The organism is Burkholderia reimsis (assembly GCF_003294055.1).
GTDB classification, from domain to species: Bacteria; Pseudomonadota; Gammaproteobacteria; order Burkholderiales; family Burkholderiaceae; genus Burkholderia; species Burkholderia cepacia.
Genome location: NZ_QMFZ01000010.1, coordinates 1 through 200,149, shown reverse-complemented (window position 1 = coordinate 200,149; position 200,149 = coordinate 1). Strand labels below are relative to the sequence as shown.

The following is a 200,149-nucleotide window of genomic DNA, read 5'->3' as shown; positions in this document are numbered from 1 at the left end:
CCCCCGGCCCAAACCGATCCCCCACCCCCCTACTTCATCGCGACAAGCGGCTCGACAAACGCCTCGAAATGCGGCAACCAGATCGGGATCGCGTCCTTGACCGCGAACATCCCGTGGCCGTTCTTGCCGAACGGCGGCTCGACGATCATCTGCCCGTGCCCGCCGGCCGCCTGAAACGCGGCAAACCACGTCGCCACGACTTCCGGCGCGAAATACTTGTCGTTCTGCACGTAGTGCCACAGCACCGGCACGCGCGTCGTGCTCGCGAAATGCCCGATCGTGTCGGCCATCTGCTGCGGATCGCACGGCATGCCCGGATGCGTCGTCGGATTGCCCCCACGCCCGCCCGAGAAGTTCACCACCGCGACCACGCCCTGCGGCGCGTAGCTTGCCGCCGCCAGCGACGCGAAGCCGCCCGCCGATTGCCCGACCAGCACGACGCGGCTTCGATCCACCTGCGGCAAGGTCTGCGCATAGCGCACGGCCGCAAGCACATCGCGCGCGGCCTGCTGGCCGGCAGCGAGGTAATCGGGATGCCGGCACGCCCCCGCATCCTCTTCGTCGACACCGCCCGTCGCACCGTACCCGCGGCGGATCGGCACGATGACCGCGAAACCGTGCTGTACGAACGTCCGGATCTGCGGCAACGCGCGGTAGCGTCCCACCTTCGGCCGTGCGCGCGGATCGGGCGGGCTGCCGTGACTCAGCACGATCAGCGGAAAAGGCCCGGGGCCGTCCGGCATGTATGTCGTGGCAACGATGTCGCGTGTGCGCCCTCCTTCGTCGACCGGCACCTTGACGACGGTTTCATGCAGATCGGGGGCAATGGCGGTGTCTTCGCCCGCCGTCGCCGCGCAGCCGGCGACGGAAGCGATCAACACGCCCGGGATCAGTACCCGGCACAGGGGGATGGCGATGCGGTTTCGACGAACGACGATGCTCATGGGCAATCTCTCCACGAATCCAGGGATGACGGGCGAGGCTGTGGCGATGCGTACCGCGAAGGCGACAGTGTATCCGTGCGGCGCCGCGACCGGGCCGGCCGCATGCGTACAGCCCGCACCGGCCGCACACCCGGCACCGGCATCCTGATCGTCACCCGCCCCGTCACCACTGATAACTGACATCCCCCGTCACCGACAGCCGCGTGCCGTAGAAGCACCCTCCCGCCGAAAAACACGACGACACATAAGTCCGGTCGAACAGGTTGTTCACGTGCGCCGCGACGCGCCACCCCTTCCACGCCGGCCGCTCGACACCCAGGTCGTACGACAGCCCGAGATCGAAGAGCACGACGGCCGGCACGTCGAACGTATTGACGTTGTCGCCCGCGCTGCGCCCGACATAGCGCATGCCGCCGCCCACCCTCAGCCCGCGCAGCCCCGGCCGGTCGACCGCGTAGTCGAGCCACAGCGACGCCAGATGGCGCGGCACCGCCGCCACGCGCTTGCCGACGACGGCCGCGTCCGTATCGGCCTGCACCGTCGTGTCGAGATACGTGTACGCGGCGATCACGTCCAGTTGCTTCCAGACGCGCGACCGCCCTTCCAGTTCGATCCCGCGCGAGCGCACCTCGCCCGTCTGCACGTTGAAGAACGGATGCTCGGGATCGGCGGTCAGCACATTGCGCTGGCGAATGTCGAACGCGGCGATCGACGCGTTCTGCAACCGGTCCGGCGACTGGTAGCGCAGCCCGACCTCAAACTGCTTCGCCTTCGTCGGCGTGAACGGCTGGCCGTCGAAGCGCGTGCCGAGCGCCGGCTCGAACGACGTCGAATAGCTCAGGTACGGCGCAAAGCCGCTGTCGAACAGATAAACGGCGCCCGCGCGCCCGGTGAACGCACGCGTGCTCTGCCGCACGCTCGCGGAGCGCAGCAGGTCGTCGGTCGTCGTGCGCGACCATTCCTCGCGCCCGCCGAGCGTGAAGACCCAGCGATCCCAGCGCACCTGGTCCTGCAGGTAGACGCCGATCCGGTCGGGTGTCTGGCGCGTCTGCTGCCCGATCGGCGGCGCCGCGAACGGCTGCCCGTAATCGGGCGCACGCGTATCGAGCGGCGGCGCCGCGCCGAACCCCGACCCGACGAGGTTCGCCACCGCATGCTCGTACGACAGCCCGGCCAGCACCGTATGCTCGACCGGCCCCGTCATCACGCGCATCTCCGCCTGGTTGTCGAGCGCGAGATGGTTCACGTGCTCGCGCGACCACGACAGCGAACGGTTCAGCACGCCCGGCGCCAGGTAGGGCGCGACGAAATTGACGGCCGCGCCCGCGAAGTCGACGTCGAGATGCGTATAGCGCACGTTCTGCCGGACTTTCCACGTCGAATCGAAACGATGCTCGAACGCGTAGCCGATCATCGCCTGCGTGCGGTCGTACGTGTCGAAGCCGGGCAGCCCCGGATAGAAGCGCGTCGGTATCCGCCGGCCCGCGTCGGGCCACAGCGTGCCGAGGGCCGGCAGCCAGCCCGCGAAGTTGTTGTGCGGATCGCGCTGGAACGAACCCAGCAGCGTGACACTCGTATCGGCGTTCGGCTGCCACGTCAGCGACGGCGCGACGACGATCCGCTGCTGCCGCGAATAGTCGATCTGCTCGTCCGCGCGGCGCGCGAGGCCGTCGATCCGGTAGCGCCACGTGCCGTCCTGCGTCACGGGCCCGCTGAAATCGAACGCGAGTTGCCCGCGATCGCGGTTGCCGGTCTGCACGGCGAGCAGGTGCTGCGCGTCGCGCGTCGGCCGCTTGCTGACCATGTCGACGATACCGCCGGGGCTCGCCTGCCCGTACAGCACCGACGCCGGGCCGCGCAAGACGTCGATGCGTTCGAGCGTCCACGGATCGACGACGCTCGCGGCCCAGTTCACGCCTTTCGGCAGCGGCAGGCCGTCGAGCATCTGCGGATTGATCGCCGCCGCCGCGAAACCGCCGAAGCCGCGCAGGAACACGCTCTCGAGCACGCCGCCGGGGCGCGAGTCCGCGTACGTGCCCGGCGTGTAGCGCAGGCTGTCGCCGACGCTGTGCACGTCCTGCCGGTCCATCTGCTCGCGCGTGACGACCGACAGGCCCTGCGGCACCTCGACGATCGCCGTGTCGGTCTTGGTGCCCGCGCGCGACACGTCGGCCGCGATGCCGTTCACGGGGCCGACGCCCGTCTCGCGCCGCCCGTCGACGACGATCGGCGCGAGCAGCGGCGCATCCGCGGGCTCGCCCGCGTCCGGCGCATCTTGCGCGGCAGCCGAAGCGGCGATCGGCATCGTCGCCGCGCAGGCCAGTACGGCCGCCCAGCCCGGCACGCGCCGCAACGCCGCGCACGGCAACGGAAATCCAGGCCGCGCATCGCGGCCGATGTGTGATCGATTCATGTCGGGTTATCCGGAAAGCGGAGACGGGCGTCGGCGAATACGTCGCGCCCTTGGGTACGGAGACGGGCCGCTCTTGCAACGGCGACCTCGACTGAACAGCGAATGCGAATCATTTACGCCGACGCGACGCGGGTAAATGCCGGTGGACGCAATCGACGAATGTGCGGCATGCATCGATCGGCCGCAGGTTTATTCGTCTGACGTTAACAAAATGTCACGTTTGAATGTCGTTATCCTGAACGACCAAATGAATGATCGGATGATAGGATAGCGACACCCTCAAGTTTCAAGCGACACACTTAATGTCAAGCCTGCCCCCGGCCACCCGACACTCGCTCGTCGATTCCGCGATCGAGATCCTCAAATCCAATATCACTTCCGGCATCTGGCGCGTCGGCCAGCGCATTCCGACCGAGCTCGATCTCGCGAAGCAGCTCGAAGTCGGGCGCAACACGGTGCGCGAGGCGGTTCGCACGCTCGCGTATTCCGGCGTGCTCGAAGTGCGCCAGGGCGACGGCACCTATGTGCGCCGCAACGTCGATCCGGCCGAAACGATGCGCAACGTCGATCGTGCCGCGCGCAGCGACCATCTCGAACTGCAATGCATGCTCGAAACGGAATGCGCGCGCTACGCGGCGCGCCGGCGCACCGACGAGGATCTCGCGACGCTGCGCAAGCTGCTGAAGGCGCGCGGCGAGCGCGAAGCGTCGCGCGACGTGAAGAAGTTCGTCGAGCGCGACCGCGCGTTTCACATCGCCGTGGCCGCCGCCTCGCACAATCACGCGCTCGAAGCGCTGTATCGCTATTTCTCGGGCTCGATCCTCGCGAACGTGGAAGACATCCTCGTCGAACTCGACGAGGCCGAGATCCCCGAGCCGGACATGCGGGCGCACCAGGCGGTGCTCGATGCGATCGAACAGCGCGACGAAAACAAGGCGGTGCGCGCGACGCTCGCGATCCTCAAGCCGCAGATGACCTGGCTCGAGACGCGCGAGGCGCCCGCCGCCTGACGGGCCCGGTACGCCCGCTACGCGCTACGCCGCGACGGCCTCGATCACGTCGATCTGCCCGTCCGGCGCGGAGCGGAACCCCACGGGCCGCCAGCCGGCGGCGGCGAGCAGCGCGTCGTATTCGTCCCGCGTGCGCTCGCGGCCGCTGCCCCAGCACATCATGTGGATGTCGTAGAGCTTCGAGAAATGCGCGACGCCCGGCGCCGGCACGACCCGCTCGATCACGAACACGCGCGCGCCGTCACGGGCGCTTTCGCGTGCCCGCCTGAGGATCGCCACGCATTCGTCGTCGTTCCAGTCGTGCAGGATCAGCTTCAGCAGGTAGACGTCGGCGGCCGGCACCGCGTCGAACATATTGCCGCCCGCCTTGCTGCAGCGCGCGCTCACGCCCATCCGCTGCGCCCAGTCGTCCGCGTCGCCGTCGATCACCTCCGGCAGGTCGAACACGACACCGGTCAGCGCGCCGAACCGCCGCAGCAGGCTGCACAGCATGTGCCCCTGGCCGCCGCCGATGTCGCACGCATGCGTGCCCGGCGCGAACGTGACGTCGCGCAGCGCATCGACGACCTGTTCCGACTGCACGGTCGAGAAGCTCGACATCGCGCGCTTGAAATCGCTTCGGTAACGTTCGTGATCCTTCGCATAGTCGAACGCCATCGCGCCGAACTCGCGGACGAAACCGTTCTGCTTCCCCTCGCGCACCATGTCGGGCAGGTGCGCCCAGATCGCGTAGTGCTCGGGGCCCTCCTGCAACAGCACGAAATCGCGCAACGTACTCGCGGCGTCCGCGTGCAGCAGCGCGCCCGACGCGGTGGCCCGGAAGCCGCGCCGCGGGTCCTCGTCGAGCAGCCCGAGCGCGGCGAGCGCACGCAGCAGCCGGTACAGCAGCGGTTCGTCGACGTCGAGCGTCGCCGCGAGCGCGGCCGACGAAACCGGTGCATCCGTGGTGACCGCATCGAACACGCCGAGCCGCGTGCCCGCATACAGGATCCGGCTGCGCCACCGCCCGAACAGCGTATCCAGCACCTGTTTTGCCGCATTTTCCATAAAGCACTCCTGAACAGGGTTCGACCGCGCCGGCACGTGATGTACCGGGCGATCGCATCGTCAACGAAGCAGGCGGATCACTGCTCGTGCAGGAATTCCCGGATCGGGTAGCCGACATGGCGCTGCGCATCGAGCGTATAACCGAGGATGCGGTCGCCGCGCTTGAGCTCCGTGATGTTGTGCACGCTGCCTTTCGGCCCGAGCACGCGCACGTGCCAGTCGTCCTGCGCAATGATGTTGATCGCGCGATTCGCGGCATTCTTCGCCTCGATCAGCAGCAGCGGCCGCGTCTCGACCTTCGCGCGCCCGACCACGACGCGGCGTGCCTTGCCCTGCACGTTGACGGCCAGGATCTCCGCGCCCGATTCGAGCTCGGCGAGGTAGCGGGTGCGGTTGTCCGGCGCGACGACATACGAATGGAGCGCGGCCGCGTTCACGCGGAACGGGCGCGTCGGCATGTACGGCAGCGGGTGCGTCTCGCTGCTGATCAGGATCATGCCGGTCGAATACGAGCCCACGAGGATGCCCTCGTCCTGCTCGAAGCGCGAGCAGGTGTCGACGCAGACGCGCTCGCCCGGCCCCAGGTGCGTGAGCCCGACGATCTCGATTTCCTCGAGCTGCAGATCCTCGACCGTGTCGCTGCAGATCGACACGAGCTGCGTGGCCTGCCCGACCTGCGTCGGCGTGAGCAGCACGCCTTCGGGGCCGCGCTGCAGCACGTTCAGCGTCACTTCGGCATCCTCCAGGTCGGCGACGACGGTGATCAGCTCGCCCGCCGCGCGATCGGCGGCCGCCAGCAGGATCTCGAGCGGGATCTTGCTCGGGTCCTGCAGGAATTCGACGAGCAGCCACGGCGTGGACACCGACAGCTCGCACGCGCGCGTGAGCGTCGCCTCGCCCGTCACTTCGATGAACACGCCGAGCTCGACGCCGTCCGGCACCGCGAAATCGACCGGCAGTCCATCCTTCACGAGGACGATCTGCACCTGCTCGAGCAGCGCGGCATCGGCCGGCTGCCGATCGACGACCGCGACCTTGCACGCGCTCGGCGGCAGCCGCCCGGCCTGCTCCGCATCCTTCACGACGAATGCGGACACGCCGACATGCAGCGCTTCCTCGGTGATCTCGTCCGCGAGCTCGCCGATGTTGCGCAGGTCAATCCAGGAAAGCTTCTTCAAGGCCAATCTCCTTCGAAGGGGATAAAGCAGGTTGAATGACAGGGTGAAACTAGCGACTGACGGCAACGGCCGAACGCGACGCGGCGGCCCGCATCCGGCAATCCACCCAGCCGGCGCCCGGCTCGTAGCCGGCCAGCCGGACGCCGGGCGCGACATCGGCGAGCCCGACGGCCGTGCCGCCGTCGGTCCGGAACCGCACCGCGCGGTCGCCGCGCAGCACGACACGCGTGCTCGTGCCGGATGCACTGCGCGTGTGCAACGCGACGAGCGGCGCGGATTCGATCCGCACGCGGCCGACCACGATCGCGCGCGTGTCGCCCGCCGCGCCGACCGTCAGGATCCTCTCGCCCGAACGCAGCAGCGAAAGCTGGCGCGCGCGGTCGCCGCCGCAGAACACGAACGATTCGGCCGAGCCCGCGTCGATGCCGAACACGAGCGGCCGGCCCGGCGGGTGCGCGGCGCCGGCCGCGACGACGAGCAGCATGCTGGTCGCGCTCGCGCCGGCCAGCACGCACTCTTCGCCGTCGAGCTGCGAACAGCCGTCGATCACCGCATGCAGGCCGACGCCGAGCGGCTCGACGCGCTGCACCTCGAATGCCTTCAGCTTCAGCGGCTCGCGCGAGCGCAGCTCGCCGCACGCGGCCAGCACGCCGCGCAACGCGGCCGCATCGCGCGGTGCGAACGCGATGTCGACCGGCGACTGCGCATGCTTGCGCGCGAGGTAGGCCGCGCCGTGCGGATCGGCGAGCGACACGACGATGCGGCACGCGGCGTCGCGGACACCCTCGAGCAGGCGCTCGAGCGGCATCGTGGTCGCGAGCGTGTAGTCGAGCAGGACGAACGCGTGCCGCGCGATCGCGGCGCGCGCGGCATCGAAATCGGCCGCGCCGTCGATCCTTACGCGAACGCCCGCGAGCGGCGCATGCGCGTCGTCGACCAGCGTCGCGACGCCCGCCGTCGAAACGGTCAATAGCGCCGCCGCGCCGGCCGCGCACGGTTCGCGACCGGCCTCGGCCACCACGACGCGGCGCGCGCCGGCCCTCGCCGCGTCGGCCGCGACGGCGCCTGCCTGCGCGCCGAGCGCGCGCAGGTCGATCCACGGATAGCGATGCATGGAAACCCTCGATGGTCGAAAAAGACCGGGTACGACGGCCCGGCGCAGCGGATCAGGCGGCCAGGTGCGCGGCGCGCCGCTCGACGCCGTGCACCGCGTCCGACAGGCGGCGGATCAGCGGGGCGGCCTTCGGCGCGGCGAACACGTTGCGGCCGGCCGCGATGCCGAGCGCGCCCGCGTTCATCACCCGCGACGTGAACGCGACGAACTCGTCTTCGGGCAGCTTCGCGCCGCCCGCGACCAGCACCGGCAGCGACGAACCGGCGATGATGTCGGCCATGCTCGCGGCGTCGCCGCTGTACGGCAGCTTGACGATGTCGGCGCCGAGATCCGCCGCGACGTTCGCCGCATGCGCGATCAGTTCGGCCTGCGGACGATCGCCGAGGCCGGGGCCGCGCGGATAGATCATCGCGAGCAGCGGCAGCGACCAGCGCGCGCATTCGGTCGCGATGCGGCTCAGGTCGAGCAGCTGCTGGGATTCCGTTTTAGAGCCGAGATTCACGTGCACGCTGACCGCGTCCGCGCCGCTCGCCAGCGCGTCCTCGACGTTCGCGAACAGCGTCTTCGCGTTCGCGTCCTCCGCGTAGCGCGTGCAACCGTTCAGGTGCACGACGAGCGCGAGATCGCTCAGCACGTCGGGCGCCAGGAAGCGCGCACGGCCCCGATGCACGACGATCGCGTCGCCGCCGTGCGCGGCGATGTCGCCAACCAGTTGCCGCAACTGCTGCGGATGGGCGATCGGCCCGTCCGCGAGCGAATGATCGAGCGGCACCATCAGACACTTGCCCGACGCGGCACGCACCACCCGCCGCATCCTGAGCGCCTTGCCAGAAACCGATAGAAGAGCGTTCATCCGTGATTCCTCGCCAGAAATGGAAAGGCCGGCCCGTTCGACTTCAGCCTGCCCCCGGGGTGCCCGTTTGCGGGCGGAACTGGAGCGACAACCGAGCAACGCTTGCAGCAAATCTTGCGACGTGTAAGACTTGCATAGACCCAATCATCCTATGATTGGATCATCCTTGCAAGTGCCTTGCGAGCGATCCTGTTTCCCGACCGGGGGACGCATTCGTCGCGGCATCGCTTCCCCTTTGCAGACAACGGCAGCACATCAACCCGTGAGGTGTCTATGAAGTTCGGCGTGTCCTTCCTGCCCGATACCGGCCCGGCCGACCGCCCGGCGGCCGACTATTACGCCCAGGCGCTGAAGCTCAGCGCGCTGTCCGAGCGGCTCGGCTACACGTACGTGAAGATGACCGAGCACTACCTGAAGCCGTACGGCGGCTACAGTCCGTCGCCGCTGATGTTCCTCGCGGCCGTGGCCGCGCAGACGAAGTCGATCCGCCTGATGACGGGCGGCATCCAGGCGTCGTTCCATCATCCGATCCAGCTCGCGGCCGAAGCCGCGCAGCTCGACGCGATCTCGAACGGGCGGCTCGAGCTGGGCTTCGCGCGCGCCTTCCTGCCTTACGAATTCGACGCATTCGGCATCGATCTCGATTCGAGCAAGACGCGCTTCCAGCAGACGATCGACGCGACGGTGCGGCTCCTCGCCGAGGAATCGGCCAGCGAGGACACCCCGTTCTTCCGCTACCGCGACGCGCAATCGCTGCCGCGCCCGACGCAGCAGCCGCGGCCGCCGGTGTGGGTCGCGGCGCTGCTCACGCCGTCCAGCTTCGAGTGGATCGGCGAACGCGGCTTCAACCTGCTGATGGCCGCGCCGCCGCGCAAGGCCGCGCTCGCGAAGACACAGGAGATGGTGGCGCTCTATCGCGACACGTTCGAGCGCCATCACGGCCACACCGGCCGCAAGCCGCAGGTCGCGATCAGCATCCCGCTGATGATCGGCACGTCGGACGCGCATGCGCTGGCACTCGCGGAGCCGCGCCTGCGTCATCACTGGCGCAATTTCGCGGAAGCGGCGAAGTCGTGGGAGCAGGTGCAGTCGCCGGCCTACCAGGGCTACAACGAAGCGATGAAGAACAAGATGGGCGGCATGGACACGGCCGACCTCGACGCAACCGCCGTGCTCGGCACGCCCGACACCGTGCGCCAGCGCATTCGCGCGCTCGAGGCCGACCTCGGCCTCGACGCGATCCTGTGGCACATCGACTACGGCGCGCAGCCCTACGAACTGATGAGCAACAACCTGGAGGTGTTCGCCCGCGACGTGCTGCCGGGACTATGACGCCATGCCGATTCCTTCCGGATCCACCACGAGCTCGCCCATGACACCGTCCCTGTCACTCGACACGATCGTCGTCGGCGCCGGCATCGGCGGCCTCGCCGCCGCGCTCGCGCTGCGGCGCGCCGGCCATCGGGTCACCGTCCTCGAACAGAGCCGGGCGTTTCGGGAAGTCGGCGCCGGGCTGCAGGTCGTGCCGAACGCGACGCGCGCGCTGCGTGCGCTCGGCGTGCTCGACCGGCAGCGGCTGGCCGCCGTCGCCCCGATCGCGACGATCCGCCGCCGCTGGCAGGACGGCAGCCTGCTCGGCGCCTTCCCGCTCGGCGACGCGGTCGAAGCCGAGTTCAACGCGCCGTACTGGAACGCGCATCGCGCCGACCTGCATGCCGCGCTGCTCGACGCCGTGCGCGACCCGTACACGGCCGGCCCGCCGGTCGCCGTCCTCGGCGGCATCGCGGTGCGCGGCCTCGACGCATACGGGCCGGGCGGCGCGACGCTCGTCGATGCGGCGGGCACGCGCTGGCGCGCGGATCTCGTCGTCGCGGCCGACGGCATTCATTCGACGCTGCGCCACGCGCTGCTCGGCGACGACGCGCCGCACTACAGCGGCGACGACGCGTATCGCGCGCTGATCGACGCCGATGCGATCGACCCGCGCTCGCCCGTGTTCGAGATCGTCAAGGAACCGCAGGTGACGATCTGGCTCGGGCCCGGCCGGCACGCGATCCATTACTGGGTGCGCGACCGCCGGCTGCTGAACCTCGTCGTGATCGTGCCGGGCGACGGCAGCACGCGCGAATCGTGGAGCAGCAAGGGCGACCGCGCGACGCTCGAGGCCGAGCTCGCCGGCTGGGATCCACGCCTCGTCGGGCTGATCCGCTGCGCGTCGCACCTGAGCCGCTGGTCGCTGCACGACCGGCAGCCGCTCACGCGCTGGGTGTGGGACAGCGTGTGCCTGCTCGGCGACGCATGCCACCCGATGCTGCCGTACCAGTCGCAAGGTGCCGCGCAGGCGCTCGAGGACGCGGTCGTGCTCGGCCGGTGCGTGACCGGGCTCGCGTCGAAGGACGCGCTCGGCGCCGCGCTGGTCGAATACCAGCGCCTGCGGATCGACCGCAGCGCGCGGATCCAGCTTGCATCGGCCGGCAACGGCGGCGTATTCCACCTGCCCGACGGCCCCGAGCAGCAGGCGCGCGACGCCGAGCTCAAGTCGCGCCGCGCCGACTTCAAGTCCTATCACTGGACCTGGGCCGACGCGTACCAGCTTTGACGCCCGCCCCGGTGCCGTGCAGCGCGACCCGCGCGGTACCGGGGCTCCTCGCGACAGGACCGCATCATGACGAACACCGTGGACATTGCGCAGCAACTGAAACAGGCGATGCGCGGCGTGGCCGCCACCGTCACGATCGTGACGACCGGCGGCGACGGCGCCGCCGCCGCACCGTGCGCGCTGACCGCCAGCTCGTTCACGTCGGTCGCGCTCGATCCGCCGACCGTGCTGGTGTGCATCAACCGGCGCGCGAGCATTCACGCGTCGATCACCGGCCGCCGGCGCTTCTGCGTGAACGCGCTGCGAAGCTGCCACGTGCCGCTCGCGCTCGCGTGCAGCACGACGGGCTCCGACGCGCGTTTCGCGCACGACGCATGGCGTACCGACGCGGCGACGGGCCTGCCGTACCTCGAGAACGCGCAGACGTCGTTCTTCTGCGACACGCTCGAACAGGTCGAGGTCGGCTCGCATTCGATTCTGGTCGGACGGGTCACACGCGTCGCAATGTCCGCCGACGTGAACCCGCTGATGTACGTGAACGGCGCGTTCGCCGCCGTCCGCTCGCTGCCGTCCGATGCCGGCGGCAGATGACGGGCGCACGTTCCGTTGTTTCGAGCATTCGTTCGCAGGGTTCGCGCCCGGCTCGTTCGCTCAAGAAAACACGCGCCACCCCACCGATGCGTGCGTTACGCGTGATGCCGCACGCAATCGTTGCGTGCGCTGCAGTCACGCTGCGCGCGCACATCACGCACTACCATTGCGCCGCATGCACGCGATGAAACGGAGAAGCCGATGGCACCCGACCTGAACCTGCTGATTTCGCTCGATGCGCTGCTCGAAGAGGGCAGCGTCGTCGGCGCCGCACGCCGCATGAACCTCAGCCCGCCCGCGATGAGCCGCACGCTCGCGCGCATCCGCGAAACGGTCGGCGACCCGATCTTCGTGCAGGCCGGCCGCAAGATGGTGCCGACGCCGCGTGCGCTCGAACTGCGCGGCGTCGTCCGCGAAACCGTGGAGCGCGCATCGCAGTTGCTCGCGCCGTCCGCGGAAATCGATCTCGGCACGCTCGACAAGCAGTTCAACGTGCGTGCGAACGACGTCTTCGTCGGCCTGCACAGCAGCCGGCTGCTCGAGGAGATGGCGCGCGGGATGCCGCGCGCGATGCTGCGCTTCATGCCCGAGGAAGACGACATCGACGACGACGCATTGCGCAGCGGCCGCATCGACCTCTTCATCAGCGCGTCGCGCCGCCTGGGGCCGGAGATTCGCGTGCAGCCGCTGTTCACGACGACCTTCGTCGGCCTCGCGCGCCACGACCACCCGATCTTCGACGACGACATCACGCCCGAGCGCTTCGCGCGCTGGCCACATATCGGCGTGTCGCGGCGCGGCAAGTCGGCGGGGCCGATCGACGACGCGCTCGCCGCGCGCGGGCTCGCGCGCCACGTGGTGCTCGTCGTGCCGACGCCGTATGCGGCGATCTTCGCGCTGCAGGCGTCGGACCTGATCCTGCCGCTGCCCGAGCATCTCGCGCGCGGCGCGGTGCGGGCCGGGCTCGGCGTGCGCACGTTCGAACTGCCCGTGCCGCTCGAAACCGTGCTGATCACGCAGGCGTGGCATCCGCGCTTCCAGAGCGACCCCGCGCACCAGTGGTTGCGGCGTGTCGTGCGCGGGCTGTGCACCGGCCAGCCGGCGCTGCGTGCGGCGCATGCATGACGGATGCGTCGCACGCACTCGTCGAGTGCAAAGACGTCACTGTTCGGCATGCATGGCGCGACCGTAGACTGGTTTCGTCCTTTCTCATGGAGCGTGTGCAGTGCATGAAGCAGCAGATCAGACGCGCGCCGTCGCGGCGCCGCCCCGCCGCCTGACTCGCGCGGCCGCGGCGCTGATCGCGCGCATCGACATCTTCACGCCGCGCGGCGCGTATGTCGCGCGCTCGGTCATCGCCGCCGCGCTCGCGCTCGGCGTCGCGTACCTGCTCGAACTGGAAACCCCGTATTCGGCCGCGTCGACGGTGCTGCTCGTGATCAATCCCGTCCAGGGCGCGGTGATCGGCAAGGGCGTGTGGCGCGTGGTCGGCACGATCGCGGGGATGGTCGTCGCGTTCGTGCTGATGGGCTGCTTCGCGCAGCAGCCGCTGCTGTTCATCCTCGGCTTCGCGTTCTGGCTCGGCGTCTGCGTCGCGGGCATGACGCTGCTGCGGCACTTCCGCGCGTCGGGCACCGTCGTGGCCGGCTACACGATCGGCCTCGCGACCTACGGCGCGATGCAGCATCCCGAGCTGACCTTCGAGCACGTGATCGGGCGCGGCTCGACGGTCGCGATCGGCGTGCTGTGCCTGAGCCTCGTGTCGATGCTGCTCGGCACGCGCGACGTGCACGCGAAGCTCGACGCGCTGGTGACGCGCATCACCGCCGACGTCGCGCGGATCATCGCCGCGCAGCGCAACGGCCTCGCGGCGGCACCGGCCGACGACAAGCGGCACGCGCTGTTCGCCGGCATCTACGGCATCGACGATCTGCTCGCGCTCGGCAAGGCCGAATCGGAGGATCTCGCGCAACGCGCGGCCGCCGTGCGGCACGGGATGGCATCGCTGTTCGGCGCACTCGTGGGCGGCATGCCGCCGCTGCCGGCCGACAGCCCCGGCGCGCGCGCGGTCGCATCGCTGCAGCCGCGTCTCGCGGCCGCGTGGCAGGCCGCCGCCGACGCATTGGGCGACGGCCCCGGCGGCGCGACGCACGCGCGTGCGCTGCTCGGCGATGCGCGCGAACGCCTGCGCGACGCGCTCGACGGCATCGCGCTCGGCGATCCGCGCGACGAGGCGGCGTTGCTGATCGCCGGCGAGCGGCTGATCGAGCAGATCGACGACTACCGCGCGGCGCTCGACGGGCTCGTCGAACTGCAGCGCCCGCGCCCGGGCTACCGGCCCGCGCGGGTGCGCTTTCACCGCGACACCGGCGCGGCCCTGCGCAACGGCGTGCGCGCCGCGTGCGCGATCGTGATCTCGGGCGCATTCTGGCTCGCGACCGGCTGGAACCAGGGCGACATGATGCTGCTCGTGGTCGCGCCGTACTGCGCGCTGCTCGCGACCGCCGGCAACCCGGCCGCCGGCGCGCAGGCGTTCATCAAGGGCACGGTGCTCGCCGTGCCGGCCGCGTTCGTGTGCGCGTTCGGCATCCTGCCGCGCATCGAAGGCTTTCCGCTGCTCGTCGTCGCGCTCGCGCTGTTCTGGATGCCCGGCATCTACGCGACGAGCGTGCCGAAGACCTCGCTCGCGGGGCTCGCCTATCTCGTCGCGTTCAACACGCTGACCGGCGCGACCAATCCGTTCCGCCCCGACGTCGAGCTGTTCCTGAACCAGTCGGTCGCGTGGGTGCTCGCCACGTTCCTCACGCTGCTCACGTTCCGGTTGATCCTGCCGGGCAACCTGGCCACCGACGCCACGCGGCTGCGCCGCACGATCCGCGACGACACGCTCGCGCTCGTGGCCGGCCGGCGCGTCACGGCGGCGGGCTGGCAGCAGCGCCAGCAGCACCGCATCGCGCAGCTCGGCGCGCTGCTCGCGGGCCAGCCGGCCGCGATGACGCAGGCGAGCATCGAGGCGCTCGCGGCGCTGCACGTCGGCAAGGAGCTGCTGCGGATCCGCCGCGGCGCCGCGCGCGACGGCCTGCCCGACCCCGCGCGGCGATGCGTGCGTGCGGGGCTCGCGGGCCTCGCGCGGCACGCGGCCGCCCCGCCGCGCGCGGCCCGGCATGCACGGCGCGCCGCGCACGCGCTGGCCGGCCTCGCCGCCGCGCAGCCGGGCAACACCGAACTGAAGTGGCTGATGGCCGCGTTCGCCGACGTCCACGTGCTGCTGCACACGTACGCCGCCTATTTCACCGCCGTTCCGGAGCGCGCCCGCGATGCTCAGTGAATTCCCGCTGGCCGGTATCTACCTGCCGCCCTTTTTCGTCTATGCGTGCGCGACCGTGCCGCTCTACCTGGCCGTGCGCGCGCTGCTCGCGCGGCTCGGCGTGCTGCGCCGCGTGTGGCATCCGGCGCTGTTCGAGTTCGCGATTTCGCTCGTGCTGGTCGCCACGCTGATCCTCTATTTCTAGCCTCCCGTCGGAACGTATCGCGTCATGTCGCTCAAACCCCTCACCCGCTCCCTGCTGACGCTCGCCACCGTGGCCGTGGCGATCGTGCTGGTCGCCGCCCTCTGGCACGCATACGTCCTCGCGCCGTGGACGCGCGATGCGCGTGTCAGCGCGCACGTCGTGCGGATCGCGCCCGAAGTGTCGGGCACCGTCGTCGAAGTCGCGGTGGTCGACAACCAGCGCGTCGCGAAAGGCGACGTGCTGTACCGGATCGATCCGCAGCGCTTCGCGCTGGCGGTGGAACAGGCCGAGGCGCAGGTCGCCGCGACCGCCGAGTCGATGCGCCAGAAGCGCGACGAAGCGCAGCGGCGCACCGGCCTCGACGATCTCGTGCCGCGGGAGGACATCCAGCGCTCGAGCCGCGCGGTGGCGATCGCGCAGGCCGAGTACCGCAAGGCGCTGGCCGCGCTCGATGTCGCGAAGCTCGACCTCGAACGCACGACGCTGCGCTCGCCGGTCGACGGTTACGTGACGCAGCTGCGCCTGCGCCACGGCGACTACGCGGTCGAAGGCAAGCCCGGCATCTCGGTACTCGACGCGCACAGCTTCTGGATCACCGGCTATTTCGAGGAGACCAAGCTGCGCCGCGTCGCGACGGGCGCACCCGCGACGATCCGGCTGATGGGCTTCGATCCGCTGCTGAGCGGGCACGTGACGAGCATCGGCCGCGGCATCGCCGACGAAAACGGCACGCTCGACGAACTCGGCCTGCCGGCCGTCAACCCGACCTTCAGCTGGGTGCGGCTCGCGCAGCGCATTCCGGTGCGCATCGAGATCGACCGGGTGCCGGCCGGCGTGCTGCTGGCGGCCGGCATGACGTGCAGCGTCGAAGTCGGCGAACGCGGGCGCGAGCGCACGCCGCGCGGCCGGCTCGCGTCGTGGCTGCACGCGTGGATGTGACGGAGGCGACGATGCGATGCCCGTTCCCTCCGGTGCGCGCGACGTGCCGCGTACGCACCTTCGTCGCGGCCTGCGCGTGCGCGCTCGCCGCATGCACGACGGTCGGCCCCGATTACGTGGCGCCGCAGCCCGCGCATCCGCCCGGCTGGATCGCGCCGCGCGACACGGTGACGGCCGACCCCGCGCAGTTGCAGGACTGGTGGCGCGCGTTCGGCGATGCGCAGCTCGATGCGCTGGTCGAGCAGGCGATCGCGCACAACCAGGATCTCGCGATCGCGCGCCAGCGCTTGCTGCAGGCGCGCGCCGAACGCGACCAGATCGCGAGCCGCCTCGGCCCGACCGTCACCGCAGGCGGGAACGCCGATGCGCTGCGCTCGTCGCGGGCGCTCGAATGGCCGCCCGGGATCGGCCAGTCGCGCACCTACCGGCTCGGCTTCGATGCGTCGTGGGAACTCGACCTGTTCGGCGGCACGCGACGCGCGGTCGAATCCGCCGATGCGCAGATCGACGCGCTCGACGACGATCGCCACGCGATCCTCGTGAGCCTGCTGGCCGAGCTTGCATCCGATTACGCGGAACTGCGCGCGACCCAGGAGCGGCTGCGGATCGCAACGGACAACGTCGCGAGCCTCGACGCCACGCGGCAGCTGACCGAGCGCTCGAACCGGCGCGGCCTCGGCACGTCGTTCGCGGTCGCGCAGGCGCGTGCCGAACTGCAGCTCGCGCAGGCGGCGGTGCCGCCGCTGCAGCAGGACGTCGCGCGGCTCGCCCACGCGATCGGCGTGCTCGTCGGCGGTTTTCCGGAAACGCTGCGCGACACGCTGAGCGCACCCGGCGCGACCCTGCCGGTCGCGCCCGCGCTGCCCGTCACGCTGCCGTCGGACGTGATCCGCGAGCGCCCCGACATTCGCGCCGCCGAACGGCGGCTGGCCGCCGCGACCGCGCAGATCGGCGTCGCGCGCGCCGAGCAGTTTCCGCATTTCGCGATTCCGCTGAGCCTCGGCACGACGGCGAGCCTCGTGCAGGACCTGTTCTCGGGCGCGAGCGTCGCATGGTCGGTCGCGCTCGACGGCACGCAGACGCTGTACGACGGCGGCCGCGCGAAAGCCGGCGTCGATGCCGCGCGCGCGGCCGCCGAGGCCGCCCGGCTCGCATACGAGCAGCGCATCCGCCGCGCGTTTCGCGATGTCGAGGACGCGCTGGCGGCGATCGGCGCCGCGCGCGACCAGCAAGCCATGCTCGCCGCGGCGGTCGACAGCAGCCAGGACGCGCAGTCGCGCGCGACGCGGCTGTATCGCAACGGCCTCGGCGAATACCTGTCGGTGCTCACGGCGCAGCGCGCGACGTACCGCGCCCGCGATGCGCTTGCGCTCAGCCGGCTCGCCCAGGTGCAGGGCGCGATCGCGCTCTACAAGTCGCTCGGCGTCGGCTGGCGCGATGCGCCGCCGGTCGCGCAGGCCGGCGCGGCGCAAGCGAGCGCACATTGAATGCCCACGCACGGCCACCCGACGCTTCGGCGTCGCTCATCCAACGGAGAACCCTCGATGTCCGCTCTCAATCCGAATGATTTCGCGCTGCACGACATCCATCTCTTTCCGGTCTGCGTGTTTCGCCCCGAACACGCGACACCGGGCTACGCGCCGCGCTGGGAAGGCGAGATCGACACGCTGATGCGCCACGGCGAGCCGTTCGTGATCGTCTACGTCGAACTCGATAACGACGAGAGCCACGACGACCGCAAGCACCGCGCGGTCTGGCTCAAGCAGAACAAGGTCGAGCTGGGCGCCGTCTGCAAGGCGCTCGTCAGCGTCGAACCCGATCCCGACCGGCGCGCGGAAGTGGCCGCGCAGGGCGAGGTCGCCGTCAAGGCATTCGGGATTCCGCATCACGCGGTGGCGTCGTTCGGGCAGGCCGTCTCGCTTGCCGCCCGGCTCACGCGGCAGCATTCGGGCAACGACGCGCTGCAAACCGGACAACAGGCATGACGGGGCCGGCACGCCGGGCCACGTCGAATCCGCCACCAACACGGGGGCCCGCATGCGCTATCCCGCCCTGACGATCACCGGCTCGCACACGCTGGCGTCATGTCCGTCGCGGCTCCCCGATCCGGGCGAGATCCTGTTGTGGCGACTGCGCGGCGAATGGCAGCTCGTCACCAGCGAGCAAGGCCATCTCTGCCTGTCGAAGACGGAACTGCGGCGTGCCAGGATGCATCCGAACCGCGCGCACGGCCGCCGCTTCGCGATCGGCCGGTCGGCGCTGCGCGCGATCCTGGGGACGCTGGCCGGCCGCGCCGCCGACGAACTCACGCTGATCGAGCGCGAGGCCGACCATATCGCGATCGCGGGCTGCGACTCGCTGGACGGGCTCGACGTCGTGGTCGGCCACGCCGGCATCTGGATCGTGATCGCGATCGCCCGTGGCCCGATCGGGCTGGGCATGGCGCAAGCCGGCACGCCCGCCGGTCCGGCATCGCGCGACCAGCTTCGGCTGGACAGCCTCTCGAACGCATGCGGAAGCGGCCACGGCGCGACGCTCGCGTCGCTGGCGCCGTTTGCGGGGCCGTTCCGCGAGGTCGATACGCCGCATGCGGGCCGCTGGCGCCTGCTCGACATCCCGCTCCCCGGCCTGGCCTGCGCGGCCACCGTTGCCGCGCGCCAGATGGACAAGATCCATGCGGTGGGCTGGCGCGGCGAACGCAAGGACTGGCTGGCCGACCGCGATCGCCACCTGCGGGCGGCGGCGGCGTGCGGCGCAGCGGCCTGCGTCGCGGTCGAGACTGGATAAACCGGCGCAGCAATCCTCGCGGCGCATGCTTGCGCGACGGCCGCCGTCGGCATCGATGATGGGATGCCGTTCATGGGAACGCGCGAAGGTTCCCGGTTATGGGAGCACGCGCTCCGGATGCAAAGCACCGCCACCGCCGCCGCATCGCCATTCCGCGATTCTTTCGCCTCCTCCATCAAACCTCCATCTTTCCGCACAAAAAACTCCATCGGGCATACGCACACTGCGAACCGAAAATGCGGGCCATCGGGTGCCTGCGTCCCATGGAGTCCACATGAAGAATCAGAAACGAGCCTGCTACGGCGCCGTGTGCGCGCTGGTGGCGGCGATGCTGACGGGCTGCGGGCCCTCCGAACAGCAGGCCGCCGCGCCGGCCATCCCGGTGGCGGCGATGACCGTAACCGCCGCGCCCCTCGACGTGAGCGAAGACCTGCCGGGCCGCGTCGCGGCCGTGCGGATCGCCGAAATCCGGCCGCAGGTCAGCGGCATCGTCCAGCGACGGCTGTTCGAACAGGGCACCGAGGTCCGCGCAGGCCAGCCGCTGTTCCAGATCAACCCGGCGCCGTTCAAGGCCGACATGGATACAGCAGCGGCGGCGCTGCAACGCGCAGAAGCCGCGCTTGCACGAGCCAGGGTGCAGACCACGCGGCTGAAGCCGCTGGTCGAAGCCGACGCGATCAGCCGGCAGGTCTACGACGACTCGGTGTCGCAACGCGACCAGGCCGCCGCCGACGTCGCGCAGGCCCGCGCGACGCTCGCACGACGCCAGCTCGACCTCAAGTTCGCAACCGTCGAAGCGCCGATCACGGGCCGCATCGACCAGGCCCTCGTGACCGAGGGTGCGCTCGTCGCGAGCAGCGACAGCCAACCGATGGCACGCATCCAGCAGATCGACCAGGTCTACGTGGACGTGCGCCAGCCGGCCGCGTCGCTCGAATCGCTGCGCGGCGCGCTCGCGGCGCAGACGCAAGCGTCGAACAGCAACAGCCTGCCAATCGATGTGCTGCGCGAAGACGACACGCGCTACGACGTGCGCGGCCGCATGCTGTTCTCGGGCGTCAACGTCGATCCGGGCACCGGCGACGTGCTGCTGCGCGTGCTGGTCGACAACCCGAAACGCGAGCTGCTGCCGGGCATGTACGTCCGCGCCCGCGTACCGCGCGCGCACTATGCCAACGCGCTGATGGTGCCGCAACAAGCGGTCGTCCGCGCCGGCGGCAAGCCGCAGGTATGGGTGCTCGACGCGAAGGGCACCGCGCATCTGAAGGCCGTCGAAGTCGGCGAGCTGACGAACCGCAGCTACCGCATCAAGTCGGGCCTGCAGGCCGGCCAGAAGGTCGTCGTCGAAGGGATGGAACGCCTGGTCGACGGCGCGCCGGCCGCCGCGACCGACTGGAAGTCGCCTGACGCGGCGACCACCGCGTCCGCGCACTGAGCCACGAGGAGCCTCCAGTCATGGCTGAATTCTTTATCCGCCGCCCGGTGTTTGCGTGGGTGATCGCGCTCTTCATCATCCTCGCGGGGCTGATCGCGATCCCGCAACTGCCGGTCGCGCGCTATCCGTCGGTCGCACCGCCGTCCGTCACGATCACCGCGAACTACCCGGGCGCCACGCCGCAGACGATGAACGACGGCGTGCTGAGCCTTATCGAGCGCGAGCTGTCCGGCGTCAAGAACCTGCTGTACTTCGAATCGTCGGCCGATACGTCCGGTCAGGCGCAGATCACCGTGACGTTCAAGCCCGGCACCGATCCGGCGCTGGCGCAGGTCGACGTGCAGAACAAGATCAAGTCGGTCGAGCCGCGCCTGCCCGCGGCCGTGCGCCAGAACGGGCTGATCGTCGAATCCGCGTCGTCGGGCTTCCTGATGATCGTCAGCCTGCGCTCCGACAACGGCCGCTTCGACGAAGGCGCGCTCGCCGACTACATGGCGCGCAGCGTGTCCGAGGAGCTGCGGCGTATCGACGGCGTCGGCCGTGTGCTGCAGTTCGGCTCCGAACGCGCGATGCGCATCTGGGTCGATCCGCAGAAGCTGATCAATTTCGGGCTGTCGATGAGCGACCTGACGACCGCGATCGGCCAGCAGAACGTGCAGATCGCGCCGGGCAGCCTCGGTGCGCTGCCCGCATTGAAGGGCCAGCGCGTGACCGTGCCGCTCACCGCGCAGGGCCAGCTCACGACGCCGGAAGAGTTCGCGAAGGTCGTGCTGCGCGCGAACGTGGACGGCTCGAAGGTCGTGCTCGGCGACGTCGCACGCGTCGAACTCGGTTCGCAAAACTACACGTTCGTGAGCCGCGAGAACAACAAGCCCGCCACCCTCGCCGGCGTGCAGCTCGCACCGGGCGCCAACGCGGTGAAGACCGCGGAAGCGATCCGTGCACGCATGGCCGAACTGAGCAAGTCGATGCCGTCGGGCATGACCTACTCGATCCCGCTCGACACGTCGCCGTTCGTGAAGATCTCGATCGAGAAGGTGCTGCATACGCTGCTCGAAGCGATGGTGCTCGTGTTCCTCGTGATGTACCTGTTCCTGCAGAACGTGCGCTACACGCTGATCCCGGCCATCGTCGCGCCGGTCGCCATGCTCGGCACGTTCGCGGTGATGCTGCTGACGGGATTCTCGATCAACGTGCTGACGATGTTCGGCATGGTGCTCGCGATCGGCATCATCGTCGACGATGCGATCGTCGTCGTCGAGAACGTCGAACGCCTGATGGCGGAGGAAGGCCTGTCGCCGAAGGACGCGACGTCGAAGGCGATGAAGGAGATCACCGGTGCGATCATCGGCGTCACGCTGGTGCTGACCGCGGTGTTCCTGCCGATGGCGATGGCGAGCGGCTCGGTCGGCGTGATCTACAAGCAGTTCACGATGTCGATGGCCGTGTCGATCCTGTTCTCGGCGCTGCTCGCGCTGACGCTCACGCCGGCCCTGTGCGCAACGATGCTCAAGCCGGTCGAGCCGGGCCACCACGAGAAACGCGGCTTCTTCGGCTGGTTCAACCGCCGCTTCGATCGCCTGACGAAATGGTACGAGACGCGCGTCGGCCGCCTGGTCGGCCGCACGGGTCGCGTGATGCTCGTGTTCGTCGCGATCTCGGGCGCGCTGGTGTTCGGCTTCCGCGGCCTGCCGTCGTCGTTCCTGCCGGACGAGGACCAGGGCTACTTCATCACCAGCTTTCTGATGCCGGCGGACTCCACTGCCGAGCGTACGCATGACGTCGTCAAAACGCTGGAGAAGCATCTTGCCTCGCGTCCGGCAATCCGGTCGAGCATTTCCGTGATCGGCTACGGCTTCTCGGGCCAGGGCCCGAACGCTGCGATCAACTGGTCCGTCATGAAAGACTGGAAGGACCGCGGTGACGCATCGACGCTCGAAGAAGGCATGCGGGCCCAGCAGGCGATGGCCGGGGTCACCGAAGGCGCGGTGATGAGCCTGCTGCCGCCGGCGATCGATGAACTCGGCAACAGTTCGGGCTTCGCGATGCGCCTGGAAGACCGCGCCAACCAGGGCACGGCGGCGCTCAAGGCGGCTGAAGCGAAGCTGCTCGAACTCGCCGCGCAAAGCAAGGTCGTGACCGGTGTGTATCCGGACAGCCTGCCGGCCGGCACGAGCATCCGGCTCGAGATCGACCGCGCGAAGGCGCAGGCGCTCGGCGTCTCGTTCACGACGATCAGCGACACGTTGTCGACCGCGATGGGTTCGACCTACGTGAACGACTTTCCGAACGCGGGCCGCATGCAGCAGGTGATCATCCAGGCCGACGCGCCGGCGCGCATGCAGATCGACAAGGTGATGAAGCTGTACATGCGCAACGCGGCCGGCGGCATGGTGCCGCTGTCCGAAGTGGTTCGCCCGGTATGGACCGAGACCCCACTGCAGATGGTGCGCTTCAAGGGTTATCCGTCCGCGCGTATCTCGGGTATGGCCGCCCCCGGCCAGTCGAGCGGTGCCGCGATGGCCGAGATGGAGCGTCTGGCCGCGCAACTGCCCCCGGGCTTCGCGGTCGAGTGGACCGGCCAGTCGCTGCAGGAACGCCAGTCGGCGTCGGAAGCGCCGATGCTGATGGTGCTGTCGATGATCGTCGTGTTCCTCGTGCTCGCCGCGCTGTACGAAAGCTGGTCGATCCCGCTGTCGGTGATGCTGGTGGTGCCGCTCGGCCTGATCGGCGCGATCGGCGCGGTCCTGCTGCGCGGCTTGCCGAACGACGTGTTCTTCAAGGTCGGGATGATCACCGTGATCGGCCTGTCTGCCAAGAACGCGATCCTGATCGTCGAGTTCGCGAAGCAATTGCGCGAGGAAGGCAAGGGGCTCGTCGAAGCGGCCGTGCAGGCATCGAAGCTGCGCCTGCGCCCGATCCTGATGACCTCGCTCGCGTTCGGCCTCGGCGTGGTGCCGCTGATGATCGCGACCGGCGCCAGCGCCGAGACGCAGCACGCGATCGGCACCGGCGTGTTCGGCGGCATGGTGACCGCCACCGTGCTGGCCATTTTCTTCGTTCCGGTTTTCTACGTGTTCGTGATGAGCATCCAGGAACGCCTCTCGGCATGGCGCGCATCCGGCAAGAAGCCCGCCACCGTGACTCACGAACATGAAGGTTGACGCCATGCGATCGCTCATTCTTTCCGCCGCGGTTTCCGCCGCCCTCGCGCTGTCGGCATGCTCGATGGCCCCGAAGCTGGTCAAGCCCGCGATGCCGGTGCCGACCGCCTACACGACCGCTGCCGCGGCCGACCAGCACGCGAACGCGGCCGATCTCGGCTGGCGCACGATGTTCGGCGACCGCCGCCTGCAGCGCCTGATCGAGCTCGCGCTCGACAACAACCGCGACCTGCGCCTGGCCGCGCTGAACGTGCAGGCCGCCGAAGCGCAGTACGGCATCCAGCGTTCCGCGCGCCTGCCGTCGATCGGCGCCGGCGCGAGCTTCACGCGCCAGCGCACGCCGGCCGACTCGCAATCGAACCCGCCGATCTTCGAGACGACGCAGAACCAGTACGGCGTGAACGTCGGCGTCAGCGCGTTCGAGATCGACCTGTTCGGCCGCGTGAAGTCGCTGTCCGATGCGGCGTTCGCGCGCTACCTCGCGACCGACCACGGTCGCCGCGCGGTGCAGATCGCGCTCGTCGGCTCCGTGGCCAACGCGTATTTCGCCGAGCGTCTCGCGCAGGAACAGCGCGCGTTGTCCGAACGCACGCTGAACGACTGGCGCCAGTCGCTCGACCTCGCGCGCCGGCTCAAGCTCGCGGATCAGGCGAGCGGTGTCGACATCGCGCAGGCCGAAGGCCAGGTCGCGAGCGCCAGCGCCGATCTCGAAGCGCGCTCGCGCGCCGTCGAGCAGGCAGGCAACGCGCTGCGGCTGCTGGTCGGCACCGACCTGCCGAAGAACCTGCCCGACCCGCTGTCGCTGGAACGCCAGCCGGTGATGACGCAACTGCCGGCCGGCCTGCCGTCGGAATTGCTGTACCGCCGGCCAGACATCCAGCAGGCCGAGCAGAACCTCGTCGCCGCCAACGCCGACATCGGCGCGGCGCGCGCGGCGTTCTTCCCGCGCCTGTCGCTGACGTCGTCCATCGGTTTCCTGAGCCCGGGGCTGGGCAGCCTGTTCGCCGGCGGCCAGAACGTGTGGAGCTTCGCGCCGCAGGTCACGTTGCCGATCTTCCAGGGCGGCCGGCTGCGTTCCGAACTGAATCTCGCGGAAGTGCGCAAGTCCAGCGCGGTCGTCGAATACGAACGCGCGATCCAGACCGCGTTCCGCGAAGTGGCCGACGGCCTCGCCGGGCGCGAGACGTTCACCCGCCAGATCGATGCGCAAAACCGCGTCGTCAAGACCGCCGAGCGCCGTACCGATCTCGTGAACCTGCGCTATCGCGCCGGCATCGAGGATCGGCTGGAACTGCTCGACTCGCAGCGCCAGCTGTATGCCGCGCGTCAGGCGCTGCTGGATCTGCGCAACGCCGAACTGGGCAACGCGGTCGCGCTCTACAAGGCGCTCGGTGGCGGCCTGGTCGACACCGATGTGCCTCCCGCCAACAACGTGGCGAACAACTGAGCAACGCGTCGTCGCCGATCCGTTCGCGACGACCGCACGCACGATGAAGTCCGGCGGCGCACGTGCCGCGCCGCCGGCCCGCCTGCAGGTCACGTTCACTTTCAGTGATACCGATGAACCCTCTGATACTCATTGCCGAAGACGATCCGGAGATCGCCGACATACTCGACGCCTACCTGGCTCACGACGGCTTTCGCACCTATCGCGTCGGTCACGGCCAGGCCGTGCTCGACGTGCAGCGCGTGCTGAAACCCGACCTGATCCTGCTCGACGTAAAGATGCCGAACAAGGACGGCTGGGAAGTCCTGGTCGAACTGCGACGCCGCGGCGACACGCCGATCGTCATCATCACGGCGCTCGACCGCGAAATCGATCGCTTGCAGGGCCTGCGCTTCGGCGCGGACGACTACATCACGAAGCCGTTCAATCCGGCCGAGGTGGTCGCGCGCATCCGGGCGATCCTGCGCCGTCTGGAAACCGCCGCCGCGGGACGCTTCATCAAGGTCGGCAACCTCGAAATCGATACGCAAAGCTATCTGACCACGGTCCGCACGGACAGCGGGGAAACCAGCATCGCGCTGACGCTGACCGAATTCCGGCTGCTCGCCCATCTGGCCGGATCGCCGAACCGCGTGTTCACGCGCAGCGAACTGATCGACGCGTGCCTCGCCGACGTCGATGCGCTGGAACGCACCGTCGACAGCCATATCAGCCGGTTGCGCAAGAAGCTCGAAAGCGCGGGCGCGTCCGGGATGCCGGAAGTGATGCGCGGCGTCGGCTACCGGCTGCGCAGCAGCCAGTGAACCCGCATCATCGATCGCGGCTGCGCGCTGCGCGGATCGTCGGCCTCCTGACGGTCACGGTCGTGCTGACGATCGCGACCGGCTGGTTCGTCGTCTACGGCCTGATCCTCGTCGTTTCGTCTCCCGCGACCGACCACCCGATCGCCGTCGTGATCCGCGAGACGCCGGACTATCTGGTGCTCGCGGCGCTGCTGCTCGCGGGACTGGTTCGGGCGCTCGTCGATCTCGCCGGACTGGTGCGAGGCACCCGGACCTCGCGGTAGCGGTGCTCGACCGGTCTGATCGGGCCGTCGATCGCTTGCCGGATGCGTTCACGCATCCGTCATGAATCGCCTTTCACGACGGATTGACTCACGTCACTTTCCTCCGGATTCCGGGCTTGCACCGGCTCCATGCAGCGCATATACATTGGATTGCGCTCGGACGCTTCACCCGATTCGCACCGTCGCATCGATTCGGCATCCGTATCATTCCGCCGCATCGTTTCATGAAGCGAGCCTCATGATTCCCGTATCACGTTGTTCGACGCATTATCCCGCGCGGCGCTTTGATTTCCGAAACGATCCGCGGCGGATATTGAAGGCGACGGCATACCGCGATCCGCGCGAAACCGATGCGCACGCAAGCATCGGCTTCGCAACTGCCTGTGCATCACGATTCACGGATTCCGTGTACGACCTCGCCGGTCGACCTGATGTTCCTTTTTAAAACAATCGCGATCAATGCAATAAAAACTGAAAAGGATCGGACCATGTTCCATCGAAACCAGCTCGGATGTGCATGCTGCAGCCCGCATTTGCTCGCAGGCGCTCTCGGCCAGAGCGAGAGCGAATGGCAGGACCTGCTCAAGGAATTGAGCCAGCTCGAAGCGCCTGGCGCGCCCGAGGCCGTCATCTTTCACGGCGGGCTGATCTACCCGGACCCGGAGGATTGCAACACGCGTGTCGAAGCGCTCGGTATCGCCGAACACAAGGTCATCGCCACGGGTACGCTCGACGAGGTGCGCCGGCGCATGCGCGACAGCTATCCCCGGGCGCGCGAGCAGACGCTCGAACCGGGCCATGCGTTGCTGCCCGGCTTGATCGAACCACACGCGCATCTGCTGCCCAGCGCCGTGTTCCTCACTCAGCCGTGGCACGACCTGTCCCCGTTCGTCGAACAGAAACTGAATCCGGCCTACAGTGCCAAGACCATCGCGGACAAGCTCAAGGCATTGGTCGACGATGCGCAGCCCAATGGAAAAAATGGCGAAAAGTGGGTGTGCGGCAGCGGCGTCGACCCGTCGCTGATGCTCGAGTGGGTGGATATCGACCGCGAATGGCTGGACAAGATCAGCACGGACACATGCCTGTTCCTGATCAATGCCTCCGGGCATCTCGGCTATGCGAACGGCGCCGCGTTGAAGGCCGCCGGCCTCGAGGCCAGTTTCCCCAAGGGCGTGCTGACCGAATCGCAGGTCACGCTGATGACGAACACCGTCCCGCGCCCGACGCCGATCGCGTTGCTGTCCGCCTTGCGGAAGGTGATGTCGAATGCGAACGAGCGCGGCATCACCACCCTGTTCGACGCCGGCGTGGGGATGGGGCTGGGGTTCTATGAAGTGGTCCTGTTGCAGGCGCTGGCGAGCACGCCGTGGATGACGGTGCGCATGGGTGGCGCCCTGTTCGGCAACAACGACCTCTGGCCGCTGTGGCTCAACCAGTTCAAGCCGCAACTGGACAGCGCGCCCGAATCGCTGTTCACCATCCGCGCGATGAAGCTGATCGCCGATGGTTCCAACCAGGGCCTGACCGGCCTGCAAAGCGCGCCGTACAAGTGCTGCGCCGAGCACAGTGTGCCCGGCGTCGGGCCGAACGGCCTGTTCAATTTCACGCCGATCGATTCGCTCGCGCAGATCATGCAGCAGGTCGATGCGGCGGGCTGGCCGATCCTGGTCCATGCGAACGGCGACGAGGGGATCGCCAACGTGCTGGCCGCCTACCAGTTGGTGCTGAGCAAGGTTCCCGAGCCCGCTTCGCCCGCTCCCGCGCCGGTTGCGCAAGCGGAACCGTTGCGCCACCGGCTCGAACATGCGTCGCTGCTCGACGACGACGATCTGCGCACCATGAAGCGGCTGGGCATCTCGCCCAGCTTCCTGATCGGCCACGTGGGCTACTGGGGGCGCGCGTTCCGGAACACCATTCTCGGCGAAGACCGCGCGCAGAAGCTCGATCGATGCAAGTCGGCACTGCGCGAGGGCCTGCGCGTCAGCCTGCACAGCGATCACTTCGTCTCGCCGCTGGGGCCGTTGCGCTATATGGACCAGGCAATGTGGCGGGCGATGGAGGCCGACCCGGAGCTCGCGGTACTCAACGCGGCCGAATGCCTGAGCGCGCCCGAGGCGCTGCGCGCGGTGACCATCGACGCGGCGTGGCAATGCCACCTCGACGATCAGGTCGGTTCGCTGAAGGAGGGAAAACAGGCCGACCTCGTGATTCTGCAGCGCGATCCGCTGCAGGTCCAATCCGGCACCCCCTATCAACTGCGCGAGATCGTCGTGCAGGAGACATGGGTCAGCGGGCGCAAGGTTCACGACGCCACCCGGCGCGCGGAACGCCAGTAGGCGGTCACGTGATGTGCGCGGCCCGATGCGAAGCGGCACGAGCATCACTCTCACCCGAACCAGGAGAAACACGATGACCTTCAGGATTCTCAGTTGCGACGGCGGCGGCATTCGCGGGTTGATCACCGCCCTGCTCATCCAGGACCTCGACAAGCGAAGCGGGATCATCGCGAAAGCGGACGGCTTCGCCGGCACGTCCACGGGCGGCCTGATCGCCCTGGGGCTCGCGCGTGGCGCGCCCATTGCGGAGATCGTCGACATCTACCGCACGCAGGGCGCGGCGATCTTCAAGAAAAACGGCGCGTGGCTGGAACAGCAGCAAGCGCTCGAGCAGGGCACCGTGCAGGCCGGGCCGGGCCTGCGCGCGTGCGAGTATGTCAACACCGGGGTTCAGCAGATCGCGAACAAGCTGCTCGGTACTGCCAGGCTGACCGACGTGTCCCGCTTCGTCGCGATCAACTCGGCGCGCCTGTGGGAGCCGTCCACGAAAAGCTGGACGCCCTGCACGTTCTCCAACGGCGCCAGGAACCCGTACCGGGACATCCGCCTGTCCGATGCCGCGCTTGCGACGTCGGCCGCGCCGGCCTATTTCCCGCCGTACGAAATCGCCGGCCTCGGCTACTTCGCCGACGGCGGCGTGTTCGCGAACAACCCGTCGGTGGCCGCCATTGCCGAAGCGCTGGGCAACGGGCTCGTGGGCAGCCTGAACGACGTGCGCCTGCTGTCGCTCGGCACCGGAACGAGCCCGCTAGGCATTCCACCCGATGCGGTCGGCAATCCGTTGAACTGGGGCGTTTCGACGTGGCTGTGGCCGTTCGCGAGCGGGAACGTTCCGGCCGCGGCGTTGCTCGGGCTGACGATGGACACCACGGCGGCGATCGCCGCGATCCAGGTCGAGCAGATCCTGGGCAGCGGCTATCAGCGCGGCAATTTCCTGCTCGGACAACCGATCGGCCTGGACGAGTGGAAGAAAGTGCCGGAGATGGAGCAGGAAACCCGCGCGTACATGAATTCCGCCGCGTGGCGGCGCGTGTGCGAATGGGTGGAGACCCACTGGCGCTGATCGCGCGTCGATTACCGGCCGTCGCCTGCGACCGGCGACGGCCGGCATCGCTGCTGCCCGGGCGGCCCGACGCGTGCATGACCGCATCCCGCGCCAGCGTCAGCCGCGTGCGGCCGGACCGGGCGACCGCAAGCGCGTGCACCGGGAGCCGGTCATGCGCAACCGGCCGCGCTGAAACCACACGCTACGCGCGCCGCCGGTAAGTGCCCGGCGTGCTCCCCGTCCAGTGCCGGAACGCGCGATGGAACGCGCTCGGATCGTCGAAGCCGATGTCGGCGCCGATCGCCGCGATCGTGTCGGGCGTGTCGGTCAGCCGCTGGATCGCGATGTCGCGCCGCAGTTCGTCCTTGAGCACCTGGAACGTCGTCCCTTCGGCGGCCAGGTGGCGGCTCAACGTGCGCACCGAGCAATGCAGGTGCTCGGCCGCCTGGTCGATCACCGGCAGGTCGGGCAACGCGGCCGACAGGTACTGCCGCACGCGATGGCACACGAGCTGTTCGCTGAACGATTCGAAGATCCAGTCGCCGGGTGCGCGCGCGAGGAACTTGCGCAGGTTGCGCTTGCTCTGCCGGATCGGCGCGTCGAGATAGTCCGCGCTGAAGCGCATCAGCGTGCGCTCGCAGTCGAACGCCACGGAGCCGGTAAAGAAATACAGATGGTCGACCGCATGGCGCGGCCGCGGGCACGCGAACTCGATCTGCAGCAGCGGGATCTTCTGCCCGATCAGCCAGGAGCACACGCCGTGCACGAGCTTGAGCATCAGCTCCTGGCCGAGCGCGCCGATCGGGCCGATCGCGTCGTTCGGGCGCAGCAGCACCTGCGCGACGAGGCCGTCGCGCTTCGATTCGACGAAGAAATCGTCGAGCAGGATATGGAAGAATTGCCCGAAACGATGCTGCGCCGTTTCGAGGTTGCGCGCGTCGAGCAGGCTCAGGCACAGGTATTTCAGCGTGCCGCCGCGCAGCGGGCGCGAGAAGATGCCGGGCATCTCGTCGTCGAGGTCGATCGCGAGCGTGCGGTACAGCGTCGAGAACTGCTCCTCCGTCACGCGCGCATGCGGTTCGCCGAGCAGCTCGATCGGGATGCCGGCCCCGCGCAGGTAGCGCTCGACCACGTCGCGCTGCACGCCCGCGCTCGCGAGGAAGCCGTTGACGAGCGAGATCGGCACCGTCGCGCTCGGCGAAGGCAGCGCCCGCCCGGGCCCGGGCTGGGCGGAAAGTGCATCTGAACCGGTCATCGCGTCCCCGTCGGTCGAACCGCTCGCATTGTACTTGAGCGGCCCGCGCGGGGCCTTCCGGGCCCGGGGCACGCCGGGCCTTGCGCGGCGCGCCGACGCCATCAGTCGGTGCGGCTGAGTTCCCGACGCAGGATCTTGCCGACGGTCGACTTCGGCAGGCGGTCGACGAAGCGGATCAGCTTCGGCACCTTGTAGGCCGCGAGGCTCGCGCGGCAATGCGCGACGAGTTGTTCCTCCGAGACGTACGCATCCTGCGCCAGCACGACGAACAGCTTGACGGCCTCGCCCGTGCGCGCGTCCGGCACGCCGATGCACGCGCATTCGGCAACGCCCGGCATGGCGGTCGCGACGGCTTCCACCTCGTTCGGGTACACGTTGAAGCCCGACACGATGATCATGTCCTTCTTGCGGTCGACGATCCGCAGGAAACCGGCTTCGTCGAACACGCCGACGTCACCCGTGCGGAAATAGCCGTCGGTCGTGAACGCGGCCGCATTCGCGTCCGGTTTCTGCCAGTAGCCGCTCATCACCTGCGGCCCCTTCACGCAGATTTCGCCGGCTTCGCCGATCGCGACTTCGCGATCCTGGTCGTCGAGCAGCTTCACGTCGGTCGACGGCAGCGGCAGGCCCGTGGTGCCCGTGAACGTGTCGATCGACTGCGGGTTGAACGACACGACCGGCGACGTTTCCGACAGCCCGTAACCTTCGCGAATGAAGTTGCCCGTCACCGCCTTCCAGCGCGACGAGATCACGTCGATCACGGCCGCGCCGCCGCCGGCCGACAGCTTCAGCCGCGACCAGTCGACTTCCGTCAGGCGCGGATGGCCGGCGAGCCCCGCATACAGCGTGTTCACGCCGACGAATACCGTCGGCCGCGCGGCCTTCAGCACGTCGATGAAGCCGTCCATGTCGCGCGGGTTCGCGACCAGCCAGTTCTGCGCGCCGATCGCGAAGTAGGACAGGAAGTTCACCGTCAGCGCGAAGATGTGATACATCGGGATCGCCGTGACGACGACCTCCTCGCCCGGCTCGCGCGCGGCCGGCACGATCGCGCCGAACTGCGCGATGTTCGCGACGAGGTTGCGGTGCGACAGCGCGGCCCCCTTCGACAGGCCGGTCGTGCCGCCCGTGTACTGCAGCAGCAGCAGGTCCGCGCCGCCGAGCGGCACCGGCTCGAACGCGAGCGATTCGCCGGCGACGATGGCGTCCGCGAGCGGGATCGAACCGGGCGGCAGCGCGTCGCATGCCCCGGCCGGCGCATCGACGACGCCGAGATCGCCGCGCCCGACGCTCAGCACGGTACGCACGCGCGTGCCGCCGACCACCTCGGCGAACGTGCCCATCGACCCGCCGCACACCAGGGCGACTTCGACGCCCGCGTCGTTGAGCTGATGCTCGAGCTCGCGCGCCGTGTAGAGCGGGTTCACGTTGACCTGGATCGCGCCGATCTTCGCGACCGCGACAAACGCGACCGGAAACGCGAGCACGTTGGGCAGCATCACGGCCACGCGATCGCCCTTGCGCACGCCCACGACCTGCTGCAGATAAGCGGCCAGCGCCGTCGACAGGCGGTCGACGTCGGCATAGCTGAGCGTGCGACCGTACGAATGGAACGCCGGACGATCGGCGAAACGGTGCATCGCGTCGTCCAGCAGCGCGCTTACGGAAGGATGGCGATCGGGATCGATCTCGGCGGGGATCGAGCCATACGACCCGGTCCAGTGTCTGTTCGTCATGTCTCACTCCACGGGGGACGGCGCGCCGGCCGCGCGCCGTTCGCGCGACGGCCTGCACGCCAGAAGCGCGGGCCGTCGCCTGACCGGCGACTATCGCCCGCGCGGCGCGCTTTGAAAATGATCCGGGCGGCCGAAAAGATGATCGAAACGGACACGCGGGCGGGTGCGCTTGTCCAGACAACTTCGCCGGCCGGCGCGGGAAACCGCTTATTCCGCGGCACGAATTGCAAAGCAGCAAGCGGCATGGCACGGCCGGGCGCCCTTCTTCATAATCGACGCCCGTCATTCCGCTGTCGAAACCATGCAGCCGCTTTCCCTGGCCCCCGCCGACACCTTCTCGTCCGTCCGCTTCCTGCTGACCGACATGGACGAGACCCTGACCCATCACGGCCGCCTGTCCGCCCGCACCTACACGGCGCTCGAACGCCTGCAGGCGGGCGGCATCCGCGTGATCCCGGTGACGGCCGCGCCGGCGGGCTGGTGCGACCAGATGGCGCGCATGTGGCCGGTCGACGGCGTGATTGCGGAGAACGGCGGCCTTTTCATCCGGCGCGGCCCGGACGGGCACGGCGTCGAACGCCGTTACTGGCATGCGGACGATGCGCTCGCCGGCGCGCGCGACGCACTCCGGCGCATCGCGCGGCAGGTCGAGGCGGCCGTCCCCGCCGCCCGCCCCGCGGACGACCAGGATTTCAGGCTGACGTCGCTCGCGTACGCCCGCACCGGCGGCGACCAGGACGACCGGGTCCGCGACGCGCTGGTCGAGGCCGGCGCGGACGCGACCATCAACAACCTGTGGATCATCGGGTGGGTCGGCGGGTACGACAAGCTGTCGATGTCGCTGCGCGTGCTGTCGGACACGTTCGGCGTCGATGCGGGCGCCGGCGCGGCGCGCGATTGTGTCGCCTATTCCGGCGATTCCACCAACGATGCGCCGATGTTCGGCTACTTCACGCACACGGCCGGCATGAGCACGGTGGTCGAGTATCTGCGGCAGTTGCCCGCGTTGCCGCGCTGGATCACGCAGGGCCCGGGCGGCAGCGGGTTCGTGGAGTTCGCCGACGCGATCCTGCGCACGCGCGCGGACTAGGGCCCGTTCACGCTCGCGCATCGACTGTCGCGTGATCGTCAGGGTGAACCCTGTGGCGCATGGGACCGATCCCGAGCAGAATTGCGTGCCGTAAACGATATCGATTCGGACGCAGGATGTTCCCATGCCGCGCAGTGTGCCCTTGAACCCGACGACCGCCCGCGCCGCCCGCCTGCCGGACCTCGAGCCGGCCCACACGTTGCGCCAGCAGCGCTTCACGCCGGCCAAGCTGGCCGTGCTGCTCGACGTGGCCGCGCAAGCCGGCATCGACCCGGTCGCGGTGCTCGACGGTACCGGCCTCACGCCGGCCGCCGTCGCGGACCCGTTCACGCTCACGTCCCCGCTGCAGTTCCTCACGGCCGCGCGCAATGCCATCGGCCGCCATGACGGCACCGATCTCGGCGTGCGCGTCGGCCACCGGCTGCACGTGACGAGCTACGGGATGTACGGCTACGCGATGCTGTGCTCGGAATCGCTCGCGCACGCGTTCGAATCGGCCGTCAAATATCACCGGCTCGCGAACGGCATGCTCGCGATCCGCTGGGTCGAACAGGGCGATACCGCGTCGTGGCTGTTTCCCGACCGGCACGAAGTCGCGCTGCCCGATCTCGACGAGCCGCTGTACCGTTTCCTGATCGACATGCAGTTCGCGCTGCACGTGACGATCATCAAGGACGTGATGGGTGCGTGGTGCGTGCCGGCGCGCGCGCAGTTCGCGCAGCCGCAGCCGGCGCACGCGGCGCTGCTAGGCGATGCGCTCGAATGCCCGATCGCGTTCGACCAGCCGCATCATGTGCTCAGCTACCCGGCCGCGTGGCTCGCGCGCGCGCCGCAGCTCGCGAATCCGATTACCGCCGCGCAGGTGTCGTCGCATTGCGCGAGCCTGCTCGACGAATTGCGCAGCCAGGCCGGCGTCACGCGGCGCGTGTACCAGGAACTCACCCGCACGCCGGGACAATTCCCCGATATCGACGCGATCGCGGCGATCCTGTGCATCACGTCGCGCACGCTGCGCCGCAAGCTCGAAGCCGAAGGCACCTCGTACAGCGAACTGCTGGCGAGCGTGCGCAAGGCGCTCGCGATCGACTATCTCGGCACGACCACGCTCAGCACCGAGGACATCGCATCGACGCTCGGCTTCAGCGATGCGGTGGGTTTCCGCCACGCGTTCAAGCGCTGGACCGGCATGACGCCGAGCGACGTGCGGCGCAACAAGCGCGGCGGCTGAGCGCGAGCAGTGACCGCGCTCAGCGCTCAGCGCCCGTCGCCGGTCGCGGACGCGGCCACCGCCAGCGCGAACTCGAACACCGCCCCCCGCCCGGGCCGGTCGACCAGCCGGATACTGCTGCCGTTGAGCGCCAGCATCCGGTGCACGATCAGCAGCCCGAGCCCGCCGCTCGTCACCGCGCCGCCGCTCATCGGCCGCTGCGGCCGCTGGAACAACCCTTCGCGCCGCGCCGCCGGAATCCCTTCCCCGGTATCGGCCACGGTCACGAGCACGCGGTCACCGCGCGGCTCCAGCGCGACCTCGACCTCGCCGTGCGCAGGCGTATGCCGCAGCGCGTTGTCGAGCAGGTTGGTCAGCACGCGCTCGATCATCCCGAGATCGGCCGACACGACCGGTACCCGCGCCGGAATCCGCGCATGCAGCGCGACGCCGCGCGCCTGCGCGGTCAGCTCGAACTTCTGGAACACGTCCTGCACGAGATCGACGAGCGAGAACGGCTCGCGCTCGGCCTGCACGCCGCCCGATTCGAGGCGTGCGAGCTCGAACAGCGCCTGCGCGAGCCGCCCGACCTTCGCGCTCTGCGCGAGCGCGATCGACAGGTAGCGACGCCGTTCGGTGTCGGCGAGCGTGTCGGCCTTCAGCGACAGCGTCTCCAGGTAGCCGTGCAGCGACGTGAGCGGCGTGCGCAGGTCGTGCGAGATGTTCGTGATCAGCTCGCGCCGCTGCTGGTCCTGGCGCGTCAGCGCGCGCCACTGGTCGCCGATCCGGTCGGCCATCTGCGCGAACGCGGATTCGAGCACGACGATGTCGTCGCCGCGCCGGCCCGGCCGCGAGCGCGGCACCGGCGGCTGCGTGTCGGGCGTGCCGTTCGCGTCGAAGCGGCGCATCGCGTCCGTCAGCCGGCGCAGCGGGCGCGTGATGAAGCTGAACGCGGTGAGGCCCGCGAGCAGGCCGAGCAGCGCGACGAGCGCCATCGACCACAGCGTCGTGCGCAGCACGTTGCCGGCGTCCACGCGCGCGGCCAGCCGGTCGTGCGCCTCGCCGAGCAGCACCACGTAGATGTAGCCCGACGGCGGCTGCCCCGCGCGCTGCAGCGGCGCGGCGCTGAAGACCTTGCGTGCGTCGGGGCTGCGCGGATCGTCGCCGAGGATCGGCAGCGGCTCGCCCGCGATGAAGCGCTGCACGGGGGCGAGATCGACGCGGTCGCGCCTCACGTGGCCGGGCGGCGCATCGTCGCCCTTGATGCGCCCCGCGTTGTCCAGCAGATAGACCTCGACGCTCGGGTTCACGCCCATCAGCTGGCCGAACAGCGTGCGCACGGCGTCCGGGCGCAGCCCGTTGGCGTCCATCAGCGGCGCACTGTGGGTCACGCTGTCGACGATATTGGCGGCGAGGTCACGCGACAGCCCCTGCACGACTTCCTGCTCGCGCATGTCGTTCGCGCGGATCTGCAGCCACGCCGATGCGCCCGAGCACGCGAGCAGCAGCACCGAGAACACGAACGACAGCCGCTGGGTGAGGGTGAGCTTCATCATCCGTCCCGCTGGCCCGGCGCGGCGAGCTTGTAACCGCGGCCCCACACGGTGAGGATCCGCACGGGCTCCGCCGGATCGGCCTCGATCTTCGCGCGCAGCCGGTTGATGTGGGTGTTGACCGTGTGTTCGTAGCCTTCGTGCTGGTAACCCCACACGGCATTGAGCAGGTCCATCCGCGAGAACACCTTGCCCGGGTGCCGCGCGAAGAAATACAGCAGGTCGAATTCGCGCGGCGTGAGGTCGATACGCGCGCCGTCGACGCTCGCTTCGCGCGCGATCGGGTCGATCGCCAGCCCCGCGACGTCGAGCGTACCCGCATCGATCCGCGAATCGCGCGCGAGCGCATCGACGCGGCGCAGCAGCGCCTTCACACGCGCGACGAGTTCGAGCACCGAGAACGGCTTGGCCAGATAGTCGTCGGCGCCGAGCTCGAGGCCGAGGATCCGGTGCACCTCGCTCGAGCGCGCGCTCGTGATGATGATCGGCGTGTAGCGCGTCATCGCCCGCGCGCGCCGGCAGATTTCCAGGCCGTCGACGCCCGGCAGCATCAGGTCGAGGATCAGCGCATCCCAGCCGCCCTGCTCGAGCAGGCGCAGCCCTTCGGCGCCGTCCGCGCTGTGCACGACCTCGTAGCGCTCGTCACGCAGGTGCAGGCTGAGCACGTCGGCGATGTCGGCGTCGTCTTCGACGATCAGGATGCGTTTCGGTTGGTCCATGGCGGCGGATGGCGGCACGTCGGTGCCGAGGTCGGGTATCGGTTCGGGCCGGCCCCGGGCCCGGGCCGGCTGGCCGGGTTCCCCGGGGAGCGAATCGCGGCAATGCGCCGCGCTGCCGCCATTGTGCAAAATTTTGCGGGAGGGAGGGATCACATTTCGTTTATCTTTGCATCGTGCCCGCCCCGTGAGCCAATGCCGGCATGGCTCTCCAATCCGGCCCCATGAAACGGAACCTGCGCCGTTCCGTCCGGACGCAAACTGGACACTCGGGCGCGGCTCTGTCGAGCGATGGCGGCGCGCCCCGGATTGCCGATCCGATTCCGCGCTGGATGCTGTGTGAGTGGCGCCTCCGGCACTCAGTGCCGCCGACCGGCACGCGCGGCGCACGGAACGCGCGGCGGGGAGCCGACAGCAAATGCCTAACCCTGACGACTACGCGTTTGACGCGTACTCCCGGTTGCGACCGCTGACTCGTTCAGCAACACCTTCGCCGCCTCCCACGCCCGTGCGGCGGGCAGGGCCGGCAAGCGCGAAACGTCGGCCGCCCCATCTCCCGCCCGCCAACCGCCACTCACACGGCGAGCTCGAAAAACGATCGCGCAACGACCTGACCGTTGACGATCAGCTCCACCTCATGCCGGCCCGCATAGTGCCGGCGCGTCGTGAAATCGCGCATCGGACGACTATGCTGCAGCGTGACGCGCTGCCCGGGTTCGAGCGTCAGCCCCTTCAGCTTGAACACCTTCGGCGACGCGTCGCCATTCTGCTTCACATACGCGATACGGTAATCGACGACGAGCCGCTGCGCGGTCTCGGCCGTCGATTGCAGCTCGCACGCGAGCGTAATCGACTCGCCGAGCACCACCTGCGCGGGCGTCACGCCGAACGGGCCGATTTCCAGACGCGGCGCGCTGTCGGCACCCAGGATCGCGAGCGCTCGCGCATTGCCCTGCTTCACGAGCGTGCGGAGCGCATGACGGACGATCCATCGCGTATGCGGATGGTCGCCGCCCCATCGTTCGGCCCGATCGAGCACCCACGCCGGATGCGTCTTCGCCACGTCGTTCAGGTGATTCGCGACCGAGCGGCGCACATAGGCGCTCGGGTCCGAGCGAAGGTTGTCGAGAATCCGCGCGGCCAGCGACGGGTCGGCCTCGATGTCGCGGAGCCGGAACGACCAGGGCAGACGCGGGCGGCTTCCCTCGCTCGCCAGCCGGCGCACGGCATCGTCCGTATCGTGCGACCAGGCTTCCATCGTTGCGAGCGCACGCGCCAGGTCGATGCGCAGGAATTCGCGCACCGCGAATTCCGACGTGCCGAACGGCGTGAAGTATTTCAGCGCGTCCATCGAACGGTCGAACGCGTGACGACCGTACTGCCCGACGTAATCGGGCGCGATGAGCGATACGAAACCCCGGCCCAGTCGCGGCGCTGCCTCCTGCAACAACGCCAGCACGGCATCGTACCCGCCCTGCAGCGGCCGTGCGCCCGTGTCGATCGCAAGACTGGCGCGCCTGACGCGCTCCATCAACGTCAGGCCGTCGAGGCCTTCGAGCGCCGTCGCCAGAAATGCCGGCCGGTCGAAGGCAGGCTCGATCGAATGCAGCGCGTCGGACAGCGCATGGAATTGCCGCTTCCCCAGCAACTCCTTCAACGGGACGGGAACTTGAGTGGTTGTCATGACGTGGAGATTCGACGCGCGTCGCGGATCATCGGGTGCGAAAACGCACAGTATCGCCGAAGCCCCTGCCAGATTCTGTCAGCAGACTTTACCTGTCCGGCTTGCGCCGCTGCGCGTGCAGCCGGCATGCGCGGATCGCGAATCGCGAGCGGGTGCGCGGTATTCATTCATGCGTCGGTTCTCGCCGCGGCTCAGCGGATGAATCGGGGGAATCGTCGCCGGAGAGTCGGTTTCGCAACTGACCGCCGGTGAAAGCAATCGCAATCAGCGACAGATAACCGGCGACAAGGAGATGCCGCCAGCTGTCGAGCGCGGCGCGATGCGCGACCAGCGCCGCATCGGGCGCCGGGACGGCAAGACTTTCCGGCACGATCGCGCGCGTCATCTGCACGAAACCCGCCGCCGACAGCACGGGCAGCAGGACGAGCAAGGCCAGCAGCACGAACCTGGCGCGACGAAAAAACGCGCGCCGGCGCAGATGAAACCACAACCCGAGACTGCCGTGCACCCACCCCGGTGCAAGCAGCGCGATCTGCAGCCCCTGCGTGCCGCTCGTGAGAAGCGACACGATGACCCGTTCGTAGTTGGGTTCGAAGCCGTAGAACGAGGTCGCTACGCGGGTCCCGACAACATGGCGGATCAACAGCATGGGCAGGCTGAGTCCCGCCCAGAGACGCAGCCATTCGGCGGGCGGCAGCGACCAGTGCCGGCGGCCGTAAATGGTGCGAATCGCCAGCGCGAAATGCAGGCCGGCCGCGCCGTACAGCACGATCGTTCCGGGCAGGCTTTGCCAGAGCCCGATCGCCAGGTGCAGCCCGCGCTCGGCGATATCGATGGACCAGATGCCGAGCGCGTGATTGACCATGTGAATCGAAATATAAAGCCACAGCAGGATGCCGGACCCGAGCTGCAGCCTCCGCGCGGTCTTGCGCATCAGGTCATGCACCGACACCGGTCGACCGTCGTCGGGGTCATGCGTGCGCGGTGCGCGACGCAAGGCACGATTGCTCTTTGGCGGGCGCATGCCGCCCTCCCGCAACCACGACGACCGCTGCACCCCGCCCACGTTCGAGGCGCCCTCGCGATCGCGCTGCGCCCGGCCCGGCGTGTCGCGGGCCTGCTTCTCCCTGTCGTGCATTGGCGCCTCCTCTCGATGCTTCCAGTGCGTGATCGACATACCGGGAAACCAGCCCGTTTATTCCCGCAATGAACGACATGCAGCGGAAATGCGTCGCGCGGCTTCGGGAATAGGTACCGTGCTGGCCGGGTATACCGAGTGTGAGCGCACGACGGAACAACGACAGCTGCACGTCGGCACCCGCCACCCCAGAGAGAGAGAAACGAGCCGGCTCAAGGAGACCATCATGTCCAACGTTCTGTCCCACTGGATTCTGATCGGCTGCGACGCATACGACGAGTACGTGTTTGTGCCGTGGCTCGATAAATCCGTGTATCTGCGCACGGTCACGCTGCGTCGCGTCTGTCTGCTGTGACGGCAGATGCGCATTTTCGAGCGGAATTCTTCCTGCGCCATGACGTCCGTTCCGAAGCCGCCAGGCACTCGCTGCCGTGCTTTGCAACTCTCCGTCGACATACTTCGTCACGCGATTGGCGAATGGCAAAACCTCGTAATTTCAGTGTAATATCCGCTGCAGAAGACCATTCGTATTAACAATCCAAATAATGAAAACAGTCCGCCGGATTCAACCTGGCGACTGAAACGGGGAAAGCTTGAACTCGCCATTCAATACCGGAACATCCGGATTCGTCGGGCCGTATGTGCCATACGTGCCGATCCACGTCGGCCGGATCTCTTCTTCTCCATGCCGCCACTTCCCGCGCGGCCGTCCCGAATTCGACTGATATCCCGCGCCGAGCGGCCCGTTCCGCGTCGCGTGCATTCGTAGCACACGGCCGACACGCCGCCATCCCGCGATTCGGACATGCGTGCGCTTGCTCGCACGGCGCCGTCACGTCGATCGATCAAAAGAAGAGGATTACTGAATCATGACTGCGTGTACCCACTGCGGCACCGATCTTCCCATCGGGCTCAAGTTCTGCAAGCAATGCGGAACACCGGTGGCGGCCACTCGGAACGAAGCGGCCGGCGCACCATGCCGGAGCTGCCATGCCGTTCTGACGCCAGGCCAGCGTTTCTGCAACAAGTGCGGAACGCCCGTCGCATCCGCGAATGACAATGGCGCAATCGAAACCGACGCGCCCGCTCCACCGGCCGAGTCCGCACCGCAACCCGCATACGCGGCCGCGGAATCGACTCACGCGCCTGCGCACGACATCGGCGTCGAATCACCGGCGGCGAACACCGCCCCGAACGATATCCCGCACGTCGCGAACATCGCCGATGCGGAATCGGGTCGCGCGAGCGCACCGCTGCCATCGCATGGCGCCGCGGCAACCGCCACGCCCAACGCAGCGGCAGACCATCGCGGCGATACGGTCGCTGCGTCGCATGTCTCACCCGTCGTCACTGATGGGCAGTCCGGGCCTGCGGGCGCATCGGCAAGCACCGAAGCGGCGCTCGCCGCCGACGACATGATCGCCGTCGAAACGGTCGCCGAACCTCGCGAGGTACCGGACACCGATACCGCGCCGGCGCCGGATACCGAACCCATGCGTCCGGTATCCGGTGTGGTGCCCCGGCCGATCGCACAGCCCGCGACGACGAACGGCGACACGTCGGCAAGACTCAAGCTCATTGCGGCGGGCGTCGCGGTCGCCGTCGCCTGCGCGGGCGGCGCATTCTGGTGGCACGGCCGCCAGGCGAGCGCCCCCGCAACACCCGAGCCGGTCGCCGCATCCACGGTGCCGGCCGTTCCCGCCAATGCCGCGTCGGACATCACCGCAGCGGGTACCGTCATCGCCAGCGAGGTCGTTGCGACGACGCCGGCCGACACACCGGCGTCCGCGCCGATCGATACGGCCACCGCCGCCGCAGTCACGGCCTCGCCCGCGACGGGCCCGGCCGTCGTCACGAATGTCGCGACGCCTTCGGTGCCCGCGACACCGCCCGCATCGAACCCGCCGACGGCATCGGCGAACGCACAACAGACGTCGCCCTTCGCGAAACTGCAGGACGACGCACCCGCACCGGCCGCACCCGCCGCCGTTGCGGAAGCATCGCGCAACAAGCCGCGCCCTGCACCGCCCGTGCGCGCGGCTACGGCCGCCAACCCCACATCGCCCGCCGTCGACGGCCTGCTGAAACGCGCGCAGGGCGACCTGTCGCGCGGCCAGTACGACAAGGCCATCGCGACAGCGGAAAGCGTCCTTGCGATCGAGCCCGGCAACCGTCCGGCGAAGACGCTCATCGGCAAGGCGAAGGCACGGCAGATGGATGCACTGCGCAACAACAGCACACTTGAATGAAGCGCCGGAGAAGACCGACATGACCATCCAGAAAACCCTCGCCGCGGCCTGCGCGGTCACCTTGCTCGCCAGCGGCTGCGCCACCCAGAACGGGGCCGGCGGGATCTCGTCCGAATCCGTGCTGCGCTGTACCGCGCTCGGCGCCGGCGGCGCGCTGGTCGGCGCGCTGATCGGCGGCACCAAGGGCGCGATCGGCGGCGCGGTGGCCGGGCTCGCCGCGTGCGCCGTGATCGAAGTGGCGACACGGCAGACGAAGACGGCAGCCGAAGTCGATCGCGATTACCGCGCGAGCAACCGCAACAACCTGCCGCCCTACGCGAAGATCGACGCATACAACACGGTCGTGACGCCGCGCTCCGCCGTCAAGGCCGGCGAGCCGATCAGGCTGGCCTCGCAGATTCGCGCGGTGTCCGGCACGAACGAGCCCGTCCAGGAGGTCAAGGAAGTCGTGACCGTCTATGCACCGTCGGGTGAACAGTTCAAGCGCGGCGAGAAGGTCGTCAACGCGACACCGGGCAGCGGCGAATTCGACAACAGCTTCACGCTGAAACTGCCTTCGGGCGCACCTCAAGGCACGTATACGCTGAAAAGCCAGGTCTACCTGAACGGCAAGCCGGGCTCGGTCCGGCAGTCGAGCATCCAGCTCGCGCGGGTCGACGGCGTCACCGTCGTCGCGCTGCTCGACGCCGCCGCCGCACACTGACCCGCCCGCACCTGCAAGGAGATTCAACGATGTCAACGCTCGATCACGCCCCCGTGTCGGGGAAGTTCGGACTACTGCGCGCCGCCGAGGCCGTCACGAACTGGCGCGCACTCGCGATGTGCGCTGTCGCGCTCGTCGCCAGCATGCTGATGGGCATGCTCACGATCCAGGTACTCGGTCACAGCCCCGTGCTCGGCCTGCTGTTCGTCATCGCGACCTGCGCGATCTCGCTGATCGGTTATTCCGCGGTCGGCATCGTGCTGATGCGCGATGCCCAGGGCGAGCCGGTCGGATTCGTCGACGCGCTGCTGCAGGCGACGTTCACCGTCCACCGCCTGATCGGGGTCGGCGTGCTGCTCGCCGTCGGCTGGGTGCTGTTCCTGCTCGCGCTGCTGATCGTGTTCCTGGTCTGCAAGATCCCGGGCCTCGGCCCGCTGCTCTATGCGATCGCGTATCCGCTCGCGGCGATCGTCGCGGGCGCGATCTTCGCCGGCATGTGGTACGTCGGTTATCCGCTGGCCGCGCCTGCCATCTGGCAAGGCAACTCGACGCTGCAGACCGCCGCGCGCCTGCTGCAGATCGGCCGCCGCCAGCTGCTCGGCGTGATCGTCAGGATGTTCGGGCTGCTTCTGCTCGTCGGCGTCCTGTCCGCGGTCGTACTCGGCATTCTCGGCACGGGCGCCGCGATCGCCTCGTCGATCTCGGCGGCCACCGGCACCAGCCCGCTGGGCGGCCTGATGAGCACGCTCGGCGGCCTGGGCGGATTCGGCCGCCATGCCGGCGCGTATGGCCTCGGCGCGGACGCGGCGGAAGGCGGGCTCGGCGGCCTGGGCGGATTCGACTACCGCAGCATGGCCTATCTGGGCGCGTACGGCTTCGGCAACGGCCTGCTGGTCGCGATCGGCCTCGTGATCCCGTTCCTGACGTTCGTCAACGGCACGTGCCTCATCTATCTGCAGACGGTCAGCGGCGTCGATTTCTCCGCGACCGAAGAGAAACTGAGCCAGCACGTCGCGGACGCGAAACGCCACGCCGAACAGGCACGCGAGCGCGCCGCCGATCACCTCGCGAAAGCACGCGCGTCACACGCCGCCGGTGCGGCCGGCACGGCTTCGCTGCCGGCGTCGGATACGGCCTCGCCCGCCACGGACGAGGCCACGGCGTGTGCGCAGTGTCACGCGCCGATGGCCGCCGACGACCTGTTCTGCGGCGAATGCGGCGCACGCCGTCACGCGTGACGGCTGCATGATCGCGCCGGCGCCTGCTGTCGATCGGCAGGCGCCGGCAGGTTCAGCCGCGCGAGCCTCCCCGGCTCGTCCACGCCGTCACCACGCGGCAAACACGTCCTGCGCGATCCCGAAGCCCGTGCTCATCCCGGCGCCGCTCGTCACGACGACGACACGCGTGCCGTCGTCCGGCGCTTCGATCACGCAATCGGCATCGGGCGCCGACGGATAGCTGCCGGTCCAGCGCTCGACCACATCGAGTTCCGTCACATCGAGCGTCTCGTGCAGCAGGCGCAGGATCTGCGCATCGATCTCCTGCGTTGCGAACGGCAGCGGTGCGGCGCCGTATTCATGCGAATCGCCCACCACGAGACTGCCGTCGGCGCTCTGCACCACGATCAGGTGGATGCCGTACCCGACGCACACGGGCTCCTCCGCGTTCAGGCGCGCACGCAACGCGCCGGCGGCGGGCAGCGCCGCGAAACCCGCGTAGCGCAGCAGGCTCAGGTCGCTCATCACCGCGGCGCGCAGCGCCAGCGGGCGGCGCGGCCGCACGCGCAGCATCTGCAACTGGCACAGGCGGACCTCGTGCCGCGCGAACCAGTCGCCGTACAGGTGACGGCTGTCCGCATTGCCGCAGACGATCACGCGCTCCGCATGCAGCACGCCGCGCGACGTGCGTACCGTCGGCGTGCGCACCTCGTGCACCATCTCGCCGTAGCGGAACCGCACGCCGAAGCGCTCGGCCAGCCATGACGCCAGCAACCCGATCGCGGTACGCGGCTCGATGCGCAGTTCATGCGGGCTGTGCAGGACGCCTTGCGCGCCGTCCAGCCGCAGTTCCGGCGCCACGGCCGCCGCTTCGCCGGGCGTCATGGCCCGGCAGCCGTCGGCCATGCCGGTCTGCATGAACGCATCGATCAGGTGCATCGCCTCGGGGCGACGCGCAATCAGGTGCAGGCCCTGGTGAAGCACGTCGATGCCGGCTTGCGGCGCCACGTCCGCCCAGACCTCGCGACTCGCCCGCGCACGCCGCCAGCTGTGCCCGGCGTGCTGCCCGGTGACCGTGACGAAACCGAAATTGCGGATCGACGCGCCCACGCATGCGGCGTCGCGTTCGACCACGCAGACGCGCAGCCCCTCGAGCGCCGCCGTATAGGCATGGGCAAGGCCGACGATGCCCGCGCCGACGACGATCACGTCGTAAGCATCCGCCGCTGCGATGGCGTTCACGATGGCACGCTCCTTCTGTCGAGATGTCATGCACCGCCCGTTCGGAGCGTGCGTATCGGTTGCAGTGCGCCGCGTTCCTCGGGTAGATCCACGGGACTGGCGCGCGATTCCGCACTATCGCGACGCGAGATGACATCCGCGTGAAAAGCCACAAAACGGCATGTTTTGGCAAATTTTGCCATTGCACGACACCGTGGAAATTCGCATCGATCCGTTGATGCGCGGCATTCGCACATGCCGTAGCCGGCGCGTGGCGCAACGTGACCGGCGCGGCAGGACAGCGCGACGCCGACGTCAGTACAGCAGAAACGCCGCACGTTCGCGCGCGAACGCTTCATTCCGTGCGTCGACCACCCGTTCGATCTCGCCGAGCGGGCGCCCCGCATCCAGCATGTCTGCCACTTCGCGCGAGCCGATCGACGCGCGAATCACATCGATCCGGAATTGCACCGGATAGCGCCGACGCAACGCCAGCGCGAGCGCGAGCCCGATTTCACCCGGCCGCGTCGCGCCGGGCAGCCGCTGGATGCGCACGCCTTCGCACAACCTGCCGCGATACGGCCCCTCCGCCGGTACGAACCGGACCGGCGTGAACGTCGCACCAAGCCCCGTCGCGCGAAGATCGCCGGCGAGCACGCGCCCGTCGATCCACGGCGCGCCGACCACGCCGAACGGCGTCGCGGTTCCGCGCCCCACGCTGAGTGCCGCCCCTTCGATGAGCCCCGTCTCCGGATAGAGCGACACGGCAGCGCCATCCCGCAAATTCGGCGACGGGGCCACCCAGCCGAGCCCGGTGTCGTCGAAACGCATCGCGCGCGCATAGTTCGCCATCGGCACCACGGTGAGCGCCGCGCCGATATGCAGGCGCGCATTGAACAGCCGCGCGAGTTCGCCAAGCGTCATGCCGGGCTGCAGCGGCAACGGGTAATACCCCGTGAACGTCGCCGGCTCCGCATCGGCCACGGGGCCGCCGACCACGTCGGCGCCCAGCGGGTCGGGGCGGTCGAGCACGAGCACCGGGCGGTGCGCGGCGGCCGCTGCCTCCAGCGCGTAGCCGAGCGTGGCCAGATACGTGAAGAAACGCACGCCTGCATCCTGCAGGTCGATCACCAGCACGTCGACGTCGGCGAGCCACTCGGGCGCGATCCTGCGCCGGTCGCCGTAGAGGCTGTGAACGGTCACGCCGGTCGCGGCGTCGGTCGTGTCGCCGAACGTTTCGTCGACATCCGTGCCGAGCCCGTGTTCGGGCGCGAACAGCGCGACGAGCCGCGCGCCCGGCACCCGCGCGAGCAGGTCGGCCGAACGCCGGCCGAACCGGTCGAAGCCGCTCCTGTTGGTCAGGAGTGCGATGCGCTTGCCGGCCACGGCGGCGAAACCGCTTGCCGCAAGCACGTCGATACCGGCCAGCACCGGCCCGCGCGAAACCGGCAACCGGCCGGCCTGCGCGACGGCCGCGGCCATCGTCGGCACGCGTGTCGCGATCTGCAGTGAAGTCACCGGCGCGGCCGCGCTCGATACGAGGCCGACCACGAGCGCGCGCAGCGGCATCGCGGTGCCGGTTTCGTCGGGATACAGCCGGCTCGTCAGCACGATCGCGAAACGGCGCGTCACGGGATCGATCCACAGCGCCGTGCCCGTATAGCCGAGATGCTCCAGCGCACCGGCCGGCGGCAACCGGTAGCGGTTCGCCACGAGCGGCGGCCCGACCCGCCAGCCGGGCGTATGCCAGTCGCCTTCGGCGTCGAGCGTGGCCGGCGTCTCGAGCACGGCGACACTGCCGTCGCCGAGCACGCGTGTCTCGCCGAGCGTGCCACCGTTCAGCAGCATGCGCGCGAAACGCGCCAGATCGTCGGCACTCGAGAACAACCCCGCATTGCCCGCGACACCGCCCATCGCCGCCGCGACGGGATCGTGCACGCGCCCCCTGAGCAACCGCCCGTCGCGAACAAGCGTCGGCGCGACGCGTGCCCGTATCGCCGTGCCCGGCCTGAAGGTGGTATCGGCCATGCCGAGCGGCGCGAACACGTGACCCGCACACCATGTGTCGAGCGGCTGCCCCGACACCCGCGCGACGATCTCGCCGAGCGCCACGTAGTTGACGTCGCTGTAGCGCACACGGGTGCCGGGAGGCTCCGCGGGCGTCATCGCGACGATGTCGGCCAGCACGGCCGCACGGCTGCGCAATGCGCGCGACGACGACACGCCGGCCGGCAGGCCCGACACGTGCGCGAGCAACTGGCGGATCGTGATCGTGTCCTTGCCGTGCGCCGCGAATGCGGGCCAGTAGCGCGCGGCCGGTGCGTCGAGGCCCAGCAGGCCGCGCTCCGCGAGCTGGAAGATCGCGACTGCCGTCGCCACGGGCTTGGTCAGCGACGCGAGATCGAAGACGGTATCGGCCGTCATCGCCTCCGCGTGCTCACCCGTCACCCGCAAGCCGCGCGCCACGCGTACCTGCACGCCGTCCGCGTCGCCGGTCACGACGACCGCGCCGGCAAGATGGCCATCGGCGATTTCGGCCGCGAGCGCCGCATCGATCGCGGCGGCCTGGCGTTGCGGCGCCGTGGCCGTGGCCGTGGCCGTGGCCGTCGCAGTCGCAGTCGCCGGTGCCGGTGCCGATGCCGATGCCGATGCCGATGCCAATGCCGATGCCGGGTCCGGTGCCGTCGCCGGTGCCGCGTCGCGCACCGCGCGAGCGCCGGCCGGCACCAGCGCGAACAGCAGCGCACCGGTCAGCGCGGCAGCGCAGCGGGATCGTAACGATTGCGCGGATTCCACAGCATCCATCCATCCGTGCCGGCCGCGTCCGCGGCGTCGACCTGCGCGCGGATGTCTGCCGCATCGAACGCGCGCCGGTCGAACGCATAGTCGCGAAATGCCTGCAGCCACGGCCGGAACCGCACGCCGTCGAGCCCCGTGCGGCGCATCGCTTCCGCGAGCGACCGCCCGACGATCTCGCCGGGGTGATCGGTCGGCTTGCGGCAGCCCGGCAGCCCCCACGTGAAGCCCGACGGATACAGCATCGGCGAAATATAATCGACCAGCCCGCCCAGCGAGCCGAGCCGCTGCCCGATCTGCGTGTCGTCGGCATTCCAGCACACGTAGCCGAAGATATCGGCCGACAGGTAGCGGTTGTAAGGCCGCAACCTGGCGCGCGCGCCCTCCAGGAATCCGGTGATCGCGGCCACGCGGTTCGCCTCGGTGTTGGGTTCGTGGAACCGCAGGCCGCCCGCATCCGGAAAGCGCAGATAGTCGAACTGGATCTCGTCGAAACCCATCCGCGCGGCCTCCTCGGCCACATCGAAGTTGTGTTCCCACGCGGCGCGCACGGTCGGATCGATCCAGCGCAGATGCTCGCGATCACGCCAGATTCCACCGGCCGCGTCGCGCACGGCCCAGTCGGGATGGGCGGCCGCGAGCGGATCGTCCTTGAATACGACGATGCGCGCGATCAGGTAGAGCCCGCGCAGGTGGAATGCGCGGATCAGCGCCGGCAGATCCGCGACGCGCGGGCCCGGCTCGCCGCTCGCCGCGCCGATCGCTTCGCGTGCGTCGCTGCGATACGGCGTCATCCCGCGATCGCCCTTCACGTCGATCACGAACGCGTTGACGGCCGTGCGGCCCGGGAGCGCGAGCGCCGCGTCGCGCAGCGTGCGATCCGCGACACCGTAGACCGACAGGTAGACGGCCTTCGGACGGAACGGGACGAGCCGCACCGTGCGTGCCGTCTCGCCGGCGGCGAGCACGACCTCCGCACGTGCATAGCCGGGCGCGGTCACGCTGAGCGTCACGTCGCCCGCCGGCGCGGCAAACATGCCGGCAGCCGATGCAACCAGGCTGCTGCCCGACGCATAACCGAGCGCACCCGACACCGGCCGGCCGCTGCCGGCATCGACGACCGTCACCGGGACGGTTCCGGCCCGGGCGGCGACACACGCGAGCGCCAGCAGCATGCCCGCCAGCACGCGGCCGAGCGTCGCCGCGCCCTGCCACCCGCGTCGAAACGGCTCGTGCCGGTGCTGCCCGGCACGCGGCCAATGAACGATTGCCCGATTCTTCAACGCACACCTCGCGACGCGAATTCCTGCGGACATTGTTGCGAATCCGCCGCAACGCCGCGTGAGGCAGATCAACGGCACGCGCTGCGCCGCCGCCATGCGCGTCTAGGGCGTGCCTGCGCCCGGACAACCGCCGCAAAGCCGCATCACATCGCGCCGGTCCGGGTTCCGCCAGTAGAACCGCATATCGACGGCGCCGTGCGCCGGCACGACGACGTGACGGACTTCGTGGACGGCCCGATCGCGCGCCGATACCGTATATCGCCCCGGCGGCACGCGCGCGAACAGGAACGGGCCGGCCGTATGCGCGTCGAGGATCGTCGACTTGCCGGACGCCAACGTGACGTCGATGTCGGACAGGTAATGACCGGCCTTCGTCGTGAACGTGATCCGCAGGTTGTAACGCGGCGCAGCGGCGCGAAACGCCGCGACTTCCTCCTCGCCGACGCCGCCCGTGATGTACACGGCACCGTTGCGCTCGACCGGCTCGGGCAGCGCTTGAGCCGGCACGCTCGCGGCGGCGGCCATCAAACAGGTCGACAGCAGTAGCGACCCGACGATTCCAGTCCGCATTTCGTTCTCCCGATTCAGGCACGCGGGTGGCGATGCGGCTCGTTCGTCCGGGCGCGTCACGGCCGGCGTGCCGCGACGTGACGCATTCGCATCGTTGACGAAGCCAGCGTCGCGCGGAACGTCGATTTCCGGTTGACGCAGGTCAACTGCACCCGACCGGCCAGCGGCGCGGCGAGCCGGCTCGCGGCTCACGATCGGGCGACGCGGCGGCCCCGCACGGCGCGCCACGCGCGGCGACGCGACGCCATTGTCCGTTCCGGCTGTCAGCCGATATTGCGCGGCGCGTCGGGAATTTCCGACACGGCGGCCCGACGTCGGACAGCAAGCTCAGGCCGCGCTGATTGTCCGGCCATGTTCCGCCGCCAATACTGGAGACGTGACAGGACGCAACGCGTACCGCGGCTCGCAAGCAAGTATTCCGCACGGCCGCCACCGGATCCAGGAGCTGGCCATGACTCGCCCGAACACAGCCCACGCCGACGATGCCGCGCCGCACCGCGACCTTCCGGTCGGCGCCCACCTCGTGACCCGGCGCCCCGGTTACGTTCACCACGGGATCTACATCGGCGACGGCAACGTGATCCACTACGCGGGCCTGGCACGCAGTCCGGGCGGCGGCCCGGTCGAAGTCGTCTCCCTCGACGACTTCTGCGCCGGATTCGGTCTCGCGATGGTCCGGCACGCGCGGGCTCCGTACGACGGCACGGAAGCGGCGCGGCGCGCAACCTCGCGCCTCGGCGAATGCCGCTACCGGCTGCTCACCAACAACTGCGAGCACTTCTGCCTGTGGTGCCTGTTCGGCGTCGGCAGGAGCGAGCAGGTCGCGTCGTGCCTGCGCAACCCGCTTCACGGCATCGCAGTCGCCGCCGTGCTGCTTGCGTGCGTGCTGACCGGGCGGCTGCATCCGGCATCCGTCGAACGCACGCCGGCCCCGCATGCCTGCACGGCCTAGCACGACCTGAATCGACCTGACGCCCCCGCCCGTCACCCGCGCGGTCGAAAGGCAGCGTGCACCCGCCCCTAGCGTTTCGCCTGCGCGATCGCGATACGGATCGCGCTGCCCTCGGCGCGCCCTTGCCGCAGCAGCGCGTTGGCGATCTCGATCGCCTTGCCGCGAACCGGCGGCGGCAGGTTCCGCATCGACGGCGGATAGCGTTCGTCATTCCACGGCATGGTCGATCCGGCTAGTAGAGACTGGCAGAGGCCGGCCGATCCCGCCGTGCCGGCCGGCGGGCATCGCGGCAGGAACGCAGCGACGATGCAGCGGGCTCCACGGGATCCGGCCCGGCGTGAACCCCGACGGAGACGACATCGGCGAACGACCGCGGTAACCCCGCGATCCGGTGACCGGTCACGGCCTCTCCCCTACGGTTTGCAGCAATCCGTTCATGCATCGCGTGCCGCACGCATCCGTCATCAGATAGCGCGGCAATGCCATCGGGGGATCCGTCGGCCGGACGGGGCGGCCATCGATCGTGAACGCCGCGACATAGCCTTCGCGAGCGGCCAGCCGGTCGGTCTGCGCATCATGGACGCCGAACGGCCAGGCCAGCAGCCGGATCGGCCGACCGGTTTCGGACTCGAGCCGCTCGCGCGACCGGCCCAACTGGAACGAGACGAATCGTTGGTAATCCGCTTCAGTTCGCCGCGCGCGCTCGGTGGCGAAATTCGGATGCCAGTAGGTATGCGACTCGATATCGTATCCACCGGATCGGCCGAGCGCGCGCAACTGATCCCACGTCATCGCGTAGCGGGCGTTGGAAATCGCCGACGGATAGATGAACAGCGTGACCGGCACCGGATGCGCCGCCAGCAGCGGGCGCAGCACGTCGTAGACGGAACGGTGACCGTCGTCCACCGTGATCGCGACCGCGCGCGCCGGTAGCGCATCCGTCTGGCCGTCGTGCCAGCGCACGACGTCGGCGAGCGGCACGATACGGTAGCCGCTCGCCTCGATCGCGTGCAGTTGCTCGATGAACGTCCCGGTGCGCACCGTCATCGAATCCACGCGTTGCGTCGCAAACCGGTGATAGACGAGTATCAGCACGCGTTGCGACACGGGCGCGACCGTGCCGGTGCCGGCGCCGGCGGACGCCATCCGCGGCAGGCACGACAGCAGCAGCAGCCAGACGATCGCGCGCAAGCTCATGCCGCACCTCGCGCCATGGCCGTGCCGCGTGCCTGCGCAACCAGTTCCGCATGAATCCGTTCGACGTCCTCACGTGTACACAGTGCCGTACCGGGATGCTCGACCGACGCGGCCGATGCCGCCAGCGCATACCGGCATGCGTCGTCGAACGGCACGCCGCGCGCCAGCGCCCAGATCATCCCGCCGACGAAACTGTCGCCGGCACCCACCGTGCTGCACACGGCCGCGGGCCTGCCCGGCAGGCGCAGCGCGCGCTCGCGCGTGACGACCCATGCGCCGCGCGCGCCGAGCGTCAGCGCAACGATGTCGGCGCGCCCCTGCGCGACGAGCTCGCCCGCCTTCCGGCATGCCGACGCTTCGTCGAGCGGTTCACCGGCCAGCGCGCTCAGTTCGTCGAGGCTGGGCTTCACGAGATGGACACCGGCGTCGAGGGCGGCGCGCAGCGCCGGGCCCGCCGCGTCGACGACCACCCGGCTGCCGTTCGCGGCGGCCGTCCGCGCGAGCGTCGCATACAGGTCGTCCGGCGCGCCGGGCGGCAGGCTGCCGCTCAGCACGAGATAACGCGGCGCGGGTTGCAAGGCCGCGATGCGGGCCGCGCAGTCGCGCCACTCGGCGGCCGTGACCGACGGCCCCGGCATCAGGAAACGGTATTCACGCCCCGTCGCGGTCTCGGTCACGCACACGTTCTCGCGCGTCTCGCCGGCGATCCGCAGGCGGACGGACGGCACGTGTTCGGCTTCGAGCAGCAGCGTCAGCACGTCGCCCGTCGGCCCGCCCGCCAGGTACAGCGCAACGCAGTCGCCGCCGAGCCGGTGAACGGTCCGGGCGACGTTGATCCCGCCGCCGCCCGGGTCCCGCCTGGGTCGCGCGCAGCGCAGCTTGTGCGTATCGACGATATGTTCGACCGACGTCGAGACATCGACGGCCGGATTCAATGTGACGGTAACGATCTCGGTCATGGCGCGTGGTCGGTGGAAGACACGATTCGCGGGCTTGCGCGGCGCCCGCCCGCGGCCGTGCCGCGTTCCGGCCATCGGCGCAAGCCGGCCCTCACACCACCTTACGCATGCCCCTTCGCACCGCGTTGACGACCGTCAAACGATGCCGCAACCGCGCCGGATTGCGCTCGATCAACGACGCGGGCGGGCAGGCCCTTACAGTGAGTCATCCGTCGTCGCCGAGCCCCGCCATGGACGAGCAGCCGCTTTGCACCACCGTGCTCGCCGAGCGCTATGCGCAGCCCGGCGAAACGTCGCGCGCAGCCGTCTTCCAGCGTGTCGCCCATGCACTGTCACTCGCCGAGCCGCCCGCGCTGCGCGCCCGGGCCGAGCGCACGTTTTTCCTGAACCTGCAGCGCGGCGCGATCGGCGCCGGCCGCATCATGGCGAATGCCGGCTCGACGGCAGGCGGAACGATGATCAACTGCTTCGTCCACCCGCTCGCGGTTCCCGTGGAGATGCCGCTACAAGGCACCGACGCGGCGCTCGCGCAGGCGCTCGACGACGCCCGGCTCACGCTGCTGATGGGCGGCGGAATCGGCTACGACTTCTCGCCGGTGCCGCCCGCCGGCGCGTACGAACGCCGCCTGTCGGCCGAACGTGGCGCCTGCGCGGCGATCGACCGCTTCGATGCGATGTGCCGCACGCTGCCGTTCACCGGCCCGCGCCGCGGCGCGCAGATGGGCGTGCTGCGCTGCGATCATCCGGATCTGGCCGCGTTCGTCACGGCCAAGCGCGGGCGATCGCGCTGGCCGACCTTCAACCTGTCGGTCGGCATCACGGACGCGTTCATGGAAGCGGTCGCGCACGATCTGCCCTGGGCGCTCGTCCATCACGCGCCGCGCCACGCAGCCGACGCTGCGTCGCCCCGGCGGCAGGACGGGCACTACCTTCATGCGACGGTTCCTGCTCGCAAGCTGTGGCAAACGATCGTCAACGCCGCACGCGACAGCGCCGAACCCGGACTGCTGTTCCTCGACACGATCCGCGACGCGAACCCGCTGCGCGAGCACGAGCAGATCGACGCGACGAACCCGTGCGGCGAACAGCCGCTGCCGCCCTACGGCAGCTGCGTGCTCGGGCCGATCGACCTGTCGCGGTTCGTGCATCATCCGTTCGGCATCGGCGGCGAGCCGCGCATCGATTTCACGGCGCTTGCCGACGCGGTTCACGTCCAGGTGCGCCTGCTCGACGATGTGCTCGACCTCACCGCATGGCCGCTCGCCGCGCATGCACGTGAAGCGCAGCGGACACGGCGCATCGGTGTCGGCGTGACGGGCCTGGGCGACGCGCTGACGATGCTGCGGCTACGCTACGACAGCGTCGAGGCGCGCGCATGTGCGCGCAGCATCGCGCTGACGATGCGCGAGCACGCGTTTGCCGCATCGGCCGCGCTGGCCGCCGAGCGCGGCGCGTTTCCCGCCTACGATCCGGCCGCTTACCTGACCGGCCCCGCCTATCGGATGCGGCTGCCGCTGAAGGTACATCACGCGATCGACCGGCACGGGCTGCGCAACAGCCATCTGCTGTCGTTCGCGCCGGCCGGCAGCGTGAGTCTCGCGTTCTGCGACAACTGCTCGAACGGCATCGAGCCGGCCGTCGGCTGGACGCAGCGCCGGATGGTCCGCACGGCAGACGGGCAGGTGCGCGCGTTCCGGGTACAGAACCATGCTTACCGGCTGTTTCGCGCGCTGCATGGCAACGGCGTCGGGCTGCCGGACTATTTCGCTACCGCGGCCGAGATCGCACCGCTCGATCACGTCGCGATGCTCGCGGCGCTCCAGCCCTGCGTCGACGCCGGCATCTCGAAGACCGTGACGCTGGACAGCCAGTGTTCGCTGGCGCAGGTCGACGCGCTGTTCTTCGCGGCGTGGCGCGACCGGCTCAAGGGCATCACGGTGTTCCGCCCCGATCCGCGGCTCGCGTCGGTCGTTACCGACGACACCGCGCAACCGCGCGACGGCGCGGTCTGCATCGGCTGTTGAACGGCCCGCTCGCCGGTCGCGGGTCAGGCCGACGTGTCCGTGGCCGCTACCGGCTCCGCATCGGCTCGCGCCGGCCCGGGCGCCGCACCGCGATCGTCCGGCGGCGTAATGAGCGCCACCAGCGTGTCGTGATCGATCGACTCGTGTTGCAGCAGGCACCGCGCGATCCGTTCGAGCGCGTCGCGATGCTCGCCGAGCGTCGCCGCGACGCGGATGTGCGCGTCTTCGAGCAGCGCGCGCACCTCCTCGTCGATCAACTGCGCGGTGTGTTCGCTGCAGCGGCCGTCGCCCGGCGTCCACACGCCGGGTGAACCGCCTTGCGGCGTCGCGTCGTCCAGCGTCGCCAGGCCGAGCTTCGCGCTCATCCCGTACTGCATGACCATGTGCCGCGCCAGCGCGGTCGCTCGCTCGAGGTCGTTCTGCGCGCCGGTCGATACGTCGCCGAACGCGATCTCCTCGGCGACGCGGCCGCCGAGCAGGACGTCGAGCCGGTCGAGCAGCTCGCTCTTGCGCAGCACGTAGCGATCCTCGGTCGGCACCTGCTGCGTGTAGCCGAGCGCCGCGATGCCGCGCGGGATGATCGACACCTTCTTCACCGGATCGCAATGCACGCGGCTTTGCGCGACGAGCGCGTGCCCCGCCTCGTGGTACGCGATGGTCTGCTTTTCCTCGTCGTTCATCACGCGGCTCTTGCGCTCCATGCCCGTCATCGCGCGATCGATCGCCTCGTCGAAGTCGGCCATGCCGATCGCCGGCTTGCCGAGCTCGGCCGCATGCAGCGCGGCCTCGTTGACGACGTTCGCGAGATCCGCGCCGACGAAGCCCGGCGTGCGCTGCGCCAGCTCGGCAAGGTCGACCTCCGGGGCCAGCTTCACGCGCTTCGTGTGCACGGCAAGGATCTGCTTGCGGCCGTTCAGGTCGGGCCGGTCGATCGCGATGTGGCGGTCGAAGCGCCCGGGCCGCAGCAACGCCGGATCCAGGATCTCCGGCCGGTTGGTCGCGGCCATGATGATCACGCCCGAATTGGCCTGGAAGCCGTCCATCTCGACGAGCAGCTGGTTGAGCGTCTGCTCGCGCTCGTCGTTGCCGGACATCAGGCCGACGCCGCGCGCCTTGCCGAGCGCATCGAGCTCGTCGATGAACACGATGCACGGCGCCTTCTGCTGCGCCTGCTCGAACAGGTCGCGCACGCGTGCCGCGCCGACCCCGACGAACATCTCGACGAACGCCGAGCCGCTGATCGTGAAGAACGGCACGGCCGCCTCGCCGGCCACCGCGCGCGCGAGCAGCGTCTTGCCGGTGCCGGGCGCGCCGACGATCAGCACGCCCTTCGGGATCTTGCCGCCGAGCCGCTGGTAGCGTTCGGGGTTGCGCAGGAACGCGACGATCTGCTGCAGTTCGGCCTTCGCCTCGTCGATGCCGGCGATGTCGTCGAACGTGATGCCGGTTTCCTGCTGCACGTACACGCGCGCCTGGCTCTTGCCCATGCCGCTGAAGTCCCGGACGCCGCCCGGCCTGCGCATCATGAAGCTCCAGAACGTCACGAGGAGGATCACCGGCAATATCCACCCGGCAAGCGTTTCCAGCCAGCCCGAATCCGGCACGCCGCGATAGCGGATGCCGGCGGCCGTGAGTTCGGTGACGAGACGATCGTCAGCGACCCGGTTGGTCGTGAAGCGCCATGGCGGCCCGGCCTTCTTCACGGCGGCCGCGTCGGAGGCCGGCAGGTTCGCGGCGGCCTCGGGCATGCGCAGCACGCCCGAAATCGACGACTGGCCGATGTCCAGATCGTCGACGAGCCGCGCGTCGACCAGGCGGTGAAAGTCGCTGTACGGGATCGACGTCGTTGCCGGCCGGGCCATCAGCAGCTGATACGCCACCAGCGCGGCAAACACGAACGGGATCAGCAGTCCGGAATAATCGAATGATTTTTTCATCGTTTCGGGCCCGCTCGCCGGACACACCTCCGTTCATGCGTCGTTGCGCGTCCATTGCGCGCGCAGGATGTCCTCGCCATCGCGATAGTGGAGTGCGAGATCGCCGTGATGCGCATGCAGCAACGCTTCCGCCAGCCGTCGCACCATGTGCACGCCCGTCGTACGGACGACGAGCGTATCGGCGGATTTCTCGATTTCCATGATGCGTTCGAGCGCGTGCTCGCTCGTCTCCAGGATGGCCTGGCGCTCGAGCAGGTCGAGAATCGTCGCCCGGTGCGCGCACAGGTATGCGCCGTGCAGCACCAGTTCGCCCGCCGGCAGGTTTTCCCGCATGCGCCTGCAGGCCGGGCATTCGAGCTGGCGCCGGTCGAGCGGCGTCGCGTACCACGTCCAGCGGCCCGCGTCGCAAACGGCGCCGCAGCCTTCGCAGATCCTGTCGCCCTTCGGCCGCTTCGGATCGCGGTAGCTGTCCTTCGTATGCGGCTGCATGCGCCTGTCGTGGCGCAGAGGGTGTCGGCCGGGGCCGGAATTCGAACGGTTCATGACTGCTTCTCCTCGCTGTAGACAGCACTGGCGAGCCGTCAGCCGACGGTGAGCCGGTCGACGACCTCCCGGACGCCTCTCACCGACCCGGCCGCACCGCACGCGGCGCGCCTTTCGGCGAGCGACGCGACCTTGCCCGTCAACGTGACGATGCCGTCGGCCGCGTCGATCGCAATGCCCGCGGATTCGCGCCGCGCGCGACGCGCAAGCGCTTCGGCAATCCGCGTGCCGACGTCCGGCACCGTGTGATCCGTTCGCACACTGATCCGGTTCGCGACGCCGACGACGCCGATCATCCGGCTGACCATCTTTTCCGCCGCCCGACTCTGGTATGCATGATCGACTTCACCGTCGAGCGTCACGCAACCGTGATCGACCTCGACGCGAATCTTGTGATCGCGCAGCGCCTCCTGCCAGCCGAGCGCGAACGTGATCGCGATCGCCAGTTCCTGGTCCGCGCACGCGTTCTCCGGTGGCGCGACGTTCAGTTCGAGCACCAGCGCGCGTGCATCCTCGACATGCAGCGCCGTTTTCTGCGCCTCGAGTTTCTGGGCCCAGCTGTCGACCGTGCCGCGCAACGTCACGATCCGGTCGTGTACGTCGACGTCGATCCGTCGCGCATCGACCGCCGGATTCCAGAACAGCGCCTGCTCGACATCCTGCTTGAGTACTGCGTCGGACTTCATTGCCGTCTCCTGTCGGGCCGTGCCGGTCGCGACATTCGCGATCGGCGATGGGGCCGCACCGGATTCAGCATCGCGCAAGGCGGCGCCGGCGGTTTGACGAGGATCAATCAACGCCGTGCTTGCGGCAGCCGCCGTCGCACACACTCGATCCCGATTTTTCCGTTGACGCAGATCAACTGCGCGACCGGGCGCGACGCGATCATGACCCCGGCGGCGCCGCGACATTCGTGGCGGCCCCCACGCTTCGCATCGTTGCGACCGCCGTTCCCCGGGAGACCGTCATGAACCGCAGGCAATACCGCATCTCGCTGGCGACGCTCAGCGTATTCATCGCGCTCGCATCGCTGGGCGGCATCATTCACGGCATGCTGTTCGACGAGCGGGTGTTCAGATACTCGATCGTCACGCTGATCCTGAGCATCCTCTCGTTCGCCGTCCTGCTGAACCTCGCTCCCGGCGACCGGTCGTGACGCGCGCGACCGCGTCGGGCCCGGCGCAACCCGCCGGCCCTGGGGCCATGTTCCGGCGCGCCTGTCAACCGAAGCACCGCTCGAAACGCATTCCCGCGGAAGTGATGCAGATCAAGGGTAGGAGCGTCAATCGTCGGATATAAGTGAACCCGAAGCGGCGACGCCACGAGGCGGCGCCACCCCGCGTTTCCGTATTCGCCGAGGCTTTCCATGCGCGCCACCGCGCTTCCCGTCGTGTTCCGCACTGCAGCTTCCCGGTACGGGCGTTTCGTTGCGCTCGCAACGAGTATCGGCCTGCTGTCCGGATGCCTGTCGCTCGCCCCGCCGGACCAGCGCCCCGCCGCGCCGATCCCGGCCGCCTTTCCGGATCCGTCGGCCGGCGCCACGCCCGCGGCCGCGCAGGTGCCCGCATGGCAGGACTACTTCGTCGATGCGCGCCTGCGGGCGCTGATCGCGCAGGCGCTGGCCAACAATCGCGACCTGCGCGCGGCCGTCGCGCGCGTCGAACAGGCCCGTGCCGTCTACGGCATCCGCAGCGCGGACCAGTGGCCGACGATCGGCGCCGGCGCGGCCTATGCGCGGTTTCGCGCGCCGGGCGGGCTCCTCACGCCCACCCCTTTCATCGGCCAGGCCTACGAGGTCCGGCTGGCCGAGACGCAATGGGAGCTCGATTTCTGGGGCCGCGTGCGCAACCTGAAGGAAGCGGCGCTGCAGCGCTATCTCGCGAGCGATGCGGCCCGGCGTGCCGCGACGCTGAGCGTGATCACGTCGGTCGCCAACGCGTACCTGACGCTGTGCGAATACGACGAGCGCATCGCGCTGACCCGCGCGACGATCGACACGCGCCGCGAGTCGCTGCGGATTTTCCGGCTTCGCCATGCGGCCGGCGCGATCTCGCGCCTCGACCTGACGCAGGCGGAGATCCTGCTGCAGCAAGCGGAATCCCTCGGCGCCCAGTTGCAACAGGCGCGCGCATCGGCGGCCGATGCACTGGCCCTGCTGGTCGGTGCGCCGCCGGATCTGGCCGGCACGCCGCTCGCGCTCGACGACGACGCCGTCGCGCCGTCGCTCGCCCCGGGCCTGCCCTCGTCGCTGCTCGCGCAGCGGCCGGACGTGATCGCGGCCGAACACGAACTGCAGGCGTCCCGCGCGAACATCGGCGCGGCGCGCGCCGCGTTCTTTCCGCGCATCGCGCTGACGAGCTCGATCGGCTCGGGCAGCAGCGCGCTGCATGAGTTGCTGACGTCCGGCACCGGCGTCTGGTCGGTGATCCCGAACGTGACGTTGCCGCTGATCGACGGCGGCCGCAACCGCTCGAATCTCGCGCTCGCGCACGCGCAGCGCGACGAAGCGCTCGCGCGGTACGAGCGGACGATCCAGAGCGCGTTTCGCGACGTGTCCGATGCGCTTGCATCCCGCTACTGGCTGGCCGACGAGGTGCGTATCGAGCGCGCCACGCTGGATTCGCAGGCCGAGCGGGCCCGCCTCGCGAAGCTGCGCTACGACAGCGGCGCGACCCGCTTCCTCGAGGTGCTCGACGCCCAGCGGGACCTGATGAACGCGGAGCAGCAATGGGTGATGACGCGTCGCGCGCTGTTGTCGAGCCGCGTCGCGCTGTACGGCGCGCTCGGCGGCGCCACGCAAGACGGCGGCGCGGGCGCCGCGCGACCGACCAACGAATCGACCAACGAATCGACGAATCCGGATTCCACACGATGAAAACCCTCAAGCGCCCTCTTCTGATCGGGGCAGGCGTCGCCGTGCTCGCGATCGGCATCACGTATTTCGGATGGACGCGCTGGCGTGACGGGCAGGCCGATGCCGGCCTCGTGAGCGGCAACGGCCGCATCGAGGCGACCGAGATCGACGTCGCGACCAAGCTGCCGGGACGCGTCACCGCGATGCTCGTCGACGAAGGCGACTTCGTGAAGGCCGGGCAGCCGCTCGCGCGCATGGACGTGGTCGTCCTGCAGGCCCAACTCGACGAGGCGCGCGCCCGGGAGGAGCAGGCCGTGAACACGGCGGCGAGCATCGACGCGCAGGTCGCGCAGCGGCGCAGCGACAAGGCGGCGGCCGAGGCCGTCGTCGTCCAGCGGGAAAGCGAACTGGATGCGGCGACACGGCGGCTCGCGCGCTCCGAAACGCTGTCGCGCGACGGCGCGTCGTCGATGCAGGAACTCGACGACGATCGCGCACGCGCCGGCAGCCTGCGGGCGACCGTGAATGCGGCGCGCGCGCAGGTGCAGGCTGCCCAGGCCGCGATCGACGCGACCCGGGCCCAGCTGGTCGCCGCGCACTCCGCGGTGACGGCCGCGCAGGCGACCGTCGCGCGCGTGCAGGCCGACATCTCGGACAGCGACCTGACCTCGCCGCGCGACGGGCGCGTGCAGTATCGCGTGGCCGAATCGGGCGAGGTGCTGCCGGCCGGCGGCAAGGTGGTCAACGTGGTCGACCTGTCGGACGTCTACATGACGTTCTTCCTGCCCGAAACGGTCGTCGGCCGGGTGCCGCTCGGCGCCGACGTGCGGATCGTGCTCGATGCCGCGCCGGAATACGTGATTCCGGCCCGCGTGTCGTACGTGTCGAGCACCGCGCAGTTCACGCCGAAGACGGTCGAGACGGCCACCGAGCGGCAGAAGCTGATGTTCCGGGTGAAGGCGCGCATCGACCGCGACCTGCTGCAGCGCCACCTGAAGCTCGTCAAGACCGGGCTGCCGGGTGTCGCGTGGCTGAAGGTCGATCCGAACGCCGCGTGGCCGGCGCGCCTCGCCGTCCGGGTGCCGCAATGAAATCGGCGCTCCCGGCCGATACCGGTGCCGGCGCGACCGAAACGCTGCCGGCACCCGCGCCGGTCGCCCGGCTGTCCGGCGTCTCGCTGCGCTACGGCGACAAGGCCGCGCTCGACGACGTGACGCTCGACATCCCGGCCGGCCGCATGGTCGGGCTGATCGGCCCGGACGGCGTCGGCAAGTCGAGCCTGCTCGCGCTCGTGTCCGGCGCACGCGCGATCCAGCAGGGGCGCGTCTGGGCGCTCGGCGCCGACCTGTCGTCGCGCCGCCATCGCGCGCGCGTGTGCCGGCGCATCGCGTACATGCCGCAGGGCCTGGGCCGGAACCTCTACGCGACGCTGTCCGTCGAGGAAAACCTGCAGTTTTTCGCGCGACTGTTCGGCCACGATGCGGCGGAGCGGCGCCGCCGGATCGACGCGCTCACGCGCAGCACCGGCCTCCACCCGTTCCTGGATCGCCCCGCCGGCAAACTGTCCGGCGGCATGAAGCAGAAGCTCGGCCTGTGCTGCGCGCTGATCCACGATCCCGACCTGCTGATCCTCGACGAACCGACGACCGGCGTCGATCCGCTGTCGCGCGCCCAGTTCTGGGAACTGATCGCGCGCATCCGGGCCGCCCGCCCGGCGATGAGCGTGCTGGTGGCGACCGCGTACATGGACGAAGCCCGGCGCTTCGACCGGCTGATCGCGATGGACGCCGGGCGGGTGCTGGCGACCGGCAGCCCGGACGAGCTGCTGGCCCGCACCGGGTGCGACACGCTCGAAGGCGCATTCGTCGCGTTGCTCCCGGACGCGCAGCGGCGCGGGCACGAGCCGATCCGGATCGCGCCGTTCCAGCCCGAACCCGCCGCCGGCTACGCGATCGAGGCCGACGGGCTGACGATGCGGTTCGGCGATTTCGTCGCGGTCGATCACGTGAGCCTGCAAATCCGCCGCGGCGAGATCTTCGGCTTCCTCGGCTCCAACGGCTGCGGCAAGTCGACGACGATGAAGATGCTCACGGGCCTGTTGCCGGCCTCCGCAGGCACGGCGACGCTGTTCGGCCAGCCGGTCGCGGCCGACGACATCGACACGCGCCGGCGGGTCGGCTACATGTCGCAGGGGTTTTCGCTGTATGGCGAGCTGACCGTCCGGCAGAACCTCGTACTGCATGCGCGCCTGTTCGGCGTGCCGGAGGCGGACGTGCCGGGGCGGGTCGACGAAATGGCCGGGCGCTTCGGGCTCACCGGCGTACTCGACGCGTTACCCGAAAGCCTGCCGCTCGGCATGCGGCAGCGCTTGTCGCTCGCGGTCGCGATGGTGCACAAGCCCGAACTGCTGATCCTCGACGAGCCGACGTCGGGTGTCGATCCCGTCGCGCGCGACGACTTCTGGCGGCTGATGATCGAGCTCGCCCGGCAGGATCGCGTGACGATCTTCATCTCGACGCACTTCATGAACGAAGCCGAGCGCTGCGATCGCATCTCGCTGATGCACGCGGGCCGGGTGCTCGCCAGCGCGTCGCCGGGGGAACTCGTGCGCATGCGCGGCGCCGGCACGCTCGAGGAGGCGTTCATTGCATACCTGACCGACGCGCAGCGTGCGGACAGCGTCCCGATGGACGCCGCGTCCGACGCGGGCTGGCTGAGCGCGCCGCCCGAGGCCTCCGCCAGCGGGGCCGGCACCGCCCGCGCGGCCGCGTGGTTCAGCCCGGCGCGGGCCGGCAGCTACCTGTGGCGGGAAGTGCTGGAGCTGCGGCGCGACCCGCTGCGCGCGACGCTGGCCCTGTTCGGGTCGCTCGTCCTGATGTGCGTCATCAGCATCGGCATCAGCCTCGACGTCGACAACCTGACGTTCGCGGTGCTCGACCGCGACCAGTCGATCCTGAGCCAGGACTATGCGCAGAACCTCGGCGGCTCGCGCTACTTCGTGCCGCGCGCGCCGCTCGCGGACGAGCGCGAGATCGACCGTCGCATGCGCAACGGCCAGTTGTCGCTCGCGATCGAGATTCCGCCCGGGTTCGCGCGGGACGTCGCGCACGGCCGCCGGGTCGAGATCGGCGCGTGGATCGACGGCGCGATGCCGATGCGCGCCGAGACGATCCGCGGCTACGTCGCCGGCATGCACGAGAACTGGCTGCGCGACCAGGCGAAGCGCCGGCTCGGCGCGTCGCTCGCGCCGGCCGTCGAGATCGCCGTGCGCTATCGCTACAACCCGGACGTCAGGAGCCTGCCGGCGATGATTCCGGCCATCATGCCGATGCTGCTGCTGATGCTGCCCGCGATGCTGACGGCGCTCGCCGTCGTCCGGGAACGGGAGCTCGGGTCGATCGTCAACCTGTACGTCACACCCGTCACACGCGCGGAATTCCTGCTCGGCAAGCAGGCGCCCTACGTGATGCTCGCGATGCTGAACTTCCTGCTGATGGTCGTGCTGGCCGACGTCGCGTTCGGCGTGCGGATCAAGGGCAGTTTCTTCACGCTCGCGGCCGCGGTGCTGGTCTTCAACGTGGTGGCCACGGGCATCGGCCTGTTCGCGTCGACGTTCACGCGCAGCCAGATCGCCGCGATCTTCATGACGATCGTCGGCACGCTGATTCCCGTCGTGCAGTTCTCGGGGCTGCTCACGCCGCTGTCGTCGCTGGAAGGCGCCGGCAAGTGGATCGGGGCGGTCTACCCGGCCACCTACATGCTCGCGATCAGCCGCGGCGTCTACAACAAGGCGCTCGGCCTGGGCGACCTGTCGTCGCAGTTCTGGCCGCTGCTCGCGGCGGCGCCGGCCATCCTGGCCATGACCGCCGTCCTGCTGCGCAAACAGGAGCGCTGACCATGTCGCGCCTGCTCGTCATCTTCCGGCTCGGGGTCAAGGAGCTCTGGAGCCTCGCCCGCGACCCGATCCTGCTCATGCTGATCGTCTACACGTTCAGCGCGTCGATCTACGTCGCGGCCACCGCGCGCCCGGAAACGCTGCACAAGGTGCCGATCGCGATCGTCGACGAAGACGCATCGCCGCTGTCGGCGCGCATCGCCGCGGCGTTCTTCCCGCCGCAGTTCGCACCGCCGCCGATCGTCGACGCGGCCGCGGCCGATCGCGGCCTCGACAACGGCGACTACACGTTCTCGCTCGACATTCCGCCGGATTTCCAGCGCGACGTGCTCGCCGGCCGTCATGCGACGATCCAGCTCAACGTCGACGCGACCCGCATGACGCAGGCCTTTACCGGCGGCGGCTACGTGCAGCAGATCGTGTCGGGCGAGATCGACGCATTCGTGCGGCGCTATCGCGGCACGGCGTCGCCGCCCGTCGATCTCGCGATGCGGATGCGCTTCAACCCGAATCTCGACGAAGTGTGGTTCGGCGCGCTGATGGAGCTGATCAACAACGTGACGATGCTGTCGATGATCCTCACCGGGGCCGCGCTGATCCGCGAACGCGAGCACGGCACGATCGAGCATCTGCTCGTGATGCCGGTCACCGCCGCGGAAATCATGCTCGCGAAGGTCTGGTCGATGGGGCTCGTCGTCACGGTGGCGGCCGTCGCGTCGCTGACGCTGGTCGTGGGCGGAGCGTTGCACGTGCCGATTCCGGGCTCCATCCCGCTGTTCGTGGCCGGGATGGCGCTGCATCTGTTCGCGACGACGTCGATGGGGATCTTTCTCGCGACGCTCGTGCGCAGCATGCCGCAGTTCGGGATGTTGCTCGTGCTCGTGCTGCTGCCGCTGCAACTACTGTCAGGCGGGCTGACACCACGCGAGAGCATGCCGCTGGCCGTGCAGGACATCATGCTGGCCGCGCCGACCACGCACTTCGTCGAACTCGCGCAACGCATCCTGTACCGCGGCGCGGGCCTCGATGCGGTCTGGATCCAGTTCGCGGTGCTGTTCGCGATCGGCTGCGCGCTGTTCCTGCTGTCGCTGACGCGCTTTCGCAAGACGATCGCCCAAATGGCGTAACCGGCCCGGCAGGCAGCCAGGCGCCCGCGCGGCGCCCGGATTCGTCCGTTGATACAGATCAACCGTGCCGGCACCCTTCACGCGATCATGACGTCACGTCCTGTGATAGCCGCAGCGGCCGCGATGGCGGCATGTCGGCATCACGCTCACGGGCGGCCGGCGGCCGCCCCGCCGGAGAACGTCATGATGCGCCTGCCAAACCGGATCGTTCTTGCCACGCTCGGCGTGTTCATCGCACTCTCGTCGCTGCTGGGCGTCGAGCACGCGATGCTCGCCGGGGCGCCCGTGCTCCCGTATGCGATCGTCGCGCTGGTGTCGGGCGTCGCCGCTTTCGTCGCACAGTTGGCTTCGGCCGCCGGCGAGCGCAGGCGTTGTGCGAGGTATCGATGAGGCGAACTTCGGCGCGAGGCTGCTGATCGTCGGGCCGTCCGGCAGCGGCAAGACGACACTGCTCGGCGTGATCCCGGGCTACGTGCAGTGTCTGGTCGCCGACGTGCAATACCATCAGGCGCGTCTTGCGTGGTTGCAGGCAGTCGCGCAGCGGCGGCAGGACACGGTCGCGTTCCACGTCGCGCTCGGCGGCGGCCGGGGTGACCCGGGCTGAAACGCGGCGGTGCGGTCGTCCGGAGTCAGCCCGTCTACGTGTGCGCCACGATGTCCGGCCGCTGCCAGGGCGGCAACTCGGCCCAGCCGAGCGGGCCGTAGACGGTACCGCCGGCGGCCTCGATCGTCTCGACGAATTCGGCGAGTGTCGCCCCCGCCGGCACGGCCAGCTTCATCGCGTCGACAAATTCCTCGCTGCGCAGCCACGGCACCGCGCCGCCGTTGATCTGCTCCACGCTCCAGTCCTGCCCGTGGCGGCCGGCTTCGGGCGGCAACAGGCGCGGCGCGTCGAACGCCACGCGCAGCAGCTGGGTGCGCGAATCGCTGTAAGGCGGCTGCGCGACGTCCTGATAGGGCACGTCGGCCCAGCTTTGGCCGCATTGCAGGTCGAGCGGCAGGCACGTAAACCATGCCCAGGGCGCGCGGACGAAGCACAGCCGGTAGCCGGTCCGCGCGCCGTCCAGGTTGGCGATCAGCGTCATGATGGATTCGTCCCTATCGCGTCGAAATCTCGCTGCCTATGGTGTACGGCATATACGCGGCCCGCGCGGAGGGCGGAATCACGACATCGCCCTCGCACATGCGACCACTATCGCGCCACCGTCCGGCCCGCACGTTGATTGACGTCAAACCGTAGCCGCAACGGCTGGAGGACGAACCTCGCCCGACCCGGGCACGGATACGGATACGGATACGGATACGGATACGGATACGGATACGGATACGGCAATCCCTGATTTCCATCAATCGCTGCACGCGCATCCGCGCTGTAATCGGTTCACTGCTCCCTCGACTCCCGGTGAGGCATCCATGAAACTGACTTTTTTCGGCGCGACCGAAACCGTGACCGGCTCGAAGTACCTGCTCGAGCACGGCAACCGGCGCGTGCTGGTCGATTGCGGCCTGTTCCAGGGCACGAAGAACCTGCGGCTGCGCAACTGGAGCCCGTTGCCGCTCACGCCCGACACGCTCGACGCGGTCGTCCTCACGCACGCGCACATCGACCATGCCGGCTACCTTCCGGTACTGGTGCGCGAAGGGTACCGCGGGCCCGTGTACTGCACGGCCGCGACGGCCGAACTCTGCGACATCATGCTGCGCGACAGCGCGCGGCTGCAGGAAGAAGAAGCCGACTTCGCGAACCGCCACGGCTACTCGAAGCATCACCCCGCACAGCCGCTCTACACGCTGGACGACGCGCAGCGCGCGCTGCAACTGCTGAAGCCCGTCGCGTTCGACGAATGCACCGCACTGGGCGGCGGCCTGGCGTTCCGCCTGCTGCCGGCCGGGCACATCCTCGGTGCGGCGAGCGTCGTGATGCACTGGAATCACAAGGTGCTCGCGTTCTCGGGCGACCTCGGCCGCTATCACGACCCGATCATGCAGCCGCCGCTGACGCCCGCGCATGCGGACTTCCTGGTCGTCGAATCGACGTACGGCGACCGTCTGCATCCGGAATCGGACCCCGAGAACGAACTGGCCGCGCTGTTCGACAAGACGTTCGCGCGCGGCGGCGTCGTGGTGATGCCCTGCTTCACCGTCGGGCGCGCGCAGGAAATCCTGCACTACATCGCGCGGCTGAAGGCGTCCGGCCGCATGGCGCGCGTCCCGGTTTACCTCGACAGCCCGATGGCGACGGACGTGACCGAGATCTATCGTCACCATATTCTCGAGCACCGGCTGACGCCGTCCGAAGCGAATGCGCTCGGTCACGCGGCCACGATGATCCGGTCGGTCGAGCAGTCGAAAGCGATCGCCGACCATCATGGCCCGATGGTCATCATCGCCGGCAGCGGGATGGCGACGGGCGGCCGCGTGCTGCATCACCTGAGCCGTTATGCGCCCGATGTGCGCAACACGATCGCGCTGGTCGGCTACCAGGCGGTCGGCACACGCGGCGCGGCGCTGGCCGCGCACGAGCCGACGCTGAAGATTCACGGCGAATACGTGCGCGTGCGCGCGCAGGTCGAGTCGATCACGACGCTCTCCGCGCATGCCGACTACGAGGAGATTCTCCGTTGGCTCGGCACGATGCAACGCGCGCCGGTGCGGACCTTCGTCACGCACGGCGAACCCGCGGCGGCCGACGCGCTGCGGCGGCGTATCGCGGAACGACTGCACTGGCCGTGCGAGGTGCCGACTTACGCGCAGTGCGTCGATCTCGATGCGGTCGAATCGGGCGACGCGCACGAGCCGGCCACGCTTTCATCCTGACGGCGACGCCGGCAACGCTCCGGCCGGCGCATGCACGGGAACCGGACGTCGCGCACCGTGTCCCGTGCACGGCACGGCACGGCACGGCACGGCACGGCACGGCACGGCACGGCACGGCACGGCGCGGCACGGCACGGTGCGGCGCCGCTATCGGCCATCGGCGATCAACCGACTTCGATGATGACCTTCAGCGCATGGGTTTGCGCCGCGCGACCGAACGTGTCGTATGCGCGCTCGACGTCGTCGAGCGAGAACCGGTGCGTGATCAGGCGCGTCGGATCGAGGCGCCCGGCGCGTACGGTCTTCAGCAGCATCGGCGTGCTGACCGTGTCGACGAGCCGCGTCGTGATCGAGATGTTGCGATCCCACAGTTTCTCGAGGTGCAGGTCGGCCTTGACCCCGTGCACGCCGACGTTCGCGACCACGCCGCCCGGCGCCACCAGCGAGGTGCACATCTCGAACGTCGCCGGAATGCCGACCGCCTCGATCGCGCAATCCACGCCGACGCCGTCGGTCAGCTTCATGACCTCCGCCACCGGGTCGACGGTGCGGCCGTCGATGCAATCGGTCGCGCCGAAACGCCGCGCGACCTCGAGCCGGTTGCTGTCCGGGTCGACCATGATGATCCGCGCGGGCGAGTAGAACTGCGCGGTCAGCAACGCCGCCAGCCCGATCGGGCCCGCGCCGACGATCGCGACCGAGCAGCCGGGCTGCACCTTGCCGTTCAGCACGCCGCATTCGAACCCGGTCGGCAGGATGTCGGACAGCATCACGAGCGCGTCCTCGTCCGCGCCCGGCGGAATCCGGTACAGGCTCGTCTGCGCATGCGGGATGCGCACGTACTCGGCCTGCGTGCCGTCGATCCGGTTGCCGAGGATCCAGCCGCCCGTCGTGCAGTGCGAATACAGGCCGCGCCGGCAGTACTCGCAGCGGCCGCACGACGAGATGCACGAAATGAGCACGGGATCGCCCGGCTTCAGCGAATCGACCGCGGCACCGACCTGCTCGACGATGCCGACGCCCTCATGGCCGAGAATGCGGCCGGGTTCGCAGGTCGGCACGTCGCCCTTGAGAATATGCAGATCGGTTCCGCAGATCGTCGTGCGCGTCACGCGGACGATCGCGTCGGTGGGCGACTGCAGTTCCGGCCTGGGCCGTTCCTCGAGCGCCTTGCGCCCGGGTCCGTGGTAGACGAGTGCTTTCATCGCGGTTCCTCCATCGAAAGAAAGGGTTGCGGGTTCATTCATCAGGACTGCAGGTGATGCCGCCCCTGCGCCAGCACCGTCGCGAGTGCGCACGAAGCGATCCGGACGGCGACGCTGTCGGCACGGCTCGTCAGCACGATCGGGACACGTGCGCCGACGACGATGCCTGCGCTGACGGCACCCCCCAGGTATTCGAGCTGCTTCGCGAGCAGGTTGCCGGCTTCGATATCGGGAACGACCAGGATGTCGGCGCGGCCGGCTACCGGCGAATCGATCCCCTTGTCGTGCGCCGCCCGCAGCGAAATCGCGTTGTCGAACGCGAGCGGGCCGTCGACGATCGCACCCGTGAGCTGGCCGCGCTCGGCCATCTTCGCGAGCGCGGCCGCATCGAGTGTCGAGCGCATCGCCGGATTGACGGTTTCGACCGCGCACAGCACCGCCACGCGCGGGCAGGCAACGCCCAGCGCATGTGCGACGTCGATCGCGTTCTGCGTGATGGCCGCCTTCTGCGCGAGATCCGGCGCGATGTTCACCGCCGCGTCGGTCAGGATGAACGGGCGCGGATACGCCGGCGTCTCGATCAGGAAACAGTGGGACATGCGCTTGTCGGTGCGCAGGCCCGAACCGGCCGCGACGACCGCACCCATCAGCTCGTCCGTGTGCAGGCTGCCCTTCATCAGCGCGCCGGCGCGGCCGGCCGCCGCCAGCTCGACCGCGCGGGCCGCCGCCGCATGGCTGTGCGGCACGTCCTCGATCGTCCACGTCGAAAGATCGACGCCCGCCTCGTTCGCCACGCGTTGCACCTTGGCGCGCGGCGCGACGATCAGCGGTTCGATCGCCGCCCCCAGGGGTGACGTGCGCAGCGCCGCGAGCGCAACCAGACTGGTCGCGTCACACGGATGCACGACGGCGACGACGAGCGGCGCCGCGTTGCACGCCCGCGCGATCAGTTCGGGTAATGCGCCGTCCGGGCGTGGCAGCAAGCCGGGCAGGCATGCGTCGTCGAGCCCCTCCGGCGGCGGGTTTTCGCTCATGTTTCGAGTACGTAGGTGCCGGGCGCCGCCGCCAACCCCGCGGCCGGCGTACGGGCCGACACGTCGCCCGACGAGCGCGCGTGCAGCCAGTCGCGCCAGCAGGTCCACCACGATCCGTCGACGGCCGGCGTGTCGCGCACGAAATCGTGCCGGCTGCGGTAGGCCGCGCCGGGTTCGCGGGTCGCGCATCGATAGTGGCGCCGCGCGTGGCCGGGTTCGGACACGATGCCCGCGTTGTGCCCGCCCGATGTCAGCACGAAAGTCAGCGCGTGGTGCGTGAGCAGGTGGAGCTTGTAGACGGAACGCCACGGCGACACGTGGTCGCGCTCGGTGCCGACCACGAACGTCGGCACGTCGAGATCCGACAACGCGACCGGCCGCCCGTCGACGCAGTAGCGCCCGGCCGCGAGATCGTTGTCGAGAAAGAGCCGCGTCAGGTATTCCGAATGCATCCGATACGGCATGCGCGTGGTGTCCGCATTCCACGACATCAGGTCGTTGGGCTTCGTGCGCGTGCCGAGCAGGTATTCGCTCATCATCCGCGACCAGATCAGGTCGCGCGCGTTCAGCAGTTCGAACGCGGCGGACATCTGCGCGCCGTCCAGGTAACCCTGCCGCCACATCAGCGCGTCGAGTGCGGACAGTTCGCTCGCGTCGATGAACAGGCCGAGCTCGCCGGGTTCGCTGAAATCGGTCTGGGCCGCCAGCAACGTGACCGAGCGCAGTGTGTCGTGTTGCCGCCCGTCGCGCGCGAGCGCCGCCGCGCCGATCGCCAGCAGCGTGCCGCCCAGGCAATAGCCGACCGCGTGGACCGCTTCGCCGCAGATCGACCGGGCGGCATCGAGCGTCGCCATGCACCCGTCGCGCAGATAATCGTCGAGCCCGACGTCGCGGGCCTCCGCGCCCGGGTTGCGCCACGACACCGCAAACACGGTGTAGCCCGCATCGACCAGGAAGCGGATCAGCGAGTTGTGCGGCTGCAGATCGAGGATGTAGTACTTCATGATCCACGACGGCACGATCAGGATCGGTTCGCGCGCGACGCGGGGCGTCGCCGGGTCGTACTGCAGCAGCTCGCACAGCGCGTTACGCCAGACGACGCGCCCCGGCGTGACCGCCACGTCGCGTCCCGGCAGATACGTGCGCGTGTCGCGGGCCCGCGTGCCGCTCGTGCGATCGAGCAACGCGCTCGCGTCATCCAGCCAGTTCCGGAAGCCTGCCGCGAGATTCGCGCCGCCGCTGCGCATCGTCGCGTCGAGCGCGACCGGATTGGTCGCCAGGAAGTTGCCCGGCGAGCACGCGTCGAGCCACTGTCGCGCGACGAACCCGACCAGTTCCTCGTGATGCCGTTCGACGCCCGGCACGCCGCGCGTTGCGTCGCGCCACCAGCGCTGGATCGACAGGAAACTGTCGCGATACACGCTGAACGGCCAGCCGGCCCACGCCGGCGCGGCGAAACGCGGATCGGCCTCGCCGGCATGCACGGCAAGGCCGCTCATGTCCGCATCGTCGGCGCCGCCCTCACGCCGGTTTGCCGCCGGGGCAACGGCGGCCGTGCACGCCTGCGTCGCGAGCTCGAAGCACTTTCCCGGCGACACCGCCAGATGCGCGCCCCAATCGAGCACGGCCAGCGCCAGCGACACGGGCGACAGCCCGAAGGTCATCGCGGCGACGGTCGCATGCGCTGCGCGGTTCCATTGGTCGGCCGGCGAAGTCGTTCCCGCCGGGCATTCGGCGGAACGCGACACCGGGCCGCCCCGATCCGGCGGCGGCATCGATTCGCGCGTGAACGGTGCATGGACGACGGAGGCTGTCATCGCATGTGCATGCCGCCGTTGACATCGAATTCGGCACCCGTCGCAAATGCGCCCGCATCGGAACACAGGAAGCCGACGAGCGCGGCGATCTCGTCGGGGCGCCCGAGACGCCCCACCGGGATCTGCGGCAGGATCTTCGTGTCGAGCACTTCCTTCGGCACCGATTCGAGCATCGCCGTATCCAGGTAGCCTGGCGCGACCGTGTTGACCGTCACGCCGTGACGCGCGAGCTCGAGCGCGAGCGCCTTCGTGAAGCCGTGGATGCCGGCCTTCGCGGCCGCGTAGTTCGTTTGCCCGTACGCACCTCTCGCCCCGTTGACGGACCCGATGTTCACGATCCGCCCGAAGCCCGCGTCGATCATGCCGGGCACGAACGGCTTCGTCATGTTGAACATGCTGTCGAGGTTGGTGCGCAGCACCGCATCCCACATGCCCTTGGTCATCTTCACGAAGGTGGCGTCGTGCGTGATGCCGGCGTTGTTGACGAGCACGTCGACGCGCCCGAATTCGGCCAGCACGCGTGCCGCGCAGTGCTGGCACGCGTCGTAATCGGCAACGTCGACCTCGTATGCATGAAACGCGCGGCCGGCGTCGCGTTCCTGCGTGAGCCACGTCGCGACGTGGTCGTTGTGTTCGGTGTGCGACACCGCCACCGTCATGCCCGCGTCGTGCAGGCAACGGCTGATCGCGGCGCCAAGGCCGCCCATTCCACCCGTGACGAACGCGACGCGCCTAGCGGACATGATCGTGCTCCCGCGCGGCAACGCGATCGTCCGGCAGTCGCGCAGCCGTCGTTTCCCCGTCGCTCGCGCCGACGGCCTCCGTGATGCCGAGCTCGAACGCCGCCATCCAGTCGCGCCACGGCATGCTGGCCTCGTTGATCACGGCCAGCCGCCCGAGGTCGGGCAACCAGTCGGTCTGGTAGCGCGCCAGCCCGCCGGTGCCGTATTCGCGCAGCCACGTGCGCCACGCGCCGGCACTCTCGAACTGCCCGCGCATGCAGAGCTCGGTGGCGTCCTGCCAGATCGCGACGGTGGCGATCGTGTAGTCGCGCATCGCCAGCCGGGCCGCTTCACCGAAGGCCGTCCACTCGCTCGTAGCCGTGAGCGCCTGCTGCAGGCCGCGCACGGCGTCGTGGTCCCGCTGGATGCAGCGCCCTGCGAGCGCATGCCATTCCTGCTGCCAGCCTCGGTTCAGCGCGGCCATGCGCAATGCAAGATCGCATCCCGCGCGGCAGGCGTCGTTCGGTGTCGTCAAAGCGTGGGCGCTCATCGTGTTCCCTCCATCGATCCGGTCAACGGATTGGCATCCGCCTCGTGCCGCCCGCCGGGCATCGGCAGGACGACCGCCTCACTGTGCGGCCGCGGCGCTCGGCTGCCGTTGATCTGAGTCAAGCGCGCGGAAACCCTGCTTCGTAGACTGGATTGCACTGGCGGATCACCCGTCGATGGAGCGATTCCGATGAGCTACAAAAGCATGGTCGTGCACCTCGATACGAGCGCCCGCGCGCATTCGCGCCTCGAGTTCGCGTTGCGCCTCGCCCGGCGCTTCGGTGCGCATCTCACCGGGCTGTTCGCGGTCTACACGCCCGAGCCGCATTCGTTCTACGTGATGGCCGGTTCCGCCGACTATTTCCGCGAGCACCGCGAGCGGCGCGACGAACGGCTCGCCGCGCTGGAGCGCCTGTTCCATGCGGAGACCGCCCGCGCCAAGGTGCCGGCGACCTGGGTTCACGCAGACGAACGCGCGAACCTGGCCGTGCTGCGCGCCGCGCGACTCGCCGATCTCGTGATTGCGGGCCAGAGCGACCCGAACGATCCCGAGACCTTTATCGACGACCAGTTTCCGGAGAACCTGGTGCTGTCCGCCGGCCGCCCGGTGCTGTTCGTGCCGTACACCGGGGAATTTCCGTCGATCGGCGAACGGGTATTCGTCGCGTGGGACGGCAGCCGCGAAGCGGCCCGCGCCGCGCACGACGCGCTCCCGTTTCTCGAGCATGCGAAGCGCACGACGGTCGTCGCCGTGGTCGACCCCGATTCGGAGGCGGCGACCACGCGCATTCCGGCCGCCGATGCCGCGCTGATGCTGGCACGCCACGCGCACGACGTGAACGTGCTCGACATCGGTGCCGGCGCCGGCGCGTCGATCGGCGACACGCTGCTGTCACGCGCCTACGAAACGGGTTCCGACCTGCTCGTGATGGGGGCCTACGGCCATCCGCGCTGGCGCGAGCTGGTGATGGGCGGCGCCACGCGCACGGTGCTGGGGTCGATGACGCTGCCGGTGCTGATGTCGCACTGAGCCGGCCGATGCGCACGCTCGCGCTCCTCGTCGTCAATGCCGGTTCGTCGAGCGTGAAGTTCGCGCTCTTTGCGTATCCGCCGCACGACGATCCCGCGCGGCGGCCGCTGCACGAGGGCGAAGCGGTCGAGACCGGCAACGGCATGTCGATCCGCTTCGACGCCGAACCGGCCGTTGCATGGCCGCTCGGTGCGAGCGACCCCAGCCGCGACGTGCTCGCGCGGATCGCGACGTGGATCCATGGACAGTTGCCGCACATCACGGTGGGCGCCATCGCCCATCGCGTCGTGCACGGCGGCACACGCTTCATGGAGCCGGTGATCGTCGACGACGCGGTGCTCGGCGCGCTACGCACGCTGACGCCGCTCGCCCCGTTGCATCAGCCGCACGGCCTCGATGCGATCGACGTGCTGCGCGGCGCGTTTCCGGGCGTCCCGCATGTCGCCGTGTTCGACACGGCATTTCATCGCACGCTGCCGCGCACCGAGCAGTTGCTCCCGCTGCCGCACGCGTGGTTCGACGAGGGTGTACGGCGCTACGGGTTCCACGGCCTGTCGTACGAATACCTGGCCGTCGCGCTCGACGAGCGGTTCGGCGCACGTGCGCACGGCCGCGTGATCGCCGCCCATCTCGGCAGCGGCGCCAGCCTGTGCGCGATGCGCGACTGCCGCAGTGTCGCGACGACGATGGGCTTCTCGGCACTCGACGGGCTGATGATGAGCACGCGCTGCGGGGCGCTCGATCCCGGTGTCGTCCTGCACCTGCTCGAAGTCGGCAAGCTGTCGGGCGACGCGCTGGGCCGCCTGCTGTATCACGAGTCGGGGCTCAAGGGCGTCTCGGGCGCGTCGGGCGACCCGCGCGTGCTGCTGGCACGCGAAGCCGCCGGCGATGCACCGGCCGCCGATGCGCTGGCGCTGTACGTCCATCGCATCGTGCGCGAGGCCGGTGCGCTGACCGCGCTGCTCGGCGGCCTCGACATGCTGGTCTTCACGGCCGGCATCGGCGAACACTCGGCCGTGTTGCGCGAGCGGATCTGCGCAGCGCTCGGCTGGCTCGGCATCGACCTCGACGTGTGCGCGAATGCCGGCCATGCGCAGGTCGTGTCGTCCGCGTCGAGCGCGGTCACGGTGGTCGTCGAGCCGACCAACGAAGCGTGGATCGCGGCACGCGCCGCGGTGCGCGTGCTGCGCGGCAACCGCGCCGCTTGATCCAGATCAGCGCCGTCGGCGCGCACGCGCCGATGATGACCTCATCCACATCCGTTCAAGGGAAATGCCATGTACTCGAACATTCTGGTTGCGCTCGACGGCAGCGACACGTCGTCCCGCGCACTCGACGCCGCGCTGACGCTCGCGGCGGAAACGGGTGCGCGGCTGACCCCCGTCTACGTCGTCGATTTCCTGGTGCCGGCCTACGACATGTACGGATACGATCCGTCGATCCTCGTCGACGCCTTCCGTGAAGAGGGGCTGCGCGTCACCGAGGACGCGGCGCGACGCCTGAAAGCGCGCGACGTGGCCGGCACGCCGCAGATCTCCAACGTCGAGCCCGCGGGCGAGGACATTCCGCGCCGGATCGTCCGTCTTGCCGACGAAACCGGGGCCGACCTGATCGTGATGGGTACGCACGGCCGGCGCGGCTTTCAGCGCCTCTTCCTCGGCAGCGTGGCCGAGCGCGTGCTGCGCCTGGCCACCTGCCCCGTCCTGATGATTCCGGCGAACTGCCCGCCGGAGAAACCCGCCGAAACTGCCGCGGCATCAACCGAAAAGGAGCCGTCATGAGCTACAAGACCCTGCTCGTCCACCTCGACGACAGCGAGCGCTGCGCGACGCGCGTCGGCCTCGCACTCGAACTCGCGGCGCGCTGGAACGCGCATCTGATCGGCCTCTACGTGGTCTGCCAGGACCTGTTCGAGCCGTTGCGACGGCCCGACGAACCGCTGAAGCTTGCCGTGTACGAGCGGCTGTGCGAGCAGCGTCGCAAGGAAGCCGAAGAAAGATTCCTGACGGCCGCCGAGCGCGCGGGACGCAGCGTCGAATGGCAGGCCCCCGCCGGCGACGCGACCGCCGCCGCCATTCTGCACGCGCGTCACGCCGATCTGCTGGTGCTCGGCCAGGAAGACCCCGACGATCGCATGACCTACGTCGCGCGCCATTTCGTCGAGGATGTCGTGATGGGCAGCGGCCGCCCGGCGATCGTCGTGCCCTACGCCGGCGACGTGCGAACGATCGGCGAGAACGTGCTGATCGGCTGGGACGGCGGGCGCGAAGCCGCCCGCGTGATGGCCGATGCGCTGCCGCTGCTCGCCCGCGCGCGCTTCGTCAACGTCGAGACGGTCGTGCGCGGGCAACCCGATCCGGACAAGACGCCCGCGGGCGTCGACGTCGCCGCGTATCTCGAACGGCACGGCGTTCGCGCGTCGTTCTCCACGACACCGCGCGACCGGTCGGTCGGCGTGGGCGCGACGCTGCTGAACCGGGTGACCGACCTGCACGCGGACCTGCTCGTGATGGGTTTGTACAGCCACGCACGCATGCACGAACGCGTGCTGGGCGGCGCCACGCGCACGATCCTCGAGACGATGACGGTGCCGGTGCTGCTGTCTCACTGAGCCGTCGAAAAGGGGGCAGCCGCTTGCGGCCGCCCCCTTTTCATCACAACACGGCGGCACACGCGCCCTGCCCCTCCCGCACGACCAGCACCGGCCGGTCGGCCGTGCGCACCAGCGATTCGGCGACGCTGCCGAGCAACGCGCGGCGCACGCCGCGCCGCCCGTGCGTGCCCATCACGATCAGCTCCGCGTCGCACTCGGCGGCGGCCCGCGCCAGGACGGACGACACGTCCTCGCCGCACGCGTCGAGCGTGTGTGCCGTGCCGCGGACGCCGCACAGGCGAAACGCGGTCTCCGCGTCGGCCACCGCGATCGCGGCCCTGTCCGCATCCAGCCCCGCCGGGTCGCGCTGGCCGATATAGCCGCTGTCGAAATCGGCCACCCTCGGCGCGTCCGATACCACGCACACGGCGACGATCAGGCCGCCTGAATCGCGGGCGAGCGCGATCGCCTCGTCGAGCGCGAGTCGCGAAGCGCGGCTGCCGTCGAGTGCCGCAAAGATCCGTGCATACATGGAGCCTCCCCGTTGCCGTTCGGATTTGACCGGCATGCCAGACCAGTCTGGGCCCGACGCGCGTCGTCCGGTTGACGCCGGTCAAGGCCGCCCGGAAACAGGCGTACACATCGGTCCCGATTGGCGAACCGGGACAAAACGCGCACAATTTCGGGCGACATCGCAGTTTCGGCCTGCCCCGCTTCCCGTGCCCCGCGTCCGGCCCGCCACCCGCCAGCCACCGGCGATATCCGTCAGGATGAACGGCAATGACAGTCCATGTGCCCGCCTTCAAGGCCGGGCCGGCTCCGCGCAGGGTCCGGCCCGCGCGATCCGCGACCCTCGCCGCGCTGCTGACGCTGGCGCTCGGCCTGGCCACGTCGTTTGCCGCCGCCCGGCTTCTGCAGAACCGGGCGCAGGAAGCCGCCCAGGCGCGCTTCGCGCAATCGGCGACGCTCGCGACGGCCGACCTCCGGCGCAGCCTCCTCGGCGCCGCCGCCGTCTTGCGCGGCGCGCGCGGCTTCGCGTCGACGCTGGTCGTGCCGCAATCCGGCGACGCGTGGCGTCGTTACCTCGACGGTCTCGATCTGGACGGCTTGCAGTCGCCCGTCCGCAGCGTCGGGAGAATCGAGTCGAGCTCCGCCAATGACGATCAGGCGACCCGGCGGGCACTGCAGCGCGCGGCGGAAACCGGCAGGGTCGCGCTGGCCGCGAACGCGACCCGGGACAGCACCGACGCGACGAGTGCCCGCACGGCGCTGATGTTGTATCTGCCGATTTATGCGGACGCTGAAGACGGGGCGCCGTCGGGGCCGCAACATGCGCGCGCGACCGGATACGTCTATGCCGCGCTCGATCCGGCACGTCTCGTCGATCCGTCGATCCTGGATCGGCTACGCGTGGAAATCGCGGCCGACATCCCGGCGGCGCTCGTCCATGCCGGCGGCTTCGGCGGCAACGACGCCGCGACCGCCGGCACCATGCTCACGCGAACGGATTCGCTGTCGTTCGGCGGTACGCCGCTCACGCTGCGCTACAGTGCGCCGGGCACGGACACGTCCGGACCCGCGCTGGCCGTGCTGGCGGCCGGCGCCGCGCTGTCGCTGATCCTGGCCGTGCTCGTGCAGCAGCTTGTCTCCACGCGAATCTCCGCCGCCGTGCCCGCCGGCGACGGCCAGCCGACCGGGGAGCGGATGATGGGCATCATCCGGTCATCGATGGAAGCGATCATTACCGTCGACGAAAGCCAGACGATCGTGATCTTCAATCCGGCCGCGGAACGCGTGTTCGGTGTCTCCGCGATGGAGGCGATCGGCGCGCCGCTGACCCGCTTCATCCCCGAGCGCTTTCGCGCCGCGCATGCGCGGCACGTTGAGCAATTCGGCGTGACGGGCGTGTCGGACCGCCAGATGGGGCAGCAACGCGTGCTGTTCGGCCTGCGCGGCGACGGCACGGAGTTCCCGATCGAGGCGTCGATATCGCAGATTCGCGACGGCACGGGCAAGCTGTACACGGTCATGCTGCGCGACGTCACCGAGCGCGTCCGCGCGGAAAATGCGCTCAGGCAGTCGCGCGAGGAACTCCGCGAGTTGTCCGCCAACCTGCAGAACGTGCGGGAGGAAGAAAAAACGCGGATCGCGCGCGAGTTGCACGACGACCTCGGCCAGCAACTCACCGCGCTCAAGATGGATCTCTCCGCCGTCGAGCTGGGGCTCGCGGGCGTTGTCGCCCCCCATACCGGCGTGCGCGAGCAATTGGGCGGCATGCATCGCCTGATCGATTCTACCGTCGCGTCGGTGCGGCGCATCGCGGCCGATCTGCGGCCGGTGATGCTCGACGACCTGGGTCTCGTCCCGGCGATCGAGTGGCTTGCAAACGATTTCACGCATCGCTACCGGATCACGGTCGACCGGGACATCGCCCCCGTCGATACCGCGTTCACCGGCGCCGGCGCCACCACGCTGTTCCGCATCGTGCAGGAAGCGCTCACCAACGTCGCCCGGCATGCCGATGCGACGCACGTGAAGCTCGCCCTGAAAGTGGAAGACGGCTACTGCGTGCTGCGCATCGCGGACAACGGCCACGGTGCGCCGGAGGTCGCCCGCGACGAGCGCGATCGTCCGTCGTTCGGGCTGATCGGCATCCGTGAGCGCGCGCACATGCTCGACGGCACGGTGACGATCGACAACCGGCCGGGAACGGGATTCACGATCACCGTGGCGTTGCCGCTTCACGCCATCCAGCAAGGAGATGTGCTGTCATGATCAGGGTACTCATCGCCGACGACCACGCACTCGTCAGGGACGGCCTGCGGCACATCCTGCAGAACGCAAGCGGCTTCGAGGTCGCGGGCGAAGCGTGCGACAGCGCATCCACGATCGCACTCGTGCGCGGCACGGCCGCGAACGTGCTGGTGCTCGACCTGTCGATGCCCGGCCGGAACGGCGTCGAGCTCATCAAGCAGATCAGGGACGAGAAACCGGCCTTGCACGTCCTCGTGCTGACGATGCACGCCGAGCAGCAATACGCGGTGCGCGCGTTCCGCGCGGGCGCATCCGGCTACATGACCAAGGAGAGCGCGAGCGCCGAGCTGGTCGCGGCGCTGACCAAGATCGCGGCCGGCGGCGTGTATGTCAGCCTGACGATGGCCGAACAGTTTGCGCAGAGCCTGAACGAACCGACCGATCTCCTGCCGCACCAGCGTCTGTCCGACCGTGAATTCGACGTCTTCCGGCGCGTCACCACCGGCGAGTCGATTTCCGAAATCGCGCAGGCGCTCTGCGTCAGCGTCAAGACCGTCAGCACGTACAAGACGCGCATTCTCGAGAAGATGCAAATGCCGAACGACACGGCGCTCGTGCGTTATGCGATGCGCCACAAGCTGTTCGACGACCCGGACGAACTCTGACGGCGGCCAGGCAGCCGGCCGCTTGCGCCCCGCCGATCTCGCTGCCACCGCCCGCCTCGGCGGCAAGATCGCGGCAAGATGCCGCCCCCTTTGTAGGAAACGCCCTACAACGCTTCCACGTGTCCTACCGCATCTTCAATTGCGGCTGATTTCCGTCGAGCGTCGCGCCATCCATACTGCGTATCAAGAAAAACAAGCCAGCGTGCCGCCCGGAGCAATGGCCGCATCAATGCCGAGACCGGTTTCGGTCTCGTGGCCCGTCCGGTGTGGTTCCCCATCAGGAAGGCGGCAGACACCAAGGCCGCCGGTACGACGGCCAGCGCGATCCCGCCCGACAGCGATTCGCCGCTCGCCCAGGAATTGGAGCCGATCATGCAAAGCCATGCCGATGTATCGCAGACCCTGCCGCTACACCCGCTACACCCGATACAACCGTCACGTCCGTTCATCCCGCTGCATCCCGTCGAACGGGCGGACCAGCCGAAGCGCGCCGCGTCCCGTTGCTCGACCTGCGCGCTGCGTACCGTGTGCATGCCGCCCGATCTTTCGCCGGACGATTTCGCGCGTGTCGACGCGATGATCTGCACGACGCGGCACGTCAGGCGCGGCGAAACGCTGTTTCGCGCTGGTGACGCATTCAACAGCATCTATGCGGTCAGAACCGGTTCGTTCAAGACCATCGTGATGCATCGCGACGGAGACGAGCAGATCACCGGCTTCCAGATCGTCGGCGAATCGCTCGGGCTCGACGGCGTGCACACCGGGCGGCACAACGGCGACGCAATCGCGCTCGAGGACAGCACCGTCTGCATCATTCCGTTCGGCCAGCTCGAACAGATGTGCCGCGACGTTCGGCCGATGCAGCATCACGTGTATCAGATGATGAGCGGCGAGATCGTGCGCGAATCCGCGCAGATGCTGCTGCTCGGCACGATGACCGCCGAGCAGCGCGTGGCCGCCTTCCTGCTGAACCTGTCCACGCGCTTCAAGGCGCGCGGCTACTCGGCCGCCGAATTCGTGCTGCGGATGACGCGCGACGAGATCGGCGAGTATCTCGGGATGAAGCTCGAAACGGTCAGCCGCATGATGTCGAAGTTCCAGCGCAAGGGGCTCGTCGCCGCGCAAGGCAAGCAGATCCGCATCGTCGATCCTGACGGCCTCGGGCGCATCTGAGCGCATGGCGGTGCGGGCATGCCGAGCGGGATCAGCCGCGCATGCCGAGCACGGCGGCACCGGACACGCGCCCCGCGCGCAGATCGTCCAGTGCGCGGTTTGCATCGGTCAGCGCGTAACGCACCGCTTCGACCCGCAGCGGCATCGCATCGGCGATCCGCATGAACGCGGCCGCGTCCGCACGCGTCAGGTTGGCGACCGACACGATGCGGCGCTCGCCCCACAGCCACGCGTACGGAAAGCCCGGGATATCGCTCATGTGAATGCCGCCGCATACGACGATCCCGCCTTTGTCGACCGCGCGAAGCGCGGCCGGCACCAGTGCGCCCACCGGCGCGAAGACGAGTGCGGCGTCGAGGGGTTCCGGCGGCGTTTCGTCGCTGCCGCCGGCCCATGCGGCACCGAGTGACAGCGCGAGCTGCTGGGCGACGGTGTCGCCGGGCTTCGTCAACGCAAACACCTTCCGCCCCTCGAAATGCGCGACCTGCGCGACGAGATGGGCGGCCGCGCCGAAGCCGTAGATGCCGACGCGACGCGCATCGCCGGCCATGCGCAAGGTTCGGTAACCGATCAGGCCGGCGCACAGCAGCGGCGCGGCCTCGAGATCGGAATAGCGCCGCGGCAGGTGCACGCAATAGCGATGGTCGGCAACGGCGCACTCGGCATAACCGCCGTCGATCGTATAACCGGTGAATCCCGGGCTGTCGCACAGGTTTTCGCGGCCGGACGCGCAGTACGCGCAATGCCCGCAGGTCGAACCCAGCCATGGCACGCCCACCCGGTCGCCGACGGAGAATCCCGTCACGCCCTCGCCGGGCACGCGCACCGTTCCGACAATCTCGTGCCCCGGCACCAGCGGCAGCTTCGGGTGCGCGAGTTCGCCGTCGACGACATGGAGATCGGTCCGGCAGACACCGCACGCGTGCACGTCGATCAGCAGCTGGCCCGGCGCCGGCAGCGGTTCCGGCACGCGCGCCTCGCGCAAATGCGGCGTCGTGCCGTCAAACATCATCGCAAGCATGCTCGCCTCCCCGCGCCATCGTGTTCGCGCGCGTCGCGATCCAAGGCTAGTCGCCACGCGCCGCGCGCGCACGGCGCAGTGACGGGCGCTTGATGTGGGTCAACGGCGGCCGGCCGGTTGCTGACACGATGAAGTGGCATGACGCCGCCGGCCCGGCGACCAGGAGATGATCGAATGACAGCCGTTCCCCCACTTGCCGCAAGCGCGCATCCCGAAGCGCTTCTGAAGTCGCTGCTGGCCTATGCGGTGCTGGCTCCGTCCAGCCACAACTCGCAGCCGTGGCGATTCATCGTCGACGGGCCCACGATCGCGGTCTGCGCGGACCGCGTCCGTGCGCTGCCCGTGGTCGATCCGTTCGATCGCGAGCTGATCATCAGTTGCGGCGCCGCCTTGCTCAACCTGCGTGTCGCACTCGACCACGCAGGGCTCGCCCATACGATCAGCACGTTTCCGTCCGAAGTCGACCCCGATCTCCTCGCACTGGTGCGGGTGTGCGACGACGGCTATTCCGACGCGTCGCTCGGCGCGCTGTTCGACGCGATTCCGGAGCGCGTGACGACGCGCGCGCCGTTCGAATCGACGGCCGTTCCGGACACGCTCCAGCGCGAGCTGATCGCGGCCGGCGCGGCGGAAGGCGTCGAGGTCGCCTGTGTCGACGCGATCGCGCACCGCGCACGGGTGGCCGAGCTCGTCGCCGAGGCCGACCGGCAGCAGTTCGCCGATCCGCGCTTCCGCCGCGAGCTGGCGAGCTGGATCGATCCGCGCCGGCACGTCGACGGCATGCCGGCATTCGCGGCCGGCGTGCCGACGCTGCTGGACTTCGCGGCGCCCGTCGTGACGATGGCGGTCCGGACGTTCGATCTCGGCAACGGGCTCGCCGCGCTGCATCACCAGCTGGTCGGCGCGTCGCCGCTGATCGTCTGCCTGTCGACCGTCCGCGACGATCGCGACGCATGGCTCGCCGCCGGACAGGCGCTGGAGCGCGTCCTGCTCGTCGCGGCGCGCGCGGGCCATACGGCGTCCTACCTGAACCAGCCGATCGAGACGGCCGGGCTGCGCGCCCACCTGCGCCACATGCTCGGGCTGCGCGGCGAGCCGCAGTTGCTGCTGCGCGTCGGGCGCGGCCCGCATACGCCGCATTCGCCGCGCCGCCCGCTCGACGAAGTCGTCTCCTGATCGCGCCGCGCGGCAAGGTGCGGCCCCTCCGACCCGGACGAGGAAAAAAACATGAACCTCCTGCGTTTCGCTGCCCTCTGCGCGATCACGGCGGTGGCCGGCCCGGCCGCCGCGCAGACGGCCGTGCCCGAGCCGACCGATCTCGTCAACGCGCAGCACTGCATGTTCTGCCACACGCCCGACATGAGGTTCCTCGGGCCGTCGTTCCACGAGATCGCGCAGCGCTATCGCGGCGATCCGGCGGCGGCCGCGGAACTGGAACGCAAGCTGCGCGTCGGCGGCCGCGTGCACTGGGGCGACACGCCGATGCCGTCCGCCGAGGATCGCGGCGGCCCGCTGTCCGCTGACGATGCGCACCAGCTCGTGCAATGGGTGCTGAGCCAGTAGCCGGCCCGCCGGCCCGCACCGCATGCCGACCGCCATCAAACGCATCCCCGCCCGTACGGTACGAGGCAACGCGCGCCGCCGTGCCGCGCCCGGCGCGACGCCGGCGGACACGCGCGGCATGCCCGCACGTCCGCGGCCCGATGCGCTCGTCGGCAACGACGACAGCGCCCGGCCCGGCCCGCGTCGCGCGCGGCGTCCCGCCCGACGCCCGAAGCGCACGCCTGCCGACGACGACGCCACCATCCTGCAGCACGCGAGCATGCGCGGCATCCGGCTGCAGCTCGACTACTGGAAAGCCGAGGCGCGCCTGCAGAGCGAAGGCATCGGTCATGCCGTCGTGATCTACGGCAGTACGCGCATCGTCGCTCCTGCCGTCGCGAATGCCCGGCTGGACGAAGCCAATCGCCTGCTCGCGCAGCGTCCGCACGATGCGGGCCGGCGCCGCGCCGTCGCGGCGGCGAGCCGGCTCGTCGAGCACAGCGTGTATTACCGCGTCGCACGCGAATTCGGGCGCATCGTCGGCCACGCCGACCGGTGCACGCGCGCCGCGCGGCTCGCCGTGGTCACCGGCGGCGGCCCCGGCATCATGGAGGCCGCGAACCGCGGCGCGTACGAGCGCGGCGCGCCGAGCATCGGCCTGAACATCGAGTTGCCGCGCGAACAGGCGCCGAATCCGTATATCACGCCCGGTCTCGGTTTCCGGTTTCACTATTTCGCGATCCGCAAGCTGCACCTGCTCGAACGCGCGAAAGCCGCCGTGTTCTTCCCGGGCGGCTACGGCACATTCGACGAGCTGTTCGAGGTCCTGACGCTGCTGCAGACGCGCAAGATCCCGCCGCTGCCCGTCATCCTCGTCGGCGAGGCGTACTGGCGCCGCGCGGTGGACCTGGCCTTCCTCGCCGACGAGGGGATGATCGATCGCAGCGATCTCGACCTGTTCACGTACTGCGAAGCCGCCCCCGACATCTGGCGCGCGATCGGAAGCTGGTATGCACGGCGGCGCGCGGCGCGGCCGGTGCGCCGCCGCGCGCCGCCGAAACCGCGTGCCGTGTAGGAATCTGCCGACGCGCTCCGCGCGATTCCTACCGCAGCTTCGGGGCATGCCGATTGAATCGCGCGGGCGCGGCAACGATACTGAAACCACGGATCGCGGCTGCGCGCCAGCCGGATTCCGGGCCATCAGGAGAGCCGTCATGACACACGCTACCCCGCTTCCCGATTCGGGCGACCAGGCCCGCCGGCCTGACGCTGCCGCGCTCGACACGCAGGCGCTCGTCGCCCTGGCGCGCGACGCCGGCATGCTCGTGATCCTCGACGGACAGATCGGGCGCGAGCGGTACGAGAGCGTGACGGGCTCGATCGCCACGCTGGCCCGCTTCGCGCAGGCACTGCAACTGTCGGCACTCAAGGCCGCCTGAAGCCCGCCGCCGTGCCGTGCCGCGCCGCCGGCATCCGGTGCGACGGCGGCGGCCCGGTCTTCCGACGCAATGATCACGCTCACCCTGCCGTCCCGTCCGTCAGCCCGGGCCGGCCGCATCCCGGTCACCACGCGCCTGCCGAAGCCGTCCATCCCGTTCGCCCGGACGTCTCCGGGATGAAGCCGCGATGAACCGGCACCTTTCCGGACACGTCGCCCACCTGTTTCCGGGCATCGCACTGCTCACGCACTACCGGCGCGCATGGCTGTCGCGCGACCTGTATGCGGGCATCGCGCTGTCGGCCGTACTGGTGCCCGTCGGCATGAGCTATGCACAGGCGGCCGGCCTGCCGGCCGTCACGGGCCTCCATGCGTCGATCGCCGCGTTGCTCGCGTATGCGCTGCTCGGCCCGAGCCGGATCCTCGTCCTCGGCCCCGATTCGGCGCTGGCCGCGCTGATCGCCGGCGCGATCGCCCCGCTTGCCGACCATGACCCGCAGCGCGCCATCGCGCTGGCCGGCGCGCTGGCGCTGTCGGCCGGCACGATCTGCATCCTGCTCGGCACGCTCCGCCTCGGCTTCGTCACCGACCTGCTGTCACGTCCGATCCAGTACGGCTACCTGAACGGTATCGCGATTGCGCTCGCGATCGGCCGGTTGCCGGAACTGCTCGGCATGCCCGCGGCGGGCGGCGACGTGTTCTCCAGCGTGCCGCCCATCGTGCACGCCCTCGCCGAAGGCCGGTTCTCCACCAATGCCGCGCTGCTGGGCAGCGGTGCGCTCGCCACCATTTTCCTGATGAAACGGGTGATGCCGCGTGCACCCGGCGTATTGATCGCGGTGCTGGCGGCGACCGTGGTCGCGCACGTGTGGCCGCTGCACGGCATCGCGACGGTCGGCACGTTGCCGGCCGGCGCGCCCGTGCCGCACCTGCCGGTCGTCTCCGTCGCCGACCTGGGCGCGCTCGCGTCCGGCGCCGTCGCCGTCGCGCTGGTGTCGTTCGCCGACATCAGCATGCTGTCGCGCGCCCTGTCGGCGCGTTCGGGCGAAACGCCGGATCGCAACCAGGAACTGGTCGCACTGGGCGCCGCCAATCTGCTGGCCGGCATGATGCAGGGCTGCGCGGTCAGCAGCAGCGCATCGCGCACGCCCGTCGCGATTGCCGCGGGCGCGCAGAGCCAGGTCACGAACCTCGTCGCGGCGGCGTGCATCGCGATCCTGCTCGTTGCCGCGCCGACGCTGCTGACCGGCGTCCCGCGCGCGGCGCTGGCCGCCGTCGTGATGTACGCGGCGTTCGGCATCGCGGACGTCCGCAGCGTCGTCCGGCTGTACCGGATGCGTCGCGGCGAATGCCTGATTGCGGTGCTGTGCTTTGCCGGCGTGATCGGCATCGGCGTCGTGCCCGGCATCCTGCTCGCCAGCGCGCTGTCGCTGCTGTCGTTCGTGTGGCGAGCCTGGCATCCGTACGATGCGGTGCTGGGCCGGCTGGCCGGCGTGCGCGGTTATCACGACATCGCGCGTCATCCGGACGCCGTGCAGACGCCGGGGCTCCTGCTGTTCCGCTGGGATGCGCCGCTCTTCTACGCGAATGTCGAGATCTTCTGCGAGCATCTGCACGCGGCCATCGTATCGTCGGCGTCTCCGGTCACGCGCATCGTCATCGCGGCCGAGCCCGTCACGGATATCGACGTCAGCGCCGCCGACCGGCTCGTGGCGCTTTGCGAGGAACTCCGCGCGCAGACCATCGCACTGGACTTCGCCGAAATGAAGGGACCGGTGAAGGATCGCCTGCGCGCCTACGGGCTGTTCGACGCGTTCGGTCCCGCCAGCTTCTTTCCGACCGTGACCGACGCCGTCGCGCATCATGTCCGGCGGCAACGCGAACATCCGCGCGACGGCGAACCGGCTGCGCGCCCCGCGCCGCCGCCTGCCGGCCGTGACCGGGCCGACGGATAGGCACACCGATACCCGTGCGATGCGGCACTCATTGCATCGGATGACGAACGAAACATCGACGCACGGGAGACACGCGCACGTGCGCCGTGGCGTCAGACCGTGAACGTGTTCGATTTCCTCATCTCGACCCAGGTCATCCCGGCGCGCAGCCCGTCGATCGCGGCTTCGCGCTCGGTATCGTGGGTCCGGCTGTGCGCGAACGTGCGCTCGCATGCGCCATCCGGCGACGCGAACGTCACGTGGATCCTGCAACGATAGCCGCCCGTTTCGGCGGCAATCGTCTGGATCGTCACCGACCAGTCCGCGTCGTGTACCTCGCCTGACAGTGTCATCCGGCTTCCCTCCTTCAATTACGCGGACTGTCCATCCGGTTGCCCGGTACCGCGCTTACTCGACGACCAGGTCGTCGACCACCGCACGCACGCCGCGCGCCGACCACGCGGCGCCGCGCACGGCCTTGCGCTCGGAGAACGAACCGACCTTGCCGGACAGCCGCACGGTGCCGTCGCGCACCTCGATCGCGATGTGCTTCGCCTCGCGCTCCGCGTGGCGCATAATCGCGCGCTTGATGCTGCCGCCGATGTCGGCCGCCCCGACCGCCCCCTGCACCGCGATGTGGTCGGTCACGCCGGTCACGCTGCGCATCTGCGAGATCGCCCGCACGGCCATATGGCTCTGGTACGCCCAGTCGACCCTGCCAGACAGCGTGATCCAGCCGTGTTCGACCTGCACCTTGACCGTGTCGTCGTGCAGACCGACCGTCCAGTGCAGAACCGAACGCACGGCATTCGCGATGTCCTCGTCGGTGCGGACGTCGTCGTCCGGCAGATGCACGGTCATGTCGACGACGAGCGCCTTGACGCCGGCCACGCGGTTCGCCGCCCGCTCGATCGCGAGTTTCTCCGCATAGCTCGGCGGGTGACCCGAGAGCGTCACGATCCGGTTGACGACCTCGACACCGATACGTGTCGCGTCGATCGCCGGGTCGGACTCGAGTTCGTCCTGGACGTCCTGCTTCAGTTCCTTGTCGGTTTTCATCGCCTGCACTCCTGTGAGCCGCGGCGTGCCTGTTCGCCGCATATGTCCAGATTTGCACATGCACGGCCGGGGATCGCTGACGCAGGTCAACGGACGCCGCTCGACGCGCATCGCGGCCTGCCGGTGCGCCGCTTGACGGAGGTCAAGCCGGCGCGGCCCGGCCGCCTTATCGTGAGATCACCGATGCGCGACGTCCCGGGCACGCACGGCGATGCTCCAAGGAGACTCACATGACGGAACAGCAACTGTTGGCTTATTCGCCGACACCGCCGGCAGGGCCGGTATCGCCGCAGGGCGAATCCCCGCCCCTCATCGACCTGCCGCACCCGGACCTCGACGGCGGCCCGCCATTGATGACCGCACTCGCGGCAAGAATGAGTTCCCGCGAATTCGCCGCCACGCCGCTGCCGCCCGCGACGCTCGGCGCGATGCTGTGGGCCGCGGACGGCGTCAACCGGCCGGCGGCCGGCGGCCGCACGGCGCCGTCCGCGCATGCGTTCAACGAAATCGACGTGTACGTCGCGCTGCCGTACGGCGTCTATCGCTACGACGCGCCCGCGCATCGGCTCGTGCTGAAGCATGCCGTGGACGCCCGCAACCTGACGGGTTATCAGGACTTCGTCGGGCGCGCGCCGCTGGATCTCGTCTACGTCGTGCGAACCGCCGCGATCCTCGACATGCCGCCGCAGCAGCGCGACGTGTTCTCGGCGATCGCGGCCGGCGCCATCGCGCAGAACGTGTCGCTCTACTGCGCGGCCGCCGGCCTCGGCACGGTCGTGCGCGGCTGGATCAACCATCGCGTGCTGGCCGACGCGCTGCGGCTGAACGAAGACGAGCTGCCGATCCTCGCGCAGACGGTCGGCTACCGCGCAGGCGGTGCCGCATCGAATGCGTGAGCGCCGCGGCGCCCGCTTCGACGAAACGGCGCGCGGATCGCTCCGCGCGCCGTTTCCTCCTGTCGGGCAGCGTATGCCGACGTCACCCGCAACCTGCCGCCCGATCAGCCGATCGTCAGCTTTTTCTGCGCGACCGGCGCCTTCTTCGGCAGCGTCAGCGACAGCACGCCGTCCTGATACGTCGCCGTCGCCTTCGCGTCGTCGATTTCACCCGACAGCGAGAACGAGCGGCTGACCGCGCCGCTATAACGCTCGCGCCGGATCACGCGCTCGCCTTCCTTCTGCTCGCTGTTGCGCTGGATTTTCGCGTTGATCGATACGGTACTGCCCGTCACCTGGACGTCGATGTCGTCCCTGGCGACGCCCGGCAGCTCCGCGTTGACCTTGTACGCATCGTCGCTTTCCGTCACGTCGATCTTCATCGATGCAAGATCGGGCTCGTCCGCCAGCGTCATCCCGCGCAGCGGCCTGAACAGGCCCTGAAACAGGTCGGCGACGGGTTCGATCGAAAACGGATCGTACCGTGTGACATTGCTCATGGTTCGTACTCCTCAAGCGATTGACATGCGGCCCGCGCTTTCGTCCCGCCCGCGCGAAGCCATGACGAAGATCGGATTGGCGCGGCACCGTGTGCCGGGCAACGGACGAACGATCATCAGGATTCCAGCGTAACTGCCCGCATCGGCATGGGCTTGACACGCGTCAACGGGAGCGGACGCTCAGGTGCAGAACCGGAAATAGCCGCTGTGAAGCAGGATCGGCCGGCCGCCCATCTCCTCGAGCAGGCAGCGCGCGGCGCGCTCGATCGCGGGTCGATGACGGGCAAATGCCTCCACGAGATCCTGTTCACGCGGCGACGCCGCGCGGAAGTGATCCTCCAGTGCCTCCGCGGTGATCGCGCAGTGCACACGGCGGCCTTCGACCAGCGCGGGAAACGCCAGCGCGGGATCCTGGCCGCAATACGTCGGATGTTCGCAAGGAAAGGAGATCTGCATGATGGTCACCTGTGCAGGTTGCGCATGGGTGGGCGCGGGCGGGCGGTGCGCCGCGTGCGGCCCGCGCCTCGCGGCGAGGCGCCGCGTGCGACGACGCTAGGCTGCCGCCGCCGCGGCCGGGGCGGCATCGCCGGCGCGTACGAGCAGGACCGGGCAACTCGATCCGCGCAGGAAACGCTCCGCGACGCTGCCGAGAAACAACCGCCGGACGCCGCGGCGGCCGTGCGTACCGATCACGGCCAGATCGATCGAATGCTCGACGACGTACCGTTGCAGCCGTTCGGCAACATTCTGGCCAGGCTCGGTCTCGACGATTTCCGTGTCGCCGTTGACCGCCGCGTGCGAGATCGCCCGTTCCGCGCTGCGCAGCACCGCCGCGCCGTCGCGCCGAACCTCGTCGAGCAGCGCGTCCGGATCCATTCGTCCGGCGTACGTCACCAGAAGCGAGCGGTCGACGACGAAAACGGCGAACAGGCGCGCGCCGTACGATCGCGCCACCTTCAGACCTTCGTCGAGCGCCAGTTTCGATGAAGGACTGCCGTCCACGGCGACCATGATGTTCGTGTACATACCGACCTCGCTGGATGAACCGACGCGCCGGCGGCGTGCGGATGGGTGTCATCATCGGCGTTCGCCGGACGCGGGCGTTGACGGAGGTCAACGGTTCGGAATCACGTGGAGGCGCGCGGGCACGGGATGCCGGATCAGCGCGGCGCGACCGGCTTCGGCGCGTCGGGGGAACGCGCCGGGTTCACGTCGGCCCGGAAACCTCGCTCGATGTCGAGGATCTTCGTCGCGCATGCGTCGTACTGCCAGCCCGGGCCGCCGTCGCTGTCGTACATGCCCTTGCACATCGCCTTGAGCCGGATCACCGCCGCGCCGCCGCCCGATGCGGTGCGCGATGCCCACACATAGACTTCGCCGGCCAGGAACGGCGGCGCCGTCTCGATCGTGTCTGCATCGGCCCGGGTGATCCGGGTCGACGAATGCCCTTCGACGTAGCGGCGCGCAAGGCGCCATGCGCGATCGCATTCGGCCGGTGTCGAACACGGCAGCGCCGCGGCCTGGCGCGCCGCGAACAATTGCGTTTCCGTCGACCGGAAGGCCGCGTTCCGCTCCGCACCGGCGCACGCACCCAACGCGAGCAACACGACGACCGCCCACACCCGTTGTTTCATCTTCACTGCCTCGCAACGCATCGCGTTCCGCTCGCCATCCGGCGGCATGAATCCGCTCGACGCCAACCCGGCCGCGTGACGCACCGACATCCCGCATTCGGTGCGCGGCACGTGCCGCATCGCCCGAGCGCCCGAATCGACTGTAGGGCCGCCATGGGGAATGCGGTTGACCTGCGTCAAGCGCGCGCCGGCACGGTGCGTACCGCACGGGCCGCAACGGTGTCGACGACGTGCATGCGGGCGGCGTTGCGCCGTTACCGCGCCGGCGCGGGGCCACGGCAGGCCGTCCGGGTGCGCACGGTCAACGCGCTTGACACGCATCAAGCCGGCATGGGCGACAGTCGGCTGCAATAGGGTTCGTCGCACGCGTGCCCCGAGCCTGCCGGCCCGATCCCGCGACTTCGAGCAGACGGAGCGTGCCGCTTCCGTTCGACTACAACCCGCGGGCACGGCGCGATGCAAGCGCCCGGCCCATCGATCCGTTCATCATGTCCCGAGCACCACGCCTGCCGTTCACGTCGAGCCGCGGAGCCGCACGACGCAAGACCCTGCAATTCGATCGCGCGTTGCGTCGGCCTGCCACCTATCCGCATCCCGCCGGCCGGATCGAACGGATCGAAACCCACCTGTCCGTCGTGTATCTGGCGGGACGCTACGCGTACAAGCGCATCAAGCCCGTGCGATTCGCGTTCGTCGATCTCGTGCGCCCCGCGCAGCGCCGCCGCTGCGCGCTGGCGGAATGGTCGCTCAACCGGCCGTTCGCCGGCCCGCTGTACCTGGGCGTCTGGCCGATCGTCGCGCGCGGCCGCGGCAGCACGTTCGGCCCGCCCGTGCGAACCGGCACGCAACGCCACCGGCAGCCGGCGGTGCCCGGCGAGTATGTGGTGCGCATGCGCCGGTTCGACGCGCAAGCGATGTTGTCGGTCCGCAGCGCATCGCACGACACGGGGCTGGCGGACGCGGACGCATTTGCGCAGACGCTGGCCCGCCATCATCTGCACGCACCGCGCCGTGCGCCGAGCGGCTACCCGGGCAGCGCGGCGAACGTCGTGGCCCAATGCCAGGCGTTGTGCGACACGCTCGACGTCACGGTGCCCGCTCAAGCCGCGCTGCGACGCTGGTACGAGGCCGAGCTGGCCCGTCTCGCGCCGCAGTTCGCCGAGCGGCACGCGAACGGCTTCGTGCGCGCCTGCCACGGGGATCTGCATCTCGACAACGTCGTCCGCTGGCGCAACCGGATCCTGATGTTCGACTGCATCGAGTTCAACGACGCACTGCGCTGGATCGACGTGGCGAGCGATCTCGCGTTTGCATGGATGGATTACGCCGCCCGCGAGCGGGCAGATTGCGCCCACCGCCTCCTGTCAGGATGGCTCGCACGTACGGGCGACCATGCGGCGCTGGCCGTACTGCCGTGCTACTTCGTCTATCGTGCGCTGGTGCGTGCGCTGACCGCACGGCTGCGCGGCGACGAGGCGACGCGCGGCCGCTATCTGCGCCTTGCGTCGGACATGGCGCAGGCACGCCGCGATGCGCGGCCGCTGCTGCTGCTCTGCCATGGCATGTCCGGTTCCGGCAAATCGGTGGCGAGCCGCGCGCTGGCGGAACGGCTCGGCGCGATCCGGCTGTCCAGCGACGCCGAGCGCAAGCGCCTCGCCAGCGCACCGGAGGACACCCGGCTGCCGCTCGCCGCTTATTCGGAGACGGCGATCGACGCGGTCTACGACAGACTGCGTGCGCAGGCCGGCGAGGTCCTCTCCAGCGGCTATACGGCAATCGTCGACGCGACGTTCCTGCTCCGGCGCAACCGGGCACCCTTCATTTCGCTCGCCGAGCAGCGCGGCGTGCGCGTCGCGATTCTCGACTTCACCGCGAGCCCCGCGACGCTCGCCGCCCGTGTCGCGGCCCGGGCCGCACACGGGCGCGACGCATCCGATGCCGACACGGCCGTACTGGCCCGGCAGGTCGAGCGTGCCGAGCCGCTGGCGGGAGCCGAGGCCGCGATCGCGATCCGCTTCGAAACCGAGTGCGACGTCGCGGCGTACGGGAGCCGCGCGTTCTGGGCGCCGTTATTCGCCGCGCTACGCGCGTAAACACGCGCGTAGCGCCGCCCGCCTGACTTGACGCCAGGTCACGACGCTCCGTTTCAGCCGGCCGCGCCCCGCATGATCAACGGCCGAAGGTGCGCGTATGGTCGTCGTAGTCGAACAGCCCCGCGTAGCGGCCCCAGTCCGTCACGACGCGCAGCGCCTGTTCCGCGCTGCGCGGATCGAGATGATCCTCGAGCTCCAGTTCGAAGCGCTCACGCGGCGCGCGATGCCCTGCGCGCTCGTCCAGCACTTCGTCGATATGCGCGGCAAGCGGCACGAACTTGACGACATGCTCTCGAAACAGACGCCGCCGAGCCTCGTCGTCGCTGTGCGCGAACACGTGGCCCGCCGCGCTCAACCGGAGGGTCCGGTCGTGCCACTCGGCAAAGGCGAGCAGATGGAGCGCCGCGGCGGTCGCATGGAGCACGTCGACCCGGAGCGCGAGCGCCGCGGCAATCGCGCCGAGTTCCGCATGGCCGTCGTACGGCGCGGCCGCCAGGGTCTCGACGAACCCGGCGAGATGGTGGCTCGTCACGTCGGGTAGCGCCATGGCCAGCGTGCCGCCGGCCGCCGCGCGAGCCGCCGCCGCGTCGGCGATGCGCGCGGTCAGCGTCGCGTAGATCTTGCCGACGATCGCCTGGAAGGCCGGGTCGTGCCGGTTGCGCGGACGCGGCAACGGCACGTTCAGCGCGGCGTCGATGCGCGCCGGGCCGGCACCGAGCACCAGGATGCGATCGCACATGAGCACGGCTTCCTCGATGTTGTGGGTCACCATCATCACCGACCGGGTCGACAACTGGCGCGCGTCCCACAGGTCGAGAAAATCGGTGCGCAGCGTTTCCGCGGTCAGCACGTCGAGTGCCGAGAACGGTTCGTCCATCAACAGCAGGACGGGTTCGCTGACGAGCGCGCGGGCAAACCCCACCCGCTGACGCATGCCGCCCGACAGTTCGCGCGGATAAGCCGATTCGAAACCGTCGAGCCCGATCAACTCGATCGCGGCGGCCGCCCGTTCGCGCACGTCGCGTGGCGGAAGGTCCAGCGCATCGAGCCCGAGCTCGACGTTTTCGACGACGGTCAGCCACGGGTACAGCGCGAAGGTCTGGAACACCACCGCAATGCCGGCGGTCGGGCCGGCAAGCGGCGCCCCGCGATATGCGACCGTGCCGGACGACGGCTTGACGAGCCCGCCCGCGATCCGCAGCAGCGTGGACTTGCCCGAGCCGGAGCGGCCGAGCAGCCCCAGTATCTCGCCCTCGCGGAGCGTGAGGTCGATATCGGCCAGCACGTGCAGCGGCTCACCGGACGGCTTCGTGAACGATTTGCATACGCCGCGCATCTCGAGCACGACCGGCGCCTGCTCCGATGACGGCGCGGCCGCGCCCGCCTCGTACGCTTCCTTGCATTCACCGGGATTCGACACATCGGTCTCCTGCGGATAATGGATCGGGCCCGGACTCAATCGAACCGCGTCCTGCGCTCGGCGAACGCATACATCGGGCGCCACACGAGCCGGTTGGTCGCGATCACGAGCAGCGACATGACGGCGACACCGAGCGCGATACGCGGAAAGTCACCGGCGCCGGTCATCTGCGCGATATAGGCTCCCAGTCCGCCGGCATTCAGGCGCGTGCTGCCCCAGCTCACCGCCTCCGCGACGATGCTCGCATTCCATGCGCCGCCGGACGCGGTGATCGCGCCCGTCACGAAGTACGGCAGCACACCCGGCAACATGACGCGACGCCACCAGGTCACCGGCCGGACCCGGAAGCATGCCGCCGCTTCGCTCAGGTCGGCCGGAAACGCGCTCGCTCCGGCGATCACGTTGAACAGCACATACCATTGCGCGCCGAGGATCATCAACAGCGGCAGCCAGACATCGGGGGCGAGCCGGTAGCGCACGATGACGAACACCGCGACTGGAAACAGGAGGTTGGCCGGAAACGCGGCGAGAAACTGCGTGATCGGCTGGATGCGGGCGGCCACGCGCGGTCGAAGACCAATCGCAATGCCGATCGGCACCCAGATCGCCGACGCGATCACGACCAGCACCGTCACGCGAACGAAGGTGAGCGCCCCTTCGCTCGCCACGACGCGCAAGTCCGTCCAGGTCAGCGCCGCGCGTTCGAGCCGGAACAGGACAACCGCCGCATACCCGCCTCCCGCCGCGCACAGCGCGAACCAGAGCGCGTCACCCGCGTGCCGCGGCAGCGCCATCCGGCCGCGCCACGGCCATGCGGCCCCGGGCAGCCGCGCACGCGCCGCGCGGCGCAACAGCATGCCGACCGGGCCGCCGGCACGGGCCATCCATCGCGACCGGTGGAACAGGTCGAGCATCCAGCTGCGCGGCACGACCGCGGGCACGGCATCGCCATGGCGAAACCGTTCCGACCACGCGACCAGCGGCCTGAACAGCAACTGGTCGTACAGGACGATCGCGACGCTCATCGCGACGATCGCCCAGCCCACCGCGGCCAGGTCCCGGTTCGCGATCGCCTGCGCGACATAGGCGCCCACGCCCGGCAGGTCGACGTGCAGGTCGCCGACCGCGATCGCCTCCGATGCGACCACGAAGAACCAGCCGCCCGACATCGACATCATCGCGTTCCAGACGAGACCGGGCATCGCGAACGGCACCTCGAGGCGCCAGAAGCGCTGCCATGCGGACAGCCGGAAGCTGCGGCTTGTTTCGTCGAGATCGCGCGGCACCGTGCGCAGCGACTGGTAGAAGCTGAACGTCATGTTCCACGCCTGGCTCGTGAAGATCGCGAAGATCGCCGCACATTCGGCGCCCAGCATCCGCCCCGGAAACAGCGACAGGAAGAACAGCACCGTGAACGACAGGTAGCCGAGGATCGGCACCGACTGCAGCACGTCCAGCAACGGAATCAGCACCCGCTCGGCCGACCGGCTCCTGGCCGCGGCGGTCGCGTAGACGAACGTGAAGGCAAGCGATGCGAGCAATGCCGCGAACATGCGCGAGACCGTACGCAGCGTATAACCGGGCAGCGCCGCGGGGGACAACGAGATGGCCGGGGGATGCGCGACGGCGAGCGGGCCTGCCATCTGGTGCGCCGAGATGCCGGCCAGGATCAGGAACCCGATGACGATCAGCACCGCGGCGAGATCCCGCCAGCCCGGCGCGGGCAGCGTCCAGCGCCCACCGCGCAATACCTCCGCATGGTGCTCCACGGTGCCCCTCCCGGCCGATAATGGCGGTTCATCTTCAGGGGCGGGCGGGACAGTCGCGTTGACCTGCGTCAACCGTCCCGCGGCAGCCGGCCCGGGTCGCGCCGACGGATGCGGGCGCGGTCGGCGTTCGGAAGATGAACGTGTCCGAATGCTTCAGATCGACACGGGCCATGCCGCTGCCTGAAACGTCCGGCGCCGCTTCGCGCGCGGCCGCCAATACCCGGTGGGGCGCGGCGACATGCCCGCACGCGCGGTCGCCGCGGACACGCCGCGGCGGAACGCGATGCACGCCGGATCAGTCGCGTTGCTTCTCCTCGAAATACGGCTGACGCGCCGCCACGAGGCGCAATTCGTCGAGCAGCGCCGCGGCCACGCGAAGCAGGTCGTCGAGCGAGACGATACCGACCAGTTCGCCGTCGTCGCCGACGACCGGCAACCGGCGCACGCCGTGCTGACGCATCCGCTTCGCGAGCAGCCAGACATCGTCGTCGACATCCGCGACGGCGACGGGCGCGGACATGATGTCGCCGACGAACAGCGCGTCGGCCTCCGCGTCGGGGCCGACCACGGCAAGCACGATGTCCCGGTCGGTCACCATGCCGATCGGCTTGCATCGTCCTTCCTGTTCAAGGACGACGACCAGGTCGCCGGCATGCGCGTCACGCATCCTGGCGGCTGCCTCGACGACGGTCGTCCGTGCGGGGCACGTCGCGACATCGCGGGTACAGAGCATCGCAGCATTCATGTTCGTTCTCCCGGGCGGGGCGAAGCGGATCATCGGCGCGTGACGCGATCGGTTCCCGTCGCCATGCGCGCCCGTTCGCATCCGGTGAAAACAACGGTAAATCCGGCCGTGCAACCGGAAATTGATGCAGGTCAGCGCGGTGCGCCGTGCGGCGTTCCGCGCAATGCCGTGGCCGTTGCCGTCCGGCGCGCGGCCGTGAAGCCGGCGTTGCCGTCGCGGCCGGGGCGATCGCACTCGGCGAAGCGCGACACGATCCGGCAGCCGTCGTCCGACAAGCGCGGGGGAGCCTCCACAAGCGACGCGGCATCCAGTCGCACGAGGCCGCGATCGACAAGACGGCGAAGGTCGGCGGGGTCGCCCTGCTGGCATCGCGGCTCGCTGGCGAGCACCATCAGGATCGCGATCTCGTGGGGACTCAGCAGCCGGTCGCCATCGGCGTCGGCGTCGACCGGACGATTCCGGTGTGGCGCGACGGGCAGCGTGATGATCCGGGGATTCGACGTGTGCGCAAACAGGGAAGGCATGATGGAGGCCCGTATCATGAACGTGAAGACGCGGACGGCATGGTGCATGTCGGTTCCCGATCGAGAGCGACACGCGCAAGCCTTCATCTTCGCTCTTGCAGCACAAGCGGTCTTGACGCAGGTCAGCAAGTGCACGCACGCGCCCCTCACTACCGGCGATTCATCTGACGCGATGCCATCCGGAGATCCGCTTTGCGTGTCTGTCAGGAACACGTCAATTTGATCGTTTAGCCTTTGGTCGGCAGATCGGAACGCCACGGTAGCGTACGTATCTTCACGTCGGCCGCTCGGACTCCCGCTCGTGGTCCCATGTCGTCCGCATGTCGTCCACGTAGCACTCCGCATCATCCGGTTTTCTCCGGAGAGACCGAACGCCGTATCCGGCTTGCATGAAATCAATGCGTCGCGGTCATCCGGAATCCATCATGAATCACCGTCCTGAAGAGGTCCATGCATGAACCGGTACTACGAAGTCGAACGCGAGCTCGCCCATATCGAAGGATCCATTCGACTGCTCGAACAGGCACGGGGCGACTTCCATAAAAAGACGTCGATCAGCGATCCCGCATACTGGCGTGCAAGACTGCACGCGGTCAGGGCGACGGCCGAGCAGAACAAGACGCTGCTGCGCCGCGCCGACGAAATCCTCGCACGGCTCGATCGGTTCTGATCCTCGCGCACCCGGTCCGCCTGCATTCCCGATACGTGACGATCGACGATTCGGGCAAGATGCGTGCGGCACATGGGGCGTGCCTCGATCAATCCGGCGAAGCGCCCGTATAACGCGCACCATCGAGTGCGGATCGGCCCGAACCATCGTGCTTGACCTCCATCAGCGCGCCGCTGCGGCATCGCTCACAGATTGCAAGGAAGCGCGCAAAACGATTCGCACTGCGAAACGTATCCAACTCTCCGGCGGCTTCTCGTCCATCCGCGATATGGCATGACCTGATCGAACAGCAACGCCAATGGTGACGTACGTGGAACGTTGCCGCTCACTCGAACCGGCAGGCCGCGCGCGGCAGCGCCGAAAGCGTGTCGCTCGACAGTTTCAGAATGCCGTCGAACCCGGCCTGGTTGTCCGCCGGGCAGAACGCCGCGAGCGTCATGCCGTCCGGGCGTGTGTACTCGACATTGAACACGGCCTTGTTCAGCGCGATGAAGCTCGCGTAACCGCCGCACTCGTGGAACCTGTTGCATTGCTCGTTGAGCGCCCAGTCGGCCACTTTCGCCATCGCGGCCGCGATACCCGAGCCGTTCTTCAGGCCCATCGACATCCCGCGATCGTGCGCGGCGGCGATCAGCGCCGTGTTGTACCGCAGTTGGTCGTCGCGCGTCAGCGGAAAACCCGTTTCCTGGCGATAGCTGTCGTCGAGGTCCGGCTCGATGCCGTCGCAGCCCTTTTTCTTCGCCATGTCGAGACGCGCCAGCATCAAGGGCATCAGGATCGCGGTCTGTCGAATGTCCAGCCAGCGTTCGTGATCCTCGTATCCTTCGACGGGGTTACCGAGCACGCTGTCGGGAAACCGGCCGGCATCGCCACGGGTGTCTTCCCGCCCGCCCACCTCCATGTAGCACACGACGGTGATGCCCTTCGCCTTCAGGCGCTGGATCGTACCGGCATCGGTCAGCTCCATGTCGACGTCATACATCTTGCGGGCGTTGTTCACGCCGTCCAGCACCTTCTCGTTGATCGGGTTGCCGTCGATCTGCCATTGCCAGCTCGTGCCGGGCACGAGCGGCTTCCACGCGGCGGCTTGCGACGCGCGCGCCGAAGCCGCCGCGACCGGGCCGCCCGGCACCGACGAATCCGAGTCGCCGCCGCACGCCGCAAGCAGCAGCATCAGCACGAATGAAGCGAGTGATCTTGCGGACATGGCGAATCCTTTGCCTGTTGGCGGCTCGTCAGGATGCGAGAGTGCGAGGGTGCGAGGGAGTCACGTGCAGCGGAATGCAGGCGATGCATCTGCCGATCGCGCAGTGGTGCGGGAACGCGCGAAGCACGTCCGGATGGTAGGCGGGAACACCGCGCCCATCTGTTCCGATTTGTCGATTTTTGTTTGCGTGGCGGGCCGGCGTTGTCCGGAAACGCACCGTCATCGCCGATGAGCGATTGCGAAAAATGACAGTTTCTCCGTCCCGGGGTTTTGGATAGATTGGCCATACCGCATCCGCATCGCCTCAGGGACACCATGAACTTCGAAGCCACCCCCGATCAACGCGCTGCCGCCGCCACCTATCGCGCCATCGCGCTGCGTCACTTCGCGCCGTCGCCGCGCCGCGGCTTCGACTGGGCAACCTGGCGCGCGCTGTCCGAAGCAGGCCTGTGGCGCACGCTCGTCGCCGGCCGCGACGCAGGCGCGGACGCGTCGTTGAACGTGTTCATCGCCGCGTTCGAGGCGATCGTGACCGCGACGAGATCCGTCGGCTTCGCGATGGCGCTGGCGAATCAGGCGACCGTGATACGCGCGCTGCTGCTCCACGGCACACCGGCGCAGCGCGACCGTTTCCTGCCGGCCCTGACGTCCGGCGCGGTGGCCGCGACCGCCATTTCCGAAAAAGGCACCGGCACCGAAATCCGCGCACTGCAGAGCCGCGTCACGCTGGACGGCCAGGATGGCCGCCTCGACGGTCACAAGTACAACATCAGCCACGCCCCGGACGCGGCACTGATCCTCGTCGCCGCGAGCGCCACGCACGACGGTCGCCCCGGTACGGCGCTGGTTCTTCTCGATCCGCAACGCGCCGGCGTGACGCGCACCGCGCCCCAGGAAACCCTGGGCGTCGCCGATCTGCCGATCGGCGACATGACGTTCGACGGTGTTCCCGTCGGCACGGACGATTTGCTTTGCAGTCCCAAGGATGGATTGCGCGTGCTGATGGACATCGCGTCGATGAACCGCGCGTTGTTCGGCCTGCTGTGCGCGGACGTGGTCGGGCCGTTCCTCGACGACGCACTCGCGTATGTCGGCGAACGCGGCGCGCTCGGCGTGACGCTCGACAAGCATCAGCATGTCCAGCGGCGGCTCGTCGACATTCACGTCGGTGCGGAGCGCTCGCGCTGGATGGCACTCGCCGCGCTCGACCAGTTGCGGGCGGGCGACCCGTCCGCGCTCGCCAGCTGCTCGATTGCGAAACTGGGCGGCGCCCGCGACCTGACCCAGGCCGCGCTGCACCTGCTCGCGATCTACGGCAGCGACGGTTATCGCCGTGGCCCGCTCGCGACCTTCGTTGCCGACGCACTCGCCATGGGAACCGCGGGCGGCACCGAAGAGATGCACGCGCGCAACATCTTCAGCCAGATGCAGCGACGCGCGACGGCCTCGCACATGCACGCGGCCTGAATGCTCGATTTTTCGTTTCTCATCCCGAAGGAGTCTGCCTTGACCATCCAACCCGGCCTCCGTGCCCGTGCCACGCACCGCGTCGATACGATTTCGCTTGCAGATCAATGGGGCGGCGAAGCGCACGCGCTTGCCAGCCCGATCATGATCATCTTCATCGAGCAGACCTGCATGCAGGCAACCGATCACCTGCTCGGCTCCGACCTGATGACGGTCGGCTACAACTTCGAGATCAAGCATCTCGCTCCGACGCCGCCCGACTGGGAAGTCACGGTGGACGCCGAGCTGATCTCCGTGGAAGGCCGGATGATGACCTACAAGGTGTCGGTTCGCGATGCGGCCGGCGTCGTCGGCGAAGGCATCCATACACGCTGCGCGGTCGGTCGCGACAGTTTTCACGAGCGGCTTGCCGAGCGCCGCGACCGCGCACCGGTCGCGCAATGAGCACCACTGGAGGAGACACCCCGATGCGCCCGACGCCGCTGCACGACCTGCGCCTGCCGCTGATCGCGTCGCCGATGCTGATCGCCAGCTACCCCGAGATGGTGCTGGCGCAGTGCAAGAGCGGGATCGTCGGCGCCTTTCCCGCGCTCAATGCACGACCGAGCGCGCAGCTCGGCGACTGGATCGATCGCATCGACGAGGAACTCGCCGCGCACCGTGCCTCCCGTCCGGATGCGTGCGTGGGGCCGTACGCGGTCAATCACATCTGCCATCAGACCAACACGCGGCTCGAAGCGGACTTGCGGATCTGCATCGACCGGCGCACGCCGATCCTGATCACGAGCCTGCGCGCGCCGCCGCGCGAGATCGTCGAAGCCGTGCACGCCTACGGCGGTGTCGTCCTGCACGACGTCACGACCGTACGACACGCGGAAAAAGCGCTCGAGGCCGGTGTCGACGGCCTGATCCTGGTCGCGGCCGGAGCGGGCGGCCATGCCGGCACGCTGTCCCCGTTCGCGCTGGTGTCGGAGGTGCGCCGCCTGCACGACGGCTTCATCGCGTTGTCCGGCGCGATCGCCACCGGCGCGGCCATCGCGGCGGCGCTTGCACTGGGTGCCGACTGCGCGTACATGGGCACCCGCTTCCTCGCGTCGCACGAAGCCAACGTGGCGCAGCGCTACAAGGACACGATCGTCGAGGCCACCGCCGCCGACATCGTCTACACCGATGCGTTCAGCGGCGTGCACGGCAACTATCTGCGCCAGAGCATCGAGGCCGCGGGCATGGACGTCCGCAACCTGCCCCGCAGCGAGCACGCGCGCCTCGATTTCTCGCCCGAATCCGGCGCGCGCCAGTGGCGCGACATCTGGGGCGCCGGCCAGGGCGTGGGCTCGATGGACACGGTGCTGAGCGTCGAGCAGATCGTCGCGCAGCTCGAGATCGAGTACGGCGTCGCACTCGAACGCGTGCGTCACGAGTCCGCCCGCATCGGCCGGCACGCCCCCGCGCACTGACCGGGCACCCGCTTTCTTTCGCTACCTCCACGGTACCGTCATGACCCTCACCGCCACCGCCTCGCCCGCTCACGATCCGGTCGCGCTGCAACGCGCGCAGATCGATGCCATCGACCAGGAACTGCTCGCGCTGATCGCGCGCAGGATGCAGCACGCCGCCGCGATCGGCCAGTTCAAGGCGCTCGACGGCCGGACGATCCGCCAGCCGGCCCGGGAAACGGAAATCGTCGCGGGGCTGTGCGCCCGGCCGCACGGGCTGCTGCAGGCGCGCCACGTCGCGGCGATCTGGCACACGCTGTTCCGCGTCAGCCGCGAGTTGCAGCAGGTGCCGTCGGTCGCGTTCCTCGGCCCGCCGGGCACCTTTACCGAGACCGCGATGCAGCGCTACTTCGGCGCCCCGATCCGTCCACAGGCGTGCGACACGCTCGAAGCGACGTTCGCCGCACTGGCGGCCGCGAACGTCGACCATGCGGTGGTGCCGATCGAGAACTCGACCGAAGGCACGGTGACGCGCGCGATCGACCTGCTGGCCGACGCAACCGCTCCGGTGGTCGGCGAGATCGTGCTGCCGGTCGCGCACTGCCTGCTGAGCGCATCCGGCACGCTCGAAGGCGTCGACTGCGTCCTCGGCCATCAGCAGGCGCTGGCGCAGTGCCGCGCGTGGCTCGATGCGCATGCGCCGCAATTGCGCCGCGTGCCTGTCGCGAGCAACGCCGCGGCTGCCCGCGAAGCAGCGAGCATGACGGATTGCGCAGCGATCGCCGGCGAACGGGCGGCCGATCGGTACGGACTGCGTATCGTGGCGAACGCGATCCAGGACGAACCCGGCAATCGCACGCGCTTTCTCGTCCTCGGCGGGCCGCCGGCGGAGCCGACAGGCCACGACCGCACCAGTCTCCTGCTGAAGCTCGACGATACGATCGGCGCGCTCGCAGGCGTGTTCGATGCATTGGCGCGGCACCGGATCTCGGTGCTGTGGCTCGACGCGCGTCCCGGCCGCGCCGCCGGATGGGCGTACCGCTTCTTCGTCGACATCGACGGCCATCAGGACGACGCGCATGTCCGTGCCGCCCTCGACGACATCAGGACGACCGCCGCCGACCTGCGAATCCTCGGTTCCTACCCGCGCGCGCCGTTCGTCGATGCCGGCGCCGTTGCCGAGCCGAGCGCGACATGAGTGCCGCGTCCGCCGATACCGCCGTCGCGCGCCGGGTGCGGGCCATCTGCGACGGCCACGACGATCGCCTGCTGGTCCTGCTCGGGGTCGTGCCGCCGTCGCTGCGTCGCGACACCGGCGCTTGGCTGCGTGCATTGCGCGCGGACTACGAGGACGAGCTGGAGTTGCTGACGCATGTGCAGCGCGTGGCCACGCCGCACGTCGACGACGATGCGCGGGCCGCGCTGCTTCGCCGGCTCGGCAGACTGCGGCTGCCGACGGCGTTGGTCGTCGATACGTCCGCGACGGCCTATGGCCGCTGGTGCACGCGGAACGGCGCCACCGCACACGGCTGGCGGCTGCTGGAAACCGCGCGCGGCACAGCGCCCGTCGGCGGCGTACTCGTGCCCTGGCGCGACTGCCTCGCGGCACCCGCGACCTCGCGCCGCGTGCTCGCCGATTTCGGCCATGCGTGGGCCGGCATCGATACGAGCGTCGCCATGCTGACCGACGCGCTGCTTGCGAACGACGTGCAGGTCGGGGGCATCGCGCTGGGCGATCTGCTCGCGCAACCCGGTGCCGCGCCCGTATCGCCCGCAAGGATGACCGGCGTCCTGGACCGCCTCGCCAATACGGTGCGCCTGCGCCGTATCACGGCGGCGACGCGCCGGACGCATTCGCTGCGGAGCCGGCTGTGACGGCAGCGCACCATCCGCGCATCGCGTTGATCGGCATGCCCGGTGCGGGCAAGACGACGATCGGCGCGGCGCTTGCGGCGGCACTCGACCGCCCGTTCGCGGATTCCGACCGGGAGATGGAGCAGCGCTTCGGCGCCCCGCTTGCCATGCTGTTCCCGCTGCCGACGTTCCGCGCCCGCGAAGCCGGCGTCATCGATGCGCTGTCGCAACGCGACACGCTGATCCTCGCCACCGGCGGCGGCGCGGTGCTGCGCGACGACACCCGCGCGCGCCTCAAGGCGCGCTGCCACGTGATCTACCTGGTCAACGACATCGACGCGCTGTACCGGCGCACCGCGCGCGATCCCGCGCGCCCGCTCCTTGACGTGCCCGATCCGCGCGCCGTGCTGGCCGAGTTGCAGCGGACGCGCGATCCGCTGTATCGGGCCTGCGCGCATCGCCTGCTCGACACGCGCGGCGCGTCGATCGACGAAATCGTCGCGGCGGCCCTCGCCGAATCCGCGTCCGCCTGACGGTCGCGCCCATGCGCGCGGCTTCCCCGCTCCCGGTTCCCTTCCCGCCCCGTCACGGGCGCTCCCCACTGCCATTTCTGACAGTTGCTCCTTGTTTGAGAATATCTAAAGATATATTTTTAGATAGTCTGAATTCGTCAACCGGACTCGTGGAAACCGATCATGTCCAAGTTTCTTGTCTCGACTCGAAGATGGGGTCCGATCGCTACGGCAGCCGTGACGGCGGCCGTCATGGCCGGTTGTGCCCCGTTCGGCCAGCAGCCGGACCAACAGAAGATCACCCCGGTCGAACAGCTCGACCCGGGCCTCGCACTTCACGCGGCCAAGGGTCAGGCCGACGTGGACGCGCAATGGTGGCGCACCTTCGGCGATCCGCAGCTCGACCGCGTGCTGGCCGACGCGCTCGCGGGCGCGCCGTCGCTGAAGGCCCAGCGCGCCCGGGTCGACGAGGCGCTCGCGCAAGCCGACGTCAGCGCGGCGGATTCCCTGCCGCTGCTCGGCGCAGCGGTCAGCGCGACGCCGACGCGGCTGCCGCGCAGCTACACCACCCCGCCCCCCGCCGCAGGCCACTGGCAAGTCAACGCGCAGGCGCTGCTGAATGCGTCGTTCGATCTCGACGTTGCCGGGCGCCTGCGCGCGCTGACCCGCGCCGCGACCCTGCGCGCCGGCGAGCAGCAGTCGCTCGAGCGCGCGGCAACCGTGTCGTTGCAGGCCGCGCTCGTCGAAACGTACCTGCAGCTCGCGCTCGAGCTGCAACTGCTCGACATCGCGAACGATACGCTGCGTCAGCACGATTACCTGCTGCGCCTCACCCGCCAGCGTGAAGCGGCGGGACTCGACATGCCGGTCGCGGTCGCGCGTGCCGGCGAGCCGCTGCCGCTCGCGCAGGCCGATGTCGAGCGGCAGCGCGCGGCCGTCGCGCTGCTGCGCCACCGGCTCGCGGCGCTCGTCGGGCGCGGGCCCGGCTATGCGGACACACTCACGCCGTCCCCCCGCGTGCTGCATGCCGTCACGCCGTTGCCCGCGACGCTCCCGGCCGCGCTCGTCGGGCGCCGGCCCGACATCCTGGCGGCCCGCTATCGCGTCGAGGCCGCGTCGGCCGACATCGACGCGGCCCGCGCGGCGTTCTATCCGGACATCAACCTGATGGCGTTCGCCGGCGTGCAGAGTTTCGGCTTTCGCGCGCTGCTTCACGGCAGCAGCGGCACGTTCGGCGCCGGCCCCGCGATCACGCTGCCGATCTTCGAAGGCGGCAGGCTGCGAGCCGGCCTGCGCGCGCAGACCGACGCGTACAACGCCGCCGTCGCCGACTACGACGACACCGTCGTCAACGCGCTCGCCCAGGTCAGCGACTCGCTCGTGCAGCTCGACGCGCTGGCGAGGCAGCGTGACCTGAATCGCGATGCGCTGGCACGCGCGCAGCAGACCTACGACATCGAGACGCGGCGCTACCAGAAAGGCATTTCCGGCTACCTGGACGTGCTGCTGGCCGAAACCCGGCTGCTTGAGGACCGCCGGTCGGTCGCTCGCGCCGATACCTCACTTGCCGTCGAGCACGTCCGGCTGATCGCCGCGCTCGGTGGCGCAACGAACCCCGGAGCCCAACAATGAATCGCACCGACACCCCGCCGGCCGCCGCGCCGGCCGCCGCGGGCGCGGCGTCGCCCCCGCCCGCCGAACCGGCGCTGCGCACCACGCGGCGCCGCTACTTCCGCTGGTTCTTCATCGCGCTCGCCCTGGCCGCGCTGGCCGGCGGCTACTGGTGGGTCACGTCGCGCGGCACCGAGACGACCGACGACGCCTACGTGACGGGCGATGTCGTGCAGGTATCGCCGCAGGTGGCGGGCACGGTCGACACGATCATGGTGCAGAACGCCGAATGGGTCCGTGCCGGCGATCCGCTGTTCCGCGTCGATCCGACCGATGCGAAGCTCGCGCTCGACGACGCCGTTGCACAGCTCGCCCATGCGGTGCGCGAGTACCGCACTGCGCATGCCGACACGGCGCGCGAGGCGGCACAGATCCTCCAGCGCAAGGCCGAGCTGTCGAAGGCCTCCGACGACCTGCAGCGGCGGCTCGGCCTCGCGCAGGACGGCGGCGTATCGCGCGAGGACATCCGCCATGCGCGCGACGCGATGACCAGTGCGTCCGCCGCGCTGGACGCGCAGCAGGCCGCATACGACGCATCGCGTGCCCGCGTCGACGGCACGTCGATCGACTCGAACCCGCTGGTGCGCGCCGCGGCCGCGCGGGTGCGCAGTGCGGCGCTCGCACTGCGCCGCACCGAAATCCGCGCGCCGCTGGCGGGGCTCGTGACACGCCGTGTCGTGCAGGTCGGGCAACACGTCACGCCCGGCGCGCCGGCCATGGCGCTCGTGCCGCTCGACCATGTGTGGGTCGAGGCCAACTTCAAGGAATCGCAGCTGCGCGGCATGCACGCCGGGCAGGCCGTCGAGCTTCGCTCGGACCTGTATGGCTCCGACGTCGTGTTCCACGGCCGCATCGAAGGCGTCGAGGCGGGCACGGGTTCGGCATTCGCGTCGGTGCCCGCGCAGAACGCGACCGGCAACTGGATCAAGGTCGTGCAGCGCGTACCCGTGCGGGTCGCGCTCGATCCCGGCGAATTGCGCGCGCACCCGCTGCGCATCGGCCTGTCGATGAACGCATCGGTCGTGCTCGGCGACGGCGCGCCCGGCACCGCATCGGCCTCCGTGCGCCCCGCGCCGGCCGCCGCCCGGCGCCCGATCGACGCGACGTCGATCTTCGATGACGATGCCTCGTCCGGCGACGCCCTCGTCAACGACACGATCCGCGCGAACGACGGCGCCGCCGTGCGCCGCGCGCCGGGAGCCTGAGCATGGCGCCCGTCGCTCGGGGTGCGGCGCCGAAACTGCCGCTGGAGCCGCTGCAGGGCCCGGCTCTCGTGCTCGTCGCGATCGCGATCAGCGTCGCCAACTTCATGCAGACGCTCGACCTGACGATCGCCAACGTCGCGGTACCGACCATCGCCGGCGATCTCGGCGTCGCGCCCGACATGGGCACCTGGATGCTGACGTCGTTCGCGACGCCGCTCGCGATCACGCTGCCGCTGACCGGCTGGCTCGCGCAGCGCTTCGGCCAGGTGCGGCTGTTCCGGGTCTCGGTCGTGCTGTTCGTCCTGACCTCGATCCTGTGCGGCCTCGCACCAAATTTCGAATCGCTGCTGCTGTTCCGCGCGCTGCAGGGCGCGGCCTCCGGGCCGATCACCGCGCTCTCGCAGGCGCTGCTGCTGGCCGTGTTTCCGGCCGCGCGCCGCAACGTCGCGCTGTCGGTCTGGCAGACCACCACGTTCGTCGCGCCGGTGCTCGGCCCGATCGCCGGCGGCTGGATCACCGACAACCTCTCGTGGCCCTACATCTTCTACGTCAACGTGCCGACGGGGGCGCTGGTCCTGCTCGTGCTGACCCGCTTTCTCGGCCGGCGCGACAACCCGACCCGCCACCTTCCCGTCGATTTCGTCGGCCTGCTGCTGCTCGCCGCCGCATTCGGCTCGCTGCAGCTGATGCTCGACCGCGGCCAGAACCTCGACTGGTTCGCGGCGGTCGAGATCCGCGCGCTCGCCGTGCTCTGCGTCGTGTCGTTCGTCGCGCTGGTCCTCTGGGAGCTGACCGACGCGCATCCGATCGTCGACCTGCGGCTGTTCGCGGATCGCGGTTTCACGGCGGGAACGATCGCCGTGACGGTCGGCTTCGGCGTCTATTACGGCGCGCTCGTGCTCGTGCCGCTCTGGTTGCAGACCGAGCAGGGCTACACGGCAACCTGGGCCGGCATCGCCACCGCGCCGCTCGGCATCGCCGGCATCGTGATCGCGCCGTTGATCGGGCGCATCCAGGGGCGCACCGATCCGCGCCACCTCGCGACCGTGGCGCTGGTCGGCTGGGGCGCGGCGTCGTTCTGGCGCATGGGCTTCAATACCGACGTGACGCTCGGCGACATCGCGGCCAACTCGCTGCTGATGGGCGCGGCCACCGCGTTTTTCATCACCCCGCTCGTGTCGCTGTCGATCGCCGGGTTGCCGCGCGAAAGGCTGCCGGCGGCGTCGGGCGTGCAGAATGCGCTGCGCCGGATCGGCACCAGCGTCGCCACCTCCGTCGCGCCGACCTATTTCGAACGGCGCTCGCGCGTTCACAACACGTACCTCGTCGATCGCATCACGCCGTTCGATCCGGCTGCCGGCGACTGGCTCGCCCGGCTCGAACATGCCGGCATGTCGCCGGCCGGCGCGCTCGCGTCGGTCAGCCGCTCGATCGACGTGCAAGCCCACATGCTCGCGCTCAACGATTTCTCGTTCGGTTGCCTGCTGCTGTTCGGCGCAACCCTGCTGACCGTCTGGTCCATCCGCTACCGGCGTCCGTGACGCCGATCAACCGGCTCCTTCCGATGAACGCCCCCGACCTCGACAACGTCGTCGCACCCGACATCGCCCCGGCCCGCACGGCCCGGCTCATCTGTTTCGGCGTCTTTCTCGGCGCGCTGACCTTCGGCGTCCTGCTGCCCGTCGTGCCGCTGTACGTGCACGACACGCTCGGCTTCGGCACGCTCGTCGTCGGCACGGCGGTCGGCGCGCAATTCCTCGCGACCGTGCTCACGCGGAGCATCGCGGGCCGCCGCGCCGATCATCGAGGCGCGAAGCGCACGATGTGCGCGGGGCTCGTGTCGTGCGTCGTCGCGGGCGGCGTCTACGTCGCGAGCGCCACGGCGCCGGCCGGCCCGGGCGCGCGTCTCGCGCTGCTGGTTGCCGCGCGGCTGCTGTCCGGGCTCGGCGAAAGCCAGCTCGTCACCGGGGCGCTCGCGTGGGGCATCGGCACGCTCGGCGCGACCCGCTCGGGCCGCGTGCTCTCGTGGACGGGCATGGCCCTCTACGGCGCGATCGCGCTCGGCGCGCCATGCGGGATGGCGCTCGCGCGCGCCGGCGGGCTGGCGGCGGTGGCCGGCGCCACGATCGTCCTGCCCTGCATCGCACTCGCGCTCGTCGCCACGCTGCCTGCCGTCGCGCCGCAGCCGGGCCTGCGGGTGCCGCTGTCCCGCGTGCTGCGAATCATCGCGCGGCCCGGATGCAGCCTCGCGCTGCAGGGCGTCGGTTTCGCGGCGATCGGCGCGTTCGTGACGCTGCTGTTCCAGGCGCGCGGATGGGAAGGCGCGGGCCTCGCGCTCAGTTGCTTCGGCGGTGCCTTCGTCCTCGTCCGCGTCCTGTTCGGCCATCTGCCCGACCGGTTCGGCGGTTATCCGGTCGCGCTCGCCGCGCTCGCGGTCGAGGCGATCGGCCAGCTTCTCCTGTGGGCGGCGCCGGCATCCGGCGTCGCGCTCGTCGGCGCGACCGTATCCGGCCTCGGCTGTTCGCTGGTCTTTCCCGCGCTCGGTGTCGCCACCCTCCGGCACGTGCCGGCGCAGGCACGCGGCACCGCCCTCGGCGGCTTCACGGCGTTCCAGGACGTCGCCTATGCGTGCACCGGCCCGCTCGCGGGCTGGGTCGTCGCGCGTACCGACTACCCGTCCGCCTTCGCCGTCGGCGCGTGTGCCGCATTCGCCGGCGTCCTGCTGACAGCGTGGCTGATGCACGCCGACCGGTCGCCCCCGTGAACCCCGGCGGACGGCGGGCGCATGCCCTGCCGTCCCCGTCCGTATCCCGCGCCCTCGCGGCGCCATCCTGCAGTCCTTCACACTTCGACAAGGAGTACCGATCATGGAATACCGAACCCTCGGCGGAACCGGCTTCAAGGTCCCCGTTCTGAGTCTCGGCACCGCGACGTTCGGCGGCGGCAACGCATTCTTCAGGGAATGGGGCAGCACGGACGCCGCCGGAGCACGCGAGCTCGTCGACATCGCGCTCGACGCCGGCATCTCGATGTTCGACAGCGCGGACGTCTATTCCGACGGACTCGCCGAAGAGTTGCTCGGCCAGGCGATCGCCGGTCGGCGCGATCGCGTGATCGTGTCGACGAAGGGGACGTTCCGGCTCGGCGAAGGCCCGAATGACGTCGGGTCGTCGCGCCATCACCTCGCCAATGCCATTCACGGCAGCCTCAAGCGGCTCGGCACCGACTACATCGACGTGTACCAGCTGCATGGATTCGATGCCCAGACACGCGTCGAGGAAACGCTGCGCACGCTCGACGATTTCGTGCGCGCCGGCAAGATCCGCGTGATCGGCTGCTCGAACTTCTCCGGCTGGCACCTGATGAAGTCGCTCGCGGCCGCCGATCGCGACGGGCTCACGCGGCATGCCGTGCACCAGGTCTACTATTCGCTGATCGGCCGCGACTACGAAACGGAGCTGATGCCGCTCGCGCTCGACCAGCAGGTGTCCGCGATGGTCTGGAGCCCGCTCGGATGGGGGCGGCTGACCGGCCTGATCGGCCGGGGCCGACCGTTGCCGGAGACGAGCCGGCTGCACAAGACCGCCGACGAGGGGCCGCCCGTCACGGATGCCCTGCTGCACCACGTCGTCGACGCGCTCGACGAGATCGCCGCCGAAACCGGCAAGACGGTCGCGCAGGTCGCACTCAACTGGTTGCTGCGGCGGCCCACCGTCGCGAACGTGATCATCGGTGCCCGAAACGCGACGCAACTGCGCGAGAACGCGCAGGCGGCCAGCTGGGCCTTGACGCCCGACCAGGTGAAGCGGCTCGATGCTGCCAGTACGACGCAACTGCCCTACCCGTACTGGCACCAGCGCGGCTTCGAGCGCAACCCGGCACCGGTCTAATACGGTACCGGCGCGTGCGGCATCGGCGGCGACCGATGCGACGGTACCGCACGCGTCGCCGCGGCCTGCATGCGCGCGGCGAGCGGCGACGCGCCGACCAGCCAGTCCAGCTCGACGGGTAACGGCGGCAGCGCGGACGACGCGTGCGCGGTCAGTGCATCGTAGCCGAACACCCAGTCCGGCTCGGTCGGACCGTGCATGAAGGTATTCGCGGCGGATATGCGATGCACTTCGCCGAGTCGCGCGACCCGGCACTGCGCATAGGTCGAGAACGCACTCGCCGCGTTCGACGAGCCGATGAGCGCGCGCAGCAGGATCGTCGCGTCCTCGAGCGCCATGGCCGCGCCCTGCGACATGAACGGGCGCATCGGATGACAGGCGTCGCCGATCAGCACGACGCGCTCGTTGCCGAACTCGAACTGCGGCGAACGTTCGAACAACGCCCACTTCATGACCGACTCGCGTGGCGCGCGGGCCAGCATGTGGCGCACGGCCGGATGAAAATCGGCGAAGATCGCCTGCATCTCGTCGACGTCGCCCGGCATCGACGAAGCCTGCGTGGGCCACTCGGCCTGCGGTGTCATCGCGGCGAAATAAAATTCGCGGCGCGCACGATCGAGCCAGTACGACAGCACGAATTTCCGGTCGCCCCACCACTTGGTCAGATCCTCGACCGCGAGTTCGCCCAGCAGCGCGCGCGGATACGCCCCGCGAAACGCGACCTGCCCGGAGAATTCCGGCGCCTCGAACCCGCGCAGCGCCTCGCGCACGCGCGAGCGCAGGCCGTCTGCCCCGATCACCAGATCGGCCGTTTCGCTCGAACCGTCCTCGAACGTCAGCCTGATCGCGTCGCCCGCCGGGTCGAGGCCGGCGAGACGCTTGCCCCACGCGATCGTCCCGGGTGCCACCGCCCCCAACAGCGCGGCATGCAGGTCGCCGCGCTTGAGCGTCACGAACGTCGCGCCGAAGCGCCCGATCGCGTTTTCGCCGAGCGGCAGCCGATACAGCAGCTCACCGTCGGCCGCCTGGCGGTTGGCGAACGCGTCGGGTTCCTGGCCCGCCCACAGGGCCTGGCGATGCACACCGAGCAGCCGCATCACCCGCATCAGGTTCGGGCTCAGGTGAATGCCGGCCCCCACTCGGGCAAACGCCGGCGCCTGCTCGAACAGGCGCACGTCATGGCCGATCCGTTGCAGCATCGCGCCGAGCGCGCACCCGCCGATACCCGCGCCCACGATCGCGACGCGCGCCGCCGAAGTCGTCCTGGTCATCCCTGCTCTCCCACGGTTGTCGCCGGCGGCGCGCCCTGTACGATGATGCCGATCGTGCGTGCGGTGCGCTCGCGAATATCCCGCGCGCGCCGATAGCCGTCGGACTCATACCACGCCTTTGCACGGTCGATCGAATCGAATTCGAGCACCACGACGCGGCGAGGCGACCATGCGCCTTCGAGCGTTGCCGCCTCGCCGCCGCGCACCAGGAAACGCCCGCCGAACTCGGCGACGGTCGGCGCACCAATCTCTCTGTACTCCTCATAACCGCGTGCGTCGTGAACGTCGATGTCAAACACGATATATGCCGTCATGTCTTCCCCCCACTTGGTCTCGCGGGCCGCGGCCGAGCGCGGCCCCGGTGTCAGAGGCTCGCGAGCGCGATGCTGTGCGTGTCGGCCGCATCGAGCCGCAGCTGCCTCGCGCGCTGGTATTCGTCGGAGCCGTGCCAGCGGCGCGCCGCGTCGAGATCGTCGAATTCCAGCACGACCAGGCGCCGCGGCGTCCATTCGCCTTCAAGCACGACCACGTCGTCGCTGCGTGCGAGCACGCGGCCGCCATGCGCGGCGATCGTCGGCACACCGAGCTTCCGGTATTCGGCAAATCGCACTTCGTCGTAGACGTCGACATCCACCACCACATAGGCACTCATGTCCGCTCTCCCGTTGATGCATCCGCTTCGTCATGTGCGACTTCGGTATCGAATCGCACGAACACCCGGCCCGCCTCGATCTTCACCGGGAACGTCTTCACGCAAGCCGTGACCGGCGCGCACAGCGCGGCACCGGTACGCACGCTGAAGCGCCCCTGATGCAGCGGGCACTCGATTTCGTCGTCGAGCAGAAAACCGTCGCTCAGGCGCGCCTCGCCGTGCGTGCACTGGTTGTCGGTCGCGAATATCTCGTCGTCGACCGCGAACAGCGCTATGTCGCGCCCGCCGACGATCACGCCCGTCAGCCCCTCCTCGCGTACCGCGGCCGTATCGACCGCATAGATCCATTCCGTCGTCACGCCGCCTCCTCAGATCGGATAGATGATCGAATTCGGCACCATCTCGCTGTCGTACACGCAGATGCGCGACTCGAAACGCAGCCCGTGCGGCGTGCGGCGTATCCGGTCGAGATATCGACCGGTGTTGTACACGTCGCTCATCTGCTCGCTCTTGGTACGCAGCACCGCGTAGTTCGTCTCGGCCTCGATGACCGATTCGTCGAGATACGTGATGAGCGGCGTGCCGATCAGGTGGCGCTGGTAGTACGGGTCGTAGAACAGCGTCTCCTTGATGCCGTACACGCGATCCTTCAGCATCCCCTTGCTCTCGAACGCGAGCAGCGCAAGCGGGAAGTCGCGTTCATGGTTCTCGCGCGGCAACAGCTGATACGTGCAGTCCTCCTCGAAGAATTCCGGCCACGCGTCCCAGTCGCCGCGATCCAGTGCGGACGCATAGCGCGCGTTCAGGTCCACGAGCCCGTAGAAATCGGCGAAGGTCGCCGCAACCGTTCCGGTGCCGCGCGTCGCGGGCCGTGCGTCGGCCAATGCGGATGAAATCGTCATTCATGCCTCCATCACGTGGCGCCAGTACTGGTACATGCCGCGCACGAGCGTTTCGCTGACCATGTGGTCGGTGCGCTCGTCGACTTCGCGGCCGCCGAGCTCGTTGTATACGTTGCCGTGCTGGATCTGCTCGAAGCTCTGCTGCACGCATTCGATCACTTCGCCGTCGTCCGCCGAAACGAAGCCGGCCGGCCCGAACAGGTTGGCCTGGCGCAGCCGCCGGCGCGTCATGTCCTCGTCGTCCGTCTCGAATCCGAAGTGCGTCCAGACGTAATCGAACACGCCGGGGCTGACCGGGCGGATGCGCCGGGTCGACAGCGCATTCACCTGCTGCTGGATGATCACGCTCGGCATCAACGTCAACATCACGACGGTCGGCTCGCCCCACCACGGCTCGTGCACGACATCGAGGAAACGGTCGTCGTTCAGCGTCATGCGCTCCTTGAAGCTCGTCACGTTGTGCGTGACCTCGCCGCCGCCCCCGCCGCTGCGGATCGAGATCATCGCGCCGTGACGGTGATGCGCGTCGGTGACCAGCTGGGCCGGATTGTCCGCGCGCCACAGCCCGAAGTTGACGAACCAGGTGTGCAGGAGCCCCGCGTGATAGGGGTCCTTGATGTTCTCCACCATCAGCTTCCAGTTGCTCGGCACGCGCTGGCGCGTATAACCGAGCACGGTCAGCTTCGGCCCGTGGAACAGGCGGTCGTAATAGCGCAGGATGTCGGGACCGAGGAAATCCTCGAACGACTCGACGTCCTGGTCGAACGACGCGAACACCGCGCCGCCGCGCGTCGACACGCGCAGCCGCCGCAACCCGTGATTCTTCGGATCGAAATCCGGCGGCATGCCGCCGTTGATCTTGCCGCTCTGCCGCACGCCGCGCCGGAACGGCACACCGACCAGATTGCCCTTCAGGTCGTAGTTCCACTGGTGATACGGGCAGTGGAAATCCTTCGCGTTCCCCGCGCGTTCACGACAGAACTGCATGCCGCGATGCGCGCAGGCGTTCTCGAACACGACCACCTCGCCGTCCTCGGTGCGCGTCATCACGACCGAACGCTCGCCGACTTCGGTGCGCTGGAAATCGCCGGGAGACGGCACTTCCGCCTCGAGGCCGATGTAACACCAGTGTTTCGAATAGAACAAACGCTCCAGTTCGCGCTGGTAAAGCGCATCGCTCGTATAGGCTTCGAACGGTGTCCGGCTTGCGCCGTCCCCCTTCCAGTCGAGCGCGTGTGCGATATCGATGGGTGAGTTCAAGAAAGCTCCTTTCAGTAAGAAATGGCTTGTACGGTGCCGGCCGGAACACCCGGTACCAGAAAGCCGACTCGGGACCGCCGTCGCGACGCAACCGCGCCGGCGAACAGCTCGATCAGTGCAACCGTGTCCTCCCAGCCGAGACAGGCGTCCGTCACGCTCTGCCCGTAGGTCAAGGCCCGGCCGGGCACGATGTCCTGCCGCCCCTCGACGAGAAACGACTCGACCATCACGCCGGCAATCGCGCGCTGCCCGTCGCGCAGTTGCCCGGCCACGTTCTCGCAGACGGCGATTTGCGCACGCGTCTGCTTTCCGCTGTTGCCGTGACTCGCGTCGATCACGACGTGCGGCGGCAATTGCGCATCGCGCAGCGCCGCACAGGCGGCCGTCACGCTGACGTCGTCGTAGTTCGGCACGCGCCCGCCGCGCAGCACGATGTGCGTATTCGGATTGCCCCGCGTGGACGCGACCTCGAGCCCGCCTTCGTCACGCGGACGGAGATAGTGATGCGCGGCCCGCGACGTGCGAACCGCGTCGATCGCGATCTTCACGTTGCCGTCGGTGCCGTTCTTGAAGCCGATCGGCGCATCGAGGCCGGATGCGATCTGCCGGTGAATCTGCGACTCGGTCGTGCGTGCGCCGATCGCGCCCCAGGACACCAGATCGTCGAGGTAGGGCGCCGTGAGCGGATCGAGAAACTCGGTCGCGACCGGCATGCCGAGTGCGTTGACGTCGAGCAGCAGGCGACGCGCAAGACGCAGCCCGTCGTCGACGCGATAGCTTCCGTCGAGCAGCGGATCGTTGATCAACCCCTTCCAGCCGACCGTGGTGCGCGGCTTTTCGAAGTACGTGCGCATCACGACCTCGAGCGTATCGGCGTAACGCGCCCGCAGCGGCGCGAGCCGGCGCGCGAATTCGAGCGCGGCGTCCGTGTCGTGAATCGAGCACGGCCCGACGATCAACGCGAGGCGATCGTCCCTGCCCGCGAGGATGCGGGCGAGTGCGCGCTGGGCACCACGTACCAAGCGAGTGGTCGCGGCGTCGGCAAGCAACTCGCCGCGCAGTTGCATTGCCCCGGTGACCGCCGCCGTCCCTTTCAGATGAGGCTGTTCCACTTGACTCTCCGATTTCGATTCGACAATACGAAACTCACGGGGGTCAATTAAAGCTTTATCAAATTCGATTCGATACTGTCATTTATCTCAGTCGCCAATCGAATTCCTCAATCTGCTATTTTTTACAGTATCTAAAACCATCCGATTCAATTTATTTTCATCGCGAGGACATGCGCCATTGCACCTCGCACTCTCACATGGAGATACACATGACGAAAAATCATTATGAAACTGAAATTACAGTTAAATACCGGGAGACAGACGGACTCGGGCATGTCAGCAGCCCGGTTTATTACGATTACCTTCAGCACGCATATCTGACGTTCATGCACGACCTGCTGGAGCTGCCGTATTCGGAGAAGTTGCCGCACATCATGGTCAAGACGTCGTGCGAGTACCTGAAGCCCGCCCAGTACGGGGATACGATCACGGTGCGCAGCAGCATTACCCGTTTCGGCTCGAAGAGCTTCGAACTCGAACACCTGATGATGCGGGACAACGGCGCGGCCGGCGACGACGCGATCGTTGCCCGCGCGCAGTCGACACACGTGATGTTCGACTATGCGAGCAATGCGACGATGCCGGTTCCCGAAGAGTTCAAGGCGCGCGTGCTGGCGTTCCAGGGCGCGATCTGACAAACGGCTTCCCGGGGCGGGCGCCCCGGGTCCTTTCTAAACGAATACGATCAGGCCCATCAGCACGGCTTTCACGACCGCGTTTGTCTTGTTCGAAGCATCCAGCTTGGCAATGGAACGTGAAATGTGAAAATTGATCGTACGTTCGGTCAATCCGAGAATCATGCCTATCTCATAGGCAGTCTTCCCTTCGGCTGCCCATTTCAATACTTCACACTCTCTCGTGCTCAACGCGACCGCAGTGGGGGGTGTCATGTTCAATGCCAACCGAGTCATTCTCATCTCCAGAACAATTAACCATGCCGGCCGACTCGGCGCACGCCCGTCCTGCGAAGCGTGAATCATCCTGTTCAGCCCTCGAAAGCGCAAACGACAGTGCTTGGTGCGAAAGCACCAGCCTGTTTCTTTATTTATTAAGCCAGTAATGCACGCGATTCGGCCATGTGCCGCTCGCGTCGCCCGGGATCATTATCAGCAACGATCGGGCAACAATCGCGGCTCAAAGTGCATTGAACGAAACAATGCAATACGGATTAATTACGCCGGACGCAGCAATCGGACAAGGTTGAGCATACCGAGTTGCAATCCCGCGCGGAAGATGCGTCACGCTCAATGTATTCATGCAGTTGACGCGCGCGAACGTGACGTGTGCACCGTCATGGTTCAGGTGCGCCGACATCGTACAACGACGGCGCCTGGGTCGCGCAGACACGCCGCAGGCAGCTGCGCAGCCAGCGATGCGCGGGGTCGTTGTCGAAGCGCGGATGCCATATCTGCGAAACCGTCAACGTGGCAGTCAGCACCGGCAACGGGAAGCTGAACATTCCCCCCCGCGATTTCCCGGTCTGCCGTTCCGGAACATTGGCGATCAAATCCGAGTCGCGCGCCAGGGACAATGCGGCGGGAAAACCGGACACGATCGCCGCGACGGTTCGCTGCAGCCCCAGCGTATCAAGCACGTTGTCGATGGGACCGCTGAGTTGCCCCCGCCGCGACACGCTGATATGGCCGAACGATGCATATCGCTGCGGCGTGACCTCCTCCTGCGCAAGCGGGTGACCGGCCCGAACGACGCCGATGAAGCGGTCGCGGAACAGCGCCTGTACACGCAATTCGGGGCCCGTATGGCCCACCACGCCGATCTCGAGATCGACGGCCCCCATGCGCAACGCCTCGACACTCTTGTCCGGCTTCGGCGCGAAGCGCAGCCGCACGTTCGGCGCGGTTTCCATCACCAGCGCGAGCAGTTCGGCCGCGAACGTATCGACGAACCCTTCGTTGGCGCGGATCGTGAACGTGCGCTCGAGCCCGCCGAGGTCCGCGTTCTTGCACGGACACAGGACGGCCTGCGCGCCTTCCACGAGCGCGCGAACCTGGACCCGCAGTTCAAGCGCATGAGGCGTCGGCACCAGATCGCGTCCGGCCCTGACGAGCAGCGGATCACCCGTCGTGGCCCTCAGGCGGGCCAGGGACCGGCTCAATGCCGACGGGCTGAGGCCGAGCGTCTCCGCGGCCCGCGCGACGCTGTTCTCGGACAGCAAGGCATCCAGAACAATCAGGAGATTGAGGTCAGGTGCATTCATCTTGTTCAACTCGTGCCGATCGGGACCCGGCCTGGATTGACGATTAACGGGAACCGCGAATTCGACGTGATATCCGCGCAGCGCACGATGACGGACAACCGCGCCGGTCGATCGCCGGCACGGCGTTCCATCCGTCATCGAGCGCGGAATACGTGAAGCGAGACGGCCCGTTTGCGCGATGTCATTCTGTTTCCGGATTGTGCACCGCACGCGATTCGATCTCAACCGCCATTCGACGTCGCCCCCTGTCCATATCGGCCGCAGGCACCGGGTGACGGCAAACAGGAACCTGTCGTCACGGGTCGACGCGGCGCGCCTGCGTTCGGTCGATGCGGTGCCCTGCTGGCGGCCGGGAATCGACAGGGCACGCAAATCGAACGGCATCCCGAACGCGATCTCGCGGTATTCCGGCTACCTGCATCGGCCGCGCTTCGCGGACGCGCGTCGCAACGCTACTTCGGCTTGTCGCCCATCGGATTCCGCAACCGGGCCAGCTGTCGACGCGCGCACGAGTTGCACACAAAGACGTCGCGATTCATCAGCGCCACGAGGGTTGGGGCACGCGCGTATCGCAATCGCCGCGCCCCCTGCGCGATCTGTCGATGCTCGTGCGTGTACTCGAGGCGGCCGAGCGCGGGAACGGACCGCGCACGTGGCGTTACCGGTCGTGAGCGGAACCCCGGTTCGCCCGCGTCGAATGCCCGGGTTCGGCACCGGCCGGCGCGGACGCGGCAGAAGCAGCCAGCGGCGCGTTCATGTACGCCGGGACAGCCTTCTTTCCCTGTCGGACGCCCGGCGGCGGCGCCGTCGGGCGCTGCTCCATGTCGGCCAGCATCTGCCCGCACGGCAACGAACGACTGCGGCCCGGCTGCAGCAACGCGAGCAGACTGGCGAGCGGATTCAGCAAGCCCAGCCCGATCGCGGCACCGCCACGCGCGATCAGTGCGCCCGCCTTCACGCCGACGTGCGGTTGCTTGAAGGACCCGGTGACGTACAGCGGCGAACGTAGCGATATCACCCGGAAGCCCTTGGTATGGGGATGGATCGTCAGATTCATGGTCTCGTCCCGCAGGTTCACGGTGCCATCCATGCCGATCACCGCATCCTCGGTGTCGAGCGCGAATACGCGCGAGTCGAGCACGCCGTTGGTGACCACGAAGTCGGCCACACCGCAGTTGATCCTGACGTCACGCGTGCCGAACAATTTCTCGTACACCACGTTTGCAACGTTCAGCCCCGCGGCTTCCATCAGCAAGAGACTCACCGTGCCGTCGGTCACCAATGTCTTCACTTCCCCGTTGGAAGTCGCGGCGAGCGCCGCCGGCGAATTGCCGGTGGCCGACAGCGCGGCATCGCCGTTGACCTCGCCGAGCGCCGTTTGCATCACCGGGAACGTCGGGAACAGTTGCTTGAGCTTCAGATGTCGCGCCTGCAGCGAGAACCGCCCCTTGAGCGGCATGCCGCTGCCGTCCAGGTGAATGTTCGACGCAAGCGTGCCCCCCGCGACGCCGAAGTTCAGCGGGTTGAGCGTCAGCACGCCGTCATGCAACACGACGTGGGTCGACAGGTCGGTGATCGGCAAGCTCGCGGTCTTGACGATGCGCCGCCCGGTCAATCGAACGTCGGCGTCGATCTTCTTCCAGCGGTCCGTGCGGAATGCCTCGACCGGCAATGCCTTGTTCGCGGGCTGCGCGACGGCGGCGCCCCGCCGCGCCTTGCTGGCATTCGTGTCGGCGCCGATGAGCGGCGCAAGGTCGGAAAACTGCAGCAGCTTCGACACCAGCGTACCGGACAAGAGCGGCCTCGGTTCGCGCGAAACGTACACCAACGAGCCGTTGATGTCGCTGCCGCCGACGCGTCCCGTGAAGTCCTCGTACTTGAAGACGTTGCCGGACGCCCGGAACTGGCCGACCAGCCGGCCGTCGGTCGCATAAGGCGCGGTTTCGGGAAGAGTGATGCCCGTGACGTCATACAGCTTGGCCATGCTGGTGCCCGCGAGCCACAGTCGAAGATCGACCGCCGCCAGGTGAGCCGGATCGGTCAGCGTGCCGACGAGCGCCAGGTGCGTATCGCCGAAACGCAAATCGGCCTGAACCGGAAACGGGTGTTGTGCGCCCTGCAACTCCAGCACATTGCCGATCTTGCCCGTGCCGGCGACCGCGCCTTTCCTGTAGGTCCCCTTGACGGTCCAGCCGATCGTGTACGTGCCGACGCCGGCAGATGCCGCGGATGTTGTGCCCGTCGATGCGCCCGTCGATGCACTCGTTGTCGCCGAAGCCGTTGCGCCCGATGCGGGCGCTGCGGGCGCGCTCGATGCCATCGACGGGCCTGATGCAGCCGGGGCTATCGTGGTACGAGATGTCGTCGCCGCAGCATGTGAAGCCGCGGCCACCGCTTGCGACGCCGCGGCCGATACGCGGGACGCCGCCTCGGCACCCGACGCAGGCACCGCCGGTTGCGCCGGGCCGGAGCGCGCCTGGGCCGCGAGCTTTTTCTGACCTGCCGGCCCGACGGCACGCGCCGATTCGTGTTGCGCCAACGCCTGCTGCTGCTTCACCACCGCGTCAAACGGGATCGGCTGGCCAAGCGTGTCGACCACGGCGCTCAGATCGAACTGCTTTTGCTGATCGTAGTAGCCGAGATGACCCTGGGCAAACGCGACCTGATGCAGGTCGAGCGTCCATCGGCCCGGCTGCGCGGGCCGCTTGAGCTTGAGCGTCCAGTTGACTCGCCCGTCCTTGATGCGCTCGAGGTCGACGGACGGATTGACCAGGTCGATTGCCGGAATCACGATGCGGCGTGCGATCAGCGGCAGCGCCTCGACTTCGAAGCTGATCATGTCCAGCGCGGCGAAATGCTTCGTGCGCGCCCAATCGGGATTGGCGATCGTGACATCGTGTGCGCTGAATCGCGGCCACGGTACCCATGCACGCCAGCCTTGCTCGCTCACCGGCCGACGCCAATCGATACGCAAATCGCCGTTGATGGCGAACTGTCGTCCGATTGCGTCCGACACCTTGTCATCGATCCACGGCCGGGCTCGATTCCAGTCGAACGTGACGATGAAGATGACCAGCGCGGCAAGCGCCAGGGTGACGATGACGGCAAGCCACGCGGCCACCTTGCCGACGGTGTGGCCAATGCGCATTGCTCCCTCCCCGAGTTTGCTGCACCGTATCCAGCAATTCGTGTTCCTGAATACACGGGCCTTTTGCGAGCTCGCGTGCACGCATTCGAAATGGGGTTCTTACGACTTTTCAGGCGTCGATCTTCGCAGTAAGGTTCGGGATCGACTGCGCTATCTGTCCTCGCTGCGTAACGCCGGCAGGCTTGCCGAGCGAGAGCAGCGAACACCTGCTGCAGTGCTTCCTGCATCCGCGGGATGCGATCGGGAGGATCAATGGATCGTCGCCATTTCCTCAAGTCGTCGGCCTTTTTTACCATTGCGGTTGCCGCCGCTGCTGTCCCGCACGACGTTTCACCAGTGGGCCTGCCGGGCAGCACCGTGCGCAAAAACACCAGTCGATTTCCGCAAGGTGTCGCAAGCGGCGATCCGCGCGATCGCTCCATCGTGTTCTGGACACGCTGCGTGCCGGTATCCAGCAGCGAGCAGCACGATGCAAGAAGTGCCGCGCGCGCGGTCCCGCTACGACTCGAAGTCTCGACGCTGCCGGATTTTTCGACGCTCGTCGCCAGCGTACCGCTGAGGGCGCTGGCCATCTACGACTTCACCGTGCGCGCGAAGGTGGCGGCACTCTCGCCGAAGACGACCTACCACTACAGGTTCGTCGCCGGCGGCGACGTCAGCATGACCGGTGTCGCGCGCACGGCACCGGAGGCCGGCGAGGCCAACGAACAGGTTCGCTTCGCGTGGCTCACCTGTCAGGACTGGAGCATCAACCACTGGCAGGCGATGACGCTGATGGCCGCCGAACGCGATCTCGATTTCGTCGTGCACGTGGGTGACTATATCTATGAAACGGTCGGGACCTCTCCCCCCGGCCAGGCCGAGCCGGCACATTCTCCGCTGCATCTGCCCGACGGCAAGCGGCTCGCGGACGGCCGCGCGTATGCCGATTCGCTCGACGACTACCGGACGCTCTATCGCACCTATCGTACCGATTCGCGCTTGCAGACACTGCACCAGCGCCTGCCGATGATCGCGATCTGGGACGACCACGAATTTTCCGACGATTGCTGGCAGGATCATCAGGTCTACACCAACGAGGAGCGACAGGAAACCCGGCGGCGGCGCAACGCCAGTCGCGCGTGGGCAGAGTACATGCCGGTGGATTGGGGCGACGTGCGCTTCGAGCCGGACAACCCGTCGTACACGAATATTCGCATCTACCGCGATTTTCGTTTCGGCATGCTGATGCATCTGGTGATGACGGACGAGCGGCTGTATCGCGACGACCATGTCGTGAGCGAATCCGCTATCGCGCGCGCGCACGGGCACGACCCGGTGCACGGTGACGATGCGGCCGGCTCGCGCTACTTCGTCAAGCAGGATGGACTGCAACGCGACGAGGCGCGTCTCGCCCGGCAGTTGGGCCGCCCGCCGTCGCTGCTCGGTCCGGAACAGACGCAATGGTGGAAAGCCGCGATGAAGGACTCGCCGGCAACCTGGAAGGTATGGGGCAACGAAGTGATGTTGAACCGTCTGTGGTTCGTGATGCCGGGTGCACCCCAGACACCGGGGGCCCGCCTCGTCGTCGATTGCGACGCATGGGACGGTTATCCCGCGCACAAGCACGAACTGCTCGCCTACTTGAGGGAGCACGGGATCCATAACGTCGTCGCGATCACCGGAGACCTGCACGCATTTCAGTGCGGTGTCGTGCGGGACGATCCCGATCCCGCGACGGGGGTGCCGGTCATCGTCGATTTCGTCTGCGCCGGCATCAGCAGCATGTCCTTCTATTCCTACCTGAAGGCCGCATGGAACGGCACACCGCTCGCGTCCATCGCGGCGACGCCTGCCAGACTCGACCGCTTCCTGATGGCGAACAACCCCGATCTGTGCCACGCCGACCACGACGCGCAGGGTTACGCGTCGGCCACGGTCACGCCGGACTACTTTTCCGTCACGTTCAACAAGATGAAGCCGTTGAACCCGGACGGCACCGCGCCCGCGGATGCTTTGCTTGGCCGCACGCGATTGACCGTGCCCAGGGATTCAGTCGAGGTACGCGTCGAGCACTTGTAGGTTCCGACGCGCCGCCGTTTCCCGGCGGCATTGCGCGTCCCCGGAAACTCGAGCAAGCGGCCCTGTGCGGTCATGCACAGGGCCGTTCCGCGCGGCGCGTCAGTGTAAATGTCCGCCGAAAAGCCCGAGCAACCCTATGATGATCAGGTAGAGCGCAACGATGTAATTCAGCAAGCGCGGTACCACCAGAATGAGAATCCCGGCGATCAGCGAAACCAATGGGCTCCAGTTCGTGAATTCGTGCATGGCGCGGCCTCCTGACAGTGGATCGCGAAATCGGATGTGCGTCGGTGCGACGCTGATCCACGTATAGGAGCGATTTCCATGCCTGGCTCGACGCGTGCCGCGTCGGGTCGTCGAATCGGCGAGCATTCTCTTCCGGAGCCGCGCAGATCGCTCAATCAGCAGGGGGCAGCTTCGCGGACAGGTCCGGAAAGTGGAGTTCGCCTTCGTAGGTCTCGGCCCCGGCTGCGAGTATCGCCTTCACACGCGCCTGTATCGCTTCGTTGGCCACGCAAAGATCGGCCTCGTGCGCTTCCAACAACAAGCCTTCGGAGATCGGTTCATCGGCGCGAAACGTGCCGAGCACGTGTTCGCGCCGGCGCCCCCCCGGTCGGCGTTTGCTTGGGCGGCTCGATGCGTGGCACCTTGATGAGGCTTCCCCGTTCTCGAATGAGCATCGATTCGTCTCTGATGTCACACGCGCCAGCGGCGAGATCGACGGTCTCGCGCAGAGCCGGAAAGCGACTTATCCCCACCCGGCGAGCGGTTTCGAAGCATCAATCACCGCGCGAATGCCGCGGTAGCACCCAGAGCATGCGTCCCACTGCCTCGGCCTGGTTCCGGGTGTGCGTCTTCTCGTAGATCGCGCGCAACTGGGTGCGAATGGTCGCGAGCGACACGCCCGCGCTGGCCGCGCATTCGTCCGGCGTCTTGCCACCGATCAACGCTTCGGCGACGGCGGCTTCCGCGCTCGACAGGCCGAACGCCTGCCGTAGCTGTTGCGCGGCGACGAGCGGCGCCCCGCTACGTTGCCTGGCCGTGACCAACAGCGTCGCATCGCCGAGAACGGCATGCCGCCCGTGTCCGGACAAGGCGGCGATGCTCAGAAAGACTTCGTGCGCGGCGTTCACGGTGCTGGACAGGGCCAGACTCTCGCTTTTGCGGGTTTTCGCGACACGCCCCAGGGCCGCCTTGAGCGCGTCATTCTGAGGCGCACTTACCGCGCCGAGATGACCGTTCTCGAGCTTGATCCAGGTGGCCGCGCGAAGCATCGCTTCGGCCGCCCTGTTGACGAACACGATGCGCGCATGCCGGTCCAGCGCGAAGACGGACAGGCCCAGTTCCTCCATCAGTTCGGTGCCGAGTGCCGCATCGTGATGCAGTACCCTGGCGTCCTGCCACAGGTTGATCGAACGTTGCAGATGCCCGGCCATGCCGGTCAGCGTCGCACGCTCTTCCGGTGAATAGGGCGGGCGCCCGTGCGCGCGCAACAGCCCGAGCAAGATGTTGTCGCTACCGGGGCGGGCGAACCGAATGCCCATCAGATAGCGAATGCCCGACGGAATCTGATAGTCCTGGAAGAATTCGCTGCGTTCGATATCGCGCTCGGTCAGGTGATCCTGGCAACAAACGAATTCGCCTAGCGGCGCATTCTCCACGAAGCCTCGGCGTGGATCGAGCGCGCCGTAATACTGGTCGTAGAGCGCGACGATCTCGTCGAATTCCGCGCGCGGAGAATAAATCGAGAATTTCGGCGCATTGCGTGCGGCGTCCCAACTGAACATGTGAAATACATTTGCACCGAGGCTTTCGGATACCCGGTGAAAGACTTCGAGAAAACCATCCGGATGCAGCGCGGCCTCGTAGAGGTCCCCGATGAGTTGGTCACGGTGCATGCTCCCCCCGTCGCTTCGCGATCTTCGTATGTTGATTTTGTCTGACGATATTGCTTCGAATACCGAATGTTTTCAGGCTAACACAGGTTATTTGCATGCAGTGCCATGTTATTTCCTGATTTTCATCCACCTGAATGATGATCAAAAAAAATGGCTTTGCGAGAATCCCGGCCATTCAGCGTGCATCAGCAGTGCATATGGCACGTATCAACCAGCAGGCTCCCGGGGGAAAAACAATGAAGCTCACACCTGTCGTATCCGGTATTGCAGTGCTCGTCCTGTCGGCTTGCGGCGGCGGTAGCAGTTCGTCCTCGTCGCCTGCCGAACCAACAACACAGACGGTCAGCGGGGTCGCGGCCGCCGGCGCGGCGATGCAGGGTTCCACCGTGAAGCTGGTCGATGCCACCGGCAAAGCGGTTGACTGCCCGGCCGATGCGTCGACCGGCGCGTTTCATTGCACCGTGACGGGCTTGAGCGCGCCGTTCGCATTGTCCGCGTACGGCAACGTCGCCGATTCGCAGGCCACGCTGATCGCGCTCAGCGCGAAAGCCGGCACGCAGACCATCAACATCACGCCGATCACGAACGCAATTGCCGCCACGATCATCGGCGACAACCCGACGAAGCTGCTCGCCGACACCGGCTTGCTGCAGAGCAAAGTCACAGCGCAGGCAGTTGCAAGCACCGTGCAAGCTTATTCGTCTGCGTTATCGGACCTGCTGGCCGCGACCGGCAATACGGGTGTCGACCTGATTTCCGGCCCGCTGACCGCCGGCGCACCGGGCCTCGACCGGCTGCTCGACCAGGTGAAGGTCAACGTGCTGCCGGATGGCGGCGTCCAGATCAGCTCGGTGGCAGGCGCGTCCAGCGATACGCCGGTACAGCTTCAGCTCGCACCGGGTGTCGCGCCGCAGGCCAGCGACAAGGCGAGCCTGCCGGCCGCCGCGACCATCAACGGTACGGTCGTGTCGAATTTGCCGAGCGCCAGCGATCTGGCAGCATTGCAGACCGCACTCAACCAGTGCTTCGCCGGCTCGACCGGCACCGCGCGCACGGGCGGCAGCGTAGCGGCGTGCGGCCGGATCTTCGTGGACGACGTCGCATCGAGTGCGCTGAACGCCGGCGTGCCGGCTGCATATCTCAACAACGGGATGTCGGCCGACCAGGAGTTCGGTGCAGTGGCCGGCAGAACGCCGGGGATCGTCGCCGACGATGCAATGAACAACGCCAGCTTCAGCTTGCCGGAAGTCATCCGCGTCGTTGCCGGTGACACGATGTGGGTCAAGCTCGCGTGGACGCGCAGTGACGGCATTCGCGACGGCATGCAGCAGCACGTGCAACTGGCGGTGCGGGCGGGCAGTCTCGCGAGCGGCGACAACGGCTGGCGCGTGGTCGGCAATCAGCGCGCGGTACTGACCAAGGTGAACGCGAACGCGCAAAAATGGGACTGGCTGAATCCGGCCAACCCGTCGACGGGAACCAATGCATTCGTCGATTCGCTCAACCTCCAGGTGGGCGCTGTCGATGCGGCAGGTACCGCCGTGGACTTCGCGATCGTGAACGGCCCCGGCTTGCGCAACGGCGTGTTCCTGCAGCCGTCGAGCGGCACCTGCGACACCTTGAACATCCGGGCGCAGATCGCGAGCGGGCAGACGCCGGCGCAGCTTGCCGCGCTGTCGAAGAATGCGCTGTGCCGCAACAATTTCCGCCTCGCCGGCGTCGCGCAGGATCCGGCCACCCAGGGCCAGTTCACGTGGCCCGGCGACGCGCCGCGCAACAATACCGCGTGGGCGAAACCGCAACTGAGTGCCGCCGAGCTGGCCGACATCAAGCCGTTCAGCGCCTATACGATCGACGTATATCAGAACGGCAACACGTCGACACCAGCCAAACACTATACGGTTCGGTTGCGTACGCCGTCGCCGCTTCCCGAAGCGCTGCGCCAGTACGCGTGGCACGAGCTGGCGCAATCCACGCGCGACAAGCTGACGCCTGGCACGGCCGATACATTCGTGGGCGGCACGACCTTCCCGCTGGCCTGGACGTCGAAGGCCGGACTGCCGTTCGTCAAGCGCGGCAACGTGCAGATTCGCGCAACCGCGGCCGGGCAGACGGCGGCGACGTTCGTCAACGGTTCGGCATCGGCGTTGCCGGTCCAGCCGGGCGCTGCAGCGACGCTCAACGTGCCGGGCGACCAGGGCGTGGCGTTTCCGTCGGTCGCCGGATGGACCGGCAGCACGGACTTCTCGTTCGTGAATTTGAACTGGTCCGATCCGGTCGACACGCTCTTCACCGAGTCCTTCGAGTACGACCGGTAACCGGAGGCCCCAAAATCGGCGCTCGCTGACAGTCCCGTGCATGCCGGATCGTCTTGGTCGTGTCCGGCTGCGAGGAAAACGGCGAGCGTCGCGTCGAACCCGGCTCCGTGTCGTCGAGTAGCGGGATCGTCTCTTCCCGAGCCGTACGAAGACGGCGAGCGGACATTCCGTGAAGCGATGCCTCGCGTCCGGCCCACACGTGATGGGTCCAGGTCACCCTGTACAGGCGGCGAGCATTCGCGGCATTCGCGGCATTTCCGGCACGACAGAAACGACTCGAAACCATGAGTGCCGCCGCCCTCCCCGCGACTCGCTCACTGGCCGCAAAGATCTGCGCGCATACAGGTCAAACCGATAGCCGCCGATAAAGGCGATCTATCGCAGAAACGGCGCCAACGCTTCGGATGCTTCGGAGAACTGCTTTTCGAGGAAGTCGAGCAATGTGCGCACGCGCGGTGCCATATAATGCGTGCGCTGAAAGAGTGCGTTCACTGGCACGTCCGGGCAACGCCACTCCGGCAGGAGCAGTTTCAGCCGCCCGGCCTGCAGATCTGCGCCGATGTCCCAGATCGACTTCATGGCCACGCCGCGACCCTCTATCGCCCATTCGCGGGCAAGCGAACCGTCGTTCGTTTGACGTGAACTGTCGAGCGGTGCCGTGAACAATGCTGTCTCGCCGTCGCGCGCGAAACGCCAGTTGTTCGCCGCGCCCGCTGCCGAAGAAAGTACGACGAACCGATGTTCGCGCAAATCGTCGGGATGGTTCGGCATGCCGTGCGCGGCAATGTAGTCGGGTGACGCACATAGTGCACGGCGATTGTCGGCCATGCGCTTGGCGACCATCGAACTGTCGGCCGGCACACCGAAGCGGATCGCGAGATCGATGTCGTCCTGCAGCAAATGTGACAGCGAATCGGACAGGACCAGCGTCAGCGTGACGTTCGGGTGGCGTTCGTTGAATTCGTCGAGCCATCGACGTAGCACGGTGCGTCCGAAATCGGACGTCGCCGACACGCGCAACGCCCCACTCACCGACGCCCGTCCGGCCTGCAACGCAGCGCGCGCATCTTCCAGGGTTTGCAGCGCATGCTGGCAATGTACGAGATACAGGCGACCTTCGTCGGTGAGGCGCAGCTTGCGGGTCGACCGCTCGAACAGCTGAGTATGGAGTTCTCCCTCGAGCTTCACGAGCCGGGCGCTCGCCGCGGCGGGAGAGAGGCCGAGCTTTCTGCCGGCAGCCGAAAGACTGCCTTGGCTTGCCGTTTCAACGAAGAGGCGAATATCACCGAGATTGTCCATGATCGCGTCACGCGAAAATAATGATGGGTTGTGCCGCGCGATGCCCCGCGTGGGCCCCGGCATGGTAACGCGCCGCAGATCGAATCAGGAAAAGCCGACCGGCGGGATCGGCCCCATGCCCATTTACCTGGCGACCACGCCGAGCTGCTGGAGGAACGTCAGATTGTCCTCGATATGCCAGTTGTCGGTGATCTTGCCGTCGCGAACGCGATAGATGTCCGTCGCGATGAAGTCGACCGCCTGCCCCTTTCCCTGCACGCCGTTGAAGCTGCCCGTGAAGTGACCGGTGAAGTGCAGATGGGTGATGACGCGGTCGCCTGCGACGATCATCTGTTCGACCTCGGCGTGAACGTCCGGCACGGCACCATGGAAACCCTTCGATGCCGCGAGTGGCCCCGCGATGCCCTGCGGCCGGCCGGCGGGCAAAGTGCGGTCGGTGAAATCGGCCGCCAGCGCCTCGCGAGCCTGGGCCTCGTCACCCGTGCTCCAGAAGGTATCGTAAAGACGTGCCGCACGGATCTGTTGCTCGGCCTGATGCTTCGACAGACTCTTGTCGATAATCAGCGTTTTCGGCTGTACGAGATTGTCGTCGGTGGCGGAAACGGCAGGCAATGCGGCAGCAGCTGTGGCGGCGGCCAACGCGATGCGGGAAACGACGGAAACGACAGTACTGGTTTTCATGTCAGGCTCTTTTGCGGTGTGCTCGAAAAAAAACGAAATGAATCCGGAAATGATGCGACTTTGAATGTTCAGGCGGGAATGCGTGCTGCGCGATCGAATCAGTGCGCAGCCGCTCGGGCAGTACCCTAGATCGTCTCGCTTTCGCGTACCGTAATCGGGCTTTTCAGGACGAACCGTGCAATGTCGTCCTTGCGCATGAACGCAACGCCGGGATGACTCTTCGCATACCGCAGAAACGCGTCCCATGCACGTGTCATCTGCGGCGTTCCGCTGATACGGTCATGCGCGCTGATCGACATCATGCGTCGACGCGATCCAGACTCTTCGTACAGCTGATCGAAATCGAACTTGATCTGTTCGAGGAATTTTTCCGGAGAGTAATTCCGGCCCTCGACCAGCAGGATGTCGTTATTGCGCAGTGTGTACGGAACCACAACGAAATCCTTGCCGTTGACCTTTTCGATGAACGGCTCATCACGGCTCGTATCGTCGATGTGATAGACGTAGCCGAGCTCCTGCAGCAACGACAGTGTGTTCGGGCCGCGTCGCAGCCAGTTCGCGTTGTAGCCGATCGGGCGTTGACCGGTCACCTCTTCCACCATCGATCGCGCCTGGATCAGGAACTCGCGTTCCTGTGCCCGCGACATCGCGTACTGCGAGTTCCACGTCGGCCCGTGGCCCGAAGCCTCATGGCCGCGCGCCACGATCTCCCGAGCAATCTCCGGATGCCGCTTCGCCGCCTCGCCGATCATATGAGCCGTCACCTTCACGTCGTGGCGATCCCAGAGATCCAGCATCCGGGGAATCCCTTCGCGATATCCATACGCAAACCACGCTTCGGCGGCCAGGTCGGCGGGGACACTCGCCGGGAAATCGACCTTCGGGAACGGATTGTCGGCCCCCTTCGGGGGCTGCCCGCCCGCCTCGAACTGCATCGAGATTGAAATGACCAGCCGCGCGCCGTCAGGCCAGAATTCACCCCGCCCGGGCGCAGCGACCGCGTTCGATTGGGAATGACTCGTTTGCGCGTCGACCTGTGCCGCTTGAAGCATCGCACCGACGGCGAAAGCACCCGCGCCGACACCGGCCTTGGTCAGGAAGGAACGGCGCGTCGGCTGATCCGGCGCCTGATTGATTGAATCACGATCCGTTTGATCGACCTGAATTGCCATAGTTGAACTCCTCACGACGCACAAGCGCGTCTCTGTCACCGCATTGCGGTGCACGATGACGAATGAACAGATATTGAATGTCGCGCCAAAACCGTGCGCGTGGAATGAATTCTCGGCAAACGCCCATATTTTGAAAATGGGCCTTGAAATGAATAGACTTTCAATCCAGACCAAAAAAATTCGGATCTCACCGAAACAGGTCAGGCAAACTCGGCATGCGTCTCTTCAATGCCTCGCCACCCGCCGGTAAATCGCGGTGAGCAACGCTGCCGCCAAAGCGCTCAGTGCCAGCAACAGGGTCGGCCCGATCGCATCGTGATGACGGTCTTTCAACCACCCGAACGCGATCGGTCCGGCGAAGCCCGCAAGGTTTCCGAAACAATTGATCGTCGCAATCCCCGCCGCCGCGGCCGTGCCGGTCAATCGCATGGTCGGCAGATGCCAGAACAGAGGCAATGCGGTCAGCGTGCCCGCGGCGGCGAGTGAAAGCCCCGCGATCACTGCCGGCAGAGCGCCGCTGAACGATGCGCTCAAAACAAAGCCGACCGATGCCACACCGGCGCCGCCTACGACATAGGCCGCCCAGTTACCCGCTCGGTCCGCGCTACGTGCGCCGACATTCATCGCCAGCACCGCAATCAAATACGGAATCGCACTGCAAACGCCGATCCATGACAGTTTCGTCAGACCCGTGTCCTTCACGAGCGTCGGAAGCCAGAAGCCGATTCCGTACAGACCGACGAGCAGCAGGAAATAAATCGTCGTCAGCAACACCATCTCCGATGCCGACAACCTGGATGCGCGCTGCGTCTCCCCGGCACGACCTGCACTGACATCGAGGCCTCGCAACACCGCATCCGCCTCTTCCGGCGACAGCCAGCGGGCATCGTTCGGGCGACTCGGTAGCAGATAATGCACGGCGAGACCCACGACGACCGTCGGCAAGCCTTCAATTACAAACGTCCATTGCCATCCGGACAGCGCCGCGAATCCGTCGAGATTCGTCATGATCCAACCCGACAGCATGTTGCCGACAATGCCTGCGACCGCCGTCGCGCTCATGAACAACGTCGTCATCCGGCCGCGCCGGTGAGCAGGAAACCAGTAGGTCAGGTACAGCACGATGCCAGGGAAAAATCCGGCCTCCGCTACGCCAAGGATCAACCGCTGCAGATAGAAAGTGGCGGGAGAATGTACCCACGCCGCCGCGGCCGAAACGATCCCCCAGGTCACCATGATGCGGGCAATCCACACGCGCGCGCCCACACGATGCAGCATGAGGTTGCTCGGTACCTCGAACAAGAAATAGCCGACGAAGAATATGCCCGCGCCGATACCGTAGACGGTGTCGCTCAATCCAAGATCACCTGCCATCTGCAGTTTCGCGGCCCCGACGTTAACCCGGTCGAGATACGCAAGAACCTGAGCCACCAGTAGCAACGGCATCAGCTTCCAACCGATGCGTCGATACAGTGCGTCGAGATCCGCAGGCGACGAGTGTGCCGAGATTGCTTTTCGTTCGTCGGGTGTCTCACACCCGGTGCTGCGCATGATGTCCATTTCAGTCTCCATGAATTGTTGTCGATACGTGCCACGTCATGCAGAAGCACCCGTCTCGGCGTGGGTCCCGTCACGAACGGTCTTGATGTACGGCGCGCCGCTGAAATCGCAGACGAGTACGCAGCACTGCCAGCCGAACGCCGGCTGGATACGCTCGACGTCGTCTCGCACGACGTCGTGAATCAGCTTCCCCATTTCGTGCAGTACCGGCTCGCTCCTGGGCTTCGTCAGCAACAGCCTGACGACGATGAATTCGTTTGTCGGATCGTCTCCAGACAAGAACTGTTCGGCCGTATAGGTGCGGCTCTTCAATTCGGCGAGCAAAGCATGCCCTTGTGCCGCGAGCCGTTCGTGCAACGTACTCGTCAAGGATCGGAAATCGATCAGTCTCGCAATCCGGGGCGTGGATTCGATGATCAGGTGCGGCATGTCTTCACCTCTGTTGAAAGAATGCGTGGGTGAGAGGTTAGGATTCGGATCACCTGATGTAAATTTATGTTTTGCGTATCGATTCATTAGTCCCTGTTATGTATTCAGCCATCGATCTTCGCCTGCTGCGCAGCTTCATTGCGGTCGCACGCTCCGGCAGTGTGACCCGCGGGGCAACCCGGCTGCATTTGACTCAATCGGCACTCTCGCAGCACCTCCGTGAGCTCGCGGATCTGCTCGGCGTGACGCTGTTCGATCGGGTGGGTCGCGGCATTCTGCTCACTCAAGCGGGAGCAGACCTGTTCGCGGAAGTCGAGCCGATCCTGGAAAAACTCGACGTGACGCTTGCCAACGTCCGGAACCGCTCGCTCGAAGTTCACGGCACATTGCGCATTGGTGCGATCGACACCTACGCAAGATCGCTCGTGATACCGACGATATCGACGCTACTCGCCCGGCATTCTCAGCTGCGCGTGTCCGTTCACGAACTCCCGGCCGCGGCGATCGATCAAGGGCTGATCGAAACTGAACTGGATATCGGCGTGTCGTTCTCTCACTTGTCGAATGCGGACATCGAGCAGAGAACAATGTTCACGGAACGGCTGGCGCTCGTCCGGCGATCTACCCGTCGAAGGGCCGGAAAGACCGTCAGCCTGCAAGAAGTTGCGCGCCAGCCGCTCGCGCTGCTGAATCGGACATTCGCCATGCGCGGGCAAATCGACGCCGCATGTGCGAATGCAAACATTGCGCTGGACGTTCGCGTGGAGGCTGCCAATGTCGATTCGCTGATACGGCTCGTCGAGCATGCCGGCTACGCAACAATCGCGAGCCCGCTGGCAGTGCAGGCCGGCTCGCGAATCGAAACGACGACTATCTCGGACGACGGCCTGGCGCGCATCGCTGCGTTGCGCTGGCGCCGCGGCAGGACCTTTACCCCCGCCATGGAATGTTTTGAAGAAGCGATGTTGCAAACGATCCGTTCGTCCGGCCTGGAAACGCCAGGCGACGATTCGGTACGCATGTCGGGGCCGTCCCGCCGTCCGCGTATTCGACAGCGCTGACGGCGTCCTGAACACGCCTGTTGCGTAGGCGGAACGGCTGTTCAGGAGGCGGATACTCCCCTTCGCCCCAACTCCGGGCGGGCGTGAGCGATTCGCGAAGGAATTCTGCGAAAACGCGGACGCGCGGTACCAGCTGAAGCTACGGGAACTGACCGACTATCGGTACGATCCACGCGCGCCCAGGTTGTCCCGGCGCAGGGTGCTACGCGATCGCGCCACCACCGTCCACCAGCACCGTCGAACCCGTCGCATAAGGAGTCGACGCGAGGTAGAGCACGGCGTTCGCGACGTCCTCGGGTTGTCCAACTCGACCGGCCGGCAATCGCGCCGCCGCGCCTTCGTACATCCGGTCGCGCGCTTCCGCATCGATCTTCGACCAGAGAGGTGTCGCAATCAGGCCCGGGGATACCGTGTTGACACGTACCGGTGCAAGTTCAAGCGCAAGTCCTCTCGCCAACGATTCAAGCGCTGCGTTGATCGCGCCTTGCAAGACCGAATTCTTGCTCGGCCGCACGCTCAGAAAGCCCGACACAAACGTCAGGGAACCGCCTTGCCGAATGCGGACGGCCCGTGCGATGCGATACGCTCCCCAGAACTTGCTGTCCATCGCCGCATAGGCGTCATCAAGCTCCAGACCACGCACCGGCCCCGTGGCTGTCTGGGCGGCCGATACGACAACGTGGTCGAATTCGCCCGCCGAATCGAGAAATGCACGTACGCTCGCGTCGTCGGTAATGTCCATCACGCCGGTGCTCACGCCGTAACCGATCCTGTCTTTGCTCGCCGCCAGCCTGGCCGCATCGCGCGATGCAATCGTCACTGTCGCTCCGGCCTCCGCAAATGCACGTGCGGTCGCTTCACCTATCCCGGAGCTTCCGCCAACCACCAACACCCTTTGATCATTGAGTTTCATCGCCTGTTTCCTCCGTTAAGAATCCGTCCTTCGAACGCCACCGCCGATGGCACTACCGGCAACGCACCATCGTGGAACGCCGGGTGCGACATCCTGCCTGCATGCCAACGCTGTAAAAAGATGCGCGCGCCCTCTGCATGCACCGCTTCTGCCACGTTACGCCAGCCTTCGATCTGCGCGTCACAGTCCGACATACCGATTCAAGCATTCTTGATATCGCCTTGATCATTGCTTGCGAGTGTCGTCACGAACTCGACGCAAACGCCCGGAGCAATAGACACGAACAGCTGTCGCTCGTTGGACAACGGCACGTCGCTCAATGTGTAGTCGATCCGTCTGGTGGTCAGCCGCTCGATCAACGCCTCCCATTCGCGGCGCGCGTCGATGCGCAGCGCAATATGATCGATACGCGGTGTGCTACGACCTTTCTGCGCAGGAAGCGTCGCGCGCGTAACGTGAATCATCGGGTGACGATCGAGGTACAACCAATAGCCGTCCACGCTGAACGGCGGTCGGGGCCCGGTGTCGAGACCAACAACCTCATCGAAAAAGCAACGAGTACCGTCGATGTCATCGGTAACGATGGTGGCGTGGTCGAAATGCATGGCTCATGCCTGTACGAGGGTGCGATGTCGTATTTTGTTGCCCCCGGTCGATCGTGATAATTGGCTTTGCGATTGAATGATTTTCAACGATGACAAGAAGATGGGAAGTGCATGTTTCCACGCTCCCGATCAGCCTGGTCAGTGGCCGGGAAGATACGGGAAGGTCAACGGAAAATGAAAACAGGTGCAGACCACGGTCTGCACCCGTTACGCGCCTTCCGCATCCCGGTATACCCCGTCACGAATCGGTGGTGACTGTAGCGCGACTCCGTCACGGGATCGGCTGCGGTGATCAAGCCAAGATTGCTCGCCCCGGTGTAATTCGCGACCTCGATCAGACTTCTCAAGGTGCCTGCACGATCGACGGCCGCACCTCGCGACACGCCGGTAATGGCATCAGCCAAGTGATTCGCAAGCGCATCGAAGAGCACTTTGGCTGGTGCAAGACCGTCGGCCGGATTTGGCAGTCCGCGTATCGCGGCATCAAACGGGTCGACCAGCACTTCAAGCTGACGATGCTGGCGAGCAACCTAACTCGAATAGCTCGAATACGGGAATCGATGCCGCTGGGAGTGGAACGGCGAGCCGCTCCTGCGCAGCCGTTGCGCGGCAACGCGTCGGTTGGCCCGCTGACAAGCGGGGCATCCGGCACGATCCGCCAGCGACTCAACGGCCAATTGCATACGAAACCCATTTAAGTAGCGCCTCGGTCGTCACAACGGCGTTTTTCAACAGCCTGCTAGAAGTCCCCGGGTTGCGCAATCGGCCGAAGCGTAGCAGCATCGTCCGGCAGGAGATAACGCTCCTTGATCGACTTTGCTTTCGCCGCCTCGAATTCCTGCTCGTAGTTCTGGTAATTTCCGTACAACTTTCTCATCTTGCTTTTCGAATACGGAATCTTCGTGTCGTAGATCAGACCGCAACCCGTTTCCTGGTCGGTCATGTAGGTCGCGGACGGCACCTGAATCCAGGGTGGACGGACTCCCCCCTCCATGTTTCCAGTTACCAGATCGCGCACCACGGCCTTACCGTTGCGGACGACCCTCGGCGCCTTCGGCATGGTCTCGCCGTTCCGCACCCATCTATCCATCCCGTCAAGGATTGCCGATACGACGTCCTCCACCGGCTCGTCATAGAGCGTTCGGCAACGCGGATCGTTACCCTTGCCGATATCGGCGGCCACCCACTCCTTCTCACCCGTGCCGAGATCGGCCTTTCGCAAGTGCGGCATGCCCGTCACTTCGTAATAACGAAGCTTCGGGTTGTCGGTGTCCGGCGGCAGCGGAATACCGGCGAGCACATCGTGCATCAATTCGGATTCGCTGAAGACCGTCACGAATGGTGCGTCGTCCGGCATCTTGCGCGGAACGCGAATGGATTCGCCCCCAACCTCGCCATAGGCCATGCGCCCCGCCATGTACGCGTCGATCAAAGGACGACCGTCAGGCATCCGCCATTGCTGGTGGCGCCCCTGGTCGAGATAGTCCATCCATACTTGCGCCGTCACGGCCCAACTATCGACATAGACCCGCCGAACCTTCAGTGGCGCGAGCGGACTTTGCGGCGTATCGGACTTCAGCATCAGCGCCAATTGCGCACCGATGCCTTGCGATTGCGGAATGAACGGGTCCGGCACGTTGCCCAGCACGAAATGCTCGGGATCGTAATACACGCCCAGCGGCGCATAACGCGCGTAGTCGAAGCGACGCATGAAGTCGAAATTGACGATGTTTCCATACAACGCGATCTGGTCCGCCTGCTCCTTCGGCGTGTCCGATATGAACTTCGGATCGACCGCCGGCTTGTTGCTATTGAGCGTGTATCCCACGTAGGCGTATCCGCGACTCAGCAGATATTTCCGGGTAAGGATCCAGCCGGCGCCGCGCTCTCCGAACCAGCTGAACGGCTCGATTATCACGGTTCCATTGAAGCGGGCCGGGTCGGTCGGTGCGCGGACGAGAATCCGTGTCAGGTACGGCGCCTGGAACATCGTCTTCCCCGTCGCGGTAATGACCGGGGCGATACCGGATAGGTAGTATTCCTTCTCGGTGTACCCGTATCTGGCCAGATCGATATATTCGGTTCCAGGGCGGGAAGCCGACGACAGAGGCAGCTTACCGGAGGGTGGAACTTCGACGACGGTGGGCATTTGCGGGACCTCCGCGCGAACCGGTGCGGCCGTACCTGCCACGATCCAAACTCCCGTCAAGACAACGTATCGGGTTTTCTCTATCAGACGGTGCATGTGAATGTTTCCACTGTTGATGAGCCTGGTCACTGCGCGAAACACGTGACCCACGGCGTCGCTTCACGAATGTCTTTCGGGCATCCCACGCCACGCTTCGACGAAAGCGCCACCCTTCCGTTTCCGGCATCTCGTATTCGCTGATGAGCGGTATTCCCGCGCGGGCTTTTCCTTCATGCGGCGCGGTGCCCCCGCGATTCCAGTTCGCCCTGCCGCCATCCCGCTGCACGGTCGACCAGGGGATCACACCCGTCGGCGGCTCGACGCAAGTCATTAAACAGCGTCTCCAGACAGCGGTTTATCCAGAAATGGCAACTCCATACGGAACCGGGGGAATACCCTCGCGAAAGGAAACCGCCAACGGCAACGGCTCGATTGCGCCGCCACGTTTCGCATCGCCGCCTGCACCCGACCCTCGTACTTTGTGCTGATTTGGGCTACCACCTCACGGCATCGCGACTGAACACTCGAACCCGCGATTCGCGGTGCTCGTGACGACTTCAATGACGCGCCATCTCCCGTCGACAGCGCGCGCTGCGCAGGGCACACCGCGTGCAGAAAAACTCCAGCGCGCCGCACATTTCAGGACAATTCCATGTATTCCGTTATCCGAATTTTGTTTCCGGCGCTGATCGTCATCGGCACATTTCCGTCGCCTGCAAGCGCATACGAGTTCTACAACGACGGGAGCACGAACATCGACGCGAATCTGAGCGTGGGCTACGGGTTCTTCAGTGTCCAGCGCAGTTATATCGACCGTCCGGGCGCAACCCGATGGCAGGAAGGCTATCTGAAGTATGGCTTGAGCGGCGGCACGGCGATCCCCGGCGCAGGGTCGATCTACGGGGCCGTGAGTCTTCTCGGCTCCGCCACGTGGGGCGACGGCGACCCCGGCGGCTTTACGACCGGCCGCGAACGCCGCAACGCGCTCGAGGACGCCTACCTCGGCTGGAAATCCGGCGACTCGATTCCTGCATTGGGAAAGGACGGCATCGATATTTCCGCCGGCAGCCAGTACGTCAACGTGGGCTCCGGTTTCCTGATCAAAGGAGACAAAGTCAGTGCCGGCAGAGCTGTGGACGACGGCCGCTACGATCGCGGCGGCGCTTACTATCTGGCATCGCGCGTGGCTTTCTCGCGAACCGCAGTGCTGCGACTGGGCGGCGACACCGGATGGCATGGAAGCGCAATCTGGCTCAAATCGAACAATCATCTGCAAGCCGATACCGAGCTGGCCGTAGGCACCCTGGACTATACGGCCCAGCCGGGAACACTCGGGCTCACCTTTGTCCATGGCATCAGCATCGACAAGCGATATGTCAGTACCCCAAGCCGCCTCGATCGCCCGGGGATGAACACGTACAGCATTCGAGGCGACGGTGACGCCGGGATCTCCAATACGCACTTCGCGTTCGAATATGCATACCAAACCAAACGATCCGGCAACGACAACGGGTGGTATGCCGAAGCCGGATATACGTTCCGGAATGTCCGGTGGCAGCCGTCGTTGAGCTATCGCTACACGCGTTATTCGAAGGATTTCGACTCGCTGTTCCAGGGTGGATTCGGCGATCGCTACCAGGGTGAAATCGCATCCAACTATTCGTTTTCATACAACTTCAATACGCGCATCCATGACGTCGGGCTCACAGTCCACCCGTCCGAAAAATTTACCATGACCCTGATGTATTTCAACTTCCGGACGTTGTCCAATCGCTCGACCCTCGATCTCGACGCGTCCGAGCTGACACTCTATCTGGATTGGGCTCTGACCAAGCATCTCCAGTTTTCTCCGAACTTCGGTGTCTACAAACCGCGAAAATACGCTGCAAACGGCGGAAACCAGACCGGCAGCGCGGCCGCAAACTTCTATGCCAACCTGATGATCGTCGCGAATTTCTAGCGCAATCTTCGATCACCCCGCCGCACATCGCATCGCCGACATCGGACTTCGTGGCAGTCGCAACTGCTTACGGCGCCTCGACACGCCGAAGTTGACGGAGTCATCGGACCGGCGGACGGGCTCGCGCGTCCCGGCTCGACATCCGCGGGTTTCCCCCGCTGGGATAACACACGATTTGTTCGCAGAATTTCTCCTGCCCAAAAAAAGATCAGTCGCCCTACGCACGTCCTTCGCCGCCCCCGTCGAGGTTTCCTGTCATGAAGAGCATCGACCGATTTGATGACGTGAATGCCCACGCCGCGTCGATCAAGCACTGGAACCAAACCTACAGCCAGATATCGGCGGGTTCGCTCGAAAGCTCGCTGATGCAACTTGCGAGCGCGCGCTGCCACCTTTTCCGGGAACGGATAAACCAGCGCGTCGTTCAACACGGCGAAGCTCCGTCGGGAAAGATTTGCTTCGCCATACCGATTTCGGCGTCCGGACCGGTCGTCATGCAAGGCCGCAAGGCAGACTGCAACAGCGTTCTCTTCCTGCGTAGCGGCGAGGAGTTCATGTTTCATATGCCAACGGGCATGGACATGCTCTCGATCAACTTCGATCGCGATATGTTCGAATCGGCACTATCGACCGTTGCGAACGCCCACGCGATCAACACGCTCCTCAAGCAACCCGTCATCACGTTGCCCAGACAGCGCCTGAACGCGTGCCGCCGTCGCCTGCTTGCGATATTTTCCGAGGCGTTCGTCGACGACGAAGGCGGCACCATCCAGCATGACGAAGGCGCGTTCGAGCAATTCGTTCTTCACGAAATGATTCGACTGATCAGCAGCCCGGATTGCAATCTACGCCAACGCAACGGCAGTTCCACCCAAAGTTTCATCGTCGAGAAATGTCATCACCTGACCATGTCCGAGAGCGTCAAGGTTCCCAGCGTGATGGAGCTGTGCCAGCAACTGCAGGTCAGCCGGCGTACCGTGCAGAACAGCTTTCGATCCGTGACCGGAACGACGCCGTTGAATTACCTTCGGTCCGTGCGGCTCAACGGCGTGCGTCGAAGCCTGATGTCGACGCATCCATCCAAACTCCTGATCGGTGACGCCGCCGCCCGATGGGGATTCTTCCACATGAGCCATTTCGCCGAGGACTACCTGGCACTCTTCGGCGAGCTGCCTTCGCATACCAAAAGACCGGTTCGGAACGACGGATAGAAGACGGACGAGCCGGCGCGGTCCGATCACCGAGCCCGACCGCGATGCAGGGTGCCTCGCACCCATTCCGACGGCTGCGGCCACCACCCTGCTCGTCACCTTCCGCGACCGAATCCGCTGCCGGAGCGCACGCGGATTCAAGTGATGGCCGACATACGACCGGCGACTCGCGTGCGCGAGGCGCCCGGTGTACCCCGAAAATGACGGTCAATTCACCTGTCCGGCGTCGATCATGGATCTGAGATCCGCGGTCGGGTCGGCCAGCCTCGCAGCGGGAATACGCGATCGCTGGGCGATCAGCTTGCGCGCCAGCACGTGGTCCGACGGCCGGTTCACGGAATGCGCAGCCGCCATCGCACCGTCGTGCAGGTAGAACACCGTAAAGCGATCGCTGGCGGGTGCACCGCGCAACACCACCTGGTCTCCGGACGATGGCAGACCGGCCATCTGGAATCTCAGGTCGTGCTGCTCGCTCCAGAACCATGGTACGGCCGAAAGCGGTTGAGGCCGACCGACCAGCACCGAGGCCGCGGCGCGCGCGCCGTCGCTGGCGGCCTGGATAGATTCAAACCGCATTCTGGCCGGACTACCCGGGAAAGGCGGCTGCGCCATGTTGGCCACGTCGCCGACGGCCAGTACGTTCCGCACCGAGGTGCGGCCCAATGCATCGACAAGGATGCCGTCGTCGCAGGCGATGCCGGCGGCATCGGCAAGCTCCGTGTTCGGCAATACGCCGATTCCTGTTACGACCAAGTCGCAATCCAACGTGCGGCCATCGTCGAACTGGACTGCCTCGACGCTACCCTGACGGCCCAGCAGCGCCCGTACGCTGCGGCCCAGTTCCAGCGAGACGCCGCGCCGGCGGTGCGCATGCGCGACATAGTCCGACATGAACGCCGGGAAGGCGCGCGCGAGGAGGCGAGTCTGGCTCTCGACCACGGTAACCCGCGCTCCGGCCGAGCTCAGCGCGGCCGCGACCTCCAGACCAATAAACCCGCCGCCAACGATGCACGCGCTCGAGCAACGGCCGAGCCTGCGCTGCACCGCCAGCGCATCCTCGAGCGTGCGCAGTTGATGCACGCCCTGAAGCTCAGCGCCGGGAACCGGAAGCGGGCGGCAGCGCGCGCCCGTCGCGAGTGCAAGCCAGCCGTATTCGAGATGCTCGCCGTCCGCCAGCCGCACGCGGCGCGCGGCCAGATCCAGCGCTGTAGCGCGCTGCCCCACGCGCAGATCGATGCATTGTTCAGTATAGAAATCCGGGCTGCGCAGCGCGAGCTGGCCCATGCCGGTCTTGCCCGTGAGCAGGCCCTTGGAGAGAGGCGGGCGCTGGTAGGGTGCGTGCGGCTCGTCTCCGATCAGGACGATAGGTTCATCGAATCCCAGTTCGCGCGCAGCCGCGGCGAGATGAGTTCCGGCATACGAGGCACCGACGATAACGAGCGGCGCTTTTTGTGAGGATGTCAAAGTTGTCTCCCGAGGAAACGCCCTGGCAATCCACGGGTTTGAACCGGATCGGCGCACGGCGTGCGCACCGGAACCGGCTGTCGAGGACGACGTTCGCCGGCAAACCGTCGCTTCGACAATCGCGCAGCCGAAACGATGTTCGACGAGGTGGATCACTTGCCGGGCAGTACGGACTCCAAATGCGTTGAAGAGGATGACGAGTGTGTCTCGCCGACAGGCAATCGGAGACGCCCACGCGAGCGCGCCTCCGATCGCCGAACCGGCCGCGGCACCCGTCGATGCACAACGCGCACGAACGGGCACGAAACACGAAGGTTCGCATTCGCGCCCCGGTTCATCGCCGTCGTACTCCGTCGAAGTACGCGCGCCGAGCCGTCAGGAACAGGCTCGGGATAGCCGACTAGCCTTGCTTCTCGGGCATTCTCAGCACCAGGCCGTGCAATTCTCGTGTCAACTTGATCTGACAAGCGAGCCTGCTGTTCTCCTGCGTTGCACCCAACGGCTCGAGGAGGGCAAGCTCGATCGCCGGATCGGCTTTGCCGGTCACGTCAAGCCAGGGTTCGTCGACATAGACATGGCAAGTCGCACACGAGGCCTGTCCGCCGCAAAAGCCGTCGATACCCGGCACTCCATTTTCCAGTGCGGTCTCCATTGCATTGGCGCCGTCCGGCGCGACCACGACGTGCTCGTCGCCATTCGCTTCGATATAGGTAACTTTTGGCATATTCAAGAAAGGTGATTTTTTAACGAGCACGCGCGACTCTGTTCGATATCGAGTCGTGCGTGCGGCCTGGATATCCGCCCGTCGGCGAAAACTCACTCGTGGGTCGGCGTCACGGCATCCTGGCGAGCGCCGATTTGAAGCAAACCCTGCCAGAACGAAACGAATGGCTCGAGATAGAAACCTCGCAGGGTTTTGTGAGGATTTTTTTCCCCAAACTCCACTTCATTCAGCCCCCAGCGCCATGTTTCGTTCTTTTTCGGCAGATAAAGGGTTCCGAACATCCAGTCCCATACCGTCAAAATCACCCCGTAGTTTTTATCTCGATGCGGCAGCTCGATGCTGTGATGGAGGTTATGCATGACAGGCGCGAGCACGATACGATTCACCCAGTTTCCGTACGAAACGTGCACGTGTACGTGAGACATCGTGTCGACGACAAAAAAGGAAACGTACACCTGAATTCCGATCACGGTCACGGTTCCCGGATTGACAGCGGTTCCGGTGGCGTAAAGCAGCAAGCCCAGCATCACGCCGGCGAAAAACGACGGAATCGTGTTCAGAAAAAAGAATTCAACCGGGTGTTGACGAAAGAGCGTCCATGGCGTCAGCGTTTCGGCCGTATGGTGCGGCTTGTGCAGTGGCCACAGGACGGGAACCTCGTGACACCAGCGGTGCACCCAGTAGCCGGAAAAATCCAGAGCCAGAAAATAGATAGCGAACTGAACCGAAACCATTTTCCAGTCGGTGTGCATCAGAGGCGCTCTCGCCCCGAAATACGTCGCCAGAAAACCCGCCAGATTGTCCGCCACCGATATCGCATTGATTGCGACGAATACAGAAAGTGGAAAACCGATCGCCAGAAGAATAATGCCGTTCCATCGGTCGACGCGAGCCGACGCGTGATCGTACTGGTCCTTCGGAAATACGGACCTCACCACCGCCCGTAACGTCACCGGCTCTCGTTCTTTTCTTGCCAGGAACGCGACCCATGCAACTACCACGAAATAAATCGGAAGACCCCATGCCCACTGCCGCAGCATTCCGATGGTCGGGTCATAAAAGTCAGCAACCGAGCTCCATATCTCATTTAGCATCTTCGTCTCCGGGATTGCATATTGTCACGAGCCAGGGCAGGGCCGCGAGTCGCGCACGCCGCGCTTGCCAGGTACCGTCTATGCCCGCGGCCTGTTCGACGCAGAAGGAAGACGCGGCCGTCGGGATAGTGCGTTCATGGTGGTCTGCCGCCCTCCCACGGGCCAGTAACGAACGGTGGACGAACGGTTAACGAACGTTTTTTTGGTGTTTTCGCTTGACCGGACAACTGCAATTCCCGGGGTAAACCCGATTTCATCGCATCGCGGATGCCTGCGTATCGCGGGCATATCGACTCCGGCGTGCATTGCGCCCGCTCTTCTGCTCCGCTCGCTTGCGGCGCGCACCGGTTCGGCCCAGCCGAAATAACGACGTCTCGAAACGGGAGGAACGGGTGGAGGAACAGAAGACGGCGCGGTATCGGGCATTCAATCTCGATGCGGCATCGAGAGCACATCCGGATCGCCGTCGAAACAGGTGCGTTCCGCATGCTCACCACGATCTCGAGCCCGGACCGGCTCCATGGATCACCGTACGCAGCGCAACTTTTTATTTTGGTTTTGCGGGTTCGCCGGCTCCGGCTTTCTTGGGCGCAAGCTCGCTTTCTCTTACAGGCCACATCTGGCCGACCTTCAGATGGCGAACAATGACCGGCTTATTACCGACGTTCGACGGTCCGAATGTACGGACTTCATACAGTGCCTCGAACGTGTTATCGGAGCCGAGACTCTTCTTCAGCTTGTCCAGTTCGGATTTACTCGACGCAACATGTATCGCCTCCATGAGCGCAGGATCCCTGGTGCCAGCAATAACGACGATATGATTTCCCGATGAGCCCGGAAAGCTGGCTATATATGCATAGTCGCGGCGCATAATCCCCTCGGTCGAAGGGTTGTCCCAGTCGGATTGAAACTGATTCCCGCTCGCCCGATCGACAAGCGTATCGCCGTCGTCCGACAGAGAGAAACCCGAGATATCGCAAAGCGGTTCTTTCAGGTCCGCCAGATTCCTCAGCAAACCGACATAGACGAGATCGTGAGTCCGCAACATGTTGTTGGTGAAGCGCGACATCGCGATGGATTGCAGCGACGGCAGCTCACCGGCTCGCGCGGTCGCAATGATGGGAGTAATGGCAGCCATAGCCGGCGCCACGCCTTCAGGAAGGGTGTAGGTGTTCAAGTCGATATATTTTTGATTCGCGCCCGAGGTCCGCAACCGGTACTGACCCAACTCATCCGCAGAGTGAATTCGGGGGTCGAGTATCAGGCGGGAAACCTCGTTGTCGGAATCCAGCTCGCCGAAAACATAATCGCCGCCATAAACGACAAGAGTCGGAATATGGCTCCCCGCCAGCGCACTCCAGAGATTGGTCCCGAGGCGAGCGTCTCCGGCGGGATTGCCTGCGAACCAGTTCCAGCAAATCAGATTGAGCCCGACGAGAAGCACGGCGCCTCCTGCGAACCACATCCAGGCGCCGCGCGGCAGGCGGCGGCGCGGTGCGGCACGTTCGTCTGCCTCGGCCGCAGCCGGCGGAACGACGACGAGCCGATATTCCCCGCGCGGAAGGGCCAGGCGTTCACCATGCTCGTCCGGTGGCAGTTCCTCGAGTTTCTTCCGTAGCCGGTGGACATGCACCCTCACGGTCGCATCGGCGGCAAGATCCACGTCGATGGATTTGCCGAAGACCGTTTGCGCAATCTCGATTTCCTTCGGTGCGGCGTCGGCCAGCGAACGTTCGAGCAGTAATTCGAAAAGACGATTGATCTGCGACGATTTTCCGAGCACGCCACTTTTTTGAATGCGTTCCCCGTGAGCAACGAGCCGCCTTGCGTCTTTGTCCTCTAGCACGCTCGACCTCCCCGGCTTGTACGGAGACACGCCCGTTCGCTCGCCGCGCGGCGCGGCGTCAGAGTGCGCGGCACCAGGCTCGTCACCAGCACCGAACCGACCACCAGCAGCCCCGCGACCACCCCGAGCCCGGCATACGGCGCCCCCGTACGCGCAAACAGGAGGCCAACCAGCCACGAACTGAAGGCGCCGCCGAGCGAACCCAGCATGCTGATCACCGCGATGCCCGCCGCCGCCGCGCGACCGGTCAGTTGTGCAGCCGGAATCGTCCAGAAAACGATTGGCACGGTGAACGCGCACAGCTGCGCGATCGCCAGCAAGGCCACGGTGATCCATACGTGGCCGACCGAGAAGCGCAGGAGCAGTAGACTGCACGCGGTGACGAGCATGCAGACCACCGTATGCCACCGGCGCTCGCCAAATCGGTCGGAACTCCATGCGATCGCCACGTTTCCGATCATCGTGAACACCGATATCAGCCCGGATAACCAGCCGATTCCGGAGACGCTCGACACCCCGGCCGACTTCAGCACCGTGGGCGACCAGAACGTCACCGTCCCCATTCCGACGTAGATGCAGAAATAGATCGCGGCAAGCCCCAGCACGCGACCGTTGCCAACGATGTCGACAACGCCGACCCGGTCATGGCCGACCACGGCCGAGGCCCGCTCGGCGTCCAGATCGCGCAAGAGCGCCTGCCGGTCCAAAGACGACAGCCATGCCGCCTGTTCCGGCCGGTCGCTCAGCATCAGCGGCGCAACCAGCCCGAGCGCGATGGCCGGCAATCCCTCGATCAGAAACAGCCATTGCCATCCGCGCAACCCCATCACGCCCTGCATGTGCGCCATGATCCAGCCGGACAGCGGTCCGCCGATCATTCCAGCAACCGGAACGGCGAGCAGCAGCATGCTGTTGACACGGGCGCGCACCGCGTCCGGAAACCAGTACGACAGGTACAGGATCAGGCCCGGAAAGAAGCCGGCCTCGGCGGCGCCGAGCAGAAAACGCACCACGTACAGCGACACGCTGCCGGTCACGAACATCTGCGCCACCGTGCAAAGGCCCCACAGCACCATGATGCGCATCAGCGTGCGGCTCGCGCCGATGCGCGCCAGCACCAGATTGCTCGGCACCTCGAAGGCGGCGTAACTGATGAAGAAAATGGCCGTCGCGGAGCCGAACACGGCTTCGCTCAAGCCGAGATCCTGCAGGAACTGCAGCTTGGCGAACCCGATGTTGACGCGATCGACGAAGTTGATGACGTAGCAGACGAACAGAAACGGAATCACGCGCAGCGCGATCCGGCGGTACAAGACGGCAGGGGGTGACTCGGACATGGACCGCTCCCGGTAGGTGGACATGCATCGGCAGTCGCGTGCGTTGCTCGCGGCTGTAATCGGCGGCGCCATGCATGCGCACGGCCAGTCGAAGTGCTGCGGGAGAATTATACGAATCTCACAATTCGGGATTCATTGGTAGTTAACACGAGAAAATCCGCCGGGCGTCGCCGGTACCGCATCGCCAACCTTCATTCGTCAGTTTTGTAAGAAAACATCGGAATCCTGCGGATATCACGGTCATTTCGCCTACACTGCAAGGTATCGCGCCATATCGCACGTAAACCCCCATCATAAAAATAAATTCAATCCCATATAATGAGATTTACAAAAACAAACGGCCGCGAGCGTCAACGGGGTTTTCGATCGCGTCACCCGGTGTTTTTTTCTGGATATGATCGTCGGCGGGACCGGCCGCATGGCACGGCATCTTCGGAAGCCGTCCATCCGGGCGAATCCAGGCGAACCGCGCGCATCGCGCGTGCTGCCCGCGCCCGGGCAACCTGCGTCGGCCTCGGCCGGCATCGAATTTCAGACGGTATGCATCAGCCACGCCATGAATCTGCACGCTGAAACACTGTGCTTCTCGGATGTGTTCCTCCATTCCCAGGCGATCGTGAACTGGTCGCAGCACTACGACCAGATCAGTCCCGGCACCGCAACGACCACGCTGCGCCAGGTCGCCGGCCAGCGTTTCCACGTCTTTCGCGAACGCATCAATCAGCGCGTGATGCAGCACGGCCTCGCGCCGCGCGACCGGCTCTGCTTCGCGCTGCCGATCGTCAGCGCGGTCGCGCCCGTGGTCCAGGGGCGCACCGTCGAGCGCCCGAGCCTGCTGACGCTGCGCGGCGGCGAGGAGTTCGTCGCGCATCTGCCGTGCGACACCGAGGTGCTCGCCTTCACGATCGATCGCACGCTCACGGCCGATCGCGAACTGGACGAACTCGCGAACCTGCCTGCCCGCATCCTGAAGCAGCCAGTGCTGCCGATCTCGCCCGCACGCTACGGCCATGCGCTGGACGGGCTCGAGCGCGTGCTTTGCCAGGCGCTCGACAGCGGTTCGCTCACCGCACGCGATGCATTCGACGAACGCGTGCTCGCGCACAGTGTCGTCGGCATCCTGCTCGACCTCGTGCAGTCCGACGATGCCGATGCCGGCGCGCTGCCGTCGGCCTCGACGCAAAGCTACGTCGTTCGCCGCAGCCAGGAAATCGCGCTCGAATGCGACGACGTGCCGACGGTGATCGATCTCTGTCACCACCTCAGAATCAGCCGCCGCACACTGCAATACAGTTTCCAGAACGTGGTCGGCACGACGCCGACCGCCTATCTCCGCTCGATCCGGCTGAACGCCGTGCGGCGCTTCCTGATGACGACGCCCGAGACGATGCGGATCGGCGACGCGGCGGCGCAATTCGGCTTTTGCCACTTCGGGCGCTTCTCCGCGTACTACCAGCAGCATTTCCACGAGCTGCCGTCACACACGCCGCGCCTGAGCTGAGCCCGCGAACGACGCATGGTGACGGCGCATCCGGGTAATCCCCTGCCGCCCCCGCGCACGCGGATTGCCGATAACGGACAACGCGCGTGATTTAGGCACCGTAAATTTTTGTCGTCGGCCTGCTTGTGTGCGCTTCACCGCATCGAGCGGCCGTCCAAGCGCACACCTGTGTCGTCGTCGGTGGTCGGCCGCCGGCATCCCTTGCCGGCTCGTCAGGATCGGCGCGCGGCACGGGAATATCGATCAGGCATGCCGGTGTCGATTCCTGACGGACGATCCGGCCAGCGGGACTACTCATGAACGAATCGTCACCCCGGTCCGAAGCGGGGCTCAGCAAGAACGCCGTCGGACTTTCACACATCGTTTTCTTCGTCGTCGCCGCGGCCGCGCCGCTCACCGCGATGGTCGGCGCGACGCCCGCGGCATTCTCGCTCGGCAACGGCCCCGGCGTGCCCGGCGTATTCGTGCTGGCGGGCGTCATGTACCTGATCTTCAGCATCGGCTATGCCGCGATGAGCCGGCACATCTCCAATGCGGGCGCGTTCTATGCGTACATCGCGAACGGGCTCGGACGCCCCGCCGGCGTGGGCGGCGCGTTCGTCGCGATCGTCGCGTACAACGCCGTGCAGATCGCGATCTACTGCATGTTCGGCTTTTTCCTGAACGACAGCATCCAGCGGCACTACGGCGTCGACGTGCCGTGGTGGGCGTTCGCGCTCGCGTGCGCCGTCGCGGTCCACGTCTGCGGCGCGCGACGCATCGAGTTCAGCGGCCGGCTGCTCGGCATGCTGATGATCGGCGAGATCGCGATCGTGATGCTGCTCGATCTCGCGATCGTCGTGCACGGCGCGAGCACCGGCGGCTTCAGCGCGAAACCGTTCAGCCCCGCGCTGGTGTTCGCACCCGGGCTCGGCACCGCGCTCGTGTTCGTGCTCGGCTCGTACATGGGCTTCGAGGCGACGGCGATCTTCTCCGAGGAGGCGCGCGACCCGAAACGTACGATTCCGCGGGCCACCTACCTGGCCGTGATCCTCATCATGGCGTTCTACGCGCTGTCGTCGTGGGCGATCGTCGAGGCGTGGGGCGAGGGGCAGATCGCCGCACAGGCGGGCCGCGATCCGGCCAATCTGTGGTTTGCCGTCAGCGGCCGGCTGCTCGGCGGCATCGCGACGGACGCGATGAACGTGCTGCTCGTCACGAGCCTCTTCGCGGCCATCCTGTCGTTCCACAACACGATCACGCGCTATTTCTACGCGATGGGCCGCGAACGCGTACTGTGGCGCAAGCTCGGTCATACGTGCCCCGTGCATCGTTGCCCGGACGTCGCCGGCAAGGTGCAGACGCTGATCGCGCTCGCGGCCATCGTCGGGTCGGCGGTGTTCCGCCTCGATCCGTTCGCGGTCGTGTTCTCGTGGATGAGTGCGCTGGCCACGATCGGCATCATCGCGGTGCAGATCCTGGTGGCGGCCTCGGTAATCGCGTTCTTCGCGCGCGATCGCCGGGACGCCAGCGTCGTGCACCGCCTGATCGCGCCGCTCGTCAGCGTGATCGCGCTCGGTGCATGCCTCGTGCTGGTCGTGCGCAACCTGTCCGTGCTGAGCGGATCGGATTCGACCTTCGTCGCGATGTTTCCGTATTTCCTCGTCGCCGTCGGCGCGCTCGGCATCCGCGCCGCGCTGCGGCTGAAGCGCAGCGATCCCGACCTGTACCGCGAACTCGGGCGCGCCGCCCAGTAGCCGCTGGCCCGTAGCCGCTGCCCGGACGGTGCCGCGCCGCCCCGTCGTCCCGTTACGCCCTCCCCGGGCATTTCCCGCTGCCGACGCGACTCGCAATGCGTCGCGCCGGCACGGGTATTCCCTATCCCGATCGCACAGCAACGATTGCCGATAGCGGACAAGGCGCGCGATTTCATCGACATACAGTGAAAGCGACGTCGCCGCAGCACGGTGGCAGCCGCCCTCGCCGCCGCCCCGTTCAGCCCGACGATTCGCCCCTGTGAAACATGGACACCATGATGAAAATTCAGAATCTGATCGGCGGCAGGCATTGCGATGCAGCGACCGGCCGCACTTTCGAAAAGCTGGCGCCGGCAACCGGCGACTACGTCGCCGCCGTGCCCGCATCGACCGCCGAGGACGTCGATCGCGCGGTGCGTGCCGCGCACGCCGCGCTGCACGACGACGCGTGGGCCCGCGCCGGCGGCTCGGCCCGCGCCCGCTGGCTCCTTCGGCTCGCGGATCTGGTCGAGCGCAACGGCAATGCGCTGACGGAATTGCTGGCCGTCGAACAGGGACGCCCGCTTGCCGAGATGCGCATGATGGACCTCCCGATGTGCATCGACACGCTGCGCTACTTCGCCGGCTGGGCCGACAAGCTCGAGGGCCGCACGATTCCGACCGACGGCTTCATGGGCCGACCGACGCTCAGCTACACGCGGCGTGCACCGGTGGGCGTGGCCGGTCTGATCATTCCGTGGAACGCGCCGTTGATGATCGCCGTGTGGAAACTCGCGCCGGCGCTCGCGGCCGGCTGCCCCGTGGTCATCAAACCGTCGGAGGACACGCCGCTGGCCGTCGCCCGGCTCGGCGAACTCGTCTGCGAAGCCGGCCTGCCCGCCGGGGTCGTCAACATCGTTCACGGCGTGGGCGCGGAAGTCGGCGCCGCGCTGGTCGCGCATCCGCTCGTGAACAAGATCAGCTTCACCGGCAGCACCGAAGTCGGCCGCGCGATCGCGACCGCGGCAGCGAAGACCTTCAAGCGCGTCACACTCGAACTCGGCGGCAAGGCCGCGCAGATCGTGTTCGCGGACGCCGATCTCGATCGTGCGATTCCGTCGCTGATGGCCGGCATGTTCGCGAACCAGGGCCAGACGTGCGCGGCCGGCTCGCGCGTGCTCGCGCACCGCTCGATCGCGCACGCACTCGAAGAGCGGCTTGCCGAGGCGGCCCGGGCCATCCGTGTCGGCCCGCCGTCGGAGCCCGGCGTGCAGATGGGTGCGCTGATCAACCCGCGTCACCTCGCGCGCGTCCGTGCGCTCGTCGACGGCGCGCTCGCCGAAGGGGCGGTCATGCTCGTCGGCGACGAACAGGTGCCGCCGCGCGGCTGCTTCATGCGACCGACGATCCTGGGCGGCGTTCATCCGGGCATGCGAATCGCCCGCGACGAAGTGTTCGGCCCGGTCGGCATGGTCATGCCGTTCGAGACCGAGGACGAGGCCGTTCGCATCGCCAACGACACGCCGTTCGGCCTCTCCGCTTCGGTGTGGACACAGGATGTCGACACCGCGCACCGCGTCGCCGAGCGGCTCGACGTCGGCGCGGTCGCAATCAATGCATGGAGCCCGATCGACGCACGCCTGCCGTGGGGCGGCACCAAGCAAAGCGGGATCGGGCGCGACCTGTCGAAGGCCGCGCTCGATGCATACCTCGAGGAAAAGATCGTCACCGCAGCCCTGTGACCCGCGGCGCACACCACGTCGCACCCCTCTGTTCAAGCACTTCGTAAGAGAGACGAGAGACACCATGGACTATCAAAAGCGTCAAAAACGATTCTGGCATCCGATGAGCTCGGCCGCCGCCGGCCATACGACCCCCACCGTCGTCATCGCACGCGGCGACGGCAACTACGTGTACGACGTCGACGGCCACCGCATGCTCGACGGCGTCGGCGGACTGTGGAACGTCAACGTCGGCCACAACCGGCCGGAAGTGAAAAGCGCGATCGCGCGGCAGATGGACGAGCTGTCTTACTACCAGACCTTCGACGGCGTCGCCCATCCGCGCGTCTACGACCTGGCCGACCGCCTGTGCGCTATGTTCGCGCAGGAGGACATGCAACGGGTGATGTTCGGCAGCGGCGGGTCCGACGCGATCGAGACCGCGCTCAAGATGGCGCGTCAGTACTGGGTCGCCGCAGGCGAGCCGTCGCGCACGAAATTCCTGTCGCTGCGCAACGGCTATCACGGCGTACACATGGGCGGCACGTCGATCGGCGGCAACGGCGTCTACCATTACAATCACGGCCCGCTGCTGCCCGGCTGCGTACTGCTCGACACGCCGTGGCTCTACCGCAATCCGTGGAACTGCGACGATCCGCAACAGCTCGTCGAGCACTGCATCCGGCAGCTCGAGGAAACGATCGCGTTTCACGGCCCGCAGACCATTGCCGCGTTCGTCGCCGAACCGGTGCAGGGCGCCGGCGGCCTGATCGTCCCGCCGGCCGATTACTGGCCGCGCGTGCGGGCCGTATGCGACCGCAACGGCATCCTGCTGATCGCCGACGAGGTGGTCACCGGCTTCGGCCGCACCGGCAGCCTGCTCGGCAGCCGCGGCTGGGGCGTCGCCGCCGACATCCTGTGCGTCGCCAAGGGCATTTCCGCCGGCTACGTGCCGCTCGGCGCGACACTGTACAACGGCCGGATCGCCGACGCGATCGAACATGGTGCGGGCTTCTCGCACGTGGTCATGCACGGCTATACGTACAGCGGGCATCCGCTCGCTTGCGCGGCGTCGCTTGCCGTGCTCGACATCGTCGAGGCCGAGGATCTGCCCGGTAATGCGGCGCGGGTCGGCCAGCGCCTGCTCGAGCAATTGCTGCCGCTGAAGGCCGACTTCGAGACGGTCGGCGACGTCCGCGGCAAGGGACTGATGCTGGCGCTCGATCTGGTGACCGACAAGGCCAGCCGCACGCCGCTCGATCCGGGACAGGGGTTCGCCGCCCGCGTGGCCGATGCCGCGCGCAGGCGCGGCGTCCTGGTACGGGCGATCGCGAACAAGGTCGTGATGTCGCCGCCGTTGACGCTGCGGCAGGACGAAGCCGACTTCATCGCGGTGACGCTGCGCGAAGCACTGCAGGAATGCTGCGCGGATTCGCTGGCGATCGCCTGAGCGCGCGAAATAGCCTGGCGCACGGGCCTCTCGTCGAAGGTTCGTGCGCATCGCCACCCGGCCTCGGTTCGACGAAGATCGGCGCGAGACGTTGACGATCGGCATCCCGCCTGTCGCAGTGTCGCTTCAAAGGAAGACAAATCAAATGGAACACCAGGCCATTGCATTCACCGTGGAGAAATACCCGCTCGCGCTTCGGCTGCTGCACTGGGTCAGGGCGATCCTGATCGGCGCGCAGCTCTGGACCGGCTGGACGATGGTCCGGCTCGACGACAACCTGCCGGCCAAGTTCGACTGGTACTACCCGACGCACAAGGAGTTCGGCGTGCTCACGCTGCTGGTGGTCGTCACGCAACTGGCGATTCGGTCGATGAAGCCGTTGCCGCCGCTGCCTGCCACCCTGCCGACGCTCGACCGCAAGCTCGCCAAGATCGGCCACTACCTGCTGTACGCGCTGGCGATCGTCGTGCCGCTGATGGGTTATTCGATGTCCAGCACTTTCACGCAGAGCGACGGCGTGCCGTTCTTCTTTTTCCGCGTACCCGAGCTGCTGCCGAAGAACGACCACTGGTTCGAGGCGTTTCAGTGGCTGCACCGGACGCTCGCCTACACGTTGCTCGCGCTCATCGTGCTGCATGTGCTCGGCGCGCTGAAGCACCGCTTCTTCGACCGCAACCCGGAAAACGACGTGCTGCGGCGGATGCTGTAGCTCCGCTACGCGGAACCTCGCGCCAGGCGAGGCGCCGTATTCGGTCCGCTCGATCGCGGCGGACCGATTTTCTTCCCGATTCATATTTCGTTTAACTAACGATAAACGGACCCGCTGCACGCGTCCGGTGCTGACGCACGCCGTCGGAAACCGTGTCGCCACGCGTGGGCCGCCCACACCTGGAGATCGACGATGAAGAAGATGATGGCGGCCGTATCGGCCGCGAGCGCCATGGGTTTCGGCCTGCCGGCCCACGCGCAAAGCACCGTGACGCTGTACGGCCTGATCGACGAAGGCATCAATTTCACGAGCAACGCGGGCGGCAGCACGGCTTACCAGATGATCAGCGGCGATACCGTCGGCAGCAACTGGGGGTTGAAAGGTACCGAAGACCTCGGTGGCGGCCTGAGGGCGCTGTTCCAGCTCGAAAACGGCTTCAACGCGAGTACGGGCGCGCTCGGCGTGACGTCCCGGATGTTCGGCAGGCAGGCTTATGTCGGACTCGATTCCGACCGGTTCGGCACGCTCACGCTCGGCCGCCAATACGACCCCACGCTCGACATGTGGAGCCCGTTCACGGCCACCGGAAACTGGCTCGGCGACTTCGGCGCGCACCCGTACGACAACGACAACGCCGACTGGGACTACCGCATCCAGAACAGCGTCAAATACGTGTCGCCCGCGTATGCCGGCTTCAAGGGCGAAGTGCTCTACGGCCTCTCGAACCAGGCGGGCGGCTTCGCGCGAAACCGCGTCTACAGCGCGGCCGTGCAGTACCAGATGGGCGCGTTCTCCGCCGCCGTCGCCTACCTGAAGGCAAACAACGGCGGCGCGACCGCGGGCGGCGCGCTGTCGAGCGACGACACGGTATTCAGCGGCCGCTCGCAGCAGAACATCGATGCCGGCGCGTCATACAAGTTCAGCGACAAGTTCACGCTCTCCGCCGCGTATTCGCACGTCGACGTGACCAACCCCGAATCGAATCTCTACTTCGCGAACCCGCCTGCGGCAGGCACGCAGAACGCGTGGAAATTCGACAACTTCGAGGTCAACGGCCAGTATTTCTTCCGGCCTGACTTCTGGCTCGGTGCCGCCTATGCATTCACGCATGCGCATGTCGCCACGACGGCCGGCGACGCATCGCCGAGTTGGCACCAGCTGTCGATGATGCTCGACTACGACCTCAGCAAGCGGACCTCGACCTACCTCCAGGCTGCATACCAGCATGCAACCGGCAACACCGGCACCGACTTCGACTATGCGCACGTGCTCGGCACGGCCGGGCAGTCGTCGGGCCGCAACCAGCTGGCGCTGCGGATCGGGATGATGCATCGGTTCTGAGCGCGGCGACCCGCGGGCCGGGTTGCCGCACGCGGCAACCCGTGCTTTCCCGTGCGGTCAGAACTGATGCCGCACCCCGACGCGCACCGCGGTCTGCGACGCGCCTGCCGCCGCTGCGCCGAGCGCGGCCTCGACCTGGGCACCGTAAGCACTGTCGTGCCCGCGCGCGACCACCGCGTACAGCCCCGTGCGCTTCGACAGCGAATAGTCGGCGCTCAGCGTGATCTGGTTGGCCGAGCCGATGTCCCCGCCGCGCTGCTGGTACTGGAAACCGCCGCCGAGCTGCAACGAGGGCGTGACCGAATAGGTCAACCCGGCGTCGTAGGTGGTGGCGCGCAACGGCGCGGCGGCGCTGATCCGTACGTCCGACACCATGCCGAAGACGCGGAACGGCCCGACGTTGTAGCCGGCCCCGCCCGAGAAGTTGCGCAGATTGCCGCCGGCAGCCACGTCGTGCTGGCCGAAATAGGCGAGCGCTGCGCTGAACGCGCCTTGCGTGTAGGACAGCATCGCGCTTTGCACGCTGCTGCGCGCGACCGTGCCGGGTACGTTGCCGAACCCCCACATGCCGCCGAACGCGACACCGCCGAACGTCGGACTCACGTACTTCACCGCGTTGTTCACCTGCACACCCCACACGCGGTTGTCGAGCGCGCCGCCCGCCGACGCGTTCGCCGGCAAGCCCCACGCGAGCAGCCCGGCCGGCGTGTTCGCGCCGATCGCGAACGACGGCATGAGATCGCCGACGAAATCGAACTGCCGCCCGAGCGTCACGGTGCCCCAGTCGCCGCCGAGCCCGACGTACGCTTGCGAACTGAACGCGGAGCCCGGCACGGTCAACGTGCCGTCCGATGTCTGGAACTGGCTTTCGAGCCGGAATACCGCGAAGTTGCCGCCGCCGAGGTCTTCCCTGCCCGTCAGGCCCCACACGTCGTTGCGCGACACGCCCGCCTGGAGCGCGAGCTGGCGGCCGCCGCGCGGCGCGGAAGCGACGTCGCTCGTATAGGTGATGCCGGTGTCGAGCGAACCGTAGAGCGTCACGCTCGACTGCGCGAACACCGGCGAAACCGCACCGCAGCCGCACAGCGCCACCATCTTCAACCACGTTCCCATCTTCTTCTCCTCATCGAATATTCATGCATCGCGTCCGCGAACCGGATCGCACGCAGGCCGTGTCGGGTTGCGTTATCTACATCGTCAACATAGGATTCCATATTGATTCGATGCGACGCGATCACGGGACGATCAGCGGCATGTGTCGCGCGCCTTCCTTGATGCGGGTCCGGTTGCCGCCGCCACGACTTAAGTTAGACTACGGCCCTGCCGTCGCCGATGTGTCGCGTCACCCGCGACCGCGGCGCGAGCCGTTTCCGATTCTCCCGTTCCATTGCCGCAAGCCGCCTGATTTCCGGATCACGTCATGTCGAGCCTCACCAAAATGCTGTCCATCCTCGACGTCTTCTCTTCGTCCGCGACGTCGATGACCGCCGAGGAAATCGCCGAACACATGGGCTTTTCACGCACCACGTGTTATCGCTACGTGAAGGAACTGGCTTCCGTCGGCCTGCTCGTCGGCACCAACGGCCGCTATACGCTGGGCCCGCGCATCATCCATCTCGACTACAACATGCGGCAGTCGGACCCGACGCTCACCGCCGCGAAGCCCGTCATCCAGAAACTGGTCCAGGTCACCGGCGGCGATGCGCTCGTGTCGACGCTGTTCGACGAACAGATCATCAACGTCATGCACGAAACCGGTGCCGAAAACCTGCAGCTCGGTTTCGGCCGCGGCCGCATCATGCCGCTGTTCCAGGGCGCATCGTCGAAAGTGATCGTGGCCGCGATGTCGCGCGCGCGCCTGAAACGGCTGCACGAACGGCACAACGCCGCGTTCGGCGAGTTCGCGGCCGACTGGACACAGTTCTGGCGGCACTGCCAGCAGATCGTCGAGACCGGCTACTGGATCTCGCGCGGCGAACTCGACGCCGGTTTCGTCGGCATCGCCGCCCCGATCCGCACCGCCAGCAGCGGCGAGATCAACAGCAGCCTGTCGCTGGTCTTTCGCGCCGAGCACTTCGCGCTGTTCGACGAGCACGTGCTCGGCAAGCTGCTGATCGACGCCACCGCGCAGATCGGCGAAGCCACCTGAAGGCTGGCGCGACGTCGCGCGCGGGCACCGGCGCGCGCACCGTCAGTTCAGTTGCGTGATGAATTTGGTGACCAGATAACCGTCGAAGGTCTCGGTGCCTCCCTCGCTGCCGAAGCCGCTGTCCTTCACGCCGCCGAACGGGATCTCCGCCGGCCCCATGCCGAAGTGATTGATGTTGACCATGCCGGCCTCGAGCGCGCGGCCAATCCGGTGCGCGTTGCGTGCCGATGTCGTGAATGCATACGACGCCAGGCCGAACGGCAAACGATTGGCTTCGGCGAGCGCATCGTCGAGTGCATCGAACGGCACGATCCCGACGATCGGGCCGAACGGCTCGTCATTCATCAGGCGCGCCTCGCGCGGCGGTGCCACGACGACCGTCGGCGCGAAGTAATGGCCGGCCCCCGGCAAACGCGTGCCGCCCGCGACGATCGCCGCGCCGTTCGCCTTCGCGTCGGCGACGAACGCGTCGATCTCCGACACGCGCCGCGCATGCGCGAGCGGCCCCATCGTGACGCCCTCCTCCAGTCCGTAGCCGACGCGGATCTTGCCGACCGCTTCCAGATACGCGGCAACGAAGCGATCGAACACCGCGCGTTGCACGAAGAACCGCGTCGGCGACACGCACACCTGCCCGGCATTGCGAAACTTGTACGCGGCCAGCATCGCCGCGGCGCGCTCGATCTCGGCATCCGCGCAGACGATCACCGGCGCGTGTCCGCCCAGCTCCATCGTCATGCGCTTCATGTGCGCCGCGGCGAGCGCCGCCAGCCGCTTGCCGACCGGCACCGAACCGGTGAACGAGATCTTGCGCACCTGCGGCGCCTCGATCAGTTGCGTCGACACGTCGCCCGGCACACCCCACACGATGTTCAGGCAGCCCGGCGGCAACCCCGCATCGTGGAAGAGGTGCGCGAGCGCGACGAGCGCGCTCGGCGATTCCTCGGGCCCTTTCAGCACCAGCGTGCACCCCGACGCAAGCGCGGCCGCGATCTTGTGCATCGCCTGGCTGAACGGGAAATTCCACGGCGAAAACGCCGCGCACACGCCGATCGGCTCCCGCAACACCGTCTGCATCACATCCGGCGAACGCGCCGGCACGACGCGGCCGTAGGTGCGACGCCCCTCCTCCGCGTGCCATTCGAGCTGTTCCGCGGACGACATGACCTCCGCGACCGCCTCGCGAAGCGGCTTGCCCTGGTCCATCGTGATATGGCGGCCGATGGACTCGGCGCGCTCGCGCACGAGCGAGGCGGCGCGCCGCAGGATGTCCGAGCGCACGAGCGGCGACTCGCGGCGCCATGTCGCGAACGCACGATGCGCGGCATGCACGGCGGCGTCGATATCGGCCCGCGTCGCATGCGGCAGGTCGCCGAGCACGCGGCCGTTGCCCGGATCGAAGACGGGCTGCGTGCGCCGGCCGTCGGCCGGCAGGAACCGTCCGTCGACATACAGACGAAGCGGCGGGTAATCGACGCACGCATCAGGCACCATGCGCGAAGTCAGCGGCGTAAACGGAATCAAGACGGAACCCTCGGTTGAAAGTGCGCGGTTGGCGTGGACGGCGCGACGGCCGCTTCACGCCGCCTGTTGCGGCGCATGCAGCAAGCCGCCGATTTCCTGCCGGAGAATCTGGTTTTCCTGCCTGACGAGCAGATGCCGGACCTTGCCGCGAAAGCTCCCGAACTCGGGATCGGCCATCAGCGCGGCACGCCGCCGCGCACGCGTGTCGAGCGAATCGAATGCCCACAGATAGACGAGCTGGTTCAGCGGCCCGACTTCCGTCGCGAAACAGCCGATCATCGTGCCGAGCACCCGCTCCTGCGCGGCGCGTCCGCATTCCGCATACAGCCGCAGATATTCGGCGACGCCGCCCGGCACCAGCGTATAGGTGCGTTGCTCAACAAACATGCGCTTCCTCCCGTTGTCGTGGCGCGAACGCCTGAAAGGCCGCGGTCGCGCGGGCCATCCCCACGGCGTCCGTCTGCGCCGCCACGTAGCGATCGGGGCGCACCACCACGAGCGGGCCGGCATGCCGGTCGAACCACGCCGCCAGCGCGTTGTCGACGTCCTCGACGCAGGCGCTGCCGTGCACGCTGGTCACGCGCCGGGCGCGACTCGTCCCGCTGCGCGAACGGCTCACCTGCACGAACACCGCGCCGAGCGACGTCCAGTACGCGCGATCGTCGTCGCTCAGGCACGCTTGCGGATCGCACTGCCAGCCGACGATCGAGAACCACGGACCCAGCACGTCGTCGAGTTTGCGGCGCACGCCATCGGCCGTTTCGACATCGGGCTGCACGATCATCCTGCCGATCGCATCCGATCCGCCGGGCAGCACGATGCCGCGCGTGTAGCTCGGCATCGGCTTGAACCGCATCTGCAGGATGTAGTCCTTCAGTCCCGGCGCAAAGCGGACTAGCCCGAGAACGCGATCGCGCACAAACGCGACGAGCCGGTTGGTCGGCATCAGCATCGCGCCGAAGGTGTCCGCGAGGTCGATCATCGCCTTCGCGTGATCGCGCCGCTCGGATTCGTACGTCGAGATCACGCCGGGATGCAATGCGCCACGGACGATGCCCGCCAGCTTCCACGCGAGGTTGCCCACGTCGCGCAGGCCCGCGTTCAGGCCCTGGCCGATCCAAGGCGGGCTGAGGTGCGCGGCATCGCCGACGAACGCCACGCGACCGACAACGAAACGCTCGGCCACCCGCGAATGGTGCGTGTAGGTTCGCGCGCGCACGATCTCGACGCGATCGATGTCGTCGACGTACGGCGCGATCAGCGCGCGAATCGAGTCGGGCTGGGCGATCGCCGCTTCGTCCTCGTGCGGAAACACGAGAAACTCCCAGCGCCGGAAATCGAACGGCAGATAGATGCAGACGTTCGGGCGGCGCGGGTCGCAGTTCAGCGCCGTGCAAGGCTGGTCGAGGCCGGCGTTCTTCACATCGACCACGACCCACTTGATCGGATGCGTCGTGCCGGCGAGCGTGACGCCGAGCAGCTCGCGCATCGGACTGCGTCCGCCGTCGGCCGCGACCACGTAGTCGGCCTGGAGCGCATACTGCCGGCCGTCCGCGCGGCGCACCTGCAACGTGACGCCTCCATCGTCCTGTTCCACATCCACCACTTCCTCGCTGGTTCGCAGCGACACGTGCGGATAGCGGGCCAGCCCGGCACGCAGCGTTCGTTCGGCCAGTTGCTGCATGAAGATGTTGCGCCGCCACCAGCCGAATTCGCGGATCGACGGGCGGATATCGGCAAAGCATTCACCGTTCGCCTTGAACATGCGCAGCGGCACGTTCTGGATGATGTCGCGGCTCAGTTCGTCGGCGAGCCCCGCTGTCTGAAACATCCGCAACGCTTCGTCGTCGATGCCGACCGCGCGCGGAAATTCGACGACGTCCGCCGCCTTCTCGACGATCACCGTCGCGATGCCGTAGAGGCCGAGCAGATTCGCCATCGCCACGCCGTTCGGCCCGGCGCCGACGATCGCGACCGATGTCCGCTCCGGATTGTTCGCCTTCATGCGTCGGCTCCCGTCCGCCATGCCGGATCGTCGAGACGATCGAGCCAGGTGCGCAATGCGTGGTTGAACGCGGCGGGCTGATCGTCATGCACGTAGTGCGTCGCGCCCGGAATATCGAGCCAGTCGATGCCGGCGCTGGCCGCCATTTCGGCCGCCACTTCCGCGGCCAGGAAATCCGATTCGCCGCCGCGCAACAGCAGCGTCGGCACCTGCAGGTTGAGAACCAGCGGCCACAGATGGACGAGCTGCTCCGGCGTCGCGGCCAGCCGGGCCGCCGCGATCCCGGCGGCGTCGTGCCGCCACACGATCCGTCCGTGCGCGTCCTCCTTCAGCGAGTGCGCGACGCGCGAATCGAGCGCGGATTCCGCGATGTTCGGCCGCTGATGCCGCCAGAATGCGCGCGCGTCGTCCCACGACGCGAACGCGTCCGGCGTTTCCTTCAGCTCGCGCTTGATGCGCTCGGAACCTTGCGAGCCGGCCGACGCGCCCGGGCCCATGTCCTCGGTCACGAGACCGGCAAGCCGGTCCGGATTCGATGCCGCGTAGACGAACGCATTGGCGCCGCCCATCGAATGCCCGGCCAGCACGAATCGTCGCAGGTCGAGCGCGCGTACCAGCGCATCGAGATCGCGCACGTAGGCCGCCGCGTAATAGTCCCGCCGCGGATCCCAGTCGCTCAGCCCGCGCCCGCGCTGATCGAGCGCGACGACCCGGTAGCGATCGGCCAGCGCGTCGGCAACGGGCTCCCACGTCCGCGCGTAGCTGCGCAAGCCGTGCAGCATCACCACGGCCGGCGCATCGTCGCGACCCCAGCTCACGTAGTGCAGCCGCAACCCGTCGCTCTCGACCCATCCATCCTTGACGGACACCGTATTCATCATTCGCTCTCCGGCAGCCCCTGCTTTCAGACCAGGCCGTCGCGGCCGACGATCTCGCTCGCCTTCAGCCCGCCGAGCCGCGCATGCAGGCGGCCGCGCGTCGCGAACGCGAAGATCACCAGCACTTCGTCGTCGTTGGGCGCGTCGGGAAACAGGCACGTCACCGTGTCGTAGTGCGAGCGCACGTAGAGCGCATCCTTGTGCGCGAGCGGCACGTCGATCACCGTGTTGATCGGGCCGCGCTTGCCGCTCGACGGCACCCACGATTTGCCGCCGCCCAATGCCGCACGGATCGGCTCCGCGAAGATCGACGTGAGGAACGCGTTGCCGTGTTCGTATTCGCCGGCCGAGCCGACCAGGCACGCCTTGCCGTAGCTCTCGATCGCGCGGCCTGCCGCGAGCGACTCGATGCGTCGCGCGAATTCCTGCCCGAGCGCCGGCGACGGGCGTACGAGATCGTCAAGATTTTCGCTGTACCGCCCCGCATACGGGTTGTGCACGGCCGCGGCGATCACGATCTTGCGCAGCGGCTCGCCGTCCGCGAGCTGGCCGGTCTCGTTCGCGAGCGAATCCTCGATCTGCGTATACCACTTGCGGATATGAAAGCCCTCGAAATTGGCGATCTTGCTCATCAGTAATCCTCTATAAAGTATCGATGGTGTCGGAATGGACGGCGGGCACGTCAGTCGAACAGCGGCTCGAGCTGAAAGGGATCGCTGGGCGCGTTGTACCGGTGCAGCACGCGCTTGCCTTCCTCGTCGTCCGTGACGGTTTCGCAAAAGAATTCGAGCCGGTTGCCGTCCGGGTCCGAAAAATACACGCCGATTCCGACCTTGTGATCGGTGATCTTCACGATCGGCACGTCGCGACGGATCAGCATCCCGTACAGCCGGCGCAGCTCGGTCAGGCCGCCCGCGATTTCGAGGCCGTAGTGCTGCAGGCCGATCGTGCCGAGTTCCGCATCGGACGCCGCGCGAATCAGCGCGATGTCATGGTGTTTCTGGCCGAACGACATGAACACCCACTGCTCGCCGCGAGCGGTTTCCGTCATGCCGAGCACGTCGGCGTACCAGATGCTCGAGCGCACCGGATCGCGCACGAACAGCGACAGGTGCGTGCGCTGCACACGCGGTACCGGCAGCGGCAGCCCGCTTTCGTTCGCGTGCGCCGCCCGTTGCTGGAGGTCAGGCTGGGTCATCACTTGCTCCGCTCAATGCGTCGACTGCGCGTGGGCGACGAGCGGCGCTTCGAACGGCGTCCACGCCACGGCCGTGATCTCGCTGAATTCGCGCCATTCCTTGGTCCAGCTCCGGCCGCCGTCGTGCGAACGGAACAGGTGCCCGTACTTGGTCCCCGCATAGACGAGCCCGGGCCGCGCCGCATGGACGCCGAATGCCCAGAACGTCGAATTCGGCGGCGTGTGCAGATCCGTCTCGTGCCATGCGCGGCCGCGATCGGGCGAGCGGTAGATACGGCTGCGCGTGCCCGGCGTGCCGTCGCCGATCGCCATCAGCAGGTCGCCGCCGGGTGCCGCCAGCGGGACGACCGTGCGCGTGTAGTACAGCCCGTCGAAGCGGTCGCGCGACAGCTTGCCGTCCCAGGTCAGGCCGTCGTCGTCGCTCACGTGCACCGCGTTCACCGTCAGCAACACCGTGGTCTTCGGCTGGTGCGGCCCGGCGGGCAGCACGGCGATCGCATGAATGTCGCTGTTGCGGATCGCCGTGCCGGGGCCGTCCACGCGCGTCCAGGTCGCACCGGCGTCGCGGCTGCGCCATGCGCCGCCTTCCTCCACGCCGTACCACACGTTGCGGCTGTCTTCCGGGTCCACGCAGATCGTCAGCAGCCGCGGACGATTGACGCCCGAACAGAACTCCGGAAACTCGGGAGCCGTTCGCGCCCAGGTCAGCCCCGCGTCGCTCGACTTGTAAAGCGCGGCACGCGACGGCGCGCCGGTGCCCGCATACAGCACGGCCGGATTCGCAGGATCGATCGCGATGGACCAGACTGTCTGCCCGTTCAGCAGGTTCTCGGGGCGAAACCAGTGCGCGCCGCCATCCTCGCTGATGCACAGCCCCGAATCGGCGCCGGCATACACGCGCGACGGCGTAGCGGGATCCACCGCGAGCGCGCGCACGATGCCGTCGAACTCGATGGGCTCGTCCAGCCCGAGGCGATGCCAGGTCTTGCCGTCGTCGTTCGAGCGCAGGATGCCTTGTCCCGCGGTGGCGACCAGTACGGTTGCGGTCATGCGATGCTCCTTGTGTCAGAGAAAAATGCCGCGCGTGAGCCCACCGTCGCAGCCGATCGACTCGCCGGTGATCGAGCCGGACTTCGGTGACGCGAGAAACGCCACGATCCATCCCATTTCTTCCGGCTGCAGCACGCGCCGGATCGGCGTGACCTTCACGTAGTTGGCCTCGACCTCCGCGGCCGTCAGCCCCTGCTTCTGCGCTTCCTTCTCGTAGAGCTCGTGAATGTGCGGCGTCTCGACGACGCCCGGGTGAATCGTGTTGACCGTGATGCCGAATGGGCCGAGCTGGTCGGACAGCGTCTTGGTCAGGTGCACGATCGCGACGTTGCGCATGCCGGACAACTGCTTGCTGCCGCGGCCGGTGAGCCCGCCGATATTGACGATCCGGCCGAAACCATGGCGCCGCATGTAGGGCGCGGCCGCCTTCGCGCAACGCAGGTAGCCGACGACCTTGATGTCGATGTCCTGGAGCAGCCCCTGCGGATCCGCGTGCTCCAGCTCCGCGCGCACGAGGCCGCCCGGATGCGCAGCGCCGTTCAGCAGGATGTCGAGCCGGCCGAAACGTTCGACGCTCGCCGCCATCGCTGCTTCGATGGACGCCATGTCGGTCGTGTCGAGCGTGACGGGCAGGATCGCGCCGGCCGCGTCGCCCAGCGGCGCGAGCGTCGCGCGAATCTCGGCGGCGGCGGCCTCGAGGTGTTCGAGGCGTCGCGCGGCAATGGCGACGTTGACGCCTTCGCGGGCCAGTTCGAGCGCGACCGCCTTGCCGATGCCCATGCTGCCGCCGGTGATGAATGCGGCTTTTCCGTGGAGTTGCAGGTCCATAACGATGAAAGATCAGAGTCGGGATTAAAGAAGTCAGCGGGTAGCGCGATCAGGGCAGGCACATTTCGATGAGCCGCGGCCCGTCGGAGTGCGCGAGCGCGACGTCGAGCGCCTGGGACAGCGCCTGTACGGTATTCGCGCGCTCGGCCGGTACGCCGTAGCCGCGCGACAGCGCGAGCCAGTCGATCGGCGGATCGTCGAGCAGGGTCAGGCGGCTCGCGTGCGGCATGTCGGCCGGCAGGCCGCCGCGTGCGAGCTCGGTCTGCAGGATGCCGTAGCGCCGGTTCGAGGCGATCAGCATGACGATCGGCAGACGCTCGCGCGCCATCGTCCACAATGACTGGATCGTGTACTGCGCGCTGCCGTCGGACTGCAGCGCGAACACGCGGCGCTCAGGGCACGCGACGGCGGCGCCGAGCGCCACCGGCAAGCCCTGGCCGATCGCGCCGCCCGTGTTCGTGAGGATCGTGTGACGGCGCGCGCGCGCCGACGCGGTCACGAACGGATAACCGCACGTGCCGCCCTCGATCGACACGATCGCGTCGTCGGGCAGCGCATTCGCCAGCACGCGGCCGACGGTCTGCGGCGTCAGCGGCCCGTCCTCCACGCGCCAGCGTTCGATAGGCACCCCATCGTCGTTCGTTGCCGCGCCGATGCGATCGGCCAGCGCCTCCAGCGCGTCGTCCGCCGCATCGCCTGGTGTTGCCAGCGTCACGATGTCCTCGGGCCGCGCGAGTTCGCCCGGAATGCCCTCGTAGCCGAAGTAGGTGACGGGCGCGAGCGCGCCGGCGAGCACCACGCGCCGACCGGCCAGCGCGGCGAGCGCCGGTTCGGGGAAATAAGGCAGGCGGTCGATGTCCGGCAGACCGCCGCCGCGCTCCGCCCGCGCAGGAAAAGTCTCGCTGAAGCAGGTCGCACCGGTGGCCGCCGCGATGCGCGCCGCCGCACGCTGCCCACGCGCCGACAGCGCGCGGGCGCCCATCAGCAGGACAGCGCGATGACCGCTGAGCAGCAGGTCGGCCACCTGTTCGACCCGAGCGGCATCGAACGTCACCGCAGCCGGGCGCACGATGGCGGGCCACGCCGCACTGCGCACCCGGGCCGACTGGAGATCGACTGGAAGCACGAGCGTCGCGACGCCACGCCGCGTGCCCATCGCGGCGGAAATCGCGTCGGCCGTATCCGTCGCGAGGTCGGCGTCGCGCGCCACGCTGCGATACCACACCGACACCGGACGGGCGAGCGATTCGATGTCCGACGTCAGCGGTGCGTCGTACTTCAGATGCTCGCGCGTGTGATCGCCGACGATGTTCAGGATCGGCGTGCGGGCGCGGCGCGCATTGTGCAGGTTGGCAATGCCGTTCGCGTGGCCGGGGCCGAGATGCAGCAGCGTCATCGCGGGCTTGCCGGTCATGCGGCCATAGCCGTCCGCGGCGCCCGTGCACACGCCCTCGAACAGCCCGAGGATCGAGCGCATGCCCGCCACGGTATCGAGCGCACCGACGAACGGCATCTCGGTCGTGCCTGGATTGGCAAAACAGACGTCGACACCGGCGTCGCGCGCCGTGGTGAGCACGACGCTCGCCCCGCTTCTTGCTTCGGTATCGCTGCCCAACTGTGGGATGTTCATGCGGCTGCTCGACGGGTTTGGCTAAGGTGTTTTTACTGTAATCCCTAATTACGGGATTTGTCAAACACAACTGCGCCCTTCCTCGTCAGAAGAAGAACGGGAAATTCCAGAAAATTTCCGGATTTCGTGGGGATACACCCTACTGAAAATACAACGCAGTGTTTTGCATTTACCACAATTCGGGATTTGACCAAAAATGGAGGGGGGTATGCAGCAAGTCGGCGCCCGTGCCGCGCACCGCGACAAACCTGCTCGAGAGCGCCGACGGTCATGGCCAGTACGCGCTGGACTCGCTCGGGTTCGGCACGAATTCGAAAGCGCTCGTTGGCTGTCCAGGGGTCGCTTTTGTCAGTCGGTCAAGAATCGCCTGAAGGGCGTGACGACGAGCCGGCTTCAGTCGGCGCTGAGCCCGCGACTCTGGATCGTGTACCGCGTGAACCGCGGCGCACTCGATTCAGAGAAAGGAGGCGGCTGCGAAGCCGATGTGAAATGGACCGGCACGCGGTAGCTCGCGACCGTGGCGACAGATGCCACCGACCGTCGTGCCGACCAGCCGGTTGGTGCGCAGGCCGGCCGCATAACGAGAGTTCATCCGCTCCTGCAACTGCCGCGACGACCAGCGCTCCAGGCGACAGAGTTCGATGTAGAAGTCGCGCTTGAGCGGGTCGTCGACGTACATCAACATCTTCAGATGGGTCCAGCTCAATTCTCTCCGCAGGGCGGAGAGAATTCAGCCACCGGCCCGCCGAGGCCCTCGCCTGTCACCGCGCTAAATGTGCGCGCGCAATTGAGCTTCGGCACCGCCAGAGACAAAGCCACCCCTCCAGTCGCCCCGCCCAGATCGAAGAACCTCCAGGCCCGCGTGCGACGCAATGCCCAATGAACCCGCCCACCGACACGTCGTCGCCCGCGCCAGAATTACAGGGGTGCCGAGACGGTGGCGGCAGCGTTTTTCGATCGCCACGGCGGGGGGCGCTCAATGCCCTTCGGACACGATGTCTCGCACGCGGAGGCTCCGCCTAAGTCCCGAAATGAAGGAGAACCTGGCCCTTACTATGTTCCCCTTCATTCCGCCGGATCCTGCCTCGAAATGGACCACTTCGGCGGAGCGCATCGCGCACGTCTTTCACTGCACAACCGCGCACGTCCTAACTCGCCCCTGAAATTGCTACGAAGAAAACTGTCAAACTTCCGCGTCCACACGCGCACCACACGTCGGTCGCGCTAGCTTGCAAACTCATCCGTCTATCAACGCGCATCGCACGTTCGGCGTGATGCATGACCGCAGTCAAACAACGGCCGTGTCCCTGTCCGATTCGACCGGCCAGCCAAACTCCGGATTCGCCGCGCCTCTCGACGAACACTAAAATGACACTAAAAATCGCGGCACGAACAGGCGCCCGGTAGACATTGGCTGCTCCCCCCGCTCGAAAGCCCTTGCCAGCCGGGCTTCGACAGATTCCAGCCCCCCAACCCAACACCCCAGACTTCACGATTCGTTTAACTTTCCGTGAGGACTTCGACACCGGCCGCTGACTACGATGGGCGCATGTTTTCAGGACCTGCTGCCAGGAGCCCATCATGCCCACCCGCAGACATCTGCTGTTCGCCGGCGCCACCGGCCTCGCCGCGCTTGCGACCCTGTCGTCCGTCGGCCGCCGCGCGCTGGTCGGCCGCGCGTTCGCCGCGCCGCCGGCCACCCCGCAGACGGCCGCGCCTTTCGAGGTCACCCTCAGCGACGCCGAATGGCATCGCCGGCTCACGCCCGCCCAGTACACGGTCCTGCGCGAAGCCGGCACCGAGCGCCCGTACACCAGCCCGCTGAACGACGAGCACCGGCACGGCACGTTCGCGTGCGCCGGCTGCGACCTCGCGCTGTTCTCGTCGGCCACCAAGTTCGACAGCCATACAGGCTGGCCGAGCTTCTGGAAACCGCTCGACCACGCGGTCGCCACCCGCACCGACGCGTCGTTCGGGATGATCCGCACCGAAGTGCACTGCCGCCGCTGCGGCGGCCATCTCGGCCACGTGTTCGACGACGGCCCGCCGCCGACCGGCCTGCGCTACTGCATGAACGGCCTCGCCCTCGCCTTCCACCCCGCCACCGCCTGATCCGGCCCCACGCCTGATCGACTGGAGAACGCACCATGCTGCTCATCGTCCTTGCCTATCTCGGCGGCGTGCTCACGATCCTGAGCCCGTGCATCCTGCCCGTGCTGCCGTTCGTGTTCGCGCGCGCCGACCAGCCGTTCGTGCGCACCGGCCTGCCGCTGCTGGCCGGCATGGCCCTCACGTTCGCCGTCGTCGCGACGCTCGCGGCCGTCGGCGGCGGCTGGGTCGCGCAAGCCAACCAGGCCGGCCGCTGGGTCGCCATCGTGCTGCTCGCGGTGTTCGGCCTGACGCTGCTGATGCCGCGTCTCGCGGAGCACCTGACGCGACCGCTCGTCGCCGCCGGCAACCGGCTCACCGGCTTCGCGCAACGCGACGGCCGGCCGGCCGGCCCCGCATCGTCGCTGCTGCTCGGCGTCGCGACCGGCCTGCTGTGGGCGCCGTGCGCGGGCCCGATCCTCGGGCTCGTGCTGACCGGCGCCGCGCTGCGCGGCGCAAGCGTCGGCACGACGCTGCTGCTGGTCGCGTATGCGGCCGGCGCGGCGACGTCGCTCGGCGTCGCGCTGGTGATCGGCGGCAAGGTGTTCGCCGCGATGAAGCGCTCGCTCGGCGCCGGCGAATGGATCAAGCGCGGAATCGGCGCGGCGCTGCTGGCCGGCGTCGGCGCGATCGCGCTCGGCCTCGATACGGGCGCGCTCGCACAACTGTCGACCGTCACGACGGGCGGACTCGAAACGAAGCTCGTCGACCGGCTCGGCGGGCGTGCCAACGGCACGCCGGCGGCAATGGCACCGGCCGGCGGTTCGGCGGAAAACGTGGCAGAACACGCGGCGGACGGCTCGGCCAACGGTGTCGCGAACGGTGCCGGCGGCGCGATGATGGCCGCGACAGCCGATGCCGCGCAGGCCGGCGGCGCGATGATGCGCGTGGTGGACGCGACGCATGCGCCGGCCGCGCTGCCCGTCGAAGGCACGCTGCCGTCGCTCGACGGCGCGGTGCAGTGGCTGAACTCGCCGCCGCTGACGGCGGCCGGCCTGCGCGGCAAGGTGGTGCTGGTCGATTTCTGGACCTATTCGTGCATCAACTGCCTGCGCACGCTGCCGTACACGACCGCGTGGGCGCGCAAGTATGCGCCGTACGGGCTCGTCGTGATCGGTGTGCACGCACCCGAATTCGCGTTCGAACGCGACATCGGCAACGTGAAGAAGGCCGTGCACGACCTCGGCATCGACTTCCCGGTCGCGATCGACAACCGCTTCGCGATCTGGCGCGCATTCAACAACGAATACTGGCCCGCCCACTACTTCGTCGACGCGCAGGGCCGCGTGCGCCGTCACCACTTCGGCGAAGGCGAGTACGCGGAGTCGGAGCGTGCGATCCAGTCGCTGCTCGCCGAGGCAGGCCATCCGGAAGCGCTGAACGTGCCGCTCGGGCTCGCCGGCGCGCCCGCGAAGGGTGCGCTCGCGGCGGCCGACAGCGCGGACGTCCGCTCGCCCGAGACCTATGTCGGCTACGCACGCGCCGAGGATTTCGTGTCGCCCGGCGGCGTGGTGCGGGATGCGGCGTATCACTATGCCGAGCCGGCCCGTCCCGATCTGAACGACTGGGGCCTCGCCGGCATGTGGCGGGTCGGCGCCGAACGCGCGACGCTCGCGGCACCCGCCGGCCGCATCGTCTACCGCTTCCATGCGCGCGACTTGCACCTGGTGCTCGGCCCCGGCGAGGACGGCAAGCCGGTGCGCTTTCGCGTGACGCTTGACGGCGCGGCCCCCGGCGCCGCGCACGGCAGCGACGTCGATGCGCAAGGCTACGGCACCGTGACCGGGCAACGCCTGTACCAGCTGGTCCGGCAACCCGGCGCGATCGCCGATCGCACGTTCTCGATCGAGTTTCTCGATCCCGGCGTGAATGCCTATGCGTTCACGTTCGGCTGATCCCGGCCGGGGCGGCGCACCGGCGCCGCGTCCGGGCCACGCTTTCCATTCCGCCTTCCGAAGGAGCACACCGTGAACACCATCTCCCCCCGCGGTTCCGCGCCGCAACGGCGCACGGCGATGCTGCGCCGCATCGGCGCCATCGCCGTCGCGGCGCTCGCCGTGTTCGGCTACCAGCGCATCGTCAACTCCGCCGAGCCGATGCGCACCGTCCCCGCGCCCACGCTCGACGAAACGCCCGGCGCATCGCACGACGAGACGGCCGTGCTGGCCGGCGGCTGCTTCTGGGGCGTGCAGGGCGTATTCGAGCACGTGAAGGGCGTGAAGCAGGTCACGGCCGGCTATGCGGGCGGTGCGTCCGAAACCGCGCACTATGCGCTCGTCGGCTCGGGGCTGACCGGGCATGCGGAATCGGTTCGCATCGTCTACGACCCGACCCAGATCACCTACGGCCGGCTTCTGCAGGTGTTCTTCTCGGTCGCGCACGATCCGACCGAGCTCAACCGGCAGGGCCCCGACGAAGGGTCGCAATACCGGTCGGCGATCTTCCCGACCACCGCGCAGCAACGCGCGGTCGCGAGCGCGTATATCGCGCAGCTCGGCACCGCGCACGTGTTTCCCACGCCGGTCGTCACGCGTGTCGAGGACTACAAGGGGTTCTACCCGGCCGAGGCCTACCACCAGAACTACCTCGAGCTGCACCCCGACGCGCCGTACATCGCGTACAACGACATGCCGAAGATCGCCGGGTTGAAGCAGTACTTTCCGGCGCTGTACCGCACCGACGCGGTGCTGTGGCGCGATGCACGCTCGTGACCGCCACGCGGTCACGCGGCCGCGTGACGGGGTGACGGGTTGACCGGGTAACGCCCGCCGCGCGGCCGAAGCCCGTGCGGCCACGCACGGCCGGCGCGAGCCGCCCGCGATCCGGTTTGCGCTGCATCAACGAAGCCGCGGCCGCCGTGCCGGGGCAAACCCGCATCGCGTCCGCCGCGACCGGCAACTTCGCGTAGACTTCTCCAGATCCCCGCCGCATCTTGCGGCGCCCGGAATTCCAGTCCAGCCCGGAGACGTCACGCATGCGAGCAGTGCCCTTCCCTGACAGCGGCACCCTTGGAGAACCCTCTTCCGGCGCGGCCGTGCGCGACTTGCGCCGCGTGCCGATTCATCCCGATCACTGGTACCCGCTCGCGTGGTCGCGCGAGCTGAAACGCGGCAAGACGCTCGGTGTGCGCTTCGCCGGCGATCCGATCGTGCTCGTGCGCACCGAATCCGGCGCCGTGTACGCGCTCGAGGATCGTTGCGCGCACCGCCAGGTGCCGCTGCACGCGGGCGTCGTGAGCGGCGAGACGCTGCGCTGCTGTTATCACGGCTGGACCTACGCGTGCGACAGCGGCCGCTGCGTCGACGTGCCGTACCTCGGCCGCGAGCGCCTGCCCAACGGCGTGCGCGCGTATCCGTGCCGCGAAGCGCACGGGCTGATCTTCGTGTTCCCGGGCGACGCGACGCTCGCCGACTCGCGGCCGTTCCCCGCGCTCGAATCGGCGGACGACCGCGCGTTCAAGACGCGCCGCTTCGGCCGCGAGGTCAAGTGCCACTACTCGTTCATGCACGAGAACCTGATGGACATGAACCATCAGTTCCTGCATCGCAAGCAGATGGGGCAGATGCGTGCGCGCTCGGTCGGCCGGCGTCGCGGCGACGACTGGGTCGAGGTGGACTACACGTTTGCGCGGATGGAAGGCAAGCAGCCGGTCGGCGAAGCGCTCGTGTTCGGCGCGAGCAAGAAGCCCGGCGAGCAGGCGGACAAGAGCGTGATGACGGTGCGCACCGGTTATCCGTACCAGACACTGCAGATCCGCTCGAGCGAAGGCACGCTCGTGATGGACCTGTGGATCGTCTACGTCCCGCTCGACGCCGAGCAGCGCACCAACCGCACGTTCGGACTGCTGTCGATCCACAAGCCCGGCATACCGTTCGCGCTCGATCTCGCGTGGCCGCTGCTCGTCTGGTTCACCGAGCGCATCTTCCGCGAGGATCGCTGGATCGTCGAGCGCGAGCAGGAAGCGCATGACCGGCAGGGCGCCGACTGGAACCACGAGGTGTTTCCGGTCATCAACGAGCTGCGCGACCTGCTGCGCCAGTGCGGCGCGCGCACGGTGATCCCGATCCGCGAAGCGCGCGACGGCGCGTGACGTGAGCGGCGCGCCGTCGCGCGCGCCGTTCGTTACAACCGGAACGCGCCCGGCAGCAATGCGTCGGCCGTCGTGACGCTGACGGCCCCATTCAGGTTGGCCAGGATCACTTCGATGTCCGGCGTGCCGATCTCGATGATCACCTGGCGGCAGGCGCCGCACGGCGCGATCGGGCCGTCCGTGTCGCCCACGACCGCGAGCCGCGTGAAATCCCCCGGACGATAACCGGCGGCGACGGCCGCAAACATCGCCGTGCGTTCCGCGCAGTTGCAGAGTCCGTAAGACGCGTTCTCGACATTGCAGCCGTGAAAAACCGTCCCGTCGCGCGCCAGCAGCGCGGCGCCGACCTTGAAGCGGGAATACGGCGCATACGCGCGTTCGCGCGCCGCCTTCGCCGCTTCGATCAGTTCGTGTCGTTCCATCTCGTCGTGCCTCCGATTGTGTGCCGGTGAGCATCGGCGCGGCCGCATCCCGGCCGTCACGATACGCCCGTGGCGTGCAGCGATCGCCGGTATCCGCACCGTGCGACCGGTCAGCCGATCCGCTGATAGAGGGTCGGCGGCGCGTCGCCCGTGTCGCCCAGCACGTAGCTGCGCTGGATCGCCTCCACCGCGTGCGCCGCGGCGGCTGCGTCGCGGGCATGCACATGGCCGAGCGGCTGGCCGGCTTCGACATGCTGCCCGATCTCCGCGAGCGCCGTCAGGCCGACACTGTAGTCGATCGCGTCCGCCGCGCGCGTGCGGCCGCCGCCGAGCGCGACGACCGCGAGCCCGAGCGCGCGGCAATCGACCCGCTGCACGACGCCGCTCACGCGCGACGGAACCGGTACGATCACCTCCGCCCGCGCAAGATGACGCGCGGGTGCGTCGATCAGGTCCGCGGGGCCGCCGAGCGCCGTGACCATCTTCGCGAAGCGTTCCGCCGCCGCCCCCGAATCGAGCGCGTGCTGCAACTTCACGCGCGCCGCCTCGACGTCGCGCGCCAGCCCGCCGGTGACGAGCAACTCCGCCGACAGCGCCATCGTGACGTCATGCAGGCGCGCCGGGCGCGACTTGCCCGTCAGGTAATCGATCGCGCACGCCACTTCGAGCGCATTGCCCGCGCACGGCGCGAGCGACTGGTTCATGTCGGTGAGGATCGCGGTCGTCTTCATGCCGGCGCCGTTGCCGACGTCGACGATGCTGCGCGCCAGCTCCGCCGATTTCTCCGCCGTCGGCATGAACGCGCCGGAGCCGACCTTGACGTCCATCACGAGCCCGTCGAGCCCCGCCGCGAGTTTCTTCGACAGGATCGACGCGGTGATCATCGCGATCGACTCGACGGTCGCCGTCACGTCGCGAATCGCATAGATGCGCTTGTCGGCCGGCGCGAGCCGCGCCGTCTGCCCGATGATCGCGACGCCGACCTCGCGCACCGTGCGGCGAAACACGTCCGTATCGGGCGTCACGTCGTAGCCCGGAATCGCGCTCAGCTTGTCGAGCGTGCCGCCGGTATGGCCGAGCCCGCGCCCCGAGATCATCGGCACGTAGCCGCCGCACGCGGCGACCATCGGCCCGAGCATCAGCGACACGACATCGCCGACGCCGCCGGTCGAATGCTTGTCGATCACCGGCCCGCCGAGATCGAGCGCGCGCCAGTCGAGCACGTCGCCCGAGTCGCGCTGCGCGAGCGTCAGCGCGACACGCTCGTCGGTGCTCAGGTCGTTGAAAAACACGGCCATCGCGAACGCGGCCACCTGGCCCTCGGTCACGCTGCCGTCGGTCACGCCACGCACGAACGCAGCGATCCCGTCGCGATCGAGCGGCTGCCCGTCGCGCTTCCGGCGAATGAATTCCTGCGGTAAAAACATCGTTGCCTCTCCTCGATCGTTCAGGTTCAGGCGCAAGTTCAATGAAGCGAAAAGAACAGGCCCGCAATCGCCGCGCTCATCAGGTTCGACAGCGTCGCGGCCGTCAGTGCGCGCAGGCCGTGCCGCGCGACTTCCGAGCGGCGCTCGGGCGCGACCGCGCTGAAGCCGCCCGCGAGGATCGCGATCGACGAGAAGTTCGCGAAGCCGCACAGCGCGAACGACACGATCGCGAGCGTCTTCGGGTCGAGCACCTGCAGGCCGGCCGCCGCGACGTGCTCGCCGCTCTTCAGGTACGGCGACAGGTCGCCATACGCGACGAACTCGTTGAAGATCAGCTTCTCGCCGATGAAGTTGCCGGCCAGCGCCGCGTCGTGCCACGGCACGCCGATGATCCACGCGAGCGGCGCGAACAGGTGGCCGATGATACCCACGAGCGTGATCTGCGGAAAGCCCGCGAACGCCGCCACGCCGCTGACGATGAGGTTCATCAGCGCGATGAGCCCGACGAACGCGATCAGCATCGCGCCGACGTTGATCGCGATCCGCAGCCCGACCGACGCGCCCGACGCCGCCGCCTCGATCACGTTGGCGGCGCGCTTGTCGTCGAAGTCGAGCCCGTCGACCACGACACGGCTCGGCTCGACCGTCGGAAACAGCAGCTTGCCGAACAGCAGGCCGCCGGGCACCGCCATGAACGATGCGGCGAGCAGGTATTCCATCTTCACGCCGAGGCCCGCATAGCCGACCAGCACCGAACCGGCGACCGACGCCATGCCGCTCGCCATCACCGTGAAGATCTCGGCGCTCGTCATGTTCCGCACGAACGGCTTCACGAGCGCGGGCATCTCGCTCTGCCCGAGAAAGATCGTCGCGACGGCCGAGCACGCCTCGATGCGGCTCACGCCGAGCACTTTCGCCAGTGCGGCGCCGAGGATCGCGACGATCCACTTCATCACGCCGATGTAGTACAGCACCGCGATCAGCGCGGTCACGAAGATGATCATCGGCAGCACGCGCAGGCCGAACACGAACCCGCCGTCGCCGAACAGCTGGAACATCTTGCTGTCGACGAGCCCGCCGAACACGAACGCGATGCCGTGATTGCCCATGTCGAGCACGCGATTGACGCCGTTCGCGGCCGCCGCCAGCGCCGTGCGGCCGGACGGCACGAACAGCACCAGTGCGCCGATCGCCAGCTGCGTGCACAGCGCGGCGATCATGGTCCGGCCGCTCACCGCGCGCCGGTTGTTCGACAGCAGATAGGCCACCAGCAGCAGGAACAGCATACCCAGGAGACTGCGCAGAATATCCACCTCGTACTCCTTGCTCTCAATGTTGTTGGACTGTTCGGCGGGCAGGCCCGGCATACCTGCGAAAACGCCGTCGGTGGATATTACTCGCCGGCATGCACGCCGACAACGCAAACAAAATGGCCGCGTTCGAGCAACGTCGCGTGCTTCGTCGACTTGCTCAGTTCTTCTACATACCGGGAGATCGGCAAGACGGGATCACGCCACGATCCGTCCCAAATACTGAGAGAACTGGCGAGATGGTGTGCAGCGGGCAGAAGGAGTGCCTGCATGCACGGGAAGGCAAGATGAAGCATGCGGGGCGTGCCGCTCGACCCGACACGCCCCGCACGTTACACACGTTACGCACCGTTCAGCCGGCGCGCTCGACCGGATGCGGTTCGCGCAGCCGGTTCGCGATCCGCGCGGCCTCGTAGTAGCCGGCGGCCGGCGGGCGCTTCAGGTAGCGGCCCGCGCCGCGCACCGCGCGCAATTCGCCGTCGGCCCATGCGAGTGCGCCGCGCGTGAGCGTATGCGTCGCGACGCCCTGCACCGTCATCCCCTCGAACACGTTGAAGTCGACCTGCTGGTGATGGGTCTTCACCGAGATCGTCTTCGTCGCGGCAGGGTCCCACACGACGAGGTCGGCATCGGCGCCCACCTGCACGGCGCCCTTGCGCGGATACAGGTTGAAGATCTGCGCGGCATTCGTCGACGTGATCCGCACGAACTCGTTCGGCGTGATGCGGCCGTGATTCACGCCGTGATGCCACAGCACCGACATGCGATCCTCGACCCCGCCGCAGCCGTTCGGGATCTTCGTGAAATCGTCGCGGCCCATCGCCTTCTGCGACGCGCAGAACACGCAGTGGTCGGTCGCCGTCGTATGCAGTTGCCCCGCCTGCAGCCCGCGCCACAGCGCCTCGCGATGCTCGGCCGAGCGGAACGGCGGGCTCATTACGTGCGCGGCCGCGCGCGTCCAGTCCGGATCGCGATAAACGGCCTCGTCGATCACCAGGTGGCCCGGCAGCACCTCGCCGAACACGCGCAGCCCCTCGCTGCGTGCGCGCGTGATCGCATCCACCGCGTCCTTCGCGGAGACGTGCACGATGTACACAGGCACGCCGAGCACCTGCGCGATGCGGATCGCGCGGTTCGCGGCCTCGCCCTCGACCTCCGGCGGCCGCGACAGCGGATGTGCCTCCGGCCCCGTCATCCCGCGCGCGAGCAGCGCCTTCTGCAGCTGGAACACGAGCTCGCCGTTCTCGGCGTGCACGGTCGGCAGCGCGCCGAGTTCGAGCGAACGCGAGAAGCTGTTCACGAGCACCTCGTCGTCGGCCATGATCGCGTTCTTGTACGCCATGAAGTGCTTGAAGCTCGACACGCCGTGCTCGCGCACGAGCGTACCCATGTCGCGATGCACGCTCTCGTCCCACCACGTCACGGCCACGTGGAAGCCGTAGTCGGCCGCCGCCTTCTCGGCCCAGCCTCGCCATTCGCGGAACGCGTCCATCAGCGGCTGCTTCGGGCTCGGGATCACGAAGTCGATGATGCTCGTCGTGCCGCCGGCGAGCCCGGCGGTCGTGCCCGAGTAGAAATCGTCGCTCGCGGTCGTGCCCATGAACGGCAGTTCCATATGCGTATGCGGATCGATGCCGCCCGGCATCACGTACTGGTCGTGCGCGTCGACGACGCTCGCGCCGGCCGGCGCGTCGATCTGCTCGGCGATCTGGAGGATCGTGCCGCCGTCTTCAGGGTCCGCGCACAGAACGTCGGCGCGATAGGAGCGGTCCGCATCGACCACGGTGCCGCCGCGAATCAGGATTGCCATGGGGTTGCCTCCTCGTTGACTGTCGGGTGCCGCATCACACGCATCAAGCGCATCAAGCGCATCGCGCGTGTCATGCGCTCGCGATCTGCGCGCGCTGTCCGGCGCGCCACTTCATCCAGGTGCCGTACACGCCCGACGCCAGCACGAGGCCGACGAACCACGCGTACGTATAAAGCGTGTTGAAGATCGCCGGCACGATCGGGAACGACGCCGGAAATGCCGTGTGCAGGAAGCCGGGCAGGTTCGGCAGCACGCCGACCGCGAGCGCGGCCAGCGCGGCCGGGTTCCAGCCGCGCGCGTAGCTGAAGCCGCCGCGTTCGTCGAACAGCGCGCGCGTGTCGAGCCGCGTGCCGCGAATCAGGAAGTAGTCGACCATCATGATCCCCGCCACGGGCCCGAGCAGCGCCGAATAACCGACGAGCCAGGTGAAGATGTAGCCGTCCGTCGTCGCGAGGATCTTCCACGGCATCATCACGATCGCGATGGTCGCGGTGATCATCCCGCCGGTGCGGTACGAGATCGCCTTCGGCCACAGGCTCGAGAAATCGTAGGCCGGGCCGACAAGATTCGCGGCGAGGTTGCAGCACATCGTGTCGAGCGTGAGGATCACGAGCGCGATGCCCACGCCGATGCCCGTCATCCGGCTCGTCAGGTCGATCGGATCCCAGATCGCGTTGCCGTAGATCACGACGGTCGCGGACGTCACGACGACCGACACCACCGACAGCAGTGCCATCGGCAACGGCAGCCCGATCGACTGGCCGATCACCTGGTCGCGCTGCGAATGCGCGAAGCGCGTGAAATCGGGGATGTTCAGCGCGAGCGTCGCCCAGAAGCCGACCATCGCGGTCAGGCCCGGCCAGAAGGTCGCCCAGAACAGCCCGGCCTTCTTGCCGCCCGCCGCGAACTGCGACGGCGCCGACAGCATCGTGCCGAAGCCGCCCGCCTTCGACGTCGCCCACCACACGAGCGCCACGCACATCACGACCTTGATCGGCGCGGACCAGCTCTCGAGCCAGCGGATCGAATCGGTGCCGTGCCAGATGAAGTAGAGCTGCAGCGCCCAGAACACGAGAAAGCACGCGAGCTGCCCGAACCCGATGCCGACGACCGGCAGCGCCGCGCCGTGCAGCGCATTGCCGGTCAGGATGTTCAGCAGCGTATAGATCGCACTGCCGCCAAGCCAGGTCTGGATCCCGTACCAGCCGCATGCGACGATCGCGCGCAACAGCGCCGGCAGCTTCGCGCCCTGCGTGCCGAACGACGCGCGCACGAGCACCGCGTACGGAATCCCGTGCTTCGCGCCCGCATGACCGATCAGCAGCATCGGCACGAGCACGATCAGGTTGCCGAGCAACACCGTCGTCACGGCCTGCCACGGCGACATGCCTTCCTGGATCAGCCCCGCCGCAAGCATGTACGACGCAATGTTCATCACCATCCCGACCCAGAGCGCCGCGAAGTGATACCACTTCCACGTGCGCTGCGCCGGCGTCGTCGGCGCGAGGTCGTCGTTGTACAGGCTGCCGCCCTGCGCCGCGGCGCCATCGGGATCGGCGGGATTCGCTGCGTGATTCATCGAACGCACTCCACGAAAACGTCGGCGCCGGCACCATGCGATGCCGGCCCGGGTGGAACGAAAAGCGGCGGTGCGGGGCTCTCCCGCGCCGCCGGACGCCGGTCAGGCAGCCTTCTTCGCGTGTTTCTCGGGTGCCGCCGCCGCACCTGCACTCGCCCCCGCGTCCGCGCTCGCCGGATTGTTCGGATGCGTGGTCCAGTTCGCGTAGTCGCCCGAATCGACGCGCTCCATCGTGATGCATTGCTCGACCGGACACACATGCATGCAAAGATTGCACCCGACGCATTCCGAGTCCACCACTTCGAAGTGACGCACGCCGTCCTTCGTCGCCGTGATCGCCTGGTGCGACGTATCCTCGCACGCGATATGGCACAGCCCGCACTGGATGCAGCGATCCTGGTCGATGCGCGCCTTGATGTCGTACTTCAGGTTCAGGTATTTCCAGTCGGTCACGTTCGGCACCGCACGGCCGCGGATATCGTCGAGCGTCGCGTAGCCCTTCTCGTCCATCCAGTTCGACAGGCCGTCGGCGAGGTCCGACACGATCCGGAATCCATAATGCATCGCCGCGGTGCACACCTGCACGCTGCCGGCGCCGAGCACCATGAACTCGGCCGCGTCGCGCCACGACGAGATGCCGCCGATGCCGGAGATCGGCAGGTTCGGCGTTTCCGGATCGCGCGCGATCTCCGCGACCATGTTCAACGCAATCGGCTTGACCGCCGGGCCGCAATAGCCGCCGTGCGTGCCCTTGCCGTCCACGGTCGGCATCGGCGCCATGTGGTCGAGATCGACCGCGACGATCGAGTTGATCGTGTTGATCAGCGACACGCCGTCCGCGCCGCCCTTGTATGCGGCGCGCGACCCCATCCGGATATCGCTGATGTTCGGCGTGAGCTTCACGAGGCACGGCAGCTTCGTGCCCTCCTTCACCCAGCGCGTGACCATCTCCACGTATTCGGGCACCTGCCCGACCGCCGCGCCCATCCCGCGCTCGCTCATCCCGTGCGGACAGCCGAAGTTCAGCTCGACCGCGTCGGCGCCCGTATCCTCGACGAGCGGCAAGATCCATTTCCAGTCCCGCTCGTTGCACGGCACCATCAGCGACACGATCAGCGCACGTTCCGGCCAGTCGCGCTTCACCTGCGCGATCTCTCTCAGGTTCACGTCGAGCGGACGGTCGGTGATCAGCTCGATGTTGTTCAGCCCCGCGATGCGCTGGCCGTTCCACTGCACGGCGCCGTAGCGCGAACTGACGTTGACGACGTGCGGATCGAGCCCGAGCGTCTTCCACACGACACCGCCCCAGCCCGCCTCGAACGCGCGGTTCACGTTGTAGGCCTTGTCGGTCGGCGGCGCGGACGCCAGCCAGAAGGGATTCGGCGAAGTGATGCCCGCGATGGTGCAGCGAAGGTCGGCCATGTTCGGCTCCGTGAGAGTGGGGTCGTGTTCGTTGTGCTCGTGGTGGTGGTATGCGACGCGCGCGGTGCGCTCACGCGGCTTTCGCGTCGCGTTGCGCGAGCGCCGCGTCGATCGACGCTGCCGCGCGCTTGCCGTCCTGCACGGCCTGCACCGTGAGGTCGATGCCGCCCGTCGCCGCGCAGTCGCCGCCGGCCCACACGTCGGGCCATGCGGTGCGCCCGTCCGCATCCACCGCGATACGCGTGGCATCCGCGGTCAGCAGCGCGGCTGCGCCATCGTCCGGCACCAGCGTCTGGCCGATCGCCTTCAGCACCATGTCCGCGTCGACGGTGAAACGCTCGCCCGATGCCGCCTCGAACTCGACGCCCGTCACCTGCCCGTTCGCGCCCGCCATGCGCACGGGTTTCGCGTGCGTGACGAGCGTGACGCCGCTCTTCTGCGCGAATTCGCGCTCGGCCCACGTCGCGCTCATCGCGTCCACGCCACGTCGATACACCATCGTCACGCGATCGGCGCCGAGCTTGCGGCTTTGCACCGCCGCATCGATGGCCGTGTTGCCGCCGCCGATCACGACCACACGCCGCCCGACCGGCACGTTCTCCAGCGCGTCGGCCTGCCGTACCTGCTCGATGAAGTCGACTGCGTTCATCACGCCGTCCAGTTGTTCGCCGTCGATCGCGAGCGCGCGCACGCCGGCGAGGCCCATCGCGAGAAACACCGCGTCGTGCTGCTCGCGCAGCGCGTCCAGCGTGATGTCGCGGCCAAGCGCGACGCCGGTCTGCAACGTGATGCCGCCCACCGACAGCAGCCACTCGACTTCTCGTTGCGCGAAATCGTCGACGGTCTTGTACGCGGCGATTCCGTATTCGTTGAGACCGCCGGCCTTCGGGCGTGCGTCGAACAGCGTAACGCGATGCCCGGCGATCGCGAGCCGGTGCGCACACGCGAGCCCGGCCGGCCCCGCGCCGACCACCGCGACGTGGCGGCCCGTGTCGGGTGCGCGCGTGAAGCGCACCGCGCCGGTTGCCATCGCCCAGTCGGTCGCATGCCGCTGCAGCGCGCCGATCGCAACGGGCTGCGCATCCTGATGATTGCGCACGCATGCGCCTTCGCACAGGATCTCGGTCGGGCACACGCGTGCGCACATCCCGCCGAGCGGATTCGCCGACAGGATGTCGGTCGCGGCGCCCTTCAGGTTGCCGTTGCCGATCTTGCGGATGAAGCTCGGGATGTCGATCTGCGTCGGGCAGGCCTGCACGCACGGTGCGTCGTAGCAGTAGTGGCAGCGGCTGGCGGCGGCCGCTGCCGCAGTCGGATCGAGCAGCGGCGCGATATCGGCGAATTCGCACGAGAGTTGCGTGGACGACAGGCGATGCGCGGCGATATCGCCGGTTGGCTTGGTGGTCATACGCGTTCCTTCGACTGGGTGGAGACAAAGCCGTCCCCGCCGGCTGCGGATGCACAGTCGGGGCGGTCATCATTATCAGGAATGCTACGGTCAGGCGGTACGCAGCCTGCCGGCTGCTACGGTCCTTGCGTCATGAAGCCGGCTCGCATGCGCGCGACAGCATCGCGTGCAGCAGCACGTTCGCGCCGGCCTCGATCCATGCGGGCGTCGCGTCCTCGATCTCGTTGTGGCTGATCCCGTCGACACACGGCACGAACACCATCGACGTCGGCGCGACCTGGGCGAGATAGCACGCATCGTGCCCCGCGCCCGATACGATGTCGCGATGCGAGTAGCCGAAGCGGTCGGCCGCACCGCGCACCGCTTCCACGCAGGCGGAATCGAACGCGACCGGCTTGTAATAGAAAATCTGCTCGAGCTGGGTCTCGAGCCCGATGTCGGCCGCGATGCGCGCCACACCATCGCGCAATGCAGCATCCATCTTCGCGAGCACCGCGTCGTCTGGATGACGGAAATCGACGGTGAAGAACACGCGTCCGGGAATCACGTTGCGCGAGTTCGGGTAGACCTGCATCATGCCGACCGTCGCGCAGCCGAACGGCGCATGATCGAGGCCGATCCGGTTGACCAGATCGACCACGCGCGACGCACCGAGCAACGCATCGCGCCGGCGCGGCATCGGCGTCGGCCCCGCATGCGCTTCCTGGCCGGTGAACGTGATCTCGTACCAGCGCTGCCCCTGCGCGTCGGTCACGACGCCGATCGTCTTGCACTCCGCTTCGAGTATCGGCCCCTGCTCGATATGCAGCTCGAACGCCGCGTGCAGCTTGCGCCCGCCGCACGGCACGTCGCCCGCGTAGCCGATCCGCGCCAGTTCCTCGCCGATCGTCTTGCCGTCCACGTCCTTGCGCGACAGCCCGTATTCGAGCGGGAAGACGCCCGCGAATACGCCGGATGCGACCATCGCGGGCGCGAAGCGCGAGCCTTCCTCGTTGGTCCAGATCACGACCTCGACCGGATGCTCGGTCTCGATCCCGTGATCGTTGAGACTGCGAATCACCTCGAGGCCGCCGAGCACGCCGTAGATGCCGTCGAAGCGGCCGCCCGTCGGCTGCGAATCCGCGTGCGAGCCGGTAACGACCGGCGCCGCATCGGCCACGCGGCCCGCGCGGCGCATGAACACGTTGCCCATCGTATCGACCGTCACCGTGCAGCCGGCGGCCTTCGCCCAGCCGACGATCAGGTCGCGGCCGGCCTTGTCGAGATCGGTCAGCGCGAGGCGGCACACGCCGCCCTTCGGCGTCGCGCCGATCTTCGCGACTTCCATCAGGCTGTCCCACAACCGCTTGCCGTCGACCTTGATCGACGTGTCGAAAGCTGCCCGCTTCACTGTTTCCGATACCGCGTTCATTCGTATCGCTCCTGTGGGGTCGGTGATGTCGTCAGCCCGGTCTGTGCCGGTGCGTGCAATACCTGTTTCGGGGCAATCCCGCCCATGCGCGGTGCATGTCCCGGTCGTGTGCGAAGTTCGTCCGACGAATCGCCGGAACTGCCTTCCGCCGCTCGTCGAATCCTGTCCGATTGGACAGGTTTTAGACGATCAAAATGACCAAAGCAACGTCTTTCTTTCGTGGACCGATAGAGCGAGAAACGTGCCATCGCAACGCAGCATCGCTACGGATGCGCCGTTTCCGCATGCGTGCGTTCGATGCGGATCAGCGGCTAGAATGAAGCCCAACGCGGCATGCCCGCCGCGCGAGGGTAACGATGAGACATGACGAGGCGGCAGCCGAAGCGACCGACAGCGACGAAACGTCCGCGCCTTTGCGGCGACGCAAGGCACACATTCGCGAGTCCAACGAAGCGCATCTGCTCGCGTGTGCGGAGGCCGTGTTCGCCGAGCGCGGGCTCGACGGCGCGAGCACCGCGATGATCGCGGAGCGCGCGGGCCTGCCGAAGGCGAACCTGCATTACTACTTCCCGACGAAGCTCGCGCTGTACCGTCGCGTGCTCGACGACCTGTTCGAGGACTGGCATCGCGCGGCCGGCACGTTCGAGGCCGGCGACGATCCAGTGGAAGCGATCGGCGGCTACGTGCGCGCGAAGATGGATCTGTCGCGACGGCGCCCGCTCGGCTCGAAGGTCTGGGCCAACGAGATCATCCATGGCGCGGAGCACATGCAGGACATCCTGTCGCAACGCGTGAAGCCGTGGTTCGACACGCGCGTGAAGGTGATCGACGGCTGGATTGCGCGCGGGCTGCTTGCGCCGATCGACGCGCATGCGCTGATGTACCTGATCTGGGCGACCACGCAGCACTACGCGGATTTCGATGCGCAGATCCGCGCGCTGAGCGGCAAGCGTGCGTTCACGCAGAAGGCGTTCGCCGAGACGACCGAGCAGGTCGTGCAGCTCGTGATTCGCGCATGCGGCGCGGTATCGCCGCACGCGAAGGCATAACGCAACGCGAATCGCCGTTCACTGAAAACGAAGCGGGCGAAGGTCAACGCGCAGAGACGGCCTGCGCGATGCCCTTCGCCCGTAGCGCGATACGGTCAGCGTGCCGTATCGCGCGTGTGCGTCGTTACGTGCGTGCTACGCGTCAAGCGACCCGCTCGATCGCGATGGCCGTCGCCTCGCCGCCGCCGATGCACAGCGATGCGATGCCACGCTTCAGGCCATGCGTCTCGAGCGCGGCCAGCAGCGTCACCATCACGCGCGCACCCGACGCACCGATCGGATGGCCGAGCGCACACGCGCCGCCGTGCACGTTGACCTTCTCGTGCGGCAGGTCGAGATCGCGCATCGCGGCCATCGGCACCACCGCGAACGCTTCGTTGATCTCGAACAGGTCGACGTCGCGCAGGTTCCAGCCGGTTTTCTCCGACAGCTTGCGCAGTGCGCCGATCGGCGCGGTCGCAAACAGGCCCGGCTTGTCCGCGTAGGTCGAATGCCCGACGATCACGGCCTTCGGCGTGAGGCCCAGGCGCTCGGCTTCCGAGCGGCGCATCATCACGAGCGCGGCAGCGCCGTCCGAGATCGACGACGCATTGGCGGCCGTCACCGTGCCGCCTTCGCGGAACGCCGGCTTCAGCGTCGGGATCTTGTCGAGTTTCGCCTTGCCCGGCTGTTCGTCGATCGACACGACGGTTTCGGACTTGCCGGCCTTCACGGTCACCGGCGCGATCTCCGACACGAAATGCCCTTCGGCGATCGCGCGTTGCGCGCGCGTCAGCGACGCGATCGCGAACGCATCCTGTGCGTCGCGCGTGAACTGGTACGCCTGCGCACAATCCTCCGCGAACGTGCCCATCAGGCGGCCCTTCTCGTACGCGTCCTCGAGCCCGTCGAGGAACATGTGGTCAAGCACCTGCCCGTGGCCCATCCGCATCCCCGCGCGCGCTTTCGGCAGCAGGTACGGCGCGTTCGTCATGCTCTCCATCCCGCCCGCGACGGCGACACCCGCCGAACCCGCCAGCAACAGGTCGTGCGCGAACATCGCGGCCTTCATCCCCGAGCCGCACATCTTGTTGACCGTGGTCGCGCCTGCCCCGAGCGGCAGTCCGGCCTTCAGCGCGGCCTGCCGCGCCGGTGCCTGGCCCTGGCCCGCCGGCAGCACGCAGCCGAACACGATTTCATCGATACGCTCGGCCGGCACGTTCGCGCGCTCGAGCGCCGCGCGAATCGCCACCGCACCGAGGTCGCTCGCGCTGGCTGCCGCCAGGTCGCCCTGAAAACCACCCATCGGCGTACGCGCCGTGCCAACGATTACGATCGGATCCTGAGTCGTCATGATTCGCTTCCTCCAGTGTCAGCGCGGTGCCATGCGCAACGCGCCATCGAGACGGATGACTTCGCCGTTCAGCATCGTGTTTTCGGCGATGTGGCGCACCAGCGCCGCAAATTCTTCCGGGCGGCCGAGCCGCGGCGGGAACGGCACGCTCTTGCCGAGCGCGTCCTGCACGTCCTGCGGCATGCCGGCCATCATCGGCGTCGCGAAGATGCCCGGCGCGACCGTCACCACGCGAATGCCGAACCGCGCGAGCTCGCGCGCGATCGGCAGCGTCATGCCCACGACACCGCTCTTCGATGCCGCATACGCAGCCTGCCCGATCTGCCCGTCGAACGCCGCGACCGATGCGGTGTTGACGATCACGCCGCGCTCGCCTTCCGCATCGGCGTCCTGCTTCGACATCGCTTCGGCGGCCAGCCGGATCATGTTGAACGTTCCGACCAGATTGATCGACACCGCGCGCGCGAAGCGGTCGAGCGAATGCGGACCCTCGCGGCCCACCACCTTCTCGCCCGGCGCGACGCCCGCGCAGTTGACGAGCGCGTCGATGCGGCCGAACGCGTCACGCGCGGCGGCGACGGCCGCCTGGCCGTCGGCTTCGCTCGTCACGTCGGTCTTCACGAAGCGTGCAGCCTCGCCGAGTGCGTGCGCGAGGCCCGCACCAGCCTCTTCGTTGACGTCCAGCAGCACGGCCTTGCCGCCCTCCGCGACCACCATGCGCGCCACCGCGGCGCCGAGGCCCGACCCGGCGCCCGTGATCAGAAAAACGCGATCCTTGATATTCATTCGCAATCCGTACAGTGTGTGTTCAGGGTTGAGCGATCTTGTCGGCTTCCATCTTGCGCAACACGAAGCGCTGGATCTTGCCGCTCGGGGTTTTGGGCAGCGCGTCGACGAAGTCGATCGCGCGGGGATAGGCGTGAGCGGACAGCCGCCGCTTCACGTGCTGGCTCAGTTCGTCGGCCAGTGCCGGCGTGCCGTCGAAGTCGTTCGACAGCACGACGAACGCCTTGACGATCTCCGTGCGCTCCGCATCGGGCACGCCGATGACCGCCGCCTCGCTCACGGCCGGATGCTCGATCAGCGCGCTTTCCACGTCGAACGGGCCGATCCGGTAGCCGGACGACGTGATCACGTCGTCCGCACGGCCGATGAAGCTCACGGTGCCGTCCGGCTCGAGCTCGACGTTGTCGCCGGTCCGGTAATAGCCGCCCGCGATCGCCGGCGTGTCCTGCTGCCAGTAACCGTGGAACCACAGCAGCGGCGAGCGCGCGATGTCGATTGCGAGGTTGCCGGGCTCGCCGGGGCCGAGTTCGCGGCTCGCTTCGTCGAGCACTGCGACGCGGTAGCCGGGCATCGCGAAGCCGGCCGAACCGGCGTGGACGGCATGCGCGAGGCCGTGGTGGTTGTTCACGACCATCCCGAGTTCAGTCTGGCCGTAGTGATCGTAGATCGGCGCGCCGAGCGCCGCGTCGAACCAGCGCACGACTTCCGGATTCAACGGCTCGCCCGCACTGCTGACCACGCGCAGCTTGCCCTTCAGCCGCGCCGCCGCTTCCGTCCCGGCCGCCATCAGCATCCGGAACGCAGTCGGCGAGCCGGCGAGGCTCGTGATCCCGAGCCGTTCGATCACGTCGTACGTGCTGTCGACCGTGAAGCTGCCCTCGTAGAGCGTCGTCGCGTGGCCGAGCATCAACGGGCCCGTGATCGCGTAATAGAGCCCGTATGCCCAGCCCGGATCGGCGATGTTCCAGAACCGGTCGCCCGCCCGCAGGTCGACCGCTTCGCGCATGTACGCGCTGAACGCGAGCAGCGCGCGCAGCGGCACCGGCACGCCCTTCGGCAAACCCGTCGTGCCCGACGTCGACATCATCATGAACAGGTCCGACCCCTTGCGCAGCACCGGTTCGAACGAGTCGGACCGCGCATCGAGCGCCGCACGGAAATCGATGTCGTTTTCCGGCAGCGTCTCGCCCGGCTCGCGTACCGTCGCAACGGTCGGGCAAGCGGCGATCTCGTCGAGCTTCGCGCGATTCGCGACGTTGGTCACGACCAGGCGCGCGTCGCTCATGCGCAGCCGGTGCTCGATCGCCTTCGGGCCGAACGCGGTGAACAGCGGCTGGTAGACGGCGCCGGCGCGCCACGTGCCGAGGATCGTCGCGACGAGTTCGGGCGTGCGCGGCAACAGGCCCGCCACCACGTCGCCCGGCTTCACGCCCTGTGCGACCAGCAGGTTCGCAACGCGTGCCGACAGCGCCTTCATCTGCGCAAACGTGTACCGGCGGTGCTGCCCGGCGGCGTCGATCCAGTCGAGCGCGATCGCGTCCGCGGACGCGTGCCGGTCGCAGCATTCCACGCACGCGTTCAGGCCGCGCTCCAGGTCACCGTGCAATTGCTGCGCGGCGGTCTCGATACTGAATCGGGCCACGGCGTCGGCGTAGGCCGGCACCGCCCGGGCGGTAGCTCCATCAGGCATGCGTGTCTCCTGTGCGTTATGGCCCCCGGCGAGCCAGGGGCGCGACGGGGATAGCTCGATAGTAGACAGCCCGCACATTGCAATCAATGACAAACAGAATCTAGAATCGTGATCGCTTTTGCCATGTCGGGAGGATGCAGGAAAATGGGGCCGCAGATGATTTCGCCGGATTTCGTCGACGACGCGCTCGCGTGCCTGCGCCGGCAACGCATCGCGACGGCGCCCGTGCTGCGCGCCGCCGGCCTGCCGGCCGCCGTGCGCGAGCCCGTCACGCCGCAGCAGTACGGCAGGCTGTGGCTTGCGATCGCCGGCGCCCTCGACGACGAATTCTTCGGGCTCGCCGCGCGCCCGATGCGGCACGGCAGCTTCACGCTGCTGTGCCACGCGGTGCTGCACGCCGGCACGCTCGACAAGGCGCTGCGGCGCGCGCTGCAGTTCCTGCGCGTGGTGCTGGACGAGCCGCACGGCGAGCTCGTCGTGGCCGACGGGCAGGCGCAGATCGTGCTGACGCAGACGGGCGCGCCCTACCCGGCGTTCGCGTACCGGACGTTCTGGTTGATCCTCCTGGGCGTCGCATGCTGGCTGATCGGCCGGCGCATCCCGCTGCAACGCATCGACTTCGCGTGCCCGAGCCCCGACCAGCGCAGCGACTATCACCAGTTCTTCGGCGTGCCCGTGCATTTCGACCGGCCCGACAGCCGGCTCGCATTCAACGCCGCCTACCTCGCACTGCCGACGATCCGCTCCGAGCAGGCGCTGAGGACCTTCCTGCGCGGCGCGCCCGGCAACCTGCTCGTGCGCTACCGGCACGATACGGGCTGGGTCGCGAAAACGCGTGCGCAGCTGAAGTTGCTGCCGGCCGCCGAGTGGCCTGACTTCGATACGCTGGCCGTGCGCGTCGGCACGACGCCCGCGACGCTGCGGCGGCGTCTGCGCAGCGAAGGACAAAGCTTCGCGGCAATCAAGGACGAGTTGCGCGGCGCGCTCGCCCAGTCGCTGCTGCGCGGGCACACGCTCAGCGTCGCGGAGATCGCGGTCGAGCTCGGCTTCACCGAGCCGAGCGCATTTCATCGCGCGTTCCGGAAATGGACGGGCACGAGCCCCGGTGCGTTCCGTCGGGACGTGCATGCGGCCGAGGCGGAACCGGGAAGTGCGAGCGGATGATGCGGCAGGCGGCCGTTGACTGACGTGCAGGGCCGACATGGAAACGCTCACTCGACGCTGATACGATGCTGCCAGCCGGCTGCCGTTCGTTGTCGATGGTTGTCGGCAAGCGACGGCGAAGACACGACCCACCACTACCGCTCCCGCTCCGATGCAAGCCACCGACTTTTCCGACACTGAACTGGCCGACCTGCGCGCGCACGGCATCGTGCTGTTTGCCGACCGCGTGATCTTCGACGCTCAGCCGCCGATGCCGGCCGACCAGATCGCGGCCGTGCAGGCCCGCTGTCACGGCGACCTTCCGCCCGCCCTGCTCGAGCTGTGGCGCACGACGGCCGGCGGCAGCCTCGACTACGACCTGACGCTGGAGATGAACGGACACATCGAAGCCATCAGCTGGGGGGAGCTGTTCTACAACGGCAGCAGCGGCTACCGCGACCTGGAAGGCTGGATCGACCACGAACTCGAACTGGCCGAGGAAGCCGCCGACGAGCATTCACGCCCGTGGAGCGGCAGGCTCGACGTGTTGCCGTTCGGCGGATTCGAGTACTGCGACCGCATCTACGTCGTGACGGACCCCGATGCGAAGGATCGCGGCCACGTGCTCGCGTGGAAACAGGGGCTGCCGCCCGCGTGGCGCGGCGCGATGCACGAGGACGGCCTCGCGACGGTCGCGCCGGACCTGTACGCGGCATTCGGCGCCCTGCAGCTCAATGCGGACCCGCTGGAGCCCGGCGGCGAAAACGGCACCGGCGCGACGTTGCTCGACTATATCGACGAACGCCAGACCGAGCATGGCCTGTCGGCATCGCTGGGAGACAAGGTGATCGCGTTCTATCGCCGGGCCGTGATCGACTGGCGCACACCGCTCGCCGACGGCACGCTCGCCGCCCAACCGGCGCTCGCGCGCCACGCGTTGCGACATGCGATCGACCACGACGCCGCCGCGCTCACCGTGCAACTCGTACCGCTCATCGCGAATCTCGGCGCGGCACTCGCCGGCAGCTCGAACCCGACCGACTATGCGCTGCGGCGAAAGAAATTTGTCGCTGCGAGCGCATTGCTCGAATCCGGCGCACCGGTCGCGCCGGATTCGCTGGCGTCCGTGTCCGGCACGGTGCCGCCCGCGCTGATTCGCGCGCTGCTCGACGCAGGCGTGCAGCCGGATGCCGACGCGATGGCGCGCTGCGTCGCCGCCGGCGGCACCGACAGCGCGCGCCTGATCGGCGCCGCACTGTCGGCCCGAGGCGTCGATGCGGCGTCTGCCTGCCGTTCGGCGATCGCGACGCTGCTGCACGAACTCGAGACCGACATCGCCCGGGTCCGCGCCGGCAAGCTCCGCCACCATCTCGGCCTCGACGGGCTCGAAGCCCACGCCGAGCGCCTGCGGACATTCATGCCGTGACGTGACGCGCACTCAGCGGGAAACGCCGTCGACGCTGGCGATATCCCGCAGCGGCCGCGAGAACAGCTTGCAGCCTGCGTAGTAGACGAGCGACGTCAATGACAAACCGACGATCCACGACACGTCCGCACCGCCGAGCCGGCTCGCCAGTTCGCCGGTATGGAGATCGGTCGCCATGAACGGTGCCTGCGCGACGATGCCGATGAAATACGAGCCGACGGCGATCGTGTTGAAGCGTCCGTAGATGCCGCCGTCCTGCCGGAAGAACGAATCGACGTCGTACTCGCCGTGACAGACGAGATAGTAGTCGACGAGGTTGATCGCGGTCCACGGCACGAGCACGTACAGCAGCAGCAGGATGAAATTCGTGTAGCCGGCGAGGAAATTGTCCTGCCCGAACAACGCGATCGCGAGCGCAATCGCGCACAGGACGATCGCGGTGATCGCCCGCGCACGCGCCTTGCCCGACCACGACGGAAAGAGCGTCTGCAGCACCGTGATGGCCGACAGCGCGCCGCAATACAGCTCCATCGCATTACTGGCCGCGATGCCGAACGACAGCACGACGATCACGAGAACGCTGATCCCTTGCGTGAGGCCCGTGAGGCCGCTCACGACATTGCCGTCGGGCGTCGCAAGGCCCACCAGGCAGCCGAGCAGCATCGGGAAGAACGAGCCGAGCACGCAGCCCCAGTAACTCGACCAGAACGCCGTGCGCGGCCCGGTATCGGGCGGCAGGTAGCGCGAATAGTCCGACACGTAAGGCGCATAGGCGATCTGCCACAGCGCGGCGACCGACATCGCGCCCAGGAAGCCGGACAGGTTCAGCGAATGCTTCGAGAAGGTATCGGCGGGCAATCCATGCACGAAAATGATCCAGACGAACGCCAGCACGAGTACGCTGCCCGAGCACCAGCTCAGCAGCCGCGCATACGCGTGGATCAGCTTGTAGCCATAGATCGACCCGAGCAGGCTGATCAGGCCGATCGCCACGACGCCCGCATCGAGCGGAATGCCGGCGCTGAGGCTGTGCAGCGCCTGCCCGCCGAACACACAGTTCGATGCGAAGAAGCCGACGTACATCACGACGACCAGCCCGACCACGAGCAGCGCGCCGAACGACCCGAACTGCCCGCGGGTCTGGATCATCTGCGGCACGCCAAGCTGCGGCCCCTGCGCGGAATGCAGCGCCATGAAGACTGCGCCGATCAGGCTGCCGACGAGCGTGGCGAGCGCCGCCCACCAGAACGGCTGCTTGAACACCGTGGTCGCGAGCGATCCGGTGACGATCGTCAGCATCATGATGTTCGACCCGAACCAGATCGTGAACAGATCCTTCGCGCTGCCGTGCCGCTCGGTCAGCGGAATCGGCTGGATGGTGCTTTCCTCGAGATGAGCAATGGACTCGCCCTGACTCATTTCGTCTCCTTGTTTATGTTGTGGTGTTCGCGGGTTCGGCGGCTGGAGGGTGACCCGGAATGCCTGGTGCACGTGAAGCGCGGGTCCTGCAATGAACGCTTTCTTCTCATTTGCATTCCTGATCAATAGGCGGTCGATAACGCATCGCTTTACATGACTGCCGCCTGCGTCACTCCACTCTCAACGTGTCGGCCAGCCGCTCCTGTGGATGAGCGAATCCGGCCGGCCTCCGACGCGGAGCCCGTGGTTCGGTGCGCTTCCGTCTGTTGCCCGACGGAAGCGCGTCGCTCGACGGTCAGCAGTCGATCCCGAGCACTTCCCGCGCGGTGGCATCCACGGCCTTGCGCATCGTGTCGACCAGTTCATCGATTTGCGCGTAATCGATCACCAGCGGCGGCGCAACGATCAGGCGGCCATTCGTCGAACGCACGATCGCGCCGAGTTCGAACCCGACCGTCCGGCTGTGCCAGGTCAGGTCCGCCTCGTTCGCAAAGCGCTCGCGCGTCGCCTTGTCCTTCGCGAACTGGATCGCGCCGACCGCGCCCACGCCCTGGATCTCGCCGACGAGCGGATGGCCGTCGAATGCCTCGCGCAGCGCCTTCTGCAGATACGGCCCCGTGTCCGTCTTCGTCCGTTCGACTAGGCCTTCGCGCTCGAGCACGTCGAGGTTGGCCAGCGCGACGGCGGCCGCGACCGGATGCCCCGAATAGGTCAGCCCGTGCGCATAGACGCCGCCCTTGTCGACCAGCGCATCGCCCACGCGCCGGCTCATGATCAGCCCGCCCATCGGCACGTAACCCGAGGTCAGCCCCTTCGCCACGCAGATCAGGTCAGGTTCGAAGCCGAAATGGCGGTGCGCGAACCACTCGCCGGTACGGCCGAAGCCGCCGATCACTTCGTCCGCGCAGAGCAGCACGTCGTATTGACGACAGATGCGCTCGATCTCCTGCCAGTAGCCGTCCGGCGGAAAGATCATCCCGCCCGCCCCCTGGAACGGCTCCGCGACGAACGCGGCGACACGGTCCGCGCCGATCTCGAGAATCTTGCGCTCGAGCGACAGCGCGGCCTGTTTGCCGAATGCCTCGGGGCTCAGATCGCCGCCATTCGCGTACCAGTACGGTTCGTCCACGTGCGTGATGTTCGGAATCGGCAGGTCGCCCATTTCGTGCATGAAAGTCATGCCGCCCAGCGACGCGCTACCCACCGTCGACCCGTGATAGCCGTTCACGCGGCCGATCAGCACCTTCTTCGCGGGCTTGCCCATCACGTCCCAGAACCGTCTTACGGTGCGAATCAGCACCTCATTCGATTCGGAACCCGAATTGGTATACACCACGTGACTGAAGCGATTGCCGAGCAGCGCGAACAGACGCTCCGACAGTTCGATCACCGACGGGTGCGTGGTGTGAAAGAACATGTTGTAGTAGGACAGTTCCTTCATCTGCCGCGCGGCGGCGTCGATCAGCTCCGGCCGACCATAGCCGACGTTGGTGCACCAGAGCCCGGACATGCCGTCCAGGTAGCGGTTGCCGTCGTTATCCCATAGATGGACACCTTCGCCGCGTACCATCACGCGCGCGCCTTCCTCGTTCAGCGCCTTCTGGTCGACGAACGCATGCAGGTGATGCGCGGCGTCGCTGCGTTGATAGTCCTGCGTCGTACGATGCGGAAAGTTGGGCGCGTTCATGGGCGAGTCTCCGGTTCGTTGTGTGGATAAAGGCGTTGTCGTGTTGCGCGGCGCGGCCGCTCGCGGCCCGCCGCGTCGAATCAGTAACTGATCCAGGTCGTCTTGAGGCCCGTGTACTTGTCGCTCGCATGCAGCGAAAGATCGCGGCCGAAGCCGGACTGGCGGAACCCGCCGAACGGCGTCTGCGCGCTCAGCGCGTCGACCGTGTTGACGGACACCGTGCCGGCGCGCAGCCTGCCCGACACACGGTGTGCGCGTGACAGGCTGCCGGTCCAGACCGACGCGGCAAGGCCATAGATCGAGTCGTTCGCGAGCCGGATGGCCTCGTCCTCGGTGTCGAACGCGATCACCGACAATACCGGCCCGAAGATCTCCTCACGCGCGATGGCGTCCTCAGGCTTCACGTCGATGAAGATCGTCGGCTCGATGAAGTAGCCCTTGCCGTCGACGCGCGGCGCGCCTCCGCCGATCGCGAGCGTCGCGCTGTCGCGGCCGCGTGCGATCCACTCACGCACGCGCCGATGCTGCTGCTCGTCGACGATGGCCCCCATGCCGCTCGCCGGATCGAGCGGATCGCCCGGCATGAACGCGGCGGCATGCGCAATCAGGCGGTCGACGAACGCATCGTGAATCGAACGCTGGACCAGCAGCCGCGAGTTCGCGGAACACACCTCGCCCTGGTTGAAGAAGATGCCGAAGCACGCCTTGCGTGCGGCAAGATCGAGATCGTCCGTATCGTCGAAGACCAGGTTCGGGCTCTTGCCGCCGCACTCGAGCCACACCTGCTTCATGTTCGACTGAGCGGCGTACTCGAGGAATTTCTTGCCGACGGCCGTCGAGCCCGTGAATGCGAGCACGTCGACGTCGGGATGCAGCCCGAGCGCCCGCCCCGCGGTTTCGCCATAGCCCGGCACGACGTTCAGCACACCCGGCGGCAGGCCGGCCTCGAGCGCCAGCTCGGCGAGACGCAATGCGGACAGCGGCGATTGTTCCGCCGGCTTCAGCACGACGCTGTTGCCGGCCGCCAGCGCCGGCGCCACTTTCCACGCGACCATGTCGAGCGGGAAATTCCACGGCACCACCGCGCCGACAACGCCGAGCGGTTCGCGCGTGACGACCGCCAGGTTGCCGGGGTCGGTCGACGCAACTTCGCCGTGCAACTTGTCGACGGCTTCGCCGTACCAGCTGAACAGCCCTCCTGCGGCCGGCACGTCGATGCTGAACGCATCCGCCACGCGCTTGCCCATGTTGAGCGAGTCGAGCAGTGCGAGCTCCGCACCGTGCGATGCGATGAGCTCGCCGAGCCGGCAGAGCACACGCTTGCGCTCCGCCGGTGCGCAGCGCGACCAGACGCCGGATTCGAACGCGTGACGCGCGGCCCGCACCGCATCGTCGACGTCCGCGGTATCGCACGACGCAACTTCCGCAATGACGGCCTCGGTAGCCGGATTGATTGCGGCAAACGTCCGGCCGCTTCGGGCCGGCACGCTACGGCCACCGATATGCGCGAGCGTTCTCGGCTCGACTTGCGCCGCGAGACGTCTCCAGTCCGCGTGCTGATGGTTTTCTGCTGAAGTTGGGTTCATTCAAGACTCCGTTTTGACGACCAGGCGTTTGTGCGTTGTTCTCCGCCTGAACTCGACCCGACGAAAGACGCCAGCGGGCGCAACCGATGCTCATGACCGCCGTGAATCGCTGCAGTCGTCCGGTCGACAAACTGTCGATCATCAAAAAGCGATTTGAAAGAACAGTTTTTCTTCTCATTGAAGAGGTTATTTCTATTCATCCTGCGCGCGTGCAGTGGGTTTTCCTGCCACGGCACGATCCCGCTGCCGTTTGTTTGCGCGCGATCTCGTCGGATTTCCGGTGCGATGCAACGTGACACCCGGTGCGACGCCGGGCCGGCACGACATTGCGCCAAGGCCCGTCCGACCACATACTGGTCGGACGGTGCGAACAAGGATGCATTCGATGGGGAACGTCGATCAGGGTGCCGCTTCGATCTTTGGCGTCATCGGAACGGCCGTGTCGTTGCTGGCGGCGATTCCGTATGCGCTCGCGATCTACCGGCGCACCGTTCGTCCGCATCTGTTCACATGGCTCGTGTGGTCGGTCGTCACGGCGATCGCGGCTGCCGGCCAGTTCGTCGCGGGGGCCGGGCCGTCCGCGTGGTGCACGGCGGCGATTGCGGTGACATGCTTTCTGACGCTGGTCGCCAGCGTGTTTCGCGGCGAACGCGGCTGGACGCGCGTCGACTGGTTTTTTCTGGTCGCGGCCCTGTCGGCCATTCCGCTTTGGATGCTGACTGACGATCCGACGATTTCCGTCTGCCTGGTGACGCTGATCGAGCTTGCCGGCCTCGGCCCCACCGTCCGCAAGACGATCCGCGATCCGTGGAGCGAGAGCCTCGCGTATTTCGCGCTGTGCGTGCTCAAGTACGCGTTGGCACTGCTGGCATTGAGCACGTGGGGTATCGCGGTCGCGTTCTATCCGGCCGTCAACGTCGTTGCGTCGATCGGCATCTGCGTGGTGATGCTGGTCCGGCGTCAATCGTTGTCGGCCACGCGGTAAGCGGTATCCGTCAGTGCGGTGTGTTGCCTGCTATCGTGGCTCGTCGATATGCACGGAACCACAAACCTTCAGAGACGATGCGAGGCCCGGAAATGGATGCAATCCGTACAGTCATCGAACCCAGCGAAGCCGCGCTTCGCGCCGCGATGCTGGCCAACGATGTCGAAGCACTCGAAGCGTTGCTCGACGACGACCTGGTGTTCACCGTTCCGACCGGCCAGGTCATCTCGAAGGAAGACGACCTGGCCGCGCATCGCGAGAATCTGCTGCGTCTCGACACGCTAGAGGTGCAAGAAACGCGCGCCTGCGCGATCGGCGAGATGATCCTGACCACAACGAAGGCGACGCTCGCCGGCCATTTCGACGGCACGGCATTCGACGGCGTGTTTGCCTATACTCGGCTGTGGCGTCGATCGGGCGCCGGCTGGCGCGTCGTCGCCGGACACGCATCGCAGGTCATGTAGTCGCGTCGAGTTCGCCTCCCTTCGAGTCGGCAAGCTGCAAATCCGGAGTTGTTTGAGTCGATGCGAGCCGGACGATACCTCGACGAAGGTGTCGACCATCACAGGAGACGAAATGCACAAACCATTTACCGTACGTGCTGCCCGTACCGCGGACGCGGACGAACTCACGCGTCTGGCTCGCATTTCGAAGGCACACTGGGGCTATCCGAAGGACTGGCTCGACTTGTGGCAGGGAGATCTCACGATTGCACCGGAAACGATCGACGGGTCGATCGGTTACGTCGCGGAATCCGCGGAGGCAATCATCGGGTTCTGGGTCAGGGCGTCATCGGAATCGGATCGCCCAACACCCGGATGGCTGTTCGTCCATCCCGACCACATGGGCCGGGGTGTCGCCCGTGCGCTGTGGGAAGCGGTCCGCAAGGAAAGCGCTGCGAGAGGGATCAGGAGCTTTGTGATCGAAGCCGATCCCAATGCGGTTCCGTTCTATCTGACGATCGGGGCTGAAAAAATCGGCGAAAAGGAATCGAGCGTCGTCCCGGGCAGGTTCTTTCCGATCTTGCGGATCACGATCTGACTCGTGAGGCAGAAGGAAGCCGGTATGACCCACCGTACCGCACTTGGGGAAGAGGTTCCGAGAGAGATGGGGTGAAATGGGGAACGCGTCGGGAGCGTTCGGTGGCGCAGAACTACCGATCGATCGAGAACGGATGGTGCCTGAATGCATTCTGCGCCCGGTTCCGGCCATGTCAGCGATCCCGATCACTCACGCATTTCCGCCGCCCAAATGCAAAAACCCCCGCCTTTCCGGGCGGGGGTTCTTGGCTTAGGGAGCCTGACGATTACCTACTTTCACACGGGAATCCGCACTATCATCGGCGTAGAGTCGTTTCACGGTCCTGTTCGGGATGGGAAGGGGTGGGACCGACTCGCTATGGTCATCAGGCAAAGAGGGTTGTTGCGCTGCTTCGCAGCACAACCAATCTTGGAAGAAGCAGTAATTTTTGAGTTGTGTGTATCACACACGAGAATCCAACTTGTCGCTCTGGATCTTGCGGCCGGTGCTTTCACACGGCGCCGATCTACAAGGCAGACTTGTTATAGGATCAAGCCTTACGGGCAATTAGTATCAGTTAGCTGAACGCATTACTGCGCTTACACACCTGACCTATCAACGTCCTGGTCTCGAACGACCCT

At 67.6% G+C, this 200,149-nt stretch carries 176 protein-coding genes, 2 rRNA genes and 3 pseudogenes; 85 read left to right on the top strand and 96 right to left on the bottom strand.

Annotated features, from left to right (window positions below; genetic code table 11):
• Window positions 1-29: 29 nt before the first annotated feature.
• Both DPV79_RS14855 and DPV79_RS14850 read right to left on the bottom strand, forming a co-directional pair.
• The gene (locus DPV79_RS14855; RefSeq protein ID WP_165843514.1) at window positions 30-944 is read right to left on the bottom strand and encodes an alpha/beta hydrolase family protein; all 915 of its coding nucleotides are present in this window, start codon (window positions 942-944) and stop codon (window positions 30-32) included.
• A gap of 163 nt (window positions 945-1,107) precedes the next feature.
• Window positions 1,108-3,357, bottom strand: a complete 2,250-nt coding sequence (locus DPV79_RS14850) for a TonB-dependent siderophore receptor (RefSeq protein WP_244321751.1) — start codon at window positions 3,355-3,357, stop codon at window positions 1,108-1,110.
• A 302-nt stretch (window positions 3,358-3,659) separates the two neighbouring features.
• Here DPV79_RS14850 and DPV79_RS14845 point away from each other — a divergent pair, with 302 nt between their 5' ends.
• The gene (locus DPV79_RS14845; protein WP_059685921.1) at window positions 3,660-4,367 is read left to right on the top strand and encodes a FadR/GntR family transcriptional regulator; all 708 of its coding nucleotides are present in this window, start codon (window positions 3,660-3,662) and stop codon (window positions 4,365-4,367) included.
• 24 nt (window positions 4,368-4,391) lie between these two features.
• Here DPV79_RS14845 and DPV79_RS14840 read toward each other — a convergent pair whose 3' ends face one another.
• The 4 genes from DPV79_RS14840 to DPV79_RS14825 form a co-directional block, all read right to left on the bottom strand.
• The gene (locus DPV79_RS14840; RefSeq protein ID WP_113045739.1) at window positions 4,392-5,414 is read right to left on the bottom strand and encodes a methyltransferase; all 1,023 of its coding nucleotides are present in this window, start codon (window positions 5,412-5,414) and stop codon (window positions 4,392-4,394) included.
• A gap of 77 nt (window positions 5,415-5,491) precedes the next feature.
• Window positions 5,492-6,592 carry a 3-dehydroquinate synthase II family protein gene (locus DPV79_RS14835; RefSeq protein WP_021164176.1) on the bottom strand — a complete coding sequence of 367 codons (1,101 nt, stop codon included), beginning with the start codon at window positions 6,590-6,592 and terminating at the stop codon, window positions 5,492-5,494.
• A gap of 49 nt (window positions 6,593-6,641) precedes the next feature.
• Entirely contained in the window at window positions 6,642-7,706 is a 1,065-nt protein-coding gene (locus tag DPV79_RS14830; protein ID WP_113045738.1) for a 3-dehydroquinate synthase II family protein, read from the bottom strand.
• Window positions 7,707-7,758: 52 nt separating this feature from the next.
• Complete coding sequence (locus DPV79_RS14825) at window positions 7,759-8,559, bottom strand: 2-amino-3,7-dideoxy-D-threo-hept-6-ulosonate synthase (RefSeq protein ID WP_081052608.1); 801 nt, start codon at window positions 8,557-8,559, stop codon at window positions 7,759-7,761.
• A gap of 273 nt (window positions 8,560-8,832) precedes the next feature.
• Here DPV79_RS14825 and DPV79_RS14820 point away from each other — a divergent pair, with 273 nt between their 5' ends.
• The 17 genes from DPV79_RS14820 (at window position 8,833) to DPV79_RS14740 (ending at window position 29,501) form a co-directional block, all read left to right on the top strand.
• Window positions 8,833-9,891 carry an LLM class flavin-dependent oxidoreductase gene (locus DPV79_RS14820; protein WP_021164280.1) on the top strand — a complete coding sequence of 353 codons (1,059 nt, stop codon included), beginning with the start codon at window positions 8,833-8,835 and terminating at the stop codon, window positions 9,889-9,891.
• A 40-nt stretch (window positions 9,892-9,931) separates the two neighbouring features.
• Window positions 9,932-11,158, top strand: coding sequence for an FAD-dependent monooxygenase (locus DPV79_RS14815; RefSeq protein ID WP_113045737.1), 1,227 nt, complete (start codon window positions 9,932-9,934; stop codon window positions 11,156-11,158).
• Window positions 11,159-11,224: 66 nt separating this feature from the next.
• Complete coding sequence (locus tag DPV79_RS14810) at window positions 11,225-11,749, top strand: flavin reductase family protein (protein WP_060082626.1); 525 nt, start codon at window positions 11,225-11,227, stop codon at window positions 11,747-11,749.
• 201 nt (window positions 11,750-11,950) lie between these two features.
• Window positions 11,951-12,874, top strand: coding sequence for a LysR family transcriptional regulator (locus DPV79_RS14805; RefSeq protein WP_048028682.1), 924 nt, complete (start codon window positions 11,951-11,953; stop codon window positions 12,872-12,874).
• Window positions 12,875-12,974: 100 nt separating this feature from the next.
• A complete protein-coding gene (locus tag DPV79_RS14800) occupies window positions 12,975-15,077 on the top strand; it encodes an FUSC family protein (protein ID WP_113045736.1) in 2,103 nt (700 codons plus the stop codon).
• Window positions 15,067-15,261 (top strand): DUF1656 domain-containing protein, encoded by a 195-nt coding sequence (locus DPV79_RS14795; protein WP_027792350.1) that lies wholly within the window; start codon window positions 15,067-15,069, stop codon window positions 15,259-15,261. Before DPV79_RS14800 ends, DPV79_RS14795 begins: the two co-directional genes overlap by 11 nt.
• Before the next feature lie 24 nt (window positions 15,262-15,285).
• Window positions 15,286-16,200 (top strand): HlyD family secretion protein, encoded by a 915-nt coding sequence (locus DPV79_RS14790; protein ID WP_048028680.1) that lies wholly within the window; start codon window positions 15,286-15,288, stop codon window positions 16,198-16,200.
• An 11-nt stretch (window positions 16,201-16,211) separates the two neighbouring features.
• Window positions 16,212-17,687 carry an efflux transporter outer membrane subunit gene (locus tag DPV79_RS14785; RefSeq protein WP_060322710.1) on the top strand — a complete coding sequence of 492 codons (1,476 nt, stop codon included), beginning with the start codon at window positions 16,212-16,214 and terminating at the stop codon, window positions 17,685-17,687.
• Window positions 17,688-17,744: 57 nt separating this feature from the next.
• Entirely contained in the window at window positions 17,745-18,185 is a 441-nt protein-coding gene (locus tag DPV79_RS14780; protein ID WP_113045735.1) for a hypothetical protein, read from the top strand.
• Window positions 18,186-18,237: 52 nt separating this feature from the next.
• Window positions 18,238-18,987, top strand: a complete 750-nt coding sequence (locus DPV79_RS14775) for a 4'-phosphopantetheinyl transferase family protein (RefSeq protein WP_113045734.1) — start codon at window positions 18,238-18,240, stop codon at window positions 18,985-18,987.
• 274 nt (window positions 18,988-19,261) lie between these two features.
• Entirely contained in the window at window positions 19,262-20,422 is a 1,161-nt protein-coding gene (locus DPV79_RS14770) for an efflux RND transporter periplasmic adaptor subunit (protein WP_113045733.1), read from the top strand.
• 20 nt (window positions 20,423-20,442) lie between these two features.
• A complete protein-coding gene (locus tag DPV79_RS14765) occupies window positions 20,443-23,586 on the top strand; it encodes a multidrug efflux RND transporter permease subunit (protein WP_113045732.1) in 3,144 nt (1,047 codons plus the stop codon).
• Window positions 23,587-23,590: 4 nt separating this feature from the next.
• Window positions 23,591-25,033, top strand: coding sequence for an efflux transporter outer membrane subunit (locus DPV79_RS14760; RefSeq protein ID WP_113045759.1), 1,443 nt, complete (start codon window positions 23,591-23,593; stop codon window positions 25,031-25,033).
• Between the two features lie 113 nt (window positions 25,034-25,146).
• A complete protein-coding gene (locus DPV79_RS14755; RefSeq protein ID WP_113045731.1) occupies window positions 25,147-25,836 on the top strand; it encodes a response regulator in 690 nt (229 codons plus the stop codon).
• The gene (locus DPV79_RS14750) at window positions 25,833-26,099 is read left to right on the top strand and encodes a hypothetical protein (RefSeq protein ID WP_113045730.1); all 267 of its coding nucleotides are present in this window, start codon (window positions 25,833-25,835) and stop codon (window positions 26,097-26,099) included. Before DPV79_RS14755 ends, DPV79_RS14750 begins: the two co-directional genes overlap by 4 nt.
• A 488-nt stretch (window positions 26,100-26,587) precedes the next feature.
• Window positions 26,588-28,438 (top strand): amidohydrolase, encoded by a 1,851-nt coding sequence (locus DPV79_RS14745; protein WP_060377079.1) that lies wholly within the window; start codon window positions 26,588-26,590, stop codon window positions 28,436-28,438.
• 73 nt (window positions 28,439-28,511) lie between these two features.
• Entirely contained in the window at window positions 28,512-29,501 is a 990-nt protein-coding gene (locus tag DPV79_RS14740; protein WP_113045729.1) for a patatin-like phospholipase family protein, read from the top strand.
• A gap of 184 nt (window positions 29,502-29,685) precedes the next feature.
• Here DPV79_RS14740 and DPV79_RS14735 read toward each other — a convergent pair whose 3' ends face one another.
• A complete protein-coding gene (locus DPV79_RS14735) occupies window positions 29,686-30,840 on the bottom strand; it encodes an AraC family transcriptional regulator (RefSeq protein WP_113045728.1) in 1,155 nt (384 codons plus the stop codon).
• A complete protein-coding gene (locus DPV79_RS14730; protein ID WP_113045727.1) occupies window positions 30,840-32,474 on the bottom strand; it encodes an AMP-binding protein in 1,635 nt (544 codons plus the stop codon). The genes DPV79_RS14735 and DPV79_RS14730 overlap by 1 nt, the downstream gene beginning before the upstream one ends.
• Window positions 32,475-32,775: 301 nt before the next feature.
• Between DPV79_RS14730 and DPV79_RS14725 the strand changes: the two genes are divergently transcribed.
• Together DPV79_RS14725 and DPV79_RS14720 are read left to right on the top strand one after the other, a co-directional pair.
• Complete coding sequence (locus DPV79_RS14725) at window positions 32,776-33,564, top strand: HAD-IIB family hydrolase (RefSeq protein ID WP_113045726.1); 789 nt, start codon at window positions 32,776-32,778, stop codon at window positions 33,562-33,564.
• 124 nt (window positions 33,565-33,688) lie between these two features.
• Complete coding sequence (locus tag DPV79_RS14720) at window positions 33,689-34,792, top strand: AraC family transcriptional regulator (RefSeq protein ID WP_113045725.1); 1,104 nt, start codon at window positions 33,689-33,691, stop codon at window positions 34,790-34,792.
• 26 nt (window positions 34,793-34,818) lie between these two features.
• On the opposite strand, the gene DPV79_RS14715 is transcribed toward DPV79_RS14720, so the two are convergent.
• The 4 genes from DPV79_RS14715 to DPV79_RS14695 all read right to left on the bottom strand — a co-directional run bounded on the left by DPV79_RS14715 (window position 34,819) and on the right by DPV79_RS14695 (window position 39,862).
• The gene (locus DPV79_RS14715; protein WP_113045758.1) at window positions 34,819-36,324 is read right to left on the bottom strand and encodes a sensor histidine kinase; all 1,506 of its coding nucleotides are present in this window, start codon (window positions 36,322-36,324) and stop codon (window positions 34,819-34,821) included.
• A complete protein-coding gene (locus DPV79_RS14710; protein ID WP_021162521.1) occupies window positions 36,324-37,043 on the bottom strand; it encodes a response regulator transcription factor in 720 nt (239 codons plus the stop codon). Before DPV79_RS14710 ends, DPV79_RS14715 begins: the two co-directional genes overlap by 1 nt.
• A 571-nt stretch (window positions 37,044-37,614) precedes the next feature.
• Window positions 37,615-38,724, bottom strand: a complete 1,110-nt coding sequence (locus tag DPV79_RS14700) for a DNA alkylation repair protein (RefSeq protein WP_113045724.1) — start codon at window positions 38,722-38,724, stop codon at window positions 37,615-37,617.
• 163 nt (window positions 38,725-38,887) lie between these two features.
• On the bottom strand, window positions 38,888-39,862 hold the full coding sequence (locus tag DPV79_RS14695) for a hypothetical protein (RefSeq protein ID WP_341867603.1): 975 nt from the start codon (window positions 39,860-39,862) through the stop codon (window positions 38,888-38,890).
• A gap of 226 nt (window positions 39,863-40,088) precedes the next feature.
• On the opposite strand from DPV79_RS14695, the gene DPV79_RS43635 reads away from it, so the two are divergent.
• From DPV79_RS43635 to DPV79_RS14675, 5 genes and pseudogenes are all read left to right on the top strand, one after another.
• Window positions 40,089-40,217 carry a hypothetical protein gene (locus tag DPV79_RS43635; protein WP_021162513.1) on the top strand — a complete coding sequence of 43 codons (129 nt, stop codon included), beginning with the start codon at window positions 40,089-40,091 and terminating at the stop codon, window positions 40,215-40,217.
• A gap of 514 nt (window positions 40,218-40,731) precedes the next feature.
• A pseudogene (locus DPV79_RS43865) lies at window positions 40,732-40,884 on the top strand (double zinc ribbon domain-containing protein); the annotation flags it as partial.
• A 471-nt stretch (window positions 40,885-41,355) separates the two neighbouring features.
• A complete protein-coding gene (locus tag DPV79_RS43335; protein ID WP_244321750.1) occupies window positions 41,356-42,111 on the top strand; it encodes a hypothetical protein in 756 nt (251 codons plus the stop codon).
• 19 nt (window positions 42,112-42,130) lie between these two features.
• Complete coding sequence (locus DPV79_RS14680) at window positions 42,131-42,814, top strand: arrestin family protein (RefSeq protein WP_244321749.1); 684 nt, start codon at window positions 42,131-42,133, stop codon at window positions 42,812-42,814.
• Between the two features lie 29 nt (window positions 42,815-42,843).
• Window positions 42,844-44,052, top strand: coding sequence for a zinc ribbon domain-containing protein (locus tag DPV79_RS14675; RefSeq protein ID WP_060280305.1), 1,209 nt, complete (start codon window positions 42,844-42,846; stop codon window positions 44,050-44,052).
• Between the two features lie 87 nt (window positions 44,053-44,139).
• On the opposite strand, the gene DPV79_RS14670 is transcribed toward DPV79_RS14675, so the two are convergent.
• From DPV79_RS14670 to DPV79_RS14655, 4 genes are all read right to left on the bottom strand, one after another.
• A complete protein-coding gene (locus DPV79_RS14670; RefSeq protein ID WP_113045720.1) occupies window positions 44,140-45,303 on the bottom strand; it encodes a TIGR03364 family FAD-dependent oxidoreductase in 1,164 nt (387 codons plus the stop codon).
• Window positions 45,304-45,567: 264 nt separating this feature from the next.
• Window positions 45,568-48,057 carry an exo-beta-N-acetylmuramidase NamZ domain-containing protein gene (locus DPV79_RS14665; protein ID WP_113045719.1) on the bottom strand — a complete coding sequence of 830 codons (2,490 nt, stop codon included), beginning with the start codon at window positions 48,055-48,057 and terminating at the stop codon, window positions 45,568-45,570.
• Window positions 48,003-49,223: a putative glycoside hydrolase gene (locus DPV79_RS14660; RefSeq protein ID WP_060148402.1), complete on the bottom strand. Its 1,221-nt coding sequence runs from the start codon at window positions 49,221-49,223 to the stop codon at window positions 48,003-48,005. Before DPV79_RS14660 ends, DPV79_RS14665 begins: the two co-directional genes overlap by 55 nt.
• A 210-nt stretch (window positions 49,224-49,433) precedes the next feature.
• On the bottom strand, window positions 49,434-49,901 hold the full coding sequence (locus DPV79_RS14655) for a hypothetical protein (protein ID WP_042977969.1): 468 nt from the start codon (window positions 49,899-49,901) through the stop codon (window positions 49,434-49,436).
• Window positions 49,902-50,352: 451 nt separating this feature from the next.
• Here DPV79_RS14655 and DPV79_RS14650 point away from each other — a divergent pair, with 451 nt between their 5' ends.
• Window positions 50,353-50,853, top strand: coding sequence for a lecithin retinol acyltransferase family protein (locus tag DPV79_RS14650; protein WP_113045718.1), 501 nt, complete (start codon window positions 50,353-50,355; stop codon window positions 50,851-50,853).
• Window positions 50,854-50,921: 68 nt separating this feature from the next.
• Here DPV79_RS14650 and DPV79_RS42655 read toward each other — a convergent pair whose 3' ends face one another.
• From DPV79_RS42655 to DPV79_RS14640, 3 genes are all read right to left on the bottom strand, one after another.
• Complete coding sequence (locus DPV79_RS42655) at window positions 50,922-51,074, bottom strand: DUF2188 domain-containing protein (protein ID WP_165843513.1); 153 nt, start codon at window positions 51,072-51,074, stop codon at window positions 50,922-50,924.
• A 178-nt stretch (window positions 51,075-51,252) separates the two neighbouring features.
• On the bottom strand, window positions 51,253-52,050 hold the full coding sequence (locus DPV79_RS14645; protein WP_113045717.1) for a polysaccharide deacetylase family protein: 798 nt from the start codon (window positions 52,048-52,050) through the stop codon (window positions 51,253-51,255).
• Window positions 52,047-53,009 (bottom strand): 1-phosphofructokinase family hexose kinase, encoded by a 963-nt coding sequence (locus tag DPV79_RS14640; RefSeq protein WP_059491913.1) that lies wholly within the window; start codon window positions 53,007-53,009, stop codon window positions 52,047-52,049. Before DPV79_RS14640 ends, DPV79_RS14645 begins: the two co-directional genes overlap by 4 nt.
• A 230-nt stretch (window positions 53,010-53,239) precedes the next feature.
• Between DPV79_RS14640 and DPV79_RS14635 the strand changes: the two genes are divergently transcribed.
• Complete coding sequence (locus tag DPV79_RS14635) at window positions 53,240-55,033, top strand: adenosylcobalamin-dependent ribonucleoside-diphosphate reductase (protein ID WP_113045716.1); 1,794 nt, start codon at window positions 53,240-53,242, stop codon at window positions 55,031-55,033.
• Between the two features lie 23 nt (window positions 55,034-55,056).
• Here DPV79_RS14635 and ftsH read toward each other — a convergent pair whose 3' ends face one another.
• The 3 genes from ftsH to DPV79_RS14620 are packed head-to-tail and all read right to left on the bottom strand — an operon-like array spanning window position 55,057 to window position 58,199.
• A complete protein-coding gene (ftsH, locus tag DPV79_RS14630) occupies window positions 55,057-56,970 on the bottom strand; it encodes an ATP-dependent zinc metalloprotease FtsH (RefSeq protein ID WP_113045715.1) in 1,914 nt (637 codons plus the stop codon).
• A gap of 33 nt (window positions 56,971-57,003) precedes the next feature.
• Window positions 57,004-57,513 carry a BCAM0308 family protein gene (locus DPV79_RS14625; RefSeq protein WP_060129974.1) on the bottom strand — a complete coding sequence of 170 codons (510 nt, stop codon included), beginning with the start codon at window positions 57,511-57,513 and terminating at the stop codon, window positions 57,004-57,006.
• A 38-nt stretch (window positions 57,514-57,551) separates the two neighbouring features.
• Window positions 57,552-58,199 (bottom strand): BON domain-containing protein, encoded by a 648-nt coding sequence (locus DPV79_RS14620; protein WP_113045757.1) that lies wholly within the window; start codon window positions 58,197-58,199, stop codon window positions 57,552-57,554.
• Between the two features lie 281 nt (window positions 58,200-58,480).
• Between DPV79_RS14620 and DPV79_RS14615 the strand changes: the two genes are divergently transcribed.
• The 7 genes from DPV79_RS14615 (at window position 58,481) to DPV79_RS43060 (ending at window position 65,993) form a co-directional block, all read left to right on the top strand.
• Complete coding sequence (locus DPV79_RS14615) at window positions 58,481-58,669, top strand: DUF2964 family protein (protein WP_113045756.1); 189 nt, start codon at window positions 58,481-58,483, stop codon at window positions 58,667-58,669.
• A gap of 210 nt (window positions 58,670-58,879) precedes the next feature.
• Window positions 58,880-60,388 (top strand): efflux transporter outer membrane subunit, encoded by a 1,509-nt coding sequence (locus DPV79_RS14610; protein ID WP_113045714.1) that lies wholly within the window; start codon window positions 58,880-58,882, stop codon window positions 60,386-60,388.
• The gene (locus DPV79_RS14605) at window positions 60,385-61,458 is read left to right on the top strand and encodes an HlyD family secretion protein (RefSeq protein ID WP_021163492.1); all 1,074 of its coding nucleotides are present in this window, start codon (window positions 60,385-60,387) and stop codon (window positions 61,456-61,458) included. Before DPV79_RS14610 ends, DPV79_RS14605 begins: the two co-directional genes overlap by 4 nt.
• A complete protein-coding gene (gene rbbA / locus DPV79_RS14600; protein WP_113045755.1) occupies window positions 61,455-64,262 on the top strand; it encodes a ribosome-associated ATPase/putative transporter RbbA in 2,808 nt (935 codons plus the stop codon). The genes DPV79_RS14605 and rbbA overlap by 4 nt, the downstream gene beginning before the upstream one ends.
• Window positions 64,263-64,264: 2 nt before the next feature.
• The gene (locus DPV79_RS14595; protein WP_113045713.1) at window positions 64,265-65,389 is read left to right on the top strand and encodes an ABC transporter permease; all 1,125 of its coding nucleotides are present in this window, start codon (window positions 64,265-64,267) and stop codon (window positions 65,387-65,389) included.
• Window positions 65,390-65,572: 183 nt separating this feature from the next.
• Window positions 65,573-65,779, top strand: a complete 207-nt coding sequence (locus DPV79_RS14590) for a DUF2964 family protein (protein ID WP_113045754.1) — start codon at window positions 65,573-65,575, stop codon at window positions 65,777-65,779.
• Window positions 65,763-65,993: an ATP-binding cassette domain-containing protein gene (locus tag DPV79_RS43060; RefSeq protein WP_208866725.1), complete on the top strand. Its 231-nt coding sequence runs from the start codon at window positions 65,763-65,765 to the stop codon at window positions 65,991-65,993. Before DPV79_RS14590 ends, DPV79_RS43060 begins: the two co-directional genes overlap by 17 nt.
• A 34-nt stretch (window positions 65,994-66,027) precedes the next feature.
• Here the strand turns inward: DPV79_RS43060 and DPV79_RS14580 are convergent, their stop codons facing one another.
• Window positions 66,028-66,474 (bottom strand): hypothetical protein, encoded by a 447-nt coding sequence (locus tag DPV79_RS14580; RefSeq protein ID WP_021163484.1) that lies wholly within the window; start codon window positions 66,472-66,474, stop codon window positions 66,028-66,030.
• A 328-nt stretch (window positions 66,475-66,802) separates the two neighbouring features.
• Here DPV79_RS14580 and DPV79_RS14575 point away from each other — a divergent pair, with 328 nt between their 5' ends.
• The gene (locus tag DPV79_RS14575; RefSeq protein WP_113045712.1) at window positions 66,803-68,206 is read left to right on the top strand and encodes an MBL fold metallo-hydrolase RNA specificity domain-containing protein; all 1,404 of its coding nucleotides are present in this window, start codon (window positions 66,803-66,805) and stop codon (window positions 68,204-68,206) included.
• A 164-nt stretch (window positions 68,207-68,370) separates the two neighbouring features.
• On the opposite strand, the gene DPV79_RS14570 is transcribed toward DPV79_RS14575, so the two are convergent.
• The 5 genes from DPV79_RS14570 to DPV79_RS14550 are packed head-to-tail and all read right to left on the bottom strand — an operon-like array spanning window position 68,371 to window position 73,534.
• Window positions 68,371-69,411 carry a zinc-dependent alcohol dehydrogenase family protein gene (locus tag DPV79_RS14570; protein ID WP_021159387.1) on the bottom strand — a complete coding sequence of 347 codons (1,041 nt, stop codon included), beginning with the start codon at window positions 69,409-69,411 and terminating at the stop codon, window positions 68,371-68,373.
• Between the two features lie 41 nt (window positions 69,412-69,452).
• Window positions 69,453-70,445, bottom strand: coding sequence for a bifunctional enoyl-CoA hydratase/phosphate acetyltransferase (locus DPV79_RS14565; RefSeq protein WP_048028632.1), 993 nt, complete (start codon window positions 70,443-70,445; stop codon window positions 69,453-69,455).
• On the bottom strand, window positions 70,442-72,262 hold the full coding sequence (locus DPV79_RS14560; RefSeq protein ID WP_113045711.1) for a PHA/PHB synthase family protein: 1,821 nt from the start codon (window positions 72,260-72,262) through the stop codon (window positions 70,442-70,444). Before DPV79_RS14560 ends, DPV79_RS14565 begins: the two co-directional genes overlap by 4 nt.
• Window positions 72,259-73,005, bottom strand: a complete 747-nt coding sequence (locus DPV79_RS14555; RefSeq protein ID WP_042974958.1) for a beta-ketoacyl-ACP reductase — start codon at window positions 73,003-73,005, stop codon at window positions 72,259-72,261. The genes DPV79_RS14560 and DPV79_RS14555 overlap by 4 nt, the downstream gene beginning before the upstream one ends.
• On the bottom strand, window positions 72,995-73,534 hold the full coding sequence (locus DPV79_RS14550; RefSeq protein ID WP_021159383.1) for a hypothetical protein: 540 nt from the start codon (window positions 73,532-73,534) through the stop codon (window positions 72,995-72,997). Before DPV79_RS14550 ends, DPV79_RS14555 begins: the two co-directional genes overlap by 11 nt.
• A gap of 189 nt (window positions 73,535-73,723) precedes the next feature.
• Here DPV79_RS14550 and DPV79_RS14545 point away from each other — a divergent pair, with 189 nt between their 5' ends.
• The 4 genes from DPV79_RS14545 to DPV79_RS14530 all read left to right on the top strand — a co-directional run bounded on the left by DPV79_RS14545 (window position 73,724) and on the right by DPV79_RS14530 (window position 77,174).
• Window positions 73,724-74,563 carry a universal stress protein gene (locus DPV79_RS14545; protein ID WP_113045710.1) on the top strand — a complete coding sequence of 280 codons (840 nt, stop codon included), beginning with the start codon at window positions 73,724-73,726 and terminating at the stop codon, window positions 74,561-74,563.
• Window positions 74,564-74,571: 8 nt separating this feature from the next.
• Window positions 74,572-75,771 (top strand): acetate/propionate family kinase, encoded by a 1,200-nt coding sequence (locus tag DPV79_RS14540; RefSeq protein ID WP_113045709.1) that lies wholly within the window; start codon window positions 74,572-74,574, stop codon window positions 75,769-75,771.
• Window positions 75,772-75,840: 69 nt separating this feature from the next.
• A complete protein-coding gene (locus DPV79_RS14535; protein ID WP_021159380.1) occupies window positions 75,841-76,344 on the top strand; it encodes a universal stress protein in 504 nt (167 codons plus the stop codon).
• The gene (locus DPV79_RS14530) at window positions 76,341-77,174 is read left to right on the top strand and encodes a universal stress protein (RefSeq protein WP_113045708.1); all 834 of its coding nucleotides are present in this window, start codon (window positions 76,341-76,343) and stop codon (window positions 77,172-77,174) included. Before DPV79_RS14535 ends, DPV79_RS14530 begins: the two co-directional genes overlap by 4 nt.
• 43 nt (window positions 77,175-77,217) lie before the next feature.
• Here DPV79_RS14530 and DPV79_RS14525 read toward each other — a convergent pair whose 3' ends face one another.
• Window positions 77,218-77,688, bottom strand: coding sequence for a universal stress protein (locus tag DPV79_RS14525; RefSeq protein ID WP_021159378.1), 471 nt, complete (start codon window positions 77,686-77,688; stop codon window positions 77,218-77,220).
• A gap of 248 nt (window positions 77,689-77,936) precedes the next feature.
• Between DPV79_RS14525 and DPV79_RS14520 the strand changes: the two genes are divergently transcribed.
• The 3 genes from DPV79_RS14520 (at window position 77,937) to fnr (ending at window position 81,748) form a co-directional block, all read left to right on the top strand.
• Entirely contained in the window at window positions 77,937-79,931 is a 1,995-nt protein-coding gene (locus DPV79_RS14520; protein WP_113045707.1) for a PAS domain S-box protein, read from the top strand.
• Entirely contained in the window at window positions 79,928-80,575 is a 648-nt protein-coding gene (locus DPV79_RS14515) for a response regulator (RefSeq protein WP_021159376.1), read from the top strand. The genes DPV79_RS14520 and DPV79_RS14515 overlap by 4 nt, the downstream gene beginning before the upstream one ends.
• A 372-nt stretch (window positions 80,576-80,947) precedes the next feature.
• The gene (fnr, locus tag DPV79_RS14510) at window positions 80,948-81,748 is read left to right on the top strand and encodes a fumarate/nitrate reduction transcriptional regulator Fnr (protein ID WP_113045753.1); all 801 of its coding nucleotides are present in this window, start codon (window positions 80,948-80,950) and stop codon (window positions 81,746-81,748) included.
• Window positions 81,749-81,779: 31 nt separating this feature from the next.
• Here the strand turns inward: fnr and DPV79_RS14505 are convergent, their stop codons facing one another.
• On the bottom strand, window positions 81,780-82,769 hold the full coding sequence (locus DPV79_RS14505) for a zinc-dependent alcohol dehydrogenase family protein (protein ID WP_042974955.1): 990 nt from the start codon (window positions 82,767-82,769) through the stop codon (window positions 81,780-81,782).
• Window positions 82,770-82,943: 174 nt separating this feature from the next.
• Here DPV79_RS14505 and DPV79_RS14500 point away from each other — a divergent pair, with 174 nt between their 5' ends.
• From DPV79_RS14500 to DPV79_RS14480, 5 genes are all read left to right on the top strand, one after another.
• On the top strand, window positions 82,944-83,945 hold the full coding sequence (locus tag DPV79_RS14500) for an Acg family FMN-binding oxidoreductase (protein ID WP_113045706.1): 1,002 nt from the start codon (window positions 82,944-82,946) through the stop codon (window positions 83,943-83,945).
• A gap of 51 nt (window positions 83,946-83,996) precedes the next feature.
• Complete coding sequence (locus DPV79_RS14495; protein ID WP_059685829.1) at window positions 83,997-84,332, top strand: c-type cytochrome; 336 nt, start codon at window positions 83,997-83,999, stop codon at window positions 84,330-84,332.
• A gap of 22 nt (window positions 84,333-84,354) precedes the next feature.
• Window positions 84,355-85,386, top strand: a complete 1,032-nt coding sequence (locus tag DPV79_RS14490) for an LOG family protein (RefSeq protein WP_113045705.1) — start codon at window positions 84,355-84,357, stop codon at window positions 85,384-85,386.
• Between the two features lie 139 nt (window positions 85,387-85,525).
• Window positions 85,526-85,750 carry a hypothetical protein gene (locus DPV79_RS14485; RefSeq protein WP_021159371.1) on the top strand — a complete coding sequence of 75 codons (225 nt, stop codon included), beginning with the start codon at window positions 85,526-85,528 and terminating at the stop codon, window positions 85,748-85,750.
• A 187-nt stretch (window positions 85,751-85,937) separates the two neighbouring features.
• Entirely contained in the window at window positions 85,938-87,704 is a 1,767-nt protein-coding gene (locus DPV79_RS14480; protein ID WP_113045704.1) for a SulP family inorganic anion transporter, read from the top strand.
• Window positions 87,705-87,796: 92 nt separating this feature from the next.
• Here the strand turns inward: DPV79_RS14480 and DPV79_RS14475 are convergent, their stop codons facing one another.
• A complete protein-coding gene (locus tag DPV79_RS14475; protein ID WP_021159369.1) occupies window positions 87,797-88,036 on the bottom strand; it encodes a hypothetical protein in 240 nt (79 codons plus the stop codon).
• Between the two features lie 55 nt (window positions 88,037-88,091).
• On the bottom strand, window positions 88,092-88,742 hold the full coding sequence (locus tag DPV79_RS14470; RefSeq protein WP_042974973.1) for a BON domain-containing protein: 651 nt from the start codon (window positions 88,740-88,742) through the stop codon (window positions 88,092-88,094).
• Window positions 88,743-88,972: 230 nt separating this feature from the next.
• Between DPV79_RS14470 and DPV79_RS14465 the strand changes: the two genes are divergently transcribed.
• Complete coding sequence (locus DPV79_RS14465; RefSeq protein ID WP_021159368.1) at window positions 88,973-89,638, top strand: nitroreductase family protein; 666 nt, start codon at window positions 88,973-88,975, stop codon at window positions 89,636-89,638.
• A 104-nt stretch (window positions 89,639-89,742) separates the two neighbouring features.
• Here DPV79_RS14465 and DPV79_RS14460 read toward each other — a convergent pair whose 3' ends face one another.
• From DPV79_RS14460 to DPV79_RS14445, 4 genes are all read right to left on the bottom strand, one after another.
• The gene (locus tag DPV79_RS14460) at window positions 89,743-90,177 is read right to left on the bottom strand and encodes an Hsp20/alpha crystallin family protein (RefSeq protein WP_027792290.1); all 435 of its coding nucleotides are present in this window, start codon (window positions 90,175-90,177) and stop codon (window positions 89,743-89,745) included.
• A gap of 180 nt (window positions 90,178-90,357) precedes the next feature.
• Complete coding sequence (locus tag DPV79_RS14455) at window positions 90,358-90,633, bottom strand: DUF1488 family protein (protein WP_059484426.1); 276 nt, start codon at window positions 90,631-90,633, stop codon at window positions 90,358-90,360.
• A gap of 96 nt (window positions 90,634-90,729) precedes the next feature.
• Complete coding sequence (locus DPV79_RS14450; RefSeq protein WP_021159365.1) at window positions 90,730-91,203, bottom strand: universal stress protein; 474 nt, start codon at window positions 91,201-91,203, stop codon at window positions 90,730-90,732.
• Between the two features lie 134 nt (window positions 91,204-91,337).
• Complete coding sequence (locus DPV79_RS14445; RefSeq protein ID WP_113045752.1) at window positions 91,338-91,811, bottom strand: hypothetical protein; 474 nt, start codon at window positions 91,809-91,811, stop codon at window positions 91,338-91,340.
• Window positions 91,812-92,299: 488 nt separating this feature from the next.
• Between DPV79_RS14445 and DPV79_RS14435 the strand changes: the two genes are divergently transcribed.
• Window positions 92,300-93,904, top strand: coding sequence for a bifunctional aminoglycoside phosphotransferase/ATP-binding protein (locus DPV79_RS14435; protein WP_113045751.1), 1,605 nt, complete (start codon window positions 92,300-92,302; stop codon window positions 93,902-93,904).
• A gap of 76 nt (window positions 93,905-93,980) precedes the next feature.
• Here DPV79_RS14435 and DPV79_RS14430 read toward each other — a convergent pair whose 3' ends face one another.
• The 4 genes from DPV79_RS14430 to DPV79_RS14415 all read right to left on the bottom strand — a co-directional run bounded on the left by DPV79_RS14430 (window position 93,981) and on the right by DPV79_RS14415 (window position 98,410).
• Window positions 93,981-95,324: an ABC transporter ATP-binding protein gene (locus tag DPV79_RS14430; RefSeq protein WP_425267359.1), complete on the bottom strand. Its 1,344-nt coding sequence runs from the start codon at window positions 95,322-95,324 to the stop codon at window positions 93,981-93,983.
• Window positions 95,325-95,359: 35 nt separating this feature from the next.
• On the bottom strand, window positions 95,360-97,093 hold the full coding sequence (locus DPV79_RS14425) for an ABC transporter permease (RefSeq protein ID WP_113045702.1): 1,734 nt from the start codon (window positions 97,091-97,093) through the stop codon (window positions 95,360-95,362).
• Between the two features lie 295 nt (window positions 97,094-97,388).
• Window positions 97,389-97,838 (bottom strand): CBS domain-containing protein, encoded by a 450-nt coding sequence (locus DPV79_RS14420; RefSeq protein ID WP_113045749.1) that lies wholly within the window; start codon window positions 97,836-97,838, stop codon window positions 97,389-97,391.
• A gap of 131 nt (window positions 97,839-97,969) precedes the next feature.
• Entirely contained in the window at window positions 97,970-98,410 is a 441-nt protein-coding gene (locus DPV79_RS14415; RefSeq protein WP_208866723.1) for a hypothetical protein, read from the bottom strand.
• Between the two features lie 406 nt (window positions 98,411-98,816).
• Between DPV79_RS14415 and DPV79_RS14405 the strand changes: the two genes are divergently transcribed.
• Window positions 98,817-99,032 carry a hypothetical protein gene (locus tag DPV79_RS14405; RefSeq protein ID WP_021159358.1) on the top strand — a complete coding sequence of 72 codons (216 nt, stop codon included), beginning with the start codon at window positions 98,817-98,819 and terminating at the stop codon, window positions 99,030-99,032.
• Window positions 99,033-99,357: 325 nt separating this feature from the next.
• Here the strand turns inward: DPV79_RS14405 and DPV79_RS14400 are convergent, their stop codons facing one another.
• A complete protein-coding gene (locus DPV79_RS14400; RefSeq protein WP_113045700.1) occupies window positions 99,358-100,239 on the bottom strand; it encodes an endo alpha-1,4 polygalactosaminidase in 882 nt (293 codons plus the stop codon).
• A gap of 315 nt (window positions 100,240-100,554) precedes the next feature.
• Between DPV79_RS14400 and DPV79_RS14395 the strand changes: the two genes are divergently transcribed.
• The 11 genes from DPV79_RS14395 (at window position 100,555) to DPV79_RS14345 (ending at window position 112,274) form a co-directional block, all read left to right on the top strand.
• Window positions 100,555-101,706, top strand: a complete 1,152-nt coding sequence (locus DPV79_RS14395) for an acyl-CoA dehydrogenase family protein (RefSeq protein ID WP_059817327.1) — start codon at window positions 100,555-100,557, stop codon at window positions 101,704-101,706.
• A gap of 39 nt (window positions 101,707-101,745) precedes the next feature.
• Window positions 101,746-102,150 carry a thioesterase family protein gene (locus DPV79_RS14390; RefSeq protein WP_027792286.1) on the top strand — a complete coding sequence of 135 codons (405 nt, stop codon included), beginning with the start codon at window positions 101,746-101,748 and terminating at the stop codon, window positions 102,148-102,150.
• 23 nt (window positions 102,151-102,173) lie between these two features.
• Window positions 102,174-103,163, top strand: a complete 990-nt coding sequence (locus DPV79_RS14385) for an NAD(P)H-dependent flavin oxidoreductase (RefSeq protein ID WP_113045699.1) — start codon at window positions 102,174-102,176, stop codon at window positions 103,161-103,163.
• Between the two features lie 40 nt (window positions 103,164-103,203).
• Window positions 103,204-104,340, top strand: a complete 1,137-nt coding sequence (gene pheA, locus DPV79_RS14380; protein WP_113045698.1) for a prephenate dehydratase — start codon at window positions 103,204-103,206, stop codon at window positions 104,338-104,340.
• The gene (locus DPV79_RS14375; RefSeq protein ID WP_113045697.1) at window positions 104,337-105,017 is read left to right on the top strand and encodes a hypothetical protein; all 681 of its coding nucleotides are present in this window, start codon (window positions 104,337-104,339) and stop codon (window positions 105,015-105,017) included. Before pheA ends, DPV79_RS14375 begins: the two co-directional genes overlap by 4 nt.
• Window positions 105,014-105,529: a shikimate kinase gene (locus DPV79_RS14370; RefSeq protein ID WP_425267358.1), complete on the top strand. Its 516-nt coding sequence runs from the start codon at window positions 105,014-105,016 to the stop codon at window positions 105,527-105,529. The genes DPV79_RS14375 and DPV79_RS14370 overlap by 4 nt, the downstream gene beginning before the upstream one ends.
• A gap of 162 nt (window positions 105,530-105,691) precedes the next feature.
• Window positions 105,692-107,140: an efflux transporter outer membrane subunit gene (locus tag DPV79_RS14365; protein ID WP_113045696.1), complete on the top strand. Its 1,449-nt coding sequence runs from the start codon at window positions 105,692-105,694 to the stop codon at window positions 107,138-107,140.
• Entirely contained in the window at window positions 107,137-108,384 is a 1,248-nt protein-coding gene (locus DPV79_RS14360) for an HlyD/EmrA/EmrK family protein (RefSeq protein ID WP_060061276.1), read from the top strand. Before DPV79_RS14365 ends, DPV79_RS14360 begins: the two co-directional genes overlap by 4 nt.
• A gap of 2 nt (window positions 108,385-108,386) precedes the next feature.
• Entirely contained in the window at window positions 108,387-109,925 is a 1,539-nt protein-coding gene (locus tag DPV79_RS14355) for a DHA2 family efflux MFS transporter permease subunit (protein ID WP_059696871.1), read from the top strand.
• Between the two features lie 23 nt (window positions 109,926-109,948).
• Window positions 109,949-111,148 (top strand): arabinose transporter, encoded by a 1,200-nt coding sequence (locus DPV79_RS14350; RefSeq protein ID WP_053077850.1) that lies wholly within the window; start codon window positions 109,949-109,951, stop codon window positions 111,146-111,148.
• Window positions 111,149-111,251: 103 nt separating this feature from the next.
• A complete protein-coding gene (locus tag DPV79_RS14345; protein ID WP_113045695.1) occupies window positions 111,252-112,274 on the top strand; it encodes an aldo/keto reductase in 1,023 nt (340 codons plus the stop codon).
• Here the strand turns inward: DPV79_RS14345 and DPV79_RS14340 are convergent.
• Genes DPV79_RS14340 through DPV79_RS14310 form a run of 7 tightly spaced genes read right to left on the bottom strand, consistent with a single transcriptional unit; the run spans window position 112,271 to window position 117,471 of the window.
• Window positions 112,271-113,545 (bottom strand): FAD-dependent monooxygenase, encoded by a 1,275-nt coding sequence (locus DPV79_RS14340; protein WP_208866722.1) that lies wholly within the window; start codon window positions 113,543-113,545, stop codon window positions 112,271-112,273. The genes DPV79_RS14345 and DPV79_RS14340 overlap by 4 nt on opposite strands.
• Entirely contained in the window at window positions 113,542-113,859 is a 318-nt protein-coding gene (locus DPV79_RS14335; RefSeq protein ID WP_021157706.1) for a DUF1330 domain-containing protein, read from the bottom strand. Before DPV79_RS14335 ends, DPV79_RS14340 begins: the two co-directional genes overlap by 4 nt.
• A 50-nt stretch (window positions 113,860-113,909) precedes the next feature.
• The gene (locus tag DPV79_RS14330) at window positions 113,910-114,197 is read right to left on the bottom strand and encodes a DUF1330 domain-containing protein (RefSeq protein ID WP_021157707.1); all 288 of its coding nucleotides are present in this window, start codon (window positions 114,195-114,197) and stop codon (window positions 113,910-113,912) included.
• A complete protein-coding gene (locus DPV79_RS14325) occupies window positions 114,194-114,556 on the bottom strand; it encodes a non-heme iron oxygenase ferredoxin subunit (protein ID WP_021157708.1) in 363 nt (120 codons plus the stop codon). The genes DPV79_RS14330 and DPV79_RS14325 overlap by 4 nt, the downstream gene beginning before the upstream one ends.
• A 9-nt stretch (window positions 114,557-114,565) precedes the next feature.
• A complete protein-coding gene (locus DPV79_RS14320) occupies window positions 114,566-115,099 on the bottom strand; it encodes an aromatic-ring-hydroxylating dioxygenase subunit beta (RefSeq protein ID WP_027792273.1) in 534 nt (177 codons plus the stop codon).
• Entirely contained in the window at window positions 115,100-116,359 is a 1,260-nt protein-coding gene (locus tag DPV79_RS14315) for a Rieske 2Fe-2S domain-containing protein (RefSeq protein ID WP_021157710.1), read from the bottom strand.
• An 11-nt stretch (window positions 116,360-116,370) separates the two neighbouring features.
• A complete protein-coding gene (locus DPV79_RS14310; RefSeq protein WP_113045694.1) occupies window positions 116,371-117,471 on the bottom strand; it encodes a 3-deoxy-7-phosphoheptulonate synthase in 1,101 nt (366 codons plus the stop codon).
• Between the two features lie 170 nt (window positions 117,472-117,641).
• Here DPV79_RS14310 and DPV79_RS14305 point away from each other — a divergent pair, with 170 nt between their 5' ends.
• Window positions 117,642-118,106 carry an acyl-CoA thioesterase gene (locus DPV79_RS14305; protein WP_311767622.1) on the top strand — a complete coding sequence of 155 codons (465 nt, stop codon included), beginning with the start codon at window positions 117,642-117,644 and terminating at the stop codon, window positions 118,104-118,106.
• A gap of 36 nt (window positions 118,107-118,142) precedes the next feature.
• Here DPV79_RS14305 and DPV79_RS14300 read toward each other — a convergent pair whose 3' ends face one another.
• The 3 genes from DPV79_RS14300 to DPV79_RS14285 all read right to left on the bottom strand — a co-directional run bounded on the left by DPV79_RS14300 (window position 118,143) and on the right by DPV79_RS14285 (window position 122,837).
• A complete protein-coding gene (locus tag DPV79_RS14300; protein WP_225723211.1) occupies window positions 118,143-118,382 on the bottom strand; it encodes a LuxR C-terminal-related transcriptional regulator in 240 nt (79 codons plus the stop codon).
• Between the two features lie 380 nt (window positions 118,383-118,762).
• Complete coding sequence (locus DPV79_RS14295; RefSeq protein ID WP_059585754.1) at window positions 118,763-119,689, bottom strand: LysR family transcriptional regulator; 927 nt, start codon at window positions 119,687-119,689, stop codon at window positions 118,763-118,765.
• Window positions 119,690-120,347: 658 nt separating this feature from the next.
• Window positions 120,348-122,837 (bottom strand): AsmA family protein, encoded by a 2,490-nt coding sequence (locus tag DPV79_RS14285; protein WP_113045693.1) that lies wholly within the window; start codon window positions 122,835-122,837, stop codon window positions 120,348-120,350.
• 252 nt (window positions 122,838-123,089) lie between these two features.
• Between DPV79_RS14285 and DPV79_RS14280 the strand changes: the two genes are divergently transcribed.
• Entirely contained in the window at window positions 123,090-124,898 is a 1,809-nt protein-coding gene (locus tag DPV79_RS14280) for an alkaline phosphatase D family protein (RefSeq protein WP_113045692.1), read from the top strand.
• A 99-nt stretch (window positions 124,899-124,997) separates the two neighbouring features.
• Here DPV79_RS14280 and DPV79_RS14275 read toward each other — a convergent pair whose 3' ends face one another.
• From DPV79_RS14275 to DPV79_RS14265, 3 genes are all read right to left on the bottom strand, one after another.
• Window positions 124,998-125,144, bottom strand: a complete 147-nt coding sequence (locus DPV79_RS14275) for a DUF3096 domain-containing protein (RefSeq protein ID WP_081062303.1) — start codon at window positions 125,142-125,144, stop codon at window positions 124,998-125,000.
• A gap of 151 nt (window positions 125,145-125,295) precedes the next feature.
• On the bottom strand, window positions 125,296-125,487 hold the full coding sequence (locus tag DPV79_RS43055) for a hypothetical protein (RefSeq protein ID WP_244321748.1): 192 nt from the start codon (window positions 125,485-125,487) through the stop codon (window positions 125,296-125,298).
• A gap of 190 nt (window positions 125,488-125,677) precedes the next feature.
• The gene (locus tag DPV79_RS14265) at window positions 125,678-126,796 is read right to left on the bottom strand and encodes a helix-turn-helix transcriptional regulator (protein WP_059585679.1); all 1,119 of its coding nucleotides are present in this window, start codon (window positions 126,794-126,796) and stop codon (window positions 125,678-125,680) included.
• A gap of 236 nt (window positions 126,797-127,032) precedes the next feature.
• Between DPV79_RS14265 and DPV79_RS14260 the strand changes: the two genes are divergently transcribed.
• Complete coding sequence (locus tag DPV79_RS14260) at window positions 127,033-129,114, top strand: hypothetical protein (RefSeq protein WP_113045691.1); 2,082 nt, start codon at window positions 127,033-127,035, stop codon at window positions 129,112-129,114.
• Between the two features lie 375 nt (window positions 129,115-129,489).
• Here DPV79_RS14260 and DPV79_RS14255 read toward each other — a convergent pair whose 3' ends face one another.
• The 5 genes from DPV79_RS14255 to DPV79_RS14235 form a co-directional block, all read right to left on the bottom strand.
• On the bottom strand, window positions 129,490-130,413 hold the full coding sequence (locus DPV79_RS14255; protein ID WP_042973658.1) for a LysR family transcriptional regulator: 924 nt from the start codon (window positions 130,411-130,413) through the stop codon (window positions 129,490-129,492).
• Between the two features lie 123 nt (window positions 130,414-130,536).
• Window positions 130,537-131,094, bottom strand: a complete 558-nt coding sequence (locus tag DPV79_RS14250) for an ester cyclase (RefSeq protein WP_113045690.1) — start codon at window positions 131,092-131,094, stop codon at window positions 130,537-130,539.
• 125 nt (window positions 131,095-131,219) lie between these two features.
• Window positions 131,220-132,266, bottom strand: coding sequence for a polysaccharide deacetylase family protein (locus DPV79_RS14245; protein WP_113045689.1), 1,047 nt, complete (start codon window positions 132,264-132,266; stop codon window positions 131,220-131,222).
• A gap of 225 nt (window positions 132,267-132,491) precedes the next feature.
• Window positions 132,492-133,826 (bottom strand): MFS transporter, encoded by a 1,335-nt coding sequence (locus tag DPV79_RS14240; RefSeq protein ID WP_244321747.1) that lies wholly within the window; start codon window positions 133,824-133,826, stop codon window positions 132,492-132,494.
• Window positions 133,827-133,862: 36 nt separating this feature from the next.
• Window positions 133,863-134,255, bottom strand: coding sequence for a 5-carboxymethyl-2-hydroxymuconate Delta-isomerase (locus DPV79_RS14235; protein WP_113045688.1), 393 nt, complete (start codon window positions 134,253-134,255; stop codon window positions 133,863-133,865).
• 98 nt (window positions 134,256-134,353) lie between these two features.
• On the opposite strand from DPV79_RS14235, the gene DPV79_RS14230 reads away from it, so the two are divergent.
• Window positions 134,354-135,316 carry a LysR substrate-binding domain-containing protein gene (locus tag DPV79_RS14230; protein ID WP_113045687.1) on the top strand — a complete coding sequence of 321 codons (963 nt, stop codon included), beginning with the start codon at window positions 134,354-134,356 and terminating at the stop codon, window positions 135,314-135,316.
• 202 nt (window positions 135,317-135,518) lie between these two features.
• Here the strand turns inward: DPV79_RS14230 and DPV79_RS14225 are convergent, their stop codons facing one another.
• Genes DPV79_RS14225 through DPV79_RS14215 form a run of 3 tightly spaced genes read right to left on the bottom strand, consistent with a single transcriptional unit; the run spans window position 135,519 to window position 136,834 of the window.
• Complete coding sequence (locus tag DPV79_RS14225) at window positions 135,519-136,229, bottom strand: SDR family oxidoreductase (protein ID WP_027792256.1); 711 nt, start codon at window positions 136,227-136,229, stop codon at window positions 135,519-135,521.
• A complete protein-coding gene (locus tag DPV79_RS14220; RefSeq protein ID WP_113045686.1) occupies window positions 136,226-136,423 on the bottom strand; it encodes an oxidoreductase in 198 nt (65 codons plus the stop codon). The genes DPV79_RS14225 and DPV79_RS14220 overlap by 4 nt, the downstream gene beginning before the upstream one ends.
• Before the next feature lie 6 nt (window positions 136,424-136,429).
• Window positions 136,430-136,834 carry a VOC family protein gene (locus DPV79_RS14215; RefSeq protein ID WP_059621536.1) on the bottom strand — a complete coding sequence of 135 codons (405 nt, stop codon included), beginning with the start codon at window positions 136,832-136,834 and terminating at the stop codon, window positions 136,430-136,432.
• A 338-nt stretch (window positions 136,835-137,172) separates the two neighbouring features.
• Here DPV79_RS14215 and DPV79_RS14210 point away from each other — a divergent pair.
• Window positions 137,173-137,406: pseudogene (locus DPV79_RS14210) on the top strand (IS5/IS1182 family transposase); the annotation flags it as partial.
• Window positions 137,407-137,573: 167 nt separating this feature from the next.
• Here DPV79_RS14210 and DPV79_RS14205 read toward each other — a convergent pair.
• Entirely contained in the window at window positions 137,574-138,983 is a 1,410-nt protein-coding gene (locus DPV79_RS14205; RefSeq protein WP_113045745.1) for an alpha/beta hydrolase domain-containing protein, read from the bottom strand.
• Between the two features lie 691 nt (window positions 138,984-139,674).
• Between DPV79_RS14205 and DPV79_RS14200 the strand changes: the two genes are divergently transcribed.
• Window positions 139,675-140,982, top strand: coding sequence for an alginate export family protein (locus DPV79_RS14200; protein WP_113045685.1), 1,308 nt, complete (start codon window positions 139,675-139,677; stop codon window positions 140,980-140,982).
• A gap of 257 nt (window positions 140,983-141,239) precedes the next feature.
• Complete coding sequence (locus DPV79_RS14195) at window positions 141,240-142,193, top strand: helix-turn-helix domain-containing protein (protein WP_113045684.1); 954 nt, start codon at window positions 141,240-141,242, stop codon at window positions 142,191-142,193.
• Between the two features lie 207 nt (window positions 142,194-142,400).
• Here DPV79_RS14195 and DPV79_RS14190 read toward each other — a convergent pair whose 3' ends face one another.
• The 5 genes from DPV79_RS14190 to DPV79_RS14170 form a co-directional block, all read right to left on the bottom strand.
• Entirely contained in the window at window positions 142,401-143,657 is a 1,257-nt protein-coding gene (locus tag DPV79_RS14190) for an NAD(P)/FAD-dependent oxidoreductase (protein WP_113045683.1), read from the bottom strand.
• 400 nt (window positions 143,658-144,057) lie between these two features.
• On the bottom strand, window positions 144,058-144,411 hold the full coding sequence (locus tag DPV79_RS14185; RefSeq protein ID WP_244321746.1) for a 2Fe-2S iron-sulfur cluster-binding protein: 354 nt from the start codon (window positions 144,409-144,411) through the stop codon (window positions 144,058-144,060).
• A 62-nt stretch (window positions 144,412-144,473) separates the two neighbouring features.
• Window positions 144,474-145,475, bottom strand: coding sequence for a sterol desaturase family protein (locus tag DPV79_RS14180; RefSeq protein WP_113045681.1), 1,002 nt, complete (start codon window positions 145,473-145,475; stop codon window positions 144,474-144,476).
• A gap of 547 nt (window positions 145,476-146,022) precedes the next feature.
• A complete protein-coding gene (locus tag DPV79_RS14175; protein ID WP_133295645.1) occupies window positions 146,023-147,321 on the bottom strand; it encodes a helix-turn-helix domain-containing protein in 1,299 nt (432 codons plus the stop codon).
• Entirely contained in the window at window positions 147,315-148,658 is a 1,344-nt protein-coding gene (locus tag DPV79_RS14170; RefSeq protein WP_113045679.1) for an MFS transporter, read from the bottom strand. The genes DPV79_RS14175 and DPV79_RS14170 overlap by 7 nt, the downstream gene beginning before the upstream one ends.
• Before the next feature lie 556 nt (window positions 148,659-149,214).
• Between DPV79_RS14170 and DPV79_RS14165 the strand changes: the two genes are divergently transcribed.
• The 6 genes from DPV79_RS14165 (at window position 149,215) to DPV79_RS14140 (ending at window position 157,095) form a co-directional block, all read left to right on the top strand.
• On the top strand, window positions 149,215-150,159 hold the full coding sequence (locus tag DPV79_RS14165) for a helix-turn-helix domain-containing protein (protein WP_113045744.1): 945 nt from the start codon (window positions 149,215-149,217) through the stop codon (window positions 150,157-150,159).
• A 296-nt stretch (window positions 150,160-150,455) separates the two neighbouring features.
• The gene (locus DPV79_RS14160) at window positions 150,456-151,895 is read left to right on the top strand and encodes an APC family permease (RefSeq protein ID WP_113045678.1); all 1,440 of its coding nucleotides are present in this window, start codon (window positions 150,456-150,458) and stop codon (window positions 151,893-151,895) included.
• Window positions 151,896-152,170: 275 nt separating this feature from the next.
• Window positions 152,171-153,616: an aldehyde dehydrogenase family protein gene (locus DPV79_RS14155; RefSeq protein WP_048027942.1), complete on the top strand. Its 1,446-nt coding sequence runs from the start codon at window positions 152,171-152,173 to the stop codon at window positions 153,614-153,616.
• A 64-nt stretch (window positions 153,617-153,680) separates the two neighbouring features.
• A complete protein-coding gene (locus tag DPV79_RS14150) occupies window positions 153,681-155,045 on the top strand; it encodes an aspartate aminotransferase family protein (RefSeq protein ID WP_059495601.1) in 1,365 nt (454 codons plus the stop codon).
• A gap of 145 nt (window positions 155,046-155,190) precedes the next feature.
• On the top strand, window positions 155,191-155,754 hold the full coding sequence (locus DPV79_RS14145) for a cytochrome b (RefSeq protein ID WP_048027888.1): 564 nt from the start codon (window positions 155,191-155,193) through the stop codon (window positions 155,752-155,754).
• A 192-nt stretch (window positions 155,755-155,946) separates the two neighbouring features.
• On the top strand, window positions 155,947-157,095 hold the full coding sequence (locus DPV79_RS14140; RefSeq protein ID WP_048027890.1) for a porin: 1,149 nt from the start codon (window positions 155,947-155,949) through the stop codon (window positions 157,093-157,095).
• A gap of 57 nt (window positions 157,096-157,152) precedes the next feature.
• Here the strand turns inward: DPV79_RS14140 and DPV79_RS14135 are convergent, their stop codons facing one another.
• Window positions 157,153-158,208 carry a porin gene (locus tag DPV79_RS14135; protein ID WP_060304144.1) on the bottom strand — a complete coding sequence of 352 codons (1,056 nt, stop codon included), beginning with the start codon at window positions 158,206-158,208 and terminating at the stop codon, window positions 157,153-157,155.
• 307 nt (window positions 158,209-158,515) lie between these two features.
• Between DPV79_RS14135 and DPV79_RS14130 the strand changes: the two genes are divergently transcribed.
• On the top strand, window positions 158,516-159,244 hold the full coding sequence (locus tag DPV79_RS14130) for an IclR family transcriptional regulator (RefSeq protein ID WP_048027892.1): 729 nt from the start codon (window positions 158,516-158,518) through the stop codon (window positions 159,242-159,244).
• Window positions 159,245-159,286: 42 nt separating this feature from the next.
• Here DPV79_RS14130 and DPV79_RS14125 read toward each other — a convergent pair whose 3' ends face one another.
• The 10 genes and pseudogenes from DPV79_RS14125 to DPV79_RS43860 all read right to left on the bottom strand — a co-directional run.
• Window positions 159,287-160,738: an NAD-dependent succinate-semialdehyde dehydrogenase gene (locus tag DPV79_RS14125; RefSeq protein WP_175895146.1), complete on the bottom strand. Its 1,452-nt coding sequence runs from the start codon at window positions 160,736-160,738 to the stop codon at window positions 159,287-159,289.
• Between the two features lie 84 nt (window positions 160,739-160,822).
• A complete protein-coding gene (locus DPV79_RS14120) occupies window positions 160,823-161,155 on the bottom strand; it encodes an NIPSNAP family protein (RefSeq protein WP_113045677.1) in 333 nt (110 codons plus the stop codon).
• Window positions 161,145-162,773, bottom strand: coding sequence for a bifunctional 3-(3-hydroxy-phenyl)propionate/3-hydroxycinnamic acid hydroxylase (locus tag DPV79_RS14115; protein ID WP_113045742.1), 1,629 nt, complete (start codon window positions 162,771-162,773; stop codon window positions 161,145-161,147). Before DPV79_RS14115 ends, DPV79_RS14120 begins: the two co-directional genes overlap by 11 nt.
• The gene (locus DPV79_RS14110) at window positions 162,770-163,651 is read right to left on the bottom strand and encodes an alpha/beta fold hydrolase (protein ID WP_113045743.1); all 882 of its coding nucleotides are present in this window, start codon (window positions 163,649-163,651) and stop codon (window positions 162,770-162,772) included. The genes DPV79_RS14115 and DPV79_RS14110 overlap by 4 nt, the downstream gene beginning before the upstream one ends.
• Before the next feature lie 26 nt (window positions 163,652-163,677).
• Complete coding sequence (locus DPV79_RS14105) at window positions 163,678-164,283, bottom strand: amino acid synthesis family protein (RefSeq protein WP_021157757.1); 606 nt, start codon at window positions 164,281-164,283, stop codon at window positions 163,678-163,680.
• Window positions 164,284-164,333: 50 nt separating this feature from the next.
• Window positions 164,334-164,849, bottom strand: a complete 516-nt coding sequence (locus DPV79_RS14100) for a VOC family protein (protein ID WP_059495588.1) — start codon at window positions 164,847-164,849, stop codon at window positions 164,334-164,336.
• Window positions 164,850-164,861: 12 nt separating this feature from the next.
• A complete protein-coding gene (locus DPV79_RS14095) occupies window positions 164,862-165,899 on the bottom strand; it encodes a WD40/YVTN/BNR-like repeat-containing protein (protein WP_059495586.1) in 1,038 nt (345 codons plus the stop codon).
• A 15-nt stretch (window positions 165,900-165,914) separates the two neighbouring features.
• On the bottom strand, window positions 165,915-166,727 hold the full coding sequence (locus tag DPV79_RS14090) for an SDR family NAD(P)-dependent oxidoreductase (protein WP_021157760.1): 813 nt from the start codon (window positions 166,725-166,727) through the stop codon (window positions 165,915-165,917).
• A 49-nt stretch (window positions 166,728-166,776) separates the two neighbouring features.
• Window positions 166,777-168,357 carry an acetolactate synthase large subunit gene (locus tag DPV79_RS14085; RefSeq protein ID WP_060220638.1) on the bottom strand — a complete coding sequence of 527 codons (1,581 nt, stop codon included), beginning with the start codon at window positions 168,355-168,357 and terminating at the stop codon, window positions 166,777-166,779.
• 583 nt (window positions 168,358-168,940) lie between these two features.
• Window positions 168,941-169,087 (bottom strand): annotated as a pseudogene (locus tag DPV79_RS43860) (DUF1016 N-terminal domain-containing protein); the annotation flags it as partial.
• 851 nt (window positions 169,088-169,938) lie between these two features.
• On the opposite strand from DPV79_RS43860, the gene msrB reads away from it, so the two are divergent.
• From msrB to DPV79_RS14060, 4 genes are all read left to right on the top strand, one after another.
• A complete protein-coding gene (gene msrB / locus DPV79_RS14075; RefSeq protein ID WP_113045676.1) occupies window positions 169,939-170,469 on the top strand; it encodes a peptide-methionine (R)-S-oxide reductase MsrB in 531 nt (176 codons plus the stop codon).
• Between the two features lie 35 nt (window positions 170,470-170,504).
• A complete protein-coding gene (locus DPV79_RS14070; protein ID WP_060304153.1) occupies window positions 170,505-172,400 on the top strand; it encodes a cytochrome c biogenesis protein DipZ in 1,896 nt (631 codons plus the stop codon).
• Between the two features lie 120 nt (window positions 172,401-172,520).
• Window positions 172,521-173,216, top strand: a complete 696-nt coding sequence (gene msrA, locus DPV79_RS14065; RefSeq protein ID WP_059493191.1) for a peptide-methionine (S)-S-oxide reductase MsrA — start codon at window positions 172,521-172,523, stop codon at window positions 173,214-173,216.
• 263 nt (window positions 173,217-173,479) lie between these two features.
• On the top strand, window positions 173,480-174,595 hold the full coding sequence (locus tag DPV79_RS14060; protein WP_113045675.1) for an aromatic ring-hydroxylating oxygenase subunit alpha: 1,116 nt from the start codon (window positions 173,480-173,482) through the stop codon (window positions 174,593-174,595).
• A 32-nt stretch (window positions 174,596-174,627) separates the two neighbouring features.
• On the opposite strand, the gene DPV79_RS14055 is transcribed toward DPV79_RS14060, so the two are convergent.
• The 8 genes from DPV79_RS14055 to DPV79_RS14020 form a co-directional block, all read right to left on the bottom strand.
• On the bottom strand, window positions 174,628-175,065 hold the full coding sequence (locus DPV79_RS14055) for a cytidine deaminase (protein ID WP_165843512.1): 438 nt from the start codon (window positions 175,063-175,065) through the stop codon (window positions 174,628-174,630).
• A 62-nt stretch (window positions 175,066-175,127) separates the two neighbouring features.
• The gene (gene deoA, locus DPV79_RS14050) at window positions 175,128-176,444 is read right to left on the bottom strand and encodes a thymidine phosphorylase (RefSeq protein WP_113045741.1); all 1,317 of its coding nucleotides are present in this window, start codon (window positions 176,442-176,444) and stop codon (window positions 175,128-175,130) included.
• A gap of 38 nt (window positions 176,445-176,482) precedes the next feature.
• Window positions 176,483-177,757: a NupC/NupG family nucleoside CNT transporter gene (locus DPV79_RS14045; protein WP_042972929.1), complete on the bottom strand. Its 1,275-nt coding sequence runs from the start codon at window positions 177,755-177,757 to the stop codon at window positions 176,483-176,485.
• Between the two features lie 349 nt (window positions 177,758-178,106).
• Window positions 178,107-179,564, bottom strand: a complete 1,458-nt coding sequence (hydA, locus tag DPV79_RS14040; protein WP_113045673.1) for a dihydropyrimidinase — start codon at window positions 179,562-179,564, stop codon at window positions 178,107-178,109.
• 70 nt (window positions 179,565-179,634) lie between these two features.
• Entirely contained in the window at window positions 179,635-181,143 is a 1,509-nt protein-coding gene (locus DPV79_RS14035) for an NCS1 family nucleobase:cation symporter-1 (RefSeq protein WP_113045672.1), read from the bottom strand.
• 102 nt (window positions 181,144-181,245) lie between these two features.
• Window positions 181,246-182,565, bottom strand: a complete 1,320-nt coding sequence (gene preA / locus DPV79_RS14030; RefSeq protein WP_021156780.1) for an NAD-dependent dihydropyrimidine dehydrogenase subunit PreA — start codon at window positions 182,563-182,565, stop codon at window positions 181,246-181,248.
• 70 nt (window positions 182,566-182,635) lie between these two features.
• Entirely contained in the window at window positions 182,636-183,973 is a 1,338-nt protein-coding gene (locus DPV79_RS14025) for an NAD(P)-dependent oxidoreductase (RefSeq protein ID WP_048029021.1), read from the bottom strand.
• Window positions 183,974-184,103: 130 nt separating this feature from the next.
• On the bottom strand, window positions 184,104-185,384 hold the full coding sequence (locus tag DPV79_RS14020) for a Zn-dependent hydrolase (protein WP_021156778.1): 1,281 nt from the start codon (window positions 185,382-185,384) through the stop codon (window positions 184,104-184,106).
• A 356-nt stretch (window positions 185,385-185,740) separates the two neighbouring features.
• Here DPV79_RS14020 and DPV79_RS14015 point away from each other — a divergent pair, with 356 nt between their 5' ends.
• The gene (locus tag DPV79_RS14015; protein ID WP_059685726.1) at window positions 185,741-186,433 is read left to right on the top strand and encodes a TetR/AcrR family transcriptional regulator; all 693 of its coding nucleotides are present in this window, start codon (window positions 185,741-185,743) and stop codon (window positions 186,431-186,433) included.
• A gap of 142 nt (window positions 186,434-186,575) precedes the next feature.
• On the opposite strand, the gene DPV79_RS14010 is transcribed toward DPV79_RS14015, so the two are convergent.
• The 3 genes from DPV79_RS14010 to DPV79_RS14000 are packed head-to-tail and all read right to left on the bottom strand — an operon-like array spanning window position 186,576 to window position 190,242.
• The gene (locus DPV79_RS14010; protein WP_021156774.1) at window positions 186,576-187,766 is read right to left on the bottom strand and encodes an acetyl-CoA C-acetyltransferase; all 1,191 of its coding nucleotides are present in this window, start codon (window positions 187,764-187,766) and stop codon (window positions 186,576-186,578) included.
• Window positions 187,767-187,784: 18 nt separating this feature from the next.
• Window positions 187,785-188,552 (bottom strand): 3-hydroxyacyl-CoA dehydrogenase, encoded by a 768-nt coding sequence (locus tag DPV79_RS14005; RefSeq protein ID WP_048029023.1) that lies wholly within the window; start codon window positions 188,550-188,552, stop codon window positions 187,785-187,787.
• Between the two features lie 22 nt (window positions 188,553-188,574).
• Window positions 188,575-190,242 carry an acyl-CoA synthetase gene (locus tag DPV79_RS14000; protein WP_113045671.1) on the bottom strand — a complete coding sequence of 556 codons (1,668 nt, stop codon included), beginning with the start codon at window positions 190,240-190,242 and terminating at the stop codon, window positions 188,575-188,577.
• 144 nt (window positions 190,243-190,386) lie between these two features.
• Between DPV79_RS14000 and DPV79_RS13990 the strand changes: the two genes are divergently transcribed.
• Entirely contained in the window at window positions 190,387-191,406 is a 1,020-nt protein-coding gene (locus DPV79_RS13990) for an AraC family transcriptional regulator (protein ID WP_113045670.1), read from the top strand.
• A gap of 151 nt (window positions 191,407-191,557) precedes the next feature.
• Window positions 191,558-192,811, top strand: a complete 1,254-nt coding sequence (locus DPV79_RS13985; RefSeq protein ID WP_113045669.1) for an SMI1/KNR4 family protein — start codon at window positions 191,558-191,560, stop codon at window positions 192,809-192,811.
• A gap of 12 nt (window positions 192,812-192,823) precedes the next feature.
• Here the strand turns inward: DPV79_RS13985 and DPV79_RS13980 are convergent, their stop codons facing one another.
• The 4 genes from DPV79_RS13980 to DPV79_RS42060 all read right to left on the bottom strand — a co-directional run bounded on the left by DPV79_RS13980 (window position 192,824) and on the right by DPV79_RS42060 (window position 197,877).
• Window positions 192,824-194,230, bottom strand: coding sequence for a purine-cytosine permease family protein (locus DPV79_RS13980; RefSeq protein ID WP_113045668.1), 1,407 nt, complete (start codon window positions 194,228-194,230; stop codon window positions 192,824-192,826).
• Between the two features lie 295 nt (window positions 194,231-194,525).
• The gene (locus tag DPV79_RS13975) at window positions 194,526-195,917 is read right to left on the bottom strand and encodes an aspartate aminotransferase family protein (RefSeq protein ID WP_113045667.1); all 1,392 of its coding nucleotides are present in this window, start codon (window positions 195,915-195,917) and stop codon (window positions 194,526-194,528) included.
• Between the two features lie 80 nt (window positions 195,918-195,997).
• On the bottom strand, window positions 195,998-197,503 hold the full coding sequence (locus DPV79_RS13970) for an aldehyde dehydrogenase (protein WP_113045666.1): 1,506 nt from the start codon (window positions 197,501-197,503) through the stop codon (window positions 195,998-196,000).
• Window positions 197,500-197,877: a hypothetical protein gene (locus DPV79_RS42060; protein ID WP_133295644.1), complete on the bottom strand. Its 378-nt coding sequence runs from the start codon at window positions 197,875-197,877 to the stop codon at window positions 197,500-197,502. The genes DPV79_RS13970 and DPV79_RS42060 overlap by 4 nt, the downstream gene beginning before the upstream one ends.
• Window positions 197,878-197,888: 11 nt before the next feature.
• Between DPV79_RS42060 and DPV79_RS13965 the strand changes: the two genes are divergently transcribed.
• The 3 genes from DPV79_RS13965 to DPV79_RS13955 all read left to right on the top strand — a co-directional run bounded on the left by DPV79_RS13965 (window position 197,889) and on the right by DPV79_RS13955 (window position 199,529).
• Window positions 197,889-198,488 (top strand): hypothetical protein, encoded by a 600-nt coding sequence (locus DPV79_RS13965; protein WP_060126280.1) that lies wholly within the window; start codon window positions 197,889-197,891, stop codon window positions 198,486-198,488.
• A 92-nt stretch (window positions 198,489-198,580) separates the two neighbouring features.
• On the top strand, window positions 198,581-198,952 hold the full coding sequence (locus tag DPV79_RS13960) for a nuclear transport factor 2 family protein (RefSeq protein ID WP_048029033.1): 372 nt from the start codon (window positions 198,581-198,583) through the stop codon (window positions 198,950-198,952).
• A 112-nt stretch (window positions 198,953-199,064) separates the two neighbouring features.
• A complete protein-coding gene (locus DPV79_RS13955) occupies window positions 199,065-199,529 on the top strand; it encodes a GNAT family N-acetyltransferase (protein WP_113045665.1) in 465 nt (154 codons plus the stop codon).
• A gap of 256 nt (window positions 199,530-199,785) precedes the next feature.
• On the opposite strand, the gene rrf is transcribed toward DPV79_RS13955, so the two are convergent.
• Window positions 199,786-199,898 (bottom strand): 5S ribosomal RNA (gene rrf / locus DPV79_RS13950).
• Window positions 199,899-200,054: 156 nt separating this feature from the next.
• Window positions 200,055-200,149: ribosomal RNA gene (locus tag DPV79_RS13945) — 23S ribosomal RNA — on the bottom strand; the annotation flags it as partial.

Coding starts and splice junctions, on each gene's coding strand:
- DPV79_RS14855 (WP_165843514.1), bottom strand. CDS start 944: ATGAGCATCGTCGTTCGTCGAAACCGCATCGCCATCCCCCTGTGCCGG.
- DPV79_RS14850 (WP_244321751.1), bottom strand. CDS start 3,357: ATGAATCGATCACACATCGGCCGCGATGCGCGGCCTGGATTTCCGTTG.
- DPV79_RS14845 (WP_059685921.1), top strand. CDS start 3,660: ATGTCAAGCCTGCCCCCGGCCACCCGACACTCGCTCGTCGATTCCGCG.
- DPV79_RS14840 (WP_113045739.1), bottom strand. CDS start 5,414: ATGGAAAATGCGGCAAAACAGGTGCTGGATACGCTGTTCGGGCGGTGG.
- DPV79_RS14830 (WP_113045738.1), bottom strand. CDS start 7,706: ATGCATCGCTATCCGTGGATCGACCTGCGCGCGCTCGGCGCGCAGGCA.
- DPV79_RS14825 (WP_081052608.1), bottom strand. CDS start 8,559: ATGAACGCTCTTCTATCGGTTTCTGGCAAGGCGCTCAGGATGCGGCGG.
- DPV79_RS14820 (WP_021164280.1), top strand. CDS start 8,833: ATGAAGTTCGGCGTGTCCTTCCTGCCCGATACCGGCCCGGCCGACCGC.
- DPV79_RS14815 (WP_113045737.1), top strand. CDS start 9,932: ATGACACCGTCCCTGTCACTCGACACGATCGTCGTCGGCGCCGGCATC.
- DPV79_RS14810 (WP_060082626.1), top strand. CDS start 11,225: ATGACGAACACCGTGGACATTGCGCAGCAACTGAAACAGGCGATGCGC.
- DPV79_RS14805 (WP_048028682.1), top strand. CDS start 11,951: ATGGCACCCGACCTGAACCTGCTGATTTCGCTCGATGCGCTGCTCGAA.
- DPV79_RS14795 (WP_027792350.1), top strand. CDS start 15,067: ATGCTCAGTGAATTCCCGCTGGCCGGTATCTACCTGCCGCCCTTTTTC.
- DPV79_RS14790 (WP_048028680.1), top strand. CDS start 15,286: ATGTCGCTCAAACCCCTCACCCGCTCCCTGCTGACGCTCGCCACCGTG.
- DPV79_RS14785 (WP_060322710.1), top strand. CDS start 16,212: ATGCGATGCCCGTTCCCTCCGGTGCGCGCGACGTGCCGCGTACGCACC.
- DPV79_RS14780 (WP_113045735.1), top strand. CDS start 17,745: ATGTCCGCTCTCAATCCGAATGATTTCGCGCTGCACGACATCCATCTC.
- DPV79_RS14775 (WP_113045734.1), top strand. CDS start 18,238: ATGCGCTATCCCGCCCTGACGATCACCGGCTCGCACACGCTGGCGTCA.
- DPV79_RS14770 (WP_113045733.1), top strand. CDS start 19,262: ATGAAGAATCAGAAACGAGCCTGCTACGGCGCCGTGTGCGCGCTGGTG.
- DPV79_RS14765 (WP_113045732.1), top strand. CDS start 20,443: ATGGCTGAATTCTTTATCCGCCGCCCGGTGTTTGCGTGGGTGATCGCG.
- DPV79_RS14760 (WP_113045759.1), top strand. CDS start 23,591: ATGCGATCGCTCATTCTTTCCGCCGCGGTTTCCGCCGCCCTCGCGCTG.
- DPV79_RS14755 (WP_113045731.1), top strand. CDS start 25,147: ATGAACCCTCTGATACTCATTGCCGAAGACGATCCGGAGATCGCCGAC.
- DPV79_RS14745 (WP_060377079.1), top strand. CDS start 26,588: ATGTTCCATCGAAACCAGCTCGGATGTGCATGCTGCAGCCCGCATTTG.
- DPV79_RS14740 (WP_113045729.1), top strand. CDS start 28,512: ATGACCTTCAGGATTCTCAGTTGCGACGGCGGCGGCATTCGCGGGTTG.
- DPV79_RS14735 (WP_113045728.1), bottom strand. CDS start 30,840: ATGGCGTCGGCGCGCCGCGCAAGGCCCGGCGTGCCCCGGGCCCGGAAG.
- DPV79_RS14730 (WP_113045727.1), bottom strand. CDS start 32,474: ATGACGAACAGACACTGGACCGGGTCGTATGGCTCGATCCCCGCCGAG.
- DPV79_RS14725 (WP_113045726.1), top strand. CDS start 32,776: ATGCAGCCGCTTTCCCTGGCCCCCGCCGACACCTTCTCGTCCGTCCGC.
- DPV79_RS14720 (WP_113045725.1), top strand. CDS start 33,689: ATGCCGCGCAGTGTGCCCTTGAACCCGACGACCGCCCGCGCCGCCCGC.
- DPV79_RS14715 (WP_113045758.1), bottom strand. CDS start 36,324: ATGAAGCTCACCCTCACCCAGCGGCTGTCGTTCGTGTTCTCGGTGCTG.
- DPV79_RS14710 (WP_021162521.1), bottom strand. CDS start 37,043: ATGGACCAACCGAAACGCATCCTGATCGTCGAAGACGACGCCGACATC.
- DPV79_RS14700 (WP_113045724.1), bottom strand. CDS start 38,724: ATGACAACCACTCAAGTTCCCGTCCCGTTGAAGGAGTTGCTGGGGAAG.
- DPV79_RS14695 (WP_341867603.1), bottom strand. CDS start 39,862: ATGCACGACAGGGAGAAGCAGGCCCGCGACACGCCGGGCCGGGCGCAG.
- DPV79_RS43635 (WP_021162513.1), top strand. CDS start 40,089: ATGTCCAACGTTCTGTCCCACTGGATTCTGATCGGCTGCGACGCATAC.
- DPV79_RS43335 (WP_244321750.1), top strand. CDS start 41,356: ATGCGTCCGGTATCCGGTGTGGTGCCCCGGCCGATCGCACAGCCCGCG.
- DPV79_RS14680 (WP_244321749.1), top strand. CDS start 42,131: ATGACCATCCAGAAAACCCTCGCCGCGGCCTGCGCGGTCACCTTGCTC.
- DPV79_RS14675 (WP_060280305.1), top strand. CDS start 42,844: ATGTCAACGCTCGATCACGCCCCCGTGTCGGGGAAGTTCGGACTACTG.
- DPV79_RS14670 (WP_113045720.1), bottom strand. CDS start 45,303: ATGACATCTCGACAGAAGGAGCGTGCCATCGTGAACGCCATCGCAGCG.
- DPV79_RS14665 (WP_113045719.1), bottom strand. CDS start 48,057: ATGGATGCTGTGGAATCCGCGCAATCGTTACGATCCCGCTGCGCTGCC.
- DPV79_RS14660 (WP_060148402.1), bottom strand. CDS start 49,223: ATGCTGCTGGCGCTCGCGTGTGTCGCCGCCCGGGCCGGAACCGTCCCG.
- DPV79_RS14655 (WP_042977969.1), bottom strand. CDS start 49,901: ATGCGGACTGGAATCGTCGGGTCGCTACTGCTGTCGACCTGTTTGATG.
- DPV79_RS14650 (WP_113045718.1), top strand. CDS start 50,353: ATGACTCGCCCGAACACAGCCCACGCCGACGATGCCGCGCCGCACCGC.
- DPV79_RS42655 (WP_165843513.1), bottom strand. CDS start 51,074: ATGCCGTGGAATGACGAACGCTATCCGCCGTCGATGCGGAACCTGCCG.
- DPV79_RS14645 (WP_113045717.1), bottom strand. CDS start 52,050: ATGAGCTTGCGCGCGATCGTCTGGCTGCTGCTGCTGTCGTGCCTGCCG.
- DPV79_RS14640 (WP_059491913.1), bottom strand. CDS start 53,009: ATGACCGAGATCGTTACCGTCACATTGAATCCGGCCGTCGATGTCTCG.
- DPV79_RS14635 (WP_113045716.1), top strand. CDS start 53,240: ATGGACGAGCAGCCGCTTTGCACCACCGTGCTCGCCGAGCGCTATGCG.
- ftsH (WP_113045715.1), bottom strand. CDS start 56,970: ATGAAAAAATCATTCGATTATTCCGGACTGCTGATCCCGTTCGTGTTT.
- DPV79_RS14625 (WP_060129974.1), bottom strand. CDS start 57,513: ATGAACCGTTCGAATTCCGGCCCCGGCCGACACCCTCTGCGCCACGAC.
- DPV79_RS14620 (WP_113045757.1), bottom strand. CDS start 58,199: ATGAAGTCCGACGCAGTACTCAAGCAGGATGTCGAGCAGGCGCTGTTC.
- DPV79_RS14615 (WP_113045756.1), top strand. CDS start 58,481: ATGAACCGCAGGCAATACCGCATCTCGCTGGCGACGCTCAGCGTATTC.
- DPV79_RS14610 (WP_113045714.1), top strand. CDS start 58,880: ATGCGCGCCACCGCGCTTCCCGTCGTGTTCCGCACTGCAGCTTCCCGG.
- DPV79_RS14605 (WP_021163492.1), top strand. CDS start 60,385: ATGAAAACCCTCAAGCGCCCTCTTCTGATCGGGGCAGGCGTCGCCGTG.
- rbbA (WP_113045755.1), top strand. CDS start 61,455: ATGAAATCGGCGCTCCCGGCCGATACCGGTGCCGGCGCGACCGAAACG.
- DPV79_RS14595 (WP_113045713.1), top strand. CDS start 64,265: ATGTCGCGCCTGCTCGTCATCTTCCGGCTCGGGGTCAAGGAGCTCTGG.
- DPV79_RS14590 (WP_113045754.1), top strand. CDS start 65,573: ATGATGCGCCTGCCAAACCGGATCGTTCTTGCCACGCTCGGCGTGTTC.
- DPV79_RS14580 (WP_021163484.1), bottom strand. CDS start 66,474: ATGACGCTGATCGCCAACCTGGACGGCGCGCGGACCGGCTACCGGCTG.
- DPV79_RS14575 (WP_113045712.1), top strand. CDS start 66,803: ATGAAACTGACTTTTTTCGGCGCGACCGAAACCGTGACCGGCTCGAAG.
- DPV79_RS14570 (WP_021159387.1), bottom strand. CDS start 69,411: ATGAAAGCACTCGTCTACCACGGACCCGGGCGCAAGGCGCTCGAGGAA.
- DPV79_RS14565 (WP_048028632.1), bottom strand. CDS start 70,445: ATGAGCGAAAACCCGCCGCCGGAGGGGCTCGACGACGCATGCCTGCCC.
- DPV79_RS14560 (WP_113045711.1), bottom strand. CDS start 72,262: ATGACAGCCTCCGTCGTCCATGCACCGTTCACGCGCGAATCGATGCCG.
- DPV79_RS14555 (WP_042974958.1), bottom strand. CDS start 73,005: ATGTCCGCTAGGCGCGTCGCGTTCGTCACGGGTGGAATGGGCGGCCTT.
- DPV79_RS14550 (WP_021159383.1), bottom strand. CDS start 73,534: ATGAGCGCCCACGCTTTGACGACACCGAACGACGCCTGCCGCGCGGGA.
- DPV79_RS14545 (WP_113045710.1), top strand. CDS start 73,724: ATGAGCTACAAAAGCATGGTCGTGCACCTCGATACGAGCGCCCGCGCG.
- DPV79_RS14540 (WP_113045709.1), top strand. CDS start 74,572: ATGCGCACGCTCGCGCTCCTCGTCGTCAATGCCGGTTCGTCGAGCGTG.
- DPV79_RS14535 (WP_021159380.1), top strand. CDS start 75,841: ATGTACTCGAACATTCTGGTTGCGCTCGACGGCAGCGACACGTCGTCC.
- DPV79_RS14530 (WP_113045708.1), top strand. CDS start 76,341: ATGAGCTACAAGACCCTGCTCGTCCACCTCGACGACAGCGAGCGCTGC.
- DPV79_RS14525 (WP_021159378.1), bottom strand. CDS start 77,688: ATGTATGCACGGATCTTTGCGGCACTCGACGGCAGCCGCGCTTCGCGA.
- DPV79_RS14520 (WP_113045707.1), top strand. CDS start 77,937: ATGACAGTCCATGTGCCCGCCTTCAAGGCCGGGCCGGCTCCGCGCAGG.
- DPV79_RS14515 (WP_021159376.1), top strand. CDS start 79,928: ATGATCAGGGTACTCATCGCCGACGACCACGCACTCGTCAGGGACGGC.
- fnr (WP_113045753.1), top strand. CDS start 80,948: ATGCAAAGCCATGCCGATGTATCGCAGACCCTGCCGCTACACCCGCTA.
- DPV79_RS14505 (WP_042974955.1), bottom strand. CDS start 82,769: ATGCTTGCGATGATGTTTGACGGCACGACGCCGCATTTGCGCGAGGCG.
- DPV79_RS14500 (WP_113045706.1), top strand. CDS start 82,944: ATGACAGCCGTTCCCCCACTTGCCGCAAGCGCGCATCCCGAAGCGCTT.
- DPV79_RS14495 (WP_059685829.1), top strand. CDS start 83,997: ATGAACCTCCTGCGTTTCGCTGCCCTCTGCGCGATCACGGCGGTGGCC.
- DPV79_RS14490 (WP_113045705.1), top strand. CDS start 84,355: ATGCCGACCGCCATCAAACGCATCCCCGCCCGTACGGTACGAGGCAAC.
- DPV79_RS14485 (WP_021159371.1), top strand. CDS start 85,526: ATGACACACGCTACCCCGCTTCCCGATTCGGGCGACCAGGCCCGCCGG.
- DPV79_RS14480 (WP_113045704.1), top strand. CDS start 85,938: ATGAACCGGCACCTTTCCGGACACGTCGCCCACCTGTTTCCGGGCATC.
- DPV79_RS14475 (WP_021159369.1), bottom strand. CDS start 88,036: ATGACACTGTCAGGCGAGGTACACGACGCGGACTGGTCGGTGACGATC.
- DPV79_RS14470 (WP_042974973.1), bottom strand. CDS start 88,742: ATGAAAACCGACAAGGAACTGAAGCAGGACGTCCAGGACGAACTCGAG.
- DPV79_RS14465 (WP_021159368.1), top strand. CDS start 88,973: ATGACGGAACAGCAACTGTTGGCTTATTCGCCGACACCGCCGGCAGGG.
- DPV79_RS14460 (WP_027792290.1), bottom strand. CDS start 90,177: ATGAGCAATGTCACACGGTACGATCCGTTTTCGATCGAACCCGTCGCC.
- DPV79_RS14455 (WP_059484426.1), bottom strand. CDS start 90,633: ATGCAGATCTCCTTTCCTTGCGAACATCCGACGTATTGCGGCCAGGAT.
- DPV79_RS14450 (WP_021159365.1), bottom strand. CDS start 91,203: ATGTACACGAACATCATGGTCGCCGTGGACGGCAGTCCTTCATCGAAA.
- DPV79_RS14445 (WP_113045752.1), bottom strand. CDS start 91,811: ATGAAACAACGGGTGTGGGCGGTCGTCGTGTTGCTCGCGTTGGGTGCG.
- DPV79_RS14435 (WP_113045751.1), top strand. CDS start 92,300: ATGTCCCGAGCACCACGCCTGCCGTTCACGTCGAGCCGCGGAGCCGCA.
- DPV79_RS14420 (WP_113045749.1), bottom strand. CDS start 97,838: ATGAATGCTGCGATGCTCTGTACCCGCGATGTCGCGACGTGCCCCGCA.
- DPV79_RS14415 (WP_208866723.1), bottom strand. CDS start 98,410: ATGCACCATGCCGTCCGCGTCTTCACGTTCATGATACGGGCCTCCATC.
- DPV79_RS14405 (WP_021159358.1), top strand. CDS start 98,817: ATGAACCGGTACTACGAAGTCGAACGCGAGCTCGCCCATATCGAAGGA.
- DPV79_RS14400 (WP_113045700.1), bottom strand. CDS start 100,239: ATGTCCGCAAGATCACTCGCTTCATTCGTGCTGATGCTGCTGCTTGCG.
- DPV79_RS14395 (WP_059817327.1), top strand. CDS start 100,555: ATGAACTTCGAAGCCACCCCCGATCAACGCGCTGCCGCCGCCACCTAT.
- DPV79_RS14385 (WP_113045699.1), top strand. CDS start 102,174: ATGCGCCCGACGCCGCTGCACGACCTGCGCCTGCCGCTGATCGCGTCG.
- pheA (WP_113045698.1), top strand. CDS start 103,204: ATGACCCTCACCGCCACCGCCTCGCCCGCTCACGATCCGGTCGCGCTG.
- DPV79_RS14375 (WP_113045697.1), top strand. CDS start 104,337: ATGAGTGCCGCGTCCGCCGATACCGCCGTCGCGCGCCGGGTGCGGGCC.
- DPV79_RS14365 (WP_113045696.1), top strand. CDS start 105,692: ATGTCCAAGTTTCTTGTCTCGACTCGAAGATGGGGTCCGATCGCTACG.
- DPV79_RS14360 (WP_060061276.1), top strand. CDS start 107,137: ATGAATCGCACCGACACCCCGCCGGCCGCCGCGCCGGCCGCCGCGGGC.
- DPV79_RS14355 (WP_059696871.1), top strand. CDS start 108,387: ATGGCGCCCGTCGCTCGGGGTGCGGCGCCGAAACTGCCGCTGGAGCCG.
- DPV79_RS14350 (WP_053077850.1), top strand. CDS start 109,949: ATGAACGCCCCCGACCTCGACAACGTCGTCGCACCCGACATCGCCCCG.
- DPV79_RS14345 (WP_113045695.1), top strand. CDS start 111,252: ATGGAATACCGAACCCTCGGCGGAACCGGCTTCAAGGTCCCCGTTCTG.
- DPV79_RS14340 (WP_208866722.1), bottom strand. CDS start 113,545: ATGACCAGGACGACTTCGGCGGCGCGCGTCGCGATCGTGGGCGCGGGT.
- DPV79_RS14335 (WP_021157706.1), bottom strand. CDS start 113,859: ATGACGGCATATATCGTGTTTGACATCGACGTTCACGACGCACGCGGT.
- DPV79_RS14330 (WP_021157707.1), bottom strand. CDS start 114,197: ATGAGTGCCTATGTGGTGGTGGATGTCGACGTCTACGACGAAGTGCGA.
- DPV79_RS14320 (WP_027792273.1), bottom strand. CDS start 115,099: ATGACGATTTCATCCGCATTGGCCGACGCACGGCCCGCGACGCGCGGC.
- DPV79_RS14305 (WP_311767622.1), top strand. CDS start 117,642: ATGCGCCATTGCACCTCGCACTCTCACATGGAGATACACATGACGAAA.
- DPV79_RS14300 (WP_225723211.1), bottom strand. CDS start 118,382: ATGACTCGGTTGGCATTGAACATGACACCCCCCACTGCGGTCGCGTTG.
- DPV79_RS14295 (WP_059585754.1), bottom strand. CDS start 119,689: ATGAATGCACCTGACCTCAATCTCCTGATTGTTCTGGATGCCTTGCTG.
- DPV79_RS14285 (WP_113045693.1), bottom strand. CDS start 122,837: ATGCGCATTGGCCACACCGTCGGCAAGGTGGCCGCGTGGCTTGCCGTC.
- DPV79_RS14280 (WP_113045692.1), top strand. CDS start 123,090: ATGGATCGTCGCCATTTCCTCAAGTCGTCGGCCTTTTTTACCATTGCG.
- DPV79_RS14275 (WP_081062303.1), bottom strand. CDS start 125,144: ATGCACGAATTCACGAACTGGAGCCCATTGGTTTCGCTGATCGCCGGG.
- DPV79_RS14265 (WP_059585679.1), bottom strand. CDS start 126,796: ATGCACCGTGACCAACTCATCGGGGACCTCTACGAGGCCGCGCTGCAT.
- DPV79_RS14260 (WP_113045691.1), top strand. CDS start 127,033: ATGAAGCTCACACCTGTCGTATCCGGTATTGCAGTGCTCGTCCTGTCG.
- DPV79_RS14255 (WP_042973658.1), bottom strand. CDS start 130,413: ATGGACAATCTCGGTGATATTCGCCTCTTCGTTGAAACGGCAAGCCAA.
- DPV79_RS14250 (WP_113045690.1), bottom strand. CDS start 131,094: ATGAAAACCAGTACTGTCGTTTCCGTCGTTTCCCGCATCGCGTTGGCC.
- DPV79_RS14245 (WP_113045689.1), bottom strand. CDS start 132,266: ATGGCAATTCAGGTCGATCAAACGGATCGTGATTCAATCAATCAGGCG.
- DPV79_RS14240 (WP_244321747.1), bottom strand. CDS start 133,826: ATGGACATCATGCGCAGCACCGGGTGTGAGACACCCGACGAACGAAAA.
- DPV79_RS14235 (WP_113045688.1), bottom strand. CDS start 134,255: ATGCCGCACCTGATCATCGAATCCACGCCCCGGATTGCGAGACTGATC.
- DPV79_RS14230 (WP_113045687.1), top strand. CDS start 134,354: ATGTATTCAGCCATCGATCTTCGCCTGCTGCGCAGCTTCATTGCGGTC.
- DPV79_RS14225 (WP_027792256.1), bottom strand. CDS start 136,229: ATGAAACTCAATGATCAAAGGGTGTTGGTGGTTGGCGGAAGCTCCGGG.
- DPV79_RS14220 (WP_113045686.1), bottom strand. CDS start 136,423: ATGTCGGACTGTGACGCGCAGATCGAAGGCTGGCGTAACGTGGCAGAA.
- DPV79_RS14215 (WP_059621536.1), bottom strand. CDS start 136,834: ATGCATTTCGACCACGCCACCATCGTTACCGATGACATCGACGGTACT.
- DPV79_RS14205 (WP_113045745.1), bottom strand. CDS start 138,983: ATGCCCACCGTCGTCGAAGTTCCACCCTCCGGTAAGCTGCCTCTGTCG.
- DPV79_RS14200 (WP_113045685.1), top strand. CDS start 139,675: ATGTATTCCGTTATCCGAATTTTGTTTCCGGCGCTGATCGTCATCGGC.
- DPV79_RS14195 (WP_113045684.1), top strand. CDS start 141,240: ATGAAGAGCATCGACCGATTTGATGACGTGAATGCCCACGCCGCGTCG.
- DPV79_RS14180 (WP_113045681.1), bottom strand. CDS start 145,475: ATGCTAAATGAGATATGGAGCTCGGTTGCTGACTTTTATGACCCGACC.
- DPV79_RS14170 (WP_113045679.1), bottom strand. CDS start 148,658: ATGTCCGAGTCACCCCCTGCCGTCTTGTACCGCCGGATCGCGCTGCGC.
- DPV79_RS14165 (WP_113045744.1), top strand. CDS start 149,215: ATGAATCTGCACGCTGAAACACTGTGCTTCTCGGATGTGTTCCTCCAT.
- DPV79_RS14160 (WP_113045678.1), top strand. CDS start 150,456: ATGAACGAATCGTCACCCCGGTCCGAAGCGGGGCTCAGCAAGAACGCC.
- DPV79_RS14155 (WP_048027942.1), top strand. CDS start 152,171: ATGATGAAAATTCAGAATCTGATCGGCGGCAGGCATTGCGATGCAGCG.
- DPV79_RS14150 (WP_059495601.1), top strand. CDS start 153,681: ATGGACTATCAAAAGCGTCAAAAACGATTCTGGCATCCGATGAGCTCG.
- DPV79_RS14145 (WP_048027888.1), top strand. CDS start 155,191: ATGGAACACCAGGCCATTGCATTCACCGTGGAGAAATACCCGCTCGCG.
- DPV79_RS14140 (WP_048027890.1), top strand. CDS start 155,947: ATGAAGAAGATGATGGCGGCCGTATCGGCCGCGAGCGCCATGGGTTTC.
- DPV79_RS14135 (WP_060304144.1), bottom strand. CDS start 158,208: ATGGGAACGTGGTTGAAGATGGTGGCGCTGTGCGGCTGCGGTGCGGTT.
- DPV79_RS14130 (WP_048027892.1), top strand. CDS start 158,516: ATGTCGAGCCTCACCAAAATGCTGTCCATCCTCGACGTCTTCTCTTCG.
- DPV79_RS14125 (WP_175895146.1), bottom strand. CDS start 160,738: ATGGTGCCTGATGCGTGCGTCGATTACCCGCCGCTTCGTCTGTATGTC.
- DPV79_RS14120 (WP_113045677.1), bottom strand. CDS start 161,155: ATGTTTGTTGAGCAACGCACCTATACGCTGGTGCCGGGCGGCGTCGCC.
- DPV79_RS14115 (WP_113045742.1), bottom strand. CDS start 162,773: ATGAAGGCGAACAATCCGGAGCGGACATCGGTCGCGATCGTCGGCGCC.
- DPV79_RS14110 (WP_113045743.1), bottom strand. CDS start 163,651: ATGAATACGGTGTCCGTCAAGGATGGATGGGTCGAGAGCGACGGGTTG.
- DPV79_RS14105 (WP_021157757.1), bottom strand. CDS start 164,283: ATGAGCAAGATCGCCAATTTCGAGGGCTTTCATATCCGCAAGTGGTAT.
- DPV79_RS14100 (WP_059495588.1), bottom strand. CDS start 164,849: ATGACCCAGCCTGACCTCCAGCAACGGGCGGCGCACGCGAACGAAAGC.
- DPV79_RS14095 (WP_059495586.1), bottom strand. CDS start 165,899: ATGACCGCAACCGTACTGGTCGCCACCGCGGGACAAGGCATCCTGCGC.
- DPV79_RS14090 (WP_021157760.1), bottom strand. CDS start 166,727: ATGGACCTGCAACTCCACGGAAAAGCCGCATTCATCACCGGCGGCAGC.
- DPV79_RS14085 (WP_060220638.1), bottom strand. CDS start 168,357: ATGAACATCCCACAGTTGGGCAGCGATACCGAAGCAAGAAGCGGGGCG.
- msrB (WP_113045676.1), top strand. CDS start 169,939: ATGCCCACCCGCAGACATCTGCTGTTCGCCGGCGCCACCGGCCTCGCC.
- DPV79_RS14070 (WP_060304153.1), top strand. CDS start 170,505: ATGCTGCTCATCGTCCTTGCCTATCTCGGCGGCGTGCTCACGATCCTG.
- msrA (WP_059493191.1), top strand. CDS start 172,521: ATGCTGCGCCGCATCGGCGCCATCGCCGTCGCGGCGCTCGCCGTGTTC.
- DPV79_RS14060 (WP_113045675.1), top strand. CDS start 173,480: ATGCGAGCAGTGCCCTTCCCTGACAGCGGCACCCTTGGAGAACCCTCT.
- DPV79_RS14055 (WP_165843512.1), bottom strand. CDS start 175,065: ATGCGGCCGCGCCGATGCTCACCGGCACACAATCGGAGGCACGACGAG.
- deoA (WP_113045741.1), bottom strand. CDS start 176,444: ATGTTTTTACCGCAGGAATTCATTCGCCGGAAGCGCGACGGGCAGCCG.
- hydA (WP_113045673.1), bottom strand. CDS start 179,564: ATGGCAATCCTGATTCGCGGCGGCACCGTGGTCGATGCGGACCGCTCC.
- DPV79_RS14035 (WP_113045672.1), bottom strand. CDS start 181,143: ATGAATCACGCAGCGAATCCCGCCGATCCCGATGGCGCCGCGGCGCAG.
- preA (WP_021156780.1), bottom strand. CDS start 182,565: ATGGCCGACCTTCGCTGCACCATCGCGGGCATCACTTCGCCGAATCCC.
- DPV79_RS14025 (WP_048029021.1), bottom strand. CDS start 183,973: ATGACCACCAAGCCAACCGGCGATATCGCCGCGCATCGCCTGTCGTCC.
- DPV79_RS14020 (WP_021156778.1), bottom strand. CDS start 185,384: ATGAACGCGGTATCGGAAACAGTGAAGCGGGCAGCTTTCGACACGTCG.
- DPV79_RS14015 (WP_059685726.1), top strand. CDS start 185,741: ATGAGACATGACGAGGCGGCAGCCGAAGCGACCGACAGCGACGAAACG.
- DPV79_RS14010 (WP_021156774.1), bottom strand. CDS start 187,766: ATGACGACTCAGGATCCGATCGTAATCGTTGGCACGGCGCGTACGCCG.
- DPV79_RS14005 (WP_048029023.1), bottom strand. CDS start 188,552: ATGAATATCAAGGATCGCGTTTTTCTGATCACGGGCGCCGGGTCGGGC.
- DPV79_RS14000 (WP_113045671.1), bottom strand. CDS start 190,242: ATGCCTGATGGAGCTACCGCCCGGGCGGTGCCGGCCTACGCCGACGCC.
- DPV79_RS13990 (WP_113045670.1), top strand. CDS start 190,387: ATGGGGCCGCAGATGATTTCGCCGGATTTCGTCGACGACGCGCTCGCG.
- DPV79_RS13985 (WP_113045669.1), top strand. CDS start 191,558: ATGCAAGCCACCGACTTTTCCGACACTGAACTGGCCGACCTGCGCGCG.
- DPV79_RS13980 (WP_113045668.1), bottom strand. CDS start 194,230: ATGAGTCAGGGCGAGTCCATTGCTCATCTCGAGGAAAGCACCATCCAG.
- DPV79_RS13975 (WP_113045667.1), bottom strand. CDS start 195,917: ATGAACGCGCCCAACTTTCCGCATCGTACGACGCAGGACTATCAACGC.
- DPV79_RS13970 (WP_113045666.1), bottom strand. CDS start 197,503: ATGAACCCAACTTCAGCAGAAAACCATCAGCACGCGGACTGGAGACGT.
- DPV79_RS13965 (WP_060126280.1), top strand. CDS start 197,889: ATGGGGAACGTCGATCAGGGTGCCGCTTCGATCTTTGGCGTCATCGGA.
- DPV79_RS13960 (WP_048029033.1), top strand. CDS start 198,581: ATGGATGCAATCCGTACAGTCATCGAACCCAGCGAAGCCGCGCTTCGC.
- DPV79_RS13955 (WP_113045665.1), top strand. CDS start 199,065: ATGCACAAACCATTTACCGTACGTGCTGCCCGTACCGCGGACGCGGAC.